This is a genomic window from Saccharopolyspora phatthalungensis (assembly GCF_014203395.1).
Taxonomy (GTDB): Bacteria; Actinomycetota; Actinomycetes; order Mycobacteriales; family Pseudonocardiaceae; genus Saccharopolyspora; species Saccharopolyspora phatthalungensis.
Genome location: NZ_JACHIW010000001.1, coordinates 2,295,259 through 2,521,893, shown reverse-complemented (window position 1 = coordinate 2,521,893; position 226,635 = coordinate 2,295,259). Strand labels below are relative to the sequence as shown.

The following is a 226,635-nucleotide window of genomic DNA, read 5'->3' as shown; positions in this document are numbered from 1 at the left end:
TTCCCGGCCTTCTTCTTGCCGGCGACCGTCTTCTTCGGCCCCTTGCGGGTACGGGCGTTGGTCTTGGTCCGCTGCCCGTGAACCGGCAGGTGCCGGCGGTGCCGGAGCCCCGCGTAGCAGCCGATCTCGATCTTCCGGCGGATGTCGGCCTGGACCTCACGGCGGAGGTCACCCTCGACCCGGTAGCTGGACTCGATGAACTCACGCAGCTTCGCGAGCTGGTCGTCATCGAGGTCCCGCGGGCGGGCATCGGGTGAGATGCCGGTCGCGGAGAGGATCTCCTTCGACCGGGTCTTGCCGATCCCGTAGATGTAGGTAAGCGCGATCTCCATGCGCTTCTCGCGCGGGAGATCAACGCCGACGACCCGTGCCATCTGGCCGGTTCTCCTTCTGTTGTCCAGGTCTGCTCCCCCGCCGCCCCCGCAACCGGTGCGGAGCCCCGGCCTGGTCCGGGGGTCAGTCGGCTCACGTGCGAGCCGACAGGTCGGGGAAGTTCCTACTCGTCGCGACGTTGCGCTGCGCTCAGCCCTGACGCTGCTTGTGACGGGCGTTGTCGCAGATCACCAGCACCCGCCCGTGACGGCGGATGACCTGGCACTTGTCGCAGATTCGCTTCACACTCGGCTGGACCTTCACGGTCGTGCTCTCCTGCTCGGACGCGTGTCCGGTCACCCGGACACCGTGGAGGTCACTTGTAGCGGTAGACGATGCGCCCACGGGAAAGGTCGTACGGCGAGAGCTCCACCACGACCCGGTCCTCGGGCAGGATGCGGATGTAGTGCTGACGCATCTTGCCACTGATGTGTGCGAGGACCTTGTGGCCGTTCTCCAACTCGACACGGAACATCGCGTTGGGAAGCGGTTCGATCACCCGACCCTCGACCTCAATGGCCCCGTCTTTCTTGCCCATGTCCTCCGCGTTTCGTGACGGTGACGGTTTGCGGACCTAAGTCCCGCCGCCGGCACCGGAGGCCCCGGCACCCGCGACGGGCACACTCCAGCCCGGCCCGAAACACCGATGATGACCCGATCCGGACTCGGATGCGGATACCCAGGCACAACGAACCGGCGCTACGAGTGCGCCGATGCTCCACTGTACGCGCCGCCCATTCGCCCCTCCACATCGGGGCAGCTCAACGCGGTAGCGGATACGCTGCGCAACAGTGCGGTCACACTCCACGACCACGCCTCCTCATTGGCTTGCGTGGCCGCTTTGGGGCTCACTAATTTCGATCACACGCTCGACACCGGGGTCGAGGGCCCAGACCATGGGACAACCGAGGAGAAGCGTGACATCCCAGCAGGACCCGCGCGGCTCAAGCGCCGCATCGCGGATCGGCAGAGACGCCCAGAACGTGGCTAGCAAGCTGGACGAGTACCGGACCTTCCTCCAGACCGCGGTGCGCAACCCGAAAATGGTCGGCGCGGCGACGCCGACCTCCGCCGCCGTCGCCGCCACGGTGGCTCAGGTGGTGCCGACGACAGGCGCGCCGGTCGTGGTGGAGCTCGGCCCCGGCACCGGCTCGTTGAGCGACGGCATCCGCCGCCGGCTGCCCAAGGGCGCTCGGCACATCGGCATCGAGCTCGGCAAGGGCATGGTGGAGCACCTGCAAGCCCACAAGCCGTGGATGGAGATCGTGCACGGCGATGCCGGCGACCTGCTGGCGCTGCTGGACAAGCACGGCATCGAGCGGGTCGACGCCGTCATCAGCAGCATCCCGTGGTCGCTGCTGCCGGGTGGTGCCCAGGACCACATCCTGCGCCAGGCCGCCGAGGCACTCGCCCCGCAGGGCGCGTTCACGGCGCTCACCTACCTGTCTGCGGACCAGACACCGCGCGGCCGCCGCTTCCGCACCCGCCTGACACAAACCTTCGACGAGGTCCTCACCCACACCACGTGGCGAAACCTCCCGCCGATCCTGCACTACATCTGCCGCCGCCCGTTGCGATAGCGCGCGGCCCGGGTTGTGCCAGGGAGATCACCAGGAGTCCTGGGGACACCGCCCGCGCAGGCTTGTCGTACGAGCGGACGCAAGCCCTACCGCTGGACGCGACGCGACCCCGTGAAAGCACCCGGCTACGCGCTGCGACCTGCGGGGAACGGCTGCACGCTGCGATGGAAACACCAGCTACCGTCGCCGCGTTCGCCGGATGGGCAGGAGTAGCCGTGAGCAAGCGAAAAAAGCTTCGCGAATATTGGACGTTCATGAACAGCGCGGCCCGTCAGCCGTCGACGGTGGGGGCCGTGCTGCCGACGTCCCGGTACGTCGCGGCGGCGGTGGCTACCGTGGTGCCCAGCTATGGTGCCCCGACCGTGCTGGAGCTCGGCCCGGGCACCGGCGCGCTCAGCGGCCCCATCCAGCGCCGGTTGGCCGAAGGCGCCCGGCACCTCGCGGTCGAGATCGATCCCAAGATGGTGCACTACCTGCGCTGCGCCAAGCCCTGGCTGGAAGTAATCGAGGGCGATGCCACCCACCTGCGCAAACTGCTCGACGAGGCCGGAGTCGACCAGGTCGACGCGGTGATCAGCAGCATTCCGTGGACCCTGCTGCCGCCGGACAAGCAGCGCGAACTCCTCCTCCAGGCGGCCTCGGTGATGGCGCCGAACGGGGTGTTCACCACGGTCACCTACCTGACCACGCTCTGGCGACAGCCCACCCGCGCGTTCATCACGGCGCTGCAAGACACCTTCGACGAGGTGCTGCCGCGCACCGCGATCTGGCGCAACGTGCCCCCGGCCCGCATCTACGCCTGCCGTCGCCCCAGGTGATCCGGCGAATGCTTCGCGAGCAATGGCCCGCGAGTCCTTTCAATGTGCCGTTGACCTGCTAAAACGGGTCCGGAGCACGATGCGGCCATCACGCTTCGGGAGCGGTGAGGACCCAGGGACCGTCTTCGGTGATCGCCACCGTGTGCTCCCAGTGCGCGGCGCGCGAGCCGTCCTCGGTAACCACGGTCCAGGCGTCGTCGAGTTCCTCGGTCTCCGCCGAGCCGAGCGTGAGCATCGGCTCCACCGCGATCGCCATGCCGACCCGCAGCCGCGGGCCCCGCCCCGGCTTGCCGAGGTTCGGCAGGAACGGCTCCATGTGCATCTGGGTGCCGATGCCATGCCCGCCGTACTCCGCGATGATCCCGTACTCCACACCGTCGGCCTTCGCCGCCGCGCGGGCCGCGGTCTCCACCGCGTGCGAGATGTCGGTCAGCCGGTTCCCGGCCTGAACCTGTTCAATACCGGCCCACATGCTGGCCTCGGTGGCCGCCGACAGGGCGCGGTCCTTCGCACTCACCGCACCGATCGCCAGCGTCACCGCGGAGTCGCCGTGCCAGCCGTCCAGGATCGCGCCGCAGTCCACGGACAGCAGGTCGCCTTCGGCGAGGGCCTCGGAGCGCGACGGGATCCCGTGCACCACCTTCTCGTTCAGCGAAGCGCAGATCGACGCCGGGAAGCCGTGGTAGCCCTTGAAGGACGGCACCGCGCCCGCATCCCGGATCACCTGCTCGGCGACCGCGTCCAGCTCGCCGGTGCTCGATCCGGGCTTCGCCTGCTCGGTCACCGCGGCGAGCGCAGCCGCCACCACCAAGCCCGCGGCGCGCATCGCTTCGATCTCGCCCCGCGACTTGAGCTCGATGCCCTTCCCCCGACGCAACAAGGCACTCACCTTCAGAATCTTTCTAGGCCTACGAGAATCTTTCTAGGCCTTCAGGAATCTTTCTAAGGAATGGGTTCGGCCGGTCACCGCGGGGCGACCGGCCGGCCGGCTCACGCGCGGGCGCCCAGCGCTTCCAGCGCGCGGGCGGAGATCTCCTCGATCGAGCCGACGGCGTCGATCTTGATGATCTTGTCCTGGTAGTACGCCAGCAGCGGCTCGGTCTCCGAGCGGTACACCGCCAGCCGACGCCGGATGACGTCTTCGGTGTCGTCCGAGCGCCCGCGCGCCAGCATCCGCTTGACCAGCTCTTCTTCCGGCACGTCGAACTGCAGCACCGCGGTCAGCTCCACGCCATGCTCGGCGAGCATCTCACCCAGCACCCCGGCCTGCCCCGTGTTGCGCGGGTAACCGTCCAGCAGGAAGCCCTTCGCAGCGTCCTCGTCGGAGAGGCGGTCGCGCACCATCTCGTTGGTGACCTCGTCCGGGACCAGCTCGCCGGCATCCATGTAGCTCTTCGCCTTCTGGCCGAGCGGTGTGGCGTTGCCGATGTTCGCGCGGAACAGATCTCCGGTGGAGATGTGCGGGACGCCCAGCTGTTCGCTGAGCACGGCCGCCTGGGTGCCCTTGCCAGCACCGGGCGGGCCGACGAGAACCAATCGCACCAAGGGTCTGCCTCCGAATCAATCCGATCGCGCGTCAACCGCTGACGAGCTCCGCGGGCACCTTCCTACCTCCGGGCGACCGGGCGTTCCAACCCTACGCATGGCCCGACGCACCAGACCATCCCACCCGCAACAGAGGTTTCCAGGCGTGCGGGATCGCGCGCCCGGACCGTTCAGCCTACCGGAGGAAGCCCTCGTACTTGCGCTGCGTGAGCTGGCTCTCGATCTGCTTCACGGTGTCCAGGCCGACGTTGACCATGATCAGCACCGCCGTACCGCCGAACGGGAAGTTCTGGTTCTGGCCCTGACCACCGGTGATGCCGAGGAAGAAGTTCGGCAGGATCGCGATGACGCCCAGGTACAGCGAGCCGGGCAGGGTGATCCGGGAGAGCACGAAGTTCAGGTACTCCGCGGTCGGCCGACCGGGCCGGATGCCCGGGATGAACCCGCCGAACTTCTTCATGTCGTCGGCGCGCTCTTCGGGGTTGAAAGTGATCGAGACGTAGAAGTACGCGAAGAACACGATCAGCGACATGTACAGCAGGATGTGCACCCAGCTGGAGGGGGCGACGATGTAGGTCTGGATGAACCGCGCCCACCAGCTATCGGTGTTGCCCGCCAGCTGGCCGACCAGCTGCGGCAGGTACAGCAGCGATGAGCCGAAGATGACCGGGATGACACCCGCCTGGTTCACCTTCAACGGCAGGTAGGTGGAGGTTCCGCCGTACATCCGGCGGCCGATCATGCGCTTTGCGTACTGCACCGGGATGCGGCGCTGGGCCTGCTCGATGAACACCACGGTGGCGATGATCACGACGGCGAAGGCGCACACCACGGTGAACACCAGCCCGCCGTGCGAGGTGAGGATCGTGCCGCCCTCGGCCGGGATGCGGGCCGCGATGGAGACGAAGATCAGCAGGGACATCCCGTTGCCGATACCACGCTCGGTGATCAGCTCGCCCATCCACATCAGCACCGCGGCGCCTGCGGTCATCACGACCACGATGGTGATCAGGTTCAGCACCGAGTCATCCGGGACCGGCGACACCGAGCAGCCCTGGAACAACTGGCCGCGCACCGCGAGGGCCACGATGCCGGTGCCCTGCAGGATCGCCAGCGCGATGGTCAGGTACCGGGTGTACTGGGTGAGCTTCGCCTGCCCGGACTGGCCTTCCTTCTTCAGCTGCTCGAAGCGCGGAATGACCACCTGCAGCAGCTGGATGATGATGCTCGCGGTGATGTAGGGCATGATGCCCAGCGACAACACCGACAGCTGCAGCAGCGCACCGCCGCTGAAGAGATTGAGCAGCGAGTACACGCCCTGCGAACCGCTGCCCTGGATCTGCTGGATGCACTGCTGGATGTTCGGGTACGACACCCCCGGCGAGGGAATCGTGGCACCGAGCCGGTAGAGCACGACCATGCCCAGGGTGAACAGGATCTTGCGGCGCAGGTCCGGCGTCGCCAGAGCCGAGCGGAAGGCGCCGAGCACGCGAACCTCCTGTACACGAGCCGGTCGGGACCGGCCGGGAAAGATGCGGCAATTTCGGCAGCATCCGATATGACGGCGCTGCCGGGGCGACTCTAGCAGGCCCATACGCTGCCACGGACGGCGACCGAAGCCCCACCAGCGAGTCACCGCTTGCGCTATCGGCGAACACCACTATTCCCGATTTCAATTGAAACCGGGAGCCATCGACCGCCGTTTCGACGGAAATCGTTTTCCCGCAACAAGATTCGAGTGCGGCTTCAATGGAAAACACGATCCGAACGCAACGCCCCGATCGTTTCGGAGTACCGATGAGAGGCACGCTTGACCAAATTATTTGGATAAGCCTGCCCCGAACTCTTCACCCGATCGGTGAAAAGACCGGGGGCCGGTCGACTGTGTCGACCGGCCCCCGGTTGGAAAACCGTTGTCAGCGGTCCAGTTTGGTGACCGAACCACCCGCAGCGGTGATCTTCTCCTGGGCGCTGCCGGTGAACGCGTGCGCGGTCACCTCCAGCTTGACGCCCTCCAGGTCCCCGTCGCCGAGGATCTTGACCAGCTCGTTCTTCTTGACCAGGCCCTTGGCGATCAGCTCGTCGATGCCGACGGTGCCGCCCTCCGGGAACGCCTGGGCCAGCCGACCGATGTTCACACCCTGGTACTCGGTGCGGAAGCGGTTCTTGAAGCCCTTCAGCTTCGGCAGCCGCATGTGGATCGGCATCTGCCCACCCTCGAAACGAGGGGAGACGTTCTTGCGGGCCTTGGTGCCCTTGGTACCGCGACCGGCGGTCTTGCCCTTGGAGCCCTCACCGCGGCCGACGCGGATCTTGTCCCGCTTGGAGCCGGGGGCCGGACGCAGGTCGTGCAGTTTGATGACCATGTCAGTCGACCTCCTCGACCGTCACCAGGTGACGGACGGCGTTGATCATGCCGCGCACGTTGGAGTCATCCGGACGCACCACGGACTGACGAATCTTGCGCAGCCCGAGGGTGCGCATGGTGTCGCGCTGGTTCTGCTTGGTGCCGACCAGCCCGCGCACCTGGGTGATCTTCAGCTGTGCCATCTCGATCAGGCCCCCTGCCCCGCGGCACGGGCACGCAGGATGAACGCCGGCGCGACGTCCTCCAGAGGCAGACCGCGACGGGCCGCGACCTCCTCCGGACGCTGCAGCTGCTTCAGTGCGGCGACCGTGGCGTGCACGATGTTGATCGGGTTGTCGCTGCCCAGCGACTTGCTCAGCACGTCGTGGACACCGGCGCACTCCAGCACCGCGCGCACCGGGCCACCGGCGATGACACCGGTACCGGCGCTGGCCGGACGCAGCAGCACGACGCCCGCGGCGTCCTCGCCCTGCACCGGGTGGGTGATGGTGCCGCCCAGGCGCGGAACGCGGAAGAAGTTCTTCTTCGCCTCCTCGACGCCCTTGGCGATCGCCGCCGGAACTTCCTTGGCCTTGCCGTAACCGACACCGACCATGCCGTCGCCGTCGCCGACGACGACCAGCGCGGTGAAGCTGAACCGCCGACCGCCCTTGACGACCTTCGCGACCCGGTTGATGGTCACGACGCGTTCGAACTGCGGGGTCTTCTCTTGGGCCGCCCCGCCACGGCCGCCGTCGCGGCGGTCCCGGCGGTCCTTGCCGCCGGACTCCCCGCCATCACGCCGAGTGCGTCCAGGCATCAGGCGTCCCTTCCGTTCTCGTTCTTACCCACTTGTCAGAACTCCAGTCCGCCGTCACGGGCGGCGTCGGCCAGCGCGGCCACCCGACCGTGGTAGGCGTTACCGCCGCGGTCGAACACGACCTTGTCGATGCCGGCGTTCTTGGCACGGGCCGCGACGAGTTCGCCCACCTTGGTGGCCTTGGCCTTCTTGTCGCCCTCGAAGGCCCGGACATCGGTTTCCAGGCTGGAGGCGGCGACCAGGGTGTGGCCCTTGGTGTCGTCGATGACCTGCGCGACGATGTTGCGCAGCGACCGGGTCACGACCAGACGCGGGCGCTCCGCGGTGCCGACGATCTTCTTGCGGATGCGCGTGTGCCGCTTTGCACGGGCAAGCCGACGCTTGGTCGAGATGTCCTTGCCCACCGGCTTGCGCTTGGTAGCTGTGGTCTCGCTCATGGTCACTTACCCGTCTTCCCGACCTTGCGGCGGATGATCTCACCTGCGTAGCGGACACCCTTGCCCTTGTACGGGTCGGGCTTGCGCAGCTTGCGAATCCTGGCCGCGATCTCGCCGACCAGCTGCTTGTCAATGCCCTTGACCGACAGCTTGGTCGGGCCGTCCACGGCGAACTGGATGCCTTCCGGCGGCTCGATCACGATGGGGTGGCTGTAGCCGAGGGCGAACTCCAAGTTCGACCCCTTCTGCAGCACGCGGTAACCGACGCCGTGGATCTCCAGGTCCTTCTGGTATCCCTGGCTGACGCCGATGACCATGTTGTTCACCAGCGTCCGGGTGAGCCCGTGCAGCGAACGGCTTTCCCGCTCGTCGTCGGGGCGCTTCACCAGGATCGAACCGTCCTCGTCCCGCTCGACGGCGATCGGCTCGGCGACCTGGTGATGCAGGCTGCCCTTGGGGCCCTTCACGGTCACCGCCGGGCCGTCGATGGTCACCTCGACGCCGGAGGGGACGGTGATCGGCAGCTTTCCGATGCGCGACATTGCCGCTCCTCCTCCCTTACCAGACGTAGGCGAGGACTTCCCCGCCCACGCCCTTCTTCATGGCCTGCCGGTCGGTCAGCAGACCGCCGGAGGTCGAGATGATCGCAATGCCCAGGCCGCCCAGGACCTTCGGCAGGCCGGTGGACTTGGCGTAGACCCGCAGACCGGGCTTGGAGACCCGGCGCAGGCCCGCGATGCTCCGCTCGCGGTTCGGGCCGTACTTGAGCTCGACGACGAGCTGCTTGCAGTTTTCGCCCTCTTCGACGCGGGAGCCGGACACGTAGCCCTCCCGCTTGAGGATCTCGGCGATGTTCGCCTTCAGCTTGGAGTGCGGCATCACGACCTCGTCGTGGTATGCCGAGTTTCCGTTGCGCAGACGCGTCAGCATGTCTGCGATCGGATCGGTCATCGTCATGACCTGCTCAACCTTTCTCGTCTGGTTCCGATGGGCCCCGACCGCGCACCACCCGGGGTCCGGGTGGCCGTCTGGGCCCTGGCCTGGACGAAGTTCGGGGTTTCCCGGCCGAGCAGCCGGGTCCCTTGTCATTTCGCGTGCAAGCACGGCGTTCGCCGCGGAGCGTGGGCATCGGCCCTGGTAGCGCCTGCTGAGGGTACCGGGAACCGGCATCACCCCAGCGGGCGGGCAGTCACCAGGAGGACTTGCTCACGCCGGGCAGTTCGCCCGCGTGCGCCATCTCGCGGAAGCACACCCGGCACAGCCCGAACTTGCGGAACACCGCACGCGGCCGACCGCAGCGCTGGCAGCGGGTGTAGCCGCGAACGTTGAACTTCGGCTTGCGCGCCGCCTTGATAACCAGCGCCTTCTTGGCCATCGCTCAGTTCTCCTTGAACGGGAAGCCCAGGTGCTTCAGCAGCGCCCGACCTTCCTCATTGTTGGTGGCCGTGGTAACGACGGTGATGTCCATGCCACGCGGGCGGTCGATGTGGTCCGGGTTGATCTCGTGGAACATCGACTGCTCGTTGAGGCCGAACGTGTAGTTGCCCTTGCCGTCGAACTGCTTCGGCGACAACCCGCGGAAGTCGCGGATGCGCGGCAGCGCGATGGTGACCAGGCGGTCGAGGAACTCCCACATCCGGTCGCCGCGCAGGGTGACCCGCGCGCCGATCGGCATGCCCTCGCGGAGCTTGAACTGCGCGATGGACTTGCGGGCCTTGCGGATCTCCGGCTTCTGACCGGTGATGATCGACAGGTCGCGGACCGCACCCTCGATCAGCTTGCTGTCCCGAGCGGCGTCGCCAACACCCATGTTGACCACGACCTTGACCACGCCCGGCGTCTGCATCACGTTGGAGTAGTTGAACTCCTCGTTGAGCGCCTGGCGGATCTCCTCGCGGTAACGGGTCTTGAGCCGCGGGACGATCTTCTCAGCTGTAGTCATGATCAGATGTCCTTACCGTTACGACGAGAGATGCGAACCTTCTTGCCGTCCTCACCGATGCGGTAGCCGACCCGGGTGGGCTTGCCGTCGGAGTCCACGACCATCACGTTGCTCACGTGGATCGGCGCTTCCTGGGTGACGATGCCGCCGGACTGCGCACCACGCTCGGTCCGGGAGACCTTGGTGTGCTTCTTGATCCGGTTGACACCCTCGACCAGAACCCGCTGCTCCTGCGGCATGGCCTTGATGACCTTGCCCTTGGCGCCCTTGTCCTTGCCGGAGATGACGACGACCGTGTCGCCTTTCTTGATCTTCATCACAAAACCTCCGGCGCGAGCGAGATGATCTTCATGAACTTCTTGTCGCGCAACTCGCGGGCGACCGGCCCGAAGATACGGGTACCCCGCGGCTCGCCACCGGGCTTGACCAGCACCGCGGCGTTCTCGTCGAACCGGATGTAGGACCCATCCGCCCGACGCTTTTCCTTCTTCTGGCGGACGATGACGGCCTTGACCACATCGCCCTTCTTGACACCGGCACCCGGGATGGCTTCCTTGACGGTCGCCACGATGATGTCCCCGAGGCCCGCGTACCGCCGACCCGACCCACCGAGGACCCGGATCGTGAGGATCTCCTTGGCCCCGGTGTTGTCGGCGACACGCAGTCGCGACTCCTGCTGGATCACGTCTGACTCCTGACCCTAAGTACCCGGACCTGGCCCGAGCACACTCTGGCGCGCCAAATTTCCGACCTGACGCGCGCGGTCACTGCTGGCACGCGAACCGGCCGACCGCTGGGAGGACTCCCGGCGGCCAGCCGACCGCACACCGTTTACTTGGCCTTCTCCACGACCTCGACCAGCCGCCAGCGCTTGGTGGCCGACAGCGGTCGGGTCTCCATCAGCAGCACGCGGTCGCCGACACCGGCCGTGTTGGCCTCGTCGTGCGCCTTGACCTTGGTGGTCTGCCGCATGACCTTGCCGTAGAGGGCGTGCTTCTTGCGGTCCTCGAGGGACACCACGATCGTCTTGTCCATCTTGGACGAAACGACGTAACCCTCGCGCACCTTGCGGCGGTTGCGCTCCACGCCCTGTCCTTTCTCACTCATGCCGCGCCCTCCTCGGCGCCTTCAGGGGAAACCGTCAGGCCCAGTTCGCGCTCGCGCATGATGGTGTAGATCCGGGCGATGTCCTGGCGGACGACGCGCAGCCGCCGGTTGTTCTGCAACTGGCCCGTGGCCATCTGGAAGCGGAGGTTGAACAGCTCCTCCTTCGCTTCCTTCAGTCGCTGAACGAGCTCCTCCTCGTTGAGTTCGCGGAGCTCGGATGCGGTGACACCCGCTGCCATCAGAAGTCACCACCCTCACGGGACACGATCTTGCACTTCATCGGGAGCTTGTGCGCCGCACGGGTCAGCGCCTCGATCGCCGTCTTCTCGTTCGGGAAGGTCAGCTCGAACATGATGCGCCCGGGCTTGACGTTGGCGACCCAGGACTCCGGCGAACCCTTACCGGAACCCTGCCGGGTTTCGGCCGGCTTCTTGGTCAGCGGGCGGTCCGGGAAGATGTTGATCCACACCTTGCCGCCACGCTTGACGTGCCGGGTGATCGCGATACGGGCCGACTCGATCTGCCGGTTGGTCACGTAGCCGTGCTCGATCGCCTGAATGCCGTACTCGCCGAAGTTGATCCGGGTGCCACCCTTGGCGAAGCCCTTACGCTTCGGCGCGTGGCTCTTGCGCCACTTCACCCTGCGTGGGACGAGCACGTCTCAGCCCTCCGTCTTCTCTTCAGCCGCAGCAGCCTGCGGCTGCTCGCCCTCCGCGGCCTTGTCGGCCTTGGCGGACTTGTCAGCTGCGGCGCGGTCCGCGCCACCGGCGCCCCGGCGACGACCACCGCGGTCGGAACGGCCACCGCGCTCGCCGCGGTCGCCACCGCCGCGCGGCGGACGGACCTCGGACTCCTGCTGCTTCTGCTTCAGGCCGCCGACCAGCTCACCCTTGTAGATCCACACCTTGACGCCGATGCGGCCGAAGGTGGTGCGGGCCTCGAAGAAGCCATAGTCGATATCCGCGCGCAGCGTGTGCAGCGGAACCCGACCCTCGCGGTAGAACTCCGAGCGGGACATCTCCGCGCCGCCGAGGCGACCCGAGCACTGCACCCGGATGCCCTTGACCTGCGGCGAGCGCATGGCCGACTGGATGGCCTTGCGCATCGCGCGCCGGAAGGACACGCGGTTGGACAGCTGCTCGGCCACGCCCTGCGCGACCAGCTGGGCGTCCGCCTCGGGGTTCTTGACCTCAAGGATGTTCAGCTGGACCTGCTTGCCGGTCAGCTTCTCCAGGGAACCGCGAATGCGGTCCGCCTCGGCACCGCGGCGGCCGATGACGATGCCCGGCCGAGCGGTGTGAATGTCCACCCGGACCCGCTCGCGGGTGCGCTCGATCTCCACCTTCGAGATCCCAGCGCGCTCCATGCCGCGAGACAGCTGCCGGCGAATCTTGACGTCCTCCGCGACGTATTCCGAATACTGCTTGTCGGCGTACCAGCGAGACTTCCAGTCCGTGGTGATGCCGAGTCGGAAGCCGTGCGGGTTGATCTTCTGACCCACTACCGGGCACTCCCCTTCTGGCTCTTTCGGGACTTGGTCGCCGCCTTCGGCCGGGACTCGACCTCGACCGTGATGTGGCTGGTCCGCTTGCGGATCCGGTACGCACGGCCCTGCGCGCGCGGCCGGAACCGCTTCAACGTCGGACCCTCGTCCACGTACGCGTGGTGGACCCACAGCGTCTCGGGGTCGAGGGAAAGGTTGTTCTCCGCGTTGGCGATCGCACTGGCGAGCACCTTCGACACCGGACCGCTGGCGGTCTGCGGCGCGAACTGAAGCACGGCCAGGGCATCGCTGGCGCTCCGGCCCTTGATGAGCTCGACCACGCGGCGCGCCTTCATCGGCGACACGCGGACGAACCGGGCCCGCGCCACTGCGCGCGGGGTCTCCTCCGCGGCAGTGTCGTCGGAACGGGCTGTCATCCTGCTACCCCTTGCTCTTACTCGTTCGTGTCACAGACCCGCTCAGCGGCGCCGCGACTTCCGGTCTTCCTTGACGTGGCCCTTGAAGGTGCGGGTCGGGGCGAATTCGCCCAGCTTGTGCCCGACCATCGACTCGGTGACGAACACCGGGACGTGCTTGCGGCCGTCGTGCACCGCGAAGGTGTGGCTCAGCATGTCCGGAATGATCGTGGACCGGCGGGACCAGGTCTTGATCACGGTCTTCTTGCCCGATTCGTTGAGCGCGTCCACCTTCTTGAGCAGGTGGTCGTCCACGAACGGGCCCTTCTTCAGGCTGCGTGGCATGTTTGCTTACCTCCCTGCTCAGCGCTTCTTGCCGGTACGGCGACGGCGAACGATGAGCTTGTCACTGGGCTTGCGGCGGCGGGTGCGGCCCTCCGGCTTGCCCTTCGGGTTGACCGGGTGACGACCACCGGAGGTCTTGCCCTCACCACCACCGTGCGGGTGGTCCACCGGGTTCATCACGACACCGCGGACGGTCGGGCGCTTGCCCTTCCACCGCATGCGGCCGGCCTTGCCCCAGTTGATGTTGGCGTGCTCGGAGTTGCCGACCTCGCCGACGGTGGCCCGGCACCGGGCGTCCACGTTGCGGATCTCGCCCGAGGGCATCCGCAGCTGGGCGTACGGGCCGTCCTTGGCCACCAGCTGCACCCGGGCACCGGCGGACCGCGCGATCTTGGCGCCGCCACCGGGACGGAGCTCGATCGCGTGGATCACGGTGCCGGTCGGGATGTTGCGCAGCGGCAGGTTGTTACCCGGCTTGATGTCCGCACGCGCACCGCTCTCGATCTTGTCGCCCTGCTTGATGTTGTTCGGCGCGATGATGTAGCGCTTCTCGCCATCGGCGTAGTGCAGGAGCGCGATCCGAGCACTGCGGTTCGGGTCGTACTCGATGTGCGCGACCTTGGCCGGCACACCGTCCTTGTCGTTGCGGCGGAAGTCGATCAGGCGGTAAGCCCGCTTGTGACCGCCACCCTTGTGCCGCGTGGTGATCTTGCCCTGAGCGTTGCGGCCCGCCTTCTTGTTCAGCGGACGCACCAACGACTTCTCCGGCTCCGTCCGGGTGATCTCGGCGAAGTCGGACACGCTCGCGCCACGACGGCCCGGCGTCGTCGGCTTGTACTTGCGAATGCCCATTGTTAACGCAACCTCGTCCTAATCAGCACCGTCAGGCGGCCGGTCCGCCGAAGATCTCGATCGGCTTGCTCTCCGGCGACAGGGTGACGATCGCCCGCTTCGTGTCCTTGCGCTTGCCGTACCCGGTCCGGGAACGCTTGCGCTTGCCCACGCGGTTGATCGTGTTGACGCTGGTCACCTTGACGCCGAAGATCTTCTCGACCGCGATCTTGACCTCGGTCTTGTTGGAGCGCGGGTCCACCAGGAAGGTGTACTGCCCCTGCTCAAGCAGCCCGTAGCTCTTCTCGGAGATCACCGGCGCAAGGATGATGTCTCGCGGGTCGGCGCTCACTGCTCTGCCCCCTCTGCGGAAGACGCGGCGGCCTTGACCGACCGGCCCTTGACCGGGCCCGCGACGAAACGGTCGAGCGCGGCCTTGGTGAACACCACGTCATCGCTGTTGAGCACGTCGTAGGTGTTCAGCTGGCCCGGGTCGATCAGATGCACGTTCTGCAGGTTCCGCAGACTCAGCCACGAGTTCTCCTCCTCGCGGCGGTTGAGCACCACCAGAACCTTCTTGGCCTCGGTCCAGTTGCGCAGTGCGGTCTTGGCCTGCTTGGTGGACGGCTGCTCGCCGCCGACCACGCCGGTGACCACGTGCAGCTGGCCGGCGCGAACCCGGTCGGAGAGGGCACCGCGCAGCGCGGCGACCTTCATCTTCTTCGGGGTCCGCTGCGAGTAGTCCCGCGGCTGGGGACCGTGCACGGTGCCACCGCCGGTGAACTGCGGGGCCCGGATGGAGCCCTGCCGGGCGTTGCCGGTGCCCTTCTGGCGGTACGGCTTCCTGCCGCCGCCGGACACCATGCCGCGCGTCTTGGTGGCGTGCGTGCCCTGGCGCGCGGCGGCCAGCTGGGCCACCACGACCTGGTGCATCAGTGCCACGTTCGCCTGCACGTCGAAGATCTCGGCGGGCAGTTCGACGGTGCCGTCGGTCTTACCGTCCGGGGTACGGACATCGAGCGTCAGGCTCATCACGCACCACCCTTCGCGGGACTCTTAACCAGGACCAGGCCGCCCTTGGGGCCGGGCACGGCGCCCTTGATCAGCAGCAGGCCGGTTTCCGACTCCACCTTGTGAACCTTCAGGTTCTGGGTGGTCACACGGTCCGAACCCATCCGCCCGGCCATCCGCATGCCCTTGAACACGCGGCCGGGGGTGGCGCAGCCGCCGATGGAACCCGGCTTGCGGTGCACGGCCTGGGTACCGTGGCTGGCGCCCTGACTGCGGAAGCCGTGCCGCTTGATGGTGCCTGCGAAGCCCTTGCCCTTGCTGGTGCCGACCACGTCGACCACCGCGCCCGCCTCGAAGACGTCGGCGTTGATCTCCTGGCCCAGCTCGTACTCGCCGGCGTCCGCGGTGCGCAGCTCCACGACGTGGCGGCGCGGGGTGACACCGGCCTTGGTGAAGTGGCCGCTCCGCGGCTTGTTCACCTTGCGCGGGTCAATGGCGCCGAACGCCAGCTGCACGGCCGAGTAGCCGTCCTTCTCGGGGGTCCGAATCTGGGTCACCACGTTCGGCCCGGCCTGCACGACCGTCACCGGGACCACCCGGTTCTGGTCGTCGAAGACCTGGGTCATGCCGAGCTTGGTGCCCAGAATCCCCTTGATCTGCCTGTCAGACATAGGTCTCGTTCTCTCCAGCTACCTCGTCGCCGCGCTTACTGGATGTTCACGTCGACGCTGGCCGGCAGGTCGATGCGCATCAACGCGTCGACCGTCTTCGGCGACGGTTCGAGAATGTCGATGAGCCGCTTGTGCGTCCGCATCTCGAAGTGCTCCCGCGAGTCCTTGTACTTGTGCGGGGAGCGGATGACGCAGTAGACGTTCTTCTCCGTGGGCAGCGGCACCGGCCCAACGACCCGAGCGCCGGTGCGCGTCACGGTCTCGACGATCTTGCGCGCGGACGCGTCGATCGCCTCGTGGTCGTAGGCCTTGAGCCGGATGCGGATCTTCTGTCCCGCCATAGTGGCTTGCCGTTCCTCTAGTCTCGTGCCGCGGTTTGGTCTTGGGTGCGGGCGCACCGCACCCTCGCGGGGGTGGTGCTCCACGCGGCCTCAGCCTGGTGTCGTCCCGATGCCGGGAGGCGCCACAGCTCTCAGTCCGCCCCTGTTCAGGTATCTGGTGCCCGGTACCCGCGGTCGGGCGTGTCGCCCGGCTACCGCATACCGGTCCCCTCGAACGTCGCCGACGGGATGGGCCTTGCGGCCCGTACACCTTCTTGTGCCCTGCTCGGTCCACCGCCGGGAACCCGGCGATTCAGCTACCGTCTGAGAACGGTCGGCGAACCGGAACAAGGGCGCGAGGCCCTCGCAGCAAGGCGGCCGGAGCTTCGAACCTAATCGACTTCGGTCCGTTCACAACCCGGCCGCCCTGAACGAGCAACCTATACAGGATGACATACCTGTTCAGCCAGCCCAAACCGGGGGTGGCTTTTTCGAAGATGGCCCGGACTCACCTTGCGTAGGTGGTCCCGTGTTCGGTCTGCTCTGCAAAGCAGAGAGGGCCCGTCCCCGAGTACACGGGGACGGGCCCTCGCCACGTCACTTGAGGATCTTGGTGACGCGACCGGCGCCGACGGTGCGGCCACCCTCGCGGATCGCGAAGCGCAGACCTTCGTCCATCGCGATCGGCTGGATCAGCTGCACCGACATTTCGGTGTTGTCGCCCGGCATGACCATCTCGGTGCCCTCGGGGAGGGTCACCACACCGGTCACGTCGGTGGTACGGAAGTAGAACTGCGGCCGGTAGTTGTTGAAGAACGGCGTGTGCCGACCACCCTCGTCCTTGGACAGGATGTAGACCTGCGCCTCGAAATCGGTGTGCGGGGTGGTGGTGCCGGGCTTCACGACGACCATGCCGCGCTCGACCTCTTCGCGCTTGATACCGCGAATCAGCAGGCCGACGTTGTCACCCGCCTGGCCCTCGTCGAGCAGTTTGCGGAACATCTCGACACCGGTGACGGTGGTCTTGATCGGCTTCTCCTTGATACCGACCATCTCCACCTCCTCGTTCACCTTGATGACACCGCGCTCGATGCGGCCGGTGACCACGGTGCCGCGGCCCGTGATGGAGAAGACGTCCTCGATCGGCATCAGGAACGGCTTCTCGATCTCGCGGACCGGGTCCGGGACGTTCTCGTCCACCGCGTCCATCAGCTCGACGATCTTCGCGCCCCACTCGGCGTCGCCCTCCAGCGCCTTCAGCGCGGAAACGCGGATCACCGGCACGTCGTCGCCCGGGAACTCCTGGGCCGACAACAGCTCGCGGACCTCCATCTCGACGAGCTCGAGGATCTCCTCGTCGTCGACCATGTCGGCCTTGTTCAGCGCCACCAGGATGTAGGGCACGCCGACTTGGCGGGCCAGCAGCACGTGCTCACGCGTCTGCGGCATCGGGCCGTCGGTCGCCGCGACCACCAGGATCGCGCCGTCCATCTGCGCCGCACCGGTGATCATGTTCTTCACGTAGTCGGCGTGACCGGGGGCGTCCACGTGGGCGTAGTGGCGCTTCTCGGTCTGGTACTCGACGTGCGCGATCTGGATCGTGATGCCGCGCTCTTTTTCCTCCGGCGCCTTGTCGATCTCGTCGAACGGCGTGAAGGGGTTCAGCTCCGGGTACTTGTCGTGCAGCACCTTGGTGATGGCCGCCGTGAGCGTGGTCTTGCCGTGGTCAACGTGACCGATGGTCCCGATGTTGACGTGCGGCTTGTCCCTCTCGAACTTCGCCTTCGCCACTGGATTGTCCTCCTGGACTTGTTAACTTTCCGCCGTACGACTTGTTGTGCCAGGCGGAGTCCTGTCGGGTAGGTGACGAGCGGGCCACCGATCCCGGAAGAGCACTGCCCTTGCGGGTGGCGGCCCGTCCGCCGCCGAACTGGAGGGGATTGCTCCCCGGTCGCCTTCGCGAGGCGTTGCCTCATGCTCGGTCCCGGCCGGGACCGAGCAGCGGGTCACTCGCCCGTTGCCTTGGCGATGATCTCCTTAGCCACGTTCGCCGGAACCTCGGCGTAGGAGTCGAACACCATCGAGTAGTTCGCGCGCCCCTGGGTCTTGGACCGCAGGTCGCCGACATACCCGAACATCTCCGACAGCGGCACGAGAGCCTTGACGACGCGGGTACCGCTGCGCTCCTCCATGGCCTGGATCTGACCACGGCGGGAGTTCAGGTCGCCGATGACATCGCCCATGTAGTCCTCGGGCGTGGTCACCTCGACCGCCATCATCGGTTCGAGCAGCGCCGGGGACGCCTTGGCGGCGGCTTCCTTCAGCGCCATCGAACCCGCGACCTTGAAGGCCATTTCCGAGGAGTCGACCTCGTGGTACTGGCCGTCGAGCAAGGTCACCTTCACGCCGACCAGCGGGTAGCCGGCCAGCACGCCGTACTGCATCGCGTCCTGCGCGCCCTGGTCCACCGACGGGATGTACTCCCGCGGGATGCGCCCACCGGTGACCTTGTTCTCGAACTCGTAGGTCGCGCTCTCGGACGTCTGCTCGATCGGCGAGAGTCCGATGATCACGCGCGCGAACTGACCGGAACCACCGGTCTGCTTCTTGTGCGTGTACTCGTACTTGTCGATCGACTTGCGGATCGTCTCGCGGTAGGCCACCTGCGGCTTACCGATGTTCGCCTCGACCTTGAAGTCGGACTTCATCCGGTTGACGAGCACCTCAAGGTGCAGCTCGCCCATGCCCTTGATGATCGTCTGACCGGTCTCGTCGTCCAGCTTGACCTGGAACGTCGGGTCTTCCTCGGCGAGCTTCTGGATCGCCGTGGACAGCTTCTCCTGGTCGGCCTTCGTCTTGGGCTCGATGGCCACCTCGATGACCGGCGCCGGGAAGGTCATCGACTCCAGCACGATCGGGTTCGCCGGGTCGCACAGGGTGTCGCCGGTCGTGGTGTCCTTGAGGCCGATCACCGCGTAGATGTGACCCGCCTGGATCTCGTCGACCGGGTTCTCCTTGTTGGAGTGCATCTGGAACATCTTCCCGATGCGCTCCTTGCGCTCCTTGGTCGAGTTGATGACCTGGGTGCCCGAGGAGACCTTGCCGGAGTAGACCCGGACGTAGGTGAGCTTGCCGAAGAACGGGTGCACGGCGATCTTGGACACCAGCGCGGAGAACGGCTCTTCGATGCTGGGCTTGCGCTCGGCCGGGGTCACGCCGTCGGGCAGCAGGCCCTGCACCGGCGGGACGTCCAGCGGCGAGGGCAGGTAGTCCACCACCGCGTCCAGCATCGGCTGGACACCCTTGTTCTTGAACGCCGTACCGCAGAGCACCGGGAAGGCCTCGCGGCTGTTGGTGAGGTTGCGGATCCCGCTCTTGATCTGCTCCTCGGTCAGCTCCTCGCCGCCGAAGTAGGCCTCCATCAGGGCCTCGTCGGACTCGGCGACGGCCTCGATCAGCTTCTCGCGGTACTCCGCGGCCGTCTCGGCGAGGTCGGCCGGGATCTCCTCGACCTCGTAGTCCTCACCCTTCTTGACCTCGCCGCGCCAGGTCAGCGCCTTCATGCGGACCAGGTCGACGACGCCCTCGAACTCGGACTCGGCGCCGATCGGCAGCTGCAGCACCAACGGCCGGGCGTGGAGGCGCTCCTCGATCGTCCGGACCGTGTAGTAGAAGTCGGCGCCCAGCTTGTCCATCTTGTTGACGAAGCAGATGCGCGGGACCTCGTACTTGTCCGCCTGACGCCAGACCTGCTCGGACTGCGGTTCGACACCTTCCTTGCCGTCGAACACCGCGACCGCGCCGTCCAGGACGCGCAGCGACCGCTCCACCTCGACCGTGAAGTCGACGTGGCCCGGGGTGTCGATGATGTTGATCTGGGTGTCGCCCCAAAAGGTCGTGGTAGCAGCCGAGGTAATGGTGATACCCCGCTTCTGCTCCTCTTCCATCCAGTCCATCGTCGCGGCGCCGTCGTGCACCTCGCCGATCTTGTACGTGATCCCGGTGTAGAACAGGATCCGTTCGGTCGTGGTGGTCTTGCCCGCGTCGATGTGGGCCATGATGCCGATGTTGCGGACCTTGGTCAGGTCAGTCAGCACGTCACGTGCCACGAGTTTCTTCCCCGTTCCCTAACAGCAGGTGCAAATCCTGAGACAGATGCAAGCTGTCGAATCGGTGTGCCGAGGCGGGCAAGGGCCGACCCGACGTCACCAGCGGTAGTGCGCGAAGGCCTTGTTGGACTCCGCCATCTTGTGCGTGTCTTCACGCTTCTTGACGCTCGCGCCGAGACCGTTGCTCGCGTCCAGCAGTTCGTTCATCAGGCGCTCGACCATGGTCTTCTCCCGGCGCTGCCGGGAGTAACCGACCAGCCAGCGCAGCGCGAGGGTGGTGGAGCGACCGGCCCGCACCTCGATCGGCACCTGGTAGGTCGCGCCACCCACGCGGCGGCTGCGGACCTCCAGGGTGGGCTTCACGTTGTCCAGGGCACGCTTGAGCGTGACGACCGGGTCGGTACCGGTCTTCTCCCGGCAGCCTTCCAACGCCGCGTAAACGATCCGCTCGGCCAGCGAGCGCTTGCCGTCCACGAGGACCTTGTTCACCAGCTGCGTGACCAGCGGCGAGCCGTACACGGGGTCAGCGTGCAGCGGCCGCTTCGGGGCCGGACCCTTGCGGGGCATCAGCTCTTCTCCTTCTTCGCGCCGTACCGGCTGCGAGCCTGCTTACGGTTCTTCACACCCTGGGTGTCAGCGGAACCGCGGATGATCTTGTAGCGCACGCCGGGGAGGTCCTTCACACGGCCGCCACGAACGAGCACGATCGAGTGCTCCTGCAGGTTGTGGCCCTCGCCCGGGATGTAGGCCGTGACCTCGATGCCGCTGGTCAGCTTGACACGAGCGACCTTGCGCAGTGCCGAGTTGGGCTTCTTCGGGGTGGTGGTGTACACGCGGGTGCACACGCCACGCCGCTGCGGGCTCCCCTTGAGCGCCGCGGTCTTGGTCTTCGCGACCTTGTCCTGGCGGCCCTTACGGACCAGCTGCTGGATGGTGGGCATGGACCGGCTTTCTGTCAGCGTTCGCGTCTTCTGGTACTCGACCAAGCGGCCGCTCGTTCGAGCTTCGGCGTGCCCTGGCGTCGAGCACCTGTCAGGCACTGTGTTTCGGGACTCCTCCCGCACCACGAGGTCGGGCGTGTCGCCCGCTCCTCGGCCTTTCGGCGCCGATGCGCCCCAATGGGAACTACCCCAGAGGGTTGTCGAGAGGAGTTCCACACATCCTCGGCGCTAACGCGGTACACCAACAGCTGGCGACCACGTCATGCACGGGCATGCGGATCGACCCGATGGGTGTCGGGTCCGATAAACAAAGATACCTGCCCCGTTCTCAGAGGGTCAAAACGGGGTCCCCCTTGACCTGCTCGATCACCCGGCGCCGCCACCTCTGAGTGCGAGCTCACGTCTTCTTGACTCGACACTCTACCCACCATGACAAGGGCGTCCCGCCAAGCGAGATGCATCACACCGAACGGTCACACCGCAGGCCAAGCCGCGTGCCGGTCTCAGGCCTCGGCGAGCCAGCCGTCGGTGACCAGGGAGGACGGCGGCGGTGCCGCCGCCGAACTGGCCGTAGGCCGGTTTCGCAACTCCGGAGATCACCTGGAACCCGGTGCACACCCGGTGCCTGCGGTAGTCCCGCCCGGTCGCTGCGGCGGGGCGGACCGACTTGGCCTCCGAGGCGGCCCCCTCGGCAGCCACCTTCTACTTGGCCTCCCCCTCGAACGTGTGGACGACGCCGTTGATGCGCCGGGGCGCGGGCTTGGGTGCCGGAAACTCCGGGCCGGGCTCGTCACCGGCCGCGCGTCGCGCGGGCTCCGGCGCCGCCGACCACTGTGGACGGACCGGGTAGCGCTCGTTCCAGTCCTCGTCGGTCGGCGGCTCGAGCGCGGACCGGCCCGGCTGAAACGCGCCCCGGCCGAACTCGGCCACGCAGTCCAGCGCCATCTGCTCGACGACGTCCCGCAGCTCCAACTCGGCCAGCCAGTCGACCGGGAGGGCACCGACGCCGAGCAGCGCGCCCACGATGTTGCCGCAGATAGCGCCGGTGGAGTCGCTGTCCCCGTCGTGGTGCACCGCGATCCGCAGCGCGAGCTCGACGTCCTCGCCGCCGACCAGGGCGGCGCACACCGCGATGGCCAGCGCCTCTTCGCCGACCCAGCCTCCGCCAAGCGTCTCGGCGACCTGCTGCGGGCTCGGCACGCCCGCCTCGGCGAGGTCGACGGCGGCTTTCAGCATCGCGCTGGTCTCCTCGTGGTCCTCCCAGGTCTCCAAAACCTGCAAGGCCAGCCACACCCCGTCGTCGAGGCCACGGCCGAGCAGCGCCTGCTGGACGATCACCGCGAGCGCGCCGGCGGAGTGGTAACCGGCGGGGTGGCTGTGGGTCAGCGCCGCGGTGCTGGCCGCGAGCCGGAATACCTCGGCCGGATCGGTGGAGCACAACGCGACCGGGGCGGCACGCATCACGCCGCCGCAGCCCTTGGAGTCGTTGATCCGCTCGGTGAACGAACCGGCCGGGTGGCCGTCACCGAACCGGGCCAGCGCGCGGAACACGGTCTTGCCGGGTGCCCGGGTCTTGAACAGGCCGGGCACCTCGACCAGCCAACCGTCCGGCGCGGGGTAGTCGGCGAGGAACGGCCCGGCGGCGGCATCCCACTCAACGCCCTGGGTGTGCAGCCAGCGCTGGTAGGCCAGCTGTACCTCGGCCAGCGGCTCAGCGGTGCCGAGCATGCGGTTCGCGACGCTGCCGCGGATCAGTCCTTCGGCGGTGAACAGCGTCATCTGGGTGTCGTCGGTGATCGCCCCATGCACCCCGTACGCCTCGCGCAGGCCGCTCGGGCCGTCGGGACCGAAGCGCTCGGCGATCTCCGAGGCGGTGATGAACTCCAGGTCCGCACCGAGCGCGTCACCGAGGGCACCGCCGAGGAAGCAGCCCAGCACGCGCTCGGTCAACGACGGGGCGCTGTCGTCGGGCCGGTCCGCCTTGGCGTGTTCACCACGTGCGATCGGCGGCACCGCCGGCTCCGGCGGCTTTGGCCCGGCGGCGGGGGTTTCTGCCGCTCCCCGGGGTTCGCCGTTCGACGGCTCGCGCTCGTCGACATCGGACGGCCCGCCCGCACCGAGGTCATCCACGTCCGGCAGGACCGTCTCAGCCGCTGCTTCCCGGGAGGTTTCCGCAACTTCCGGCAGGTCTGCGGAGTCGGGTTTCGGCGGCTCGGCGGCGCGACCCTGGGTCTCGGAATCGGCGACGGCGGCCGCGACCTTGGGCTCACCAGCGTCGGCGGCTGCGACGACGTCTTCGTCCGGCTTCACGCCGAGTTCGGCCGATTCGAGCTCGATCGGCTCCGGTGGCTCCAGGTCGACGGGCTCGCGCTCCACGTCCGGATCCGCCTCGGATCCTGCGCGTTCAACGGGGCTGGAGCCCTGTTGAACACCGCCGACTTCCTGCTCTTGCCCGCGCGCATCATCTTCGAAAGCGTCCGGAAAGGACTCCCCGCGAATTGATTCCGGCGGCTCGATGAACGTTGCGGGCCCGACGACCGCCCCCTCCGCCACCGCGTCGGCGGCATCGGCGTCCGGCAACTCCAGCTCGGCGAACTCCAGCGATGCGACGGACCTGCCGGATGCAGCCGCCGGCTCCGGAGCGGCGGAGATGTCATCGGCGTCCGGCACGACGATCGGCGCTTCTTCCGCCGACGCCTCCGGCTCGACCGCGGGTTCCGGGACCAACGGCTCCGGGTCAGCCGCCGAAGGAACGGCCTGCGGCAACTCGCGTTCCGACGCGTCCAGCGTCGGGGCCGTCTGCTCCCGCTCCGCGACCGGTGCCGACCAGTCCTCGACCGGGGACTCATCCGGCGTCACGGCAGCCGGTGCCGACTCCCAGTCCGGCGCCGGGACTTCCTCGGCCGAGGTCGAGAACTCCGCCGCCTGCGGAGCAACCGGGGCCGCCAGCGACGGGAAGGCCCCGAACTGCGAGTCGGCCTCGGACTGCGCCCGCTCCCGCGCAACCGGATCCACCCAGGCGTCGACGGTCGGGAATACCGCGTTGGATTCGAGCGGCGCTTCGGCTGAGCGCAGCTGCGACACCGGGATCGGCCCGGTGCTCGACGGGTCGGTGAATTCGAATGCCACCGGCTCCGCCCGACTTCCGGCGCTGACCGCCGGGAACGTCGGTCCTCCGATGTTTCCCGCGCTGCGGTTGCTGCCCGCATCACTCCAAGAACCGTCGCGCTGGGCACGGTTACCACGAGCATCGCCGCTCGGTGCGGGAATGCCCTGCGGGGGCGTGTCGACGGTGTCCAACCCGTCCGATGCCGGTACCGGTCCGGCCGTGATGGCCGGCAACACCATGGTCTGCTCGGCGAAGCCTTCGACGGTGTTCGGCAGTTCGCGCGGCCCACCGAGCTGCCGGGGGTTCGGCGCGTACCGCTGAACCCACTGTGGCGGCGGTGGCGGCGCGAATGCCTCGGTAGCGTCCTGGCACAAGATCTCGATGATCTCGCGCAGCTCGAGTTCGTCGAGCCACGGCGTGGGAATCCCATCGAGCCCGTAGATCGCCCCGGCGAGCTGCCCGGCCAGCGCCCCGGTCACGGCGCTGTCGCCGGAGTGGTTGACCGCCATGATCACGGCGTCGATGAAGTTGTGGGAGGCGGCGACCGCCGCCAGCGCGATACCCAGATCGCCCGGTCCGGTCCGGGTGTCGAACTCGATGTCCAGCTGCGTCGGACTCGGACGGCGGCCCCCATTGGTAGCGAACATCGCCGCGTGCGCTGCGCGCAGCGCGCCATGTGGCGACGCACTCCCGGCGAACGCCCGGTGCGTCTGCCAGGCTTCGACCGCCCCCCACAGGCTGTACCCGAGCAGGAGTTGGGCGAGCACATCGGCATGCAGTTCGGTCGCGGTGACCGCGCCGCTGTCCTTCGTCAACAGCGCCGCAGTCGTTCGCGCGTCCAGGTCAACGACTTTGAGGTCTGGGCTCCACAGCGCGAGCGGTGCCGTCCACACGATGCAGTCGCTCAAGCCCTGGTGAATGGGCGGCTCGCTGGACGACTGGTAGGTGTTCGGGAACGCCGGTCGGTGTACGAGGTCACCGAGGCCGAAGAGCGCGGGACCGCCGGGATTCCGGGTGGAGTACAGCTCGGGACGCTGCAACAGCCAACCGGTCGGGTCGCTCGCCGCGTACTTGGACATCGCGTATGTCCACGGCACGCCCTGGGTGTGCAACCAGGCGAGGTGGTTGCCCTCGATCGTCGGCACGGCCGACTGCTCCCCGACCGCCTTCGCCCGCAGCAGCGCTTCGAGGGTGAACACGGTCAGCTGCGTCAGGTCGGTGACCGCGCCGCGCCGCCCGTACACCGGCAGGTAATCGACGACGCCCTGCGGCCCGAACCACTGCTGGATCTCGGCGGTGGTGGCGTTTCGCACGCCGGACCCGAGAGCATCCCCGACCGCCCCGCCGAGCATGGCGCCGCGGAATCGATCGGCCCAGCTCAGCGACGAGCCCGGTTGAGCGTCGGTCATCGCGATGTCTCCCTCTTGATCACCAGGCGGGGTAACGCCGGGTCCACCCCGGATCGGTCGGCGGCCCGGGGCTGAACTCGACCAGCGCATCCTTGGCCAGCGCCGCGACGAGTTCGCGCAACTCCAGGGTCGCCAGCCAGTCCGGTGGAATGGCCCGCGTCCCGTAGATCGCCCCCGCAATGTTGCCGCACACGATCCCGGTCGAATCCGAGTCCCCCGAGTGGTTGACCGACAAAAGCAACGCATCCCGGAGGTTGTCGGTGGCCAACACGGCATAGAGCCCGATCGCGAGCGCCTCCTCGCCGACCCAGCCCTGACCGAGGGCGTCCTTGAGCTCCTCGGGAGTGACGGGACCCTTCTTGGCGAGCTCAACCGCGGCGTCGATGATCTGCAGCTGCTCCTCGTGCCCACGCCACCGCAGCAGCAAATCCCGCGCCATCCGAACGCTTTCCGGCAGCGGCACGGCCCGGATCAACTGGTGCACGATCACCGCCAACACCCCGGCGGACAGAAAGCCACTGGGGTGGCTGTGGGTCAGCGCGGCGGTCCCGACGGCGGCGTAGAACACCTCGGCAGGATCGTTGGACCACACCGCCACCGGCGCGGCCCGCATGACTCCGCCGCTCCCCTTGGAATCGTTGATCCTGAACTGGGGGCTGGCATGCCGGTGCGTCTGCGCGAAATTCGCCAGCGCGGACATGCACGTGCTACCCGGAGCCCGAGCGCTGAAAAGTTCCCGATGAGTGATCAGCCACCCGTCGGGCTGCCGCAAATGCCTCGTGTAAGGACCACCGGCCCGCTCCCAGGGCTGGTTCTGGGTGTGGAACCACCGCTGGTAAGCGTGCTGCACCTCGGGCACGGGATCGTTGTCGGACGGATTGATCCGCCGGGCAACGTGCGCCCGGATGAGCCCTTCGAGGGTGAACAGCATCATCTGCGTGTCATCGGAAATCTGCGCAACGCCGTCGCGCAGCACCGGAGCGGTAAGCCCGGCATCCCCGTAATGCTGCCGAATCAGCCCAATGTCATGGAACTCGATGGCATAACCGAGCGCATCCCCCACCGCCCCCGCGAGCATCGACCCCATGAACCGCTCATGGGCGTCCGGCGGGGCCTCCGCCGATTGGGCCTGGGCAGCTGGTTGCGGCTGCTGGGTGTCCGCGCCCGGCTGTTCTGCCTGCCGAGCCGCGGATTCCTGAGCCAGCTGTGGGAGCAGCCCTAAAACCGTTCCGAGACCCTGGATCAGGAGCCGCAAGCGCAGTCCTTGTCCCGCCTCGGAAGGGTTGAGCTCGATCCAGAGTTCGGGGTCGGTCGCGCCCAAGTCGAACAGCTGCCGTCCGGGAATTTCGCGCACGGCGTCGCTTTCGTCCGGCACCAGCTCTCGCGAGGTGAACGCGAAGATTGCCCGCTTACCGTCGATCTCGACGATTTGCGGCGCGTTCTCCTCGTCCGGGTCGACCACCACCAAGGGGCTCGCTTCGGCGAACGCCTCCGCAAGTCCGCCGAGATCGGTGTAGCCGTGGAGGACACGCCAGAGCACCAGGTCGAGATGGGCGTGGAACCGGCGCTTGGCAAAGGCGGGTTGCGGCAGGAACTGATCGTTGACCCAGGTCTCCCCGGTGAACTCGCCGTTCGTACCGATGCAACGCCCCCCGATCACGTTCTCCGTGGTCACAGGGGCGCCGTCGGGCAGCGTGTGATCGGTGTAGTAGATCCAGGAATCCGGGTGGCTGCGCGCGTAGTCCCGAGCGCCATCGGTGATCTCCGGAAGCGGCGTTTCGGTCAATCGGTACGACGCGTGCATTTTCGCGCCCTCAGAAATATTCTCAGCCATGGCCAGGACTCCGATCGTGGTATGACGATTTCCATTGAAATCGCCATACCCCTCCGCCGTTCAACCGGTCCACCACCATCCACTTTGGACGCGTGCCGTCTTCTCGATCTTGTCCTGCGGCGAGAACCGTATCAACCGCACGCACGAGGCCGGGCCGGATCGGCTGTATTTCCCGTTAACCGACGATCACGATCAGGTCGCCACGCGACGAGAACGGGTCAGCCCAGGGCCATCGCAGGGCCATCTCAGCGCCCCTCCGCCGCAGCCGACGCCAGACACAGTCATGCCCCCGGTACAACACCGGGGGCACCACTGCGCACATGCCTCACCGGTCGAACCGGCCAGCCCTCACCGCTCGGATAAATTTTGAAACGTCGGCCGTGACGACCGGCCCTTCCGGGTCTTTGGAGTCGCGTAGTGCATCGAGCGTGCTAGCCACTTCCACGCAATCAGAACCATTCTGACTGCGACTAGATTTCTTCCATCTACGTGTCACGGTTTTTCTCCAACCTTTCAAAAACTCCGGAAATAAGCTTGATCGAGTCGTGTTCGTTCAATGCCGCTGACTGAAGCTGTTCAATCGCCTCCTGGTAAGCTGAGACATCATCCTCTTCGTGTAGCAAGAGCGTTGATCGTCGGTTCTCAAGTTGGACGATCGGGGTAGCGTTGTCCGAGTCAATCAAGGTAAACGCGCCCTCTAGCGCAGGGTGCCAGCCACTTTTGTATGGGATGACTCGCAGGGAAACGTTTGGTCGCCCGTTCATTTCGCCCAGGTGCCGAAGTTGCTGAGCCATGACTTTTCTGCTGCCTACAACCTGATGTAGCACCGCCTCGCCGATAAGGCCGACGAACCGAACAGGTTGGGCGCGCGTTATCGCGTCGCGCCGTCCCACGCGAATCGCGATCCGTGTGGGTATCTCACTTGGCGGTACGCCACCAGCGCTCATGATTGCTTGGATGTAGCCGCGGTCTTGTAGTAGCCCCGGAACCAGGAGGGGGGCGACAGCTGTTATCAACGTTGCGGTTTGCTCAAACTCGATCAGCGCACTTAGTTGCTGTTCACGTTCCGGTAGAGTCGTTGCAACCCAAGGCGGGTTCTTTGAATCGTATGCGAGTGCCACAATCTCTTGGAAACGTTCACCATTCACACCTAGCGCCGTCAGAATCTGCGCAACTCGCTCAGGCGTCAGTGGACGCTCCGCATTTTCCCATCGGGATATCTCGCCGGAATGACGACCAATCATGCTTGCCAATTCACGCAAGGTAATGCCACATTCCTTGCGGACTTTGCGCAAGGCTATACCCAACGCACGTCCCTTTGGCGTCGTAGCCACGTGTTCGCTCCTGTTGTCCGCCGCTACAGCAACCGCCCTGGCTCAGAGGTTCACCCGCTGCGCTCACGGTAACACGATTGCCACAGTTGCTTTGTTGCCATCATGATCCGTTACATCCAAATCGATGGTAAGCTACCAAAACCGCGGTAGAATGTTGCAAACGGAGGAATCGTGGCTGATCGGGCCATAGTTCCAGTACCGCCGAACGCCCCTCGACACCGCCACTGCGGGCATGCGGCGATTCGAAACCTTTTCAAATCCGGACCTTGCAGCCGCGTGGGCGAAGGCCCCAAACCCCGCCCTTAGCGTCCTGGCCCGATCTTGGAGAACGTTCATGCCGCACCGTGTGTTCGTTTACGGCTACGCCGTCCTTTTCGCCTGTGACGCCGCAAAATGCTTATTCACGAACGCAGACCAGGCCGTGGTGGCTCAGCATGAACACGACGCTCACGGCCCTGGCTGGATGGCCGCGACGACGGCCGCCGTTAATCCGACGATCGAGGGGCGTTTGATGCCGACGAAAATTCCGCACGAGACACTGATGTTCGTATACCGGTGCACGCACGATGAGTGCGAATTCTCCGATCGATACTGCGATGTCGTAGCGGATCACGAACGCGACGCGCATGCCCGGCAGTCCCCCAGCCTTCCGAACCACACGAGGGCGCGCCGTGAGTTCCGCACCAAATGAGAACACGATCGGCGATTCGCTGTTTTAACGAGGCTACCCGGAAAACAGACACCGAAATCCCATGAAATCACGGGCCAAGACGCCACCACCCCACGGCACTCTCCGCAGATACCAGCACCACGAGTGCAGGTGTTCGCCCTGCAAAGCCGAGCACACCCGATACCGCAAGAACAGGCGACTCCGAAACGCCCGGCGCGCCGTCCCGGCAGGCAGACACGGCACCCTCTATGCATACGACGAGTTCGGCTGCCGGTGCGAGGCGTGCCGCCACGCCAAAAGGGACTACCGAAAGGCATGGGCGTCCCGCCCCGTACGCGAGCACGGCACCAGGGCGTCCTACTCCCGGGGATGCCGGTGCACCCCATGCAGGAAGGCCGCCAGCGACTACCAACGACAGCGCCGAATACGGCTCAAAGCGACACGACAGACCGCCCAACCGTAGCTCTTTTGTCTCGCCCGGGCCCCTTGTTGCTCGGGGCGCCGATCACCTCGGGCACGCAACGCATCGCATTGTCCCGGTCGCGCTGGGGTCCCGGGCGGGTCCTCGACTACCCGGCCCGTTCCCACTGAGCCATCAGTTCAGGGTGCCCCCCTTGACCCGATCGGGCTCGCTGCCAGTAGTCAGCGCCGGGGAAAGTCGGCGCGGGACGTGACGCCAAGGCGGTTCCAGGTGTTGATCACCGTCGCTGCCCACACGACGACGCTGAGCTGCTCTTCCGAGAACGCCTCGGCGGCTTCCTCCCAAACATCGTCGGGGACCCCGCCGGGCAGGTTCGTGATCGCCTCGGTCAACGCCAAGGCGGCCCGCTCCTGCTCGGAGTAGAGGTCTGTTTCCCGCCACGCGGCCAGCAGGTCGAGCCGCTGCTCCCCCATGCCAAGCTTGCGCGCGTCCCTGGTGTGCATGTCCAGGCAGAACGCGCAGCCGTTGAGCTGGGACGCCCGAATCTTGATCAACTCCAGAAGGTCCGGGGCCAGGCCCGCCCGGTCGGACTCCTCGGCGACCGCCTGCGAGAACGCAAACATGGCGCGACTGGCGGCCGGACTGGTCTTGTGCAGGTTGATACGCATTCCACTCACCTCCCCAAGCTAGGACCGACCGGCCCACCGAAGTGGTCCAGTTCCACCCCACTCGGATGGTCCAGTGGAATCTCGGTTCGCCCGGGGCCGGCGGCGACATCGCCGGCGACCAAAGGCCGGGGGCGCGAATGCGACACTTCGGTAGGGTCGATTGCTGTGACAGTTGGATGGTCCACTTCGCTGGATCTGCACCTGGATTGGGTGGGCCGACCCGACAGCCGCAAGCTGGCCGAGGCGCTGCGCACCGCGATCCGCGACGGCCGCCTCCCGGCAGGCAGCCGCATCCCCTCCACCCGTGCGCTGGCGCACGACCTTGGCGTCGCCCGCGGCACTGTCACCCGCGCCTACAACCAGTTGGTCACCGAGGGCTTCCTGCTGTCCCGCCAGGGTGCGCCCACCACCGTCGCCGAACGGCTGGCGAGCCCCGACCCGGTCGCCGCCCCGACCCGCCTGGAAACCCCCGCATCCCGCTGGGACTTCCGCCCCGGCCGACCGAACCTCAGCTCCTTCCCGCGCCGGGACTGGATGGCCGCTAGCCGCCGCGCCCTGCAAACGACCCCGGCGGGCGATCTCGACTACGGCGATCCGCAGGGGCATCCGGCACTGCGCGAGGCCCTCGCCGACTACCTCGCCCGAGTCCGCGCGGTGGCCACCACGCCGGACCGGATTATCATCTGCAACGGCTACTCCCAGGCGTTGTCGCTGCTCAGCAATGCCCTGCACGACCAGGGGCTGGACTCGATCGACTTCGAGGACCCGTCCCTGCCGAGCCTGCGCGCGATCCCGGCCAGCCTTGGCATGGCGGTGCGCGGCGTGCCCGTCGACCGCGACGGCATCGACGTCGCGCAGCAGCACAGCCAAGCCGTGGTGGTCACCCCGGCGCACCAGTTCCCGCTCGGCATCACCATGAGCTCGACGCGCCGGATGGAACTCGTCCAGCTGGCCAAGGCCGAAGACCGGCTGATCATCGAGGACGACTACGACGGCGAGTTCCGCTTCGACCGCCAGCCCATCGGCTCGCTGCAAGGCATGGCACCGAACCACATCGCCTACGCCGGCACGGCCAGCAAGACCCTCGCCCCCGCCCTGCGGCTCGCGTGGCTCGCATTGCCCCCGCAGCTGGTCGCGCCGGTCCGCACGCTCAAAGAACACAGCGGACTGCACGCCCCGCTGTTCGAACAGCTGGCCATGGCGGAGCTGATCCGGTCGGGAGCCTACGATCAGCATGTCCGCCGATCGCGCGCCGTGTACCGGAGGCGACGGGAGCAACTCCGCGATGCGCTGAGCGGCATGCGCGCGAACCACCGGCCCTACCCGGCCGGGATTTCGGCGGGCCTGCACATCACCCTGCAGCTCGACCCGGAGGGACCGACGGAGCGAGAAGTCCTGACACGGGCGCGGAAGCACTCGGTGGAACTTGAGGTGCTCGGGCCGTACTGGGTTGCTCCCGGAGAGCACCCGCCCGGCGTGGTCATCGGCTACGCCGCACCCGCGGAGCACGCCTTCCGCCCCGCGCTACAAGCATTGGTCACCGTCCTGCAGCGGTGACCCGAGCGGGCGCCACCGCCGCGGCGCCCGACATGTCCGCACCACCAACCGGGGGAACACCTGTTCTAATATTCTGGTTCCCCTGCCGCGACGAACAGGAGTACAGCGTTGACCGAAGAGCAGACGAGCACCGAGCAGACCGCGTCGGCCCAAGCCGAACCGACGCAGCCCGAACCGACGCAGCCCGAGTCACCCCAGGCCGAGTCGGCGCAGCCCGAATCCGCCGCGTCCGCTGAGACCGCCGAGCCGGCGGCGAAGAAGCCACGGGCCCGCAAGCAGAGCACGGCCAAGAAGATCCGGACGGTCGAGCTCACGCTGACGGTCACCGGCAGCGCCGACGGCGAGTGGCAGGCCGACCTGATGCATTCGGGCAAGCGCGTCGTGCAGGGCCTGCCGGTCGCTGCGGCCGCGGTGTCCAAGGCCGCCGCCGAGCTGCACCAGGACATCTCCGACACGATCGAAAGCGTGTTGCACGAAGCGCGTCAGCAGCACGAGGCGAAGCTCGCCGAGCTGGAAGCCGAGGTCGAGCGGGTCCGCAAGGCCCTCGCCGAACTCGAGTCCTGAGACTTCTTCCCACCGCTCGCACACCCTCGGGCGTCGCCTCGAAAATGGGGCGACGCCCGGCCTTTCCGCCCCTGGCTGTGCGACGCGAACCCGGAAATCAGCGGTGCGGCATGCCGTGTCGGCCCCTCGACGACACGGCACGCCACACGGCCTGGCCCCGGTCGTTGCGACCCCGACCGAGCTACCAAACAGTAACCACGCAGTGGGAGACTCCCAGATGCGGTGGGAGTCTCGCAACACCCGTACCGGCCAGTCGATCAAGTCCTATGCTACGCCGCATGACTGGCTCCCCCCGAGCACGAGCGCTCGCCCGAGAGCTGCGCGCGGCCCGGAAGTCGACCGGCATGTCGATGCGTCGGCTCGGCGAACGACTGGGCTGGTCGGAGTCCAAGGTCAGCCGGATCGAACTCGCCCAGCATCAACTGAGCGAGACGGATTTGTCCAGTGTTCTGGTGATCCTCGGGGTGACCGGCGCCGAACGCGAGAAGCTGCTCCGGCTCGCCCGCGACCTCGACCAGCCCGCCTGGTGGGAACTGGGCCTGGACCTATCGCCGCAGCTGACCGCGTTGCTGGACGCCGAGCAGCGCGCCACCCGAATCACCCAGTTCTCCTTGGTCGTGCTGCCCGGCCTGCTGCAAACCCGCGGCTATACCCGGGCACTGTTCAGCGCGTACGGCGTCCCGCCGGAGCAGATGGACCGCTACATCGAGTTGAGCCAACTCCGGCAGGGCATCCTGCACAAGGAAGAACCGGTCAGCTACGACCTCTACGTCGACGAAAGCGCTTTGTGGCGGCCCATCGGCGGGCCGCGGGTGATGATCGAGCAACTCAAGCACCTGCTCCGGGCGGCCGAGGCGGCGGACATCCGGATTCGAGCGATTCCGAACGCGATCGGCGCTTACGCCGGCCTGCTCGGCGCGTTCATGCTGGTCGACTTCGTATACGACCGCCCGACCGTGCACCTGGAGCAACGGTGCGCGATCGGTATCCTGGATGCCCCGGACGACGTCGCGGTGTTCGTCGAGACGACCGAGCACCTCCGGGAACTCGCGCTGGGCGAGTCGGATTCCCGGCGGCTCATCAAGAACTACGTGCGTCAGTACGAACAACGGCAGCCGCCGGAATAGGGACACAGTCACGTATCACCCGATCGGTCCTGACTCGACGGCGGCGAGCTGCGACCGCGAACGCGCGCCGACCTCCAGAAATTTTTCGCTACTCGCCCCATCGCGGCAGCTGATCAGCAATCATCGTCGGTCAGAACCAATCAGCACTGCGCCGAGGAGGCGAGTCATGCCAGCGGATCTGGATGATCTGCAACGCAAGCTAGAAGCGCTCAAGGAAGCCGGCCGCCGGGCCGAAGAACAGATGGGCGACTTCAGCCGAATGCGGGAGCAGATCAGCGAGCTACAGGCTTCCGCCACCTCCGCCGATCGCTCGGTCACCGTCACCGCCGGCCCCGGTGGCGTCACCGGAATCCAGTTCACCCAGGACGCGCTGCGGCAATCGCCCGCCCAGCTGTCCGGCACCGTCATGAGCACCCTGCAACAGGCGGTCGCCGAAGCCGCCCGCAAGCAGGCCGAGATCGTGCAGGAATACGTGCCGGACAGCGATGTTCGCGAACGCGTGCTGCGCACTCAGGACGAGCTGTTCGCCGCCCCGGTCGAGCAGCCGCGGAATGCGCCGGACGACGACGAATTTCCGGATTCCTTCCTCGACGGCGGGCGGTGACGATGCCCGGCTACAGAGCTTCCGCCGACGCGATCATGCGCTGCGGCACCAACGTCGACCGGATGAACGCCGACGCGAAGTCCATCAAGGACAAGGCCGCCGGGGCGGAGGTCCCGGAGATCTCCTGGGGCCTGCTCGGCCTGGCCACCACCTACAGCTCGTACCGCGATCTGCTGGAGAAGTTCAAGCAGCACCTCGACGAGATGGCCGAAGGGCTGACCAAGGCGGGCGAGGATCTGACCGCGTGCGGCAAGGAGTACCAGGACGCCGACCAGTCGATCGCCGACATGTTCAGCAAGCTTTTCGGCGACCTGACCAAGGGCGCCGGCAGTGGGGGCGGAGGCGGTTCCTGGTGACCAGCAATGCGGAAGCGATCAGCGAGAACAGCGCGCTCAACCCGGCCGCGTCGCCGGTCGACGGCTCGGCGTTCGGCAAGTTGCCGTTCGTCAAGGACATCATCAGCGCCAACGACCACGCCGGGAAGGGCGACGTCGAAGCGCTCAAGGGCGACATCGAGAGCTACCTGTCCAGCGCGACCAGTTTCGCGCTGGACCCGATGGGTTTTCTCATCGGCACCGGGGTCGAGTTCGTGATCAACTTCGTGGCGCCGGTGCGTGACGCGATCCAGCTCGTCACCGGCGACAGCGAAGCACTAGCCAAGGGCGCGGAAGCCTTCGCCGGCGTGCAGGGCGAAATCGACAAGCTGGCGCAGAACCTGACGAACACGCTCGACACCGAGCTCGCCAACTGGGACGGCGAGGCCGCCGACGCGCTGCGCAAGAAGATGGCCAAATTCATCGAGGGCGTGCAGTCAACCGGCGGCCAGGCCAACAACCTCTCCCAACTGCTGCAGATGAGCGGCACCATGATGCAAGCGGCCGAGGGGGTCATCAAGGGCATCCTCGCCGACTTCCTGACCTGGGCCATCACCACCTGGATCACGGCAACGGCGTCGGCGGGCCCGACCTTCGGCGGCTCGATCGCCGCGGCGACCGCGGTGACCACGGCCGAAGCGGGCATCACCTGCGCCCGGGCCGCCCAGCAGATCCAGAAGATCACCAAGATCATCGGTCACATCATGGACGTGATCACGGCCATCAAGGCGATCCTGGACGCCATCCGCATCTACGAAAGCGTCCAGCAGATCACCGACGGAAAACCCGGCGGTGACGGCGGGAAAGGCGCCGCCGACATCGGCAGCAAGGCCCTCGGCGACACGAAAAAACAGCTCAAGGACGGCAAGGGCATCGCCGATCAGGTCGCGAAGGGCAACACCGCAAAGGCCGAGCAGGACGGGTACACCGTCGACGGCGACGGCGACGTCGCATCGGTCAGCGACGACGGAACACGCACCAAGCTCGACGCGAACGGCAACCCCGTCCGCGACGCCGACGGCAACCCCGTCACGTCCCGCGAATCCACCCCGAGCTACGGCGCAAAGGACGTCGCCAAGTCCGGCTTCAACCAGGTGGCCGGCGGCCTCGGCACTGCAGCCGACGCCCTGGAGAAGCAGGCGAAGGAAGGCGGCTTCACCGAAGTCCCGCCGGACCAGACGATCAGCGGTGACCTCAACTGGTGAACCAACCGAGCAAATGATGGGTGAGGGGCATCCTTGACCCGCCAAGGATGCCTCTCACCTCGAAGGATTCAGCTGAACGGGAGCTGAAGTTGGGGCAACGGCGTGTGCTGCTGGTCGGCTTGTGCGGCCGCGGGGTCCTGGAAGGCGGCAGGCGGAATCCAGCTCGTCAGAAAATGCGCCCAGCCGAGCAGATCATCAACCGCTTTGGGATTGAAAAGCCTTTCCCCGGTCCAGCAGATGACCTTGCGCCCGGAGAAGCGAAAGTATGGCCGTGCCTGCACATCCAGGCCCGCATAAGTGCCGAACGAGGCGTACAACCAGTTCAGTCGTTCCGGTGTCGCCACGGCCTGCACGTACTGCGGGCTGGCACCGGAGAGGTGGTACGTGAACGCTTCGAGCGACCGCGACGGATCACCGATCTGCACCGTCGCGACCGGGCTGGTTTGGAACGGCCTTCGGGAGCGGTTGAACCTGAACAGGTTCAGCACGTCGTCCAGTTTGTCCCGTTGCTGCTCGACCAAGAGCTCCGGGACAGGAGCCGGCAACTCCAGCACCGCGACACTGGTCATCGATGTACCGGTATGAGTAGTGGAAGTCGATACCTGCCGGTCGGCACCCGGCGAATAGTAAGAACCGCTCGGCGCCGAGTGCTGGTAGGAATTCGCAAGCTGCATGACCAGTGCCGGCATGCCTTCATGAAGACCGGCCAGTAGCAAGGAAATCGCTTTGCGCCGGTACTCGTGGAAGGGCGGCCCGGGTAGCTGTTCCAGCACGTCCGTCGGCACGTCCCGTGCGATCCGCCAACCCTGCTGCGCCGCCCACTGCTGAAACGGGTCCCCCGGCATTGGCTGCGACCCGGGAACGTTCATGATCCACCTCCCGTCACCGTCGCACACGCTAACGGCTCACGGCCGCCCGGCCAACCTTCGCCGCAAGCAACTGTTCGGACGCGGCGGCCACCTCAGTGACCACGGCCGAAGCAAGTGCCGTGTCCAGGAACGTTGGCCGGGTAATCGAGGGGCCCGCGCAGCGAGATTGGCGATTTTCCCCGAAGCGACCCGCACCGTGCGGTCGGGTGCGCCCCCGAGGTGATCTATACCCCAACCAAGGTTCCCGGAGTAGGCACTGCCCATGCGCCGCCCCGTCTCGATGGGTTCAGCTGAACGGGAGCTGAAGTTGGGGCAACGGCGTGTGCTGCTGGTCGGCTTGTGCGGCCGCGGGGTCCTGGTATGCGGCGGGCGGGATCCAGCGCACGATCTCCTGCGCCACGCCAAAGAGGTTGTCTAGCACGGCGGGCTCCTTGAAATTGCGGCCGCACCAGACGATGACCTTGCGGCCGGAGAGCCGGAAGCAGACCTTGCCCAAGGTCGTGTTGGACGCCGGGCCTCGCCCCTGGTTGTAAAGCCATTGCGTGCGTTCGATCGTCACCATCGAGCGCACGAACCCCGCCGAGGCACCGGAAGCGTGGTAGACGTTCAACGCGGCGGGCCCGACATCGACCGCTCCGCCCTGGATGAGGTCCTTGGAACGGTTGAAGCTGAAAATGTCCAGGATGTCGTCGAGCTTCTCCCGCTTCTCGTCCAGCACCAGCTCCGGAACCGGTGACGACAACTCCAGGACCACCACGCCGCAGGTCGACACCCGCTTGGTCGTCTTCGACGTGCTCACATACATGTCCGTGCTCGCCGAGTAGTACGAGCCGCCCGAACTGGATTGCTTCGAGGTGTAGTCGATGTGCATCGCCAACGCGGGCATCCCCTGGTACGGCCCGGCCAGCACGACCGGCACGGACTTGCGCCGGTACTTGTGAAAAGGCGCGCCCGGCAACTGGTTCAGCACACCATCGGGCACGTTCCAGGCAATACGCCACCCGAGCCGCGACGCCCACTCCACGATCGGAACACCCGGCTGCTGCCCAGGGTGGTTCATGATCCACCTCCCGTCACCGTCGCACACGCTAACGGCTCACGGCCGCCCGGCCAACTAGGGAGTGTTTGTAGCGGTGCCGGTAACGGAACCTCAGACGCCGCGGGGGCTCCGGGACCCCCGACTTATGTTCGGCCGGCGCACACGAATCGCCACGGCAGCGTGAGAACTCCACGCCCGCCCGGTGCATCGCACGCAGTTGAAGACGGACAAGGGCCCCTGTCCGGAGGAGTCGGACAGGGGCCCTTTGGTCAACTAGCCACTTCAGCGGTAGTCGCGGCCGAAGTCGTAGTCGTCCAGCGGAACCGCCGCACCGGTGCCGGTGCCGAACACATCCGGGGTGTAGTAGCTGTCGTCGTAGGACGGGATCGCGTACGCCGCGGCCCGTGCCTCCTCCGTCGGCTGCACCTGGATGTTGCGGTACCGGTTGATGCCCGTACCGGCCGGGATCAACTTACCGATGATCACGTTCTCCTTCAGCCCGACCAGCTTGTCACTCGCGCCCTCGATCGCGGCGTTGGTGAGGATGCGGGTCGTCTCCTGGAAGGAGGCCGCCGACAGCCACGACTCGGTGGCCAGCGACGCCTTCGTGATACCCATCAGGACCGGACGGCCGGACGCCGGGTCGCCGCCCTCGGCGACGACGCGACGGTTCTCCGCCTCGAACTGCGAGCGCTCGACCGGCGAACCGGGCAGGAACTCGGTGGCACCCGAGTCGATGATGATGACCCGGCGCAGCATCTGGCGGACGATCACCTCGACGTGCTTGTCGTGGATGCCCACACCCTGCGAGCGGTACACCTCCTGCACCTCGCGCACCAGGTGCAGCTGGGCCTCGCGCGGGCCCATCACGCGCAGCACCTCGTGCGGGTCGACCGCACCTTCCAGCAGCTGCTGGCCGACCTCGACGTGGTCGCCGTCCTGCAACTGCCGCTCGGTGCCGTCCACCGAGATCGCCGCGAGCCGCTGCCGCTTGGACAGCTTGTCGTAGACGATCTCCTCGCCGCCGTCGTCCGGAATGATGGTGATCTTCCAGTAGCGGTCGTTGTCCTCTAGCCGGATCCGGCCCGAGGTGTCGGCGATCGGCGCCTTGCCCTTCGGGACCCGGGCCTCGAACAGCTCCTGGACACGCGGCAGACCGGTGGTGATGTCGTCACCGGCGACACCGCCCTGGTGGAAGGTACGCATCGTCAGCTGCGTACCCGGCTCACCGATCGACTGGGCGGCGACGATGCCGACGGCCTCGCCGACGTCCACCAGCTTGCCGGTGGCCATCGAACGGCCGTAGCAGACCGCACAGACACCGACGCCCGACTCGCAGGTCAGGACGCTGCGGACCTTGACCTTGGTGACATTGGCGGCGAGCAACTTCTCGATCGCCGGGTCGCCCAGGTCGGAACCGCGGGCCAGCACGATGTTGCCGTCGGAGTCCGTGACGTCCTCGGCCGTCGTGCGGGCGTAGACGCTGGTCTCCACGTGCGCGTCGCGCAGCAGCTTGCCGTCCGCCAGCAGCTCCGCGATCGGCATTTTGATGCCGCGCTCGGTGCCGCAGTCCGGCTCGCGGACGATGACGTCCTGCGAGACGTCCACCAGACGACGGGTCAGGTAACCCGAGTCGGCGGTCCGCAGCGCGGTGTCGGCCAGACCCTTGCGGGCACCGTGGTTGGAGATGAAGTACTCCAGCACCGACAGGCCCTCGCGGAAGTTCGCCTTGATCGGGCGCGGGATGTACTCGCCCTTCGGGTTCGACACCAGACCACGCATACCGGCCAGCTGGACGACCTGGGTCATGTTACCGGCGGCCCCGGACTTCACGATCATGCTGATCGAGTTGTCCTCCGGGAAGTTCGCCTCCATGGCCTCGGCGACCTCGTCCTTGGCTGCCGTCCAGACCTTGACCAGCTCGGCGTTGCGCTCCTGGTAGGACAGCGCACCGCGGCGGTACCGCTTCTCGACCTGGTCGGCCTTGGCCTCGTAGGAGTCCAGGATCTCGGTCTTGGCAGGCGGCACGACCACGTCGCTGATCGACACGGTCACACCGGAGCGGGTGGCCCAGTGGAAACCGGCGTCCTTGAGCTTGTCCAGGGTCTGCGCCACGGTGACCATCGGGTACCGCTCGGCCAGGTCGTTGACGATCGCGGCCTGCTTCTTCTTCGGCAGCAGGTCGTCGACGAAGGCGTAGTCCTCGGGCAGCAGCTCGTTGAACCACACCCGGCCGAGGGTGGTCTCGGCCAACCACGGCTGACCGGGCTCCCAGCCCTCCGGCATCTGGTCCTTGTTCGGCACCACGTCGCGGAGCCGGATCTTGATCTTGGCCTGCAGGTCCAGTGCGCCGCGGTCGAAGGCCATGATGGCCTCGCCGACCGAGGAGAACGCCAGGCCCTCGCCCTTGGCACCGTCCACCAGACGAGTCAGGTGGTACAGGCCGGTGACCATGTCCAGACGCGGCATCGCCAGCGGCCGACCGGAGGCCGGCGACAGGATGTTGTTGCTGGACAGCATCAGGATCCGCGCCTCGGCCTGGGCCTCGGCCGACAGCGGCAGGTGCACCGCCATCTGGTCACCGTCGAAGTCCGCGTTGAACGCTTCGCAGACCAGCGGGTGCAGCTGGATGGCCTTGCCTTCCACCAGCTGCGGCTCGAAGGCCTGGATGCCGAGGCGGTGCAGCGTGGGCGCCCGGTTGAGCAGCACCGGGTGCTCGGCGATGACCTCTTCCAGCACGTCCCACACCTGCGGGCGCTGGCGCTCCACCATCCGCTTCGCGGACTTGATGTTCTGCGCGTGGTTGAGGTCGACCAGCCGCTTCATGACGAACGGCTTGAACAGCTCGACCGCCATTTCCTTCGGCAGACCGCACTGGTGCAGCTTCAGCTGCGGGCCGACCACGATGACCGAACGGCCGGAGTAGTCGACGCGCTTACCGAGCAGGTTCTGGCGGAACCGGCCCTGCTTGCCCTTGAGCAGGTCGGACAGCGACTTCAGCGGCCGGTTGCCCGGGCCGGTGACCGGACGCCCGCGACGGCCGTTGTCGAACAGCGCGTCCACGGACTCCTGCAGCATCCGCTTCTCGTTGTTGACGATGATCTCGGGGGCCCCGAGGTCGATCAGTCGCTTGAGGCGGTTGTTGCGGTTGATCACCCGGCGGTACAGGTCGTTGAGGTCGGAGGTGGCGAACCGGCCACCGTCCAGCTGCACCATCGGACGCAGGTCCGGCGGGATGACCGGCACGCAGTTGAGCACCATGCCGCTCGGGTCGTTGCCAGTGGCCTGGAAGGCCGCCACGACCTTGAGCCGCTTGAGGGCGCGCAGCTTCTTCTGGCCCTTGCCGCTGCGGATGGTCTCGCGCAGCAACTCGGCCTCGGCGCCGATGTCGAAGGTCGACAGCAGCGACTGGATGGCCTCCGCGCCCATGCCGCCGGTGAAGTACTCGCCGTACCGGTCGTAGAGCTCGCGGTACAGGATCTCGTCGGCGATCAGCTGGCGGGGCTCCAGCTTGGTGAAGGTCTCCCAGATCTCGTCGAGCTTGTCGAGCTCGCGCTGCGCCCGGTCGCGCAGCTGCTTCATCTCGCGCTCGGCGCCTTCCTTGACCTTGCGGCGCTGGTCGCTCTTGGCGCCCTCGGCCTCCAGCGCGGCCAGGTCGGCCTCAAGCTTCTGGGCCCGGGCCTCCAGGTCGGCGTCGCGTTGATCGGCGACCCGCTTGCGCTCGACGCTGATCTCGCTCTCCAGCGTCGACAGGTCGTTGTGCCGCATCTCGGTGTTCACCGAGGTGATCACGTAGGCGGCGAAGTAGATGATCTTCTCGAGGTCCTTGGGGGCCAGGTCGAGCAGGTAGCCCAGCCGGGACGGGACGCCCTTGAAGTACCAGATGTGCGTCACCGCGGCGGCCAGCTCGATGTGGCCCATCCGCTCGCGACGAACCTTGGCGCGAGTGACCTCGACGCCGCAGCGCTCGCAGATGATGCCCTTGAAGCGCACCCGCTTGTACTTACCGCAGTAGCACTCCCAGTCCCGGGTCGGGCCGAAGATCTTCTCGCAGAAGAGCCCGTCCTTCTCCGGCTTCAGGGTGCGGTAGTTGATGGTCTCGGGCTTCTTGACCTCGCCGTACGACCACTGGCGGATGTCGTCGGCCGTGGCGAGGCCGATGCGGAGTTCATCGAAGAAGTTGACGTCAAGCACGTCGGGTCTTCTCCCTTGGTCGGAAGGTGCTGCCCTGGGGCGTGCCCCAAAGAATCAGCTCGTGCCAGGTTGGGTCGGTCGCCGGTCCGCGAGATCACTCCCGCGGACCGGCGGCGAGGGTCAGTGCGCGATGTCGTCGACCGACGGCGACTCGTTGCGGGACAGGTTGATGCCGAGGTTGGCCGCGGCGCGCTCCAGGTCCTCGTCCTCGCTGTCGCGCATCTCGATGGCCGCACCGTCGCTGGAGAGCACCTCGACGTTCAGGCACAGCGACTGGAGTTCCTTCAGCAGCACCTTGAACGACTCCGGGATACCCGGCTCGGGAATGTTCTCTCCCTTGACGATCGCTTCGTAGACCTTGACGCGGCCGACCACGTCGTCGGACTTGATCGTCAACAGTTCCTGCAGCGTGTACGCGGCGCCGTAGGCCTGCATGGCCCAGCACTCCATCTCACCGAAGCGCTGACCACCGAACTGCGCCTTACCACCCAGCGGCTGCTGGGTGATCATCGAGTACGGACCGGTGGACCGGGCGTGGATCTTGTCGTCCACCAGGTGCGACAGCTTGAGGATGTACATGTACCCGACGGCGATCGGGTACGGGTACGGCTCCCCGCTGCGGCCGTCGAACAGCTGGGCCTTGCCGTCGCCGCCCACCATCCGCTCGCCATCGCGGTTCGGCTTGGTGGAGGCGAGCAGCCCGGTGATCTCCTCCTCGCGCGCACCGTCGAAGACCGGGCTGGCGGTGTTGGTGCCCGGATCCACGTCGTAGAGGTCGTCGGGCAGGCGCTTGGCCCACTCGGCGTCTCCGTCGATGGACCAGCCCTGCGAGGCGATCCAGCCGAGGTGCGTCTCCAGCACCTGGCCGATGTTCATCCGTCGCGGCACACCGTGCGTGTTCAGGATGATGTCGACCGGGGTGCCGTCCGGCAGGAACGGCATGTCCTCGGCGGGCAGGATCTTGCCGATGACGCCCTTGTTGCCGTGGCGGCCGGCGAGCTTGTCGCCGTCCTGGATCTTGCGCTTCTGCGCGACGTAGACCCGCACCAGCTGGTTGACGCCCGGCGGCAGCTCGTCGTCGTCCTCGCGGTTGAACACGCGGACGCCGATGACCTTGCCGGTCTCGCCGTGCGGCACCTTCAGCGAGGTGTCGCGGACCTCGCGGGCCTTCTCGCCGAAGATCGCGCGCAGCAGCCGCTCCTCCGGGGTCAGCTCGGTCTCGCCCTTCGGGGTGACCTTGCCGACCAGGATGTCGCCGCCCTGTACCTCGGCGCCGATGCGGATGATGCCGCGCTCGTCGAGGTCGGCCAGCACGTCATCGGAGACGTTCGGGATGTCCCGGGTGATCTCCTCGGCACCGAGCTTGGTGTCGCGGGCGTCGACCTCGTGCTCCTCGATGTGGATCGAGGTGAGCACGTCGTCCTGCACCAGGCGCTGGGACAGGATGATCGCGTCCTCGTAGTTGTGCCCTTCCCACGGCATGATCGCGACGAGCAGGTTCTTGCCCAGCGCCATCTCGCCGTTCTCGGTGCACGGGCCGTCCGCGATGACCTGCCCGGCCTCGACCCGGTCGCCCTCGTTGATGATGGGCTTCTGGTTGATGCAGGTGCCGTGGTTGGACCGGGAGAACTTCTGCATCCGGTACGAGCGGCGGGTGCCGTCGTCGGCCATCACCGTGACGTAGTCGGCGCACAGCTCCTCGACCACGCCGGCCTTCTCGGCGGTGATCACGTCACCGGCGTCGACCGCGGCGCGCAGCTCCATGCCGGTGCCGACCAGCGGCGATTCGCTGCGCAGCAGCGGCACGGCCTGACGCTGCATGTTCGCACCCATCAGGGCGCGGTTGGCGTCGTCGTGCTCCAGGAACGGGATCATCGCGGTCGCGGCGGAGACCATCTGCCGCGGCGAGACGTCCATGTAGTCGATCTCGGTCGGCGCCAGCAGCTCGACCTCGCCGCCCTTGCGTCGGCCCAGCACCCGCTCGTCGACGAAGTTGCCATCGTCGTCGATCGGCGCGTTGGCCTGCGCCTTGACGTAGCGGTCCTCTTCGTCGGCGGTCAGGTAGTCGATCTGGTCGGTGACCCGGCCGTCGACGACCTTGCGGTACGGCGTCTCGATGAAGCCGAACGGGTTGACCCGCGCGAAGGTGGCCAGCGAGCCGATCAGACCGATGTTCGGGCCTTCCGGCGTCTCGATCGGGCACATCCGGCCGTAGTGCGAGGGGTGCACGTCACGGACTTCCATGCCCGCTCGCTCACGGGACAGACCGCCCGGGCCGAGCGCGGAGAGCCGGCGCTTGTGCGTCAGGCCCGCGATCGGGTTGGTCTGGTCCATGAACTGGGACAGCTGCGAGGTGCCGAAGAACTCCCGGATCGCCGCCGTGATGGGGCGGATGTTGATCAGGGTCTGCGGAGTGATCGCCTCGACGTCCTGGGTGGTCATCCGCTCCCGGACGACCCGCTCCATGCGGGACAGGCCGACCCGGACCTGGTTCTGGATCAGCTCGCCAACGGTGCGCAGCCGCCGGTTGCCGAAGTGGTCGATGTCGTCGACCTCGACCGGCACCGTCTCGCCCGGGGCGGCACCGCGCGCGGGCATCTCGGTCTCGGCCGCGTGCAGCCGGACCAGGTACTCGATCGTGGTGACGATGTCTTCCTCGGTCAGCACGCCGGTCTCGTAGGGCATGCCCAGGCCCAGCTTCTTGTTGACCTTGTAGCGGCCGACGCGGGCGAGGTCGTAGCGCTTCTCCTTGAAGAACAGGTTCTCCAGGAGCGTCTGCGCGCTCTCCTTCGTCGGCGGCTCGCCCGGACGCAGCTTGCGGTAGATGTCCAGCAGCGCCTCGTCCGTACCGGCGGTGTGATCCTTCTCCAGGGTCGCCATCAGCGTCTCGGAGAAGCCGAACCGCTCGCGGATCGCCTCGGCCGTCCAGCCCAGCGCCTTCAGCAGCACGGTGACCGGCTGGCGGCGCTTGCGGTCGATGCGGACGCCGACGGTGTCGCGCTTGTCGACGTCGAACTCCAGCCACGCGCCGCGGCTGGGGATGATCTTGACGCTGAAGACGTCCTTGTCCGTGGTCTTGTCGACCGACTGGTCGAAATAGACACCGGGGGAACGGACGAGCTGGGAGACCACGACCCGCTCGGTGCCGTTGATGATGAAGGTCCCCTTGTTGCTCATCATCGGGAAATCACCCATGAACACCGTCTGGCTCTTGATCTCGCCGGTGGTGTGGTTGGTGAATTCCGCGGTCACGAACAACGGGGCCGCATACGTCATGTCCTTGTCCTTGCACTCCTCGACGGAGGCCTTGACCTCGTCGAAGCGTGGATCGGAGAAAGACAGCGACATCGATCCGGAGAAGTCCTCGATCGGGGAGATCTCGCCAAGGACCTCCTCAAGACCGCCAACCGGATTCTCCTCGCCGGCGTCGACCCGGCGCTGGAACCAGGCCTCGTTACCGACAAGCCATTCGAAGGACTGGATCTGCAGGTCTAGCAGGTTCGGCACGTTCAACGGCTCGCGGATGTTCGCGAACGAGACCCGCTTGGGTGCCCCAGGGATCCCCGACGTGTAGTTGGAAGCTGCAGAGACCTTGGTCGCGCGGGAGACTGCCAAGATGCGTCCTTCCGGGACTCTGAACTGGCTACAGCCGCGTCGGCGAAAGGTGGCCGGGGAAAGTGGCGACGGGCCCACATCCGCTGGCACAGTCCGCTAACACAACTGTCAAGGGTGCAATGGCGCCCACGATCCGACGGCCCGGTGCTGTGTCGACACGCCGTGTCGACCCCTGAGGCAGACGGAAAGAAGGCAGCGCAAAGTAGCAGTCTAGCCGGAACGACGCCAGCTGTCGAGGGGGCCCACCGATGGCGACCCAGCCCCGTGTTGAGGACCAGAGTGAACCCGCGCGCGCTCGCAGTCAAGAGATCACGCTTCGATCACCCTCGTGGCGCAAAACACGATCACCGGAAGTCACCACCGGCAACCCCTTTTTCCCTGGTCAGGAGCATACCTGCGGGTAACCCGCCGAGCCTCGGCGCGCCATCGGCGACACCCCGCCGAACGGCTCTTGACACGCCTGCCAGAACCGCCCCGGAACGTGACGAGAACCTCAACGTCCGGGATCGCCCGCCCTATTCCCGGGCGCGGCCGAACGGAGTCATTCCCGAAGCCGACGCTCCAAATTCACTCCGGGTGCCCATATCGCCACTACCCGTCATTGCCGGCCGCGGAATTCGATCTTCGCGATTTGGATCTTGCTCGGGTGCTTCCCCATTCTCCCGCCGACGCGGGGCGTGACCACGTGCTGAGCGCGAGTGGCAATGGTCGCGGAGGGGCCGTCAGCACTCCCGGGACGAGTATTTTCTCGTCGGCGGAGATCTGACGAATCGGACCGTTGGCCACAACTGCCCACCGGCCCGATCTCAGGTAGTGCACGCGGGCTACTCGGCGGCCGGTTACGCCGGTAGCGTGATACGCCCCACCGCGTTGCGACGCAGGTGCCCCGGGCGAGCAGGCCACAGGAGAACGTTCGATGACAGACGATGCAAGCCGCGCGAACGAGCGGTTCCGCGGGCTGCAGCGTTGGACGGGAGGCCAGGACCGCGGCGGTTCCAGCTCCAGCTGGTTCGCCGCCGAGCCGGCGGACGCCGCGCCCCCGCACCGGCAATCCCCGCAGGAAACGCAGGAGCCCGAACCCCGGCGCAGCGCGGAGCAGCGCTACGCCGACGCGATCGCGGCGATGAACAAGATCGTCACCACCTTCGATTTCGCCGAACTGCCCTGGGTTACCGAAGTGTTCCGGGCCACCGCCGGGGTGCTGCATGACGGCGACCCGGCGCGCGCGGGGGTGCTGAACAACCTCGGCAGCGCCGCGCAGCTCACCCACCTGCGCAGCGGCGAGCTGGCCGACCTGGAAGACGCGATCTCCTACTACCGGTCCGCGACGTCCGCGGCCGACGACAGCGACCGCGATCGAATGCTCTACCGGTGCAACCTCGTGCTGGCGCTCACCGACTTCGCGAGCAAGACCAACAGCGCCGCAGCCGCGGCGGAGAGCGTGCGGATCGCGCGGGAGACCGTCGAGCAGACCCCGCGGCGCGACCAGCGCCGGGCGATGGCGTTGCTCCGGCTGGCAAACGCGCTGAAACTGCACGCCAAGCTGGCCGATGCGCCCGAGTCCGACGACGAGTCGGTCACCGTGTTCCGGGAAGCCGCCCGGATCTCCCCGGCGAACGACCCGGCGACCTCCGAGCTGCTGATCAACCTCGGCGCCGCACTGCTGCGCCGGTACGAGCGGGGCGGCCCGTCCGAGGACCTGGACGAGGGCATCAAGCACCTCGGGTCCGGCGCCGGGGCCCTCGCCGACGGCGAGCCCCGGCGCGCCGCGCTGTGCCACCTGGCCAGCGCGCTGCGGCGGCGCTTCCAGCACAACGGTGATCTGACCGACCTCAACTCGGCCATCAGCGAGCTGATCGGGGTTCTCGGGGTGCTCAGCAGCGGACACCCGCTGCTCGGCACGGCGGTCTGGAACCTGGCGGCGGCCACCGTCGAGCACGTGGACGCGACCGGCGAGGCGAGCCAGCTGCGCCGCGTCTTGCGGCCGATCGCCCCGGCGGCGCGCGCGATGTCCGCTGACGATCCAAGCCGCGCTGTCGCCCTCACCGCCTACGCGACCCTGCTGCGCAGGCATTTCCTGCACGGTGCGGAGGCCAAGGCGCTCGATACCGCCGTCGCCGCCGGGCGGGCCGCGGTGGAGTCGGCCACGGCGAAGCAGCGCGGCGCGGTGTTGAACTCGCTGATCAACACGTTGATCGGCCGTTTCGAGCACGGCGGTGACAGTGCCGACCTAGACCGCGCTGCCGAGCTCGCGCGCGAGGCGGCGAAGGACGATGCCGCGGCGCAGCCCGCCGCCTGGACCCAGCTGGGGATCGTGTCGGCACACCGATTCCAATTCACCGCCAAGATGCGGGACGTCGAAGCCGCGATCGAGCTGTTCGATCAGGCGCTCATCGCGATGCCCACGAATGCGCCCAGCCGCGCGGGCGTGGCGATCCACCTCGGTCGGGCCCTGCAAACGATGCACCAGCGCAGCGGACGTCGCCGTTACTACCGGTGGGCTCGCAAGGTCCTCATGGACGCCGCCGAGCAGCCCAACGCCCCTGTTGACCAGCGCCTTCGAGCCGCCAGCCTGTCCGGCCGGATCGCCGCGCAGACGCATCGGTGGTCCGAGGCGCTGGAATCGTTCGAGCTCGCGGTAGAACTGCTGCCGCTGGTGACGCGCGGCAAGCGAGTCGTCGCCTCGCCGGCCGCGCAGCAGCGGTGGGCGATGATCGTGGCCGACGCCGCGGCGTGCGCGCTGGAAAGCGGCGATCCGGAACGGGCCGTGACGCTGGCGGAGTACGGGCGGTCGGCGATCCTGGCGGACTTCCTGCCCACCGGCGGGGAGTTCGGCGAACTCCACCGCACCCACCCGGACCTCGCGGACGAAATGGTCCGGCTGCGGCGGCTGCTGGACCGCCCGGTCGACGAATCGGCGCTGGCCGAGTCCGACGACCGGGTCCGGCTGGCAGGCGCCTGGAATGAGCTGCTCGCGGAGATTCGCGCGGTGCAACCCGGCCACCTGTTGCGCACGCCGTTTCCGGAACTGTCCACCGCCGCGCCGGACGGTTCGGCAGTGCTGGTCAACCTCAGCCGCTACCGGTCGGATGCGCTGATCGTCATCGCGAATCGGGTGCTGACCGTGCCGCTGCCGAAAGCGGACCCGGACACCGTGGCCGAGCGGGCCGCCGAACTGCTGGCCGCCGCGCAGCAGGACGACCACGCCACGGTGGCCAACGTCCTCGACTGGACCTGGCACCGCATCGCGCGGCCGGTCCTGGACCGGATGGGCTACCTGACCACGCCCGAACCCGGTGCCCGGTGGCCGCGGATGTGGTGGAGCGCCCTCGGCCCGATGGCGTTTCTGCCGGTGCACTCGGCGACCGCGAAGACCGGGGAGTCCACGTTGGACCGGGTCGTGTCGTCGTACACCCCGACGCTGGGGTGCCTGCTCCGGGCGGCGAAGCGACCGCTGCCGGAGAAGGGCTCGGCGCTGGTGGCGGCCGGTTCCGCTGCGCTCGTCGGGCGGGAATTGCCGCCACAGAACCAGGTCCTGGCGCAGTACTGGCCGTCCGCGGAGATCGTGTCGGTGGAGAGCACCAGCGCGACGGAGATGCTGCGGATCCTGCCGAAGCACCCGTGGCTGCATGTCTGCGAGCCGAGCTCGCAGTTCCCGGCGCAGCCGGCGGCGGGTCTGCTCTTGGACCGCGAGTCCCCGCACCGGCCGCTGGGGCTGGTGGAGCTCGGGCAGGTGTCGTTAGAGGAAGCGGAGTTCGGCTACCTCGGCCAGTGCGCGACGGCCGCCGACCCGCCGTGCGCAGCGGCGGTATCGCTTCCCGGCGCGCTGGGCTTCGCCGGGTTCACGCACGTCATCGGCACCCTGTGGGAGGTCGACGAGGACAGCGCGGTGCAGGTGCACGCCGACGTCTACGGCGCGGTGTTCGGCGGCGCGGAGTACGACACGGACCGCGCGCCCTACGCCCTGCACAACGCGGCCCGCGAACTCCGCGCCCGCTATCCGGAAGAGCACTGCCTCTGGTCCGCCCACGTCCACATCGGACCCTGACCGCCGGTCCCGGTCACCGGTGGTTGCCAAGAGATCGCAGACTGCCCCTGACAACCAAGCGTCAACGCAGGGTGATCTGGGTGATCTTCCACCGGTCGCCCTGCTTTTCGGCGCTCACCGAGATCTGGGCCGGGCCGGTGTTGCTCTCGCCCGTGTTGGCGCGCATCGAGTGCTGGTCGACGAACAGCAGGAGCTCCGCGCGATCGTCCTGCAACCGGGTCACGGCGCTGCTCTTCACCGTCGTAGTGACGATCAGTTGCTGTTGCGGGGCCTGTTGTTTGACGAGCGCGAACAGATCGTTGTAGCGCTGCACGGCCGGACCGACGAGCAGGTCCCGTGCGGCCGTCTCGGTCTTTGCCGTGTCGTTGAAGTCGTAGGAGAACACCTTCTCCACGGCATCGGAGATCTGGCCGTTGACCTCGCTGGTCGCCCCGGCCGAAACCAACGTCTCGTTGGCCGCCGACCCGGTGTCGCGCACGGCGTAGGTCTCGATGCCGAACCACAGGGCAAACCCGGCGAGCACGACGGTGGCGACCCACAGCGCCCACCAACGGCGCTTCGCCGACGTCCTGCCGGGCTTCGTCTCCGAAAGCTCCGCAATATGCACGCCCCGAACGGTTTGCGCCCAAGCACGATCCGGCTGTGCGGTTTCCGGCACCGCCGTGGAACTCGGCCGCTCAGGCCCCACCGAGGCGGACTGCTCAGTCTCCGCATCAGACCCCACGGGCTCCGCGCCGACACCGGTCGCTTCGCTGCGCTCCGCGACCGCCTCCGCTGCAAGCGGCTGGTCCACGTCGTCCGGCTTGGTTTCGTCAAGGGCATCAACGGCATCCGCCGTCACGCGCCCGGATTCCTGCGCCTGCGACTTGAATGTTTCGCCGTGATTGGCTGTGCGATTGCGCAGGCCCGCCACCCGGGGGCGGCGGGTCGGGGGTTGGCGGTTCGGGCCGTTGCGGCGGTTGCTTGGCACTGGCTCCACTCCTCGGATTGCTTGCGCGTCCCGCCGATCAGCTGACCGGCACGGTGCCGAGTCCGCTGAGCTTCCACGTCTCGCCCTCGCGAGTGAGATCGGCCTGGTAGCGGTCCTGCTTGTTGGCCGGCTGCTGCCCCTCGATGGTGACCGTCACCTGCACGACAGCGATCATCTGGGCCTTGCCGGCGCGCTCGTCGAGCTCGACGATCCCGGCGTCGAGGATCCGGGCGTCCGTGCTGCTCTTGGCCTGGGCGATCTGGGTCGCGTAGTTCTTCCGACCCTGCCGGACCTCGTCGCGCAGCGGGCCGGTCGAGTTGTCCTCCCAGCGTTGCAGGCCGCGGTCCACGTCCCGGTAGTCCAGCGTGTTGAAGTTGATGACGGCGCTCACCCCGTCGCGCAGCGCCGCGTCGCGCGCCTCGGCCCGACCGACCGAGGAGTCATTGGCGGCCAGCGCCCAGGAGACCCCGAAGAACAGGCAGGCCACCAGGCTCACCGAGAACAGCGCCAAGGCCACTACCGGGCGCCGCCGCCCAGCGTTTTCGGTGGGCATGTCCGTCTCCTTCCTACTGTCCCGGGGCATTTTGCGCGCCGCGCACCGACGTGTCGCTGCCCCGGGGTTCCAGGCAGCGCGCGTCGGTGTTCAGCGGCACCTGCCTGAAGTCGGTTCCGTTGCGGCGCTCGGTCTGCTCGTAGCCCTTGGTGCAGGGCAGCGGGTCGAAGACGTTGAGCACCAGGCCGAAGTGCGCCGTGCCGTCGCCGGGCACCACGGAGTGGCCGGCGGTGACGACGGACGGGTACAGCGTCATGATCAGCTCCAACCCGTCGGTACGGGTCGCCAGGATTCGCGATGTGGTGGTCAGGTTCGCCAGCAGCGGACCGAGCTGCTGGTTCTCTTGCAGGAACGCGCTGACCTGCCGCGCGGCCGGTGGGGCGCGTTCGATCACGGCTCGCAGATCACCGTCGGAGCGCTCCAGCGACTCCGACAGCAGCCGCAGGTCCTTGCCGAACGACTTGATCGCCGAACCCTGCTCGTTTTGGGTGGCCAGTACGGTTTTGCCGTCTTCGAGCAGCCGCACCGTCTGCGGCAGGTGCTCCTGCGCGGCGGCGGTGAACTCGCGGCTGGTGTCCAGGATGGTTTGCAGATGGCCGCCGTTGTCGCGGAACGCGGTGCCCAGTTCGCCGACGACGGTGCGCAGCGAGTCTTCGGGCACCGAGTTGGCGAACGAGTCGAGGTTCATCATCAGGTTCTCCACCGGCAGCGGCGTGGTCGCGGACTCCTGCGCGATCACCGAGCCGTCCTGCAAGAACGGTCCGTCGTCGCGCTTGGGCCGCAGGTCGACGTACTGCTCGCCGACCGCCGACCGGTTGGCCACCACGGCTTGCACGTCGGTGGGGATTCGCGGCGCGCTGGATTCGATGTCCAGCGGCACCTCGACCCCGCCGCCGGTCAACCGGATGGTGCCGACCCGGCCCACCGGCACGCCGCGGTAGGTGACCTCGGCGTTGTCGAAAACGCCGCCGGTGTCGGCTAGTTGCAGCGTCACCACGTAGCCGCGCGGGCCGAACAGCCGGTCAAGTCCCGCGTAGCGGGCTCCGGCGTAGCTCACGCCCACTAGGGCGATCGTGACGAACGCGATGATCTGCAGGCGAACTCGACGAGTGAGCATCAGCGGCCACCTCCCAGCAACGAGCCCAGCAGACCGCCGCCCGGGTTCTGCTCCCGGTCCGGTTCGGCCGGCGGTTGCGGGGGCTGCACCGGCGGGGACAACGGCAGTGGGATCGAGTTCGGCACGCTCGGCGACGGCAGCAGCGGCTGTCGGCTGCGGCCAAGGTTATCCAGCACGTGGGTGAGATCCAGGTCCACGTTCGCATAGAGGTTCGTGTAGTCGCTGTTGCCGATGCCGTCCACCGCATTGTCCGGGAACGGGAACGAGACCAGCACCTCCAGCGACTTCGGCAGGCTCTCGCCCGCCGCGGCGAGTTGATGCAGCACCGGTGCGAGCTGGTTGAGGTCGTGCACCAGGTCGTCCCGGGAGTGGTTGACCACGTCGGTCGCCACGCCGGAGAGCTTGTCGAGCGACTGCAGCATGGTGACCAGCTGGGTGCGCTGCTCGTTGAGCACCCGCAGGCCCGGTTCCAGGTCGCGCAGCGCAGTGTCGATGCTGCCGCGCTGATCGTTGAGCCGGGCGCTGAGCCGGTTGATGCTGTCCAGGGCGCGGGTGATGTCGTCGCGCTGGGCGTCCAGCCCGGCAACCAGTTCGTCCAGGTTGGACAGCAGGCCGCGGACGTCGGACTCACGCCCTTCCAGCGCGGCGTTGAGTTCCTTGGTGATGTTCTGCAGCTGCGCGACGCCACCCCCGTTGAGCAGCAGCGACAGCGCCCCGAGCACCTCTTCCACCTCGGGGTTGCGCCCGGTGCGCTCGATGCCGATCAGGTCGCCATCGGCCAGTCGGCCGACCGGGGGGCGCCCGGCCGGCGGTGCGGCGAGCTCGACGTACTTCTCGCCGAGCAGGCTGGACTGCCGCAACCGGGCCGTCGCGTTGGCCGGGAGCTTGACGTCGCCGTTGACCTCCACGGTCACCTGCGCCTGCCAGGAGTCGGGGGCGAGGTCGATGCTCGACACCCGGCCGACCGGCACGTCGTTGACCCGGACCCCGGCGTTGGGCACCAGGTCCAGCACGTCGGCGAAGCGAACCCGCACCTTGTATGGGTGGCTCCCGACATCCGCACCCCCGGGCAGCGGCAGGTCGTAAACCCCGCGAGAGCTACACCCGCCGAGCACCAGCAGGGCCACGACCACCGCAGCCCCGGCCCGCACCGCTGCGCAAAGCGAGCCTGGAAACAATCCCTTCACCGAGCACCTCCCGCGGATTGGGTGGACAGCGGGAGCGGCAGCGGGGGGAGTTTGCCGTTCTGCACGGCGTTGAGGGTTTCCGCCGGGGTCGGCGGTTTCACCACACCGTCGAGGATCGGCTGCAACGACGCGCAGGCGTCGCGGACCTCCTTCGGCACATCCGCCGGGCCGTGCTGCTGTAGCAGCTTGCACACCGATACCAGCGGCGGCTGGTTGAGCTCGTTGATGTCCGCGCGCGTGTCCAGCGTCCCCGAAGCCCCGTTGTAGGCGTTGTTGAGGTTGCTCAACGCCAACGGCGCGTTGTTCAGCGACTCGCTGAGCGCCGCCTTCTGCTCCACCAGCACGTTCGCCACCGAGTTCAGCTGGTCCACATTGGACTTGAGCAGTTCCCGGTTGTCCCGCACGAACGCCTCCACCTTGCCCAGTGCCACGGCCAGCTCCGCCAGCGCGGCGCTCATGTCCTCGCGCTCGCCGGCCAAAAACGAGCTGACCTGCTGCATCTGGGTGTTGAACCGGCGCACCTGATCATCGTTGGCGGCCAGCATCGAGGTGAACCGCTGCAGGTTGTCGACGGTGGCGAACAGCTGATCGCTGTTGCCGGACAACGTGGTCCCGGCCTCGCCGAGGTTGCGGATGGTCTCCGACAGCGCCTGCCCGTTGCCGTGGAGGTTCGCCGCCCCGGTGTTGAGCAGTTCGGTCAGCGCGCCGTCGGCGTTGGCGCCGCCCGGCCCGAGCGCGGTGGTGAGGTCGTTGAGGCTGCGGTAGATCTGGTCCAGCTCGACCGGTGTCGCGGTGCGCTCCTTCGGGATCACCGCGCCGTCGGCCAGCTGTGGCCCGTCCCGATAGACCGGGGTGAGCTGCACGTACCGGTCGCTGACCACGCTCGGCGCGACCGCCACCGCGCCCGCATCGGCGGGTACTGCCACGTCGCGGTCCACGCTCATCACGACGCGGACCAATCGGCCCTGCGGCACGACCTCGTCGATGGTGCCCACCGGCACCCCGAGGATCCGCACATCGCCACCGGGATAAATGCCCACCGCGGCGTTGAAGTACGCGGTGAACGTCCGCTCGGCGGAGCCGAAGAACACCCACCACACCCCGAGGGTCGCGGCGAGCACGACCACCACTGCGATCGACAGTGCCCTGGTCAGCGAAAGGCACGCGCTGGTCATGGCTGGCAGCCCTTCTGGTTGATCGGACCGACAGCGGGCGGCAGCAGGCCGCAGATGTAGGTGTCGAACCACCGCCCGTTGCCCAACACGTTGGAGAACAACCTGGTGAAGGGCGCGAACATCGCCAGGCTTCGGTTCAAGTTGTCCTGGTTGCGCTGCAACATCTTGGTGACCCGGTCCAGCTGTCGCAGGGTCGGGCCGATCTGTGCGGCGTTGTCGTCGACCAGCGCGGTCAGCTGCGCGGACAACTTGCGGGTGCCCACCAGCAGCCCACTGATCGAATCCCGCCGCGCCCGGATCTCCTCCAGCAGCAGGTTGCCATCGGCTAGCAGCTTCTCGAAGTCGGCGTCGCGGTCGGCGACCGTCTTCGACACCTGCGCGGTGTTTTTCAGCAGGTGCTCCAGCTGCTCGTCCCGCGAGGAGATCGTTTCCGACAGCCGGGACAGCCCGTTGAGGGCGCCGCTGACCTCGCCGGGCGTGCCCGAGAACGTGTCGGACAGCGTGCGGAAGCTCTGCGCTAGCTGCCTGGTGTCGATCTTGTCCACTGTGGTCGAAAGATCGCTGAACGCGTTGATGACGTCGTAGGGCGACATGGTGCGTTGCAGCGGAATCGGCTCAGACGGCGAGAGTTCCTTGCCGCCCTGCGGATCCAACGCCAGGTATTTCTGCCCGAGCAGCGTCTTGATCCGGATCGCGGCGGTGGTGTGGTCGCCCAGCCATGCGTCGCCGACCCGGAAGCTGACCAGCACGTGATCGCGCTCGATCTCGACGTCGGAGACGGTGCCGACCTTCACCCCGGCGATGCGCACCTCGTTGTCCGGACGCAACCCGGCGGCCTCGGTGAACTGCGCGGTGTAGGTGGTGTCGCCGACCAACGGCAGCCGCTCGAAGTTCAGCGCGAGCAGGAAGAGCAGCACCAGCACCAGCAGGCCGGCGATGCCGATCTTGAGCGGGTCGCGCCGGGAGAATGCGGTCATCGCTGGCACCTCGGCTGGGTCACGGGTGCCAGCGGCACCGGCAGCCGGAGATCACCGACGCCGACCGTGCCGCTCGCCTGGCACATGTAGAAGTTGAACCACGAGCCGTGGCTGGCGGTCCGGCCGATCGTCTCAAGCTTGCCCGGCATGTTCCGCAGCACCTGTTCGGTGATCGCTTCGTGGTCGTTGAGGTTCTGTGACAACGCGCCAAGTCCGGCGATGTCCTGTTGCAGGCCCGGCCGCGCCTCGGTCAGCAGCCCGGCCGTGCTGTTGGTCAGCCCGTCCATCGCCGTAATCGCCGCGCCGATCGAGTTCCGGTCGGCGGCGAGCCCGGACACGACCTGCCGCAGCTGGCCGATCAACTCCGACAGCTGCTGGTCGCGGGCGTTGACGGTGTCCAGCACCCCGTTGAGGTTGTCGATGACCTGCCCGATCACCTGGTCGCGGGAGGCGATCGTGGCGGTCAGCGAGGCGGTGTGGGCCAGCAGGCTCTCCACGGTGCCGCCCTCGCCCTGCAATACCTGGATGATCTCGTAGGACAGCTTGTTCACGTCCGCCGGCGAAAGCGCCTGGAACAGCGGCTTGAACCCGCCGAGCAGCACCGTGAGGTCCAGTGCCGGTTTGGTGCGCTCCAACGGGATCTGGCCGCCGACGGGCAGGAAACCGCCGGAATTGCCCGCGCCCTGCTCCAACGCGATGTAGCGCTGGCCAACCAGGTTGCGGTACTTGATGGTTGCCGTCACCGAGCTCGGCAGCCGCCGGTCGGCGACGTTGAACCGCACCTCGGCGATCCGACGGTCGACCACCTTGATGCTCTCCACTTCGCCGACCTTCACCCCGGAGATGCGCACCTCGTCGCCCTCGTTGAGGTTGGTGACGTCGGTGAACCGCGCCGTGTAGGACTGCGCCGGGCGCAGGTCTTGGTTGGCGATGGTGAGCACCAGCAATCCGGTGGCCAGCACGGTGACCAGCACGAAGATCAGGAACTTCACCAGCGGACCGGTGATGCCGCGGCCGTTCATCGGTAGCTCACCTCCGCTCCGCGCAGCACGGGCCCGACCAGCAGCGATCCCCAGTCCGGCACGTCACTCGCGTCCCGTCCCAGCGCGGGCGCCAGCAGCGTCGCCACCATGTCCCGCTCCGCCGGGGAGTTCACCCACGTCGTGGACTGCGGCGAGGTGCTCGCCGGCCGGTTGGCCTGCCCCGTTGGCGGCGGGTTCAGGCCGCCGGAAGGCCGGGACGCGGGCGGCGGGACCGAGCCGTCCTTGAACGGCCCGTCCGCCGGGTACTCCGGCACCGGGTCCGGCAGCTGCGCGGGGTGGTAGCAGCGCGGTCCGCGCTTGTCGGCGTACTCCGGCTCGTCCTGGTTCGGGATGTACTTGCCGCGATGCGCGGTGACCTCCAGGGTGATGTGCAGCCCCGGTTCCGCCGAACCGTCGCCGAACGCTTGCCGGATCCGCGGCGCGAATTCGGCCATCTGCCGCAGGAAGCACGGGTACTCGGGGGCGTACTTTGCCAGCACGTCCAGCGTCGGCCGCTGCGTCTGGCCGAGCCGGATGATGTTCTGCCGGTTGTCCCGCAGGAACGTGGTCAGGTCCCCGGAGGTGGTGGTCAGCTGCCCGGTCAGCGCGGTCAGGTTCTCCCGCTGTGCCACCAGGGTCCGGGCCGTGGTGCTGAAATTGTCCAGCGCCTCCAGCACATCCGGGGCGGCCTGTTCGTAGGTCTCCGCGACACCGACCAGTTCCCGCAGGTTCTTCCGCAGGTCCGGGACGGACGGGTTGAGCCCGTCGAGATAGGTGTTCAGCCGCGACAAGGTCTCGCCCAGCGGCTTGCCGCGCCCGGACAGCGCCTGGTCCAGCGCGTTCAGCGTCACCGCCAGATCGTCGGGGTGCACCGCCTGCAGCACCGGCATCGTGTCGGACAGCACCTGCTCCAGTTCGATGCCCGCGCGGGTGCGGTCCTGCTCGATCACGTCACCGGAGGCCAGCGACCTGGTCGAGGGCAGCTCCGGAAGTTCCAGCGACACGTACCGCTCGCCGAACAATGTCCTCGGCAGCAGTCGCGCCGACACGTTCGACGGCAACTCCGCCGCCTGGTCCGGGTCCAGCGCCAGCCGCAGCTCGGCACCGTCCCCTGTGGACGTCACGCGCACCACCCGGCCGACGACCATGCCGCGCACCTTCACGTCCGACTCCGGCAGCAGCTGGTTGCCGGTCGACGGCGCTTTCAGCACCACGTCCACACTGGACGCGAAGGCCTTCTGATAGATCGCCACGGTCACGCTGACGAACAGCACCATGCACAGCAGCAGCGCGAGACCGAGCGCCCGGCGCCGCACCACCCGAAGCGTCATGAGCGACAATTTCCATACCTCCCGCTCATGAAACCCGCGCCCGGGTGCGGGCGCCCCGCAAGACTCCGGTGCGGGCGTCCCGCAAAACTCCCGTGCGGGCGTCCCACAAGATCCTGGTCAACGCGCCTCGGGTGCTCATCCCGTGATCCGAACCGTCGTCGTGGTGCCCCAGATAGCGAGGCTGAGAAAGAAGTCCAGCAGCGCGGTGGTCACGATCGCGGTGCGCACCGCGCGGCCCACCGCGATCCCGACCCCGGCCGGGCCGCCGCTGGCGCGATAGCCGTAGTAGCAGTGCGTCATGATCACCACCACGCTGAAGACCAGCACCTTCCCAAAGGACCACAGCACGTCCTCGGGCGGCAGGAACAGGTTGAAGTAGTGGTCGTAGGTACCGGCGGACTGGCCGTAGAGGTAGATCGTGACCGCGCGGGCGGCGATGTATGACGTCAGCAGCCCCAGCACATACAGCGGGATCACCGCGATGAACCCGGCGATCACTCGGGTGGTCACCAGGTACGGCAGGCTCGGCACGCCCATCACTTCCAGGGCGTCGATCTCGTCGGAGATCCGCATCGCCCCCAACTGCGCGGTGAAGCCGGACCCCACCGTGGCCGACAGCGCCAACCCGGCCACCAGCGGCGCGATCTCTCGGGTGTTGAAGTACGCCGAGACGAAACCGGCGAATGCCGAGGTCCCGAGCTGGTCCAGCGCGGCGAAGCCCTGCAGGCCGACCACCGTGCCGGTGAAAAGTGTCAGGCCGATCATCACGCCGACCGTGCCGCCGATCACCGCCAGCGCACCGCTGCCGAAGCTGACCTCGGCGAGCAGCCGCAGCGTTTCCTTGGCGTAGCGGGTGATCGCCCGCGGGATCCAGGCCAGCGACCGGAGGTAGAACGACATCTGGTCGCCCAGGTCGTCCAGCATCTCCAGCGGCCGCCGAGCCGCGCGCTTCGCACGCCGCGAGATCGTCACCATGCCACGTCCGCCGTTCTGATCTTCGCGGCGGCGAAGCCGCTTGCCCGCGCCGCCACGCAAAACGGGTCTGGAAACGGGCTTTCAGGCATGTCACATTCCCTTTGGTGGCACGAGTTGCAGGTAGAGCGTGGTCAGCACGAAGTTCACCGCGAACAGCAGCAGGAAGGTGATCGCCACCGACTGGTTCACGGCGTCTCCGACGCCCTTCGGGCCGGGCGGCGGGCGCAGGCCCCGGTAGGCCGCCACCACCCCGGCCAGGAATCCGAAGATCACCGCCTTGAGTTCGCCGATCCAGAGGTCCGACAGCTGCGCCAGCGCGTTGAAGCTCGCCATGTACGCGCCCGGCGTGCCGCCCTGCATGATCACGTTGAACGTGTAGCCGCCCAGCACGCCGACCACGCTGACCATGCCGTTAAGCAACAGCGCCACCAGCATCGCGGCCAGCACGCGCGGCACCACGAGCCGCTGGATCGGCGAGACGCCCAGCACCTCCATGGCGTCGATTTCGTCCCGGATCTTGCGGGAACCCAGGTCGGCGCAGATCGCCGAACCACCGGCCCCGGCGATCAGCAGCGCGGTCACGATCGGGCTGGCCTGCTGGATGATCGCCAGCACGCTCGCCGCGCCGGTGAACGACTGTGCGCCGATCTGCCTGGTCAGCGAGCCGAGCTGGAGCGCGATCACCGCGCCGAACGGGATGGACACCAGCGCGGTCGGCAGGATCGTCACGCTCGCGATGAACCAGCACTGCTGGATGAACTCGCGGATCTGGAACGGTCGGCTGGGCATCGCCCGCGCCACGTCCAGCGCCAGGGCGAAAAGCCGACCGGTCTCACGCAGCCCACCCGCGCCCGGAAATCGCGGCTGGGATGGCGCGCTCACGGCTCACCCCGCTTACGACCAAACCAACGACGTCGTGGTTGCTCGGCCGGTTCCGGCCGGTATCCGGCGTGCCACGGCGGTTCCGCCGGAGCCGGTTCCGGCTGCCTCGGCCGCGGCGACGGGCGTACCCGCTGCGGCACTTCGGCGACGTCCGCGGCCGGTGGCCAACCCGGGCCCCGCACTTGCACCGGTTCGGTCCGCTGCGGCCATACCCCGGTCGCCGGACCGGCGAAGCCGCAGCGCGCCAGCTCCTCCGGGGTCAGTGTCTTCAGGATCTCCTGCTGGGCGGCCGGGGCCAGCGTGTGAAGTTGGCGCAGTACGCGGTCCTTGCGACGGCCGACCGCCGTGCGGTCCGGCAGCCCCGGCGTGACTTCCAACTGCGGCATGATCTGCGGCACGCCGAGATCGGCGCCGCGCAATTGCGCCAGCTCGGCCGCGGCCTGTGCGGCGTCTTTCTCCTCGCTCATCCCGATCGGGCCCTGCGGCCGGCCGTTGAGGAACTGCTCCACCACCGGCTCGGTCGAGGTGAGCAGCACCTCGCGCGGCCCGAACATCACCAGGTTGCGGCTGAACAGCATGCCGATGTTGTCCGGCACCGTCCGCGCGGTGTTGATGTCGTGCGTGACGATCAGGAACGTCGCGTCGATCTGCGCATTCAGGTCGACGATCAACTGGTTCAGCAGCGCGGTGCGCACCGGGTCGAGCCCGGAATCCGGCTCGTCGAACAAAATGATCTCGGGATCCAGCACCAGCGCGCGGGCCAGCCCGGCCCGCTTTCGCATGCCGCCGGAAATTTCGCCGGGCACCTTCTCCTCGGCACCGAGAAGACCGACCATCTCCATCTTCTCAAGCACCACATTGCGGATTTCGGCCTCGCTCTTGCGGGTGTGCTCGCGAAGCGGGAACGCGATGTTGTCGTACAGGTTCATTGAACCGAACAGCGCACCGTCCTGGAACAGCACGCCGAATAGCTTGCGGATCTCGTAGAGCTTGCGTTCCGAACAGGTGCAGATGTCCACCCCGTTGATGACCACCCGCCCCGACTCCGGTTTCAGCAAACCGACCAGGGACTTCAGGAACACCGATTTCCCGGTGCCGGACGGCCCCAGCAGCACGCTGATCTCGCCGGGAGGAAGCGTCAGCGTGACATCCCGCCAGATGGTCTGCGCGCCGAAGGACTTCGACAGTCCGTCGACGACCACCTCGACGCCCATCCGAACCTCCGCGTCCCTCGATGCCACCGGGTCGTCCCGGAAAGGCAGCCTGGCACAGGTGACGCGCATAACGAAGGCCAGCGGCGTCACACCTATGCAACGAGCTCGACGCGGGTGGGTTACTCGTCAGTTCGGTCGGATTCGGCGGGCCCCTGGATTTGTCCGATAAATTGCGATTCGCTATTCCGCAAAGCAAAAAGACGGGCACCCGCGACTGCGAGTGCCCGCCTTTGACCGGGAGTCAGCTGCTCACTTGAGGGAGACCGACGCGCCGGCGTCTTCCAGCTTGCCCTTGGCTTCTTCGGCCTTCTCCTTGTCGACCTTCTCCAGGATCGGCTTCGGGGCGCCCTCGACGAGCTCCTTGGCCTCCTTCAGGCCCAGGCCCGAAACGATCTCGCGGACGACCTTGATGACCTGGATCTTCTTGTCGCCAGCGCCCTCGAGGACGACGTCGAACTCGTCCTGCTCCTCAGCGGCCGGGGCAGCGCCACCGGCGGCCGGGCCGGCCACGACCGCGGCCGGGGCGGCGGCGGTGACGTCGAAGGTCTCCTCGAACTCCTTCACGAAGCCCGTCAGCTCCAGGAGGGTCATCTCCTTGAAGATGTCCAACAGCTCTTCGTTGCTCAGCTTCGCCACGACGGCGTTCCTTTCCGTTCGATGCCCGGACACCGGCAGTGTCCGGGTGGGGTTTTTCTGCGACCGACAACCACGTCCACCGGGGACTCAGGCGTCGGCGTCGCCCTTCTTGTCCTGCAGGGCGACAGCCAACCGAGCCACCTTGGTCGCCGGCGCGGCGAACAGCGCGGCGGCCTGGCCCATCTTGGCCTTCATGGCACCGGCCAACTTGGACAGGGTGACCTCGCGGGAGTCGAGGTCGGCAATGCTCTCGACCTCGGACACGGACAGCGCGCGGCCGTCCATGTAACCGCCCTTGATCACCAGGGCGTTGTTGTCCTTGGCGAACTCTTTCAGCGCCTTGGCCGCGTCGACCGGCTCGCCCTCCACGAAGGCGATGGCGGTCGGACCGACGAACAGGTCGTCGAGGCCTTCGACGCCGGACTGCTCGGCGGCACGCTTGACCAGCGTGTTCTTCGCGACACGGTAGGTCGCGCCCGCACCGAGGGCACGGCGCAGCTCAGACAGCTTCGCCATGGACAGCCCGCGGTACTCGGTCACGACGGCAGCGGTCGCGGTGTTGAACCGCTCCGCGATCTCGGTGACCGCATCAACCTTGTCGGGCTTCGCCATGTCGCCTCCTCTCTATTTCCGACTGTGATCCGCATCCAGCCGGTCCTGAGACGACAAAACGCCCCGGCGCAGCAAGCACGGGGCGTCAAGATCATGGGCGCGCGGGCGCGCACGGATAGCCTCGTCCCTCCTGCGCGGGCCGCCCGCATCTCACGGGACCTTAGTTCTCCCCGCCCTTGTCAGGGCACGGAGAAGACCAGCGGTCTTGGGTGGAACCTTCCCCAGGGTACGCGACGCGATTCGGGAACTTCCAGGCACCCCGGAATCCGGCGGTCGAGAGCCGCATCGGCCGCGAACTTCCCGGGCCGACCGCGCGACATCGTCGCGGACCACCGAGGCCCCGAATCACCGGTGATGACCTTGGCCGCACGGGCGGGCATCATGTGGGGCGTGGCTGATCAGAACGAGCGACCCACGCCGCCGGATGCCGACGCGAGCCTACCGGCGAAACCGGGTACGGCGGAGGTCGTCGACGCCGAAGTCGTGGACAGCGTCGGGGCCGACGTCGTGGCCGCCGACTCGGCGTCGTCGGCTCGTCGGCAGCAGCCCGCCGCCGATGAGGAGTTCCGGCAGTACCAGCAGTTCCTGGAATTCCAGAAGTTCCGCGAGTGGCAGCAGACTCAGGGCGGCGACGTCGCGGTGCCGCCGACGGGCGCGCCCCCGGCGGCGAAGCCGAAAACGCCCTGGTGGAAACGGGCCTTGCGGCTGCTGCGCTACAAGATCGTCCGCCGCCTTATCTACCTGCTGCTCGCGCTGCTGCTGATCCCGTACGCGATCGACTACTACTTCAGCGGCGGCAGCGGCTCCGGTGACGGTGGCACCGGGACGGGCGGGGGTGTGCCGGTCGATTCGGTGCCGGTGAAGTCGACGAATCCGCAGCAGGCGGTGCGCGGCGTCTACAACTGGCTGCGCGGACCGGATCCGGAACGGGCATGCGATCTGTTCGACCCGGCAGGCGAATCCGGCTTCGCCGCCGCCTACCAAGCCCCGGACTGCCCCACCGCGGCCCGCCAGGTGCACGACCGGATTTCGGACCCCGGCGCCTACGCGAACCCGAAGTTCGACCACAACGCGGTGACGATCGTCGGCCCCGAAGCGCAGGTCCTCGGCTGCCGGATGCAGGTCGGCGGCGGCCCCCTGCTCGGCAGTTTCAAGCTCACCCAGCAGCCCGACGGCGGCTGGACGATCAGCGCCTACGCACTGCAAGCCGCCAGTTGCGGCTGACCCGGTTTCCCCAGTTCGGAAGGCGAGAAGGGCGGGCCGACCGTGCGGTCGGCCCGCCCTTCTCGGCGGAACTTCAGCGGGTCAGGCAGAGGCCGACAGACCGCGAGTCGCGCTCGGGTCCACCGGGATGCCCGGTCCCATCGTCGTGGTGAAGGTGACCTTCTTCAGGTACCGGCCCTTCGACACCGACGGCTTGGCGCGCAGGATCTCGTCCAGCGCCGCCGCGTAGTTCTCCACCAGCTTCGCGGTGTCGAAGGACACCTTGCCGATGATGAAGTGCAGGTTGGCCTGCTTGTCGACGCGGAAGTTGATCTTACCGCCCTTGATGTCCGCGACCGCCTTGGTGACGTTCGGGGTGACGGTGCCGGTCTTCGGGTTCGGCATCAGGCCGCGCGGGCCGAGCACCCGCGCGATCTTGCCGACCTTGGCCATCTGGTCCGGGGTGGCGATCGCCGCGTCGAAATCGAGCCAGCCGCCCTGAATGCGCTCGATCAGGTCATCGGAACCAATCGCGTCCGCACCGGCGGCCTCGGCCTCAGCGGCCTTGTCGCCGACGGCGAACACGATGACGCGGGCAGTCTTACCAGTGCCGTGCGGCAGGTTCACGGTGCCGCGGACCATCTGGTCTGCCTTGCGGGGGTCGACGCCCAGCCGCAACGCCACCTCGACGGTGGCGTCGTACTTGACCTTGGCGGTCTTCTTGGCCAGCTCGGCGGCTTCCGTCGGCGCGTACAGCCGCGTCCGATCGACGAGCTCGGCCGCCTGCTGGTATGCCTTGCTGCGCTTTGCCATTTCTGTCCCTATCGAAGGTGGATCAGTTGTGGTTGGTCGGGCTGCGCTAGGAGCCCTCCCACAGCGTTCTTGCCTCGCCGTCTCCGGCTGTGGGTCAGCCCTCGACCGTCAGGCCCATCGACCGAGCGGTGCCGGCGATGATCTTGGCGGCCTGGTCGATGTCGTTGGCGTTGAGGTCGGCCATCTTGGTCTGCGCGATCTCGCGGACCTGGTCCATAGAGACCTTGCCGACCTTGGTCTTGTGCGGCTCGCCGCTGCCCTTGGCCACACCCGCCGCCTTGAGCAGCAGCTTGGCGGCCGGCGGGGTCTTCAGCGCGAAGCTGAAGGAGCGGTCCTCGAACACGGAGATCTCGACCGGCACGACGTTGCCACGCTGGTTCTCCGTGGCGGCGTTGTAGGCCTTGCAGAACTCCATGATGTTGACGCCGTGCTGACCCAGCGCCGGGCCGACCGGCGGGGCCGGGTTGGCCTGGCCGGCCTGGATCTGCAGCTTGATGATCGCTGCGAGCTTCTTCTTCTTGGGCGGCATGTTTGCTTCCTGTGTCTTCGCTATCCGGTTACCCGGTCCCGCCTAATGGCGGGGCCGAATCTGGCGAGACCACGAAACGGTGGCATCGCCCGGTTCTGCGCGCGGGTCCTGCCAGATCCACGCGCAGCCGCCGCGCTCCCGCACCGGGGAGGACGGTCAGATCTTGGAAACCTGGTTGAACGACAGCTCAACCGGCGTTTCGCGGCCGAAGATCGACACCAGCACCTTGAGCTTCTGGGCGTCCGGGTTGACCTCGTTGATCGTCGCGGGCAGTGTCGCGAACGGCCCGTCCATCACGGTGACGGACTCGCCGACCTCGAAGTCGACCTCGACGGCGGGCTTGGCCGCAGCCTGGGCGGCGGTCTTCTTGCCGGCCTCGGCCTTCTTCTCCTCGACCTGCGGCGCCAGGAACTTCAGCACCTCGTCGATGGTCAGCGGCGACGGCTTGGAGGTGGCGCCGACGAAGCCGGTGACGCCCGGCGTGTTCCGCACCGCGCTCCAGGACGCGTCGTTGAGCTCCATCCGCACCAGGATGTAGCCGGGCAGCACCTTGCGCTGCACCAGCTTGCGCTGGCCGTTCTTGATCTCGGTGACCTCTTCGGTCGGCACCTCGACCTGGAAGATGAAGTCCTCGACGTCGAGCGTCTGGGCCCGCGTTTCGAGGTTGGTCTTGACCTTGTTCTCGTAGCCCGCGTAGGAGTGCACGACGTACCAGTCGCCCGGGGCGCGGCGCAGCGCGGCGCGGAGCTCCTCGACCGGGTCCGGCTCTTCCTCGGCGGTTTCGTCGGTTTCATCGGCACTCGCGGCCTCGGCCTCGGCCGGCGCCTCGGTCTCGTCGGCCGAACCGGTGTCCTCGCCGGACTCGGCGCCGTCCGCGGAATCGACTGCGTCGACCGAGTCCGCGGTCGCCTCGACCTGGTCGGCCTCGGGCTGCACCTGCTCGTCGGTGAGGCCGGTGGATTCCTGGCCCTCGTGGGAGGTCACAGTCGGTCTCGCTTCCTCTCGTGCGTTGCGTGCCGGGTCGTTGCTCCGCCGCCGGCACCACCTAGCGCGGGTCCTGAGCCGTTCAGCCGGAGCCGAACAGCCAGCCCACGCCCCTGGCGAAGAGCACGTCCACGCCGGCCACGAACGCCACCATGATGCTGACGAAAACCAGCACCACGAGGGTGTAGGTCGTCAGCGCCTTGCGCGTCGGCCAGATGACCTTGCGCAGTTCGGCGACGACCTCGCGCAGGAAGCGTCCGACCTTCCGGAACAGCGAAACCCGACCCTGCCGACCGTCCCGCGAGGGGGTCGGTCGACCCTTCGACTCAGTTGTGCGCGCCGGGTCGGCTCCGGCCGGACCCGACTCGCCGGACCGGCCCTTGCGACCGGCCGGGCGGGCGGAGGCACGGCGCTCGCGCCGCGCCGCGGCGCTGGACGGACGGGCAGCGTCATTACGCGCTCCGCCCTGCTCCTGCTCGCGGTCCTCGCTCACGCCCATCCTCCGCTCACCGTCGCATCGACGCAGGGGTGACAGGACTTGAACCTGCAACCTGCGGTTTTGGAGACCGCTGCTCTGCCAATTGAGCTACACCCCTTTGCGGCCCTGGACCTCGACCGCGTTCGGGACGCCCGCCACCGGCCCCGGAACCGGGGTTCCACGGTGTTCAGGCATCCCAGGTTCGAAAGTGTACGGCACGACGACGACCTTGCTCCAACGGCACCCCCCGTGTCGGCTCATGAACAACTTCGCCGCTGGTGGGCAGCGTGTTGGAGGACAGTCGTGTCTGCCAGGATGCAGGTATGGCCGCACCTCAGACAGACCAACAGACCAAGTCGCGGGTCTCCGCGCGGATCGGCGGGATCAGCGAGTCCGCCACGCTGGCCGTGGACGCCAAGGCGAAGGCCCTCAAGGCGGCCGGCCGACCGGTGATCGGGTTCGGCGCCGGCGAGCCGGACTTCCCGACGCCGCAGGCGATCGTGGACGCCGCCATCGCCGCCTGCTCCGACCCGAAGAACCACCGCTACAGCCCGGCGGCCGGCCTGCCGGAGCTGCGCGAGGCCATCGCCACGAAGACCCGGCGCGATTCCGACTACACCGTGCAGGCCAGTCAGGTGCTGGTGACCAATGGCGGCAAGCAGGCCGTCTACCAGGCGTTTCAGACCCTGATCGACCCGGGCGACGAGGTCCTGCTGCCCGCGCCGTACTGGACCACCTACCCCGAGGCGATCACCCTGCCGGGCGGTGTTCCGGTGGTGGTGTCCGCCGACGAGTCGACCGGTTACCTGGTCTCCGTCGAGCAGTTGGAGGCCGCGCGGACCCCGCGCACCAAGGTGCTGCTGTTCAACTCGCCGTCGAACCCGACCGGCGCCATCTACCCGCCGGAGCAGGTCGAGGCGATCGGCCGCTGGGCCGTGGAGCACGGCATCTGGGTGGTCACCGACGAGATCTACGAGCACCTGGTCTACGGCGACGCCCGGCATGTCTCGATGCCCACCGTGGTGCCCGAGCTCGCCGACACCTGCGTGGTGCTCAACGGGGTCGCCAAGACCTACGCCATGACCGGTTGGCGGGTGGGCTGGATGATCGGCCCGTCGGACGTCATCAAGGCCGCGAGTAACTTGCAGTCGCACCTGTCGTCCAACGTCGCCAACGTCTCGCAGCGGGCCGCACTGGAAGCCGTCAGCGGCTCGCTGGACGCGGTCGCGGAGATGCGCTCGGCGTTCGACCGCCGCCGCCGCAAGATGGTCGAACTGCTCTCGGCGATCCCCGGCGTCAGCTGCCCGGAGCCGCAGGGCGCGTTCTACGCGTACCCGTCGGTGAAGAGCCTGTTGGGCAAGGAGATCCGCGGTCTCCGGCCGCAGACCAGCGTGGAGCTGGCCGCCCTGGTGCTGGAGCAGGCCGAGGTCGCGGTCGTCCCGGGCGAGGCTTTCGGCACGCCTGGCTACTTCCGCCTCTCCTACGCCCTGGGCGACGAGGACCTCGTCACCGGCGTGACTCGAATGGCTGAACTTCTCGCCGAAGCCAAGTAATCGTCCAGCACCTTTTCGAGATCGCGCGCGGGGCGCCCATGCCATTTCGGCCGAGGATGCCCCGCACGCGTTTCGCTATTCGGGGAGGCGGACGATGGCGGTGGCGCCGCCGAGAACGCCCTGGTCCGCGCTGCGCGCCGTGATGTTGACCTTGACGGTCCCGTCGTCGTTCTTCGTCGCGATCTTGCCGGTCACCTCGACCAGCGCGCCGGTGCCGTCATCGGGGACCACCACCGGCCGGGTGAAGCGGACCCCGTAGTGCAAGATCGCGCCCGGGTCGCCGGTCCACCGGCTGATCAGGCGACCGGCAACGGCCATGGTGAGCATGCCGTGCGCGATCACATCGGGCAGGCCGACCTCGGTGGCGAACCGCTCGTTCCAGTGGATCGGGTTGAAGTCGCCGGAGGCCCCCGCGTAGCGGACCAGGTCGGCGCGGGTGAGCGGGACGCTCAGCTCCGGCAGCAGGTCGCCGACGGCGACCTCGGACATCCGCACGCTCATGACGCCTCCTCGTCGGCCGTGCCGCGGGCCACCAGCATCGACTTCGCGGTGCACACCGGCTCGCCCGCGACAGTTACGATTTCCGCCCGCACCGTCAGAAAGTCGTTGCCCGCGCGGGCTTTCACGTCGTCCACGTGCACCACCGTGACGAGCCGGTCACCGGCCCGGATCGGCCGGTGGTGGGTGAACTCCTGCTGCCCGTGCACCACGCGGCCGTAGTCCAGGCCGAGTTGCGGGTCTTCGACGATCACGTCGTGCGCGGCCATCGACAGGATCACCGCGAACGTCGGCGGAGCGATCACGTCCGGGTATCCGGCGGCCTTCGCGGCGTCGGTATCGCGGTACAGCGGGGAGTCGTCCTTGATCGCGGTGGCGAACTCGCGGATTTTCTCCCGGCCCACCTCGTAGGGCTCGGTGGGTGGGTACTCACGTCCGATGAATGACTGGTCAAGCGGCACGCCCGCAGGCTACCGGACGAGGTGAGAAGCCCCTTTCACCAAGTAACCGGTCACCAAGCGACCGGTCATCAAGCAACCGGACTCGATCGCATCGGGCGGGAACAACGAAAAGCCCGCTCCCCGGTTCGGGGGCGGGCTTTCGCGGAAGCTGGGCAGGACCGCTGGGTCAGCGGGTTTCCTTGTGCAGCTTGTGCGTACCGCAGTTCGGGCAGAACTTCTTCATCTCCAAGCGGTCCGGGTCGTTGCGCCGGTTCTTGTTGGTGATGTAGTTGCGGTGCTTGCACTCCTCGCACGCCAGCGTGATCTTGGGTCGGACGTCGGTGGCGGCCACGGAGGTGCCTTTCTCTCTCGGTCTTACTCCGGAACGGTTCGCTGGAGATCCGCGCGAACCCGTGACTGGTAGCGGTGGCCGGACTTGAACCGGCGACACAGCGATTATGAGCCGCTTGCTCTACCGACTGAGCTACACCGCCATGCTGGGACCCTCGATGCGAGCACCTGGCGCCTCAGCCGACGCAGGATATCCCACGCAAAACAGCCACAGCACCCAGTTTACCGAGCACCGCGGCTGCCTTTCGAGCCCCAATACGGAATCGAACCGTAGACCTTCTCCTTACCATGGAGACGCTCTGCCGACTGAGCTATTGGGGCATGCCCTTGCGGAGCGATTAGAACTTTACACACCCCGAACGGCCTCGCGAAACCGGGGGGTCGTTAGTCCGAAAAGCCAGGTCACAAGCCGCTTTTCGACCCGAAATGGCCCGCCGCGCGCACCGCCGCGCCTCAGTGCAGCAGTGTGAGCACCGTCTCGCATCGGGGCCCGCAATCGCGCTTGGTGCGGGCCTGCAGCCACGCCTCGAAGCGTTCCTCGCAAAGCGGCCGCGAGATCAGGTAGCCCTGCGCGACGTCGCAGCTCATCTCCACCAGCTGATCGCGCGCCGCATCGTCCTCCACGCCCTCGGCAACGACAACCAGGTCCAGCGAGTGCCCGAGCTCGACGATCGAGCGGACCACCGCCATGTCGCCGAGATCGGTGCCCATGCCGAGCACGAAGCTCTTGTCGATCTTTACCTCGTCTACCGGCAGCTGCCGCAGGTAGGCCAGCGACGAGTACCCGGTGCCGAAGTCGTCCACCGCGAGCACCACGCCCATCGCGTGCAGTCGGCGCAGCACCGGCAGCGACCGCTCCGGGTCGGCCATCACGCCGGACTCAGTCAGTTCGAAGGTGAGCAGCTCCGGCGGGATGTCGTGGCGCAGCAACGCCTCGCCGACGCGATCCGGGAAGGTCTCGTCGGCCAGGTTACGCACCGACAGGTTCACCGCCACCGACATCCGCAGCCCGCGGTCCATCCACTGCCGAATCTTGACCAGTGCGCATTCCATGACGAACGAGGTGAGCGCGTCGACCAACCCGGTGGCCTCCACCAGCGGCACGAACTCGTCGGGATCCAGCCGCCCGTACTCCGGGTGCGACCAGCGGACCAGCGCTTCGGCGCCCACCACCTGACGGGCGGGCAGCGCGACCTTCGGCTGGTAGTGCACCTCGACCTGGCCGGAGTCCAGCGCCTGCCGGAACTGGGTGACCAGCTGGAATCGGCGCAGGAAGACCTGACCCATCGCGGGGGCGTAGCCGCGCACGCCGTCCTCGCCGTTGCGGGCCGCCCGCACCGCCACGTCGGCGTGCTGCAGCAGGGTGTCGATGTCGGTTTCGCAATCGCCGTCCGCCGGCTCGGACGAGGCATACCCGGCGATGCCGACGGCCTCCACCACGATCCGGTCCAGCGGGTACGGCTTGGCGATCGCCTCGCGCAGGTGCTGAGCGGTCTCGTGCGCCTGGGCTTCGCTGCGATCCAGCAGCAGCACCGCGAAGGAATTCGCTTCCAGCCTGGCCAGCGGCGCCTCGCCGAGTTCCTCCCGCATCCGCTGCCCGGCGGCGACGATCATCCGGTCGCCCCAGGTGTAGCCGAGGGCCTCGCTGACGGTGGTGAGCACGTCGAGGTCGATCCGCAGCACGACGGCGGTGCGCCCGTTGCGCAGTTCCTCGGCCGCCATCTCGCGGAATCCGGTGCGGTTGAGCAGGCCGGTCAGCGGATCGTGGTAGGCGTCGTGACGCAGCCGCGCGAGCAGTCGGCGGTTGTCCATCGCGGTCGCCAGGTGGCTGGCCAGGGTGTGCAGCAGACGCACGTCGGCGCGGCCGAACCCGCGCCACCGGCTGACCCGGTCGTGCACTTCAACGGCACCGAGCAACTGGCTCGCGCCGCGCAGCGGCACGACTAGCGCCTCGTACGCCCCGCGTTGGCGCAGCGCCCGCCGCACGTCCTCGGGCGCTTCAAGCGTTCGGAAGGAGCGCACGTGACTGCCCGGCAGTTGCAACAGCGGGTCATCGCGCAACGCCGAGGGCGCGGCCTGCGTGGCCACATCGGGCAGCGACCCGCCCGCGACCAGCGTGCTGACCTCGCCGCTGGGGTCCAGCCGCAGCCGCAGCACCACCCGGGTCGCGTTGAGCTGTTCGCGGATCCGTTCGGCGACCGGCTCCCACTCGCTGACCGACACCTCCGGCTCGCCGACGACGGACTCGGACGGGCCGTGCGGGGCCGTCTGCCCGGAGCGCGCCACGCTGAGGCTGACGTCGCTGAGCGTCTCCAGGTCGCGCTGCTCGCGCAGCAAGCCGGAGTACGCGCGGTACAGGCCGATCACGGCCACCGCGACCAGCGCCACCAGCAGCCATCCCCACGGGGTGCTGATCGAGACCTCGTAGCCGACCAAGCCGACCGAGGTGTTGAGCAGGCCCACGGCCAACGTGTTCACCGCGAGGCGCATCCCGGCCGACACCCGCATCGCGCCGCCCAGCACGTGCAGCGCGGCGAGCGCGAAAGCGCAGCTGATCAGCGGAGAGGTCAGGGTGCCGACGACCGGGCCGAACCAGGCCGGGGCCACCTCGGCCAACGCCAGGTTCGCCGCATTGGCCACCGCGAACGGCACCGCGATCTCCAGGCACAGCACGCCCGCGTTGTAGACCACGTGGGTGGCCGCGCGGCGCCCGACCTGCGCGCCGAGCCCGGCCAGCAGGTTGGCCGCCAGCACGACCTCGAACGGCACCGTCAGCAGCCCGAGGATCAGCGGGATCTCGGTGAAGGAGATGGTCCAGCCGACCCGCTTGACGTCCACGTCGATGGTCAACTGCTCGGCCAGCAGGAAACCCATGGCCAGCAGCGGTCCGATGAACAGCAGGTCGGGACGGTAGTGGAAGGGCAACATCGCCGAGGTCGCCACGGAGGCGAGGATGCCGACGGCGAGTACCACGAACGAGAAGCCGGTGAACATCCGGCGCCGCACCGGATCTACCTCGGCGCGCACCGGTGGGCGGGCGGGCTCGAGACCGGATTCCGGACCGAGGGAGCGGTGACGCTCGATCATCCACGCTCCTCCCCACCCGGCGACGCGGGCGCGCACACAATTGCCGTCGCCGATCGTGACGCACGAGCGCACGGATGGCCAGAGGTCAACGGCCCCCCGCCGCAGGTACCGCGAAACGAGCATCTTCCTTGCTGCGCATGGTCCGGCTCGACATCTTTGCACAAGACTGCGAGTTGACCTGCAAAGATTTCACAACGGCCGCCGAGCACCGTCCCCGGTCGGGCCCGACCAGGCACGGCATGGCTTCTTGTGATGATCGCCGCAGCAACCGATCGGCCCGAACGCCGTATGCAACCGGCGGGAACGGGCTGTGACTACTCGAGACCGAGCTCATCCAGGAAGTCCCGGATCGCGCGGTCGAGATCGGCCAGTCCCGACTCCTCCACCGGGAGGTGGCCGGTGCCGCCGAGCAACGCGGAGCGGGTAGGCCCGGCGATCCGGTCGAAGAACCGCTTTGACAGCAGCGGCGGGGTCCACCGGTCTTCGTCCGGGTGCGCCAACAATACCGGCGGTCCCGCGTAGTCCTCCGGAGCCGCGGCCGGCGCGGCGGCCAGGCAACTGCGCACGAAGCCGAGCGTCAGCCAGCTGCCGCCGCCGAGGCTGTCGGCCCACACCAGGTTGGCGAACTGGGCGTGGTTGGACACCGCCGCGATGTTGGCCATCCAGTGCACCGGCACCCGCGTCGCCGTCAGGGGTTTCGGGATCAGCGTCAGCAGGCCGCTCCACTGGGCCATTTCCGGGCGGGCCGCCAGCCGCCGCCGGACCTCATCTCGCTGCGGATCGGCCAGGCAGGTGGTGATCACGCCGGCCACCGCGCCGCCGGCCAGCGCGGCGACGTCGTAAGCGAGTCGGCCGCCGGTGCTGATGCCGAGCAGCACGATCGGCCGTTCGTCGCGGGATCGCTCCAGCTCGATCAGGTCCAGCACGCAGGCCAACCAGTCCTGGTAGGCGATCGTGCGCCGACCGGTGTTGGTCAGGCCGAAGCCCGGGAGGTCGGGGGCAAGGAATTCGAGGTCCACCAGCGAGGGCAGCCGCCCGTACGGGCCGAGCATGCGGCCATAGGTGCCGACTCCGTGCAGCGCGATGAGCTTGGTGCGCGCGCTCGGCCGCGCGACGCGATCGACGTGGACCTTCATGCCGCGCCACGACCACCACTGCTCGGCCGGAGCGTTCTCGACGGTGAGCCGGAGCGCACCGGGAAAGAAGTCCTGGTAACGCAGCCAGTAGAGCTGATCGCGGTAGCTGAGACCGACGACGGTGGCGGACCCTGGGGCGGATGGAGCCGAAGGCACACTTCGAACATACGGATCGGACCGGACCATGCGCATCAGCCGACAGCAGGCACGTACCTGGTTCACCGAAGCGCGGGTGGCACGCCTGGCCAGCGTCGATGAGCACGGGCGACCGCATCTGGTGCCGATCGTCTTCGCGGTTCGCGGCGATGTGATCGTCACCGCGGTGGACCACAAGCCGAAGCGAACCCCGAATCTCAAGCGACTGCGCAACATCCGCGCGAACCCGCAGGTGGCGCTGCTCGTCGACCACTACGAGGACGACTGGTCCCGGCTGTGGTGGGCGCGCGCCGACGGCGAGGCCGAACTGGCCGAGTGCGAGTCGCGCCCCGAACTGCTCGCCGCCCTGACGGAGAAGTACTCGCAGTACCGGGAAATTCCGCCGACGGGCACGTTGATCGTGGTCCGGGTTTCGGGGTGGAGCGGTTGGTCCGCCACGCAACGATGACCGCGCGATCGGACCGGGTGCCGAGGGCGCCCCGAATCGCTCACGGTTCCTTCCGCTCCAGGTGCACGACGTCCGAGTCGAGGTCGAGCGGCCCGCCTGCCTCGCGGTCGTCCTCCTTGACGACCTCCACCCAGGCCAGCTGTTCGAGCTGGTGCTTGGCCCCCGCGCTGAACAGGCCCTCGACGCCTAAGGCGGCCGAAGCGGCCCCGCGCTGCTCGGCAGGTCTCGCCTCGGTGGGCGGCTCCGCGGCGCGCTGCTCCTGCCGCCGCTTCGCACGACCTGCTCGATCAATGGCCATGCGTCCAGGCTAGCCCGGCGTTGATGCAGCTGACCGGCGCTGCCGACGATCTGCCGGGCACCCGCCTACCGCGCCGGATGCCCGCCCGGTGGCGGGTCAACTAGGCTGCCTTTCGTGCGCGATCCGTACCTTGTCCTGGTCAGCACGGCGGAACTCGCGGATCTGGCGAGTGCGCTGGAGGTCGTCAACGGCCACGCCGAGCTCAACCACCGCTACCGCAAGCTGATTGCGGAGTCCCGGCAGACCCTGGCGACCGACGAGGTCCGCCTCACCCAGGCCCGCGGCCTCGCGAAGCGGCTGATGGTGCTCGTCAAGGCCGCCGGTCCGACGTTCCGCGAAGAGCTGCCCGAGGCGGTGCGCGCCGAGCTTGAGGCCGGCCTAAGCCAGGCCAACACCCTTGTCTTCCACCCCGAGGAAGACTGAGCGAAGACGGGGCGCAACCCCCTGCGAAACCGGTGGCGATCGGTATGTATTCTTTTAACCGCAAGCCAGTACTGCTGGTGCGCACGCCAGGTTGCCCGAGCGGCCAAAGGGAGCTGACTGTAAATCAGCCGGCATTGCCTTCGGAGGTTCGAATCCTCCACCTGGCACCCAGCGAGAACGGCCCTGTGACCAGTATGAACCGGTCACAGGGCCGTCTTGTTGCTACGCAGGCAGCGCCGGTTGCCCACGGGTGGCTCCGCCCGAGCCACACAATCACTCGGGGACTGGCGAACCTCCGAGCGTGGCTTGCACCTTCGAGAGCGTCGTCGCCGTTCCGCTTTCCAGGCAGCGCTCTCCATGAATGAGCCCCCGGGCCAGGTAGATACCCGGCAGGGGGCTCATTCATGGGTCAGGGGTGCCTCAAGTGTGCGCAAGAGAGCGTGTCTGCTGCATGAGTAGACGTCGACGGTCGCTACGGCCACCGCTGCGGAAGTAGCGCGGGTAACCACGCTTCACCTCGTCCAAGGTCTCGCCAGCCACCAAAACGATCTCCATACGCGGGGCGTGCCCGAAGATCAATTCGGCGTAGCTGCGTTCAGCTTCGTCGTAGGCAGCGGCCGCGCTCTCGGCGTTGTCGAAGGTCGAGTGCCAGGACTTGCTCGCCTGACGGTCGTGGAACAGAAGGAACCAGCACATAGCCGCCTTAGAGCCCTCCATGTCCACCCTCCAGCAGGTCAAACTCAACAAGATCCTGAAGTTCATCCAGCTCAGCGAGCATACTTGATGGGACCTGTTCCCCACAGTCCTGATACCAAAGAACGTCACTGAGTAGCCGGAAGAGCCGCACTACATTGTCCGGGGCATTCTGATGCTTCAGGTCGAATCCGAACTCACTGTCCCAGCTCTCCACGTCTTGCGCCCAATCCTGCTGGCGCTGCGTTCTTAGCTGTATTTCGATCTTGCACCCATCGCGCCGCGCGACTAGATGGACCGCCCGGTAGCCCCCGATCTGTGGGGTACCGGTGTAATCCTTGATGCCCTTTGTCGAATCGATATTGAGGCTAGCTGTACCCAGTAGGCGTTCGCGAATGTTTGTTAGCGTCTCCATGTCTGGCAGCGTTGCGCGACATCCGCCAAGATCCTCCATCTCCGCGAGCCGCGTCTTCAGGCGGGCGAGCTTGGCAACGATACTCGGGGCCGTCTTCAGCCTCTGGTTGACTTTGCCCTTGCCAGCTGGACCAAGTTCCGACGACACCACCCGTTGAAGCGTGATCCGCAACTTCAGCAAAGGTGGCTGGTGCACAGCTCTCCAGAGTTGGAGTAGACCTTTATCGGAGGCGACGGCCTCACTGTCCAACAACTCATAGCTGTCGGCGTCAACCATCTTTCTCAGGCGGTTGCCAACAAGGTTGATCTGAGTCTTGGAAGGCAGGCTGCCTTTAGGCGCTACTTGGGGACCCCGCATCGCGCAAGCATACGGTCACGACGCGACAACAGAAAGTCACCGCCTCCTTGGGCTGACGCGCTTGCATCAGTGGTGCTGTGCATCTGGCCAGCAGCTTGGCCGTAGCCTTCTGGCGGCGCTCTTTCGCGGTGTCGGTGGCCAATCCGTGGTCGAGGCTAGGATACATTTTTGCTGGTCAAGATCGATGTAACGGGGAGCCTTCGGAGGTTCGAATCCTCTACCTGGCACTCGTAGCACCGACCCCGTGACCGACCGGTCACGGGGTCGGTTTTTTGCGCGTCGCCGCGCCCTGCCACGACCGCGGCCACTCGAATGGCGCTGCCCGGTAGCGTGTTCTCGCAGATATGCTGCTTCGGCTCAACGGGAGGTAGACAGGTGGCAAACCCGTCGTTCGACGTGGTGAGCAAGGTGGACCACCAAGAGGTGGACAACGCGCTGAACCAGGCGGCCAAGGAACTCGCCAACCGATTCGACTTCCGGGGCACCGGCTCGAAGATCCAGTGGTCGGGCGAGAACGCCGTGGTGCTGGAGTCGGAGACCGAGGAGCGCTGCAAGGCCGCCATCGACGTCTTCAAGGAGAAGCTGATCAAGCGCGGCATCTCGCTGAAGGCGCTCGACATGGGCGATCCCGCCAGCTCCGGCCAGATTTACAAGGCCACCGGCAAGGTCGTGCAGGGCATCTCGCAGGACGTCGCGAAGAAGATCTCCAAGAAGATCCGCGACGAGGGCCCCAAGGGCGTGCAGGCCCAGATCCAGGGCGAGCAGCTGCGGGTTTCGGGCAAGAAGAAGGACGACCTGCAGGCCGTGATCCAATTGCTGAAGTCCAGCGACTTCGATGTCGCGCTCCAGTTCGAGAATTTCCGGTAATCCACCGCTGGAGGTATCCGGGTGAAGGGGATCGTGCTTGCGGGCGGCAACGGGACGCGGCTGCACCCGTTGACGCAGGCCGTGTCCAAGCAGTTGTTACCGGTGTACGACAAACCGATGATCTACTACCCGCTGTCGGTGCTGATGCTGGCCGGCATCCGGGAGGTGCTGCTCATCTCGACCCCCGCCGACATGCCGCTGTTCCAGCGGCTGCTCGGGGACGGGTCGCGGTTTGGCATCCGGATCCAATACGCCGAACAGGACCAGCCCAACGGACTCGCCGAAGCGTTCGTGATCGGCGCGGACTTCGTCGGCGACGAGTCGGTCGCGCTAGTCCTTGGCGACAACATCTTCTACGGGCAGGGCTTCTCCCGGATCCTCCAGCAGTGCGTCCAGGAACTCGACGGCTGCACGTTGTTCGGCTACCCGGTCCGCGATCCGCAGCGCTACGGCGTCGGTGAGCTGGACGGCGACGGCCGTCTGGTGTCCATCGTGGAGAAACCGGAGCGCCCGCGGTCCAAAATGGCCATCACCGGCCTGTACTTCTACGACAACGAAGTGATCGACATCGCCAAGGGGCTCACGCCTTCGGCTCGCGGCGAACTGGAGATCACCGATGTCAACCTCGCCTACCTGGAGCGCGGCCGGGCGCGGCTGACGCAGCTCGGCCGCGGGTTTGCCTGGCTGGACACCGGCACCCACGACTCGCTCGTCGAGGCGTCGCAGTTCGTGCAGGTACTGGAGCACCGGCAGGGCGTGCGGATCGCGTGTCTGGAGGAAATCGCCCTGCGCATGGGCTACATCTCGGCCGAGGAATGCTTCGAGCTGGGCACCGCGCTGGCGAGGTCGGGCTACGGCGAATACGTGATGGAGGTCGCCCGCCGCTCCGGGGCCCGCAGCGCCTGAGCGCCGAACGGTCCGCCGTCACCAGGCCGGGGGGAGCTGGTAGCCCGCCATGCCCTCCAGCCGGCGAATGCGATCGTCCATCGGCGGGTGGGTGGAGAACAGCCGGGCCAGCCGCTCGCCGGGGCGGAACGGGTTGGCGATCATCAAGTGCGACTGCGACACCAGTTGGGGCTCCGGGGCAAGCGGCGCCTGCTGGGTGCCGCGCTCCAGCTTGCGCAGGGCGGAGGCCAGTGCGAGTGGGTCGCCGGTCAGCTGGGCCCCGGACGCATCGGCCTGGTACTCGCGGGAGCGGCTGACGGCCATCTGCACGACGGCCGCCGCGATCGGGCCGAGCAGCGCCACCAGCAGCATCGCGAACGGGTTGGGCCGGTCATCGTCCTGGCCGCCGAACATGCCGAGGAACAGCCCGAAGTTGGCGAGGAAAGTGACCACGCTGGCCAATGCCCCGGCCACGCTGGAGATCAGGATGTCGCGGTTGTAGACGTGCGAGAGCTCGTGCCCGAGCACGGCGCGCAGCTCGCGCTCGTTAAGCAGTTCGAGGATCCCGGCGGTACAGCACACGGCGGCGTTTCGGGGGTTTCGGCCGGTGGCGAAGGCGTTGGGCGCCCGCGTCGGGCTGATGTAGAGCGCGGGCATCGGCTGCCGCGCCGAGGTCGCCAGCTCGCGCACGATCCGGTACATGGCGGGCTGCTCGGCCTCCGACACCGGGCGGGCGCGCATCGCGCGCAGCGCCAGGTTGGCCGAGTTGAAGTACGCGTAGCCGTTCATCCCCAACGCCACGAAGAGCGCGATGATCAGGCCGGCGCGGCCGAAGATCGACCCGACCAGCAGCACCAGCGCGCTCATACCGCCGAGCAGCAGCGCGGTCTTTAAACCGTTGACGTGACTGTGCACCGTGCCTGCCTCCGCCCAAGGGCTCAACCGGTGCCTATTGGGACATCCGGATCGCCGCTCGTGACACCTTTCCAAATATTTCGAAGGTCACCCAGAAAACGACCCGGCGCGAGTCGTAGTTCCGCTGAGCGGATGTGCTGAAGCCAACGTCCCGAGGTGATCGGTTCGCAACACGCCCCGCTTAGCATGACCGGTCAACTGGCAGGCCACCTTGGCCAAGGGCATCGCCATGGTCGGCCCCACCATCAACATCGAACTCGGTGTGCAGGCGATCCTGGAGCAGTAGTTCGCCGTCGACCGTGGCGAAGGGTGCCGTTGCTGGTCAACGGCGCCCTTCGCGTCCCCGCCCCCTCAGGCGTGGAGTTCGAGCGTGCAGCATTTCGGGCCGCCGCCGGACTTCCGGAGCTCGGAGATGCCCAGCAAAATCGGCTCGTAGCCGCGAGCGGCCAGCTGCGCGGCGAGCCCGGTCGCCTCCGCCGGCAGCACCACGTGCCGACCGTCGGACACCCCGTTCAAGCCGAGGCAGGCCGCGTCGGCCGCGTCGGCGATCACGGCGTCCGGGAACATCCGCTCCAGCACGCGGCGCGAACCGGACGAGAACGCCCCCGGGAAGTAGGCGATCTGCGCCCGCTCGCCGCACTCCAGCACGAACAGCGCGGTGTCCAGGTGGTAGTAGCGCGGGTCGACCAGGCGCAGCGACACCACTGGCACCCCGAGCGCCTCTTGGGCCTCGGCGTGGGCCTCGGGATCGGTGCGGAACCCGCTGCCGGCCAGCAGCACTCGGCCGGTCCAGGCGAAGTCGCCCTCGGCTTCGTTGATCCGGGACGGCATGACCACGTTCCGGTAGCCGCGGGTGATGAACCAGCGGCGGAAGTGCTCGGCCTCGGCGGCACGCTGCGGCGCGCGGAACCGAGCGCCCAGCACCCGTCCGTCGATGACGGTCGCCGAGTTGGCCGCGAACACCATGTCGGGCAGTCCGGGCTGCGGCTCGACGACCTCGACGAGGTGCCCGAGCCGCTCGTAGGTGCGCCTCAGCTCCGCCCACTGGAGCATCGCCAGGTCGACGTCCACCGGCGCGCCGGGGTCCATCCACGGGTTGATCGAGTACTCGACGGTGAAGTACTTGGGCGCGCACATCACGTAGCGCCGCGTGGTGGCGTGGGGCGACGCCAGGGTTGCTACAGCCTGTCCGGCGGTGACCGTCATGAATCGAAATCTAAGTGGTGGCCAAACCAGCTATCAACAACGCGATGTTCGTTTTTTGCGGCAGAATGTTGCGTATGGACGCCTTGGACCAACGAATCATTTCTCGCCTGGTGGCCGACGCGCGGGCGAGCTATGCGGAAATCGGGGCCGATGTCGGCCTGTCCGCGCCTGCGGTGAAGCGGCGGGTGGACAAACTGCTGGATCTGGGCGTGTTGCAAGGATTCACCGCCGTCGTGGACCCCGAGGCGCTGGGCTGGGGAACGGAGGCGTTCGTGGAGGTGCACTGCGATGGCAATGTTCCTGCGCACCGGATCCGCACCGGGCTGGAGCCGCTGCCGGAGGTGGTCGCGGCCTACACCGTGTCCGGGCAGGCGGATGCGATCGTGCATCTGCGCGCGGCGAACATCCACCACCTCGAATCGGCGATGGAACGGCTGCGCTCGGTCGAGTTCGTGAACCGGACAGTGTCCACGGTGGTGCTCTCCCGACTCCTGGAGCGCCAACCGCAGCCGGAGTGAACGCCAAGAGCTGCTTCGCCTGTTCCGGAAGCTTGCGTACCTACGCCCACCGGCCTGCGGGAACGTCGGCCCGGTGTCCGGAGGGCTCAGGTGGCGCGTTTGCCGTTCCAGGGTTCGAAGCCGGCGATCTCCGCATCGCCCGCCGTGCGGAACCAGACGTCGGGGACGATCTTGTCGTACGCCGGTGATTCGGGGCTGTGGTACTGCCGGGACGCGGAGTGCCCCTTGATCATCGGCCCCGAGCCGACCTCTCGGCCGGGCCGCGGCCCGGCGCCGGGCGTACGCCGCGGCAACGGCGGCGGCTCCGCCGCACCACCGTCCTCGAACTTCGGGATCACCTCCGTCGCGTCTGCTCCGATCGGCGACAGGGACTGCGCCGCGTCGTCGGCGCCTCGCGGCTCCACCGACTCGAACAGCGACCGCAAATGCCCGGACAACCGCGACTCCGTCGCGTCGTCCGCACCTCGTGGCCATCCGGGAATCCGCGACTCCTCGTCATGCGGCTCCGAGGGTTCCGGCTCCGCCTGCTCCACCCTCGCTGTCTCCGTGGCGGGTGCCGCATCCTCGGACGCCCACGCGGGCACCGACGACGTCGTCGTCTCGGGCTCCGCGTTCGGCCACATCGCCGCGAACTCCGTCGACTGCTCATCCTCGAACGGCACCGCCGCCTTGGCTTGCGCAGCAGGCGATTCCACACCCGCCTTCGGCTCCGCGGCCTTCGGGCCTGTCGGTGCCTGGGACTCCAGTGCTGGCGGAACGCGCGGCTGCACGGCGGCAACTGCGACGTCGTCGCCGTGCACTCCGACTCCGTTCACGCGCTCGTCCCACTCGCGAAACCACGTACTGTCGGCGTCGGGCCGGGCGGCTCGGGCCTGGTTCGGCGCAACCCAAGCGCGCGGTGCCCGGCCCCAGTCGCCGACCTCCGGTTCCTCCTCCGGGTCCCGGTCTCGGGTCACCGGTCGCAGCAGATCCAGCGGCGCATCGCGCTCCTCAAACCCGTTCGACTGGTCGTGTTCGTACTCGTCCGCCGGGTGCGGGGCGGTGCCTTCGACCAAGCGGCGTCGCAGCGGCCGGACGAAGAGCAGCCAGGTGATCAGCGCCCCAAACGCGAACGCGGCGAGGCTCCACAGCCACACCTGGGTGAACAGCCAGGTGATCACGAGCGATGTCCCTCCTCCGGGCTCCGGCAGCACCGCAAGTTCTTCCCGCGATACCTACCACGTGGAACCCCGGCAAAGGCCCGGCTTGACCGGCTCGTGACACGTGAGGGTGGTCGCGCCACAACTTTGGGGCACGCTTCGCGACTGGGAGCCGTCGGTTGCCGCCCGATTCGCAGCCACAGCCCCCGGGCTGCGGTGCTTGCCAGTACCCGAGATCGGGACGGCCTCAGCGGGTTCGCGCCACCACGTAGTCGACCAGCGTCGACAGCGCTTCACGGGCCGCAACGTCCGGCAGCGAAGCGAGTTCCTTGCGGGCATTGTCGGCGTACTCGTCCAGGGTCGCGCGGGTGCGCGCCAGCCCGTTGGATGCGCGCAGCAGCCCCAAGGCCTCGTCGACCTCGGGGTCCGAGGTCAGTGGCCGGTCCAGCAGTTCGCGCAGCCGCGTACCGGTGTCCGCATCGGTTAGCGCGTACAGCATCGGCAGCGTCCGCACCCCCTCGCGGAGGTCGGTGCCGGGCGTCTTGCCGGACTCCTTGGCCGGCGAGGCGATGTCGATGATGTCGTCGGAGATCTGGAAAGCGGTGCCCAGAATCCGGCCGATGCGCTCCAGCGCTTCGGTGTGCGCCTCGTCGGCCCCGGAGAACCAGGCGCCGAACCGGCCGGCCGTGGCGATCAGCGAACCGGTCTTCTCGTAGATCACCTTCAGGTAGAACTCGACGGCGTCCTCGTCCGCGGCGACCCCGACGGTCTCCCGCATCTGGCCGGTGACGAGCGCCTCGAAGGTGCTGGCCATCCGCCGGACCGCCGCGGCGCCGAGATCGGCGATCAGCCGAGACGCCTGGGCGAACAGGAAGTCGCCGGTCAGGATCGCCACCGAGTTGTCCCAGCGGGCGTTGGCGCTGGTCGCGCCGCGCCGCATGGTCGCCTCGTCCATCACGTCGTCGTGGTAGAGGGTGGCGAGGTGGATCATCTCGACCACCGCCGCGGACTTGATCACTTCGTCCGTCGTCGGGTCGCCGAACTGCGCGGCCAACAGCGTGAACAGTGGCCGGAACCGCTTACCGCCGGCTTCCACCAGGTGCAGCGAGGTGCGGGTGGCGAACTTGAACTCGCTCTGCACCGAATCGTGCAGCAGCCGCTCCACCCGAGCCATGCCCCGCCGCACGGAATCGGCCAACGCCTCGTCGGCGATGGCGATCCCGCCCGATCCTCCCGTGGTCAGCTCACTGATCGGGTCACCCGCTGGCCTGCTCACGTCACCGTCGCCTTCGCTCCCCCTGGTCGCCCTACGGGCGAGCACTCTACGACACGAAGCCGCCGACGTTCGCCCAGTCCAGAGCCAGAGTCGGCAGCACGCCCAGCAACAGCGTGACGACCACACCGAGCGTGATCGCGGCTGTCGTGAACGCACCCGGCACGCTGACGGTGGGGCCGTCCGCGGCGGGTTCGCTGAAGTACATCAGCACGATGACACGAAGGTAGAAGAAGGCCGCAACCGCACTGGCCACCAGGGCGACCACCACCAGCGGCGCCATGCCATCCGCCAGCGCCGCCTCGAAAACGACGAACTTCCCGACGAAACCGCTCGTCAGCGGGATACCGGCGAGAGCGAACAACAGGAAGGTGAACACCGCGGCGACCAACGGCGAACGCTTGGCCAGCCCGGCCCAGTCCGAAAGGTGAGTTGCCTCACCATCGGCCCTGCGCACCAGGCTGATCACCGCGAACACGGCGATCGTGGTGAACCCGTAGGCCAGCAGGTAGAAAAGCGTGCCCGCCAGGCCGCGGCCGGTCATCGCCAGCGCCCCGATCAGCATGAATCCGGCGTGCGCGACCGAGGAGTAGGCGATCATCCGCTTGATATCGCGCTGGGTCAGGCCGAGTACGACGCCGATGACCATCGAGGCGATCGCGACCGCCCACAGCACACCCCGCCACTCCCAGCTGGAGGCGTGGAATGCGACCTGCAACACCCGCAAGATCGCGCCGAACGCGGCGACCTTCGTGCAGGCGGCCATGAAACCGGTGACCGCGGTCGGCGCGCCCTGGTAGACGTCCGGGGTCCAGGTGTGGAACGGGCCCACCGAAGCCTTGAACAGCAGGCCCACCAGCAGCAGACCCAGCCCGGCGAACAGCAGGGTGTCCGAGCGGTCCGAGCCGGCGGTGGCGTCCGCGATGGCCTGCAGCTTCACCGAACCGGCGTAGCCGTAGAGCAGGGCCAGGCCATACAGGAAGAACGCCGAGGCGAACGCGCCGAGCAGGAAGTACTTGACCGCCGCCTCCTGCGACAGCAACCTGCGCCGCTTGGCCAGTCCACACATCAGGTACAGCGGAAGGCTCAGCACTTCGAGCGCGATGAACATGGTCAGCAGGTCGTTCGCCGCGCAGAACACCATCATCCCGCCGAGCGAGAACAGGGCCAGCGGGAAGACCTCGGTGCGCATCCCCGCGACGGCGGCGGTCGCGCGGCTCATCGCACCGGGCCCGTCGGCCGCCCGCGACTCGGCGACGAACGCGCCGCCGGGCTCTACCGAGCGGTCCGCGATCAGCAGGATCGCGGTCAGCCCGAGCGCGAGCAGGGTGCCCCAGAGGAAGAGCGTGGGCGGGTCGATCGCAAGGCTGTCGGCCAGCGTGGTCACACCGGCGTTTCCCGCACGGGCGTACATGGCCAGTGCCACCAGGGCGACCACGATCGCCAGCAGGCTCAGTCCCACCTGCACCGACCAGCGCTGGTGCCGCGGCAGGAACGCCTCGACGAGGATCGCCAGGCAGGCCGCGCCGAGGATCACCAGGAGCGGCGCGACGGCCGCGTAGTCGATCGGCGGGATCTGCACGGACGGCACCTGTGTCATGGCACCCCACCCCTGCGTCAAAGCACCCACTGTCAGTTACCTCCCTGCGAGGTCACGGGGTCGGTGACGCCGACCTCGCTCATGGTTGCCGCGACCGAAGGGGTGATCACGTCCAACACCGGCTTCGGGTAGAAGCCCAACGCGAGCACCAACACGATCAGCGGAGTCAGCACCGCGATCTCGCGGGCGTTGAGGTCGGGCACCCGTCGCCGGTGCGCGTCGGGCTTGTTCGGGTCGGTCACCGCGCCTGGCCCGCCGGCGGTGCCCAGCAGCGCGTCGCCGCGCACCGGGCCCTGCATCGTCCGCTGGTACAGCCACAGCACGTAGACGGCGGCCAGCACCATGCCGATGGTGGCCAGGACCGCGTAGCCCGGCTGCGTCCGGAACGAGCCGATGAGCACCAGGAACTCGCTGATGAACGAGTTCGTCCCGGGCAGCGAAAGGGTGGTCAGTCCGGCGATCAGCAGCGTGCCGGCCAGCAGCGGTGCCACCTTCGCCATGCCGCCGTAGTCGGCGATCCGGGTGGAGCCACCGCGAGCGATCACCATGCCGAGCACCAGGATCAGCATGCCGGTCGCGATGCTGTGGTTGATCATGTACGACACCGCGCCGACCTGCGCTTGCGAAGTGAACGCGAAGATGCCCAGCGCGATGAAGCCGAAGTGCGCGATGGACACGTAGGCGATGAAGCGCTTGAAGTCGCTCTGGCCGAACGCCGCGAGCGAGCCGTAAAGCACGCCAAGCACCGCGAGCACCAGCAGCAACGGAGCCAGTAGTTTCGACGCTTCCGGCGTCATCGGCAGGCTGTAGCGCAGGAAGCCGAAGGTGCCGACCTTGTCGAGCACGCCGACGACGATCACCGCGACGCCGATCGGCGCTTGCTGCGCAGCGTCCGGCAGCCAGGTGTGGAACGGGATCAGCGGCGCCTTGATGGCGAAAGCCGTGAAGAACCCGAGGAACAGCCATACCTGCACGCTGGCCGGCGCGCCGGAGAGCACCGGCACCAGCGAGGCCCAGTCGAACGTGCCGCGCCCGGTGACCTGCGCGCAGTAGACGTACGCGCCGATCGCCGAGGCCAGCATGATCAGGCCGCCGAGGAACGAGTACAGGAAGAACTTCACCGCGGCGTAGGTGCGGTTCTCGCCGCCGTACCCGCCGATGAGGAAGTACATCGGGATCAGCATGATCTCGAAGAGCACGTAGAACAGGAACACGTCGGTCGCGGCGAACACCGCCACCGTCAGGGCCTGCTCCAGCAGCAGCAACGAGAAGAAGCCGCCGTGGGTGCGCCCGGCCGGCAGGCGCTCGCCCCAGCTGTAGCCCAGCACCAGCGGGGTGAGCAGCGCGATCACCGCGATCATCACCAGCGCGATGCCGTCCATGCCGAACGAGAGCCGGATGTCGAAGGCCGGGATCCACTCCACCGAGCTGGTGAGTTGCAGCCGCGGGCCCGCCGGGTCGTAGGCGAACCAGGCCGCGCCCGCGATCACTAGCTCCGCCAGGGAGAATCCGAGCGCGGTCCACTTGGCCGTCGCCGCGTTGCCGCGCAGCGCCGCCACCACCACCGACCCGACGATCGGCAGCAGTATCAGTGCGAGGAGCAGGGTCATCGGATCTCCTCCGTGCAACGTCGCGCACCCGCGTTCCGAATTTGCCTAAAATTGGGCGCTTCGAGCCCGCGCGTGCTCATGTCGGGATCCCCACCACCATCAGGGCGGCGATCACCACGATGCCGCCGAAGAGCATGGACAGGGCGTAGGACCGGACGAAGCCGGTCTGCCACCGGCGCAAGCGCCCGGAGCTGAAGCCGAGGAACCCGGCGATGCCGTTGACCGCGCCGTCGACGCCCCTGCTGTCCACAGTGACCAGACCGCGCGCCAGGCCGAACGCCGGGCGCACCGCCAGCGCGTTGTTCAGCGCGTTGCCGCCCAGATCCGCGCGGGCCGCGCGGACAATCGGCGACACCCGCTGCGGACGCTCCACCGGCACCGGCTTACGACCGACCACCAGCCAGGCGATCAGTACGCCCAGCGCGGAAAGCACGACGGTCAGCAGCGGGATCATCGAGTGCGGGATCGCGGTGTGCGTGGGCTCCTGCAGCTCGCCCAGTGATGGCGCCAGGAAACCGGTCAGCCGGTCGCCACCGGCGAAGAACATGCCCGCCGCGATCGACCCGACGGCGAGCACGATCATCGGCGCGGTCATCACCGCGGGCGACTCGTGCGGGTGGAAGTCCTTTCCGTTGCTGGCCTTCAAGTTCTCCCAGCGCTTCGCGCCGAAGAACGTCATCAGCACCAAGCGGGTCATGTAGAACGCGGTGATCGCCGCGCCCAGCATCGCCGCGCCGCCGAAGACCCAGCCCCGCCAGCCCTCCTGACCGAACGCCGCCTCGATGATCGCGTCCTTCGAGTAGTACCCGGACAGGAACGGGAAGCCGATCAGCGCCAGGTAGCCGAGCCCGAAGGTGACGAAGGTGATCGGCATGAACCGGTAGAGGCCGCCGAACTTGCGCATGTCGACCTCGTCGTTCATGCCGTGCATCACCGACCCGGCCCCGAGGAACAGCCCGGCCTTGAAGAAACCGTGGGTGAGCAGGTGCATGATGCCCAGCGCGTACCCGGCCGGACCGAGCCCGACGGCCAGCATCATGTAGCCGATCTGGCTGACCGTGGAGTACGCCAGGACCTTCTTGATGTCGTCGTAGGCGCACCCGATGATGCAACCGACCAGCAGCGTCACCGCGCCGACGATGGTGGCCGCCAGCTGCCCGCCGGGCGAAAGCGTGTACAGCGGGCTGGAACGCGCGATCAGGTACACCCCCGCGGTGACCATGGTTGCGGCGTGGATCAGCGCGGACACCGGGGTCGGGCCCTCCATCGCGTCCGGCAACCACGCCTGCAGCGGCACCTGGCCGGATTTGCCGCAGGCGCCAAGCAAAAGCAGCAGCGTGATCGCCAGCAGCACGCCCGGCGAAAGCTCCCCGGCGCGGGCGAAGACCTCGCTGTATTGCGTGGTGCCGAGGTTGGCGAACAGCAGGAAGATCGCCAGCGCCAACCCGACGTCGCCGACCCGGTTCATCACGAACGCCTTGGTCGCCGCCGCGGCGGCCGACGGCCGGTTCTGCCAGAAGCCGATCAGCAGGTACGAGGCCAGGCCGACGCCTTCCCAACCCAGGTACAGGGTCACGAAGCCGTTGCCCAGCACCAGGATGAGCATCGCGGCGACGAACAGGTTGAGGTAGCCGAAGAAGCGGCGGCGCTCGGTGTTCTCCCGCCCGGTGCGGCCTTCCTGGTCGTGTGCCATGTAGCCGATCGAGTAGATGTGGATCAGCGCTCCGACGCCGGTGATCAGCAGCACGAACACCATCGACAGTGGATCGATCCGGAGCCCGAAGTCGACCTGCAGGGCGTTGACCGGGATCCAGGAGTACAGGTGCAGGTCCCGCACCCGCCCGGATTCCGCCGGGAACCCGAGGAGCGAGCCGAACAGCAGCGCCCCGTAGACGAAGGACGCGATCACGGTGGCGCAGCCGAGGATGTGCCCCCAGCCGTTGGCCCGGCGCCCGGCGACGAGCAGGATCAACGCGCCCAGCGCCGGGAAAGCGATCAGCAGCCAGGCGTTCTGCTGGATCCCGCCGACCGCGCCGAGCACGTCCGGGCTGTCCGCGGCGAGGAAGGCACCGGTATTCATCGCCGCGTTAGTCGTCGTTGCCGTCACCACGCGCCCTCTCAGTACTTCAGCAGGTTGGCGTCATCGACCGAGGCCGAGCGACGCGTCCGAAAGATCGACATGATGATGGCCAGGCCGACCACCACCTCGGCCGCCGCGACCACCATCACGAAGAAGGCCATGACCTGCCCGTGCACCGAACCCTCGATGCGGGCGAAGGTCACCAGCGTCAGGTTGACCGCGTTGAGCATCAGCTCGATGCACATGAAGACCACGATCGCGTTGCGTCGCACCAGCACGCCGACGGCGCCGATGGTGAACAGCAACGCCGACAGCAGCAGGTAATAGGTAGGGGTCACTGCCGGACCTCCTCGGAGGAGACGTGCTCGGACTCCTGGCCGTTTCCGCGATGCGGCACGCCCTTGCCGTTGGCGCGCGGCGGGAGTTCCGGGTCCTGCTCTTCGGGCACCGGTGTTGCCGACTCGGGGTGGTCGCCGGTCAGGGCGTGCGGATCGGGCCCCGGCTCGGCACCGGACACGGCCCGGCGCTCCGCACTGAGCCGGTCCGCGGGCAGATTCTCCAGCAGTTCGGATAGCGACTCCGGCGCCACCGAACCGTCCGGCAAAAGGGCCGGGACGGCCACCGAGTTGGCCGTCGCGTACACGCCGGGGCCGGGCAGCGGCGATGGGCGGGCGCCGCGGAACCGAGCGTTGGCCCGCTCCTTCTGGCCCAACCGCGGACCCCGGCCCTTGCCGCCGTAGGCCAGCACCATCGCGCCTACGGCGGCGGTGATCAACAGCGCCGAGGTCAGCTCGAACGGGAAGAGGTAATAGGTGAAGATCAACCGGCCCAGGCCGCCCGCGCCGCCACCGGCCGGGGTCCACGGGTCCAGCGGCGGGGCGGGCTGCACCGCGGTCAGCGCCCGCGCCAGCCCGGCCGCCAGCAGGGCGGCCAAACCGATGCCGCCGATGCCGGCCCACAACCGCTGCCCGCGCAGCACCTCGACCACCGAGTCCGAGGAGTCCCGGCCGACCATCATCAGCACGAACAGGAACAGCATCATGATCGCGCCGGTGTAGACGATGATCTGGGTGAACCCGAGGAACGGGGCGCTCTGCACCATGTAGAGCACGCCGAGGCAGAGCATCGTCAGCGCCAGCCACAGCGCGGAGTGCACCGCGTTGCGGGCGAACACCATACCCAGCGCGCCGACCAGCGCCAGCGGGCCGAGCACCCAGAAGGCCACCGTCTCACCGGTGCTCACGGTGCCCTGGGCCTGCGCGAGGAACTGCGCCGCTTCGACGATCATCTCGCGGCCTCCTCGTGCCCTGACTCGACCGTTTCTTCCGCCGGAACCCCGCGCTGCCGCGCCAGCTCGGGACCGCGCACGTAGTAGTCCTGCTCGTCGTTGCCCAGCCGCATCGGGTGCGGCGGCTGCTCCATGCCGGACAGCAGGGGCGCCAGCAGGTCCTCCTTGGTGTAGATCAGGTCCTGGCGGTTGTCGTCGGCGGTTTCGTATTCGTTGGTCATCGTCAGCGCCCGCGTCGGGCAGGCTTCGATGCACAACCCGCAGCCGATGCACCGCAGGTAGTTGATCTGGTAGTCCTTGCCGTAGCGCTCGCCGGGCGAGTACCGGGCCTCTTCGGTGTTGTTCCCGCCCTCCACGAAGATCGCGTCGGCCGGGCACGCCCACGCACACAACTCGCAGCCCACGCACTTCTCCAACCCGTCCGGGTGCCGGTTGAGCTGGTGGCGGCCGTGGAACCGGGGCGCCGGGATCTTCTTGACCTCGGGATATTCCTCGGTGACGACCTTCTTGAACATGGTGCCGAAGGTGACGCCGAAGCCCTTGATCGGATCAAACATTCCCATGAGGCGCCTCCTCGCCTTCCGGACCCGCGACCTCGCCGGCGGTGCCGGCACCGCTGTGCACCGGGGTGCGGCGCGGCGGGGTCTTGGGGACTTCCAGGTCCAGCGGCGGAACCGGGTAATCGCTGCCGGCCAGCGGGAGCTCGTCGGCGTCCTTGGGCGGTTTGCGGTCCGGGATCAGGAACGTCGCCGCCAGCAGGACCGCGATCACGATGCCGCCGCCGATGAGGAACTGCTGCGAGGTGACCGCCTCACCGTTGCGCAGCGCGCGGATCACCGTCACCGCGATGATCCACACCAGGCTGAGCGGGACCAGGAACTTCCAGCCCAGGCTCATGAACTGGTCGTAGCGCAGGCGGGGCAGCGTGCCGCGCAGCCAGATGAAGAAGAACAGGAACGCCACCGTCTTGCCGAGGAACCACAGCACCGGCCACCAGCCGGTGTTGAGCACCCCGTCGCCGATCAGCGACAGCGGCCACGGGGCGTGCCAGCCACCGAGGAACAGCGTGGTCGCCAGCGCCGAGACGGTGACCATGTTGATGTACTCGGCCAGGAAGAACAGCGCGAACTTTAGCGACGAGTACTCGGTGTGGAACCCGCCGACGAGCTCCGACTCCGCCTCTGGCAGGTCGAACGGCGCGCGGTTGGTCTCGCCGACCATGGACACCACGTAAACCGCGAAGCTGAACGGCAGCAGCAGGAAGAACCAGCCGTTGGTCTGCGCCTCGACGATGCCCGAGGTGGACAGCGTGCCCGAATACATGATCACCGCGACGAACGACAGGCCCATCGCGATCTCGTAGGAGATCACCTGCGCGGCCGAGCGCAGCGAGCCGAGCAGCGGATACGGCGAGCCGGAGGCCCAGCCGGCCAGCACGATGCCGTAGACGCCGATCGAGGCGCAGGCCAGCACGACCAGCAGGCCGACCGGCAGGTCGACGAGTTGCAACGCGGTCCGCTGGCCGAAGATGGTGACCTCGGGGCCGATCGGGATCACCGAGAACGACACCAGCGCGGGCGTCGCCGAGATCACCGGGGCCAGGAAGTACACCCACTTGTCGGCCAGCACCGGCCGGATGTCCTCCTTGAACGCCAGCTTCAGGCCGTCCGCCAACGATTGCAGCAGCCCGAAGGGGCCCGCCCGGTTGGGGCCGGGCCGGTGCTGCATCCGGCCGATCACCCGGCGCTCGGCCCAGATCGTGAGCAGCGTCATGACGACCAGGAATACGAAGATCGCCAGGACCTTCAGCAGGATCAGCCAGAGCGGATCGTCGGCGAGCAGTTCCGCGGTTCTGGTCATGCTCTCCCCCCGTCGAGGTGGGTCGCACCGCCGTCGGCGGCGGGCGCTTGGCCGTTGCCGGACGCGGGGTAAAGCGGCGCGACCGCGGCGATGTCGACGACCGCGCCGTGGCCGACGCCCAGGGTCCGGTGCACCTTCGACGACCCGGAGTCGGCGGGCAGCCATACCACGTCGTCGGGCATTTCGGCGAGCTCCGCCGCGAGCACGATCGCGCCCTTGGCGGTGCGGATCTCGATGCGCTGCGCGTGGCCGAGCCCGATCCGCTGCGCGGTGCGCGGCGAGAGCACCGCGACGATGCGCCGCGCGGTGCCCGCCAGGTTCGGCTCGTCGGCCTGCAGCGACCCGTTGTCGAGCAGCTGCCGCCAGGTGGCCAGCACGGCCTGCCCCGGGCCGGGGCCCGGTACCGGTGCCGGCGGTTCGTCCGGTGCCGGCAGCCCGGTACCGAGGTACGGCCCGATGCGGGCGAGTTCGGCGCCGACGGCGGCCGGGGTCTGCGTGAACAGGTCCGCGTCCATCTCGACGGCGAGCGTGTCGAGCACCCGGCAGTCCGGCAGCGCGCCGGTGCCTTCGATGGTCGTGCTGAACTCGCGCCGGCGGCCTTCCCAGTTCAGGTAGCTGCCGGACTTCTCGACGCTCGGCGCGATGGGCAGCACCACGTCGGCGTGCTCGGTGACCGCGCTCGGCCGCAGCTCCAGGCTGACCACGAAGTCCGCGCGGCGCAGCGCCTTGTCGGCCAGCGCCGGGTCGGGCAGGTCGTTCGGGTCGACCCCGCCGACGACCAGCCCGGAGAGCGCCCCGGTGGCCGCTGCGGTGAGGATTCCAGTGAGGTCCCGCCCGGAAGCGGCGGGCAGGGTGTCGGGGCCGAGGCCCCATGCCCGTTCCAGCTCGGCGCGTGCGGCCGCATCGGCCACCGGGCGGCCCCCGGGCAGCAGCGTCGGGAGGGCACCGGCCTCGATCCCGCCGAGTTCCCCGGCCCGGCGCGGGATCCACGCGACCCGGGCGCCGGTCCGCTCGGCCGTGCGCAGAACCTCCGAGTACAGGCCGGGTACCTCCGCGGCTCGCTCGCCGACGATGAGGACCGCTCCCGGCTGCCGCAATTCTTCGTCCACATCGGACGGCAGCGCGCGCAGCGCCGCGGCCTCGCCGCCCGGCACGCAGGGCACCAGCGATCCGGTTCGGACCGGGCCGCCGTCGTGCACGATGACCGTCGTCTTCTCCACGCCCGGCGAGGACCACGGGCCGACGTGGAAAACCTTGGTTCCGCGCTTGCGGGCCGCCTTGCGCAGCCGCAGGAAGACGATCGGCGATTCCTCTTCCGGCTCGAACGCCACGCACAGCACGGCGGGCGCGGACTCCAGTTCCCGGTAGGTCACCCCGGTGTCCGGTGTCGTACCGACCACAGTGGACTCCAGGAAGCGCAGCTCCTCATCGGAGTGCGGCCGGGCCCGGTAGTCGATGTCGTTGGTGCGCAACGTGATCCGCGCGAACTTCGAGTAGGCGTAGGCGTCCTCGATGGTCAGCCGTCCGCCGGGCAGCACTCCGACGCCGTTGGCGTCACGCGCGTCGGCCAGCCCCTTCGCGGCGGCTTGCAGCGCCTCGGTCCACGAAGCGGGGCGGAGTTCGCCGTCCTGCCGGACCAGCGGCCGGGTGATCCGGTCGTTGGCGGTGGCGTAGCGGAAGGCGAACCGGCCCTTGTCGCAGATCCACTCCTCGTTCACCTCCGGGTCGTCCCCGGCGAGCCGGCGCATCACCTTGCCGCGCCGCCAGTCGTTGCGGATCTCGCAGCCCGACGCGCAGTGCTCGCACTGGCCGGGCGTCGACACCAGGTCGAACGGCCGGGACCGGAACCGGTAGGCCGCGCTGGTCAGCGCCCCGACCGGGCAGATCTGAATGGTGTTGCCGGAGAAGTAGCTCTGGAACGGCTGCTGCTCGCCGATGCCGATCTGCTGCAACACCCCGCGCTCCAGCAGCTCGATGAACGGATCCCCGGCCACCTGCTTGGAAAATCGGGTGCAGCGCTGACACAGCACGCAGCGCTCGCGGTCCAGCAGCACCTGCGAGGAGATCGGCACCGGTTTGGGGAAGGTCCGCTTCGTGTCGCGGAAGCGGGACTCCGCGCGGCCGTGCTTCAACGCCTGGTTCTGCAGCGGGCACTCGCCGCCCTTATCGCAGATCGGGCAGTCGAGCGGGTGGTTGATCAGCAGCAGCTCCATCACGCCCTGCTGCGCCTTGTCCGCCACCGGCGAGGTCACCTGCGTCTTGACCACCATGCCGTCGGCGACGGTCATGGTGCAGGACGCCTGCGGCTTGGGCATCGGCCGCCCGCCCATCTCGACCTCGACCAGGCACTGCCGGCAGGCCCCGGCCGGGTCCAGCAGCGGGTGGTCGCAGAACCGCGGAATGGTGATGCCCATCCGCTCGGCGGTGCGGATCAAAAGCTCACCCTTGGGCGCCACGACCTCGATGCCGTCGATGGTCAGGCGGACGTGGCCGGGCGGCAGCGGACGGGCTTCTGCGGTGTCTTGAGAGCTGGGTGCCACCGTCATCGGGCCGCTCCTACCAGTGTCGGCTCGCCGGTCTTGTTCTTCTCGCACAGCGCGAGGAATTCCTCGCGGAAGTACTTGATGCCGCTGGTGATCGGGCTGACCGCGCCGTCGCCGAGGGCGCAGAACGAGCGGCCGAAGATGTTGTCGCAGACGTCCAGGAGGGTGTCGATGTCCTCCTCGGTGCCGCGCCCGTCGACCATTCGTTCCAGCACTTGCGCCAGCCAGTAGGTGCCCTCCCGGCACGGCGTGCACTTGCCGCAGGACTCGTGCTCGTAGAACTGGGTCCACTTCATCACGGCCCACGGCACCGAAACCGTCTCGTTGAACACCATCACCGCGGTGGTGCCCAGCATCGACCCGGCCTCGGCGGCGCCTTCGAAGTCCAGCGGCACGTCGAGGTGCTCGGCGGTGAACAGCGGGGTCGACGAGCCGCCCGGCGTCCAGAACTTCAGCGGGACGCCGTCCTTCATGCCGCCCGCCAGCTCCAGGAGACCGCGCAGCGTGGTGCCCAGCGGCGCCTCGTACTGGCCGGGCCGCTCGACGTGCCCGGAGATCGAGTAGATCTTCGGGCCGGGCGACTTCTCGGTGCCCATTTTGCGGAACCAGTCCGCGCCGCCGTTGACGATGAAGGGCACCGACGCGATCGTCTCGACGTTGTTCACCGTGGTCGGGCAGGCGTAGAGCCCGGCGGCCGCCGGGAACGGCGGCTTCAGCCGCGGCTGCCCGCGCTTGCCCTCCAGCGAGTCGAGCAGCGCGGTTTCCTCGCCGCAGATGTAGGCACCCGCGCCGGCGTGCACCACGATGTCCAGGTCGAAACCGGAGTCGAGGATGTTCTTGCCGAGGTATCCGGCCTGGTAGGCCTCGCGGACCGCGTTGTTCAGCCGCCGGATCGGGTGCAGCGCCTCGCCTCGCACGTAGATCATGCAGTGGTTGGCGCGCATCGCGTAGCTGGCGATGATGCAGCCCTCGATCAGCGAATGCGGGTCGGCCATCATCAGCGGGATGTCCTTGCAGGTCCCCGGCTCGCCCTCGTCGGCGTTGATGACCAGGTAATGCGGCTTGACCGGATCCTTGGGCATGAAGCTCCACTTCACGCCGGCCGGGAACCCGGCGCCGCCGCGACCGCGCAGCCCGGCGGACTTGACCAGTTCGATGAGCTGGTCGGGATGCGCCGCCAACGCCTTGCGCAGCGCGGTGTAGCCCTCCAGCTGCTCGTAGGTGCGCAGCGTCCAGGAATTCGGGGACAGCCACCGCTTCGTCAGTACCGGGGTCACCGGGCTGGTGCTGGGTTCGATCATGGCCACCCTCACTTCTTCTCCGGCAGCGGCGGCAGTTCCACGTCGTCGGGCATGCTCGGCGCGATCCAGCCGCGCTCGTGGGCCAACTGCGCGCCGCGCACCGTCTCGACCGCGGCCGACGGTCCAGCCACGGTGGACTCCAGGTCGTCGAAGAAGCCCGCCAGCTGGCGTTCGGCGCCGCGGAAGTCGGAGAGCGCGGGACCGCGCGTCGGTGCCGGTTTCTCCCCGCGCTGCAACGCCTTCACGAGTTCCAGCGCTTGCTCGGGCGACTGGTTGTCGTAGTACTCGTAGTTGACCTGCAACACCGGGGCGAAGTCGCACGCGGCCAGGCACTCGGCGTGCTCCAGGGTGATCGAGCCCTCTTCGCCGGGCGTCCCGGCGGTCTCGTCGTGCCCGACCCCCAGGTGCTCGCCGAGCTTCCGGTAGATCGCGTCGCCGCCGAGCGTCGCGCACATCGTGTTGGTGCAGACGCTCACCAGGTGCTGGCCGCAGGGCTTGCGCTTGTACATGGTGTAGAACGTCGCGACCGCGCTGACCTCCGCGGTGGACAACGCCAACTGCTCGGCGCAGAACTGGATCCCCTCGGCGCTGACGTACCCCTGCACGGACTGCACCAGGTGCAGCATCGGCAGCAGCGCCGACCGGGACTCCGGGTACCGCCCGATGATCTGCGTCGCGTCGGCCCGCACATCCTCGCCGAACACCCCGGAAAGGTCTCCGGCCTCGGCGGTCAGCTTGGTCGCTTCCGTCGTGGTGAACTCGAACTGTTCGGTCATCGATCCACCCCGCCCATCACCGGGTCGATGGAGGCGACCGACGCGATCACATCGGCCACCAGTCCGCCTTCGCACATCGCGGGCATCGCCTGCAGGTTCACGAAACTGGGATCCCGCACGTGCACCCGCATCGGCCGGGTACCGCCGTCGGAGACCACGTGGTAGCCGAGCTCGCCGCGCGGCGACTCGATCGGCACGTAGACCTGGCCCGGCGGCACGTCGAAGCCCTCGGTCACCAGCTTGAAGTGGTGGATCAGCGACTCCATCGACTGGCCCATGATCCTGCGGACGTGCTCCAGGGAGTTGCCCATGCCGTCCGGGCCGATGCTCAGCTTCGCCGGCCACGCGATCTTGGCGTCCGACACCATGTGCGGGCCGGGTTCGAACCTGTCCACGCACTGCCGGATGATCTTCAGCGACTGGTGCATCTCCTCCAGGCGCAGCAGATACCGGGCGTAGCAGTCGGCGTCGGTGCTGGTGGGCACCTCGAACTCGTAGTCCTCGTAGCCGCAGTACGGCTGGATCTTGCGGAGGTCCCACGGCAGCCCGGTGGCGCGCAGCAGGGGCCCGGTGACGCCGAGCTGCAGGGCGCCGTCCAGCGGCAGGTAGCCGACGTCCTTGAGTCGCTGCTTCCAGATCGGCTGGCCGGTGAACAGCTTGTCGTAGTCCGGCAGCCGCTTGTCCATCACCTTGACGAAATTGAGGATCTTCTCCCGGTAATCCGCCGGGAGGTCCTGGGCGACGCCGCCAGGCCGGATGAACGCGTGGTTCATCCGCAGGCCCGTCAGGTACTCCAGCAGGTGCAGGACTTCTTCGCGCTCGCGGAAGCCGTAGGTCATGCCGGTGGTGGCGCCCAGCTCCATCGCGCCGGTGGCCAGGAAGACCAGGTGCGAGGAGATCCGGTTGAGCTCCATCAGCAGCACCCGGAACACCTCGGCCCGCTTGGGCACCTCGATGCCCAGTAGTTTCTCCACCGCCATGCAGTAGGCGGCCTCGTTGTGCAGCGGCGCCAGGTAGTCCATCCGCGTCACGAAGGTGACGCCCTGCGTCCAGGCGCGGTACTCGGTGTTCTTCTCGATGCCGGTGTGCAGGTAGCCGATCACGGAGCGGGCCTTGGTGACCGTCTCACCTTCGAGCTCCAGCACCAGACGCAGCACGCCGTGGGTGGACGGGTGCTGCGGGCCGAGATTGATGACGACCCGCTCCTCGCCGGCGGTCTCGTCGATGAACTCGTCCCAGTCGCCGCCGGTGACGGTGTAGACCCGGCCCTCGGTGGTTTCCCGCGACTGCGCTTCGCCGAGTCCGGTGTCGGCCAATGATTCCGTAGTCATCTCCAGCACCTCTCCGCGGTGTGCTGCCGTCCGCCGGTTTCCGGGATCGCGATTTCAAGGGAAATCAACACGTTGATTTCCACTGAAATCGCCGGGGTCCCTTGCTTCGCGGTCATCACGAGTACGCCCTGCGCTGATCGGGCGGCGGGATCTCGGCGCCCTTGTACTCCACCGGAATCCCGCCGAGCGGGTAGTCCTTGCGCTGCGGGTGGCCGTCCCAGTCGTCCGGCATCAGGATCCGGGTCAGCGCCGGATGCCCGTCGTAGACGATGCCGAACATGTCCCAGGTCTCGCGCTCCTGGAAATCCGCGGTCGGGTACACCGGCACGACCGACGGCACGTGCGGGTCGTCGACTTCCACCGCGACTTCGAGCCGGATCCGGCGCCGGTAGGTCATCGAGGTCAGGTGGTAGACCGAGTGCAGCCGCTGGGACACCTCCGGCCCGTAGTCCACACCGGACACCGAGCTGCACAACTCGAAGCGCAGCGCGGGGTCGTCCCGCAGCGTCCGGCAGACCGCCAGCAGGTGGTCGCGGTGCACGTAGAAGGTGATCTCGCCGCGATCGACCGTCACCTGCTGCACCGCGTCCGCGGGCAGGCCCTGGTCCTGGAGCGCGGCGAAGAGGTTGTCGGCGACCTCGTCGAACCAACCGCCATACGGGCGTTCCGCGGCGGGCGGAACGTAGGCGGGCAGCCGCAGACCGCCGTAGCCGGAGGTGTCACCGCTGCCGCGAACCCCGAACATCCCCCGGCGGGCGCGGCCGGATACCGGCGCCTGGTACTCGGCACCGCCCGGCGGTGCCGGTTCGAGGCCCCCTCCGGGGCGCTCGGCGCTGGAGCCCGGCGCCCCCGTGGACGGGACGCCCTGCTGCGTGGAATTGCTGTCTGCCAACCGAACTCACCTGCCCGCTTCGAGCTCGTGGGAGCGCTTCGGCGTCGACTCCAAGGCCCCCAGCGACGGATCGGAGCCCATTTCCCGGCGCTGCGCGGCCTGCTGCTTGTCGGCCCGGCGCCGCTGCGCCCAGTTCTTCGGCGCGTACCGCTCGGAGGACGGGATCATCGAGGTGCGCTCGCCGCTCTCCAGCTTCAACTGCGCCCGCTTGGCATTGATCGGCTCGTCCATGATCTTGGCGTGCAGCTTGAGGATCGCGTCCAGCAGCATTTCGGGCCGCGGCGGGCAGCCCGGCAGGTACATGTCCACCGGCACGACGTGGTCCACGCCCTGCACGACCGCGTAGTTGTTGAACATGCCGCCGCTGGAGGCGCACACGCCCATTGCCAGCACCCAGCGCGGTTCCGGCATCTGGTCGTAGATCTGCCGTAGCACCGGCGCCATCTTGTTGGTCACCCGCCCGGCGACGATCATCAGATCGGCCTGGCGCGGGGTGGCGGAGAACCGTTCCATGCCGAACCGCGCGATGTCGTAGCGGGACCCGCCGACCGTCATCATCTCGATCGCGCAGCAGGCCAGCCCGAAGGTCGCCGGCCACATCGACGTCTTCCGGGTCCAGTTGACGAGCTTTTCCACGTTGGCCAACAGGATGCCGTTGGGCAGCTGCTCCTCGAGCCCCATCTCCGGCTCCTTTGCTGAAGATTTTCCAGTGGCTGGTTTGCTTGGCGGTTCAGGTAGCGGAACCTCAGATGCCTTCTCGGTCCGGGATCCCCGACTTACGTATGTCCACTGCGGCTTCGGTTGCTCGTGTTTGTGCGCATCGGCCCACCTCCGCCTAGTTCCAGTCCAGGCCGCCGCGGCGCCACACGTAGATGTAGGCGAAACCGACGGTGGCGATGAAGAGCACGATCTCGACCACGCCGAACATGCCGAGGGCGTCTGCGGAGACCGCGAACGGATAGAGGAAGACCATCTCGATGTCGAACAGGATGAACAACATCGCGGTCAGGTAGTAGGCGACCGGCATCCGGCCGCCGCCGATCACCGGCTGCGGTGACGGCTCGATGCCGCACTCGTAGGCGTCGAGCTTCGCCTTGTTGTACCGGCGGGGACCGACCAGTGGCGCGATCGCGACGGAGAACACTGCGAACGCGAGCGCCAGTGCGAACAGCAGCACCAGCGGGACGTAGGGATCGAGCACTCCGCTGCCCTCCTTCGGCGGCCCCCGCCGAGACGTAGAACACATCTACGGGTTCGGTGCGCACTCTATGCGGTCGGAGGTATCGACTCCGTAGTGAGGCGAACCTAACTTTATGACTTCTGGCACATTGCTCGGGACATCTGACCAGACATTTGCCGTCAGGCGCTAGGGGTAAGTCGAGTAGTGGCGCTGATCACACGATCCATGGCATCGCCGCCCCTCACGTCGTAGAGATTTGCCAACAACTTCAACACGAAACGCATCAGAGTGGTCCTAGGTAGACCGTGCTTGGTGGCCATCCGCATGACGGCGGGATTGCCAATCAACTTGCTGAAGATGTTGCCCATCCGGAAATAGCCGCCGAGCGCTTCCTGCACGGCCGTCGGGTACCGCAGCAGCGCCTGCTCGCGCGACAAGCTAGTGGGCCGGGCCAGCGCGTGCACCACGCACTCCGCGGCCAGCGCGGCGGACTCCATGGCGTAGGCGATGCCCTCGCCGTTGAACGGGTTGACCATTCCACCCGCGTCGCCGACCAACAGCAGGCCGTCGCGGTAGTGCGGCATCCGGTTGAAACCCATCGGAAGCGCCGCGCCGCCGATCCGGCCGGTGGCGTTGTCCTCCCGGAAACCCCACTCCTCCGGCGTACCGTCCAGCCAGGAGCGCAGCAGCTGGCGGTAGTCGGTCTTGCCGTATGCCTTGGAGGTCGACAGGATGCCGAGCCCGACGTTGACGGTGCCGTCGCCCATCCCGAAGATCCAGCCGTAGCCGGGCAGCAACGTGGGTTCGGCGGGGTTCGAGCGGTCCCACAGCTCCAGGTGCGACTCCAGGAAGTCGTCCTTCGTGCGGGGGCTGGTGTAGTACCGGCGGACCGCCACGCCCATCGGCCGGTCTTCGCGCTTCTCGATGCCCACCGACAGCGCCAGCCGCGCCGAGACCCCGTCGCAGGCCAGCACGAGCGGCGCGCGGTAGCTGACCCGCGTGCGGTCCGGCCCGCTCTTGGCCTCGACCCCGGTGATCCGGCCGGTGCGCTCGTCGGTGACCGCACCGGTCACCGTGGTCTGCTGCACCAACCGCGCACCGGCCCGCCGCGCGTTGCGGGCGAGCAGGTCGTCGAAGTCGTTGCGCGGGCGGACCACGCCGTAGGGCGGGAAGGCGGCCAGGCTCGGCCAGTCCAACTCGATGCGCACGCCGCCACCGACGACGCGCAGGCCCCGGTTGTGCAGCCAGCCCGCTTCCTCGCGGGTGTCGATGCCCAGGTCGATGAGCTGCTTGACGCCTCTCGGCGTGATCCCGTCGCCGCAGACCTTCTCCCGCGGAAAAACGCTCTTCTCGAGCAGCAGGACGTCCAGGCCCGCGCGGGCCAGGTACGTCGCAGCCGTCGATCCGGCCGGTCCTGCTCCGACGACGATCACCTCGGCGTCCTCGTCCGGTCGGCGGCGGCTGGTGGCGCTGGTCATGACACTCCTTGATCCGGTGCAGTGCACGGCGCGGCCCGCTCGTCGGCGGTGGACCGCCCCGGGAACCCGCTTGTGAACGAGTTCACTAACTCCCGAGTCTAAGCCGGACGAACCGCGCGATCGAGTCCCCGAGCTACGCCACCCGGGTGACCATCACCGCAGGTGGTAGCCGTCGGCTGAGCTTTCCGGGGGGAACCCCGCACCACATCGGCCCAAGACGCCACCCATCGGCGCGCCTTCCCCGAACCGCGCGGAGGGGACGGACCCGGGTACCGCTGCCTTGCGCCGACCGGCTCGCTCGGGGCGCTGCTCAGAGGACCAAGGCCAGGAGGCGGGAGCTGAGGGTCTTGCCGTGGGTATCGAGGGCCAGCGACGTGGTCACGCCGCCGTCGAGGGCTTGGCGGCAGATGAACTGCAGGCCGCACAGGTTCGGGAGTTCGTAGCGCACCACCTCGCCCCGGATGTGGTCGGCGAGGTGTTCGCGCACCCGGTTGGCCGAGACTTGCCGGACCAGCAGGGAAAAATCTTCGTCGAGGTAGGGGAAAAGCGACAGCGTCGAGGTGTCGCCCTTGTCCCCGGCCCGGCAGTGGGCGATGTCATGCAGCAGCACCGTCGGCCTCCAACACGGTCACCTGGGTTTCGACGTCCTCCCGGGGGATGAGCGCCGACACGATTCCGATCACCTCACGCACCTCGGTGCGGACGCCGCCGCCGCCCGCCGGCCCGTTGGTGTAGAGCGCTTCGACCTCGTGGCACACCACGTCACCGGCCTCCGGATCCGGTGTCATCGCGGCCACCCGCAGGCGGCACTCGTCGGTCGGCTCGCCGGAATCCCCAAGCGCGCCAAGGACATCGGCGCGGATGCGCAGGCCGGTTCCACGCAGTCTGGCGGTCACGACGTCCGCGGCCAGGCGGGCCCGGCGAGCGGCATTCGGCCCGGCGTAGCTGATACCGCACTCCGCCCGGTACCCGGCGCGGTAGCCGACGCTCACCTTCAACTCCGCCGGGCGCGCACGGCCGGCGGCCCCGCTGATCCGAACCCGATCGGCACCGGCCTGCTCCGCTCGCACGGCGCGGAAATCCAGCACCACGTCGGGGGTGCGGTAACCGGTCGGATCGGTGACCTCGTAGAGCAGCTGCTCGCGCACCGTCGCGATGGACACGACGCCGCCGGTGTCCGCGAGCTTGCCGATGGTCGCGGTGCCGTCGGCTGCCACTTCCGCGAACGGGAATCCCAGCTCGGTGAGCCCCGGCACATCCTTGACACCGGGGTCGGCGAAGTACCCGCCGGTGACCTGTCCGGCGCATTCCAGGACGTGCCCGACGAGCGTCCCGGCCGCGACGCGCGGCCAGTCTTCGAGCGACCAGCCGAGCCGGTGGGCCAGCGGCGCGACGAACAGCGACGGGTCCGCGACCCGCCCGGTCAGCACCACGTCCGCACCGCGCTCCAGCGCGGGCAGCAGCGCATCGGCCCCCAGGTAGGCGTTCGCCGATACGACCGCACCGTGGTCGGCGAGCGGAACTCCGTCCTCCAGCGCGGGAAGACCCAGGTCGAGCCGGTCCAGGACGTCGTCGCCGGTGACCACCGCGATCTTGCCGCCCAGTCCGAGTTCGGCCAGCAGATCGCGGGTCACCGCCCCCGCCCCGACGGGGTTCGCCGCGCCCATGTTCGTCACGACCCGGACGCCGTTGCGGCGGGCGACCGGCAGCAGCCGCCGGAACCGCGCTCGCAGCCGCGGGTCGTAGCCGAGGGCCGGGTCACGCAGCTTGCGCTGCTGGCCGAGCGCGATGGTGCGTTCGGCGAGACATTCCAGCACCAGGTCGTCCAGCCCTGCTCGGGCCGCGAGGTCCACCGCCGGTTCGAGCCGGTCCCCGGCGAAACCCGCTCCGCTGCCGATGCGCATCACAGCACCCCCGTGACCAGGGCGACGGCGGTCATCACGAGCGTGGTGCCGAACGCCCACTTGAAGATGAACCGCTGGTGATCGCCGAGGTCCACCTTGCTCATCCCGAGCAGGATGAACGTCGAGGCGGTCAGCGGGCTGAGCGGGAAACCGGTGGTCATCTGGCCGAGAATCGCGGCCCGCCCGATGGCGGCCGGGTCGCCGCCGAGGGCCGAACTGGTCTCCGCGAGCACCGGGACCACGCCGTAGTAGAAGGCGTCCGGGGTGAACACCAGGCTGAACGGCATGCTCGTGATAGCGGTGGCCACCGGCAGCAGTCCGGCCGCCGAGTCCGGGATGACCGACACCAGGCTTTCGGCCATCGCCTTGATCATTCCGGTCCCGGTGAGTATGCCGGTGAACACCCCGGCGGCGAAGATCACCGCCACGACCAGGACGACGTTGTAGGCGTGCTTGGTGAACAACTCCTGCTGGCTCGCCCAGGACGGCCGGTTGACCAGCAGCGCCACCAGGAAGGCCAACAGGAACAGCACTTCGAGGTCCGCGAGCTGGGCCAGCAGGCACGCCACGAGCACCAGCGTCAGGATCGCGTTGACCCAGAACCGCATCCGGCCGCCGCCGGTGAGTTTGGTGCGGTCCTCGACTGCCACCTCGATGACGCCGAGCCGCTTACGCTCCGCGCGGCCGATCAGGTAAGCGGCCACCAGCACCCAGAGGATGCCGGCCATCATCGCTGGCAGCACCGGGACGAACAGCTGGCCGCTGTCCAGCTTCAGCGCGGCCATCGCGCGGGCCGTCGGACCGCCCCACGGCACCATGTTCATCACGCCCGCCGCCAGGCAGATCACCCCGGCCAGCACGATGCGCCGCATGCCCAGCCGCTGGTAGATCGGCAGCAGCGCGGAGACCGTGATGAGGAACGTCGAGGCACCGTCGCCGTCGAGCGCGACGAGCAGCGTCAGCAGCGCGGTGCCCACGGTGATCTTGAACGGATCGCCCTTGGCCCAGCGCAGGATCCTGGTCACCGCCGGGTCGAACAGCCCGGCGTCGATCATCAGGCTGAAGTAGAGCACGGCGAAGGTGATCATGATGGCCACCGGCGCGACGGTGACCAGCCCGTCGGCGATCAGCGGGCCGAGTCGGCCGCCGAAACCGCTGGCCAGCGCGGCCGCGATCGGCACCAGGGTGAGTGCGAAGAGCACCGAAACGCGACGGGACAGCACCAGGGCCAGGAAGACCCCGACGGTCAGGAACCCACTCGCGACGAGCATGCAGAACCTCCGAAATCGAACGAAGGTACCGTGATCCGCATCGCTCATGCACGTCAAGCAAAAGTTGCTGATAGATTAATGCTTCGTGAGCATGGATCTGACGCTTCAGCAGCTCCGCCTGGTTCTCGCCGTGCACGACGCCGGAAGCTTCACGCTCGCCGCCGACCAGCTCCACCTGGCGCAGTCCTCGATGAGTCGCACGGTCCGCGAGGTGGAGCGCAAGCTGGGCATCACGCTGTTCGAACGCACCACGCGCAACCTGGTCACCACGCCGGAAGGCGCCGAATTCTGCCGCGTGGCCCGGCGCATGGTCGAGGCTTTCGACGCCGGGATCAACCACTTCGAAGGCTTTCTGGCAGGCAGCCGCGGCCGGGTGCGGATCGCGGCGCTGCCGTCGTTGGCGGCGATCCTGCTGCCGCCGGTGGTCTCCGCCTACCGCACCGCACATCCCGAGGTCGAACTGTCCATCGAGGACGGCATGTCCGACGAGGTGCTGCACCGGGTCCGGACCGGCGTGGTCGACCTGGCCGTCACCGTGGTGCCCGAACCGCTGCCGGGCCTGCACGTCCGGCCGATCGCCGCCGACCGGTTCTGCTGCGTTTTCCCGCCGTCGCACCGGTTTTCCGAAACGCGGCGGCTCGACTGGGCGGAGCTGGCCGACCAGCCGCACATCGCCTTCGAGCGCACCAGCAGCATCCGGCAGCACGCCGAACGGGCCTTCGCCACGGCGAAGGTGCGCCCCGAGGTGGTGCTGGAGTCGCGCAACATCACCACCGTCGCGGGACTGGTCGCGGCCGGGCTCGGTGTCGCGGTGATGCCCGGCCTGGTGCTACCGCTGATCGGGTTCGCCGGGCTTGAACACCGGGCACTGGGAAATCCCGAAATCCGTCGCCACATCGCCGTGGTCCGCGACCCGCACCGGCCGCTCGCCGCGGCGACCGAGGCGTTCATGGCCGCGATCGGCCAGACCCAGCGCGGCGCGGATCCACTGGCCCCCGAAACCACGTGGCTCTGACCGCGGCCCGGCCGATCCGGCGGCGCGATCAGAACTTTCTCCGATTGATGCCTTGCGTCCGGACCCATCGAGTGATATGCATGATGCATGCATGAACCGCGGCTTGCCAACCTTCTCGGTGCCGCTGCGCTGGCCGTCACCGACGAGGTCCACGGCGCGGTGCGCACCACCGGGCTCAACCCGAGCCAGGTCACGGCGCTGGTGCTGCTCCGCGGCGAATCCGGACTCAGCGTCACCGAGCTCGCAAAACGGATCGGGATCCACCAGACCGCGTGCACGCGGATGGTCGACGCGCTACAGGAGCGCGGTCTGGTCGAACGTCGGCACACCGTCGGCAAGTGGACCCACGTGCACCCCACCGAGGCAGGCCTGCAAGCCGCCGAGGACGTCCTGCAGGCTCGCGGGCATTCGCTGCTGCGGGTGATCGCGCGGCTGGGCGACGACGATCGGCGCGCTTTGGTCGACGGGCTGGAGAAGCTGCTGACCGGCTTGTACGAGGAGGTCGGCTCGGCCGACCGGATCTGCCGGATGTGCGACCGGCCCGCATGCACGCCGACCGGGCACGCCTGCCCGGTCGGTGCCGCGGAACGCGCCCACCGCGGGCCGTAGCGCGCTTCGGAGGTCCGACCGATGGGGGAGCTCCTCGCGTTGAGCTCGGCGCTGTGCTTCGGCATGGCGCACTTCGTGAACGGGCTGGTGTCACGCCGCTTTTCGGGCATCGTCGTCGCGGCTCACGCGCAGGTGGGCGCAACCCTGGTCAGCCTGCTGCTGCTCGCCTTTCCGATCGGACCCGCCACCCCGTCGGCCGTGTGCTGGGGCGCGATTTCCGGGCTGGGCACCGGGATCGGCGTGACGTTGTTGTACCGGGCGATGCAACGCGGGCCGATGAGTGTGGTGGTCCCCATCAGCGATGTCGGCGCGGTGACGCTGCCGGTCGTGTTCGGCATCGCCCTGCTGGACGAACGGCCGACTCCGTTGGCACTGTGCGGAATCGCGGCCAGCGTGCCGGCGATCTGGTTGGTCTCCGGCGGAAAGCGGGCTTCGCGACGCGCTCCGGGCGGGCGCGGCGTGCCGGACGCGTTGATCGCCGGGATCGGTTTCGCCGTGCAGTTCATCGGAATGGGGCAGATTCCCGCAGACGCCGGTTGGTACCCGGTCATCATCAGCCGCATCGCCTCGGTCGTAGTCATCGGCGTGTTGGTCCTCCGAACGGCCGGGGCGCGGCGGCTGCCCGCGAAGTCGGCTGCGACCGCGCTGGTGGGCGGAGCCGTCGGCACCGTTGCGATCATCCTCTACTTGCTTGCCGCCGGTCGGCAGATGATGTCCATCGCCGTCGTGCTCGCGGCCCTTTACCCGGCCGTACCGGTGATTCTCGCGCTCCTGCTGCTCGGCGAACGCATCGACCGCGCACAGCTCCTGGGCCTGTTGTGCGCAGCAGTGGCGATCGGCCTGCTGTCGTTGGCGTAGCGCAATCTGCTGACAGCGACGCGGTCAGGAAGGCTTGACCGCGCGGTGGACCGCCACGACGCCGCTGGTGAGGTCGCGCCAGGCCACATGGGTCCAGCCGACCTCGGCGATCAGCTCCGCGAGCGCACGCTGGTCCGGCCACGCGCGGATGGACTCGGCGAGATAGACGTAGGCGTCCGGATTGGACGACACAGCGCGGGCTATCGGCGGCAGCGCCCGCATCAAGTAGTTCAGGTAGATCGCGCGGAACGGCTGCCAGGTCGGGGTCGAGAACTCGCACACCACCAACCGGCCGCCAGGGCGCACCACCCGCAGCATTTCCCGCAGACCGGCGACCGTGTCGACCAGGTTCCGCAGCCCGAACGAGATCGTCGCCGCGTCGAAGGCACCGTCGGCGAAGGGCAACCGGAGCGCATCCGCCGCGACCATCGGCACCCCGCGATCGCGGCCGACTGACAGCATGCCCAGCGAGAAGTCCGCTGCCACGCACCACGCCCCGGAGCGGGCGAATTCCTGGGTCGACACACCGCTTCCGGCGGCCAGGTCGAGCACCCGCTCGCCCGGCTTCGGGGCCAAGGCCCGCCTGGTCACTTCCCGCCACCGCCGGTCCTGTCCGAAGGACAGCACCGTGTTGGTGAGGTCGTACCTGCGCGCGACGCCGTCGAACATCGCGGCGACCTCGCGAGGATTCTTGTCCAAACCGGCCCGAGACACACGCGAAGCGTACGTGGCGGGACCCGCGCTATCGCCACCACGCCCAGCGGATCCACATCATGGAATCCTTCTTCCGTTTAGGCTAAGCGGCGTAAGCCGCTTGTGGGCATAGGTAAGTCGGGGATCCCGTAGCCCAGGCGGCGACGGTAACTCCCGCAGGGGGACCGCTACCGGCAACGCTAAGGGCGAAAAGAGGCTACCCAAACCACCTTTGAAAGGCCTCGGTAGGCAGAGCGGTTCGTCAAGCAGCCAACTGATCCGCGCCGGCCGCAACCGCGTTGTAGTGCCCGATCAGTTGCTGGCACAGCGCGGGCCAGGTCCGCCCGGCGACCGCCGCGCGTGCGGCTTCGCCGAACCGAGCGCGCAACTCCGGTTCACGCAAAGCCGTGACGGCCGAGCGCAAGGCTTCCGCGTGCACAGCGGCGTCGTCCGCAGGCAACAGATAACCGGTGCGGCCGTGGTCTACGAGATCCCGAGGCCCGCCCGCATCCGGGGCGACAACCGGAACGCCCGAGGCCATTGCCTCCTGCACCGCCTGGCAGAACGTCTCGTGCGGCCCGGTGTGCACGAAAACATCGAGGCTCGCGTAGATCCCCGCCAATTCATCGCCGGTTCGCTGCCCGAGGAAAACCGCCTCCGGCAAGGCCGCGGTCAGGTTCTGGCGCTCGGGGCCGTCACCGACGACGACAAGCCGCACGCCCGGCAGTTCGCCCAACGCCGCCAACCGCTCGATTCGCTTCTCCGGAGCCAACCGCCCCACGTACCCGACCAGCAATTCGCCGTTCGGCGCGAACTCGCGATGCAGGTCCGAATCCCGCCGGTGCGGCGAAAAACGAGTGGTGTCCACCCCCCTGCCCCACCGGTGGACTCGCGGAATTCCATGCTCCCGCAACGTATCCACGGCCCAGGTCGACGGTGCCAGCGTCCGATCGGCCGCATCGTGCAAGCGCCTGATCCAGCGCCACGCCGCACGCGCGGTCAGACCCAATCCGTACGACGCGGCGAAACCCGCGACATCGGTCTGATACACCGCAACGGTCGGGACACCGATCCGGCGCGCGGCGGCGAGACCGCGCGCCCCGACAATGAAAGGCGACGCGAGGTGCACGACGTCGGGCTGGAATTCCTGCAACCCGCGCAGCAACCGGCGCGTCGGAAAGCCGATCGGCAACGACGAAACCAGCGGCAGGTCGACCGCGGGCAGCCGGATCACGGGGAAACCCTCGGCCTCTTCCGGGCCCGCTCCCGGCGCGATCACCATCGCCGCGTCACCCCGGCGACGCAAGTGCTCCAGCACCCGAAGCACGGAGTTCGTCACCCCGTTGATCTGCGGCAGGAAGCTCTCGGTCACGATCGCTATGCGCACGCGGAATACCGTGACGGCTCGGTCCGGCGAACAGTCGACCGCAATGTGACGGCACCGCCAACGACAACCGAAGACCGCGCCAACTCGCCAACCGGCCGGACACGGGACCGCGGTGGCGCGCATTTGTGACCTTCCCCTCCTCCACCGGTCATCTTGGTGTTGCGCGCCGGTCACCCACCGCAAGGACCCTGGGGAGGCATGACGGTCCTGCCTTCCCTGCCCGCGCAGATCGATCCCGGCCTGGTGTCGCGGGCGTTCGAGGTCGCCGGCCGACTCGCGAACGACGCCGCCGACGTCATCATCGCGACCGCGGGTCGGGGAGTGCGCCCCGCACCCACCGAGTCGCCGTTCGACTGGGTCACCGACACCGGCCGCACCCTGGAACGCCACACCCGGCGCATCCTCGCCGACGAATTCCCCGGTATCCCGGTGTTCGGCGAGGAATTCGACGCCGCGCCGACCACGGTGGCCGAGCACTGGGCGGCCCGCGCCGGATCCGCGCGGTTCCGCTGGTCGGTCGACCCGGTCGACGGCACCGCCAACTACGTCGCCGGCCTGCCCTGGTGCGCCTACAGCCTGGCCATGCTCGACGAGCACGGGCCGGTGGTCGGCGTAGTGGCCGACCCCTATCGCACGCAGATCTACGCTGCGGCGCGCGGCCGCGGGATGCGCGCCAACGGCACCCCGGTGCGGCTACCCGAACAGGGCGAAACGCGTGGCGGCATCGTGTGCACCGAACTGACCAAGAACGGACCTTGGCGCGGCATGGACCGATTCATCACCAACGCCGCGAGCGCTCAGGTCGGCGTCCGGCTGCTGGGCTCCCCGGCGCTGGCCATCACCCAGGTCGCGCTCGGCCACACAGCCGCCGCGGTGCTGGACTCCTACCAGGAATGGGACGTCGCCGGTGCGTTAGCGCTGGCCACCGAATCGGGCGCCACCGTGCTGGACCGCCGCGGCAACGTGAACTCGCTCCCGCTGGACGGGTTGCTGGTCGCGGCGCCCGGCATCGCCACGAACGTGCACGACTGGTGGCGCGAAGCCACCGAGCCGAGCTGACCGTCAGGCGGCCGGAAGCAGCGAGCGGGTGGGCGCCGAATCCGGCACCGTGCCGACCACCGCGGACATCGGCCGCAGCAGCGGGAACTGCTCGCGCAACACCGTCACCTGCTCGTTAACCCGGCTGAGGTCGGGCTCGGCGACCAGTTCCACGACCGCCTCCAGCACGTGGTCGGTGACCATGCCGAACCTGGTCGCGGCATCACCGAGCTGGCTCCGCACCCGCCGGACCACGGCGTCGTCGCTGGGCTCACTGCCGGCCAAGCCGCGCCCCAACTCGGAAAGCGCCCGAACGTTCGGCAACTCCGCGTCCATCCGCCGGACCACCGTCTGCAACTGGTGGCGAGCCTGCGTGGAAGACACTGCGTCAACGGCGCGGGCCGCTCGATAAACCGCCTGCTCACACCGCTGGGCCTCGTGCAGCCACTGGTCCGGGAATTCCGACGGGTACGAGCGCACCGGTGTCGCGGACGGCGCGGCAACGGGCACGGTAGGCCGTCTCCTGGTAGAGCGGGCGGCGAGCATCATCCCTGCTCCGCACGCCCCTGCGATCAGCGCGACCAGCACGTGCTCCCAGATTCCGCCCATGTCGAGTTGTGTCCTTCCACTTGGCCGCAGAGGCAGTCGAAACCGGTGTCCCGCCCGTGGACACCGGTCCGACGATGTCGATCGGACCGAAGTTCCCGAGCGCCCCCAGATCACTTTGCGCCCAGCGACCCCCGGAGTTCTTGGGGGAAAGTACTCAATCTGATCGACTCGCTCTGATCGCGTGACAGGGGAATTCACGCACCACACCCGGGCGATCAGGCAAGCGATGCGGATCTGGCCAGGTACTGCATGTCGGCGAGCAGGAACTCCATCGCGCCGGTGTGCGTCCCGTCCCGGCCGCCGGGCCGGGCGAAGACGCCGAACTCGGTCGGGTCCGGCCGCACCAGGCGGGCCACCGAGAAGACCTCGTCGAGGACCCCGCTCACCTCGCTGCGCACCGCTGCCGGGTCGACCCCGCAACCGGCGTCCGCCAGCCGCGCCTCGACCGGGTGCGGGATGAAGAGTTCCCCGGTCATCGGCCACACCCGCTGGAACCCGGCCGCCATCCGCCGCGACGAATCGGCGCTGGCATCGCCGAGCCGGATCACCCACTGGGCGGCGTGGTCGCGATGCCGCGTCAGGCCCGCGATCGACCGCGCCGCCAAGGTGGCCAGCACCGCATCCCGGCTCCGGGCCAGCCGTCCGAACACCGCCACCCGCCAAGCACTGAACAGCAGCAGCCGGGCGATCGTGGCCGAGAAATCTCCGGTCTGGCCCGGCCCGCAGTCGATCTCGACCAGCCGAACATTGCGGAAGTCCGCGGCCGCCCGGAAGTACGCGAGGTTGTCCTCGTCACGCCCCTCGCCTTCGACCTCGCCCGCGCGGTGCAGCAGGATCCTGGCCTGTCCCAACAATTCGAGCGCAATCGCGCCGAGAACGGCGGCCTCTTCCAACTCCGGGGTGCGGATTCCCCACTCGGACAGCCGGTGCGACAGGATCAACGCATCGTCGCCCAGCATCAGGCAGTACCGCGAAAGGTCCGAAGTGGTCACGCCACGGGGAACCGAACGGTCCACAGTAGACAAATAGGGTGCACCGAGTACCCACTGCTGCACATCCGATGCACCGGACTGCACTCCAGGGACGTCCATGGCGACCTCGCAGACGCGGGCCGACGGGCGGTTGCGACGGTGGGATCGCTTCCCCGCCCGTGAGTCCACATCGGTCGTGCGACTCCACCGCTGGCCCCCTCCGGCGGTGCATCCAGTGTCACACCGCCCGACCAACTTAGGGAAGCCTGATCAGCGCTTCAAGGGCCGAAGGTCTCATCTCGCGGTCGGCCGCCGAAGCAACCAGTACACCGGTAATAGCACCGCCCACACCACGGCGAGCGAACTCGACACCGGCAGCAACGACATGACCATGTTGCGCCCGGCGACCCGCACCAGATCCGGATTCCGGGAGTCGTACTCCACGCGTACCAGCTGACCGGTCTGCAGGTCGGCCGGGTACAGCACACCGTTCGGCGGGATGTAGACGCGGCCCTCGTCGGTGTTGAAGCGCACCACGGTGCGGGTCAGCGAAGTGTCCACCACTTCGGCCACCGCTTCGCCCTTGGACTCCTCGATGGTCCGGTCGTTGATGAAGCATGCCAAGATGATCGACAACCCCATCACCGTCAGCAGCCCACCGAGCACCAGCACACCCCGAGCGGCACGCATCCGCCCCCGACGGCGGGACGGACCCGCAGCCGACTGGTCACCGTCCGTACCGGAATCAGTCACCATGTCGGCCGCGTTCTGCGCCACCGCATCGCTCGCCACGGTGACCGATTGTAGGCATCCCATCGTAAGCGGCCTGCATGCCTTCCGTACCGTCTACCGCTTCGCGGGAGACGCATACCCTCCAGGGGTGGCGACTACACCCAGGCTGCTGACGGCGCGGACTCGCAGGCTCGAACCAGGCGACTCCCGAGACGACCGCTCCTTGCTGGACTTACTCCCGGACGCCGACGTGCTCAGCTGGGTTCGTGACGGGGTCGGACTGGTCGGCTGGGGCTGCGCGGCCCGCCTCGACGTCTTCGGCCCCGACCGCTTCAGCAAGGCCGACGCCTGGTGGCGAGAGATGTGTCACCGGTTCGAGGTCATCGACTCGGTCGGGCTGCCCGGCTGCGGGCCGGTGGCATTCGCCAGCCTGGCCTTCGCCGACCAACCCGGGCAGTCGGTGCTGGTCGTCCCCGAAGTCGTCATCGGGGAGCGCGACGGGGTGCGCTGGATCACCACGATCGGTGACGGTTCCGCCGAACCACCGCCGCCCGAACCCGTGCGACCGCCCGGCATGGTGTCCTACAGCGACGGGCAGCTGTCCACGACCGGCTACCGCGAAGCCGTGGCCGAGGCAGTGCGCCGCATGCGGCAAACCGGCGAACTCGACAAGATCGTGCTCGCCCATGACCTGCTGGCCAGCACGTCAGAGCCACTCGACGCGCGATTCCTGCTGCGCAACCTCGCCGCCCGGTACCCGACCTGCTGGACGTTCGCGGTGGACGGCCTCATCGGGGCCACCCCAGAGCTGTTGCTCGAACGCATGGGATACGAAGTGCGGTCCCTAGTTCTCGCCGGCACGGTCTGGCCGCACGAAGGGCACACCACCGAACAACTCGCCACCGAACTGCTCACGTCCGCCAAGAACCGCAGCGAACACGCCTACGCGGCGGAATCGCTGGCGGATCGACTCCGCCCCTTTTGCAGCGATCTCACGGTGTCGAACGAGCCCGAAGTCCTCCAGCTCCGCAACGTCTTGCACCTGGCGACGAACGTCGAGGGCAAGCTCAGCGACTGCAGCGCGCTCAACGGAGCCGCATCGCTTCTGCGGATGGTCGCCGCAGTGCATCCCACGGCGGCAGTCGGTGGCGCTCCGACCGACGACGCCGTGCGGGTGATCGGCGAGCTGGAAGGGATGGACCGGGGTCGCTACGCGGGCCCGGTCGGCTGGCTGGACGGCAGCGGCAACGGCGAATTCGGCATCGCTCTCCGCTGCGCCCAGGTGGAAGCCACCGCCACGCCCGACGTCGGGGCCGGGCGTGGCGGCGGCAAGGTACGGCTGTTCGCCGGGTGCGGAATCGTCCCCGACTCCGACCCCGACCTGGAGGTCGAGGAAGCGGAAGCGAAGCTGCTCCCGGTACGCGAAGCCCTCGAAGGCGTCCGCTAGCGGGAACCGGTCCCGCCCGCACCCTCAGTACCGTGTTCAGTGCCCGTGCAGCAGGGCGTGCGTGCGGTCAATCTCCGCCACGGCCTTCGGCGGCGCCACAGCGGCGTGGGTCGCGCTTGCCGGCACCCCGGTCGCTTCGCCGACCGGCGGCTTGCCCTTGGTGAACAACCAGGTTTTGAACAACTCGTCGAGCTGTTTGCCGGAGCGCTGCTCGGCGAGTGCGATGAACTCCTCGATCGTGCCGGTGGAGTAGCGCTTCTGCGACACCCAGGTCCGGACGATGTCGCGCAGGGCCACGTCGCCGACCACGTTGCGCAACGCGTGCAAGGTCATCGCGCCCCGGTCGTAAACCGCTTTGTGGAACACGTTCTTCGGGCCGGGATCGCCCGGCAAGACCTGCCAGAACGGGTCGTCGGCCGGGTGCGACGCGTAGTAGTGGTCGAACAGTTCCTGCGCGGTGCCGGTGCCGTGCTGCTCCGACCAGAGCCACTCCGCGTACGACGCGAAGCCCTCGTTCAACCAGATGTTGCGCCAGGTGTCCACCGACACCGAGTCGCCGAACCACTGGTGCGCGTTCTCGTGCACCACCACCGACATGTTCGCCCCGTACCGGAAGAACAGGTGGCTGTAGGTCGGTCGGGTCTGGTTCTCCAGCGCGAAGTTCAACCCCTCGGACGAGACCAGCCCGCCCTGCGCCTCAAACGGGTACTCCCCCAGCAGTCCGGTCAGGAACTCGATGACCTCCGGGGTGCGCTCGACGCTGGCCTCCGCGGCACCGGCGAAATCACCGAGCTTCTCGGAGTAGGCGGTGACGAACGGTTGCCCGAACGCCCCGGTCTTCGTGCTGGTTTCGTACTGCCCGGCCGCCATGAACGCCAGATAGGTGGCGGTCGGTTTGGTCGTGCGCCACCGCCAGGTGGTCCAGCCCGCCAGGCTGGAATTCCTGGTGTTCACGCCGTTGGACAACAGCTCGGTTCCGTCCGGAACGGTGACGGCGACGTCGAAGGTCGCCTTGTCCCTGGGGTGGTCGTTGCCCGGGAACCACCAGGACGAGATCTCCGGCTCGCCGACCGCGAGCGCGCCGTCGGAGGTGCGGATCCACGGCTTCAGCCCACCGACCTCGACCGTCGACGGCACGCCCTCGTACTCGACGACGAAGGTCGCCAGGCTCCCCTCGGGCAGGGTTTTCGGCGGAGTCACCGTCAGCTCCGTGCCGTTCTGCGAGAACTTCGCGGCCAAGCCGTTGACCCGCACCGATTTGGTGGTCAGCGCGAAGTCCAGGTCGAACGCGGTCAGGTTCTGCGTCGGTTTCGCGACGATCGTCGTGGTGCCCTGCAGATGGTCATCCGCGGGCTGGTACCGCAGCTGGATGTCGTAGTGCGAGACGTCGTACCCACCGTTTCCGTAGCCGGGGAAGTAGTCGTCGCCCGCGCCCGGCGCTCCCGGTCCATCGCTGCCGGCCAACGCCGGTGTGGCCAGCAAAGCCGTTGCGCAGCACGCCGCTGCCGTGGCTCGCAGGCCGTGTCGTCGAAACACCTGGCACCTCCTTGAACTTCATGTTCCGGTAGGAGAGTAAGGAAGTTCCTATTTACCAGGCATGCTTTCGGCTGGCAGGCTTTTCCCACAATGCAGCGGAAATCCGCGAACGCATGCGGCGGTGCCACCCGAATTAGGGAGCAACTCCCGCCTTTCGAGCTACCTAGGCTGCGAGCGACATCGGCCGAACGTGTGAATTCGACCGGCCGAGCACGCGATCAGCCGAATACTGCCGGAGGACACGGCACGCAGCCCGACACGACGAACAGCCGAACAACGCAAAAAGACACGGCACGCAGCCGGACGCGGCGATCAGCCGAGCAGGGCCGACCGAACGGCGGTCAGCAGCCGCTGGTGCACCGAACGCAGCCGGGCGCGGTCCGCCTGCACCTCGATGACCCTCAAGCCCGGTCGCCATTGCAAGGCGGCACTGAACTCGGACTGCTGCCGCACCAACACGTGCTCGACGCCATGCGCCGCGCAGAGCTTGCCGATGTCGGTTCCGTGTGGCGTGGCGAAGACCCGCTCGAAGGCTTCTCGGTGCTCGGGGCTGCCCTGTTCCAGCAGGGCGAAGATGCCGCCGCCGTCGTCGTTCAGCACGACGATGGTCAGATCGGGGCGCCGTTCGTACGGCCCCAGCATCAACCCGTTGCTGTCGTGCAGGAAAGTCAGGTCGCCGAGGAGTGCGTAGGCGGGTCGGCCATGCGCGACCGCAGCCCCGATCGCGGTCGACACCGTGCCGTCGATGCCGGCCACACCCCGGTTGCGGTGCACGACCACATCGGACCGCTGCCGCGCGGCCAACGCGACGTCCCGGCTCGGGTTCGACGAACCCAGAACCAGCAAGGCGTGTTCGGGCAACGCGTCGACGACTTCGCGCGCCGCCGCGGGCCCGCTCGGCCAACGCTCCAGGTCGAGCGCCGCGTGCAGTGCCGCGGTCGCCTTTTGATCGGCTTGCTGCCACCCGGTGAGCCAATCGGGATCGGCACGTCCCGGCGCGGCACCGAAGGTTTCGGCTACCTCCCGCAGGTTGTGTGCCGGAGCCGGCCAGTCCACTCCGCCATGCGCGAGCAGCACTTCTACATCGATGTCCGCCAGCAAACGCTGGACCTGCCGGAACACCGTCGGGCGACCCACGCACAGCACCTGTTCGGGGCGTTTCTTCTCCATGAACTCGGGTAGGTTCAGCAGCCACATCCCGGTACTGATCGCCGCCGATCCACCGAGCCCCACGCCGCCTGACTCCGATAACACCGGCCAGCCGTAGCGGTCGCCCCATTCGCTGGCACCCTCGGGGCCCCAGTCCGCAACCAGCACGAGTCCGCGCCGTGCGTGCACTTGGGACAGTGTGCTCGGTGTCCAACCGTGCTCGGAAATCTCCGTCCATCGGGCACCGGCCGGGCGACCGGTCAACGGCTCACACCACTGAGCGTCGCCGTCCGGCACCAGCGGCTCCCGGAACGGGACGTTCAAATGCACCGGGCCGCCCCGGGCACCGACGTTCGCGGCGTGCCAAGCTCGACATGTTTGGCTTCGCCAGTACGCGTTCTGTCCAGGACGGTTTTCGGCGACCGCCAGCTCGTCGAACATCCGGACTTCGGCGCCGAACAGCCGGTGTTGGTCGATGGTCTGGTTGGCACCCGCCGCACGCAGTTCCGTCGGCCGATCCGCGGTCAGCACGATCAACGGGACACCCGAGTGGTATGCCTCACTGACCGCCGGATGCAGATTCGTTGCGGCAGTACCCGAGGTGCACACCACCACCACCGGCGACCGCGACCGCGCAGCCAGCCCCAACGCGAGGAAACCCGCGCTGCGCTCGTCAATCCGGACGTGCAGCCGCAAACGCTCCGCGTGCGCGGCTCGGTACAGCGCGTAAGACAGAGGTGCGTTGCGCGACCCCGGGGAGAGCACCACCTGTCGCACCCCGTTGCGGACGAGCTCGTCGACAATGACCTCAGCCTGGGCCGTGGACGGATTCAACCGATCACCTCTGAACATCGCTTGGCGGACTCCGGCTAAGGGGCCATGGCCCCCTCGCCGTCCTCCGCGCAGGCGCCGGGCAGCTGCGGGGAGGCCCCCGCGCCGGGCGCGTGCTGCGCCTATTGTCCCAGGTGTGCAGAATCCGCGTGTCTCTGAGCTGTTCGATCCGGCTTCGTGGGAGCCCGTTGCGGGCTTCGACTTCACCGACATCACCTATCACCGCTGCATTGAGGACGGTCCCGGAAAAGGCACCGTGCGCATCGCGTTCGACCGCCCGGACGTCCGCAACGCATTCCGCCCGCACACCGTCGACGAGCTGTACCGAGCCCTCGACCACGCGCGCATGACCAGCGACGTTGGCTGCGTGCTGATCACCGGCAACGGCCCGTCCAGCAAAGATGGCGGCTGGGCCTTCTGCTCCGGTGGCGATCAACGGATCCGCGGGCGTTCCGGGTACCAGTACGCCAACGGCGAGACCGCCGAGTCGGTCGACCCGGCCCGCGCCGGACGGCTGCACATCCTTGAGGTGCAGCGGCTGATCCGGTTCATGCCGAAGATCGTCATCGCGGTGGTACCGGGCTGGGCCGCCGGCGGCGGACACAGCCTGCACGTCGTGTGCGATCTCACGCTCGCCAGCGCCGAGCACGCCCGTTTCAAACAGACCGACGCCGACGTCGGTAGCTTCGACGGCGGCTTCGGCTCCGCCTACCTGGCCCGCCAGGTCGGCCAGAAGTTCGCCCGCGAGATCTTCTTCCTGGGGCGCCCCTACACCGCCGAGCAGGCACATCAGATGGGCATGGTCAACGCGGTCGTCCCGCACGACGAGCTGGAAACCACCGCACTGCAGTGGTCCCGCGAAATCAACGGCAAATCCCCGACTGCACAGCGCATGCTCAAGTACGCGTTCAACGCCATCGACGACGGGCTGGTCGGTCAGCAGCTGTTCGCCGGCGAGACCACCCGCCTCGCCTACATGACCGACGAGGCCGTCGAAGGGCGCGACTCGTTCCTGCAGAAGCGGACTCCGGACTGGTCCGCCTTCCCCTGGTACTTCTGAGTCCTCGGGATCGGTACCGGGTGGGCCGCAGCCGCTCGCCGCCCGGGACCGATCCCGCTCACGCTCGCCGGCCGACCACCGGTCGAACAGGTCGAAAAGCAGCTCGGCCGGGCACATCAGCACGATCAAGGCCATCATTTCTCAGCTCCTTCCCATCGCGTACAAATCCCATCGACCCAAAGATTCGAACACTTGATCGCTAGAACAGGTGATCGAGTGTCGAAGTTCTCGCCGAGGCGGCACAGTCACGGAGGCGGGCGCTCGCCGACAATGGACGAATGCCGAAAGCCCGCGACTTGCAGCCGCTTCCCGTGCCGCCCGGAACCGGCGCTTTGGCCGTGCTACCGGCGCTGAGGCGGGCCCTGGGCGGAGACGGCCCGGCTCTGCTGCCGGTCGTCGGCAACGACGCGGAGGGGTCCCGCCGACTCGTCGCCGCCCTCGCCGACGGCGCGCCGCTGACCGCCGCCGAAGATCACCCCGACGACCCGACGGCCCTGGTCATCGCCACATCCGGCTCCACCGGCACCCCGAAGGGCGTGCTCCTCCCGGGGTCGGCGCTGCGTGCGTCCGCCGAAGCCACCCATCGCCACCTCGGCGGCCCGGGACACTGGCTGCTGGCCATGCCCGCTCATCACGTTGCGGGCATTCAGGTCCTGGTCCGGGCCGTACTCGCCGGAACCGGCCCGCATGCCGTCGACACCTCGGACGGGTTCCGCCCGGACCGGTTCGCAGCGGCGGCCCGAGAGGTGCTGGCCGCCGACGGCCCGCACTACACGGCCTTGGTACCCACGCAGCTGTCCCGCCTACTCGGCGCCGGCGGCGATGGCCTTGCCACGCTGCGCAAGTTCGATGCGGTGCTACTCGGCGGCGCGGCCACGCCACCGGCCTTACGACAGCAGGCACGCGACTGCGGCGTCCGAGTGACCACGACGTACGGGATGAGCGAGACGTCGGGCGGCTGCGTCTACGACGGGCGGCCGCTGGACATCGCGGAGGTCCACATCGACGGGGAGACCGGGCCGATTCGCCTGGCCGGACCGATGCTGGCCAGGGGATATCGGCACCAACCGGACGCGGCGGCGTTCGCCGACGGCTGGTTCCATTCCGGCGACCTGGGGCGCTGGCAGAGTGGCCGGCTGGAGGTGGTGGGCCGCGGCGACGACATGATCATCACCGGCGGCGTCAACGTCGCCCCGCTGCCGGTCGAGCGGGCCCTCACCGAACAAGCCGGGGTCCGCGAGGCGTGCGTGCTCGGCGTACCGCACCCGGAGTGGGGCCAGGCGGTGGTCGCCGCGGTCGTACCGGAAGACCCGGCCGAGCCACCCTCCCCGGACACGCTTCGAGCGGCGGTCCGCGATCGGCTCAGCGCCGCCGCCACCCCGAAGCGCATAGTTTTGCTTACGGAGTTGCCGTTGCGCGGCCCCGGAAAGCCGGATCGCCGGGCCTTGCGCAACTTGCTCGGGTGACTACCGGCGACCGCGTGACTACCGGCGACGGTCATCACTAGCTGACTGTCGTGGCCTGAGCTTCTGCACTCGGAACAACCTCGCGCTCCGCGGCCCAAGCCGACGCGGGCCGCCGCCCGTCGACGCGGCCGATCGGTTCGGTCACCCGTCGTAACCGCCGGGCTCCTGAGCTGCGGGGCTCTCGCCGACGGCACTCACCCGTGCGCGAAGATGACTCACATGGCGACTGTCGCTCAATGGATCGAAGGCGCTCGCATCCGCACCTTGCCAAATGCGATCGCACCAGTGCTCGCGGGAACCGGCGCGGCAGCGGGGGTCGACGGGTTCGACCCGATGATCGCAGTTCTCGCGCTCCTCGTTTCACTGCTGTTGATCATCGGGGTGAACTTCGCCAATGACTACTCCGACGGCATCCGGGGCACCGACGACGACCGGGTCGGCCCGTTCCGCCTGGTCGGTTCGGGTTCGGTGAAGCCGACCGCAGTGCGCACCGCCGCATGGGCCTGCTTCGGGCTCGCGGCGGTCGCCGGCCTCGGCGTGCTTGTCCTCAGTGGACAGTGGTGGATGCTGGCGGTCGGCGCGCTCTGCATCGCCGGAGCCTGGTATTACACCGGCGGCAAACGCCCCTACGGCTACGCGGGCCTGGGCGAGCTTGCCGTATTCGTCTTCTTCGGGCTGGTCGCGGTGCTGGGCACCATGTACGTGCAGGCCGGCATGATCTCTGGCTCCGGCATCGGCGTAGCGGTGGGTATCGGATCGCTGTCCAGCGCGGTGCTGGTGGCAAACAACCTCCGCGACATCCCATCCGACCGCGTGACCGGCAAGCGCACCCTCGCGGTGCTGCTCGGCGACCGCGACACCCGCACGCTCTACGTCGCGCTGACGCTCGTCCCGTTCCTGATCACCGTTCTGATCGGACTGCGGAATTCTTGGGCCCTGCTCGGCTTCCTCGCCTTGCCGACACTCATCGTCCCGTTACGCGCGGTGGCAGGCGGCGCGCAGGGACGTGCCCTGATCCCGGCACTGCGCGACACGGGCTTCGCCATGCTGGCGTGGTCAATCATCACCGGCCTCGCCCTGGCCCTCGGATGACAGGCCGCCCGCCTCTTCGCAGGCGGGGCTTTACCCGCGTTCAGCCCCAGAACTTGTGCTTTCCCGGCCCGGGCCGGGACGGTTCACACCACGAGGGCGGCGAGCACGTACTGCGTGACGAGCTGAGCCTTCGCGCACTGGTCGGTGTCCGCTTCACCCGCCGTCACCGAAATTTGCAACGTCGCTCCCGCAACACCGGCGAAGACGGTGCAGTCACTGGCGTGCATGGTCTGGGTGCCGCGCACGGTGCCCAGATTTACCTCGTCGCGGCCGAGCATCGCGAAGCCCTCCGGCTGAGCGCCGATCAACACGGAACGCTTGCCGTTGCGGGCTTCGAAACTGCAGCCGCGCACCTGCGGATCGAAGCCGATCTCTCGCGATTTCCCAGCGTCCACCGGGAAGGCCAGCGCGCTCAATTCACCGGGATCGACCAACCCACACAGCTGATCTGCGGGTAGCTCCGCGAGCTTTTTCCGCTGCTCTGGCGGCACTTTGCGGGTGATCGACGGTGCTGGAGATTCCGGCGCGGATTCCTCGGCCGTGCTGGTCCGCGTGGTCGGCGCGGCGGCCGGCGGGGCCTGCGCACCTGGGGTGCAGCCGGACACCATCCCGAGCAACGCGACTCCGAACAGCCAACCCCAACGCCTCACCGACACACCGACCTTCCTGCGCGGGCTCCCGTGCTCAGTCTGCCCGGAACTCGCCGGTGGCATGGAAGTGGTCCAGAACCGCGGTCGGCGCGGTCAGGTCCAGGCCGCGCTCAGCGACCCAGGCGTCGTCGTAGTAGGTGTGCGTGTAGCGCTCCCCGCCATCGCACAGCACCGTCACGATGCTGCCGCTGCGGCCCTGCTGAATCAGCTCCGAGACCAGGGCAAACACACCCCACAGATTCGTTCCGGTGGATCCGCCGACACGCCGCCCCAGCACCCGTTCCACGCTGCGGATCGTGGCGATCGACGCCGCGTCCGGCACCTTGATCATCCGGTCGATCGCCTCCCCGACGAACGACGGCTCTACTCGCGGGCGTCCGATGCCCTCGATCAGCGATCCGCAGTCGCTGGTGCGGGTCGGGTCGCCGTCCCGCCAGGCATCGAAGAACACCGAGTGTTCGGGGTCAACGACGGCCAGCTTCGTGTTGTGCCGGCGGTAGCGCAGGTAGCGCCCGATGGTCGCGCTGGTGCCCCCGGTGCCCGCACCGACCACCACCCACGCCGGTTCGGCGTGCGGTTCCAGAGCGAGCTGCTCGAAGATCGATTCGGCGATGTTGTTGTTGCCCCGCCAGTCGGTGGCCCGTTCGGCGTGGGTGAACTGGTCCATGAAATGGCCGCCGAGTTCGGCGGCCAGCCGACGGGACTCGGTGTAGATCGCGCCGGGCTCGTCTACGAAGTGACAGCGTCCGCCGTGCCATTCGATCAGCGACACCTTCTCGCGGCTGGTGGAGCGGGGCATCACCGCGATGAACGGCAACCCCAGCAGGCGCGCGAAGTAGGCCTCGGAAACCGCAGTGGACCCCGACGAAGCCTCAATGACGGGTGTGTTTTCCGTCACCCAGCCGTTGCAGATCGCGTACAGGAACAGCGATCGGGCCAGCCGGTGCTTGAGCGAACCAGTCGGATGTGTTGACTCATCCTTGAGATAGAGGTCTATTCCCCACGAGACGGGCAACGGATAGCGCAGCAGATGGGTGTCCGCGCTGCGGTTCGCGTCGGCCTCGATGACGCGGACGGCTTCACTGGTCCAGCCGCGCGTTTGGGTGCAGGAGCGGTCGATGCCGAAGTTGTCGATCACCGGCCTGTTGTCGATCGCGGCGCTGTTGTCGATCACCGGGCTGTTGTCGCTCATTGAGCGTCCGGGGTCCGCTCGCCGCGCAGCTGCGCGCGGAGCTCCTCGCGGCGCGCCCGGCGCTCGGCCGCGCGCGCCGCCATCCCGGCGGCGACCCTGCGGCGCAGTCGACCCAACACCAGCAGCGATAACGGCATCACGACCACAACCGACACCGCCAACGCGACCAGGCCCGGCACGTGCACCAGCATCAGCACCGCGGCCACCGCGGCCACCATCGCGAGCCTGGCGATGGTGTACAGCGTGATGTCGCGCGCGAGGTTCGGCTGCGCGCCGTGATCCACCGTTTCGGCGTCCTGCTGTTCCTGCACGTCATCCAGGGTAGAGCAACCGACCTGGCGACCGATCTGCCACCTGAGCGCGCGGATCCGGCTCGCCCGAAGCGCCGTTTTCGTCCCTTACCTTCCCTTTACCTAAACCCAAATGTTCGAGTACCTGACCATCCAAGTGCCAGGATGCGACCGGAATGCCCGAATAACCACTACTCGCAACGTGGAGGTCACCTGTGACCGCGACGACCCAGCAGCCTCGCCAGAACGGTCAGGAGCAGCTCCTCACCCCCGGTGAGGTCGCGGCGCTCTTCCGGGTCGATCCCAAGACCGTGACGCGGTGGGCGACCGCCGGCCGGATCGGCTCCATCCGGACCCCGGGCGGCCACCGCCGCTTCCGCGAGTCCGAGGTCCGCACCCTGCTGGCCGAGCTGACCAACGACGTCAACCGGTCGGCCTGAGCCGCAACTCGCTGAGCTCGCCCGCGCCTCGGCCACCGGCGAGCCCTCCGCCACCGATCTGAAGATCGCCGGTGGCCCTTGCGACCGCGGATCCAGGTGGCGCCTCGCTGACGGCGAGGCGCCACCTGGATCCGCCATTAGCAGCGCCACCCGCGACAACGACAACCCGAGCCGGGATTGGCTAATCTCGAAGCGGGATAGTTGGAGGTGGCCACGATGATCTATGTGCTGGCAGCGATCGGTGCGCTCACCATCGTCGTGCTGATGTGGAAGGCGTTCGGTCCCCAGGCAACCGGGGCGGCGCGGCAGCGTACCCGGCGGGCACCGATCGCGCCGGACGACGACCCCGAATTCCTGCGTCGGCTCAACGAGCAGCAGCGCAAGCCACGCCCCGGCGAAGACGACTGAGCACGCAGTTGGTGTGGGCGTCGGACGCCCGCACCAACCCGACGTCAGCCCCGGTTGCGGCCGGGAGCGTGCGGGAAGTCGTCGGCCACGATCGCGGCCAGTTCCAGCAGCGCCATCCGGGTCGGCGCGTCAAGCTGGTCCAGCTCCACCTCCGCGCCCTCCTCCAGATGCGGGTCGAACGGGATCTTCGACACGGCGCGGCAGCGCGCCCCGAAATGCGCGGCCAGCTTGTCCACGTCGACCTTGCCGGAACCCGGTCGCACCGAGTTGATCACCGCCACGGACCGGGTCACCAGGTCGCCGTACCCGTGCGCGTCCAGCCAGTCCAATGTGGCCGAGGCGCTGCGCGCCCCGTCGATCGAGCTGGACGACACGATGACCAGCGAATCCGCCAGGTCAAGCACGCCCTTCATCGCGGAGTGCATCAGGCCGGTGCCGCAGTCGGTGAGCACCACGTTGTAGAAGTGCTCCAGCAGCGTGACGGTGCGCCGGTAGTCGTCTTCGCTGAATGCCTCCGAGACGGCCGGATCCTGCTCGCTGGCGAGGATCTCCAACCGGCTCGGCCCCTGCGAGGTGTAGGAGCGGACATCGCTGTACTTGCGGACCCGATGCGCGTCCCGCAGCAGGTGCCGCACGGTCGCGGTGGTCTCCAGCGGGATCTTCTGGCTCAGCGTGCCGCGGTCGGGATTCGCATCGACGGCGATCACCCGGTCACCGCGCAGCGACGAGAAGGTGGACCCGAGCGTAGCGGTGGCCGTGGTCTTGCCGACGCCGCCCTTGAGGCTCAGCATCGCGATCTTGTAGCAGCCCTGCAGCGGCTGGTTGACCCGGGTGATCAGCTCACGCCGCCGCCGGTCGCCCGGGCCTTCGCCGAGGTTCACCGTCTTTCCGCTGGCCAGGTAAACCGCCTTACGCCAACCCGATTGGGGTGACCGTTTGGTCTGCCGAAGCAGCTGAGCGGACGAGAGGTCCTGGCCGATCGGCTGATCCGCGCTTCCTGCGGGCGGGGCAACCTGGTGAAATGACGAAAACGACTGCTGCGGGCCCGGGTGCGGTCCGCCCTGCTGGTTCTGCTGCCCGTACGGCTGCCCGGGCTGGTGCGGGTCACCGGTGGTATACGGTCCGGACGGCCCGCCCGACGCTGGCGGGTACGGTCCGGACGGTCCACCGGAAACCGGCGGGTACGGACCGGACGACCCACCGGAAACCGGGGAATACGGCCCAGAAGGTCCACCGGAAACCGAGTAGGGCCCCGACTGCGCTCCCGACACCGGGTGCGGTCCCGAGACGTTCGGTTGGTGGTGCGGTCCGGAAGCCATTGCGTCGCCATAGCGCGGGCCAGCCGGGTATTGCTGCGGGCCGGATTGGCTCGGGTCGGGGTACCGCTGCGGTCCTGCCGCGCCGCCGGGGAAGTACGGCGTGGGCGCATCGCTCGCCGAGTACGGCCCGGAATGCGGGCCCGACTGCTCGACCTGCGTCGGGTCCACATACGACGGTGCCGGGTGTTCGGTGGTCGGATGCGGCTGCCCCGGCGACGTCTCCGGTTCGACGTAGTGTCCTCCCGAAGTCGGCGCCGCACCGTTGCCCGTGGTCTGGGGCTCGGCGATCGCACCGTCGGCCTGCGCCGCAGCGGTATCCGCCTCCGGCCGCGCTTCGGGCTCTTCGTACTGTCCGGTCACCGTTGCCGTCCCTCCAACAATCGAGTCGGGCCCTGCCGGAGCCAATCGAGATCTCCCCGCTTCCGCAAGGCACGGTAGTCCCAGATATACCGGCAAGACACCGGGGGTGGCTGGTAGGCTCCGCCGCCGGTCAGCGCCTGCAGAACCCGAACGGAGCAGGTGGCCGACGATGGTCCGGGCTCGATACCAGCCGCGATCGATTGTCGTCGGTGCGGTGGGCGGTGCCGATCATGAGCTCACAGTCCAGCGTACGAGTGAAGCCCGGCGACAACGATGTTGATGAAGAACAGGTTGAAGATCATGACGGCCAGGCCGAAGATGTTGATCCACGCGGCCCTGATACCCCGCCAACCGGCGGTGGCCCGGGCGTGCAGGTACGCGGCGTAGACGATCCACGCGATGAACGAGCAGGTTTCCTTCGGGTCCCAGCCCCAGAACCGGCCCCAGGCCGCCTCGGCCCAGATCGCGCCCGCGACGATCGCGAACGTCCAGACCGGGAAGATGATCACGGTGGCGCGGTAGGCAATCCGGTCCAGTGCCTGGCTGGTCGGCAGGCGGGGGCCGAACTTGGCCAGCTTCAGCGGGTTGTTCTCGTACCGGGACCTCAGCAGGTACAGGACGCTGGCCACGCCGGCGAACAGCAGGACGCCGCTGGAGACGATCGCCGCCGTGACGTGGATGACGATCCAGTAGGACTGCAGCGCCGGCTGCAACGGGGCCGCCTGGGCGTAGAGCACCGTGCCGGACAGGAACAGCAGCACGATGACGGGCAGCATCAGGAATCCGCCGAGCCCGCGCAACTGCGTCGGGGTGGCCTCGCGCCGGTCGGTGCGCAGCTGGCGGAACAGCACGATGAGCCAGGCCACCACCGCGGCCAGGCAGATCGCCGAGCCGAATTCGTACATGTTGCCCCACGGCACCCGGCCGGTGGCAAAACCACGCAGCAGGAGGGAGGCGGCGTGCACCAGTGCGCCAAGCACGGTCATGGCGACGGCCATACCACCGAGCCGCTCGCTCAGCGGGCGCCTCGCCGGGGTCTCCACGTGTCCGATCACGGGGGTCGCGGTGGAATCAGCGGAACCGGCGTTGACCAGCACGGACTCGCGCTTGCGGGGCGCCCCTGTCCGGCCGTAGGCGAATTCCCCGAAATACAGCAACATCGCGGCGATGTAGACGACCACGGAGGTCGCGTACGCCATGTCGCTGTAGGTCGACAGCGTCTCATTGACCGACATCAGCTCTTCCTTTCGCGCGCTGGCCCTGCGACCGCGCGTGACTGCGGCGAGTGGTCGACACCCGTGCCGAGCAGGTCAGCGGTCAGCCTGGTGAACTCCTCGCCATAACCGGCCTGATCCGTGCGGGCGAGTCCGCCGACCTCGACAACGGTACGCGCGGAACCGGAATCGCCCGGTTCCGGGTTCGGCACGACCCGGACCCACACGCGGCGGCGCTTGATGATCAGCGAGGTGCCGATGCCGAAGATGATGGCGAGGGCGAAGACAAGCACCCAGGACTGGAAGGGGTCGTGTGAAATCTGCAGGTTCGCCCAGCGCTCCACGCCGTCGAAGCGGATCGTGGTGCCGTCGTCGAGGCGGATCTCCTGGCCGAGGCGAAGGTTCTGGCGAGCGACTCGCTTGAGTCTGCCCTGCTCCACCATCGACTGGTCCACTCCGAAGATCGACTGGCCGCGCCCGGAGTCGAGGCCAAGGTCGCCGCGGAGCACGTCCACGGCCACGGCCGGGTCGAGCAGGTCCGGGAAGCCGGAGCTCAGCAAGGCACCGTCGAACGAGGCAGTGGGCGCGAACAGGCCGGTGATGGCGAGCTGGTTCTGGCGTCGTTGCACCTCGTCCTGCACGCCCGGCGGGTCGAACTTGGTGGCGCCCTGCGAAAGCATCGTCTGCACGGAAACCGGCTGCCACTGGATGATCCCGGTGCGCTGCTGGCCGTTGGGGAATGTCACCGTGAACTTCGGGGCGTACCCGTTGCCGCTCAGGTAGATGCGGTCACCGGCGGTGCGCAGCGGGTGGTTGACCTGCAGCGGGTAGGGGCGCCAGGTGTTGGTATCCAGGTCGCTGCCGGACTGGTACTGCATGTCGACGCGATAGCTCTCGACCTGCCCGGTGTGCTGGTACTGCACGTCGAAACCGTTGAGGCGCACGCAGAACGGGCTGAGCTGCGTGCCGTCGACGTTGAGCCCGGCGCGGAAGGAGTCGTAGTTGTAGGTCCCGGAGTTGCAGAACTCGGAGCCGTCGGCCACCACGATGACCTGGCCCTCGTAGCCGTAGAGCTTGCCGCCCGCGACACAGATGAGCAGGCCGACCAGGGAGAAGTGGAAGACGAGGTTGCCGATCTCGCGCAGAAATCCGCGCTCGGCGCTGATCGAACGCGAGCCGTCGTCTTCGTCGCGTTCGACCATGCGCCAGCCACGCAGCCGCGTGCGGGCCGAGGCCAGCACCTCGTCGGCCGAGGCATCGAGGGTGCCGTTCTCGTAGTGCGGCATCCGGGAGAGGTTGCGCGGCGTCCGGACCGGCTTGCTGCGCCACTGCTTGTAGTACTCGTAGCAGCGCGGCAGCAGGCAACCGATCAACGAGATGAACAGCAGTACATAGATGGAGGCGAACCAGACCGAGCTGAAGACCTCGAACGCGCCGAGCTTGTCGAGGATCGGCGCCAGCGTCGGGTAATCACGGAAGTAACGGTCCACTTCGGACTGATTCAGCGAGCGCTGCGGGATCAGCGCGCCGGGTAACGCGGCCAGCGCGAGCAGGAACAGCAGCACCAGCGCGGTGCGCATCGAAGTCAACCCGCGCCAGGTGTTGCGCAGGAACGCCAGGGTGGTGGTCAGGTAGTTGCGCATCAGATGGGCGTCTCGAAACCGGCGATCGGGCCTCGAATTATCGCGATCAGCTCCCCCCAGAGTCCGGTGACGAGCAGCATGCCCACCACCACCAGCAGCACGCCGCCCGCGATCTGGATGGCGCGTGCCCGCCTACGCAGCCAGCCAGCGCTGCGGACGGCCCACCGCGCACCGATGGCGAGCAGCACGAACGGCAGGCCGAGCCCGAGGCAGTACGCCAGGATCAGCAGGATGCCGCGGGTCGCGGTGCCCGTGTCCACGTCGGTGCCGGCCGCTACCGAAATGACGCCGACCAGCGTCGGACTGAGGCAGGGGGTCCAGCCGAGGCCGAACACGGCGCCCAGCAGCGGCGCGCCCCACACCCCGGCACGGGGCACCCGGTGCACCCGCACGTCACGTTGCAGGGCTGGCACCAGCCCTAGGAACACCAACCCCATCGCGACCGTGACCACCCCGCCGATGCGCTGCAGGAGCAACTCGTTGGCCACCAGAACGTCCGACAACCCGAGAAGCAGCAGAGCGCCGGCCGCGAACACGACGCTGAAACCGGCCACGAAGAGCAAAGCGGCTCCAGCGACTCGCCAGCGCCCGCGGCGGCCCTGCTCGGCCTCCTGGGCGTCCACGGGCGGAGCCTCGGCGCCGACGACCCCGGCCAGGTAGGCCAGGTAGCCAGGCACCAGCGGCACCACACAGGGCGAAGCAAAGCTAATCGCCCCGGCGAGCGCTGCGACCGCCGCCGCGAAAAGCAGCGGACCGGACGCGGCGAGCTCGGTGGGGTTCACAACTCGAGGGTAAGAAAGTCAAGACCACGAGCTTTCACCGGGCTCGGTGAACCGCGCCACATCGTCCCAGGTGAACGCCTTGGCCAGGCACGGTGCGGCGCTGCTAGGGCCTTTGGTCCCGCGTTTTTCGGGACCACGGTCCGGCCGGAAGTCGATGGGAGGCGAGCATCACACCACGGGAAACCAGCGTGAGCCCGCTCAACGCGCAGCGGCCCCGCCTGGGCGCGATCACCACCGGCTCGCAGCAACTGCCGAACGGAGTCAGCGGGGTTCGGCGGCGACCTTCTGCACCTCGGGGAGCAACTCGCTCTCCAACATCTCAGTCAGGAAAATGGCCGCGACCCGGTGCTGCCTGTCGAGCACGATCGTGGCCGGCACAGTGGCGCGTGGGAACTGCCGCAGTGCTAGCAGCGAACGTCCCGCCGGGTCGAAGATCGACGGGTAGGTCAACCTCCGGTCGCGGTCGAAGTCCGCAGCGGCCGAGCGGTCGTCCCGCACGTCGATACCGAGCACCTGAACGCCCTGGCTCTTGGTCTTGTCCTGCACGGCCTGCAGGTCGTCGGCCTCGGACCGACAAGGTCCGCACCAGGAGCCCCAGATGTTCAGGACCACGACCTGGCCCTTGAAGTCGTCCAGTCCGATCTGCTTGCCCGGTTCCAGGAGGCTTTCGCCGGCCAGCCCGGAAACCCGGCCACGCTCGTTTTGCGGGTAGAAGAGGCGGGTCTGCCCGCCGGGCGAGACGAAAGTGAACTCGCCGCCGCCCTGCGAGTTCGCGTCATCGCCCTGGGTAGCGCAGCCGCCGACCAGGGCCAACGCCGCCGCGACCAGCCCAAACCGCACTAGCAGCCGTTTCATGCCCCTGTCACCTTCGGATCGGTTCCCCCGGCGGGTTCGACATAGGCGATCCGCACGAGTTCCTCGCCACGGAACACCAGGCTGGTCAGCGACGCCAGCGAGCACTGTCGCCGCCTGGGGTCGTGCCACATGGGCTTACCCTCCAGGAAGCGGCGCAACGTCCAGATCGGCAACTGGTGCGAAACGCAAACCGCCTCGCGACCGGCGGCGGCCGCCCGGGCACGGTGCGCCGCGCCCAGCATGCGGTGCGCGATCTCCAGGTACGGCTCGCCCCACGACGGCCGCAGCGGGTTCCACAGCTTCGGCCAGTGCACCGGCGACCGCAGCGCACCATCCCCGACCGAGACCTTGAGCCCTTCGAAGCGGTTGTCGGCCTCGATGAGACGCTCGTCGGTGGCCACGTCGAGCCGGCACATCGCGCTGATCGGCATGGCCGTCTGCTGGGCACGCTGCAAGGGCGAGGCGACGACGTAGGCGATGTCGCGCCCGGACAGAAACTCCGCGACGATCTTCGCCTGCTGCTCGCCCCGGTCCGACAGCCGGTAACCCGGTAGGCGCCCATAGAGGATGCCATCGGGGTTGTGCACCTCGCCGTGACGCAGGAAGTGCACCACGGTCTTCACGTCGGTCATGCGTCCGCCCCCGGGGCGGTCGCCGCAGCGGCGGCCCGAGCGGCGTGCGGCAGCGCTTCGGCGATCGTCTCGAATGCCGCCTCGTCCATCGCGGCGTTGACGAACCAGGATTCGAATGCGCTCGGCGGCGGATAGACGCCTCGCTTGAGCAACTCGTGGAAGAAGGCGGGGAACCGCCAGACCTGTTGGGCCTGCGCCTGCTCGTAATCGTGCACCGGCGTCTCGCTGAAGAAGACGCTGACCATGTTCGCCGCGAACGCGATCTGGTGCGGCACGCCCTCGGCGGTCAGCGCCGCTCCGAGCAGGTCGCCAAGCCGCTTGCCGTTGCGGTCCAACGCCGCGTAGACCTCGGCGTCGGCAGCGCGCAGGTTGGCCAGCCCGGCGGCCACCGCGACGGGGTTCCCGGACAACGTGCCCGCCTGGTACACCGGCCCGGAGGGGGCGAGGCGGGCCATGATGTCGGCACGGCCGCCGAAGGCCGCTGCGGGCAGCCCGCCGGACATCACCTTGCCGAAGGTGTAGAGATCACCGGCTACGCCGTCGACGCCGAACCAACCGGCCGCGGATACCCGGAAACCGGTCATGACTTCGTCCATGATCAGCAACGCCCCGGCCCCGCTGGTGATCTTCCGCAACCCGGCGTTGAAACCGGGCAGCGGCGCGACCGCGCCCATGTTGCCCGCCGCGGCTTCGGTGATCACGCACGCGATCTCGTCGCCCTGCTCGGCGAAAACCTGGCGCACGGCATCGAGGTCGTTGTAGGGCAGCACGATGGTGTCCGCCGCCTGGGCACCGGTGACGCCCGGCGAGGTCGGCAGCCCGAGGGTCGCGACCCCTGACCCGGCGCTGGCCAGCAGCGCGTCCACGTGACCGTGGTAGCAGCCGGCGAACTTGACGACCTTCTTCCGACCGGTGAACCCGCGGGCCAACCGGACGGCGCTCATCGTCGCCTCGGTGCCCGAGTTGACGAGCCGGACCTGCTCGACCGGGTCGACGCGGTCGATGATCTCCTGCGCGAGTTCGATCTCACCGACGCCCGGGGTACCGAAGGACAGGCCGTGCGAAGCGGCCTCTTGCACGGCCCGAACCACGTCGGGGTGCGAGTGACCGTTGATCATCGGCCCCCAGGAGGACACCAGGTCGACGTACCTGTTGTCGTCGGCGTCCCACAGGTAGGCGCCTTCGCCGCGGACCATGAACCTGGGCGTGCCGCCGACCGAGTGAAACGCCCTGACGGGTGAGTTGACGCCGCCTGGCGTCACCGCGAGAGCGCGCTCGAACAGCTGCCGCGACCGCGGCGCCGGATCGTCGTTCGAATTCGATGCGGGATTCGCAGGAGCTGTCACGCCCCCAGTTTGACAGGCGCAGCGCAGTGACCGGTCACACCCCGTTGTGCTACCGGCGGCGGGTCCGCACCGCCAACATCAACTGGCGGATCACATCGAGCAGCAGCAACCCGGCCAGTGTCACCGCGCCCACCGCGGCGGACAGCCAGCTCCCGATCGACCGGGTGACGACGTCAACGCCGCCGTGCGGGCCCGGCAGGTAGATGGTCACCGTCCCGTGCCGCCACGCCCACCAGGCCGCCAGCACCAGCGCCACCGCCACGACGAGCTCGATCCCGGCCACGGCCGCCCGCCAGGGCTGGTGCAACCCGGCCGAACCGGTCGGCGCGGCGGCGTGCTCAAGGGTGTCGACACTGAGTTTCGGCCCGTCGGCAGGCCACTGTTCCGGAGTCGTCACGCGTGGAAGCGTCTCACGACCCACCGTGCACGCGACAAACCAGCCGCCCGCGAACTAACCCAACCGGCGCCATGCCCTGTCCCGTTGATCGAGGACTTCGGTGAGCCGGTCAGTTGTCTGAACGTGTCTGAGGGCATCGGGCGACAAGTACCCGAGCAGCCGATGCCCGCGCTGCCGGTATTCCTCCAGATCGAGGTAGAAGATCGGTTCGTGGTGCATGATCCTGTTGCGGAAGTTCCGCATCTTGTAGAAGTCATCGTGAAGTCTTGCGCGCGGCCCCTTGTAGTGCGGAAACGCCTTGTGCGGGGAGGGGACCCAGAACCGACGGTCATTTCGCTTGTGCAGCAGCGCAACCCAGAATCCGAACGTGGGCTGCGCAACGATGTCGTCCGCAGTCCGCCGGCGTGACGCGACGTTTTCGAGCACGTTCTCGATCTTCCGGCTGTCGTGCTTGTCCAGTGGCACGTCCACCCACCAGTCGAGCCTTGAGTACTGGTCACGAAGCCGTTGGTTGATCGCATTCCGCAGGCCTACTTCTAGCCAGTGCAGCGGATGGTAGAAGGCAGCGGAAATGTCGATGTTCCGCTGATAAAGCTGGATGGCCACGTCGATGCGCCCGTCGGCGGCCTTCCGGTACCGCTCGAATCTCGGCGCTGACAGAGCGCAACGCACCCAGTCAGGCAAAACTGCTTCCGTGAAACCACTTGTGGGGCACTCATCGGGAACTTCTGGGTAATGTTCTTGCCGGACGCCCCGGGTCCGCCTCTGCTTCGCATGCCGGGGCACTTTGCTGCTCGCGGCGAGGTCGAGCGACGTGGATCATTCAAGCGCACTACGGCGCGCAAGCTCACCTAATTCGATCGTGTGTTCGTAATCCGAAAGCGGCTCCGAAGTCGGCTACTTCTCCACTAGGCGGGCCAGCGCCGCCGACAGAGCCTCGGGGTTCTTCGCCCACGCCAGGACGACTTCGTCGGGTTCGAGGCGCAACGGCACCTCGCCCGTTCCCTTCGGGACCGTCCAGCTTCCGCCCAGCACCCGTGCCCCCACCGGCGCTCCCACATCGGTCACCGCTGCGATGCGGCTGATGTCGAGTTCTTCCCGGCCCTGCACCAGTTCCGCCGGCGTCAGCCGCACCGAGACCAGTCGGCGGCGGCCGTGAACCCAGACCGAGGTGGCAGCCGCGAGCACTCCGCCGGTCAACAGCCACATCGCTGTGTTCACCGAGCCGGGCGTCAACGCTTCGACAGCGAGCCCGAGCAGCGCGAACGCCGGACCCCACAGCACCGGCCACCAACTGCTGCCGCGCTCCGAATACAACACCGGTTCAGTCATGCTCACCCGTCAACCAGTCCGTGCTTGAGCGCCACCACATGAGCACCGTCGCAGCCGCTCCCAGGATCAGCAGGATCACGTTCACGCTGAACACCGCCCCGGTGCCCAACAACATGAACAGGTGCACCACCGCGAACGCCGACAGCACGATCCGGGCCCAGGGGCGCCGCTTGAAAAGCAGCGCCCCCAACACCAGGTAGGCCGCCGCCAGCAGCACGGCGAACCCGGTGTTGACCAGCAGCAGTTGCTGCGCGCGACCGGCCGCGTCCGCCGGTGTGGCCTGGTGCTGTTCGATCAGCCGCTGTGCCAGTTCGGCGCGCCCGACCCACATCAGCGCCGTCTGCCATGCGAGGACGAGCGCTACCACCCACCACAGGATGATGGCGCGGCGCAGCGGTCGCGGCGGGTTCATCAGACCCGGTTCGCCGCCTGGAAGTACCAGTTCGACGGCTTGAGATAGACCAGCGTGGTGAACGCGATCATCCCCACCAGACCCAAGCCGAGCTGGCCGTAGGACAACGCGAAGTACGAGCCGGGCAGCTGCACGTCTTCCAGGCCGCCGGACATCGTCGTGCTGCCGCCCTGGATCAGACCGATGACGCCCGCGAGCATCCAGACAGCGGCGAAGACCGTGAGCGTGACCCGCGCCCAATTCCGTCCGGCCCGCATCTTGAAGCCGAACAGGATCCACAGCGTAGTCAGGATCAGGTAAACAATCGTGAGAAAGATGAAGATGAAAAGCAGGACCCCGTTGGCGATGGACGAGATTTGCGCGTCGATTTTCGCCTCACCGGTGGCCGCGCCGGCGAGGGAGTCGTTCACGAAACCCTGCAGCAACAGATAGCTCACCACGGACAACACCGTCGCGACCAACGGCACGACGACCGCGATCCAGAAGGCGATCTCGACGGTGATCGGCCGCCGGAGCTCGCCCAGCTCGTGCGACGAAACCGGCGGCGCCGCGAACGGGTTCGACTGCGGATACTGCGGATAGCCGCCCTGCGAGTACTGCTGCGGAAAGCCGCCGGAGGGGGTTCCGCCCTGCGGGTACCCGCCCTGGTGCCAAGGATTTTGTGGCGAAGTCACGCGGCAAACAGTATGAACAGGGCAGACCCGCTGTCCACCTGGTTGCGAAAACTCACTTCCCCGCCACGGCCGTGAAGTAGCCGTTGGGATCGCTTCAGGAACACCGGTCGTTCACCAGCGCGCTTCCGCAGCACCGTCCCAAGCACCAAGTGCGGCAGATTTGGGCCCTGCCGCCAAGGGTTCTTGGGCGCCCGCGACCGAAGGACAACCGATCAGCTCGACATGCCGACATCGCCGGCATCGTGCACCGGAAAGGCCCGCGTTCACCGGCGCCGCGTGATTTGGAAGTACTGGTTTGACGGCGCGAGGTAAGCGAAAACGATAGTCGCCGCCACCGTCAGCACCTGCAACACCGCAAGCAGCGCGGTTGCGATGCCGCCCGCGGAACCGCCGATCACCGACGGGAGGGTGAGCAGGATCCACACCGCCCCCACCACGGTGATCACGATCCGCGCCCAGTTGCGCCCCCGGCGCATGAAGAACAGGAACATGATCCACAACGCCGCGATAACGGCCACGATCGCGGACACCAATGCCAGCACCGCGAAGTAGACGCTGCGCGCCTGATCCAGCGTGAGCGGCTGGCCTTGGGCCGAAGCCCCTTCCAGCACCAGCCGCAGCTCGGCTTCGGACACCAGCAGGAAGGCCGCCGCCAGCATCGCGAAACCCACCACCACGCTGACGATACCGGTCCAGAAGGCGTAGGTGATCGTGCTCGGCCGCCAAGGACCGGCCAGCTCGTGCTTGGGCACCGGCGAGGCGGCGTAGGGATCGGGCTCGGGTTCCTGCGGCGGCGTCACGTGCCCCAGGCTAGAAACCGTGACGGCCGCTGTCCAGGTATTATGACCAACCGTTACCGATCGGACCCGGTGGGTTATCGCCCCGCCGCCGGTTCCGCGCCGCCTGGAAGAAGCGGTTCGATTCCGGGCGGTACATGAACACGATCGCGGCGATCTCGATGAGCATGACGACCACCGAGAACACGACGTCGGCGCCCGTGATCGCGACGCCGCTGAGCTCGCGGATCAATGCCCCGCCGACCACCGCCACGACGAGCACCGTGGCCAGCGCGTTGAAAACCCCGAAGCCGCCGAAGACGGTGAGCACGACGCGGGCCCAGTTGCGGCCTTCCAGCATCCGCTTGGCCAGCAGCACGTAGACCATCAGGATCGCCGCCTTGAGCAGGAAGGTGAACATGATCCCGCTGTTGGCCGCGGCCTCCAGGTCTTGCTGGGTCAGGTTCGGATCCAGCTGGCGGAGTTCGGCGATCAGCCTCGCCCGGTCGACGAGCTGGATGAACGCCTGCACGACGCCGACCAGCACCGACCCGATCCACAGCCACCGCGCCACCAGCAGCGACTGGGGCGGCGACGGATCCGGTTCCGGCACCGCTCGATCGAACGCGTCCACCCGTTGCCCCGGGTCCGTCATGCTTGCGCGCCCTTCAGCCACTGCGCGGCCTCGACCGCCCAGTACGTCAGCACGACATCGGCGCCGGCCCGCCGGATCGAGGTCAGCGTTTCCAGCACGGTGCGCTGCCGGTCCAGCCAGCCGTTGGCGGCCGCGGCCTCGATCATCGAGTACTCGCCGGAGACCTGGTAGGCGGCCACCGGCACGTCGGCCACGCCGGCGACGTCCCGCAGCACGTCCAAATAGGACATCGCGGGCTTGACCATCACCATGTCCGCGCCCTCGGCGAGGTCCAGGTCGACTTCGCGCAGCGCCTCCCGGCCGTTGGCCGGGTCCTGCTGGTAGGTCTTGCGGTCGCCCGACAGCTGCGAATCCACCGCTTCGCGGAACGGCCCGTAGAAGGCAGAGGCGTACTTCGCCGAGTAGGCCAGGATCGAGGTGTCGCCGAATCCGGTCGCGTCCAGCGACTCGCGGATCACGCCGACCTGGCCGTCCATCATGCCGCTGGGGGCCACCACGTGCGCCCCGGAGTGGGCCTGCACCACGGCCATCTCGCCGTAGATCTGGAGCGTGCGGTCGTTATCCACCGCGCCGTCATCGTCCAGCACACCGCAGTGCCCGTGGTCGGTGAACTCGTCCAGGCACAGGTCGGCCATCAACACGGTGTCGTCGCCGACCTCGGCGGACAGGTCGCGCAGCGCGACGTTGAGCACGCCCTCCGGGTCAACGGCACCCGAGCCCGTCGCGTCGTGCTTCGTGGGCACGCCGAACAGCATCAGGCCGCCGACCCCGGCGCTGACCGCGTCGACCGCGGCCTTGCGCAGCGAATCCCGGCTGTGCTGCACCACGCCCGGCATCGACGGGATCGGCGCCGGTTCGGTCGCGCCCTCGCGGACGAACATCGGCAGCACCAGGTGCCGGGGCTCCACGGAGGTTTCGGACACCAGGCGGCGCATGGCGGGGTTGCGGCGAAGTCGACGCGGACGGTGCGAGGGATACATGAAAGCGGCTCCCCAAGCTGGCTCGGCGGGGTGACACCACGAGCGTAACCACCCGGCCGTACCGGGCGGCCGAGGGTTCAGCCCGGGAACCGCCGGCTCCGAAGCCGTCGAGGAAACCCGAACAGCCGGCCATCGGAGATCAACGCCGACCCGGTGGGGTCCTTGGCATCCCGGAAGCGTCAATGCGCGGCGCTAATCGCTCTTGCTGCAACAACGAGCCGTGCGCGAGGGGCCCAGCCGAGGTCGCTTGACGAGTGAGGGGCACCCTTTTTGGTAAAGGATGCCCCTCAGACAACGGGAAATCAGCTGCGCCGTGCGCGCTTGGCCTTGCGCGGCGGCGGAAGCGCGCCCTCAGCGCGCAGCCTCGCGGCGTGCTCGGCGAGCGCGTCCACCAGATCCTCCACCCGCGGGACCTCCGGCTGCACGTCCACCCGCAGACCGAACTCCTTGGCGGTCTCCGCGGTGTTCGGGCCGATGCAGGCCACCAGGGTTCGGGCGTGCGGCTTGCCCGCGATGCCGACCAGGTTGCGGACCGTGGACGACGAGGTGAAGCACACCGCGTCGAACCCGCCCGTCTTGATCATCTCGCGGGTCTCGGCGGGCGGCGGCGCGGCGCGCACCGTGCGGTAGGCGGTGACATCGTCGACCTCCCAGCCCCGCTCGCGCAGCCCGGCCGACAGCGTCTCGGTGGCGATGTCCGCCCGCGGCAGCAGCACGCGGTCGACCGGGTCGAGGATGTCGTCGTGCGGCGGGAACTCCTGCAGCAGGCCCTCGCTGGACTGGTCGCCGGAGGGCAGCAGCTCCGGCATGATGCCGAAGGAACGGACCTTGGCCGCGGTGGCCTCGCCGACGCAGGCAATCTTGACGCCGGAGAACGCGCGCGCATCCAGCCCGAACTCGGCGAACTTCTCCCAGACCGCACGCACCGCGTTGGCCGAGGTGAACACCACCCACTGGTAGCGGCCGTCGACCAGGCCCTTGACCGCGCGCTCCATCTGCGCGGGGCTGCGCGGCGGCTCGACCGAGATCGTCGGCACCTCGTGCGAGACGGCGCCGTGCGACCAAAGCCGGTCGCTCATCACACCGGCCTGCTCCTTGGTGCGCGGCACCAGGACTTTCCAGCCGTACAGCGCGCGGGACTCCCACCAGGACAGCTTGCTGCGCTCGGACACGATGTCGCCGATGGTCACCACCAGGTGGCCCTGCAGCTCACCGGCGTCGGCGGCGAGCGAGGCCAGCGTCGTGTCGATGGTGCGTTGCTGGACCGTGGTACCGGAAGCGGTCACCGCGACCGGGGTCGTCGCCGACCTGCCGTGCTCGACCAGTCGCGACGCGGCCTCGGCGAGGTGGCTGCCGGTGGTGTGCAGCACCAGCGCACCGGGCACCGCGGCCAGCGAAGCCCAGTCCACGTCGCCGCGGACGTCCACCTCGGTGTGCACGGCGCCGAGCGCGATACCGGCATAGGCCGGAACCGCGCTGCCGCCGGCGACGCCGGGGATGATGTCGAACGCGGCACCGGTCTTGGCGACCTCCTGCACCTCGCGGACCACGGCGTCGGCGGTCAGCGGGTCACCGGCGACCAACCGCACCACGGTGCGGCCGGTCGCGGCCTCGTTCGCCAGGTCCTTGGCCACGTCCGCCGGGTCGCCCACGGCGGGGCGAACCTCGGCGCCGTCGGCGGCCTGGGCGACGATGTCGGCGGGTACGTCCGGGTCGGTCACCAGCAACGTGGCGCGGGTGATCACATTCCGGCCCCGAACGGTGAGCAGTCCCGCGTCACCGGGACCGGAGCCCACGAAAGCAATCCGTCCGGGGGTCTTACGTGCTCGGGTCATCAGGGCACTCCCCATCAACTACTGCCGGGTCCGCTGAGCAATGCGGCCCTGGCTTCGAGCAACTGGGCGGCCAACTCCCGGCCCAGCCGCTCGGCGGCGGTCGTCTCACCAGTGATGGAGGCGCGCACCAACTGATCGTCGTCGGTCGCCACCACCCCGCGCACGGACAGCCGCAGCGCCACGCGCCCGTCCTCGTCGAGGTCATCCACCACTTCGGCCAGCGCGCCGACCGGCGCGCTACAGCCCGCTTCGAGCGCGGCCAGCATGGCGCGCTCCGCGGCCACGGCGGCGCGGCTAGCCTGATCGTCCAAAACGGACTGCAGCAGGTGCTCGGTGTCCACGTCATCGACGCGGCATTCCACTGCCAGCGCGCCCTGGGCGGGCGCGGGCAGCATCTGCAGTGGATCGAGCGTTTCCGTGATCACCTCAAGGCGGCCCACCCGGGCCAGCCCGGCTCGGGCAAGCACGACGGCGTCCAGCTCACCGTCGGTCACCTTGCGCATTCGGGTGTCCACATTGCCGCGGATGCTGCGCACCTCCAGCCCGAGGCCCAAGGCTCGGAGCTGGCTGGCGCGGCGCGGCGAACCGGTGCCCAGAACGGACCCCGGGGGCAATTCGCCGAGCGTCAGACCGTCCCGTGCCACCAGCGCGTCCCGCGGGTCCTCTCGGACCGGGACGGCGGCCAGCGACAACCGGGGGTCCGGTTCGGTCGGCAGGTCTTTGTAAGAGTGCACCGCGACGTCGACTTCCCCGACGGCGAGCGCTTCGCGCAGCGCGGAGGTGAACACGCCGACGCCGATCTCGGCGATCGGCGCCATCGAGCGGTCGCCGGGGGTCGACACGGTGACCAGCTGGGTCTGACAGCCGGCCTTCTCCAGCTCTTCGGCCACCCGCGAGCTCTGTGCCATTGCCAGGGCGCTAGCGCGGGTACCGATGCGGAGGGTCTTGTTCAACGGTCCTCACCGTCCTGTTCCACTCGACCGCGCAGGTCCGCCCGCCCGGCGGACTTGGCGCGCTGCGTGTGCGCCACGTTCGCCCCGCCGGCCAGGCCGTCTTCGGCCTGCGGCGTACCGAGCACTGCGGCCGTCTGCGGATCGAGTTCGAAGAGCTCTCGAAGCGCGTCGGCGTATCCGGCTCCGCCCGGCACCGACGCAAGTTGCTTGACCCGGACCGTCGGAGTGTGCAGGAGCTTGTCCACCACGCGACGGACCGTGCGCGCCAATTCGTCGCGCACGTCGCCGCCCAGTTCGGGCAGCCGCGAGTCGAGCCGCAGCAGCTCGCTGTCCACGACCTCGGCGGCGCGCTTGCGCAGCGCGGTCACGGTCGGAGTCACCTCGGCCGAGCGCTGTGCGGCGAGGTAGTTGCGCAGTTCTTCGGCGACGATCTGCGCGGCTCGCTCGGACTCGTTGCCGCCCTGCTTGTCGGACAGCCGCTGCTGCAGGCTTTCCAGGTCGACAAGGGTCACGCCGGGCAGTTCGGCCACCTCGGGCGCGATGTCCCGGGGCAGGCCGAGGTCGCAGCACAGTAGCGGCCGGTCGTCGCGGACCGTCAGCGCCGCGGCGACCACGTCTTCGGTCACCACCACGCCGATCGCGCCGGTGCAGGCCACCACCAGGTCGGCCGCGGCGATCGCGGAGCTGAGACCCGCGAGGTCCACGGTGCGGGCGGCGAAGCCGTCCGCACGCAGCGACTCGGCCAGCCGCTGACCGTTGGCCGCGGTGCGGTTGGCGATCACGACCTCGCCGATGCCGGCGCGCTTGAGCTGCGCGGCGGCCAAGCCGCCCATCGAGCCTGCGCCGATCACCAGTGCGCTGCGCCCGGCCAGGCCGTCGAGCGCGATCTCCGCGTCGACGAGCGCCTCGGAGACGACCGACGCGCCTTCGGCGTCGATGCCGGTCTCGGCGTGCACCCGCTTGCCGACCCGCAATGCCTGTTGCGCGAGCTCGTGCAGGGTCTTGCCGACGGTGCCGTTCTCGTCGGCGGTGCCGTATGCCTGCCGCAGCTGGCCGAGGATCTGCGCCTCGCCGACGACCATGGAATCCAGGCCGGCGGACACCGAGAAAAGGTGCTCGACCGCGGCGCCGGCGTAGTAGACGTAGAGGTGGTCGGCGAGTTCGCCGACCTCGGCGCCCGCATGCCGGGCGAGCACCGACGTGACGTCGTCCAGGCCGCCGTGGAAGGTCTCCGCGACCACGTACACCTCGACCCGGTTGCAGGTCGAGATGACGAATGCCTCGCAGATGTGCTCGCGACCCAGCAGCTCGTCGAGGATCTTGGTGATGTCTTCGGCACCGATGGACACGCGTTCCAGCACCCGCACCGAAGCGCTGTGGTGGGAAATCCCGACGGTGAGCAGGTTCACAGCCGTTCCACCATCCTGTTCGCCGATTCGACCTCACCCGGCATCTGACCGCCGCCGCCCGGCGGGCCGATGTTCACACCGTCCACATTGGAGCGGTGGAGTTCCGTCGCCGCTTCCTGCTGACGTCGGGCCACGTGAAACGACAGGATCTGCATCTCCACCGCCAGGTCGACCTTGCGCACCTCGACGTCCTCGGGGACCTGCAGCACGACGGGCGCGAAGTTCAGGATGCACGTAACGCCCCCGGCGACCAAACCATCGCAGACCTCCTGCGCGCCCTTCGCCGGGGTGGCGATGACGCCGATGGTGACCTCGCGCTCGTCGCACACCTCGACGATGTCGTCGATGTGGCTGACCGGAATGCCGCCGACCGGCACCCCGACCAGGTCCGGGTCCAGGTCGAACAGCGCGGCGACCGGAAAGCCGCGGCTCGGGAAGCCGCCGTAGTTGGCCAGCGCGTGGCCGAGGTTACCGATGCCGACCACCGCGACGCTGTGCTTGCGGGTCAGGCCGAGGGTGCGCTCAATTTGCCCGATGAGCACCGCCACCTCGTAACCGACGCCGCGGGTGCCGTAGGAGCCGATGTAGGACAGGTCCTTGCGCAGCTTCGCGGAGTTGACCCCGGCGGCCACGGCCAGCTCGTCACTGGAGACCGTGGTCACGTTCTGGTCGGCCAGTCCGGACAGGGCGCGCAGATAAACCGCGAGCCGGGCGACGGCGGCTTCCGGGATCGCCCTGGCGCGCTCCCGCGCCGCGGGGACCTCGATCGCCGACTGCTTGGAACCGGCCTCGGCCTGCCCGTCACCGCCCTGCACGTCCGCTCCGTGGGCCGTCACGCTGGATCTCCCTCGCCCTACCTGCTGCATTGGCTTGCCACACCTCCGCGCCCCGGCGAGGCGCGGCCGCGCGCGACGGTCGTCGCCCACTTCCCGATTTCGTTCCTCGGGTAGGAAGCGCCGACCGGTCTGCCACTCGGCGGCCTCGGCGTTGTCCGCGAGCACTGCAACCGGCGCCTCGACACCTGATCCGCTGATCCACACCGAGAATCCGGCGACCCGACCCATACACCGTAACCAATTTGTGAACGCAGGCACAAAGTCGCAGGGCCGAGACCGCTCCGGAAGCGCAAACCTTCCCTGACATCATTGCCGATAGCCCCCCGACGTGCCAAAACGCGTGGTCTAGCGCATGCGGACGGCGCCGGGGACCGCTCGGCCGGGCAAGATCACGGGTCAGCGGGCCAGCGCGCGGCGGAAGCGGTCCTCCTCGACCTTCCAGTACCCATGCTCGGCTCCATCGATCAAGATCACCGGCACCCGGTCGCCGTACTCGGCGCGCAATTCCGCATCGGCGTCGACGTCCCGGGCCGACCAGGACACACCGAGCTCGGCACAGATCCGCCGCACGTCGGAGATCGCGTCCGCACATGCGTGGCAACCCTCGCGGGTCATCACCGTCACCTCGTGCATGCCTTCGCTCCAGGGGGAAATTCGGGCCGGATTTCGCGGTTTCCAACGTACCCATCGGGCGGATTCCGAAAGCACCACCGATCACGCTGGCCAAGTGTCCAAAATCACCTTCGCATCTCAAGTGTGGCCATGCGAACGAATACTCTGCGTGATCCGATCATCACCGCCCGGTACTACCTACTTGCCAGTAACAACACGTATGCTGCCCCAACGCCCACGCCCCTGCGGCACCAGGCCCGAGCCTGGCGACCCGAACGAGCGACGCGACGCGCTCGGTCGGCTGTCGGAGGCGGGTGTCCCGCCGGACACCGCGACATGACACCGGCGCCGGTGCGTCCCACCGGCATCACGCCGGTCCGCCACAGACGGCAGGAGGTCGCAACGAGATGAGCAGCCCGAAGACGCTCGCACCCCCCGCCCCGTTCCGCAGCGTCGTCGCCCCGCTCGCTCCGCCGCCCCGGCCCGGCACCGAGAGCTGGGCCTACGTCAGCGCCGCGCAACGGGGCGACAACGACGCCTTCGGGCACCTCTATGACGAGTACGCCCAGATCGTCTACCGGTACGTGCTGTTCCGGGTCAGCGACCACTGCCTCGCCGAGGACATCACCAACGAGACCTTCCTGCGGGCGCTGCGCCGGATCGCTTCGATCACCTACCAGGGCCGCGACGTGGCGGCCTGGTTCATCACCATCGCCAAGAACCTCGTCCTCGACCACATCAAGTCCAGCCGGTACCGGCTGGAGATCCCCACCTCCGACCTCACCGACAACCTGGCGATCGGCCGGGCGCACTCCGGCCCGGAGCAGCACGTGCTCACCGAAGCCACCCACCGGGAGCTGCTGCGCTGCGTCCGGCAGCTGAATCCCGACCAGCGGGAATGCATCCGGCTGCGGTTCCTGCAGGGCCTGTCGGTGACCGAGACCGCGGTCGCGATGCAGCGCAACGAGGGCGCGGTGAAGGCCCTGCAGCACCGCGCGATCCGGCGGCTCGCGCAACTACTGCCGGATGATCTTCGCTAATCCGGTGGCCAGCCCGGCGGAGGTGCGCAAGCGTGGTTGCAGCCAGGTCTTAAGCTAGAAGCTGCTGAGCCGGTTCGGCCCGGGTCGGCAAGACCTGGAACTTCGCACGATGACACCGGAGGACCCCCGGGAGGCGCGGCGGTGCCGACACGTCAAGGCTCAGCCGATGGCGCGGACCAGAGCGGGCTGCGCGCGCCCGGAGCCGACCCGATCGACAGCGCGAAGGTCGCCGGTCGCGCCTCCGCCGAGGCCGCCGTCGCCGCCGCGCCCGGCCTGGACGCCTCGCTGGCCACCCCGCCCGACCTCACCGCCGCGGCGTTCTTCGACGTCGACAACACGATGATGATGGGCGCCTCGCTGTTCCACTTCGCCCGCGGCCTGGCCGCCCGCAAGTTCCTCACCGCCACCGACCTGGCCGGCTTCGCCTGGCAGCAGCTGAAGTTCCGGATCGGCGGCCGGGAGAATCCGCAGGACATGCAGGCCAGCCGGGAGCAGGCGCTCTCGTTCGTGGCCGGCCGCAAGGTCGCCGAGCTCGTCGAGCTCAGCGAGGAGATCTACGACGAGCTGATGGCCGACCGGATCTGGGCGGGCACCCGATCGCTGGCCCAGATGCACCTCGATGCGGGCCAGCGGGTTTGGTTGGTGACGGCGACGCCCGTGGAACTGGCCCAGATCATCGCGCGGCGGCTCGGACTGACCGGCGCGCTGGGCACGGTCGCCGACAGCGACAACGGGGTCTACACGGGTCGACTGGTCGGCGAGATGCTGCACGGCCGGGCCAAGGCGCACGCGGTGCGGGCGCTGGCCGCCAGCGAAGGACTGGACCTGCGCCGCTGCACGGCGTACTCGGACTCGGCCAACGACATCCCGATGCTGTCGGCGGTGGGCACGGCGGTGGCGGTGAATCCCGACCAGCGGCTGCGTGACATCGCCCGGGCTCGGGGCTGGGAAGTCCGCGACTTCCGGACGGGCCGCAAGGCCGCCCGAATCGGCCTCAATTCGATGCTCGGAGCCAGCGCGATCGCCGGAGCGGTGGCAGCAGGTCTCGCCTACCGGCGCCGCGACCGCTCGTGAGCGGCCGTTTCCGATCAGGACCGGAAACGACCGCTCGCCGAGCTTCGAAGCCGAGCGCGTACCAACCGGATTCGACCGCTGACCCCGGTGATCCGGCGCGCGACGCCGTTGCCGCCCGCGCCCGATCACCGGTCGCGGCTCACGAGCCGCTGATGTTGACCATCCAGGAAATGCCGAACTGGTCCACGCACATGCCGAATTCGTCACCCCACATCTGCTTCTCCAGCGGGACCTGCACCGTGCCGCTTTCGGACAGCTTCGCCCAGTAGCCGCGCAGCTCGTCGCCGGAGTCCCCGGTGAGGGCGACCGAGATGTTGCTGCCGGGATTGTGCTCCATCCCGGGCGGGGTGTCGGAGGCCATCAGCGTGAAACCGCTGTCGGTCTCCAAACTGGCGTGCATGATCTTGTCGGCGCTGGCCGGGTCCGGCGCGGCGCCCATATCTCCGAAGGTGGACAGCGTCAGATTGCCACCGAAGACGCTCTTGTAGAACTCCATGGCCTGCCGGGCAGTGCCGTCATAGCTGATGTACGGATTGAGACGAGAAGACACCGAATGCTCCTTGGTAGTAGCGGAAACGGCGTAATGCGATTCGGTTCTCGGAGGCTAACCGGATGCGGCGGATGCAGCACGGAGGAAAGCCCGAGCGCCAGCATGACCGCTACCCCTGACAGTGGCCAAGACGAAAGCCGGGCCGGTGCGGTGGCATCCCCGTCCACTGCACCGGCCCTTCCGAAGGCCGGGCGCACCCCTCCCGCTCGCACACCCGGACATCGGCGTCATTCGGGCGTCGGGAACGACGCCTTGCCGACCCGCTTCACGGCGAGGCGGATCCGCAGGGCCGTGATGATCTCCACGACGCCCAGGATGACCAGCCAGACCCCGCCGACAGGACCAGCAGCGTCACCGAGGCCAGCGGCGAGACGATCAGCACGATGCCTGCCAAGGTCGTGACGATGCCCATGAAGATCTGCCAGCCGCGCGCGGGCATCGAGCGGTCCGACGCCGCCGCGGTCGTCTGGGTCATGATGCATCCTTCCCACGAGACCGGCGTCGGCGCATTTCCGAAAGCCACGGATCATCAGTCCGGGTGGCCCGGCCAGGTTCGTTCTGACGGACGCACCGTCTGCCGGCCGCGGCAGCGGGCGAGCGCCGAACCCCGGCTCGAACCCGGTCGACCCTGATTCGACCGGTGACCGTCGGCTCGACTTCGGGACGCGAGCAGGCCCCGGCCGTCAGCCGAGGAAGACGTTGGTGCGTTGGGAAAGCAGCCGGTACAGGGTCTGCTGGATGATCTCGCGGACCTGGTCGCTGAGGCTGAAGATCAGCATCGGGTCGTCCGCCGCCCCCTCCGGGTACGACGAGGTCTCGATCGGTTCCCCGAACTCGATGTACCACTTGGACGGCAGCGGCACCGCACCGAGCGGCCCAAAGTGCGGGAACAGCGGCGTGACCGGGAAGTACGGCACCCCGAGCAGCCGCGCGAGCGGCTTGATGTCCGCCAGCTTCGGGTAGATCTCCTCCGCGCCGACGATGGCGCAGGGCACGATCGGCGCTCCGGTGCGCAGGGCCGCCGAGACGAATCCGCCGCGCCCGAAGCGCTGCAACTTGTACCGGTCCTTGAACGGCTTGCCGATGCCCTTGAAGCCTTCGGGCCACACGCCGACCAGCTCATCGTTGGTCAGCAACCGCTCCGCATCCGGGTTGCAGGCCAGCGTGTGCCCGGCCTTGCGCGCCAACGCGCCGAGCATCGGCATCCGGAACACCAGATCGGCTCCGAGCATCCGCAGGTGCCGGGCCGCCGGGTGGTGGTCGTGCACCGCGACCGTGGTCATCAGCGCATCCCACGGCAGCGTGCCGGAGTGGTTGGCCACCACGAGCGCACCGCGTTCCGCGGGCACATGGTGCCCACCGATCACCTCGGCCCGGAACCACTTCTCGTAGAACGGCCGCAGCATGCGGAGGAAGACCTCGTCGGTCAGCTCCTGGTCGAAGCCGAACTCGTCGACTTCGTAGTCACCGAGCAACCGCCGACGGGCAAACGCGAGCATGTCGATGACGGCGTCTTCCCATCCCGGCTGGTCCGGCCCCGCCGGCTCCGAGGCGCGCAACTGCTCCCGGTCCGCCGCGCGCAGCGGAATCACCTGCGCATCCGCCATCACGCCCCCACATCCGGCCGAGCATGAGCACCGAACGTGCGGTTGTCGCTCATTCCGCCTCCATCACCGCAGCTTCGCCAATAGGTCTCCGGCGCTGCGCTCCAACGCCATGACGGTCTCCGGGTCGACCACCGGCCGCAGGCCCCGGCCGCGCACGAAGTCGTCGAATGCCTGCCGGGTCGTCCAGCGCGGGTTGAACCCGAACTCCCCGCGCAGCCTCGTGGTGTCCAGCACGCGGCCGAAGTTGAGGTACCGCAGCTGCTCCGGCGAGAAATCGACCAGGCGGGCGCTGCGGAAGAACTGGGTCAGCGGCGACACCGTAATGCTCGGCAACGGTATCGCGACGCGACCGGCGCGCCGGATCGCCTGCGAGAGCATCAACACCCCCGCACCGGCCACGTTGAACACACCAGGCCGCTCCGCCATCGTCGCCCGCTCCAGCACCGCCAGGGCGTCCTCGGAATGCAGCAGCTGCAGCCGCGCATCGAAACCTAGCACCGTCGGCACCACCGGCAGCGAGAAGTAGCGGGTGAGGACGGCGTCGATGCGCGGGCCGATCAGGTTGCTGAACCGCAGCGTGGTGATGTCCACGTCGGGCCGCCGCCGGCCGAAGCCGCGCACGTAGCCCTCGATCTCCACCGCGTCCTTGGCGTAGCCGGAGGACGGCAGGTCCTTCGGCTCGATGTCCTCGGTGAACACCGCCGGGTCCCGCGAGCTCGACCCGTAGACGGCACAGGTCGACCGGACCACCACCTTGCGCACCAGTGGCGACTGCTGGCAGGCGGCCAGCAGCTGCATGGTGCCGATGACGTTCATCTCCTTCATCGTGGCCCGCCCACCGGGCGCGGAGTGGGAATTGACCGCCGCGTGCACCACGGTGTCGACCCGGGCGTTGGAGATCACCTTGCTGATCAGCGGGTTGCGGATGTCGGCGCGGACGAACTCGGTGCGTCCCATCCGGCGCAGCAAATCGCGACCGGGCTGCACGGTGTCCACCCCGAGAACCCGCTCCACCGCCGGGTTGGCCGCCAGCCGCGCCGCGAGGTGTCCGCCCAGGAAGCGGCTGACACCCGTCACCAGCACGACATTCGGGCCCATGTCCCTCCCTGCGCTCTCCGGCACGGCCGACGATTGCGATGCTACCGCCGACTGCGCCGGTCACCTGCGCACAACAGGGTCGGAACAACGAGGGGCCGGAACAACGGGTCGGTTGGCGAAGCCGGGGGGACCGGACAGTATGTGAGGCCCGTCCGGATTCCGGGGCCAGCCAAAAACAACCGCCGCCGACCCTGCGGTCGACGGCGGTGCGCAGGTCACTTGCCCAATTTGCGACGCTGAACGCGCGTCTTGCGGAGCAGCTTGCGGTGCTTCTTCTTGGACATGCGCTTGCGGCGCTTCTTGATGACCGAGCCCATGCGGACTCCTTCACTCTTGACGGCAGTTCGAACGTCTCCCGCACCGGTGCAAGCCGCATGAGCGCGCGCACCTGGCACGACCAACCCAAAACTTTACCTGCCCAGGTGTCCGGGCCTGCCGCCGTGGTCCTCGAAACGCCGGTGGGCACCCGCAACCGGCCGCGGCGCGGCGACTAGGCGCGGGGCGCCGGTGGGAGCCGCGAGCCTGCTGGGCCGCGCTGACCGCCCAACAAACTCACGGCCGACCACCTGGGCGAATACCAGGCCAGTCGATGTCAGCCCGCGTTGTAGTAGGCGCTCTCCAGATACGCGTGGACATCCTTCTCGGCGACCCGAAACGAACGTCCCACCCGTGCCGCGGGTAGCTCGCCGGCATGCACGAGCCGGTAGACCGTCATCTTCGACACCCGCATCAGCTTGGCGACCTCTGCAACGGTGAGGAACCGCACCTGGCCCATGCTCGGCGGCGCCTGCTGGCTGGGTTCGGAGTTCGCAGACATGCTTCACCGTGCCCTTCGGCACGTGTCGCGCCGTCGGCTTCCCCTCCGACGGAAACCTCACGCACGTGCTCTATCGAGAGTAGCGGGACACACGGGACACCTGCGATGGTCGAACGACCCCCCTGCTCCTGAGTAGTTCGCACCAGGCCAGACCTCAGGCGGGCTTGTCCTCCTCGTGGGCTCTGCCCAGCTCCACGGAGCGATCGCGGGCCGCCTCGATGGCGTCGATGAGCGCCGCCCGCACGCCGTGCTTCTCCAGTTCCCGGATCCCGGCGATGGTCGTGCCCGCCGGCGACGTGACCGCCTCACGCAGCATCACCGGGTGGCCGCCGCCCTCGCGGAGCATGGCCGCCGCGCCGACCGCGGACTGCACGATCAGGTCCGCGGCGGTGGCCCGCGGGATGCCCAGCAGGATGCCTGCGTCGATCATGGCCTCCACCAGGTAGAAGAAGTACGCCGGGCCGGAGCCGGACAGCGCGGTCACCGCGTCCTGCTGGCTCTCCGGTACCCGCGCGACCTTGCCGACGCTGCCGAGCAGTTCCTCGACCAGCGCCAGGTCTGCGTCCGCGGCGTGCGCGCCGCCGGAGATCGCGCTCATCGCCTCGCCGACCAGCATCGGGGTGTTCGGCATGACCCGGACCACCGCGGTGCCGGCGGGCAGGCGGCGCTCGAACAGCTTCGTCGGCAGGCCGGCGCACAGCGACACCACGAGCTTGCCGCCGGGCAGGTTCGGTGCCATCTCATCCAGCAGCGGTTCGATGTCCTGCGGCTTGACGGCGACGACGATGACATCCGCGCGCTGTACCGCGTCGGCCACGTCGACGTGCGTGATGCCGTAGGCCTTGGTCAGCTCGGCGGCTCGCGTCGGGAACCGTTCGGTGAACAGCAGATCCGCAGGAGCGCGCCCCGCCTTCAGCAGCCCCGACAGCAGGGATTCCCCGATCTTTCCGGCTCCGAGTACGGCGATCGTCGTCATGCCGCTCAGGGTGCCAGACCACGCTGCGCAGGCGGCACGAAACCGTCGGTGCGCGCGGCTTGGCGAGCTCCCGAAGGTCGAATTCGGCGTTAGTGTGGCTGCCACCACAGCAGCGCCCACCGCGGCGGAGCGATCTTTCGCGCATGAGTGACCAGCACAAAGGAGCTCAGATCATGTTCAGCACGATGCAGGACGCCCCCCTTTCGATCGCGAGAATCCTCCAGCAGGGCAGCGGACCGCACGGTGCCTCCGCCGAGGTCGTGACCTGGACCGGCGAAGGGGCGCGACGCAGCAGCTACGCGGAGGTCGGCCGCCGAGCCGCACGGCTGGCGCACGCGCTGCGCGACCTCGGCGTCACCGGCGACCAGCGGGTCGGCACGTTCATGTGGAACAACGCCGAGCACCTGGCGGCGTACTTCGCGGTGCCGTCGATGGGAGCGGTGCTGCACACCCTGAACATCAGGCTGTTCCCCGACCAGCTGTGCTACGTCGCCAACCATGCCGAGGACCAGGTCGTGCTGGTCGATTCGACGCTGCTGCCGCTGTTCCAGAAGCTGCTGCCGGAGCTGAGGACGGTGCGGCACGTGATCGTCGTGGGCGGCGACAAGGCGGCGCTGGAGGCGCCCACCGGGGTGGAGGTGCACGGGCACGAGGAACTGCTGGACGGCCGGCCGGAGGAGTTCGACTGGCCCGAGCTCGATGAACGTTCGGCCGCCGCGATGTGCTACACCTCCGGCACCACCGCGAGCCCTAAGGGCGTCGTCTACTCGCACCGGTCGGTCTACCTGCACTCGATGCAGGTGTGCATGACCGACGGCATGGCCATGTCGCAGGCGGACCGGTCGCTGGCCGTGGTGCCGATGTTCCACGCGATGTCGTGGGGCCTGCCGTACGCGGCGTTCATGGTCGGCGCCTCGCTGATCATGCCGGACCGGTTCCTGCAGCCGGAGCCCTTGGTGAAGATGATCGCCGAGGAACGCCCGACGATGGCCGCGGCGGTGCCGACGATCTGGCAGGGCGTGCTGCAGTACCTGGACGCGGATCCGCATGACATGTCGTCGCTGCGGGAGGTCGTGGTCGGCGGTGCGGCGTGCCCGCCGTCGTTGATGAAGGCATTCGAGGAGAAGTACGACATCTCCGTGCTGCACGCGTGGGGCATGACCGAGACCTCGCCGCTGGGCAGCGTGGCCCGGCCGCCGGTGGGCATCACCGGCGAGCAGCGCTGGACCTACCGGGCAAGCCAGGGACGGCTGCCCGCCGGGGTGCAGGGCCGGCTGGTCGGCGACGACGCCCGGGTACTGCCCTGGGACGGCAAGAGCGTCGGCGAGCTGGAGGTTCGTGGGCCCTGGATCGCCGGGGCTTACTACGGCGACGACGACCCGGAGAAGTTCCGCGACGGCTGGCTACGCACCGGCGACGTCGGGTTCATCACGCCGGACGGCTTCGTGCGGCTGACCGACCGGGCCAAGGACGTGATCAAGTCCGGCGGCGAGTGGATCTCGTCGGTCGACCTGGAGAACAAGGTCATGGCCCACCCGGCGGTGGCCGAGGCGATGGTCATCGGCGTGCCGGACGAGAAGTGGTCCGAGCGGCCGATGGTGGCCGTGGTGCTCCGTGAGGGCCAGCAGGCCGACGCGGCCGAGCTGCGCGAGTTCCTGTCCGGCGAGGTCGCGCGCTGGCAGCTGCCGGAGTACTGGACGTTCATCCCGGAGGCACCGAAGACCAGCGTCGGCAAGTTCGACAAGAAGCGGCTCCGCAGGCAGCACGCCGATGGCGAACTCGACATCACGCACCTGACCTGAGCCACCGACTCGGCGATTCCGATGGAAATCGGCCCGAAACCCCAGGGCGACTTGCTTTCCCTTGAAATCGCCGCCGGTGCACCCGGTCAGGGGGCGATGGCGAGTTGCCGAGCCTGGCAGATCAGGCGGCCGACCGAGTCGATCACCATGACGTCCTCGTCGAACCACTTGTCGTGCACGGCGCGGCAGTCAACCAGCAGCCGCAGCCAGCCGTTCGCCGGATGCGACCGCAGCAGGGCGGTGAGCTGCACCGTCGGAGCCCAGCCGCTCCGGCCGAGGTTCATCGTCACTGGCACCGTCAGATCCCCGGCGACCAGGCCGAACAGCAGATCCGGCTGCGCCTCCCGGGGCTTGACCCACAGGCGCAGCCGCGGCTCACCGGTGTCGCCATTGAGGAAATCCGCCGTATTCGCGTCCAACCGCATGTCGCAGACCCGCGACAGCGCGAAGAACTTCCAGGCCTCCGTCACGGCGAGGTCGACCGAGGTCGACGGCGGATTCACCGGCATGTCGGGCAGATCCGACCACGTGGGCTCCACCGCGGGCACCTTGCCGAGGGCGGCGGTGGCATCCACACAGGTCTGGCCGCTCTGCTCCAGCAGCGCGCGGACCGAGGTCAGCGTGCTGCCGGACTTGAGCACCTCGGTCCGGATCAGCACCGGGCCGACCCGGGGCGGGCGGAGGAACTGCGCGCTGACCGACAGCGGCTCCAGCCCGGTCACGTCACCGAGGGCCCGGGCCAGCAACGCGAGCAGGTAGCCGCCGTGCGGACGGTCTCCGACTGCCCATTCGGGATGAAGGTTGGCGACGAAGCTACCGTCGCCCAGCGATCGCACCGAAGTGGCCGCCGCGAAAGGATCCAGGACCTCGGTCACGTAACGTCCAGCGGGCGGACGCACTCGGTGACCGAAGAGCGCAACGGGTTCATGTTCACCGATTCTAGTGACCTTCGACGAAGTTGATCACTAGGCATCACTTAGCCGCCCTAACCTCCTCGACGCTGCCTTCGAAGACCGAACTCCCACGGGTGGTTGATCAGGTGGCTCGCAGCGGTTCCAGGTGCAGGCGGGCGAACAGCAGGGCTTCGGCCAGCAATGCCGCACGCTGCTGGGGATTGCGCGCCTTGCGCGTGTTGATCTCCAGCACGACGGCGCCCTCGTACCCGTCCGCGGCCAGTGCCTCGCACACCTCCGCGCACGGCTGGCTGCCCTGCCCCGGCACCAAGTGCTCGTCCCGCGACGCTCCGGTCCCGTCGGCCAGGTGCACGTGTGCCAGGCCGTCCTTCATCCGCTTCAGCAGCTCGATGGCGTCCATGTGCGCCGCAGCCGCGTGCGACAGGTCGAGCGTGTAGTTGCGGAAGCCGACCTCCGTCGGATCCGGTGAGGGCTTGAATGCCGACAACCCGCTGCTCTTGCCGCCGCGCAGCCGGTTCAGCGTGCTCGGCGGGCGCAGCGGGAACATGTTCTCCACCGCGATCGAGATCCCGCTGGTCTCCTCCAGCTCCGCGACCAACTCGCCGAACCGGTCGGCGTAGCGGCGCTGCCACCGAAACGGCGGGTGCACGACGACCGTTGAAGCGCCCAGCTCGCTGGCCACCACCACGGACCGCCGTAGTCGCTCCTCCGGCTCCGGCGACCAGACCCGCTGCGTGATCAGCAGGCAGGGCGCGTGGACCGCCAGGATCGGCACGCCGTGCAGCTCGGAAAGCCGATGCAGCGCCGATACGTCCTGGCTGACCGCGTCGGCCCAGACCATCACCTCGACCCCGTCGAAACCGAGGTCGGCGGCCATTTCGAACGCCGTCCGCGCCGGCTGCGGCCAAACCGACGCGCTGGAGAGCCCGACCGGGATCCGGCCGGGGACGTCCTCGCGCTGTGGTGGTTGCACTGTCATTGCCTGCCCAGCATGACCGACGGACGGTGGGCGGTTGCGCACCGGTGGCTCACGAGTGGCTGAACAACAGCAGTGCCGCGGGCGACACGGTGCAGAACAAGCCGACCAGCACCGCCAGCAGGATCGTCTGGAGATCGTTGGTGCGCAAGAACTTCCACGCGATGAACACCAGCAGACCGGTGACCACCAGCGCGGCGCCCAGCGCGGCCAGCGCGTGGGTTCCCCACAACCAGCGGAAACCGACCCAGACCAGGCCACCGCCGACCAGACCGGCGACGCCCTGTGCCGCGAGCGTGCCCCACTCCTTGCGAGCGGAGGCGGGTTCCTCCTCGGCCTCGTCTTCGTGGTAGTCGTCCGCGTCCAGGCCAGCGGGCAGCTCGGGATCGTAGTCGTCCTCGGCGTATTCAACCTCGGGCTCGTCGTAGGGCTCGAAGTCGTACGGGTCCTCCGGCTCGGCCCGTTCCTCCGGCTGCTGCGGAGCCGGCGGGTAGGCCAGCACCGCGGTGCCTTCCGGATCGGGTTCGGACGGTGCCGGAACCCGCGGCAGCTGCTCCGTGACCCCCTCCGGCGGGGTGGGCTTCGGCGGGGCGGGCGGGGCAGGCGGTGCCGGTGGCGGCCCGTCCTGTGGGCCCGTGCGGCGCAACGCCGGCTGTTGGATCGTCGCCTCGACATCGCCTTCCGGCGGTGCAGCAGGCGTCGACGCCTTGCCCTGGCTCCCCTTGCCCCGGCCCGCGCTGGAGAACCGCTGCGCCCAGTAGCTCGCACCGGCGGCCGGCTCAGCAGGCGGTTCCGGTGTCGGCGGTTCCGGGGCGGGCGCGGCGGCAGGTGCCGCGGCCTGCGGCGGAGGCGGCGCGACGGGCGGCTGGGCGGCCGGCTGTTGCGCAGCCGGAGATTGTCCCGTCGAGGGCGGCGGAGCGGGAGGCTGCGCGGCGGGTTCCGGAGGGCCCTGCGGGCCCGCGCGGTGGCTGCGGCGCTGCGGCGGCTCTTCGTCGGGCTGCACGGCGCGCATCTGGCCGCTGTCGGACAGCACCCGATCGATGATCGCCTGCGGCGCGGTCTCGGTCGGGTCCTCGGCTCTCCTGCGCCGGCGCCGGGAACTCTTCTGCGAGCTACCGCCGTATTCGGCGAGCAATTCCGCCACGGTGCGCTGGGTGGGCTGATCGGCCCCACTGTCCCGACTCATCGCTCCCACCGTGCCCCGTGCTGCGCCTGTCGTCCAGTTCCGTTCGCGGGCCCCGCCTCCGCGCGTCCCGAATCCGGAAGACCCGGATCCGGAAGTCCTGCCTCCGAAAGCCCCAGTGTCGTCCGGGCCTGAATGGCAGTGTGACTGTCTCCATTCGTGTGGTCCAGCCGCCGCAAGATCACGCCCTCCCGCAACGCCCACGGGCAGATGTCGAGTTCCTCCAGCTCCAGCGCGCGCATGGTGGCCTCCGCCACCAGTGCCCCGCCGACCAACTGGTGGGCTCGCGCGCCGCTGACCCCGTCGAGGGTGGCCAGATCGGACGACGACATGCGGGTGATGAACGCGAGCAGCTGCCGCAAGCCGGTCTCGGTGAGCGTGCGCGGCACCCGCGGCCCCGCCGACGCCGGTGCCGCACCCGTCAGCCGGGCCAGCGAGCGGAACGTCTTGGAGCTGGCCACGGCACGGTCGGGGCGACCCAGCTTGCGGAACCGCTTGGCGGCGGGTGCCAGCTGGCCCTGCAGCCATTCGCGCAGCTTCTTCACCTCGTCCTGCCTCGGCGGGTCGTGCAGCATCGTGCGAGCCAGCCGCCCGGCACCCAGCGGCAACGACACCGCCAGGTCGGGCTGCTCGTCAATGCCCACCGCCAGCTCCAGCGAACCCCCGCCGATGTCGAGCATCAGCAGGTTGCCCGCCGACCAGCCGTACCAGCGGCGGGCCGCCAGGAAGGTGAACCGGGCCTCGTCCTCGCCCGGCAGCACCTCCAGCTCGATGCCGGTCTCGGCGCGCACCCGAGCCAGCACCTCGGTGGCGTTGTCCGCGTCGCGGATCGCCGAGGTGGCGAAGGCCATCAGCTCCTCGCACCCGGCCGCGATGGCCGCCTCCTGTGCGTCGGCGACGGTGCGGATGAGCTCCTCGGCGTCCTCCTCGGCGAGTCGGCCGCCGTACGCACCGATCCGCTCGGCCAGCCGCAGCACGGTTTTCTCCGATGTCATCGGGGTCGGATGGGCACCACGATGCGCGTCCACCACGAGGAGGTGGACCGTGTTGGATCCGACGTCGAGCACCCCTAGGCGCATGTCCGACAAATTACCGGCTGCGCATGCCGATGGGCGCGAGGTGGGGCGGCAAACGGCTTACCCGGGCACCTCGCGTACCCATCGGACCTCGTCGATCGGGGCGGCAGTGCGCCACGTCACGCGGCCAACATCACGCCTCGAACTTGTACCCGAGGCCACGGACGGTGATCAGGTAGCGCGGGTCCGTCGGGTCCGGCTCGACCTTCGAGCGCAGCCGCTTGACGTGCACGTCCAGCGTCTTGGTGTCGCCGACGTAGTCCGCGCCCCACACCCGGTCGATGAGCTGGCCGCGGGTGAGCACCCGGCCGACGTTGCGCAGCAGGTACTCCAGCAGGTCGAACTCCTTGAGCGGCAGGTTGACGTCCGCACCGTCGACGGTCACCACGTGGCGCTCCACGTCCATCCGCACCGGCCCGGCCGCCAGCACCTGCGGCTGCAACTCCTCGGCCTCGCCCCGCCGCCGCAGGACCGCGCGCACCCGCGCGATCAGCTCCCGCGCCGAGTAGGGCTTCGTGACGTAGTCGTCAGCGCCGAGCTCCAGGCCCACGACCTTGTCGATCTCGCTGTCCCGCGCGGTCACCATGATCACCGGGACCGACGAGCGCTGGCGCAGCTGCTTGCACACGTCGGTGCCGCTCATGCCCGGCAGCATCAGGTCGAGCAGCACGATGTCCGCGCCGTTTCGGTCGAACTCGTCCAACGCCTCCGGACCGTTCGCGGCGACTGCCGCCGTGAAGCCCTCCTTGCGAAGCAGGAAGGCAAGTGGGTCGGCGAAGGACTCCTCGTCCTCCACGATCAGCACCCTGGTCACCGGACTCCTCCCGTTTCGACGGTTATGACCCCGTCCGCACTCTCGGTCCCGGAACGGGCGATACTGCCCGCGCGGTCCACTGATGACGCCGGCTCTGCGGCCGGCTGGCCGTCGTTCGGGCCGCCATGCCGGGGCACCCGAAGCGTGAAAGTGGACCCGGTGCCGGGACGGCTCCACAACTTGACTTCGCCACCGTGGTTGGCAGCGACGTGCTTGACGATGGCCAGCCCCAGACCGGTGCCACCGGTGGCGCGGGACCGCGCCGGATCCACCCGGAAGAACCGCTCGAACACCCGTTCGTGGAAGTCGGGTTCGATCCCGATGCCCCGGTCGGTGACCGCGATTTCCACGAAGTCGCTGGACAACCGCCGGCTTATCGACACCGGGCTGCCCGGCGGCGAATACGACACCGCGTTGTCGATCAGGTTGCTCAGCGCGGTGACCAGCAGCGTCCGGTCCCCGTCCAGCAGGTAGCCGGTGGGCTCGTCGAGGGTGATCTCGATCCCCGCCGACTCGGCGGCCAGCCGACAGCGGCCTAGCGCCTCCTCCACCACGGCATCGACGTCGACCGTGGTCAACTCGGGCAACCGCTCGGCGCCCTGCAGCCGGGACAGCGCGATCAGCTCGGAGACCAAAGTTCCCAGCCGGGTCGATTCGTGCAGGATCTTGGTGGAAAACCGCCGCACCTCTTCGACGTCATCGGCGGCGTCCAGCACCGCCTCGGCCAGCAACGCGAGCGCCCCGACCGGGGTCTTGAGCTCGTGGCTGACGTTCGCGACGAAGTCCCGGCGGGTGGCTTCCAGGCGGACCGAGTCGGACTCGTCGGCGGCGTCGACGGCGGCGAAGCCGTTTCCTAGCGGGCGAACTTCGCCGAGCACCGCGGCCGGGCCGCGACCGCGCAGCGCCGTGCCGGCGCGGTTCAGCGGGGAGAGGTCGACGGGCACCGGCTCACCGGTCAGCAGGGCCTGTTCCGCGGCCTTGCGGGCGCGCGGGTCGGCCTGATGGTCCCGGACGAGGCCGAGTTCGTCGGCCCGCGGGTTGTGCAGCACCACGTCGCCGAACTTGTTGAGCACCACCACGCCGCTGTCCCCTGTGTGCACCAGCCGCTGGAGCAGCTCGGCGACGGTGGGGCCTTCGGGCCTGGTTCGGCGGTAGCGCCGGGTCACCCGAGCTGCGACGAAGCCGCCGGCTGCGCCCACCAGGAGCGCGGCGATGATCAGGGCGGTGTAGCCCAATGCGGTCACGCTTGCATCGTAAGCAAGCCGGGGTAGGGAAAGGCCAGTCTACGAGGGCGTTCAGTGATACCCGCGACACGAAAAGGGGACTTCTTCACCCGGGCTTCACCCCGCGCTGGGAGCCAGTTCACGTACCTCCCGGTCGACCGTCGCACGCCGTTCGCCGCCGAGGCGAATTCTCGCCACCCGCCACCCATCTAGGTGAAGGCTGAGGGGCACCTACAACCGCGTCGTCGGGTTGCGGGCGCCCCTCTCGCAACACGGCTCGGCGGTCAGCGGCCTTGGTTGGCGACCGCTGCCGCAGCGGTGGCGGCGGCCTCCGGGTCGAGGTAGGTGCCGCCCGGGTTGGTGGGCTTGAAGTCGGCGTCGAGGTCGTAGCGCAGGGGGATTCCGGTGGGGATATTCAGGCCCGCGATGTCGCTGTCGGAGATCCCGTCCAAGTGCTTCACCAGCGCCCGCAGCGAGTTCCCGTGCGCGGCGACCAACACCGTGCGACCGGACCGCAGGTCCGGCAGGATCGCCGACTCCCAGTACGGCAGCAGCCGGGCGACCACGTCCTTCAGGCACTCGGTGCGCGGCGTGTCGTCACCGAGGTCGGCGTAGCGCGGATCCGAGTCCTGGCTGAACTCGCTGCCAAGCTCGATTTCCGGCGGCGGCGTGTCGTACGAGCGGCGCCAGAGCATGAACTGCTCCTCGCCGTAGGTTTCGAGGGTCTGCTTCTTGTTCTTGCCCTGCAGCGCGCCGTAGTGGCGCTCGTTGAGCCGCCAGTCGCGGCGGACCGGAATCCAGTGCCGGTCCGCGACGTCGAGGGCGATGTTCGCCGTGGAGATGGCTCGCCGCAGCAGCGAGGTGTGCAGCACATCCGGCAGCACCTCGTTCTCGCGCAGCAGTTCGCCGCCGCGCTTGGCCTCGGCCTCACCTTTCTCCGACAGCGGTACGTCCACCCAGCCGGTGAACAGGTTCTTGGCGTTCCACGTGCTCTCACCATGCCGCAGCAGCACCAGGGTCGCAGTCATTACCTCAGGCTATAGACCGGACCGCGATTAATTGCCCGGGAGGTCAGCGGGACCACAGTTTCAGCCGGACCGCGAAGGGCTCGGCGGTCCGCGATTCCGCTCGACCCGGAGCTCAGTCCAGCGTGGCGTCGAGCGTGATCTCGGTGCCGGTGAGGGCCGCCGAGACCGGGCAGATCTCCTTCGCCTTCTGCGCCGTCCGCTGGAAGACATCCGGGGCGATGCCGGGCACCTTCGCGCGCACGGTGAGCGCGATCCCGGTGATGGCGAAGCCGTCACCGCGCGGGCCGAAGCCGACCTCCGCGCTGGTATCGATCGTTTCCGGCGGGGTGCCTGCCGCGGTGAGCAAGCCCGACAGCTGCATCGAGTAGCAAGCCGAGTGGGCCGCGGCGATCAGTTCCTCGGGACTGGTGCGGCCGTTGGGCTCCTGCGCGCGAGACGCCCAGGTGACCGGGAACTGGCCCGCGTTGGACGAGTCCAGGGTGACGGTGCCGGAGCCGGTTTTGAGGTCTCCGTTCCACTGCGTGGTGGCGTTGCGATCGGTCATCTCACCGCTCCATCGTGGGGTGCGCGGAGGCCTCACGCCCCCGCCGGATCCACCGTCCCGCAGCATGCGGTGATCCGCAGGTTCGGTTGTGCGCGTCACCCGACAGTTATGTGATCATGGCGCCTCCGTGACACGAAAGTGGCGATGATCACTTTCGTTGACGAACCGAAAGTACCTTGACTCCGATGCGTTACTTTCTGCGGAAAACATCACACTAATGGATCAATGTGGCGGCCTTGTGGCCGCTGCGGGACTCTGCGAAGTTGACAACGCTCTCCTTGATCGGCTCCCACGCACTCCCCGATCTCGCGAGAGCATGAGCGCGGTTCGTATCCCCCATCGGGCCGCGCCCCGCCGGGCCCGGGGTGCCCCCCGCCCACCGGCCCGTCAGGCGGGACCCCCACGCGGGGCGGCTCGAGCTCGTGACTCCCCCTCTCTCCCGAGCCGCCCCGCGCGGTCCCTTCCCGGCACTCGGAGGAACGCTCCGATCGACGAAAGGGTCCGCCAGCCGCCGAGAAGCCCGGCCAGGAAGCCCGTGTCGTCGACCGCGGCCGGACTTCCCAGGCGCGCGGTGACCGTGGCCAACTCGAGCTGGCCGGATAGGGCCGCTTCGCGGCGTTCGAGAGCGTCCAGTCCGGGGCCCTGTGGGCGGGCGGTGCAAGCTGACTCCCACACCGCAAGCGGTTTACGCCGCTTAGAACACAGACCTTGGTCGCTACGGCCGGTCGTGTGGGGTTAGGCCGGACCGTCTCGTTCCACCAGCTGCCGGAACGGCTGGAGGTTGACCAAGGACTCGCCGCGGGACTCGCGCCAACCCCATTCCCGCCGGATGGCGGTGGCGAAGCCGAGCTCCAGCAGGGTGTTGAAGTCGCCGTCGGCGGCCTCCAGGACCTGGCCGAGTACCCGGTCGAGCTCGTCGGCGGTCACCGCGTGCAGGCCGATCCGGCCGACCAGGTAGATGTCTCCGTTGCCGTCGATCGTGTAGTGCACACCGTAGAGCCGGGCATTGCGGCGCAATAGGAACCGGTACACGTCCTCGTGCGCCTCGTCCGGCTGCCGGCACACGAAGGCTTCGACGACCAGGGCGTGCTCGGCGAGGATGAGCCAGCAGTTCGTCTGTAGCTTCTTGCTGCCGGGCAGGGTGACGAGGAACCGCCCCGCATCCCTGGCGACGTACTCCAGCCCGTTCGAGTCCAATGTGGACTTGATGACCTCGTCGAGGCTCACGCCGTCACCTCCTGGACGTGCAACTGAGCGTGGAAGGCCATCTTGGCCCGTGCATAGGCGTCGAGCAGCGCCTCGGTGGTGCGCTCCCAGGAGAAGCGTGCGGCGTGCGCAGCGGCGTTCTCGGCCAACCGGGCGCGGAATCGTGGGTCCAGCACCATCGAAGCGAGCGCGTCGGCCCACTGCGCGGTGCCGTGCCCGTCCACCAGCAACCCGGACACCCCATCCTCGACCGCGACCGGCAAGCCGCCGACGGCAGCCGCGACCACCGGTGTGCCGCATGCCTGGGCCTCCAACGCGACCAGTCCGAAGGACTCGTTGTAGCTCGGTACCGCCACGATGTCGGCCGCTCGGTAGACGTTGGTCAGCGCGGCACCGCTGCGCGGCGGGACGAACCGGACCACATCGGCGATGCCCAGCTGCGCCGCGAGTTCCTGCAGCGCGCGGGGCCGTTCCAGCCCGCTGCCGGACGGTCCGCCGACCACCAGCACCACCAGGCGGTCTCGGATGTCCGGGTGCCGCGCGAGCAGTTTCGCAGTCGCCCGCAGCAGCACGTCCGGGGCCTTCAGCGGCTGGATCCGGCCGACGAAGGCGAGCACGACGGCGTCCGGCGGCAGGTCCAGGTCGGCTCGGGCGACCGCCCGATCGCCGGGTGTGAAGCGGTCGAGGTCGACGCCGGGCGGGATCGTCGCGACCGCCTCCGGATCGGCGGCGTAGCGGTTGATCAGGTCGGCGGCCTCGAACTCGGTGTTCGCCACCAGCATGTCGGCCTCGGCGACCACCTGCTCCTCGCCGAGCACCCGAATCCTCGGCTCGGGGCTGTCGCCGACGGCGAGGTTGGCGTTCTTGACCTTGGCGAGGGTGTGCGCGGTGTGCACCAGCGGGACGCCCCAGCGCTCCCGCGCGAGCCAGCCGACCTGCCCGGAAAGCCAGTAGTGCGAGTGCACGATGTCGTAGTGGCCCGGTTCGTGGCGGGCTTCGACCCGCAGCGCACCGGCGGCGAAGGCGCACAGCTGCGACGGCAGATCGTTCTTGTCGAGGCCCTCGAAGGGGCCCGCGAAGACGTTGCGGACCAGCACACCGGGGGCGAGCTCCGCGATCGGCGGAATGTCCGAGGAAGTCGCCCTGGTGAAGATCTCGACCTCGGTGCCGAACTCGGCCAGCCGCTTGGCGGTCTGCGCGATGTAGACGTTCATGCCCCCGGCGTCCCCGGTACCGGGCTGCTCCAGCGGGGAAGTGTGCAACGAGAACACCGCGGCGCGGCGCGGGCGCATGCGTAACGTTCTGGAGGTCATCTGCTGCCCATCGGAAGCCGGTCGGGCCGAGGTTTTCGGACGCACATCAACCCCGACATCCGGCGCCGCGGAAACATTCCCGCCGCGATGCCGAAACACGGCGGTCGCGAACTTTCGCAGCCGCTCCCGCGACCACCACCGCTCAGGACGCTGCCGGGGCCGACGTTGGACGCTACCGCTCCGGGGTTGTCGAACCGCCCGGTCCCGCAGCCCGGGTGGCGCTCCTCACACCTCGCCCGACCGACGAAAAGCGGCGGTGGCCGCGATGACCACCGCCGCTTTCCTGCCCAGGCGCGGCGTCAGACCGCGGATTTCTGGGTCCACTGGTCCCAGGTGAGGAGCCAGTCGTAGACGTCGAAGTGCGGCGGCATGGTGCTGGCCGAGCCGGTCACCTCGACCGGGTCGCCGAGCAGCGCGCTGTCGTAGTACGCCTTCGCGTCCGCGGCGCTGAGGTTGATGCAGCCGTGCGAGTTGTTGATCTTACCTAGGGCCGCGGCGTTCTCCTGGTTCTCGTGGATGAACTCGCCATGGTTGGAGAACCGCGATGCCCAGGTCTTGCGCACGTCGTGGTAGCCGTACCTGGGGTTATCCATGATCTCGACCGGGTTCTTCTCCATGATGATGAACGTGCCGTTCGGGGTGTTGCGGCCCGGGTCGTACTCCTCGCCGTAGCTCGCCGCATAGCTGGCCACCTGCTTGCCGTCGCGCAGCACGACCATTCGGTGGGTGCCCACGGCCGCCTTCACGATCTGCGCCCGGCCGATGTCGAACTCGGTGCTCAGGTCCGCCAGCCCGTAAGCACCGTCGCCGTAGGACTGGCCGTAGAGCTTGGCCTGGACGCTGACGTGGGTGTGCGCCGGCCAGTACTCCTTCGGCCGCCAGTCGGCCTGCCGGTCCGACAGCCACGCCCAGGCGCCTTCGACGGGCACCGAGGTCTGCACGGTCAGCGCCCGCTGGATCGCGGCCTTGTCCTGGACCGGCTTGTCGAATTTCAGGCTGATCGGCATGGCGATGCCGACCTCGGCATTGTCCGACGGGTTGATCGTGGCGCGGATCGTCTTCTCCGGCTTCAGCGTGCTGAACTGGCCATGCACCGGCACCGTCTTGCCGTCCTCGCCGGTGGCCTGGCCGGACCAGAGGTAGCTCCTGCCGTAGCCGAGTGCCTCGGTGGCGTGCCAACTCTTGCCGTCCTGCGCCAATTCACCGGCTACCTGCTTACCGTCGGCGTTGGTCAGCGCGATGCTGTCGAACCTGCCGCGCTCCACGGTGGCCCGGACCGCACCCACGGGATTTACCTCGCCGGAATTGTCACCGGGCTCGAAGGACACCACGGCGACCGGATCGGTGGGCTTTCGCTCCTGCATCGCGGACGAGCCGCAGCCCGAAATCAGCAGCACGACCGCAACAGCTCCCGCCAGCGCAGCCCACCGGGACCGCAGCTTGGAACCACTCACCTTCTGACCTCGATCCCTTCTGAAAAAGTGCAGCGGAACCGTCCCCCTCCCGCAAAATTGACCGGACGGCCGCAAAAATGTGACCCGTATTCATAAGACGTGCGGGCCCGCGAAAAGATGTCTCGGTTCCTAGTGTCTCGCGTCACATCGATCGGGTGACGAGAGCCCCCAGCGGAGACCGGCGTGGTCGGATGGACATCGGGCAATCGGTCGTCTCCCGGGAGGAAAAAGACGTGAGCACAAGTTCTGCAGCCCGCTGGGCCGTGGTCACCGGGGCGAGTTCCGGTATCGGCGCGGCCACCGCGCGCCAACTCGCCGCCGCCGGTTTCCACGTGGTGCTGGGTGCCCGGCGGCTCGACCGACTGACGGCACTCGCCGAGGAGATCGGCGCAACCGCGCTGCCCCTGGACATCACCGATCCGGATTCGGTGGCGGCGTTCGTCGCGCAGGTTCCGGAATGCCATGTGCTGATCAACAACGCCGGCGGCGCGAAGGGAATGGCCAAGATCGCTGAGGCCGAGGAGGACGACTGGCGCTGGATGTGGGAGACCAACGTGCTCGGCACGCTGCGGGTCACCAAGGCGCTGCTGCCCAAACTGGCCGCCTCCGGCAACGGGCATGTGGTGACCGTGACCTCGGTGGCCGCCTCGGAGGTCTACGACAACGGCGCCGGCTACACCTCGGCGAAACACGCCCAGGGGGCGCTGCACCGCACGCTGCGGGGCGAGCACCTGGGCGAGCCGGTGCGGTTCACCGAAATCGCGCCGGGCGCGGTGGAGACGGAGTTCTCCGAGGTCCGCTTCGGCGGCGACAAGGAGCGCGCGGCGGCGGTGTACCGCGGCATTACCCCGCTGACCGGCGACGACGTCGCGGACGTCATCACTTTCGTGGTGACCCGCCCCGCCCACGTGAACCTGGACTACATCGTCATCAAACCCCGCGACCAGCACTCCGCGACCCGCATGCACCGCAAATAAACGATCGGCGTGCTGATCTCCAATTGAAAATCGCCGCGGAGCACCCGGCTCACACGCGGATGCGCTGAGACTCGGTGCACAGCTCGACGTCGAGCTCGGCGAGCACGTCGGCGATCGGGCTGGCGAAACCGACCACGCCGCCCCGGCTACCCGCCACGTGCAGGCCGATGATCCGCCCACCCGGATCGAGCACCGCCGCCCCGGCGTCACCGGGCCCGCAAAACCGCAGATCCGCGGCGGTGATGCGGATCTGCTCCCGCAGCACCCGGACGCCGAGGGCCTCGCCGTGATCGATCCGCACGGTCGCATCGACCGAGGTGACGACGCCATGCGTCACGCCGGTACCGAAGCCGTTCTTGCAGACCTGCTCGCCCGGATAGGCCGTGGCGTGCCCGGTCACCGGCCCGATGCCGTCGACCACGCACGAGGTCTCCGAACCCGGTGCGATGGCCACCGCGGCCGCGTCGACCCGGCCGGACAGCGCCGCTCGCGCCAGCTCGGTATGCACCCGGCCGCCATCCGGATCGACCATCCGGTCGCCCACCGCCCAGGCGTCATCCAGGCAGCCCACATCGAAGGTCGTCAGCCCCATCGGGACCGCCGTCGGCGCGATGCCGGTGACGATCGCCCCGAGAGTGCCGATTCGGCGGTATTCGCCCGCGGTGGGCACTGTGGGCGGCGAGAGGTAGACGGCACGGCAGGGCGCGATCCCGCTACCACCCCGCACCAGCCCGGTACGCTCGCCGACGCGCCGGCCCGGCGCCAGCCGCTCGTTGCGGGCGCAGTGGATGTGCTGCAGCACCGGCCGCTCCTCGATGACGTCGGTCGGTATCCCGAAGACGTCGCTCGGGATGCATGTGCCCGGCAGCAACTGCTCACGCGGCTTCTTGCGGCGCACCGAAACCACGATGACTTGCTGACCGGTGCGCTCCTCGGCACGGTGCTTCGCGCCGATGTCCACAGCGGTCACTCCGGGCAGGTCCAGAAGCTGGTCCTCCACTGCCCGCTTGATCGGGCGTATCACCGCCCGGTCTCTAAGCTCCCTGATGCTCAGCATGGTGGCCCCCTCCACCTACCCCATTTAACACTCAGGGTTACGCATCAGTCACGAAGAGTCACTCTTACGGCCGTTCGGCTCTTCGGCTGCTACAGCGAACAGTCCACCAACACCGGCTCGGGTGCCAGCGAAACGCCGAAGGCCAGGCGTACTCCGTCCCGAACTTCACGCGCTAGAAGTAGCAGGTCGTGCGTTGTCGCGGCGCCGCGGTTGGTCAGCGCGAGGGTGTGCTTTGTGGACAGCCTCACCCGGCCGCCGGGTCCGGGGTGTCCCTTGGCGAACCCGGCGCGCTCGATCAGCCACGCCGCGGACAGCTTGGTACGGCCGCCGGGCGCCGGGTACTGCGGCACCCGCTGGTCGGGGCCGACCTCGGCGGCGATGCGGGCCAGCACCTCGGGCAGGTCCTCGGCGTCGACGATCGGGTTGGTGAAAAACGAGCCGGCACTCCAGGTGTCGTGGTCGGCCGGGTCGAGCACCATGCCCTTCCCCCGCCGCAGCGCCAGCACCGCCTCGCGGGCGCTGGCCACCTCGACCTGCGCACCCGGCTCCACGTCGAGCGCGCGGGCGAGCTCGGCGTACTTGATCGGCGCCGACATACCCCCGTCGCGCAGCAGGAACCGGACCCGCAGCACGACCGCCGCATCGCTGTGCTTGAGCGCACTGTTGCGGTAAGTCAGCCCGAGCTCGTCGGCCGACACCGTGCGCACCTGCCCGGTACTGCGGTCCAGCAGGTCGACCGAGACCAGCAACTCGGACACCTCGACGCCGTAGGCACCGACGTTCTGCACCGGCGTGGCCCCGGTCAGGCCGGGGATACCGGACAGGCATTCCAGCCCGCCCAGGCCGAGACGGACGGTGTCGGCCACCACCTCGTCCCAGTCCTCGCCGGCCTCCGCGGTGAGCTGCACCAGCCCGTCGCCGACGCTGTCGTACTGGCGGCCCTGGGTAGCGATCCGCACCACATGTCCGGCGAAGCCTTCGTCCGCGACCACCAGGTTCGACCCTCCGCCGAGCACCAGCAGGCGCTGCCCGGCCGAATCCGCCGCGCGCACCGCAGCCGTGAGCTCGCCAGGCCTCCGGGCGACCACCAGGTCGGTAGCCGGGCCGCCCAGCCGCAGCGTGGTGTAGCCAGCCAGCGGCAGGTCGTCACCAGCACGTGCGCCGGGCGCCCCGACTGGGCGTTCGCCAGGCATCCCCGCTGTGTGCGCGCCGGAGATTTCGGCTGCGGGCACGTCGGACAACCCAGCTGCGTGCGCGTCTGACCACGGAGTGTTGTCGCGCACTTCTTCGGCACCGGACATGGATGGGTTCACGGTTGCCAAAGGTAACCTCCGCAGCATGGCACGCCGCATCGAGCACCGAAGCACCTCCGAGTGGCCCGCCGCCCGGGTGTACGAGGCGCTGATCGACATCGATTACCTCACCGACCGACTGGCGGAGATCGGGGGCTCGCACGCGGCGCTGCTGCAGCACGTCGCCACCGATGACGGTGCCCGCTTCCAGATGCGCCACGGGGTGCAGGCCGACTCGCTGCCGTCGATGGCGCGCACCGTGGTCGGCGGGGACCTGACGATCGACCGCAGCGAGTCGTGGCGGCAGGAGGAGGAAGACTGCCACTACACCGGCGAGATCGCCGCCGAGATCGCCGGGGCACCGTGCTCGATCACCGGCTCGATGTGGCTGCGCGACCTGGCCGAACCCTCGGGTTCGGCGGTCAGCGAGTTCGTGGTGTCCGGCAGCGTGCGGGTGAACGTGCCGTTTCTGGGCGGCAAGCTGGAGGATCTGATCGTCGACCAGGTGCAGAAATTGCTGGCCGACGAGGAGCGCTTCACCACCGACTGGCTGGCCCGCCGGGAATGAACTCGGCCCCCAAGAAGCGGGCACCCCGGCTCGCGGCCGGTCGGGCTCGCGCCCTGGGCATGCCCACTAGGGGCACCACCAACCCGAACCGGCTGCGGCGCATCGACCGCTGGATCGCCGGCACGCCGTGGGTCGCCCGCGCGCTGCGGAACGCCGCCGAACCGGTCGTCATCGACCTCGGCTACGGCGCCACCCCGGTGACCACCGTGGAACTCGCGGCCCGGCTGCGCCCGCTGCGTCCCGACGCACGGGTGGTCGGGCTGGAGATCGACCCGGACCGGGTGCTGGCCGGCAAACTCGTCGCCGATCCACCCGTGCTGGAGTTCCGCCGCGGGGGTTTCGAGCTGGCCGGGCTGGCCGCCGGGGTACGCGACTTTCCGGGTCCTGCGCTGGTGCGAGCGCTGAACGTGCTGCGCCAGTACACCGAGCCGGAGGCGTGGAAGGCGTGGGAGGAACTGTGTTCCCGGCTGGCCCCGGACGGGTTGCTGGTGGAGGGCACCTGCGACGAGATCGGGCGGCGCTGCTGTTGGGTGACATTGGATCGCGGCGGGCCGCTGACCTTGACGCTGGCTTGCTTGCCCGCCGATATCGAGCGGCCTTCGGATCTCGCCGAGCGGCTGCCCAAGACCTTGATCCACCGCAACGTGCCGGACGAGAAGGTGTACTCGATGCTGGCCGAGCTCGACGCGTGCTGGGCCAAGGCCGCACCGATGGCGCCCTTCGGGCCGCGCGCCCGGTGGGCGCACGCCGCGCAACTGTTCGGCGAACTCGGCTGGCCGGTGCTCGACCGGCGACGGCGGTGGCGGCTGGGGGAGCTCACCGTCGCCTGGTCCGCCGTCGCGCCCTGAAAATTCGCCGATCTGATCTTGACTAGAGCTCCTACCGTTGGGGCATGGGTAGCGATTTTCACCAACGCGCGTTCCAAGACCAGGCGGCGGCGTTCCGGACCGCCGTCATCCAGGCCGGCCCCAACGCCGAGGTGTCGACATGTCCCGGTTGGGATGTCCGCAAGTTGGTCCAGCACCTCGCCCGGGTCTACGCGGCGGTAAACCGCGCGCTGGCCCTGGAGCCGGGTAGCGAGCGGCCGCAACCTCCCCGTCCCCCAGCTGATTTCGATGATGCGCTGACCTGGTGGGACGACCAGCTGGCAAAGGTGCTGGAGGCACTGTCCACTTCCGATCCCGAGCGTCCGGTTTGGTCATTCGTCCCCGGCGGCACGGCGCGGAGCTGGGCTCGGCGGATGGCCCACGAGACGGCGATCCACCGGCTCGACGCCGAGCACGCGCTCGCCGGACTCGGCCCGGACCACGTGCACGAGCTGATCTTCGACCCGGCGCTGGCCGCCGACGGCATCGACGAAATGCTGACGGTGCTGCTGCCAGCGGCCAGCGGCTGGGCGGAGCGGCAGAGCGCGGGCAAGGTGCTGTATCACACACCGGACGCGGGCCGCGCGTGGTTGGTCGAATACCGGCCGGGCCTGCCGCCGCTGGCCGGATCGCCGAGTGATGCAGCGCTGGAGGTCGACGCGACGGTGGCCGGCACCGCGGACGCGGTGTACCGGCGGGTCTGGGGTCGCCCGAGCACCGCCCTGATCACCGGTGATGCCGCACTCGTGGCCCTAGCCTCCGGACGCTGACCAGGGGCGGACCCGTGCCCGGCGCGGCACGCCGTGGGGCGGCCGGTTGTCGATGCAGCCCCTTGCTACCTGCGATAATGACCGGCCGTGAGCCCTTCCGAACGCCGCTTCGTCATCAGCCTGGGATGCCCGGACCGCACCGGGATCGTCGCGCGAATCGCGACCTTCCTCAGCGAGCACGGCGGCTGGATCGTCGAGGCTGGCTACCACACCGACGCCAACACCGGTTGGTTCTTCACCCGGCAAGAGGTCCTTGCCGACTCGCTGCCGTTCGGCCTCGACGAGCTGCGGCGCCGGTTCACCGCCGTCGCCGACGAGCTCGGCAGCCGCACCGAGTGGCGGGTGTCGGACACCGGTGAGCGGCGCCGCATCGTGATCCTGGTGTCGAAGGAAGGCCACTGCCTGCACGACCTGCTCGGTCGCATCGGGTCTGGAGAACTCGACGTCGACCTGAGCGCGGTGATCGGCAACCATCCGGACCTGGGCCCGATCACCGAGGCGCACGGCATCCCGTTCCACCACGTGCCGTTCGCCAAGGATCCGGGGGCGAAGGCCGAGGCGTTCCAGCAGGTCCGCAAGCTGGTCGACGAGCACGATCCGAACGCGATCGTGCTCGCCCGCTTCATGCAGGTGCTGCCGCCCGAACTGTGCGAGGCATGGGCAGGCCGGGCGCTTAACATCCACCACAGCTTCCTGCCGTCGTTCGCCGGGGCCCGCCCGTACCACCAGGCGTACGAGCGAGGCGTGAAGCTCATCGGCGCGACCTGCCACTACGTGACCGCGGAGCTCGATGCCGGGCCGATCGTCGAGCAGGACGTGATCCGCGTGGACCACACCGACGACGTCGCCGACATGGTCCGCAAGGGCCGGGACGCCGAAAAGCTGGTGCTGGCCCGGGGTCTGCGCGCGCACCTCGAAGACCGCGTCCTGGTCCACGGCCGCCGAACCGTCGTCTTCTGAACCGATCGCGGGGTGCGGACTGCCTCCGCGAAAAGGCGCCCGCGCCATCGAGGAGGCTCGTTTCGGCGCCAGGATGTGAACCCGTGCGCAGCCGAGTTGGAGCCGGTCGCGCACTCGCGATTCAGCGGCCGAGGCCGTCGAGGACCTCCGCACCCGGCAGCTGGGCCAGGATCTCACCCGGTGTGATGATCTTGCTGCGGCGCAGTCCGCTGCCCACGACCACCGCCGGGGCCTTGTCCACCTCGGAGTCGACCAGGATCGGCCAGTCGGCGGGCAGACCGAACGGCGTGATGCCGCCGTACTCCATGCCGCTGAGCCGCACCGCGTCGTCCATCGGCGCGAACGACGCCTTGCGCACGTCCAGCCGCCGCTTGACCACGCCGTTGACGTCGGCGCGGGTGGTGGCCAGCACCACGCACGCGGCGTAGCGCACCTCGCCGGCCCGCTTGCCCGCGACCACCACGCAGTTCGCCGACAGCTCCAGCGGCGAACCGTACTGTTCGCAGAAGGTGGCGGTATCCGCCAGTTCCGGGTCGATTTCGGTGACCCCGATCCGCTCGTCGTCGAGCTCGCGGACCGCCGCCGCGACCGGCTCGGCGAGAAGTTCGAGGCGCTCCAGCGCCGAGGTGACGTCCAGAGTTCCGGCCGCCACGGACCAATCAACACCCATGCCCCGACAATACGAACCGCGCCGAACCCACCGCGCGCAGGTTCAGCGCAGGAAGTCGACCAGCAGGCGACGCAACTCCCGGCGGTGGGTGAGCATCGGTGCGCGGGAGGGCAGGATCTCCAGTCGAGCGCAGGCGAAAGCCGCGGCCACCGCCTTGGCGACCTCCGCTGGGTGCAGCGGGTCGTCGGTGGCGCCGACGACCAGCACCTCTGACCGGACGGCGGCCAGCGCTGCGGCGTCCGGAATCGGCGTGTGCTCCGGCAGTTCGCGGAGCGCGTCTTCAAGCCGCAGCAGCGCCTCGGCACGGCGGTCGACGTAGTCGCCGACCTCGACGCCTTCGGGCACCTCTGCGGCCAGGATCTCCCGCAAGGCCGGACCGCCGGCCGCGGCCGCCGCGGCAAGTCGCTCGAACGCCCGAGTCGCGGCCACATCGCGGGACCGGTCGAGCGCGGCGGGCAGCAGCAGCGCGAGCCGCTCGAACCGGTCCGGATGGTCGGCGGCGATGCGGGTCAAGGCGCCCGCGCCGAGCGAGACGCCGACGGCGCGAGTCGCCTGGACCTCGTCGGCCACAGCGAGGACATCCGCCGCGACCGAGGCATAGTTCCAATAGCCGCGCGGAGGATCGGCGGCGCTGCCGTGACCCGGCAGCGTGACCACGACTCGGGTCCCCGGTAACCCGGAGGCGGGAATCCGGGCCTCACCCTCGGTGGCGCCCAACCCGTGCACGACCAGCGTCACCGGGGTCCCGTGACCGTATGCCGCCCAGCGGGCCCCCACTACCAGGACCGCCCCTGGACTTCCTTCACCTTGGGCCGGACGTCGATGATGTAGACCAGCGATGCGACCAACCCGGCGATCCAGATGATCGTGTAAGGGCCTTGGAAGCTCACGATGAGCAGCAGCGCGGCAGCGCCAGTGATGCCCATCCAGGCGAGCTTGTTCAGCTTGTCCACGGCGGTGAAGGCGTCGGCGCGCTGCAATGCCGCATGCACGAACGCGAAGACCCCGACCGGGATGCCCGCAATCCAAAGAATCGTCAGGATCCAATACGCCAGCTCCACGCCACCCACCCTACGTGGTCGCCACGGACAGGGGCACCCGGTGCGACCTTCAGTTTTCGCTGGACTTGCTGGTCGTGGGCTTATGCGGGGAGGTCGACTTGGTCGTGGTCTTGCGCGGCGCGGTCTTGGCGCTCGTGCTGTTCGTCGCCGCGGCCGGCTTGGCGGCCGACTCCCCGGCCTTGGTGGACTCCCCGGCCTTGGCGGACTCCCCGGTCTTGGCGGACTCCCCGGTCTTGGCGGGCTCCCCGGTCTTGGCGGGCTCTTCCTTGCCGAACGGGCGGCTGACCTTGCCGAGCACGTCGTCGGCCAGGTCGCGGACCTCGTCGACGGTCTCCTCGACCTTGCCCTGCGCGGTGCCCACCTGGTCCCAGACCTTCTTGACCTGCGGCTGGTCCTGCAGCCGGTGCAGCGTTTCCTCGCCGCGCTCGGCCAAGTAGTCGTAGAGCTGCTTCGCGGACTTGCCGTAGGCGTCGACGCGCTTGCGCAGCTCGGCCGGGTCGAACTTCTCGCGCAGTTCTTCCCAGTCACTGGGCAGGTCCTTGCGCGCGGCCTCGGCGCGCTCGTTGAGCTGGGTGCGGACCTTGTTGACCGTGTCCAACAGGGCCTGCGCCGCGACGTCGCCGGCCCCGAGCGCGGCGAGCAGCGGGGTGCGGGCCTGCTCGGCGGCCTCGCCCAGGGCGTGCGCGGCCTGTTCGCGCACCTTGGTCACGTCTTCGGTCTTCGGGAAAGCCGGCATGGCAGTCACTCCTCTGGTTGCTGGGTGTCCCCGTCCACCGCGGTGTCGTGCTCCCGCCGGAACGAGGCGTAGATGTCCAGAAGCACTTGTTTTTGCCGTTCACTGAGCTCCGGGTCGGCGAGGATCGCGTCCACCACCGGCCCGCTCTCGCGGCGCTCCATGATCCCGGCCTGCACGTAGAGCGCTTCGGCGGAGATCCGCAGCCCTTTGGCGATCTGCTGCAAGATCTCCGCGCTCGGCTTGCGCAACCCGCGTTCGACCTGACTCAGGTACGGGTTCGACACGCCGGCGAGCTTCGCCAGCTGCCGCAACGAGATCTGGGCGTTGTTGCGTTGCGTCCGGATGTAGCTGCCGAGGTCGCTGACCGCCTGGTTCACGGCCTTGTTGACGGCTTTGTCCACACGTTCCATCGGGCTAGCACCTCTCCGGTCACTGGCCACGATAGCCATGCGTGCTAGCTCCTGCAAGCGCCCTGCTTGCAGGATCAGCCGAGTTCACACCATAGAAGTCATGAACCACACTTCGGCGCCAGCAAGCACCCTCGCCTCTTCTACCACTCAGCCGGCACCGCTGCGGTTTTGCGTGCTCAACCCTGACAGGCGCACATGCAGAACGGATGGCCATCCGGGTCGGCGTAGACACGGAACCGCGCGTCCAGCTGGTCGGATGGTTGCGGCAGCGGCGTCGCGCCCGCCGCGATCGCCCTCTCGTGCCCCTCGTCGAGGGTCTGCACCCGGACGTCCAGGTGCATCATCTGCGGCACGTCCCGGCTCGGCCAGGTCGGCGGTCGATAGTCCGGATCGCGCTGGAAGGCCAGCGGTGCACCACCGGATGGATCCGCGAGCTCCACCCAGCCCTCCTCGGATTCGGCCTCGTCCACCTCCCAGCCCAACAACCGCCCGTAGAACTCGGCCAGGGCCCGCGGGTTTGGGCAGTCGATCGCGAAAGCCGCCAATCGCAGGGTCGTCATCGTCGTTCCTCCTGGTGATCAGTTGAGGCAACCGCGCGGAGCCGGGCCCGGATCCACTGCCGCACCGGGCCGCGGGGCCTCCGTGGCCGAGGCCCACTACTTGGCGAGCTAGTCCAACTCTTAAACCGATAATTCCAACTCGGTGGTTATTAACCAGTGTCTATATTTTGCTGGTTATCCTGCCTCGGCGCAACCCCCTATTGGCTTACGATGGTGTTCGTGAACAGCAGAGCTGTCGTTCCGGAGGTGGACCCCCCGTCCTCGCCGGAGGGGCTCGAACCCTTCGACCGCGACATCGAGTTGGTCCTGGCCTTCCTGAACACCTGCGACGCCGAGAAGGGCACCGAGGTCCTGGACGATCCCGGGCAGTGGCAGCAGTGGTGCATCGACCAGGACCTCGGCAAAGCCCCCGGCGTCGATGCGGCGCGCGAGATCCGGGACACCATGCGCTATGCGGTGTCGTACGGCGTCCGGCCCAGGGCCGTTTTCGAAACGGCCTGGCCGGTGCACGTCCGGTTGCACAACGGCGTTCCGACCCTGACCGGCATCGACGCGCTCGGCAATGTGCTGGTCGCGGCGGCCCGCCTGGTGCACACCGGGCATTGGGATCGGATCAAGATCTGCCCGGCCGAGGGCTGCCTGTGGGCGTTCTACGACCGATCCCGCAACCGCTCCCGGACCTGGTGCTCAATGCGGGTCTGCGGGAATCGCGAAAAGGCACGCTCCTGGCGGGAGCGGCACACCACCGCGTGAGCCGCGAACGGACCGTTGACCTCCACGAACGGTGCGATTGATCTTTGCTGCCGGAGTTGCGGGCTTGCGGTTTCAGAGCAGCACCTGGGACAGGGTGTAAATCAGCAGCCCGGCCAGGGCACCGACGACCGTGCCGTTGATGCGGATGAACTGCAGGTCCCGGCCGACCTGGAGCTCGATCTTGCGGGAGGTCTCCTGAGCGTCCCAGCGCTCCACGGTGTCCGTGATCAGCGTCGTCAACTCGTCGCGGTAGTTGGACACCACGTACACCACGGCGCCTTCCAGCCAACCGTCGACCTTGTACTGCAGCTCCCGCTCCTCGACCAGCCGACGGCCTAGCGAGCGCAGGCCATCGCGCACCCGCAGCCGAAGTTCGCTGGACGGGTCTTCGGCGGCGTCCAGCAGCATCTTTTTCGCCGTGCTCCACGCCGAGGAGACCAGGTTCTGCACCTCCGGGTGCTCCAGCACCTGCTGCTGGATCTGCTCGGCCTTGGCCATCGTCTTCGGGTCGTGCTGCAGATCGTCCGCGAACTCCACCAGGAAGCGGTCCACTGCCTGGCGCATCGAGTGCTCCGGGTCGGTCTTGACCGCCCAGGCGAACGACAGCACTTCGGCATAGACCTTGTCGGCCACGATGGCGTCGAAGAACTTCGGCGACCACGACGGGGCCCGCTGGCTGACGACCCGCAGTACGGTTTCGTGGTTGTCCCGCACCCAGTCGTAGGCCCGGTCGCAGATCAGGTCGACGAGCTTGTGATGCGAGCCGTCGGCGAAGACCTGGCCGAGGATCCGGCCCAGCGGCGGCCCCCACGGCTGGGAAAGCACCTTGCGCACGACGGCCTGCTCAAGTACGGCCTGGACGTCCTCGTCCCGCAGCACCCGCACGGCCCCGCGCACCGCGGTGGCCAATTCCGAGGTGACCCGCTCGGCGTGGTCGGCATCGTCGAGCCAGCCGCCGAGTCGGCGGCTGACCTCCGCGCGGCGCAACTTGTCCCGCACCACCTGCTCGGACAGGAAGTTCGAGCCGACGAAGTCGCCGAGGCTGCGGCCGATCATGTCCTTGCGGGTCGGGATGATCGCGGTATGCGGGATCGGCAGGCCCAATGGGCGCCGGAACAGCGCGGTGACCGCGAACCAGTCCGCCAGCGCGCCGACCATGCCGGCCTCGGCCGCAGCCTTCACGTACCCCACCCAAGCCCCGGCGCCGGCGTTCTCCTGCCATTGGGCCACCACGTAGATCAGGGTGGCGATCAACAAGAACCCACCGGCCACGGCCTTCATCCGCCGCAGGCCACGGCGCTTGTCGCTGTCGGAAACCGCTGTCGGCTGCACATCTCGATTGTGGCAGCGTTCGCCGACCACCCGCGCGGAGCCGAATCGGACACCCGCTGGTGGGTTCGCGGCACCTCGCGTCGGGTGAAGCGTCGCCCGGCCACCCGAACCGATCACCGAACTTCTCCTCGGTTTCGACTACGCTGCGGAGACGTGCGTACTCCTGCCCTCACCAGCCGGTTGCGGCCGTTCACATCCACGATCTTCGCCGAGATCACCGAGCTCGCCAGGCGGACCGGCGCGGTCAACCTGGGGCAGGGTTTCCCGGACACCGACGGCCCCGAGGGCATGCTCCGCGTGGCGCAAGACGCAATCGCCAACGGTGTGAACCAGTACCCGCCGGGGGCCGGTGAGCCGGACCTACGGGCGGCGATTTCCGGGCACCGCCTGGCGCGGTACGGCGTCGAGTACCGCCCGGAGGACGAGGTGCTGGTCACCGTCGGCGCCACGGAGGCGCTGACCGCCGCGATGCTCGCCCTGGTCGAGCCGGGCGACGAGGTTGTGCTCGTCGAGCCGTATTACGACTCCTACCCGGTCGCCGTCGCGATGGCCGGCGGGGTGCGCCGGACCGTCCCGCTGCGGCAGGGCCCCGACCACCGCTTCGAGCTCGATCTGGATGCGCTGCGCGCCACGGTGGGCTCGCAGACCCGCGCCCTGGTGCTGAACTCGCCGCACAACCCGACCGGCACCGTGTTCACCGATGCCGAGCTCGCCGTGATCGCCGAGGTCTGCCGCGACAACGACGTGATCGCCATCACCGACGAGGTCTACGAGCACCTGATCTTCGACGGTCGCGAGCACCACCCGCTGGCCACCCTGCCGGGCATGGCCGAGCGGACCCTGTCGATCTCCAGCGTCGGCAAGAGCTTCAGCGCCACCGGCTGGAAGATCGGCTGGGTCTGCGGTCCGGCCGAACTCGTCGCCGCCGTGCGCGCGGCCAAGCAGTTCATGACCTTCGTCGGCGGCGCGCCGTTCCAGCCCGCCGTCGCGCACGCTCTGCGCAACGAGCTCGATTGGGTCGAACGGTTGCGCAAGGACCTGCAACGCAAGCGCGACCGACTGGCCGAGGGCTTGGCCGCGGCGGGCTTCGACGTGCTCGCCAGCGAGGGCACCTACTTCATCTGCACCGACGTCCGGCCGCTCGGCTTCGAGGACGGTGCCGAACTGTGCCGCTCGCTGCCGGAACGCATCGGGCTCGCCGCGATCCCGGTGCAGGTCTTCTGCGACAACCCGGAAGACACCAAGCACCTGGTGCGCTTCGCCTTCTGCAAGCGGGACGAAGTCCTCGACGAAGCGATCCGCCGCCTGCACAAGCTGCGCTGATCGCACGCCGGGCACGGTGTGTCTGGCCGCAAGTCGAATGCGGCTGCGGTCATCGATCACCTCCGTATCCCAGGCAGACGAATCCGGATTCGCCGTGTTCGGTTTGGGCCTCGGCCAGCGCGGCGGCCGGTGGGCGGCCCTCGCGGAGCGCCCGGTGCAGCGACACCATCACCCCGGCCGTGCGCTCGTCCGGGACCGGTACCACGCTGGCCACCACCGTTGCGGTGCCGCGACCGAGCAGGGTGGTCGCCAGGCCGCTGAGCTGATCGCCTCGGCTGACCGCCGATCTGCCCACGTCGCAGGCCGACAGCACGACCGTGGTGGGGCCGCGGTGCAGCCTGTCCAGGTCGTAGGCATACAGCGGGCCGTCGACGAGGTCTACGCAGGACAGCAGGGGTTGGTCATCCCGGAAGCGACCGTGCGCGGCGATGTGCACCGTCGCCGCGCCATCCACAGTGGACATCACACGTTCCGACGTGGCGTCCGCACCGATCAGCAGTCGCCCGCCTTCGATCGCATGCAACCCCTGGACCTCCCGCTCCGCGTGTTCCAGGCCGGGGCCGGCGACCCACACGTGGGCACCGGTCCTGTCCGCGGCCCGGGCGTCGGACGCGCCCCGCAACCAGCACCGCAGCGACGGGCTCACGGTCACGCTGCGGCCCCGGCAGGCGGGCAACGCCGCCCACGGCAGCACGTGCAGGCGCCCGGTCGGGATCACGATGAGCGATCGACCGCGTTCGAGCACGGGCAAGACCGGAGCCAACAACTGCGCCTGCAATTCATCGGCCGCGCGACGCGCGGCCATCTCGAATGTGGGCGCCGCGCGTGGCGCCGTGCCCACCGCCTGCCGAGCCAGCAGATGGCGGAGCCGGGCCGCGTGGGTTTCCGCGTTCGCCTCCGGTCCGAGCACATGCAGCCGAACATCTCCGTCCACAATGGATACCGCGAACAGCCGACCGCCGTGGGCGAAGAGGCTGAGCAGCACGGAATCACCGAGTTCGGCGATGACGTCGTCGATGCCGGTCGGCACTTGGAGACCGCTGGTGCGGCCGTCCACCAGCATCGCGCGATGGCGCACCTGCTCCTCCAACGCCGCGATGGTGGCCAGCGCCTGCTTCGGATCATGACTGCACCGAGCCTGCACCACCGCGGCGCGAAGCCGCACCAACGCCGAATTCAGCCCCGGATCCGTCGGTGGCCGCAAGGCCCGGCGGTGCAACGCGCTGCACCTCGACCGCTCGGTCCAGCGCAGCACCAGTCGTGGATCACCGGCGCGCAGTGCGGCGCCGACCGCGGTGTCGCCCAGTTCGCCCGCCAAGCCGAAAGTGTGCACGCGCAATTCGAACGCCGCCATGTCGGCCGCTTGGCTGTCCACGGCCCGCAAACCGCCCCGGCACGCCTCGAACAGTCGGTCCAGATCCCCATCCTGGTCGGCCAGCAATGCCTCGGCCAACCAACTCAGGGCCCGGTGTTGCGCGGACGCGGCAACCTCGTCGCGCAGCGGAATGCACAACGCGAGGAGCTTGCGGGACAACGTGCGCATCCCGGCCTGCGCTGCGCACCGAGCCGCGGTCAGCCGGAGTTCGGCGGCCGGACCGATCCACCCGAACTCTTCGCATGCGGCAGCGGCTCGTCGCGCCGCCCCGAGTGAATAGCGGGAACATTGACCGCCGCGCAACTTCGCCTGCCAGGTGATGGCCGTCGCCAACGCCGCCCAGGCAGGCCGCCGCTGGACGCGGAACAACTGCCGTGCGCCGTCGGCGGCTGCGGCCACGGCCACGTCGCCATCCCGCAATGCGCAACCGGCCAGCGCCAACCTGGTTTCGGCGAGCCGACCGGTCCGGCCGCACGACCTCAGCCGACTCGCCGCGTGCTCCATTGTCGTGCGAGCCTCGCTGGTCAACCCGGCCGCCGCCAGTGCCTCGGCCCGGTCGACCAGTGCCTCGGGATTCGATTTGACATCCAAGCCCGCGTCCACCGCCTCCTCGAACAAGCGCAGCGCACGCGGCAGATCACCGGCTCGGAACGCGACGCAACCGCGGTTGTGCCGGCACGCCGCCGCGCGCGCATTCCGGCCATCCGAGGCGAAACCCTCTTCTGCGGCAGCCAGATCGGCCTCCGCGGCGGCCAACCTGTTGGTGTACAGGTTCGCCAGACCACGCCCCAGCAAGGCGTTCGCGATCCAGCGGCGGTCGCCGTCCGCCGACAGACTCCGCAACGCCCGGCTCAGCTCCGCTCTCGCCTCGCGATGCTGATCGCCCTGGCAGTGCAAGAGCCCGCGCAAGCAAGCGGCCCGGGCCACGTCCGCCGCAGGCAATTGCGGCTCCGCCGCCACCAGGTGCGCCCAGCTCGCGCTGGTCGCGCCACGCTCGAGCTCGATCCACGCGAGCGTGAGCAGCAGCTGCGCAGCCCGCTGCGGCTGCCCGGTGCGCCTCGCCGCAGCCAGCCCCAGCCGGGCATGCCGCCGCGCCAGCCCGACCCGGCCTCGCTCCACCGCCGCAAGCGCCGCGATGTGCCTGGCCAGCACCCGCAATTCGGCGTCACCGGTATCCGACAGCATTTCCTCGGCCTTGCGCAGGGCGGTCTCCGGAGCCGCGTCGGCGTTGTCCCGCCACCACAACGCCGCAGTGATCGCATCCGGCGGTGCCACCGCCGTCCCGGCGCTCAACAGACCAGCCAATCCGCGACGGCGGGCGCCGACCGAACGGGCCGGAACACCACGCTGAGCGGACCGCGCGGCACATCAGCCACCCGGAACGCGCCGTGTTCGTCCAGGCAACCCACGCATTCCCCGGCCGTGTGGCGGAGCACGACCTCGCCGGTGGGCGTGGCCTGCCCAGCGCGGTTCAGCACTATCCCGGACGCCCGGTACTGGCCGCCCACGGTCGGGATCAAGTCGATTTCCAGCACCCGGCCCGGCATCGCGAACGTCAGCACCCGCGGCTCCGGTCGCCCGGACGACCGCACCCTGGCGGGCGAATCCGCGGAGTCGCCGACGAGCTTCAAGACAACCGGGTCCTGGTGCGGCGATCGCCGCACCAGTGCCCCGTACGCGCCCACCACGGCGTGCTCCGGAATCGGATCGCAGGACTGGAACAGTTCACGCAACCGCTGAAGTTCGGCCGGCCACCACTCGTTCATCCCGCAACCTCCTCCGGCATCTCGGCCGCGAGCATGCGTCGCCGCAGTTCCGCCAAGCAACGGCTCTTCTTCGGCCCGATGGTGCCCCGCGGCACCCCCAATGCCTGGCTGACCTGGGAATAAGTCGTCTCCGGCGCGACCGCCAGCACCCGCAGCAACTGCTGGCACCGCTGCGGCAACTGGGCGAACGACTGTGCCAACCGCGAATTCGTCATCGCCTGCAACACCTTGTGCTCCGGATCCGCGCCGTGATCCGGCGGCCCGAGATCGCCGGTGTCCAGCCCGATCGGCGATTCCCGTTGCCGCGCCCGGCGCAACCGCATCGACTCCCGCCGCGCGGTGGTGACCAGCCACCCGGACAACGACTCCGGTTCCCGCAGCCGTCCCAGGTTTTCCGCCAGCAACAACCAAGTCGCCTGGTAGATATCCTCGGCGTCCGCAGTGTTCGAGGTGAACGCCCGCGACACGCCCCAGACCACCGACGCATTGCGGTCCACCAGTTCCTGCCACGCCTGCTGATCACCGGACGCCGCGCGACGCAGCAGCACCGCAGACGTCCCCCCGGCGTTCCCGACCTCATGCACGACCAAGCACCTCTCCCGTTCCTGATCTTCGGTCTCCCGGGTAATAAGAGGAACGAGAGGTGCTTCCAGATTCACTTCAGGCCGATTACCGCTCGAACGGGTACACCGGCAAGTAAGATCACTTACCTCATTCGGCTTACCCGCCAGCTGGAACTCGTTCGCGACCGCCGCGCCCGCTCCGAGGACTGGCGGCACCAGTAGGCATAGTCGACGCAAGGCGCGCCCGCGACAAATGCGTCGTGTAGGCGACTCAGACATCGACCACAATGGACACAACGAGCGCCCGCCCGGAGACCGTTCACGACAGGCGCATCGGCGCGAAGGACGCGTCTATCCCTGGCAAACTGCACCGACAGCGGGTAATCGTTGAGCTGGGCTCTCGCAGGTGTTCGCGCGACCAGGCCGTCGGATGATCGGTTCGCTGCAACGGCCAGTTCCGCGTGACATCACCCTGTCGGCAGGCGCGAATCCAAGATCACCTGCGGAGACTGATTCCAGGAGGTGATCACATGGCCGCGTGCGCGATGTGCGGCGCGACAGCCGACGGCGACGGAGACCTGTGCGAAAGTTGCAGTCAGGCGGCCGACCCCGGCGACTAGATTCCGGACAGTCGGCGCAGGTGGGCGTTCAGGGTTGCTACCCCGTCCCAGGCGCGGTGTAGAAACGACCTGCCCCGTCGCGTCCCGATCGATCGAGACGCCGGGCCAATAGCCGTGCGGGTACTCCAGATACCCGCGCTTACAGATGCGCTTCGAACCGATTACCCTCGAACGGGTAATCCCGGCATGCAAGATCGCGTGCCTCATCGGGATCGTGTCCCTGCTGCAACGCGTTCGCGACGGCCGCAGCCACCTGCGGCGCGGCAAAAGACGTTCCGCTCCAACGCGCATAACCGAACCGGCGGCGTCCGCCCGGGGCCATCCGCACGAAGCTGCTCGTCACGTCGACCCCGAGCGCGGCAGCATCGACCCAAGGCCCGGAGTTCGAGAACTCGGCGATCGCGCCGTCGGCCCCGGTCGCCGCCACCGCTACCACCGACGGCAGCGCAGCAGGCCAGAATGGCCTGGTCAGCGCGTGGTTCCCGGCCGCGGCAACGACTACGGTGTCCACCCAGTCGCGCAGTTCGTCGCGAAGAATCGGCGGGCACTCGTCGTCCGCTGTGTGACACCCGGCAGTCAACACGACGACACCTAGGGTTTCGCCGCGTGCCGCGACCGAGCGGCGTAGTGCCCGCAGCCCGGCAACAACGGTGTAGTCATCGGTGAAGCCGAGCGAAGAAAGAACCCGATGCGGCCGGATCATCGCCCCCGGTGCGTTTTGCAGCACCACGCCGCTGACGAAGGTGCCATGGCCTGCCTGGCGGTCCTGACCGGCGTCATCGTCCGCGTCCAGTTCTTCCGGCACCGCTTCGAACCAGGGCCGATCGCGGAACCAGGGATGCGGGTCGCACCCGGTGTCCAGCACACCCACCACAACCGACGGCTCCCATTGCGACACCGGCGGTTCCGGAAGCACCGGCGCGGCCAGCGCGTCCGCCCCGGTCCCGAACATCACCGGCGTGCCGTACATGACTGGGCTTCCGAAATGTACGTGGTTGACGCCAACGCCGGCGTCCCGGGCGAGATCCACACACCGGTCTCGCTCCGCGCCCCGCAACCGAACCCTGGCCAGCAGGAGCTCTTCATCGTGCTGCACTTCGTCGACCCACCGACGGTATCGGTCCAGAACGGGTTCGAGGGCGCTCGCCGACGCGATGAGCTCGCCGCGACGCACCAGGCATTCGCCGCGCCCACCGGGATCGTGCAGCAGTAGATCATGCCCATAGGAAGCCCAGGCCTGCTGGAGATCGCCGACGCTGAACCGGATTTCAGGTTCCTGATCCACAGCGGACACTGTGCGCCGACACCTGGTCCGTCCACAGCGGACACGCCGTCGTCGACCGCTCGGCTCACCCGTCCGACGCCATCGTGTGTCTTTCGCAGTCGCCCGATTGCGTGGAGAATGCGGGGGCGATCGCCGGGCTCTTCGCGGTTGGTGTCCCGAAACAGCTACCGCAGGTGGTTGAATGCCCCTACGGCGCCGGTCATCCCGGCGCATCCGACGCCGATGCCGCGCCCTGCGCGCGGACCCGACCGACAGGCGGTGGTAACCGTGACGGGAACCTGCGCACAGCGCAGTCCCTGGTCGCGGCTAGGCGTGCTCGCCGCGCGCGCAGCGTTCGTCGGCGGCGTGTGCATCGGCGGGGGACTCGGTGCGGTTGCCGTCGCCTCCGCCACCGAGTTGCCCGAGATCGACCGACCCCTGGTCGAGGTTCGGCAACCGATCATGGACCTTTCCGCGGGGCCGGAACCCGCGCGAACCGAACCAGAGCTGCCGGAACCAGAGCGGCCCGACATCGAGCGGCCCAGCATCGAGAACCCGGTGCCGCCGATCAACGAAACCGATCAGCCCGCCGTCGTCGAAGAAAACGGCAGCGCCCCGCTGCTGCCGTCACTGGCCCCGCCACCGGCTCAGCAACCCTTCGCGGTGCCGCCGGCCGCCGACCGGGCCGAGCCACTGCCGGAGCAGCCCTGGATACCCGACACGACCGCCCGGATCATCCCCAAGCCGCGCGCCCCGGATGCGTCCGCGCCGTGCCACATCGCGCCGCTGACCGACCCGGAGCCGCAACCGCAGGCTCCTTGCGCACCTGGCACATCGTTGTCAGCGGCCAGCGCCTGTGTCAGCGGGCTGCGGGGCCTGCCGGTGATCCTGTCGGCCGGCCCGAGCCCGTCCGATCCGGCGATCACCCGCCTCGCCCACCCTGAAACGCGGCCGACGACCGGCATCTTGTACCTCGAACCATCGATGTCGCCCGACTGACGCTGCGCCGAGCCGCTTGAGCGGCAACCCTGGTGACAACGTCCGCTACCCAGAGCTCCGAGCCGGCCGTCTGCGCCCGGCCGGGTCGGAATCGGGGCGCCTTGGCCCACACCCCGGCAATGTCGGTGACCTGCCGGAACGTCGAGGACTGGGCCCCCAAGCCCCGGTGCCGCAATGCCCCTGCGGCACCGGGGTGGCGCCCGCGGTCGAACCGCCCGTCGGCACGACGAGGGGCCGTGCCGACGGGCGGTCGGCTGTCCGCCCGCGCAACCACGTGGAGCGCGCCCGGAAGTGCTGTTCAGACGATCGGTGCCGTCAGGATGTTGGGGCTAGGTCCGTCACGCACCGACGCCGTCGCTGCGGCGAGGCGACGGATCGCCGCCGCCAGCTGGTCGGCCGGCAACGTGTAGGGGACTCGCATCCAGCGTTCCAGCGACCCGTACACCGAGAAGCGCGCGCCCGGCGCTAACCGCACCCCGTGCTGCTCGGCGGCCACCGAGACCCGGCTGCTGACCGGCGCGCCAATGTCGCACCACAGGGCCAGGCCACCGTCCGGTACGCGGTAGCGCCAGTGCGGCAGGTGCTCGCGCAAGGCCGCGACGAGGCTTTCGCGACGCTCGATCGACTCGGTCCGCCGCCGCTCCAGCACCTGGTCGGCGTCCTGAAGCAACTCGGCCAGCACGAGCTGTTCCAAGATCGGACTGCCGAGGTCCACCGCGGCGCGTCCGATCACCATGCGTTGCACGAAGTCCTCGGATGCGCGGATCCAGCCGAGCCGGAGGCCGCCCCAGAAGGACTTGCTGGCCGACCCGACGAGGATCGCCCGATCGGTGAACGCGGCCATCGGTGGCGGCGGTTCGTCGTTCGTGAGGTCGATCTCGGCGAGCGTTTCATCGATGACCGCAGACGTGCAGGTGCGGGCCAATGCCCGGGCGAGCTGGGCCCGGCCGGCGGCATCCAGCCGGATGCCGGTCGGGTTGTGGAAGTCCGGGATCAGGTAGGCCAGCCGCGGCGACGTCTGCCGCAGATTCGCGGCGAGCAGCTCCAGGTCCCAGCCGTCCTCGATCATGGGCACCGCCACCGGGGTCACATTGAGCCCGCGGATCGCCTCCAACGCGTTTGGATAAGTCGGGTGCTCGACGAGCACGCGCTCGCCCGGCGACACCAGCATCCGCAGCACGAGGGCGAAGGCATGCTGCGCCCCGTTGGTGATCAGGATCTGCCCCGGCCCGGTCGGCAGCCCGCGCTTCGTGTAGCGCTCGGCGATCCGCTCGCGCAACACCGGTAGGCCGTGCGGTTGGTAGCCGTGACCGGACAGCTGTTCGGGGAACCGCAATCGCGCCCGATCTACCGCCGCGCCCAGTTCCGGCGGCGCGCTGGGCGTGGCCTGTGCGAGGTTCAGCACCTCGGAGTCCGCGGTGGGAAACCACCCGCCGTGGGATTCGTTGTCGCGCTCCCCGTCGGGCAGTTTCACCCACGACCCGGCACCCCGCCGGCTGGCCACGAAACCGTCCTCGCGAAGCCGGTCCAGCGTCCGCGCGACCAGGGTCCGGCTGACCCCGAGAGCGCCGGCGAGCTCGCGTTCCGCCGGGAGTCGCGTACCCGGTGGCAGCCGGCCGTCCAGTACCAGCTGACGCACCGCTGCGGCCAGCAGCTGGGAGGACGGGCGCGCCGTGCCGCTCCAACAACCGAGCAGCTCGACGAGCTTGCGACCGCGGACGTGCGCGGACGGAGTGAACACCATGAGTCCAATATAGTCTGATTGGATCTTGATTCGAATTCCAATCGTCTCTAGGAAGACAGTATGGCATCAACTTCTGCTTGTGTGGACCTCTCCCCGCTCCCCATCCGGACCCGTCCGCTGTCCAGGTTCGGTCAACTCCTCGGCGGCCTCGCTCTCTACGGCGCAAGCATGGGGTTCCTGGTGCGGGCCCAGCTGGGCCTCGACCCCTGGGACGTCCTGCACCAGGGGTTGGCCCAACGGTTGGGCTGGAGCTTCGGCGCGATCACCGCGCTGACCGGCGCCGCGGTCCTGCTCGCTTGGCTCCCGCTACGGCAGCGGCCGGGCATCGGCACCGTCGCCAACGTGATCGTCATCGCGGTCGCGGTGGACACTACGCTGGCCCTGACACCACCGGTCGACGCCCTGCCGGGGCAAATCGCGCTGATGGTCGCCGCCATCGTGCTCAACGGAATCGCGACCGCGGTGTACGTCGGCGCGCGACTGGGACCGGGCCCGAGGGACGGGCTGATGACCGGCCTGCACGCTCGTACCGGCTGGTCCGTGCGGGTGGTGCGCACCGCGATCGAGGTCTGCGTACTCACCACGGGCTGGCTGCTCGGCGGCACCGTAGGGGTCGGGACCGTGCTCTATGCGCTGGCGATTGGGCCGCTGACCCAGTTCTTCCTGCGGTTCGCGGCGGTCCGGGAGAAAAAAGATCTCTGCCCCTAGAGACATCTCGGATACCACGAAGTAGCATGGACGCCGTCCACCTGACCCCCAGGGGTGGACCTTGACGCCCCCGCACTCCCGGTAACCCCCAGGCCGGTTGAGCGCGGGGGCGTCCCTACTTCGAAAGCCCGGCCCTCAGGTCGACGCCGGGTGGCCTTGCCCTGGCACACCGCGTGCGGGTCCGCCATTGACGCCGTCCGCGAGCGGCCTGCGGTCAGATCGCGGCGATCGTGGCGGGTGCGCGTTCGGCACGGCTCAGCGCGCGGAGCACGGCCAGCCGGAAGAGCAACCGGGCATGGCTGGGCCGTGCCCGTGCGGGCCGAGGAGGCGGTTGTGATGCCGACCGCGATTCGCTCGGGCCTCGATCTTCGACCCACCGCTTGCCGCTCCCCGGTACGGAAGGCCGTCGGGAACCCGGTTGGCGAGGGGCCGCACCTACACGCTTTCGGCCGGAATGTCGGCATAAATCGCACGAAGCTCTTCGAATGCCTTGTGATCGTTGGGCCACTTTGCGCCGTCGACCGCCACGACAGACCGGACTCCCGTCGCCGCGTTGGTCGCGAACACCGCTTCCATGCCGGCCAGATTCGCGAGCGTGACCGGCTCCGTGCTGACGGGCTCGTCAAGCGCCTGGTGCAGGAGTGCCATCGTGATTCCTGCCAGGTATTCAGACTTGGGCCAGATTATTCTTCCGTCCCGGACGAAGCCGATGTTCGATGTGGCGAGCTCGGAGATCGTCCCGTCCGGGTTCAGGAAGACAACATCGTCGAATCCCTCGCGCTGGGCCGCACGGCGCCGTTTGAGGGCCCCGAACAACCCGATGTGCTTCACCTCGGGATCGTCGCGCCGGTACGGGATGGCCCGCAGACGCAATGGCGAGGGGACTCCTCGCGCCGCCGAGCGTGCGGTGACCAGAACGTGCGGATTGGCATCCGAGCCGATGGTGCCCAGGTCCAGTGCCGGGTCATAGATGGTCACCCGGACAACCGTCGGTTGCCCCTCGTCTGCCAATGCCTGCCGGATGTAGTGCCGCACGCGGTCGGCGTCGAGATCTACGTCGAACAGCCGACGGCAATCGCGGACCAACCGTTGCAGATGGAGAGATAAGCCCCGTACGCGACCTTCCTCGACCAGCATCGTGGTGAAGTGCCCGTAGTTGATCAGCGCCAGATCCTTGATCTGGCTGATGTCGGGAGGAGTGCCGTTCAGCTGCATGGCGCCCAGCCTGACACCTGACAGGCCATTCCCGAACGAACGGCATCAACGAACGGCATCGAAGTTCAGCGCTGGTTCCGTTGGTCGACGGCCACCATGAAGCAGCGGTGCATGCACGTGACCGACCGCATCCGGCGGGAGATCGGCGACCGGCTGAGCGTCTGCTGCCGGGAGACGGACGGAAGCCGAGAAAGCCCCTGCCAGCTCGGCAGGGGCTTTCTTCGCAGCTCTTGAGCGTGGCCAGGGGCGGGGTCGAACCGCCGACCTTCCGCTTTTCAGGCGGACGCTCGTACCAACTGAGCTACCTGGCCGATAGCGTCGGCGCAATGCCGTTCGCCTTGGCGACCCAGACGGGACTCGAACCCGCGACCTCCGCCGTGACAGGGCGGCGCGCTAACCAACTGCGCCACTGGGCCATGCTTCATCTTCAGTTGTCCGTACCCCCAACGGGATTCGAACCCGCGCTACCGCCTTGAAAGGGCGGCGTCCTAGGCCGCTAGACGATGGGGGCTTGGCCGATTCGAAACCGACCCGGCCTTGCCTCCAACCGGCTTTCCCTTTTCAGAGCGCCCCGTTGGCAGTGATGAAAGCTTACGACACGCCCTCACGGCCCCCAAAACGGGGGGTCCCCTAGGTCGTACGACACCGCCACGCGCCGGCGTTCCGGGGCGTGCCCGCCGCCCATCCTAGCCACATGACCTGCCATTTTCATAGATCTTGAAGCATGCTCACCCGCCCCGGCAACCGGGCGTCCGGAGACCTTCCAGGCAAGCCTCGGGCGCAAAACAGCCGCAAATCAGACATCGAGCGATTATGTGATCCGCGCCTCAAGATCATCCGGTCGGCTCGGCGTCGGCGCCCCAGCCTTCCCCGGCGACCCCGGCCAGCACCACGCGCCAGACCTCCGCGAAGCGGTCCGCCAGCCCCACCGGATCGTCGCCGACCGCGTGCGCGCCCACTAACGCCGCGTAGAGGACCCGCGCCGCTTCGGCGGGATCGACACCGGGGCGCAACTGCCCCGCCTCGGCGGCCTTGCGCACCAGTTCGTCGAACACTTCGTCCCAGCCGTCCCCGGATTCCGCGCCGATCCGTTGGCAGGCCAGCAGCAACCCGGATCGCAGGACGACATCGCGCTCCACCCTGCGGGCGGCCTCGCCGGTCAGCCCGACCAGCGTCGACAGCGGGTCGAGGCCGCGGCCGAACCACTGCTTCCGCATCTCGGCCAGGTTCCGCAGGTATTGCCGGGCGAGCGCCTCGGCGACCGCCTCCTTGTCCGCGAAGTGGAAATAGAAGGCACCCTTGGTGATGCCGCAGCGCCGCAGGATGGAACTCAGCGTGGCGGCGTCGTAGCCGATCACGTCGAATTCCTCCGCCGCGCCGACCAGGATGGCGCGGCGGGTGAGTTTGGCCCGATGCTGCTGAGGCATGGCGCGGCTCCGGCACGACGCAGTCGTCCGTGATCCGCTCGCCCGAGCGAAGCAGTCCACGAACGGATGATCAACTATGCCACCGGAAGTTACCGCGCATCCGGCCATCTTGCCCAGCGGGCCCGAGTCGACCCCGACAAGCCGCTGTCATCCGGCGAACGCCAGCGGGGCACACTGCCGCGACGACACTGGGAAGCGACCGGTCAGCGGGTGACCGGCGGCTGTCCGTCCTCGTCGGGGGCCAATCCCAACATGTCCAGCAGTAGTTTGCAGTCTTCGGCGTCCTCCGCGCTGCGGGCGACCGCCATCCTGGCCCGGTGCACCTGCTCCGACGAGATCCGCGAGGGCTCACCGGCACGCGGCGCGGGCACCGCGGACGACTGCCGCGACTGCCCGTCTTCCTGCTGCCACAAGAACTTCCGTACGTCGAGCGACCCGTACATGACGCCTCCCCGGCCTCGGGTTCCGGCCGCAGGTTATCCACAGGTTGTCAACACCCGCAGCCCCCCAGAGAGTGATTTGCCTTCGACACAGAGTAATCGCTCAACGGCAATCGCTCCACTTCGGAAATCCCGCTGGTCACATCCCACGGAACCACCCCCGCCGCGATCATCCACATTGGACGTTCGGCACAGTTGCAGCGAAGCCCGCATCCGGTCGTGGCAGAAACCCGCCAGAAGGGAACTCGCATGAGCAGTCAGACGTTCACCGTCAGTGGCATGACCTGTGGCCACTGCGCCAAGTCGGTCACCGAGGAGCTGTCCGGCCTTCCGGGGGTCACCGATGTGCAGGTCGCGGTGGAAAGCGGCCAGGTATCGGTGATCAGCGACCGGGAGTTGGGCCGGGACGCGGTGAGCGCGGCGATCACCGAGGCCGGTTACACCATCTCGCAGTGGCCGGGCGCGAACTGAGCCCTTCCGGCAGTTGCGCTAGGCCGCCGACCGGGCCCCCGCCGATGTCCCCAGCCCCACGAATCGTGCGGCGAAAGCTCCCCAAAGCAGGCTGCGACATGCCACAATCGGGGCGCTGACACACCCCCGGTCAGCACCTGTGGAGATCCCCTCCGACCCCCGCGTTCCTCCCCCTGGCGCGGGGGTCCTCCGCTTTCGGCACCCGCCTCGTAGGCGCCGGCTCGGGCCCGATTCCATGTCCCAAAGTGCAGTGATAGGTCTCACGGTCACTCGCGCGTCGCAACCTAACCGTTATCGTGTGCCGGTGGCTCTAGGACGAACGAAGCCCGCTCGACGGCAGCAGAAGGCCGCCGAGCCGGCTGAACGGGATCATGAGCTTGACTCGTACCTCGCTGCGCTGGCCCCGGAGGAGAACGTCGAAACCACCGGGTCCGGACGCCGCTTCGGCGGTTCTCAGGTGTACCAGCTGCGGCTGCCCCTGATGGCCAACGAACGCCTCCGGGAGCTCGCGTTCAAGCAGGGCACATCGCCCGCGGCGCTGGCTCGGGACTGGGTGATGCAGCACCTGGCGGAAGCGGAAGCGGACCCGGGTTCCGGGCAGGCTCCGGCGTGGCCCGGCCAGGACACGCAGCAGGACCTCCGGGCGGCGTCCGAGCCGCTCGGCGCACCGACCGGATTCCCCACCGACGTCGAGCAGACCGAGGAGATCACCGTGCCGCACGAGCGGTTCCGGCACTAATCCCCGAACCCGAGCAAAACCCCGACCGATGACTTCCGGCCGGCGGAGGCCACCCCCGACGCCTTCGCCGGCCGCCGCAATCTCAGCTCTTCCGGACGCGGGCGGCCGGGCGCCCCCACCCGCCGTTGCGCGAAACGCTCCCGGGAACCGGCGCTCAGGCCGGTAAACCGAGTTCCCGGGCGATCAGCATGCGCTGCACTTCGCTGGTTCCTTCGCCGATCTCCAGGATCTTGGCGTCCCGGTAGAACCGGCCGACCGGGGTTTCGTTCATGAACCCGTAGCCGCCGAAGATCTGGGTGGCGTCGCGGGCGTTGTCCATCGCCGCGTTCGAAGAGACGAGCTTGGCGATCGCGGCTTGCTTCTTGTACGGCTCGCCGCGCTGCATCCGCGACGCCGCGTCGTAGTAGGCCAGCCGCGCGGTGTGCGCCCGCAGCTCCATGTCGGCGATCTTGAACTGCATGGCCTGGTACTCGCCGATCTTGTGGCCGAAAGCTTCGCGTTCGCCCAGGTAGCGCAGGCACTCGTCGACGCACCCCTGCGCCAGTCCGACGCCCACCGCGGCGATCGCGACCCGGCCCTCGGTGAGCGTCGCGAGGAACTGGGCGTAGCCGCGACCCCGCTCGCCGAGCAGGTTCGCGGCGGGCACCCGGCAGTCATCGAAGGACAGCGCGTGGGTGTCGGAGGCGTTCCAGCCGACCTTCGAGTACTTCTTCGCGACGGTGAGCCCGGGGGTTCCGGCGGGCACGATGATCGTGGAGATCTCCTTGCCGCCATTCGGCTTCTGCCCGGTGACGGCGGTGACCGTAATCAAACCGGTGAGGTCCGTGCCGGAGTTGGTGATGAACGCCTTCGAGCCGTTGATCACCCACTCGGCTCCGTCCAGCACCGCCGTGGTGCGGGTGGCTCCCGCGTCGGAGCCGCCGCCGGGTTCGGTGAGGCCGAACGCGCCAAGGATCTCGCCGGCCGCCAAGCGGGGCAGCCAGGTGCGCCGCTGCGCATCCGAGCCGAACCGGAAGATCGGCATCACGCCGAGCGAAACCCCGGCCTCCAGGGTGATCGCGACCGACGAGTCGACCCGTGCGAGCTCCTCCAGGGCCAAGCACAGCGCGAAGTAGTCACCGCCCATTCCGCCGTGCTCCTCGGGGACCGGCAGCCCGAACAGACCCATCTGGCCCATCGCCCGCACCAGCGGGTACGGGAATTCTTCGCGCTCGTAGTAGTCACCGATGACCGGAGCGACTTCCTTGCGGGCGAAGGTCTGCACGCTTTCGCGCAGGGCTTCGTGCTCTTCGCTGAGCCGGTGGTCCACCATTGCTAGGCCTCCTCTTGAGCGGCAAGGACAGCCAGCGGCTGGTCGAGGCCGACCGACTGCCCCTTCCTGGCGTGCACCTCGGCGACAACGCCGTCGATCGGCGCGGTGACGGTGTGCTCCATCTTCATCGCCTCGACGACGAACAATCGTTGTCCGCGGTGAACTGCTCGGCCGGGCGCGACGTCCGCGACCAGCACCGTGCCGGGCATCGGGCTGGTCACCACGCCATCCGACCGGCCACTGCTGGCGCCCCGATCGGCGAGCAGCCGGTGTTCGGCGAGCGCCCAGGTCTGGCCGTCGGCGGCGAGCCAGGTGGTTCCGTCGACGTGCGCGTAGCGGTAACGGCGGGTGCGGCCCTGGTAGGTGGTGGTCAGCGTGTCGCCGTCCGCTTCGACCGAGGCCCGGTGGACCGCGGCTACCGGTGTGCCTCCGGGCTCAGTCGCAATTGAAACCGCGGCGTCTCGGGGCCGGCCTTGGAGGCAAACGCGCACCTCACCGCCCGTTGCGGCGAAGCGCCAGGTGCTCCAGGCCGGTTCGCCCAGGCGCCAGCCGTCGGGGACGTCCCACGGGTCGATGACCGGACCGGTCGGCTCGCCGGCGAGCAGCCGCTCCAGGGCCGCTGCGACGTAGACGTCGTCCGGGGTCGTGGCGCTTTCGGCGATGAGGGAGTCCAACTCGCGCTCGACGAGCCCGGTGTCCAAGCGTCCGGCCAGCACGTCCTCGTGGCGCACCAGCGCGCGCAGGAAAGCGATGTTGGTGTGCAGGCCCAGGACCGCGGTGTCGGCGAGTGCTGCGTCCAGGCGGCGCAGGGCATCGGCTCGGCTCGGCGCCCACGCGATGACCTTGGCCAGCATCGGGTCGTAGTCCGATCCCACGCGCCCGCCCGCGCGCACCCCGGAATCGACCCGCACACCCGGGCCGGACGGCTCGTGCACGGCCAGGACGTCCCCGCCGGTCGGGAGGAGGTTGCGGGTCGGGTCCTCGGCGTAGACCCGGGCCTCCACGGCGTGGCCGTCGATCGACAGGTCCTGCTGCGCCCACGGCAACGGCTCGCCCGCGGCGACCCGGACCTGCTGTTCGACGAGGTCGACGCCGCGTTCCCCGCCGGCCGAAGTGACCAGCTCGGTGACCGGGTGCTCGACCTGCAGCCGGGTGTTCATCTCCATGAAGAAGAACTCGTCGGGACGGTCGGCGGAGACGATGAACTCGACGGTGCCCGCGCCGACGTAGCCGACCGAGCGCGCCGCGTCGACCGCGGCGGCCCCGATTCCGGCCCTGGTCGCGGTGTCCAGCAGCGGCGACGGCGCCTCTTCGATGATCTTCTGGTGCCGCCGCTGCAAGCTGCACTCGCGCTCGCCGAGGTGCACCACGTTGCCGTGCGCATCGGCCAGCACCTGTACTTCGATGTGCCGCGGCCGGGTGACGAAGCGCTCGACGAACAGCGTGTCGTCGCCGAAAGCCGACCTCGCCTCCCGGCGCGCGGAGGCGATCTGGTCGTCCAGGCAGGACTCGTCGTGGATCAGCCGCATGCCCTTGCCGCCGCCGCCCGCGGAGGGCTTGAGCAGCACCGGGAATCCGATCTCGATCGCGGCCGCGTGCAGGTCGGCGTCGGTCATGTCGGGCTCGCCGCGGCCGGGCACCACCGGTACACCGGCCGCGGACACCGTCTGCTTGGCGCGGATCTTGTCGCCCATCGACTCGATCGCGCCGGCCGGCGGGCCGATGAACGCGATGCCCGCCTGCGCGCACGCCTCGGCGAAGCCCGCATTCTCGGCGAGGAACCCGTAGCCGGGGTGGATCGCCTGGGCACCGGTGCTGCGCGCGGCGTCCAGGATGCGCTTGCCGTCCAGGTAGCTCTCGCTCGCCGGGCTCGGTCCGATGTGGATCGCCGTATCGGCCTCGACCACATGCCGCGCGTTGCGGTCGGCGTCGCTGAACACCGCGACGGAGCGGATCCCCAGCCGCCGCAGCGTCCGGATCACCCGCACCGCGATCTCGCCCCGGTTCGCCACCAGCACCGTGTCGAAGTGCTGCATCGTCATCCCTTCACCTCGCCGGAGGTTGTCGATTTCGCGCGAAATCGGCGCACATCACATCCGGAAAACGCCGTAGGAGATCGGTTCCAGCGGCGCGTTGGCGGCCGCCGAGATGGCCAGACCGAGGACCGTTCGGGTCTGCTTCGGGTCGATGACGCCGTCGTCCCATAGCCGGGCTGTCGCGTAGTACGGGTGGCCCTGGTGCTCGTACTGGTCCCGGATCGGCTGCTTGAACGCCTCCTCGTCCTCGACCGGCCAGTGCTCGCCGCGGGCGTCGAGCTGGTCGCGGCGAACCGTAGCCAGCACCGAGGCCGCCTGCTCGCCGCCCATTACCGAGATCCGCGCGTTCGGCCACATCCACAGAAACCGCGGCGAGTACGCGCGGCCGCACATCGAGTAGTTGCCCGCCCCGAACGAACCGCCGATGACGACGGTGAACTTGGGGACTCGGGCGCAGGCCACGGCGGTGACCATCTTCGCGCCGTGCTTGGCGATGCCGCCCGCCTCGTACTCCTTGCCGACCATGAAGCCGGAGATGTTCTGCAGGAACACCAGCGGGATGGAGCGCTTGTCGCACAGCTCGATGAAGTGCGCGCCCTTGAGCGCCGACTCACTGAACAGGATCCCGTTGTTGGCGATGATGCCGACCGGGTGCCCGTGAATCCGGGCGAAGCCGGTCACCAGCGTCTGGCCGTAGTCGTGCTTGAACTCGGCGAATCGGCTGCCATCGACGATCCGCGCGATCACCTCGCGCACGTCGTACGGGGTCCGGCTGTCGGTCGGTACCGCGCCGTAGAGCTCGTCGGGGTCGACCGCCGGGGCCTCGACCGGCGCGACGTCCCACGGCCGGGGTTCGCGGGGGCCAAGCGTGCTGACGATGGAGCGGACGATGCGCAGCGCGTCGGCGTCGTCGACGGCCAGGTGGTCGGTGACGCCCGAGGTGCGTGAGTGCAGTTCGCCGCCGCCCAGCTCCTCGGCGCTCACCTCGGCGCCGGTCGCGGCCTTCACCAGCGGCGGACCGCCCAGGAAGATGGTGCCCTGGTCGCGGACGATCACCGCCTCGTCGCTCATCGCCGGGACGTACGCACCACCCGCGGTGCACGACCCCAGCACCGCGGCGATTTGCGGGATGCCGCGCGCCGACATCGTCGCCTGGTTGTAGAAGATCCGGCCGAAGTGCTCGCGGTCCGGGAACACCTCGTCCTGCCGGGGCAGGAACGCGCCCCCGGAATCCACCAGGTACAGGCACGGCAAGTTGTTGTGCAGTGCGACTTCCTGCGCGCGCAGGTGCTTCTTGACCGTGATCGGATAGTAGGTGCCGCCCTTGACGGTGGCGTCGTTGGCCACGACTACGCATTCCCGCCCGGACACCCGGCCGATGCCGGTGATGATGCCCGCCGACGGCGCCTCGTCGTCGTACAGGCCGTGGGCCGCCAGCGGGGAAAGCTCCAGGAACGGCGAGCCGCGGTCGAGCAGTGCGTCGACCCGGTCGCGCGGCAGCAGCTTGCCGCGTTCGACGTGCCGGATCCGGGCCTTCTCCGGCCCGCCCAGCCGGGCGCGGCCGAGCTGGGTGTTGAGGTCGTCGACGAGTCTGGCGTGCTGCTCGGTGTGGCGGGCGAAGTCCGCCGAGTCCGGGTCCACGGCCGTGCGCAGGAGGGGCGCATCCATGCGGGCACACCTTCCAACCGAAGTTAGTCATCGTTAACAGAACCGATGTTAACGATGACTAACGGGTTTCGTCTAGTATCGACGTCGATGCCCACCGAAGCCGCCAAACCGTCCCGTCGCGAGCAGATCCTCGCCGCCGCGGCGGAGAAGTTCGCGCGGTTCGGCTTCCACGGCGTCGGCATCGACGACATCGGCGCCGCCGTGGGCATCTCCGGGCCCGCCCTGTACCGGCATTTCCGCAGCAAGGACGCGATGCTGGCGGAGCTGCTCACCGGGGTCAGCGACCGCCTGCTGCTCGGCGGGCAGGACCGGGTGGGGGCCGCCGCGGACCCGCGTGACGCGCTGGACCGGCTGGTGCGCTGGCAGGTCGAGTTCGCGCTGTCCAACCCGGCGCTGATCACCGTGCAGATGCGCGACCTGGACAGTCTCACCGACACCGACCGGCACAAGGTGCGTGAACTGCAACGCAGCTACGTCGAGGTCTGGGTGGACGTGCTGTGCCGGATCCGGCCGGACCTGGCGCGCGCGACCGCCCGCGCCGCCGCGCATGCGGTGTTCGGCCTGATCAACTCGACGCCCTACAGCGCCCATCTCGACGCCGACGACATGTCCCACCTGCTGCGCGAGATGGCCCTCGGCGCCATCGAACACGCGGCCTGAGCCGTCCTCGCGCCATCAGCGAGGTCTCGAACGGATCCGCGATGCGGACTGCACCGAAGCCGAGCACGCAGCCGCGACGCTGGGCGACCATCGCGACGCGCGGCGGATCGGCCGGCCGAGCGCCCGCTGCCGGGTGACCAGCACCGTCAGCCCCGCCGCGTCTCAGGACTGGCCGAGCGGCGACCGGCGCCGCCTGGAGTCGGCCGATTGCGGGCGGTGGGAGGTGGGTAAAGACTGGACGGGCTACGGCCGGGCAAGGTGCCACCGCAACGGTGCAGGAGGCGGGCATGGCCACAGCGAGAATCGAACCCACGGAGATTCCGACGCGGGCCCGCTTCATGCGACGGCCACTCAAGGGCAAGCGTCTGGTGCCGTGGCTGCACACCACGGATCCCAAGGAAATCGGGATCCTCTACCTGATCGCGTCGTTCTCCTTCTTCCTCGTGGGCGGCGTGATGGCGATGCTGATCCGCGGCGAACTCGCGGCGCCCGGCCTGCAGTTCCTATCGCAGGAGCAGTACAACCAGCTGTTCACCATGCACGGCACGATCATGCTGCTGTTGTTCGCTACGCCGATCATATTCGGTTTCGCCAACATCGTGCTGCCACTGCAGATCGGGGCGCCGGACGTGGCGTTCCCGCGGCTGAACGCGCTGTCCTTCTGGCTTTTCCTGTTCGGCGGGCTGATCGTGCTGAGCGGGTTCGTGCAGCCCGAGGGAGCGGCCGACTTCGGCTGGACCGCGTACACGCCGCTGTCCCGCGGGCTATTCAGCGCGGGCCCGGGCGGCGACCTGTGGGCGGCCGGGCTGATCCTCAGCGGCCTGGGCACGATCCTCGGCGCGGTCAACATGATCACCACGCTGGTGTGCCTGCGGTGTCCCGGCATGACGATGTGGCGGATGCCGATCTTCTGCTGGAACATCCTGGCCACCAGCCTGCTGGTGCTGATGGCGTTCCCGATCCTGGCCGCGGCGCTGTTCGGGCTGCTGATCGACCGGCACCTCGGCGGACACGTGTTCGACCCGGCCAACGGCGGGGCCATCCTCTACCAGCACCTGTTCTGGTTCTTCGGTCACCCGGAGGTCTACATCGTGGCCTTGCCGTTCTTCGGCATAGTCACCGAGATCCTCCCGGTGTTCAGCCGGAAACCGCTGTTCGGCTACACCGGTCTGGTGTTCGCCACGCTGATGATCATGTGGCTGTCGGTGCTCGTGTGGGCGCACCACATGTTCGCCACCGGCGCGGTACTGCTGCCGTTCTTCTCGTTCGCCACGTTCCTGATCGCGGTGCCGACCGGGATCAAGTTCTTCAACTGGATCGGCACCATGTGGCGCGGCCAGCTGACCTTCGAGTCGCCGATGCTGTTCGCGGTGGGGTTCATGGTGACGTTCCTGCTGGGTGGGCTGACCGGCGTCCTGCTCGCCGCGCCGCCGCTGGACTTCCACATCACCGACACCTACTTCGTGGTCGCGCACTTCCACTACGTGCTGTTCGGCACGATCGTGTTCGCGGTGTTCGCCGGGATGTACTTCTGGTTCCCGAAGATGACCGGCCGGATGCTGGACGAACGGCTGGGCAAGCTGCACTTCTGGTTGACCTTCGTCGGTTTCCACATGACGTTCCTGGTGCAGCACTGGCTGGGGGCCGAGGGGATGCCGCGGCGCTACGCCGACTACCTCCCGTCCGACGGCTTCACCACGCTGAACGTCGTGTCGACCATTGGCGCATTCGTGCTGGGCGCTTCAATGCTGCCGTTCCTGTACAACGTGTTCACCAGCTACCGCTTCGGCACGGTGGTCACCGTGGATGACCCGTGGGGACACGGGAACTCGCTGGAGTGGGCCACGTCCTGCCCGCCACCGCGGCACAACTTCACCGCGCTGCCGCGCATCCGGTCAATCCGGCCAGCGTTCGAGCTGCACTACCCACACATGATCGAGCGGATGGACATCGAGGCCCACGCGAGCCTGCGCCGTGCCGAGAACTCGTGATCACCGGATCCACCCGGTAGGCGGCTTAGCGCATATCACTCAATATGAAAATTATTCACAGTTGGTATGGTATTCGGGTGGCAGCAGAGATCCCCCGCCCCGGTGTCGCGTTCCTGCTCACCCAGCTGGGCACGCACGCCGCGATGGAGTTCGGCGGCCGCGTCGGCGCGCTCGACCTGACCCCGCCCCAGGTGGGCATGCTGCGGATGATCGCCGCACGGCCCGGGCTGAGCCAGCAAGCGTTGGCCGGGGCCCTCGGGATGCTGCCGAGCAAGGTCGTCTCGTTCGTCGACGACCTGGAGGATCGGGGCCTGGTCACCCGCACCCGCAGCACCCGCGACCGCCGGGTGCACGAACTGACCCTCACCCCCCAGGGCACCGAACTGCTCGGCAAGGTCCGCGCCATCACGGCCACCCACGAAGCCGACTTCTGCCAGGCCCTCGACCCCGACGACTACGCGCGGCTGCACACCCTCCTGGAGCGCCTGGCCGAAAGCCACGGCCTGACCCCGGGCGTTCACCCGGGCTACCGCACCATCCGCTGACCCGGCAGCCCGCCAGGATCAGTCGAAGCCGACGATCAGCAGAGAGCAACCGGCGGCCCACGTTGTGTTGCGTGACGTTTCCGCATCCTTCACATTTGCCAGAGTGCACAGTGGAACCGCGGCGCGGGTGTGCAGGGTGCACCCACGAAGTCCACTATGGACACTGAGTTTTCCTTGCCGCCTCGGCCGAACGGTCGACAGCGACGTGGCGCGCTTCATAATCGTTTCAGGAACACCGACGCGCTGGGCTAGTGTTGAGGAGCCTGGGAGCGCCACCGACAGCCGACTTCCTGAATCGTTTCCTCGAACACCGGAATGTGACGCGCGCCGCCGCGCGCCCGGACGGCGAGGAAAACGACAACCCGAACCAATCCGGCACGTTTGATTCAGGGGAGACTTCCTTGCCCATTGCCCTGTTGGCCCTGGCCATCGCCGCATTCGGGATTGGAACGACCGAGTTCGTGATGATGGGCCTGCTGCCCGATGTCGCCACCGACCTGCACGTGTCGATCCCCGACGCCGGTGGCTACATCTCGTTGTACGCCCTCGGCGTGGTGATCGGCGCGCCGCTGCTGACCATGCTCGGCATGCGCACCCGGCGCAAGACCATGCTGCTCAGCATGCTGGTGCTGTTCACCGTGGGGAACCTGTGCTCGGCGTTCGCGCCGACGCACGGTCTGCTGCTCTGCGCCCGATTCCTCGCCGGCCTGCCGCACGGCGTGTTCTTCGGCGTCGGCGCCGTGGTCGCCGCGGGCCTGGTCGCCGCCGACAAGCGGGCCCAGGCCATCTCGATGATGTTCATCGGCCTGACCGTGGCCAACATCGTCGGCGTGCCGGTCGGCACCATGCTCGGCCAAATGCTCGGCTGGCGCTGGGCGTTCGGCCTGGTCGCCGTGATAGGCGTCATCGCGCTGGCCGCCGTCGCGGCACTGGTGCCCAACCAGCCCAGGCCCACCGACGTCAGCGTGCGCGGCGAGCTGCGCGCGTTCCGCCGCCCGCAGGTCTGGCTGGCCTTCGCGGTCGTGGTGTTCGGCTTCGCCGCAACCTTCTCCTTCTACAGCTACATCAAACCGGTGCTGACCGATGTGACCGGCTACACCCCGACCGCGGTCACCCTGCTGCTGGCGCTGTTCGGCGTCGGGATGACTGTTGGCACCGCGGTGGGCGGGCGACTGGCCGACCGAGCCCCGATGAAGACGCTGTACGTCTTCCTCGGCGCGCTGGCGGCCAGCCTGGCGCTTTTCGTGGCCACCTCACACAGCATGGTGCTGGCGCCGATCACCGTGTTCCTGATCGGCGCGACCGGCTTCGCGGCGATCCCCAGCATCCAGGCGCGGATTCTGGACCAGGCCAAGGAGGCCCCTGCGCTGGGTTCGGCGAGCATCCAGTCGACCTTCAACATCGCCAACTCGCTGGGCGCCTATCTCGGCGGCCTGGTGATCGCGGCCGGGTTCGGGCTGACCGCACCGAGCTGGGTCGGTGCCCTGCTGGCGGTGGTCGGCTTGGGCTTCGCGCTGGCCTCCGGCTGGCTGGACCGCCGGCGGCAGCGGTCGGAGATCCTCGTTTCGCACCGCGCAGCGCAGCCGACCGAGGCGGCTGAGATCGGCTAGCCCAGGCCGAGCGCAGCGAATACGGTGGCTGCGGAGCGGGCACCCGTCCGCGACCCGGCACTCGCGGACACCAATCCGACATCGGCGGAGGAAAACACCCACATGACACAGGTTCCGAACATCCCGCTGAACACCGGCGCATCGATGCCGCAGCTCGGTTACGGCGTCTTCCAGGTCCCGAACGGCGAGGTGGTCGACCCGGTGCTGGCAGCGCTGGAAGCCGGGTACCGCAGCATCGACACCGCCGCGGCGTACGGCAACGAGGAGGGCGTGGGCAAGGCCATCGCCGAGTCCGGCATTCCGCGTGCGGAACTGTTCATCACGACCAAGCTCTGGAACGACGACCAGGGCTACGACCGCACACTCAGGGCCTTCGACGAGAGCCTCGCCAGGCTTGGGCTCGACTATCTCGACCTCTACCTGATCCACTGGCCAGTGCCTACCCGGGACAAGTATGTGGAGACCTGGAGGGCGTTCGAGGAGCTGCACGCCGACGGCCGCGCCAAGGCCATCGGCGTGTCCAACTTCAAGATCCCGCACCTGCGCCGGTTGTTCGAGGAGACCGACGTGGTCCCCGCGGTCAACCAGGTCGAGCTGCACCCGAACCTGACGCAGCCGGACCTGCGGGCTTTCCACTCCGAGCACGGCATCGTGACCGAGCCGTGGAGCCCGTTGGGACGCAACAGCGGGCTGCTCAGCGACGCCGCGCTGTCCGCGCTGGCGGAAAAGTACGGCAAGTCGGCCGCGCAGGTCGTGCTGCGCTGGCACATTCAGCTCGGCAGCGTGACGATCCCGAAGTCGGCGACGCCGTCGCGGATCAGGGAGAACATCGACATCTTCGACTTCGAGCTGGCCGACGACGACATGGCGGCGATCAGCGCCCTGGAGACCGGCCAGCGCATCGGCCCCGACCCGGAAACCTTTACCGGCTGACCCACGGCCACAGCCCGCCTCGCCGATCTCTCGGTGGGGCGGGCTTTTTCGTGTCCGGACACGCAATTACCGACTGTTGTCAGACATGAGACGCGGGTGATCGAAAGCGGATTCTCGCTTGTCAATTCGCGCATTGTTGGCGTTCAAAGGGACAGGACCATATTGACGGAGCCGATCTTGGATCTTTAGATCTACGCCGAGTTTCGACAAGATGTCTGACAACCAGCAGGTGATTTCTGACATGAAACCGCCGTGGAGGAACCCCGTGCGCACAACGCTCGTCGGCACCACATCCCTGTTGCTCGCGCTGGTGCTGCCGAGCACGGCGCCGGCCGCCGCTCCCGGGCCGAACGACTGGCAGCTCGTCGGGGAAGGGATCACCTCGGGCATCAGCGGGATCGCCGTGGCGGACTGCGAACGGGGCCCGGCGGACGCGATCATCGTGCGGGACAACAAGAAACCCGGCGAGAACCGGGCGGCCAGGGTCTCGCTGCGGCACGGCCGCGTCACCCACGTGCAGCCGTTGAACTGGAACGGCGATTTCCCCGTCGACCTGGAGGCGATCGACTCGATTCCCAGCTCGCCGGGGGAATTCGTCGCGCTGGCGAGCAGCGGCCGGGCGTTTCACATCCAGGCGGAGCGTCACGCCGTGACCGTGCTGGGCGCCGTCTCGCTGCCGCACGGTGCCGACGGCGACAATTACGAGGGCTTCGCGCTGGCGTCGATCGCCGGGCGGCTGGTCGCGGTCTGGGCCGACCGCGGTCAGGACGACCGGCCCGCGACGGTGTACGCGGCCGAGTTCGACGCGCAGCACCTGCGCTTCGGCACGCCGCAGTCGCAGCCGTTCCGAGCGCCCTTCCCGACCGCGCACGTTCGGCACGCATCCGATCTCAAGGTGTTCGGGGACGGGCGGATCGTGGTGTCATCGGCCTCCGACCCGGGCGACGACGGACCGTTCGAATCCGCGATCTACGTCGCCGGAACCGTGCGGTTGGACGGGGATGCGCTGCGGTTGACCACCGAGCGGGCCCCGAAGAAGCTCGCCGAATTCCCGAGCCACAAGGTCGAAGCGCTCACCGCCTACGACCACGGCCTCTTGCTGGGCACTGACGACGAGAACGCCGGCGGCTCGCTCCGATTCGGGTCATGACGACGCAACCGGGCTGAAACCCGGCTCATCGCCCGGAATCGCTCAGGCGATCTGGACCCGGGGCTGGCGGGCGAGGCTGCGCAGGACGTTGCTGCCGGAGCGCAGCGAGGCCACCTGGCTGCGGGTCGCCAGCCACTTCGGGAACTTCGCCAGGCGTTGCAACGGGGTGCTGCGTTGCGCCGAGGTCAGTGCCGCGGTGCGGGAAACCTTCAGCGCGCGGGGCCGCCTCTCCTGTTCGTACGCCCGCAACAGCCCCTCCGGGCTTCCCTCCACATTGGACAGGAATTGGGTGAGCAACCAGGCGTCCTCCAACGTCTGGTTGGCCGCCTGCGCCACGGCGGGCGGCATCGCGTGCACCGCGTCGCCCAGCAGCGTGCTGCGCGGGCCGCCCCACACCTGCGGCACCTTGTGCCGGATGTGCGGGAAGAATCCGAGATCGTCGTCGGTGACCGAGGCCAGTAGGTCCTCGACCGGCTCGGGCCAGCCGCGGAAGACCTGTCGCAGCTCGGCGACCGACAACACCGGGTCGCCGTCCTTCCAGGGCACGTCGAACCACCAGTGCAACAGCCCGTCGCCGGTCGGGATCAGCCCGCAGTGCGCGTTGCGGCCGGCGATGTTGAGCGTCATGTGCCCGTGCGCGATGGGCAGTTCGCTGCTGGTCAGGCCCTGCCAGCTGGCCCAGCCGGTGGGCCGCGCCGGGTCGCCGCCCAGCACCTCGCGGCGCACCACCGAACGCTGCCCGTCGGCCCCGATCACCACGTCGCCGGTGACCGAGCTGCCATCGGCGAACTCGACGACGACGTGGTCCGGATGCTCGATGACGCCGGTGCAACGGCGGCCGAAATGCAGCACACCCGGGGGCAGGGCCGCGGCCATTTCCGCGATCAGCCTGCGGCGGGGGATCTGGACCGTCGGCGATCCCAGGCGCTCGGTGACCTCGCCGAGGTCGGCCTCCCAGAGCAGCCTGCCGGTTTCGGTGACCGAGCGGAGGCTGTGCAGCGGGCGGCCGGCGGCTTCGATGTCGACACCGAGTTCACGCAGCGCGGCGGTGCCGTTACTCCACACCGTGATGCCGGCACCCGTGGTGCGCAGGGCCTCCGCGTGCTCGAAGACCTGCACCTGATGGCCCTTATCGATCAACCCATTGGCGATGGCGAGTCCCCCCACTCCGGCCCCGATCACGAGAACCCGCATCGTCTCCATCCGTCATCCCCGACGCCGATTTTCCACGGTGATTTTATCCACTCGACCGGATGTACCGAATTGTCCTTCGTCACACGCGGTGAACAGCCGGCGATCAGGGCAAACCGAACGATTACCCACACGGTGGAGGCTTGCTCGCATTCGCAAATTAGGGCGCGATCATGGGCCCGCGTGTCGCACCCTAATTCCGCGCAGACCACATCGGCAGCCTGCTGCGCGACCAATGCCTGCGCCGAGGGGTGGGGGATCCGGGGGTTGAGCGATTTCAATGGAAATCACACAGCCCCCGGCACGGGTCCGCTCAGGCGGCTTCCAGGAATCTTCCGGCGACCAGGCCAGCCTCGTCAGCCCCGTCGAACCGCACCCAGAGGACGGGACCGTCGAAGACCTCAGGGAGACCGGTGGCGGTCTCCACCACCGTGCCGAACTGATCACGGAACCGGCCGAACGTGGCACGCACCCGCGCACCTGGTTCAAACGGGCTCGATGACTGCTCCATGAGGGGGGACGTTACGTGTCCGCGGGCCACAACGGAAATCGCCTCCACGTCACACCCGCTTCACCGCGCTGACCTGCAACGTTCGCCGAAATGGCAGGATGTCGGGCAGCGGCGCTGCGCGGCAGTGACCGGCACCACCTGGCGGAGGGAACCGATGCGGACCATCAAGCGGCCGGGCGAGCACGAGCTGGAGGTGAAGAAGTCTCGGTTCCGGTGCGCGCTGGCCCGGGTGACCACCGAGGCGGCGGCACGGGAGTTCATCCAGCAGCGCCGCAGGCTGCACCACGATGCCCGGCACCACTGCTCGGCGTTCGTCCTCGGCGACTCCGGCGAATTCCAGAAGTCCAGCGACGACGGCGAGCCGGCGGGCACCGCGGGCGTGCCGATGCTGGAGGTGCTTCGCCGCAACGAGATCACCAACGCGGTCGCGGTGGTGACGCGGTACTTCGGCGGGGTGCTGCTCGGCGCGGGCGGCCTGGTACGTGCCTACGGCGGCGCGGTGTCGGCCGCGCTGGACCACGTCGGGCTGGTCGAGCGGCGTCCGGTCCGCACCGTCACGACCACGGTCGACTACCTGTTGGCCGGGAAGCTGGACAACGACCTGCGCTCGGCCGGTTACCAGGTTGCCGACACCGACTACCAGGACGCCGTCCGCTTCCGGATCAACGTCCCGGACTACGGGGTGGACGACTTCCGCACCTGGCTGGCCGAGGCCACGGGCGGTGCCGCGCAGGCGACCGTCGGCGAGCTCGGCTATGCCGAGATCGAATCCTGATCGGCTGGGGCTGGTAATCAGGCCTGCGGCGCCGGGCACTCACCGACGCGCACGGGAGTCCGCCGTGGACGTTCCGAAGAGGCGGTCGAGGTGGTAGTCGATGGCGCCGATCGCCGCTTCGCCGGTGCGGTGGCCCAGTAGCAGGCCGACCGACAGGCCGTCCGGGATGAGCAGCAGCGCTTCGGCCTCCCGCTCCGGGTCCCGGTCCGCGGGGAGTTCGCCGGACTCCTGCGCGGTCCGGAGTTCGGCGGCCACCCAAGCCTCCAACTGCGGCCACCACTGGCGGTAGTCCTCGGCGAGTTCCGGTGCGCCGAGCGCGCGCAGGAAGAACGCCACGTGGGTCAGGTATTCCATCCGGCTGTCCTCGGACAGCGCCAGCATTTCGAGCATCAAGGTCCGCAGCACGACCCTCGCGTTCGGCTGCGTCGACTCGCTCTCCAGTCGCTGCCGGATCCGCTGCGCCGCGCGGTTGTTCACGTGGTTCATCGCGAAGGTCAGCATCTGGTCCTTCGACTTGAAGTAGTGCTGCACCGCCCCCATCGAGACGCCCGCTTCCGCGGCGACGTCGCGGAGGCTCACCGCCTCCAGGCCGCCCCGACTGGCCAGCCGCATCAGCGCCTCGGCGATCTGGATTCGCCGGGCCTCGTGGTCCACCTGCTTCGGCACGCTCCGCCTTTCCAATGCAAATGCATTGCAAACCATCGCAACCCCGGTTTACCATGCACTTGCATCGTAACCCTCCGTGTCCACGAAGGCCGATTCACGCTACTGGGGAGTCCATGACCGCCCTACAACACGCGCCCACCTCCAGCCGGATCGCCGCGATAGACGTCGTCCGCGGCCTCGCCATCCTAGGCACGCTGGGTACCAACATCTGGATCTTCACCGACCCGGACGGACCCGCCGGGCTGCTGACCGTGGTGGAGACCGGGACGATCACCGCGAACGTCGAGGCGGCGATCCGATTCCTGGCCAACGGCAAGTTCCTGGCCCTTCTCACGCTGCTGTTCGGCATCGGGCTGGAGCTGCAGTACCGGTCGGCGCTGCGACGTCGCGGGCGTTGGCCCGGCTGGTACCTGTGGCGGGCGGCGCTGCTGTTCGGCGAGGGCCTGATGCATTACGTGCTGATCTTCGAGTTCGACGTGCTGATGAGCTACGCGGTGACGTCGATGCTGGTGGCATACCTGATCGGCCGCAGCGAACGGGTGATCCGGGGCTGGACGGTCGCGACGGTCTCGCTGCACGTCGCATTTCTCAGCGTGGTCACGTTCGGCCTGCTCACCGGGCACGCATCGATGAACGGGACGCATTCGGACCGGTACGCCTCGGGCAGCTACTTGGAGCAGGTCCTCGCGCGGCTCACCGGCTGGGGTGCCTTCCGGGCGGAGGCCATCTTCATCATCCCGATGTCGGTGGCGCTGTTCCTGATCGGCGCCCGGTTGTATCGCGCGGGCGTGTTCGCGCCCGAGGGGCAGCGGCTGCGGAACCGGCTGATGCTGTTCGGATTCGGCGTCGGCGTGCCGTTGAACCTGGTCACGGCGTACGCGGGGCCGGATTGGTTCATGGTGGACCGTTACCTGCTGCCGCCGACCATCGCGCTGGGCCTGCTGGGCCTGATCCCCGCGGTGCTCGGTGCGATGCGCGGCGCTCCGGGGTTCGTGCGGCGGGGCCTGACTGCGGTTGGCCGGACTGCGTTGTCCTGCTACGTCTTCCAGAACCTGGTCGCGACGATCCTGTGCTACGGCTGGGGATTCGGCCTCGCGGTGCGCTTCGACTGGGCCCGCCCGTGGTGGGTCATCGCGGCCTGGGCGGCGATCTGCGCGACTTTCCTGACCCTGTCGACGTGGTGGCTGCGCCACTTCGAACGCGGCCCCCTGGAAGCGGCGTGGAACTGGGCTTACCGCCTCCCACAACGGAAAAAGACCCCGGAGTCCATCGACGGCCGGTCACCGCGCGATATCAGTCGATGCTGATCTCCGGCACGTCCTCGATCTCATCTATCCCTCCGCGCCTTCGGAGCCGATCCGGATTCGCGACGCCGCGAGGTGGGGCCGGCGTTAGAAAGCCGTTGCCCCCGTTAGTGTTTCAGCGATTTCTGGGCAGTACCCTGGCGCGGCTGGATCGTCGATCAGGAGGTTCGCGTGCGCTCACTTCTCCTCGCCTGCACCATCGTCGCCGCGCTGGCGTTTCCGGCGCATGCCACTGGAGAGGAGTCGCTGGATCCGCTGCTTCGGTCGGCCGCCGAGCGGGTCACGACGTCGGACCAGGTGGCGGCGGCCAAGTGGGGCACCGGCCAGCCGATCGACGACCCCGCGCGCGAGCAGCAGGTACTCGACGTCGTCGGGCGCAAGTCGCTGGACTTGGGCATCGACCCCGACGAGGCAAAGAGGATCTTCCGGGATCAGATCGAGGCCAGCAAGCTCGTCCAACGCGCCCTGCACGAGCGTTGGGCCGCCGATCCCGACGAGCAGCCCACGGAACGCCCCGACCTGGGCGAGATCCGGCCGGTCATCGACCGCCTGAACAACGAAATCCTGCAGGAGCTGCGCGATACCCGGCAGCTGCGCGAACGGCCGTCCTGCGGTGGCCGGCTGACCAGCGCCTTCCACCACACCCGCACCGACCTGCGGCTGGGCGCGCTGCACCAAACCGGGCTCGCCCGAGCGATCCCCTCGATCTGCACCGGTCCCTGACCCCGGTGGCGATCGCGTCAGTCGTCGAGGGCTTGGTACGTCGTGGTGCGGAAGTCGGCGAAGTGGGCCGGAGGCGTGGCGGAATCCATCGCGCGCTGGGTCAGCATGATGCCGATCAAGTCCTCCGCGGGATCCGCGAAGGCGGTCGTGCCGAGCCCGCCCGCCCAGCCGAACTGGCCCGGCGTGGTAGTCAGATCGACCCGGCGGACGACGACGGCTAGACCGAACCCCCACCCCGCGTCCGCGCCGAGGATCGGCTGCGCATGGATCTTCTGCTGGGCGGTCAGCTGATCCGCGACCATCAGCTCCACGGCCGGCCGGGACAGGATCCGCTCCTGCCCGGACGTTCCCTTGGCCAACAGCATCCGGTAGAAGCGCAGGTAGTCGTCGACCGTCGAGACCAACCCGCCGCCCCCGGAGGGGAACTTCGGCGCGCTGTCCCGGGGATCGTCGCGCAGCTCCAGCTCGCCGCTCGGCCCGGCCTGGTAGCTGGGCGCCAGCCGGTGCAGCTGGTCGGCGGGAACGTGGAAGCCGGTGTCGCGCATCCCGAGGGGTTCGAAGATCCGCTCCCGCAGGAAGTCCGCGAACGGCCGGCCGGTGGCGCGCTCAATCAGCACGCCCAGCACGTCGGATCCGGTGTGGTAGAGCCACTGCTCACCCGGCTGGTAGGCCAGCGGCAGGTCTCCGAGCCGCCGCATCCACTCGTCGACGGACAGGTCGGGATTGTTCGGGCCCGGGGCCAGCCCGGCCTCCGCCATCGCCTGGAAGACCGGCGGTTCGCCCGGCACGTAACCGAGGCCGAAACGGAAGGTCAGCAGGTCTCGCAGGGTAATCGGGCGGTTGGCGGGCACCGTCTCGTCGAGCGGGCCGTCGACCCGCGCCAGCACTCGGCGATCGGCCAGCTCAGGCAGCAGGCCGTCGACCGGGTCGTCCAGCCGCAGCAGGCATTCCTCCACCAGGATCAGGGACGCCACCGCAGTGATCGGCTTGGTCATCGAGGCAATCCGGAAGATCGTGCCCCGCCGCATCGGCTCAGCTCCGCCGACCGCCTGCGTCCCGAACGCCTCGATCTGCGTCTCACCCTGTCGGCTCACCAGCGTCACCAGCCCCGGCATCGCACCTCGCGCCACATAGCCGGTCATGACGTCGTGCATGCGCGCCAAGCGCGCCTTCGAAAACCCCACTGCCCCTCCTCGTTGCGCACATCTGCGCCGAAACTTCGTTCTACGGGTATCGACCCGCCTGGCGCGAAAACTCATCGGTGCCGAAGTACCCGGTCGCGGTGCGGGGCATGCAGTGGTAGAAGAACGTTCGATCAACCGAGGAGACGACGATGGTCCGACGCATGCCGCGGTGGCTGGCCCGCGCCCCGATCCCGCTGTACCGGCACGGCCTGGGGTGGTTGCTCGGCAGCCGGATCATGATGCTGGAGCATCGGGGCCGGCTGAGCGGAAAACGCCGCTACGCGGTGCTCGAAGTCCTCGACCGCGAGCCCGGCGCGCTGATCCTGGTCTCCGGCTACGGACCGAGTTCCCAGTGGTTTCGCAACGTCGGCGAGACCCCCGAGGTCCGGGTGTGGCACGGGCATGTCCGCGCCACACCGGCCCGTGCCACGGTCCTCCCGGCCGCCGAGGCTCGCGCCATCCTGGCGCGATACCGCGAAGCGCACCCCCGTACCGCGACCTCCCTCGGCAAGATCCTCGGCGTCGCCGACCTGATCGACCCGGCGCCACTACCGCCCGACATCGCCGACCGACTCCCACTGGTCCGGATCCGCCGAAGCGACTGACCGACTCGCGCGTTGTTTCAGCCGCTGTAGCAACCAAAACGAGCGGCTCGACAACACCAAACCGCCTGCCGATAGGGCACTTCGCGGTTCGATCGTCCACTGTGGCGGGTCGGGCCTCCGGGGCTTCCTTTACGGCAAGTCGACCATCGGAAACGTAGCGGTCGTGGGTGCTCTGGCAAGGACCGGTCGCGCCCGCGACATACTGACCGGGTGGGTGCGCGGACTTTGGGCCTGATCGCAACGGCGGCCGGTGGCGTGGAGCGGATTCGCCCGGCGCTGATCGAACCGGCGATGGCCCGGGGCTGGCAGGTTGCCGTGACGCTGACGCCGACGGCTGGCAGGTGGCTGCGAGCGCTTGGCGAGACCGAGCGAATCGAGCAGGTGACCGGCCTGCCGTGCCGGGTCGAGTCCCGGTTGCCCAGCGACGGCCGACCGCACCCGCCGATCGACTGCTACCTAGCGTGCCCGACGACTGCCAACACGGTGGCCAAGCTCGCCCTCGGCCTAGCCGACAACCAGGCATTGACGACGCTCGGCGAGGCGATCGGCACACCGGAAATCCCGGTGGTGGTGTTCCCGAAAATCAACATCACCCAGGTCCGCCATCCGGCGTGGAAATCGCACGTGGAAACCCTGACGGCGGCCGGGGTCCGGCTCCTGACGGGCGACGAATACTGGCGCCTATACGGTCCCAGAAACGATCAAGCCCAAGAGATCCCCTGGTCAAGGATCCTCGAAGCAGCCGAAGCCACCATCGCTTAGCCAACGGAATATGGTGACCGTCGGTTCCCGGATCAGGACTCCGGGTAAAGAATGGGCCGCCGGCTGTTCGCTTCGGCGCGAGAAAGGTGTCAAGCACTGGAGTGGTGCTTTTCCACATCCACCCATGCCGTCCGGTACGGCTGACCTACCGTTCGACGGTGCGCCGGGTCATGTCGACCGCGTGACAGCACAACAGGTCATCGGCATTTGCCCTTGAGTTCCATAGTCCGCCGCTGGCCGACCGGAAGCGTCGAAGCTCTCAGTAGGCTGAGCGCATGAGTGACATCGTGGACTTTGGTGAAGTGGTTTCCGTACTGAAAGGTCGAGCGAGGTTCGAGCCCGGTCGCCCCAACGACACGGAGATCCAGGCGGCGGGCGACTTGATGGCGATCGAGGCCACGACGACGGAGACGGCGGATGATCCGGCCGCCGCCTTCGAGCTCGGCCGCAAGCTCTACGAGGACCTGCTGGTCGCAGCCAAAGGACGGTTGCACCCCGGTGCCCTCCAGCAGATTTGCGCCGTGTCCGTCCGCGACGAAGAAGACGACTCGGTGACGTGGGCTGGTGGGATTCGTCTGGTGCTCGCCGGCTGGTTCTCCGCAGCGAACTGACGCCCGCCCGAACCACCTGTACGAGAGGCCTCTGCCCTCACCCCATCGACCCGGTACGTCGAGGGGAAGCCTGCGATGACTACAACACTGGTTGTCGAGGCCTGCCCCTTGACGCGGCCGTCAGCCCTTGTGGAGGCCGATGAGGTGAGGGCAGAGCAACCACGCGCGCACCAAGCCCCTCAACCCGCTCCAGTTATTCGACGTTGATCACCATGGCCGTGACGTTGCCTTCGGCTCCACGCTCGACCGCACTTGTGACTAGTTGGTCTGCGGATTCTTGAGGTTCCACCTGCGATGCCAACACCGCCTTGATGTCGTCAGCGGACAGGGCTTTGAACAGGCCGTCGGTGCAGAGCAGGAGTCGGTCGCCGGCCTTGCAGGACACTCCTGCGTAGTCGACATCGGCGTCGGGACCGACGCCGATCGCTCGCGTAAGCACGTACCGATGCGGATGGATCTGGGCCTGTGCTTGGCTGATCTCTCCGGCGCGCATCAAGTCCGCGATGACAGTGTGGTCCTGTGTGAGCTGGTCAAGGCGCCCGTTGCGAAGGCGGTACAGGCGTGAGTCACCTGCGTGCAGGGCCACGGCGGCAGCGTCGGTGGTGATCGCAAGGGCCACCACGGTCGTCCCCATGGTTGCCTCATCGCGGTTGGCGTGCCGCCAGACCGCATGGTTGGCCTCCTGGTAGGCGTGGAGGAGCCCTGCAATGCTGCGATCTTTAGCGAAGCTGGCGTCGAGCGTGTCGAGGACGAGTCTGCTGGCAACCTCCCCGTATGCAAGGCCACCGATGCCGTCCGCGACCGCGAACAGCCCCTCGGCGACGAGAACGGCGTCCTGGTTGATCTCGCTTCCGCCCGGGTGAGTGGTTGTCCCTGCGACAAAACTGCTGGTCACCTCGGATCCTTTCGTTTGGATGATCGGTTGCGTAGACGGACGTGTTGGACCGAGGGCGAGGGCGGCTCGGGCTTCGGCCAGGGCCTGACGGCGGTCCGCCGAGGTTTGCACGATTTCGTGATCCCACCGTTCAAGCTGGCCCGCGTCGAGATGAGCGAAGAAGCTCGTGATGTCATCGACCGCGATGCCAGCCCGGCGAAGTAAGGCAATGATTCGAGCCTGGTGCAGCTGGTCGGTCGAGTAGTAGCGGTAGCCCGACCAGGCGTCTACGGCGGCCGGTACCAACAGGCCGACGGCGGCGTAGGACCGAAGCATCTTGGCTGACAGGCCGCACTGCGACGAGAACTCGCCGATGCTCAGTAGCTCATCCACGTTTCGAGCATGACCTCTACCCGCAGGGCAGAGTCAACACGCCCAACCTCTCCACGCCCTAGCCGCCAACGCTCCAGCCCCCGCGACGCCTCACAACTCGCACACCCGCGCCAAGACAGAACCCGCAGATCTCGGTTCCATGATCGACAATGTTTGCCGTTGTTCGCCGATACCTGCCGTTAGCTGCGCGGGTGGCAATCTCAGGTTGCGCGTGCCTGCCGTTGTTTGAACGTCATCTGCGGTTGATTCTTGGCAATTTCGTAGCAACTTTTCGCGCCGGAGGCGAGGTTCTTGGCGGGCCGCGTCACGTTGGGTACCCGTGACCGGCCTGCGCGGCTCCGGTGCTTCCTCCCACCGAACGGCTTCACTGCAGAACGCGCGTTCGAGTGACGCTACCGCCCGGTGCGTCGGGACTTTGACTCGGTGACGCGTGCTTAAAGTGACCGCATGGCCGTTTGGGGGGAGGACGGCGGCCTGGTCGACTGTGATTGGCTGGGCGTCGGCGTGCACTGTTGTGGTGCCGCGGGCGACCTCGGTGGCACCGTGATGGTTCCCACTGGCCGGGCCCACGAGGCTGCTCCTGATGCGGTTGAACAGGTGTTCATACTTCGAGCATTGGCGACACAAGCCGGAACCGCATCGAACCGACGTCAGAGCATCTGAACTGAAGGTTTCCTCCGGACACACGGCCAAGTCTTTGGACTTGACGCGTCTGTATATGATTCTAGACAGAGAGTTGACTAGCCGGAGTTGCCCGGAGCGGAGCGTTGTCACCATGAAGATCGAGCTCTCCAACACCCGCACGATCACCGAAGCTGCCAAGGCGGGCGTCAGCCGGTTGGTCGCCGACGCACGCGACAGCAATGAGCCCATCGTGCTGATGAGCAACAGCCGTGCAGTCGCTGGAGTGGTCAACCTCCGACGCCTCGAGCGGTTGCAGCACCTTGAGGAAGCCGAGTCCGACTTGCGCCTGCTGGCGCTCGCCTTCTCCCGCATGTTCACCGACACCGGCGAGCGCATCACCCTCGACAGCATGCTTGCCAAGGCTGGCATCGACCGTGCCGACCTTGACGACATCGAGTGCGAGGATGAGGCCGAGGTGTGAGCGAGGTCATCCTGACTCCGGAAGCCCAAGAGGATTTCCTCGATCTTGACCAATCCGCTCGGGAGGTAGTCGCCAAGGGACTGGTCAAACTGGAGACGTCGCCCGAACAACGCGGAGCTCCACTCGGCGCGAGTCTGAAAACCTTCCGCAAGTTGGTCGTAGGCAAGAAACAATACCGGATCATCTATCGAGTTGAGTCTGACGGAACGGTTGTGATCGTCTACGTCATCGGCCCCCGGTCAGACGACGAGGTATACAAGATGGCTCGTGATCGATTGGCGCTGCGCAGGGACTCACCTGCTCGGCGCGCCGCGATCGACATTCTTGACCAGGCCTTCACGAGCTCAGAGGACTGAAGGTAGGGGACGACAACGAGTGACCAAGCCCCCTGCCAGGTGTGCACAGGTCGGCGCGTCCGCTCGTAGTCGTCAGTTGTCGTTGTTCGCCGTTGGTTGTGGCACGTGTGTGCACCACCACCGCGAGAAACTTGTCAAGCTCATACCGCCCGCAAGCGTGGTTCAGGCGGGCTGAAAGGGTGAGGTCTGACGGCAGAAACCACGCCTGAGTGATCACTCCTCACCACTCCGCGGATCGGCACTACCTCGTCCATGGACCAGAGCCAGGCAACCCGCTACGCCGCCGGAATGCAGGCCTGTGCACCGGAAGTGGCAAGCCGAACCGTTGCCCACGTGCCCAGCACTGGTCCGTTGAACTGTCCAGGAGGACCCAAAGCGCTGGCGCCGTCGGCACGGAATTCGGCGGTTCGCACATCCGCATCTCGGCGGCCTGACCGTGCTTCTGGTACTCGTCCCTCCTGGTGCTCACCGAGCTTCGGTTCATTACGGCGGCCCCTGCGCGGTTCTTGGCCGCCTGCCTTCCTTTCCGCCCCGGCCGCCGGGACCGGCCGCCAGGCCGCACGCCCGGCGTGCCCCGGCCTGGTCGGGGCTTGCATACAGCAGCAAGCTGCTCCATCAGGGCGTTACCGTGCCCGAGAAATTCGTTCGCACCTGGGAAGCGGCATACCGCGCCTACGGTCAGGCATTCGAAATCGCCTCGTTCTCCTCGGGCGGCGATCCGACCGTAGCCCAGGGGGTGTCGCTCGCCTCGCGCCACGTGGCATCGGCCTGGCGCAACCTCGCGACTGTGCAGGATTTGCCGTGGTGGGTGCTGGCAGCACTGGGATCGGCGACAGAGGCGTTCGAGTCGCAGGCAACTCTGTGGGCTGGCCGCATCGAGGCAGGCAACACCAAGGGGACGCGGTGACTGCGGTGCACAGAGGCAGCGACGGCGAGCCCTTCGCGGTGACAGTGCACCCGCGCGCCAACGTGAGGATTCGGGTGGAGGAAAACTCGGTGCTTGCTATCGAGTTCGCCCATGACTGGAAGCCACCGGTCACGGTGATCCTTTCCCACGCGGTCGCAGCGAAAACGGCGATTACGCTGATCTCCTGCGCGCTGGCGGGCGAGTGGACTCCGCCTGCCAATCAAGGCAAATCCGGGCCACGCACAGGAGAAGAGGTCCCGCCTGCCCTGCCCGAACCCGACGACCAGATCCCACGACGACGGAGATGGTGACCGTGCGCGTGTTTCGCAAGACGGCCGCGACCATCCTCGACGAGGCGGGGCCGACGGCCCGTGTGATCGCCAATCGGCTCGGGCATTCTCGGCCGTCGATGCCGCAGAACATGTACATGAGTCGCAAGGCGATCAGTCGGGAACAGCCACGCTCTGGAGACAGCGCGGACGAGCCCCTAACGCTTTGTGTTGGAACGTGCGGCGGAGTGTCTCTGCAACAAAGAACCCCAGGCCGTGTGACCTGGGGTTTTGCGTGGGGCGCCTGGGGATCGAACCCAGAACCCGCGGATTAAAAGTCCGCTGCTCTGCCAGTTGAGCTAACGCCCCGCGCGCACAAGGTTACAAGGTCCCGACGATCTTGTGCGGTACTGGTCGGAGCTTCATGCCCGATGAAGATCACACCTCGGGTTCGTTGGGTCGGCGGGGCGCCAGAGATCTCCCCGCCTTCGGCTTTGTCGTGATCGCGATCTGCGGGCCGCGACACCACTGCGCCCCAACCGGTCGTGGCCGGGAGACAGGCTCTACCGGCAGGTCACGATCCCTTTTTGAATTCTTCTCGCATCGGTTGAGCAACCACGACGGCTCGTAGGCGTCTTCGGGATCAAAGGCTCGAAACGGTTCTTGCGCTAGACGAGAGGAACGACATGCCCAACCGGACTCGGATGCTGGGTGCCATCGCCGGACTGTTCACCGGGGCGCTGCTGCTAGCTGGCTGCGGCCAGCCCGTAAGCGACTCTGCCGTGTCTCCCAGCGAGGTCGGCTGGAGCTCCCGGACACCAAGCGGCGTGGCCACCTCGGCGAGCCTGGTCGACTCGAACAACAGCGCGCAGCCAACCGGCGCGAAGTGCTCGGCCGCCGACTTCGCGGTCGACCTGAACGTCCAGCCGGGCCGCCCCGGCATCCTGCTGATGGCCGTGACGAACAGGTCGACGTGGGTCTGCTCGCTCAACGGCTGGGCCGACGTCGTACCGCAGGACATGGCGGGCACCTCGCGCCCCGACGTGCCGAGCGAGCAGGTCGAGGTTCCCGGCGCGCCAACGGAAATCAGCCTTGCCTCGGGCGAAACCGCGTTCGCCGGGGTGCGCCTCGAACTCGGCGACAAGGCTGATGACCACACCGTGGTCACCACCGGCTTCAGGGCGCACCTGCCGGGCGCCGAAGGCACGGTGAACGCCGACATCATCGGCACGGGTGGCAGCGCCTACGGTGCGGGCTACCCCGAGTTCCCGATCAAGTCGATGCAGGTCGGCAGCCTCCAGCCCAGCGCCCAGGGTGTCACCGCCTTCTGAACAACTGCGCGCGGGCCCCGGACGGCGCGACAGGACACCGACGGCTTGCGGTCATACGCTCGGAGCAGTTCCCGGGACACCTGCGGGTGCCGGTGCCTACGAATCGGCGAGTACAGACAGAATCGACATCACTTCGTACTGCGACGACAAAGGACAGATGCTCATGTTTCAGCAGCGAAGCCGACTGCTCGGTTCGATCTTCGGCTTGTGCACGGCTGCCGCGTTGCTCGTCGGTTGCGGCGGCCAGCAAGGTGCGGCACCGCCTGCCACTCAGCCGAGTTCCCCGGGCGATCAATCCGCTTCGGCCAAGCAGACGTCGGCCACCTTCGAGCCCTACACGCAGGACGCCAAGGCGGTCACCTACGACCAAGCTCAGGTGCCGCCCGGATCCCACGTCAACCTGTCCTCGCAGCGTATCGACGGCCACACCAAGATCACCCTCAACGTCGAGGGCTTGCAGCCGAACCGCGACTACGGGGCCCATGTGCACACCAAGCCGTGCGGTCCAACCGGTGAAGACGCGGGCCCGCACTTCCAGGAGAAGGCCGATCCGGTGAAGCCGTCGGTCGACCCGGCCTACGCGAACCCGCGCAACGAGGTGTGGCTGGACATCCACACCGGTCCCCATGGCGGCGGTATGGCGACCGCAGAGGGCGACTGGTCCTTCGCCAACAGGCAAGACGCCCAGTCCGTCGTGATCCATGCGACGCACACCCACACCGAACCCGGAAAGGCTGGCACCGCAGGCGATCGCCTGGCTTGCGTCAACGCCAAGTTCTGAGCCGCTTCCGCGCCGCGCGCCGGTCGGGCGGCAGGCGCGCGGCAGCCGCAACCGAGCAACCGGGGCCCCGCGGCGCAGGTCACGGCGGGAACTTCCCGGCGTCGGGGACAATGGGGCCGATGACCGTGCTCAGTTCGCCCCCCGCGCAAACCCGCCCGGCCGCGCCTGCGCTGCGGATCGGACCGCACGTGGTCGATCCGCCGGTGGTGCTCGCGCCCATGGCCGGGATCACCAACGTCGCGTTCCGCCGACTGTGCCGGGAGTATGGCGCCGGGCTTTACGTCTGCGAGATGATCACCAGTCGGGCCCTGGTCGAGCGGCACCCGAAGACGCTGGAAATGATCACCTTCGACCCGGATGAGCGCCCGCGTTCGATGCAGCTCTACGGCGTCGACCCGGTGACCATGGGCAAGGCCGTCCAGATGATCGTCGACGAGGACCTCGCCGACCACGTCGACATGAACTTCGGCTGCCCGGTCCCCAAGGTGACCCGCAAGGGCGGGGGCTCCGCGCTGCCGTACAAGCGGCGCCTGTTCGCCGAGATCGTCCGGGCCGCGGTCCGCGCGGCCGAACCGGCGGGCATCCCGGTGACGGTGAAGTTTCGCATCGGCATCGACGACGACCACATCACCTACCTCGACGCGGGCCGTATCGCCGAGGAGAACGGCGCCGCAGCCGTCGCGCTGCACGGCCGGACCGCGGCCCAGCGCTATTCGGGGACTGCGGACTGGTCGGCCATCGCCAGCTTGAAAGAGCACGTCCGGACCGTCCCGGTGCTCGGCAACGGCGACATTTTCAGCGCCGACGACGCGCTCCGGATGATGGCCGAGACGGGCTGCGACGGCGTCGTTGTCGGCCGGGGCTGCCTGGGCCGACCGTGGCTGTTCCGCGACCTGCAGGCGGCCTTCGCCGGCGAACCGATCCCATCCGGCCCGGCGCTGGGCGAGGTCGCAGGGGTCCTCAGACGGCACGCCGAGCTGCTCGCCGACCACATGGGCGAGGAGAAGGGCCTGCGCGACCTGCGTAAGCACATGGCGCAGTACCTGCGCGGGTTCCCGGCGGGTTCCGAGCTGCGCCACCAGTTCGGGCTGGTGTCCAGCCTGGCGCAGCTCGACGACCTGCTGGCCCAGCTCGACCCGGACGTGCCGTTCCCGGTCGACGCCGAGGGCCCGCGCGGGCGTCAGGGCTCGGCGGGCAAGGTCGTGCTGCCCGAGGGATGGCTGGACGACCCCGAAGACGCCACCGTGCCAACTGGCGCGGAGATCGAGCACAGCGGCGGCTGAGTGGCGGCGCCGAACGGAACGCCCCGCGTCGGGTTGAAATCCGTTGCGCGGGGCCGCATTCGCGGCCGACTGGGCGCCCTCGCTAGCGTGTCGGCCGTGCTTTTCGCGGCCGGCTGTGCCGTGGCACCAACCGAGCCCGACCCGCTGCGACTGTCCAAGCAGTACTTCGCGGACAACAACACCGCTGCCGCTCAAGGGCCCCACGCGCAACAGGAGTTCTTTCGCCGCACACAACATCCCGATTTCGCGGGCCAGGCCTGCGATCTCGGTGCGACCACTGTCGAACTCGACCCGGCACTGTCGACACTCCGGCCGGATCCGGGTTTCGCCCCGGACGGCATCCGGCCGCGCGGCGAGATCTGGATCATCGGCGTCGAGGTGACCACCCGATCGGATGGCAGCACCACCGGCCATCAGATCGGTTCGCAACACCTCGTGTTGGTCGACGATCGCATGTACGGGTTCGCGCCTTGCCCCACCGGGTAATTGATTGCACGCTCAATCGCTAGTAACGCAAATCGAGGGCGACCGCGATGAAGTTGCGATGCGGTGATAAGAAACACACACTAGTTTGCTCGTCCGTGCGGGTGGGTCCGACCCGTTTTGCTTCCACATCCACCCCTCCGCCCGGTACACATCCTAGGCAGCTGGGGGATTCGACGCGGCGCTCGTCAATTCAGACCAGGCCAGGGTCAGCCGGTTGAGCGAATTAGGGCGTCGTGCGAGTCAGTCCAGCTCAAGCGATCCGTCCCACCCGACGACACCACGGACGGGAGGTGAGTGCGATGACCGGACTGCGCAACGGTTTCGCCGGGCCGGAGCCACTACGTGACGACGACTCGGCCACCGTGCTGCCTCCCGGCCAGCGCACCCGCCAGGATCTGGCCAACGGCACCGGGATGGCGGAGCTGCACGAGTCGATCGCGAGCCTGCTGGCCTCGCGCGGCCAGTGGCGGCAGGCCTACCACCACCTGCGGTCAGCCCTGGACCTGATGTCCACCGCGAACACCCCGCGCGTGCCGGAGCAGCTGCGGCACGAGGTCAACCGGCTGCGCCGCGAGCACGCCGAGGCCCGCGAACAGAGCCTGCGGGACAGCCTGACCGCCAGCTACAACCGCCGCTACCTCGACGAACGGCTGGCCGATCTGCTCGCCGAACACGTCGGCAGCGACGACGGGCTGGCCGTCGCACTGGTCGACCTGGACTGGTTCAAGCAGGTCAACGACACCTACGGGCACCTGCTCGGCGACCGGGTCCTGCAGCGCGTCGTCGACCTGCTGCAGGAAGTGCTGCCGACCGGGGCGTTCTGCGCGCGCTACGGCGGTGAGGAGTTCGTCCTGGTGCTGCCGAGCATCGAACCGACGGCCGCCATAGCGCTGTGCGAAACGGCGCGCTCCCGCGTGGAACGCTTTCCCTGGCCGCAGATGGCGCCGGGGCTGCGAGTGACGATCAGCATCGGGGTCGCGCACGAGCACACCTCGGCCGACTCCGCTCCGGTGTCGGCCGAACAGCAGTTGATCAGCGCGGACGCACTGCTCTACGCGGCTAAACAGGCGGGGCGAAACGCGGTCGCGTACCGGACGGGAACAGAAGTCCGATTGGCCGGGATCGCGGCCTCTCGGCGTGCGGCATCTCCGCGAAGAGTAGCCGGTTACTGATCGCGAGCAAATGAAAGCACTGGGTGCATTTAAGTTTCATTTTTGCCGGTCAACTGCATAACACAGTTGGTGGTATTGGGCGAGATGACAGGTGGGATCGTGCACCGATTGTGAAGAAATTGTCGCCCACTATCGTCAGTTCGGGCGATCGGCCGTACTATCGCGGAGGCGCCGACCGATACGCGTCGGGGGGTATCGAGCGCGTCGGCGTTACTCGGAGACCGTTGGCTTTCGCAGGTGGGAGGGAAAACGCGTGCCGCAAGACCCCCGGCATGGCGAATTCGGGCACCGGCGTTCCCGCCCGGACGAGGACGCCGCCGACAACGGCACCGCCGCATCGACCGGTCGGCGTCGACGCGCACTCAGCGAAGACGGAACCGGGGGCACCCGCGTCGTCGACCTGCTCTCCAAGCACGGCAAGACCCCGGGCAACGGCTCCAACCACCGACGCGCCGCCGAACCGGAGCCGCCCCACCATCCGCAGACCCCGCAGCCGCCGCAGGCGTCGAAACCGCGCCGCGCCGCGCGACCGCCTCAAGGCACCCCCGCTGCCCCCTCCGGCCGGGCTTCCCGCCCCGAGCACCCCGAGCCGTCGGACCCGCGCGCCGGCTGGACCGCGCCAGAGGGCGCTTCGCGCCGCCCCCGCTCCGCGCCGCCGAACCGGCCCGGCACTCCTCCGCCCGCTGGGCCGCCGTCTGGCTGGACACCGCCTGCGGCGGGCTCTCGCGCCCCTCAGACGCCAAACGGCGAACCGCTACAGGGGCACCGCCGTGCTCCTGCGGACGGCCCCGCTCGGCCCGCTCCCGAGGGCCCTGCGGGCCGCGCCCGGCCGAGCCCCGGCGGCGCTGCTGCTGCCTTCGCCGGCGGTACCGCCGCGCGCAACAGCGCTCCGCCAGAGCCACCGGCGGGCCGCAACGGCGCGACGTTTGACCGATCCGCCCGCAACAGCGCTCCGGCCGAGCCACCCGCCCGCACCGGCGGTGAGCGGTCCGCGGCCGAATCGACCCGGATCACCCAGGCACTGACCGGTGATGCCGCCCCGGCCAGGCCGCCACGCCGCGCGCCGCGCCCGGCACGCCCAACACCGCCTGCGGTGGACGAAGACCTCGAAGCCACCGCCCAGCATCCGGCCGTCCCGGCGAATCCTCCGCAGGCCGAGAAGACCGCGCTGGTGACGCCGCCGAAGCAGGCCGACCAGCGACCCAAGCAGGCCGATATGACGTCGGTGGTCGCGCGGCCGAAACACGACGACAAGACCACCATGGCCAAGCCGGTGGCACCGCCGGTCGCAGACGCCGAGGAAACCGCCATCGTCGCGGCCCCGGACCTCCACGACGAGGACGAGTTCGAAGACTTCGAAGAAGATGCCGAGGTCCGCAAGAACGACATCAAGGAGATCGACGCCACGCTGGCCCGGTTCTCCGCGGTCCACGACGAGATCGCCGCCGAGGAGGCCGCCCGGCGCAAGAAGTACTCCTGGCTGCTGGGCAAGCGCCGGGAGCCGGAGCTGGGCACTGACATCCCATTCGACTTCGTCGAGGGCCGCGACGGCCAGTCCCGGATGGAGTGGAAGAAGAAGCAGCGCAAGCGCCGCACGAACCTGATCGTGATGGCGGTGGCGATGGCCGCTTCGCTGACCGTGTTCCTGACGCTCGGCATCGCCTGGGGCGCCACCACGATCTGGGGCCCGCCGTCCATCGCGGCGCTGGACCCGAACTCGGCTTCCATCAGGGACGTCGCCAAGCAGAGCGGCGACCAGAACTTCCTGCTGGTCGGCTCGGACACCCGTGCCGGGGCGTCCGCCGCCGACGGTGTGGGCACGGCGAAGGACGAGCCCGGGGCGCGGTCGGACACCACGATCATCGCGCACATTCCGGCCGACCGGAGCCGGGTGATCCTGGTGTCGTTCCCGCGCGACCTGCAGGTCAACATGCCTGCCTGCGAGCGCTGGGACTCGGCCACCGGCAAATACACCGGCGAGCAGGTGCCGGCGCGCAAGAACGTGCGACTGAACGAGGCCTACGCGGTCGGCGGGCCGCTGTGCACGACCAAGGTCGTCCAGCAGGTCTCCGGGCTGCGGGTGGACAGCTTCCTGGGCATCGACTTCCAGGGTTTCAAGTCGATGGTCGATGCGGTGCAGGGCGTGCAGGTCTGCACCGAGAAGCCGATCATCGACACCACGCTCGGAACCGTGCTTCCGCAGGCGGGCAGGCAGACTCTCACCGGTGAGCAGGCGCTGAACTACGTCCGCGCCCGGCACGTGAAGGGGGACCCCACCTCGGACTACGGGCGGATGCAGCGCCAGCAGCTGTTCCTGTCCTCGCTGCTGCGCAAGGCGATGTCCAGCCAGGTGCTGCTCGACCCGGCCAAGCTCAGCAGCTTCGTCAAGGCGGTCAGCGCGAACACCTTCGGCGAGAACGTCGGCGTGGACCGGCTGATGGACCTGGGCCAGCAGCTGCAGGGTCTGGACGCCAGTCGGGTCACCTTCATCACCGTGCCGACCACCGGCTACGCCAACGACGAAGGCATGGAGGTGCTGCGGGATGCCGACACCAAGGCACTGTTCCAGGCGATCATCGACGGCGCCCCGGTGACGGCCAATACCGAACCGGCAGCGCAGACCAGCGTGATACCCAGTGGCGGCGGTAGTGCGGTGGCGGCGAGCGGCCTGCGGCAGCAGCCGGTGGACCCGACCCAACCGGCGGACCCGAACCAGCCACCGTCCGTGCCCAACGGCCTGTCCACGGTGAACGCGGCCACCGACCTCTGCGGCTGAGCGGCGACCCGGCTCGCTGAGCTGGTCAGAGCCGCCGCGGGAACTGCTTCATCATGATCCGTTCACCGCTGGTTCACCACAGGTCATTCTGTCCGATTCCGGCTCGAAGTACTCTGGGGAGCATGCGTGAGGTCTACCAGGAACAGCTCGGCAAGCTCGCCGACGAACTAGCTTCGATGTCGACCATGGTCGGCACGGCCATGGAGCTCGCCACCAAGGCTCTCCTGGAGACCGATCTGGAGCTCGCCGAGCAGGTCATCGAGGACGACGTCCAGGTGGACGAGGCGCGGGCCCGGGCCGAGGAGCACGCCTTCGGGCTGCTGGCCCTGCAGGCCCCGGTCGCCAGCGACCTGCGCACGGTGATCTCCACCATCCACGCCGCCGAGGACCTGGAGCGGATGGGTGACCTGGCGCTGCACGTGGCCAAGTCCGCGCGCCGCCGCCACCCGAACGCGGTGCTGCCTCCGGACGTGCAGCCGTACTTCGCCGAGATGGGCCGGATCGCCGTCAAGCTCGCCGGGCGGGTCCACAGCGTGATCCGCACGCAGGATGTCGAGGCCGCGCGCGGGCTCGAAGAGGACGACGACGAGATGGACGACCTGCACCGGCACCTGTTCACCGTGCTGATGAGCCCGGAGTGGTCGCACGGGGTGGCGGCCGCGGTGGACGTGACGCTGCTAGGCCGGTTCTACGAGCGGTTCGCCGACCACGCCGTGTCGGTGGCCCGGCGAGTGGTGTTCATCGTGACCGGAAAGATGCCGACCGGCTGAGCCGTTCTCGCAGGTCACAGGCGGCTCGATCGCGGAAGTATTAATACTCGGTCTCAGTACTCGCTGTTGTGATCATCCTGTGCGATGCTCGTCCGGGTGAGAAGGTTCCGAACCGCGTCCGGCGGGGTGTGCGGTGCGTAAGAGTCCTACCGTGCACCGTAGGCGACTGGGCAACGAGCTGCGGCGACTGCGCGAAACCGCCGGCCGCACGCACCGAGAAGTCGCAGCCCACCTGGACTGCTCGCAGGGCAAGATCAGCCAGATCGAACTTGGCCGGGTGCCGGTGCGCACCTCTGACGTGCGGCTGATGGCGGAGTTCTACGGCGCCACCAGCGACCAGCTCGCGGCGCTGGTGGACCTGGCGCAGGACTCCAAGCAGCGCGGCTGGTGGCAGCAGTACCCGAGCACCGCGCAGCGCCCCGGCCTGCAGACCTACCTCGGCCTGGAGACCTCGGCGAAGGCGGTGAGCTGCTACGGCGCGGATCCGCTGCCGGAGCTGTTGCAGACCGCGGAGTACAGCCAGGCGCTGCTGACCGCCGATCCGCGCGGGCACGGATCCGACGAGCTGCAGGAGCGGCTGACGGTGATCTCCACTCGGCAGCAGCGCCTGCTCGGCGAACACCCGTTGGAGTTGTGGGCGGTGCTCGACGAGTCCGCGCTGCGGCGCGCCGTCGGTGGGCCGGGCGTGATGCGCCAGCAGCTGGAGCACCTGGTGCTGTTGGGGTATCGGCGCAACGTCACGATCCAGGTGCTGCCGTTCCGGGGCGGCGGGCACCCGTTGATGGGCGACCGGATCGCGGTGTTCTCCTTCCCCGACGACGCCGACCCGCTGGTCGTGCACCTCGGCGACTCGGCGAACTCCCGGTTCCTGGACAAGGCCGACGACACCGGCGGCTATCTCAAGGCCTTCGAGCAGGTTTGCGCCCAAGCCCTGAACCCCAAGGACTCCAGCGCCTTCATCTCCGCCGTCGCCGACGAATCACCGGCTTGATCCCATTCGGAGATCCGCAATGGACATCTGCTGAATTCCGCATACAAGGTGTCCACTGTGGTGCGATCGCTGGACACACTTGGGAATGCATGAAGGGCCCTCTTGATTGAAGTGGTCCCCTCGGCTTCACACGATCAGCCGAAGCGGCCGGAGATGTAGTCCTCGGTGGCCTTCTGAGCCGGATTGGAGAAGATCTTGCCGGTATCGTCGATCTCCACCAACTGGCCCGGCTCGCCGATCGCCCGCAGGTTGAAGAACGCCGTCTGGTCGCTCACCCGCGCGGCCTGCTGCATGTTGTGGGTGACGATGACGATCGTGTAATCCTGCTTGAGCCGCGCGATCAGGTCCTCGATCGCCAGCGTGGAAATCGGGTCCAGCGCCGAGCATGGCTCGTCCATCAGGAGCACGTCCGGGCGCACCGCGATCGCCCGCGCGATGCAAAGCCGCTGCTGCTGACCACCGGAGAGCCCGCCGCCCGGCTTGGTCAGCCGGTCCTTGACCTCTTCCCACAGGTTCGCGCCGCGCAGCGCCCGTTCGGCGACCTCGTCGAGGTGCTTGCGGTTCTTCTCGCCCGCCAGCTTCAGCCCGGCCACCACGTTGTCCCGGATGGACATGGTCGGGAACGGGTTGGCTCGCTGGAAGACCATGCCGATGGTCTTGCGGACCTGGACCGGGTCCACCTCGTTGGCGTAGACGTCCTCGCCGTCGAGCATCACCTTGCCCTCGACCCGCGCCCCCGGGATGACCTCGTGCATCCGGTTCAGCGAACGCAGCACGGTCGACTTGCCGCAGCCGGACGGGCCGATGAACGCGGTGACGCTGCGGGCGGGCACCTGGAGGGTCACGTCCTGCACGGCGTGGAACTTGCCGTAGTACAGGTTCAGGTCCTTGATATCGAGACGCTTGGCCATGAGTTCGGTACCGCCCTATTTGGTCTTGATCGCGAACAGCTTGGACAGCAGCGACGCGACAAGGTTGATCAGCATGATGACGAGCACGAGGGTCAGCGCGGCGCCCCACATCCGGTAGTCACCGGCCACCGTCGCGGTGCTGCGCTCCATGTAGATCACCAGCGGCAGCGACGCCATCTCACCGTCGAAGAGGTTGAAGCTGATCGCGTTGGAGTAACCCACGAGGATCAGCAGCGGCGCGGTCTCGCCCAGCACGCGCGCCAGGCCGAGCATCACGCCGGTGAGGATGCCGGACAGCGCCGTCGGCAACACGATGCGCAGGATGGTCTTCCACTTGGGCACCCCGAGCGCGTAGGACGCCTCACGCAGCTCGTCCGGCACGATCAGCAGCATCGTCTCGGTGACCCGCACCACCACCGGCAGCATCAGCAGCACCAGCGCCAACGCCACCGCGAAACCGCTGCGGGTGAACCCGAGGGTGGTGATCCACAGCGCGTAAATGAACAGGCCGGCGACGATGGACGGCAGCCCGCTGAGGATGTCGACCATGAACGTGGCGATCCGCGCGAACCGGGACTCCCGGCCGTACTCGATCAGGTAGATGCCGACCATGATGCCCAGCGGCACCGAGATCACCACGCACACCAGGCCTTGCAGCAGGGTGCCCATCAGCGCGTGGTAGATGCCGCCGCCGAAGTCGTTGGGCAGCAGCCCCCGGAAGGAATGCGTCCACCAGTTGGCACTGAGCACCGGCCGGAGGCCCCGCTCCAGCAGCGTCCACAGCACCCAAAGCAGCGGGATCACGGCGACCACGAAGGCCGCCGCGAACAGCGTGGTGGCCAGGTTGTTCTTGAACTTCCGCGCGAAGCCGATGCGCTGGAACGCCGGTGGGGTGGCGAGCTGCTCCACGTCAGCGGTGTCGGTTCTCATGCTTTCCCCTTACCGCTGGTGTTCTCGATCCAACGAGCGATCGCGTTCACCGCGAAGGTGATGATGAACAGCACCAGTCCGGCCGAGATGTAGGCGCCGACCTGCAGGTTGTTGTTGAACTCTCCCGAACCCAGCGCGATCTTGGAGGCGAAGGTGGCTCCGGCGTCGAAGATGCTGTAGTTCGGCGGGGCGGTGCTCATGCTCAAGATGATCGTCAGCGCGACGGTCTCGCCGAGCGCGCGCCCCAGACCGAGCATCGAGCCGCCGATGAATCCGTTGCGACCGAACGGGAACACCGTGGTGCGCACCACTTCCCACTGGGTGGCGCCGAGCGCCAGGGCGCCCTCGATGTGGATCGTCGGAGTGCGCGAGAAGACCTCGCGGCTCACCCCGGTGATGGTCGGCAGGATCATCACGGCCAGCACGATGCCGGCGGTGAAGACGTTGGCGCCGGAGTTGGTCGGCGCGTTGCCGTCGGCGAAGATCGGGATCCAGCCGAGGTTCTGGTTCAACCACACCGCGACCGGCTTGAGCACCGGCCCCAGCACCAGGTAGCCCCATAGGCCGTAGATCACCGACGGCACCGCCGCCAACAGGTCGACGATGTAGGCGAAGGGGCGTGCCAGGCCGCGCGGCGCGTACTGGGTGAGGAAAAGCGCGATGCCGCAGGAGATCGGCATCGCGATGACCAAGGCGACGATCGAGCTGGCCACCGTGATCCAGGCCAGGTCGATGATGCCGAAGCTCAGGTCGCTCGGGTTCGCGGTGTTCCACGCCCGGCTGAACAGGAAGTTCACCTGGTTGACCTGCAGCGCCGGGACGGCCCGGATCAGCAGGAAGATCCCGATCGCGGCGATGAGTGCGACCACGAACGCGCCGGATGCGGTGGCGACCGAGGAGAACACCCGGTCGCCGATGCGGAACGTCTTGCCCGCGGAGGTGTCGGGAGCGGAAATGGGTGCCTCCGGTCCGGAACTGGGTGCCGAAGCGCCCCGCGGGGCACCGGGGTCGGTGTCCGCGGGGCGCAGATCGGCTCTCGTG

General features: G+C 68.4%; 228 protein-coding genes and 8 tRNA genes (1 of these 236 only partly in view). 64 read left to right on the top strand and 172 right to left on the bottom strand.

Annotated elements, in window-relative coordinates; all coding sequences use genetic code 11:
- The 3 genes from rpsM to infA form a co-directional block, all read right to left on the bottom strand.
- A protein-coding gene (gene rpsM, locus BJ970_RS11450) for a 30S ribosomal protein S13 (RefSeq protein ID WP_184726242.1) crosses the window boundary here: on the bottom strand, positions 1-374 show its 5' portion. Its footprint begins 7 nt before the window's first position; only the first 374 of its 381 coding nucleotides appear in the window; the start codon lies at positions 372-374; its stop codon lies off the left edge, out of view.
- 148 nt (positions 375-522) lie between these two features.
- Positions 523-636, bottom strand: coding sequence for a 50S ribosomal protein L36 (gene rpmJ, locus BJ970_RS11445; RefSeq protein WP_010315372.1), 114 nt, complete (start codon positions 634-636; stop codon positions 523-525).
- Between the two features lie 52 nt (positions 637-688).
- Positions 689-910: a translation initiation factor IF-1 gene (infA, locus tag BJ970_RS11440; RefSeq protein WP_009948665.1), complete on the bottom strand. Its 222-nt coding sequence runs from the start codon at positions 908-910 to the stop codon at positions 689-691.
- A 379-nt stretch (positions 911-1,289) separates the two neighbouring features.
- Between infA and BJ970_RS11435 the strand changes: the two genes are divergently transcribed.
- The gene (locus tag BJ970_RS11435; RefSeq protein WP_312864212.1) at positions 1,290-1,952 is read left to right on the top strand and encodes a class I SAM-dependent methyltransferase; all 663 of its coding nucleotides are present in this window, start codon (positions 1,290-1,292) and stop codon (positions 1,950-1,952) included.
- Positions 1,953-2,167: 215 nt separating this feature from the next.
- Positions 2,168-2,770 (top strand): class I SAM-dependent methyltransferase, encoded by a 603-nt coding sequence (locus BJ970_RS11430; protein ID WP_184726240.1) that lies wholly within the window; start codon positions 2,168-2,170, stop codon positions 2,768-2,770.
- A gap of 88 nt (positions 2,771-2,858) precedes the next feature.
- On the opposite strand, the gene map is transcribed toward BJ970_RS11430, so the two are convergent.
- The 35 genes from map to BJ970_RS11255 all read right to left on the bottom strand — a co-directional run bounded on the left by map (position 2,859) and on the right by BJ970_RS11255 (position 30,540).
- On the bottom strand, positions 2,859-3,650 hold the full coding sequence (map, locus tag BJ970_RS11425; RefSeq protein ID WP_184729031.1) for a type I methionyl aminopeptidase: 792 nt from the start codon (positions 3,648-3,650) through the stop codon (positions 2,859-2,861).
- 110 nt (positions 3,651-3,760) lie between these two features.
- Positions 3,761-4,315, bottom strand: a complete 555-nt coding sequence (locus tag BJ970_RS11420; protein ID WP_184726239.1) for an adenylate kinase — start codon at positions 4,313-4,315, stop codon at positions 3,761-3,763.
- 175 nt (positions 4,316-4,490) lie between these two features.
- Complete coding sequence (secY, locus tag BJ970_RS11415) at positions 4,491-5,804, bottom strand: preprotein translocase subunit SecY (protein WP_184726238.1); 1,314 nt, start codon at positions 5,802-5,804, stop codon at positions 4,491-4,493.
- A 427-nt stretch (positions 5,805-6,231) separates the two neighbouring features.
- Complete coding sequence (gene rplO / locus BJ970_RS11410; RefSeq protein ID WP_184726237.1) at positions 6,232-6,681, bottom strand: 50S ribosomal protein L15; 450 nt, start codon at positions 6,679-6,681, stop codon at positions 6,232-6,234.
- Position 6,682: 1 nt separating this feature from the next.
- Entirely contained in the window at positions 6,683-6,865 is a 183-nt protein-coding gene (gene rpmD, locus BJ970_RS11405) for a 50S ribosomal protein L30 (RefSeq protein ID WP_132493029.1), read from the bottom strand.
- 5 nt (positions 6,866-6,870) lie between these two features.
- On the bottom strand, positions 6,871-7,482 hold the full coding sequence (gene rpsE, locus BJ970_RS11400) for a 30S ribosomal protein S5 (protein ID WP_184726236.1): 612 nt from the start codon (positions 7,480-7,482) through the stop codon (positions 6,871-6,873).
- Positions 7,483-7,517: 35 nt separating this feature from the next.
- Positions 7,518-7,919 (bottom strand): 50S ribosomal protein L18, encoded by a 402-nt coding sequence (rplR, locus tag BJ970_RS11395; RefSeq protein WP_221467114.1) that lies wholly within the window; start codon positions 7,917-7,919, stop codon positions 7,518-7,520.
- Between the two features lie 2 nt (positions 7,920-7,921).
- Positions 7,922-8,461 carry a 50S ribosomal protein L6 gene (gene rplF, locus BJ970_RS11390; protein ID WP_184726235.1) on the bottom strand — a complete coding sequence of 180 codons (540 nt, stop codon included), beginning with the start codon at positions 8,459-8,461 and terminating at the stop codon, positions 7,922-7,924.
- Positions 8,462-8,477: 16 nt separating this feature from the next.
- The gene (gene rpsH, locus BJ970_RS11385; protein ID WP_184726234.1) at positions 8,478-8,876 is read right to left on the bottom strand and encodes a 30S ribosomal protein S8; all 399 of its coding nucleotides are present in this window, start codon (positions 8,874-8,876) and stop codon (positions 8,478-8,480) included.
- A gap of 232 nt (positions 8,877-9,108) precedes the next feature.
- Positions 9,109-9,294 (bottom strand): type Z 30S ribosomal protein S14, encoded by a 186-nt coding sequence (locus tag BJ970_RS11380; protein WP_010315398.1) that lies wholly within the window; start codon positions 9,292-9,294, stop codon positions 9,109-9,111.
- A 3-nt stretch (positions 9,295-9,297) separates the two neighbouring features.
- The gene (gene rplE / locus BJ970_RS11375; protein WP_184726233.1) at positions 9,298-9,861 is read right to left on the bottom strand and encodes a 50S ribosomal protein L5; all 564 of its coding nucleotides are present in this window, start codon (positions 9,859-9,861) and stop codon (positions 9,298-9,300) included.
- A 2-nt stretch (positions 9,862-9,863) separates the two neighbouring features.
- Positions 9,864-10,178, bottom strand: a complete 315-nt coding sequence (gene rplX / locus BJ970_RS11370; protein WP_184726232.1) for a 50S ribosomal protein L24 — start codon at positions 10,176-10,178, stop codon at positions 9,864-9,866.
- The gene (rplN, locus tag BJ970_RS11365; RefSeq protein WP_010315405.1) at positions 10,178-10,546 is read right to left on the bottom strand and encodes a 50S ribosomal protein L14; all 369 of its coding nucleotides are present in this window, start codon (positions 10,544-10,546) and stop codon (positions 10,178-10,180) included. Before rplN ends, rplX begins: the two co-directional genes overlap by 1 nt.
- A 146-nt stretch (positions 10,547-10,692) precedes the next feature.
- Positions 10,693-10,968, bottom strand: coding sequence for a 30S ribosomal protein S17 (gene rpsQ / locus BJ970_RS11360; protein WP_184726231.1), 276 nt, complete (start codon positions 10,966-10,968; stop codon positions 10,693-10,695).
- Positions 10,965-11,207 (bottom strand): 50S ribosomal protein L29, encoded by a 243-nt coding sequence (rpmC, locus tag BJ970_RS11355; protein ID WP_010315409.1) that lies wholly within the window; start codon positions 11,205-11,207, stop codon positions 10,965-10,967. Before rpmC ends, rpsQ begins: the two co-directional genes overlap by 4 nt.
- Complete coding sequence (rplP, locus tag BJ970_RS11350; protein ID WP_184726230.1) at positions 11,207-11,626, bottom strand: 50S ribosomal protein L16; 420 nt, start codon at positions 11,624-11,626, stop codon at positions 11,207-11,209. Before rplP ends, rpmC begins: the two co-directional genes overlap by 1 nt.
- Before the next feature lie 3 nt (positions 11,627-11,629).
- Complete coding sequence (rpsC, locus tag BJ970_RS11345) at positions 11,630-12,469, bottom strand: 30S ribosomal protein S3 (protein ID WP_184726229.1); 840 nt, start codon at positions 12,467-12,469, stop codon at positions 11,630-11,632.
- Complete coding sequence (gene rplV, locus BJ970_RS11340) at positions 12,469-12,888, bottom strand: 50S ribosomal protein L22 (protein ID WP_184726228.1); 420 nt, start codon at positions 12,886-12,888, stop codon at positions 12,469-12,471. The genes rpsC and rplV overlap by 1 nt, the downstream gene beginning before the upstream one ends.
- 42 nt (positions 12,889-12,930) lie before the next feature.
- Positions 12,931-13,212 carry a 30S ribosomal protein S19 gene (rpsS, locus tag BJ970_RS11335; RefSeq protein ID WP_184726227.1) on the bottom strand — a complete coding sequence of 94 codons (282 nt, stop codon included), beginning with the start codon at positions 13,210-13,212 and terminating at the stop codon, positions 12,931-12,933.
- Between the two features lie 18 nt (positions 13,213-13,230).
- On the bottom strand, positions 13,231-14,064 hold the full coding sequence (gene rplB, locus BJ970_RS11330; RefSeq protein ID WP_184726226.1) for a 50S ribosomal protein L2: 834 nt from the start codon (positions 14,062-14,064) through the stop codon (positions 13,231-13,233).
- A gap of 31 nt (positions 14,065-14,095) precedes the next feature.
- Positions 14,096-14,395, bottom strand: coding sequence for a 50S ribosomal protein L23 (gene rplW / locus BJ970_RS11325; RefSeq protein WP_184726225.1), 300 nt, complete (start codon positions 14,393-14,395; stop codon positions 14,096-14,098).
- A complete protein-coding gene (gene rplD, locus BJ970_RS11320) occupies positions 14,392-15,075 on the bottom strand; it encodes a 50S ribosomal protein L4 (RefSeq protein ID WP_184726224.1) in 684 nt (227 codons plus the stop codon). The genes rplW and rplD overlap by 4 nt, the downstream gene beginning before the upstream one ends.
- Positions 15,075-15,725 (bottom strand): 50S ribosomal protein L3, encoded by a 651-nt coding sequence (rplC, locus tag BJ970_RS11315; RefSeq protein ID WP_184726223.1) that lies wholly within the window; start codon positions 15,723-15,725, stop codon positions 15,075-15,077. Before rplC ends, rplD begins: the two co-directional genes overlap by 1 nt.
- A gap of 35 nt (positions 15,726-15,760) precedes the next feature.
- Complete coding sequence (gene rpsJ, locus BJ970_RS11310) at positions 15,761-16,066, bottom strand: 30S ribosomal protein S10 (protein ID WP_184726222.1); 306 nt, start codon at positions 16,064-16,066, stop codon at positions 15,761-15,763.
- Positions 16,067-16,642: 576 nt separating this feature from the next.
- Positions 16,643-17,836 carry an elongation factor Tu gene (gene tuf / locus BJ970_RS11305; protein WP_184726221.1) on the bottom strand — a complete coding sequence of 398 codons (1,194 nt, stop codon included), beginning with the start codon at positions 17,834-17,836 and terminating at the stop codon, positions 16,643-16,645.
- A 215-nt stretch (positions 17,837-18,051) separates the two neighbouring features.
- Positions 18,052-20,154 carry an elongation factor G gene (fusA, locus tag BJ970_RS11300; RefSeq protein WP_184726220.1) on the bottom strand — a complete coding sequence of 701 codons (2,103 nt, stop codon included), beginning with the start codon at positions 20,152-20,154 and terminating at the stop codon, positions 18,052-18,054.
- A 96-nt stretch (positions 20,155-20,250) separates the two neighbouring features.
- Positions 20,251-20,721 carry a 30S ribosomal protein S7 gene (gene rpsG / locus BJ970_RS11295; RefSeq protein WP_184726219.1) on the bottom strand — a complete coding sequence of 157 codons (471 nt, stop codon included), beginning with the start codon at positions 20,719-20,721 and terminating at the stop codon, positions 20,251-20,253.
- Positions 20,721-21,095: a 30S ribosomal protein S12 gene (gene rpsL, locus BJ970_RS11290; protein WP_009948619.1), complete on the bottom strand. Its 375-nt coding sequence runs from the start codon at positions 21,093-21,095 to the stop codon at positions 20,721-20,723. Before rpsL ends, rpsG begins: the two co-directional genes overlap by 1 nt.
- A 420-nt stretch (positions 21,096-21,515) precedes the next feature.
- Positions 21,516-21,794, bottom strand: a complete 279-nt coding sequence (locus BJ970_RS39955) for a glycohydrolase toxin TNT-related protein (protein WP_184726218.1) — start codon at positions 21,792-21,794, stop codon at positions 21,516-21,518.
- Between the two features lie 3 nt (positions 21,795-21,797).
- Positions 21,798-25,613 carry an ADP-ribosylglycohydrolase family protein gene (locus BJ970_RS11280; protein WP_184726217.1) on the bottom strand — a complete coding sequence of 1,272 codons (3,816 nt, stop codon included), beginning with the start codon at positions 25,611-25,613 and terminating at the stop codon, positions 21,798-21,800.
- A gap of 19 nt (positions 25,614-25,632) precedes the next feature.
- Positions 25,633-27,447 carry an ADP-ribosylglycohydrolase family protein gene (locus BJ970_RS11275; RefSeq protein WP_184726216.1) on the bottom strand — a complete coding sequence of 605 codons (1,815 nt, stop codon included), beginning with the start codon at positions 27,445-27,447 and terminating at the stop codon, positions 25,633-25,635.
- 325 nt (positions 27,448-27,772) lie between these two features.
- Entirely contained in the window at positions 27,773-27,943 is a 171-nt protein-coding gene (locus tag BJ970_RS11270) for a DUF397 domain-containing protein (RefSeq protein ID WP_184726215.1), read from the bottom strand.
- On the bottom strand, positions 27,933-28,781 hold the full coding sequence (locus BJ970_RS11265) for a helix-turn-helix domain-containing protein (RefSeq protein ID WP_184726214.1): 849 nt from the start codon (positions 28,779-28,781) through the stop codon (positions 27,933-27,935). The genes BJ970_RS11270 and BJ970_RS11265 overlap by 11 nt, the downstream gene beginning before the upstream one ends.
- Before the next feature lie 397 nt (positions 28,782-29,178).
- Positions 29,179-29,409 (bottom strand): hypothetical protein, encoded by a 231-nt coding sequence (locus BJ970_RS11260; RefSeq protein ID WP_184726213.1) that lies wholly within the window; start codon positions 29,407-29,409, stop codon positions 29,179-29,181.
- A gap of 684 nt (positions 29,410-30,093) precedes the next feature.
- A complete protein-coding gene (locus BJ970_RS11255; protein ID WP_184726212.1) occupies positions 30,094-30,540 on the bottom strand; it encodes a carboxymuconolactone decarboxylase family protein in 447 nt (148 codons plus the stop codon).
- 165 nt (positions 30,541-30,705) lie between these two features.
- Here BJ970_RS11255 and pdxR point away from each other — a divergent pair, with 165 nt between their 5' ends.
- From pdxR to BJ970_RS11225, 6 genes are all read left to right on the top strand, one after another.
- Entirely contained in the window at positions 30,706-32,097 is a 1,392-nt protein-coding gene (gene pdxR, locus BJ970_RS11250; protein ID WP_184726211.1) for a MocR-like pyridoxine biosynthesis transcription factor PdxR, read from the top strand.
- 108 nt (positions 32,098-32,205) lie between these two features.
- On the top strand, positions 32,206-32,661 hold the full coding sequence (locus BJ970_RS11245) for a DUF6319 family protein (protein ID WP_184726210.1): 456 nt from the start codon (positions 32,206-32,208) through the stop codon (positions 32,659-32,661).
- A 278-nt stretch (positions 32,662-32,939) separates the two neighbouring features.
- On the top strand, positions 32,940-33,788 hold the full coding sequence (locus tag BJ970_RS11240; protein ID WP_184726209.1) for a helix-turn-helix domain-containing protein: 849 nt from the start codon (positions 32,940-32,942) through the stop codon (positions 33,786-33,788).
- Between the two features lie 166 nt (positions 33,789-33,954).
- Entirely contained in the window at positions 33,955-34,392 is a 438-nt protein-coding gene (locus BJ970_RS11235; RefSeq protein WP_184726208.1) for a YbaB/EbfC family nucleoid-associated protein, read from the top strand.
- Between the two features lie 2 nt (positions 34,393-34,394).
- Positions 34,395-34,748: a WXG100 family type VII secretion target gene (locus tag BJ970_RS11230; protein WP_184726207.1), complete on the top strand. Its 354-nt coding sequence runs from the start codon at positions 34,395-34,397 to the stop codon at positions 34,746-34,748.
- Positions 34,745-35,971, top strand: coding sequence for a WXG100 family type VII secretion target (locus BJ970_RS11225; RefSeq protein WP_184726206.1), 1,227 nt, complete (start codon positions 34,745-34,747; stop codon positions 35,969-35,971). Before BJ970_RS11230 ends, BJ970_RS11225 begins: the two co-directional genes overlap by 4 nt.
- A gap of 68 nt (positions 35,972-36,039) precedes the next feature.
- Here the strand turns inward: BJ970_RS11225 and BJ970_RS11220 are convergent, their stop codons facing one another.
- The 4 genes from BJ970_RS11220 to rpoB form a co-directional block, all read right to left on the bottom strand.
- Positions 36,040-36,840 (bottom strand): hypothetical protein, encoded by an 801-nt coding sequence (locus BJ970_RS11220; RefSeq protein ID WP_184726205.1) that lies wholly within the window; start codon positions 36,838-36,840, stop codon positions 36,040-36,042.
- A 286-nt stretch (positions 36,841-37,126) separates the two neighbouring features.
- The gene (locus tag BJ970_RS11215; RefSeq protein ID WP_184726204.1) at positions 37,127-37,900 is read right to left on the bottom strand and encodes a hypothetical protein; all 774 of its coding nucleotides are present in this window, start codon (positions 37,898-37,900) and stop codon (positions 37,127-37,129) included.
- Positions 37,901-38,161: 261 nt separating this feature from the next.
- Positions 38,162-42,073 (bottom strand): DNA-directed RNA polymerase subunit beta', encoded by a 3,912-nt coding sequence (locus tag BJ970_RS11210; protein ID WP_184726203.1) that lies wholly within the window; start codon positions 42,071-42,073, stop codon positions 38,162-38,164.
- Between the two features lie 120 nt (positions 42,074-42,193).
- Positions 42,194-45,688, bottom strand: a complete 3,495-nt coding sequence (rpoB, locus tag BJ970_RS11205; RefSeq protein ID WP_184726202.1) for a DNA-directed RNA polymerase subunit beta — start codon at positions 45,686-45,688, stop codon at positions 42,194-42,196.
- 916 nt (positions 45,689-46,604) lie between these two features.
- Here rpoB and BJ970_RS11200 point away from each other — a divergent pair.
- Positions 46,605-49,736, top strand: a complete 3,132-nt coding sequence (locus tag BJ970_RS11200) for a CHAT domain-containing protein (RefSeq protein WP_184726201.1) — start codon at positions 46,605-46,607, stop codon at positions 49,734-49,736.
- Positions 49,737-49,797: 61 nt separating this feature from the next.
- Here BJ970_RS11200 and BJ970_RS11195 read toward each other — a convergent pair whose 3' ends face one another.
- The 13 genes from BJ970_RS11195 to rplJ form a co-directional block, all read right to left on the bottom strand.
- A complete protein-coding gene (locus BJ970_RS11195; protein WP_184726200.1) occupies positions 49,798-50,706 on the bottom strand; it encodes a hypothetical protein in 909 nt (302 codons plus the stop codon).
- Between the two features lie 37 nt (positions 50,707-50,743).
- Positions 50,744-51,259: an Rv1363c family protein gene (locus BJ970_RS11190; RefSeq protein WP_184726199.1), complete on the bottom strand. Its 516-nt coding sequence runs from the start codon at positions 51,257-51,259 to the stop codon at positions 50,744-50,746.
- A gap of 13 nt (positions 51,260-51,272) precedes the next feature.
- The gene (locus BJ970_RS11185) at positions 51,273-52,376 is read right to left on the bottom strand and encodes an MlaD family protein (protein ID WP_184726198.1); all 1,104 of its coding nucleotides are present in this window, start codon (positions 52,374-52,376) and stop codon (positions 51,273-51,275) included.
- Complete coding sequence (locus BJ970_RS11180) at positions 52,376-53,563, bottom strand: MCE family protein (protein WP_376775019.1); 1,188 nt, start codon at positions 53,561-53,563, stop codon at positions 52,376-52,378. Before BJ970_RS11180 ends, BJ970_RS11185 begins: the two co-directional genes overlap by 1 nt.
- Positions 53,560-54,738, bottom strand: coding sequence for an MCE family protein (locus BJ970_RS11175; protein WP_184726197.1), 1,179 nt, complete (start codon positions 54,736-54,738; stop codon positions 53,560-53,562). Before BJ970_RS11175 ends, BJ970_RS11180 begins: the two co-directional genes overlap by 4 nt.
- On the bottom strand, positions 54,735-55,715 hold the full coding sequence (locus BJ970_RS11170; RefSeq protein ID WP_184726196.1) for an MCE family protein: 981 nt from the start codon (positions 55,713-55,715) through the stop codon (positions 54,735-54,737). The genes BJ970_RS11175 and BJ970_RS11170 overlap by 4 nt, the downstream gene beginning before the upstream one ends.
- Complete coding sequence (locus BJ970_RS11165) at positions 55,712-56,737, bottom strand: MCE family protein (protein ID WP_184726195.1); 1,026 nt, start codon at positions 56,735-56,737, stop codon at positions 55,712-55,714. Before BJ970_RS11165 ends, BJ970_RS11170 begins: the two co-directional genes overlap by 4 nt.
- Positions 56,734-58,068: an MCE family protein gene (locus tag BJ970_RS11160; protein WP_184726194.1), complete on the bottom strand. Its 1,335-nt coding sequence runs from the start codon at positions 58,066-58,068 to the stop codon at positions 56,734-56,736. Before BJ970_RS11160 ends, BJ970_RS11165 begins: the two co-directional genes overlap by 4 nt.
- Before the next feature lie 135 nt (positions 58,069-58,203).
- A complete protein-coding gene (locus BJ970_RS11155) occupies positions 58,204-59,043 on the bottom strand; it encodes an MlaE family ABC transporter permease (protein ID WP_184726193.1) in 840 nt (279 codons plus the stop codon).
- A 90-nt stretch (positions 59,044-59,133) separates the two neighbouring features.
- The gene (locus BJ970_RS11150; RefSeq protein WP_184726192.1) at positions 59,134-59,925 is read right to left on the bottom strand and encodes an MlaE family ABC transporter permease; all 792 of its coding nucleotides are present in this window, start codon (positions 59,923-59,925) and stop codon (positions 59,134-59,136) included.
- A complete protein-coding gene (locus tag BJ970_RS11145) occupies positions 59,922-61,139 on the bottom strand; it encodes an ABC transporter ATP-binding protein (RefSeq protein WP_184726191.1) in 1,218 nt (405 codons plus the stop codon). The genes BJ970_RS11150 and BJ970_RS11145 overlap by 4 nt, the downstream gene beginning before the upstream one ends.
- 249 nt (positions 61,140-61,388) lie before the next feature.
- The gene (gene rplL / locus BJ970_RS11140) at positions 61,389-61,775 is read right to left on the bottom strand and encodes a 50S ribosomal protein L7/L12 (protein WP_184726190.1); all 387 of its coding nucleotides are present in this window, start codon (positions 61,773-61,775) and stop codon (positions 61,389-61,391) included.
- Between the two features lie 87 nt (positions 61,776-61,862).
- A complete protein-coding gene (gene rplJ, locus BJ970_RS11135; RefSeq protein ID WP_184726189.1) occupies positions 61,863-62,387 on the bottom strand; it encodes a 50S ribosomal protein L10 in 525 nt (174 codons plus the stop codon).
- 381 nt (positions 62,388-62,768) lie between these two features.
- Between rplJ and BJ970_RS11130 the strand changes: the two genes are divergently transcribed.
- Positions 62,769-63,611, top strand: a complete 843-nt coding sequence (locus tag BJ970_RS11130) for a hypothetical protein (protein ID WP_376775116.1) — start codon at positions 62,769-62,771, stop codon at positions 63,609-63,611.
- An 81-nt stretch (positions 63,612-63,692) separates the two neighbouring features.
- Here BJ970_RS11130 and rplA read toward each other — a convergent pair whose 3' ends face one another.
- The 5 genes from rplA to BJ970_RS11105 all read right to left on the bottom strand — a co-directional run bounded on the left by rplA (position 63,693) and on the right by BJ970_RS11105 (position 66,512).
- Complete coding sequence (gene rplA / locus BJ970_RS11125; protein WP_184726187.1) at positions 63,693-64,403, bottom strand: 50S ribosomal protein L1; 711 nt, start codon at positions 64,401-64,403, stop codon at positions 63,693-63,695.
- 94 nt (positions 64,404-64,497) lie between these two features.
- Complete coding sequence (gene rplK / locus BJ970_RS11120) at positions 64,498-64,932, bottom strand: 50S ribosomal protein L11 (RefSeq protein WP_010315507.1); 435 nt, start codon at positions 64,930-64,932, stop codon at positions 64,498-64,500.
- Between the two features lie 156 nt (positions 64,933-65,088).
- Positions 65,089-65,916: a transcription termination/antitermination protein NusG gene (gene nusG, locus BJ970_RS11115; protein WP_184726186.1), complete on the bottom strand. Its 828-nt coding sequence runs from the start codon at positions 65,914-65,916 to the stop codon at positions 65,089-65,091.
- 82 nt (positions 65,917-65,998) lie between these two features.
- Positions 65,999-66,409, bottom strand: a complete 411-nt coding sequence (secE, locus tag BJ970_RS11110) for a preprotein translocase subunit SecE (RefSeq protein ID WP_184726185.1) — start codon at positions 66,407-66,409, stop codon at positions 65,999-66,001.
- A gap of 30 nt (positions 66,410-66,439) precedes the next feature.
- Positions 66,440-66,512 (bottom strand) — tRNA-Trp (locus tag BJ970_RS11105).
- Between the two features lie 205 nt (positions 66,513-66,717).
- Between BJ970_RS11105 and BJ970_RS11100 the strand changes: the two genes are divergently transcribed.
- Positions 66,718-67,947 carry a pyridoxal phosphate-dependent aminotransferase gene (locus BJ970_RS11100; protein WP_184726184.1) on the top strand — a complete coding sequence of 410 codons (1,230 nt, stop codon included), beginning with the start codon at positions 66,718-66,720 and terminating at the stop codon, positions 67,945-67,947.
- A gap of 75 nt (positions 67,948-68,022) precedes the next feature.
- On the opposite strand, the gene BJ970_RS11095 is transcribed toward BJ970_RS11100, so the two are convergent.
- From BJ970_RS11095 to BJ970_RS11065, 7 genes are all read right to left on the bottom strand, one after another.
- Positions 68,023-68,448 carry a MaoC family dehydratase gene (locus BJ970_RS11095; protein ID WP_184726183.1) on the bottom strand — a complete coding sequence of 142 codons (426 nt, stop codon included), beginning with the start codon at positions 68,446-68,448 and terminating at the stop codon, positions 68,023-68,025.
- Entirely contained in the window at positions 68,445-68,906 is a 462-nt protein-coding gene (locus tag BJ970_RS11090) for a MaoC family dehydratase N-terminal domain-containing protein (protein WP_184726182.1), read from the bottom strand. Before BJ970_RS11090 ends, BJ970_RS11095 begins: the two co-directional genes overlap by 4 nt.
- Positions 68,907-69,072: 166 nt before the next feature.
- Positions 69,073-69,237, bottom strand: a complete 165-nt coding sequence (gene rpmG / locus BJ970_RS11085; RefSeq protein WP_010315521.1) for a 50S ribosomal protein L33 — start codon at positions 69,235-69,237, stop codon at positions 69,073-69,075.
- A gap of 66 nt (positions 69,238-69,303) precedes the next feature.
- Positions 69,304-69,379 (bottom strand) — tRNA-Met (locus BJ970_RS11080).
- 105 nt (positions 69,380-69,484) lie between these two features.
- Positions 69,485-69,557: transfer RNA gene (locus BJ970_RS11075), tRNA-Thr, on the bottom strand.
- 132 nt (positions 69,558-69,689) lie between these two features.
- Positions 69,690-72,323 carry a putative bifunctional diguanylate cyclase/phosphodiesterase gene (locus tag BJ970_RS11070; protein WP_184726181.1) on the bottom strand — a complete coding sequence of 878 codons (2,634 nt, stop codon included), beginning with the start codon at positions 72,321-72,323 and terminating at the stop codon, positions 69,690-69,692.
- Between the two features lie 314 nt (positions 72,324-72,637).
- The gene (locus BJ970_RS11065; protein ID WP_312864210.1) at positions 72,638-73,615 is read right to left on the bottom strand and encodes an alpha/beta hydrolase; all 978 of its coding nucleotides are present in this window, start codon (positions 73,613-73,615) and stop codon (positions 72,638-72,640) included.
- Positions 73,616-73,643: 28 nt separating this feature from the next.
- Here BJ970_RS11065 and BJ970_RS11060 point away from each other — a divergent pair, with 28 nt between their 5' ends.
- Complete coding sequence (locus BJ970_RS11060; RefSeq protein ID WP_184726179.1) at positions 73,644-74,063, top strand: TIGR03668 family PPOX class F420-dependent oxidoreductase; 420 nt, start codon at positions 73,644-73,646, stop codon at positions 74,061-74,063.
- Positions 74,064-74,103: 40 nt separating this feature from the next.
- Here BJ970_RS11060 and BJ970_RS11055 read toward each other — a convergent pair whose 3' ends face one another.
- Positions 74,104-74,361 carry a hypothetical protein gene (locus tag BJ970_RS11055; RefSeq protein ID WP_184726178.1) on the bottom strand — a complete coding sequence of 86 codons (258 nt, stop codon included), beginning with the start codon at positions 74,359-74,361 and terminating at the stop codon, positions 74,104-74,106.
- 114 nt (positions 74,362-74,475) lie between these two features.
- On the opposite strand from BJ970_RS11055, the gene BJ970_RS11050 reads away from it, so the two are divergent.
- Both BJ970_RS11050 and BJ970_RS11045 read left to right on the top strand, forming a co-directional pair.
- A complete protein-coding gene (locus tag BJ970_RS11050) occupies positions 74,476-74,784 on the top strand; it encodes a hypothetical protein (RefSeq protein WP_184726177.1) in 309 nt (102 codons plus the stop codon).
- Positions 74,785-74,869: 85 nt separating this feature from the next.
- Positions 74,870-74,951, top strand: a tRNA-Tyr gene (locus tag BJ970_RS11045).
- 253 nt (positions 74,952-75,204) lie between these two features.
- Here BJ970_RS11045 and BJ970_RS11040 read toward each other — a convergent pair.
- Positions 75,205-75,501, bottom strand: coding sequence for a hypothetical protein (locus BJ970_RS11040; RefSeq protein WP_184726176.1), 297 nt, complete (start codon positions 75,499-75,501; stop codon positions 75,205-75,207).
- On the bottom strand, positions 75,488-76,249 hold the full coding sequence (locus tag BJ970_RS11035; protein ID WP_184726175.1) for a RelA/SpoT domain-containing protein: 762 nt from the start codon (positions 76,247-76,249) through the stop codon (positions 75,488-75,490). Before BJ970_RS11035 ends, BJ970_RS11040 begins: the two co-directional genes overlap by 14 nt.
- Positions 76,250-76,624: 375 nt before the next feature.
- On the opposite strand from BJ970_RS11035, the gene BJ970_RS11030 reads away from it, so the two are divergent.
- Both BJ970_RS11030 and rfbA read left to right on the top strand, forming a co-directional pair.
- Positions 76,625-77,116 carry a YajQ family cyclic di-GMP-binding protein gene (locus BJ970_RS11030; protein ID WP_184726174.1) on the top strand — a complete coding sequence of 164 codons (492 nt, stop codon included), beginning with the start codon at positions 76,625-76,627 and terminating at the stop codon, positions 77,114-77,116.
- A gap of 21 nt (positions 77,117-77,137) precedes the next feature.
- Positions 77,138-78,022: a glucose-1-phosphate thymidylyltransferase RfbA gene (gene rfbA, locus BJ970_RS11025; RefSeq protein ID WP_184726173.1), complete on the top strand. Its 885-nt coding sequence runs from the start codon at positions 77,138-77,140 to the stop codon at positions 78,020-78,022.
- A gap of 18 nt (positions 78,023-78,040) precedes the next feature.
- On the opposite strand, the gene htpX is transcribed toward rfbA, so the two are convergent.
- The gene (htpX, locus tag BJ970_RS11020) at positions 78,041-78,916 is read right to left on the bottom strand and encodes a zinc metalloprotease HtpX (RefSeq protein WP_184726172.1); all 876 of its coding nucleotides are present in this window, start codon (positions 78,914-78,916) and stop codon (positions 78,041-78,043) included.
- A gap of 351 nt (positions 78,917-79,267) precedes the next feature.
- Positions 79,268-80,122, bottom strand: a complete 855-nt coding sequence (gene ddaH / locus BJ970_RS11015; protein ID WP_184726171.1) for a dimethylargininase — start codon at positions 80,120-80,122, stop codon at positions 79,268-79,270.
- Between the two features lie 74 nt (positions 80,123-80,196).
- Between ddaH and BJ970_RS11010 the strand changes: the two genes are divergently transcribed.
- Positions 80,197-80,640 carry an Lrp/AsnC family transcriptional regulator gene (locus BJ970_RS11010; RefSeq protein ID WP_184726170.1) on the top strand — a complete coding sequence of 148 codons (444 nt, stop codon included), beginning with the start codon at positions 80,197-80,199 and terminating at the stop codon, positions 80,638-80,640.
- A gap of 86 nt (positions 80,641-80,726) precedes the next feature.
- Here the strand turns inward: BJ970_RS11010 and BJ970_RS11005 are convergent, their stop codons facing one another.
- The 20 genes from BJ970_RS11005 to BJ970_RS10910 all read right to left on the bottom strand — a co-directional run bounded on the left by BJ970_RS11005 (position 80,727) and on the right by BJ970_RS10910 (position 104,166).
- Complete coding sequence (locus BJ970_RS11005; protein ID WP_184726169.1) at positions 80,727-81,800, bottom strand: sunset domain-containing protein; 1,074 nt, start codon at positions 81,798-81,800, stop codon at positions 80,727-80,729.
- A 226-nt stretch (positions 81,801-82,026) separates the two neighbouring features.
- Positions 82,027-83,055, bottom strand: coding sequence for a polyprenyl synthetase family protein (locus BJ970_RS11000; RefSeq protein ID WP_312864209.1), 1,029 nt, complete (start codon positions 83,053-83,055; stop codon positions 82,027-82,029).
- A 46-nt stretch (positions 83,056-83,101) separates the two neighbouring features.
- Entirely contained in the window at positions 83,102-84,652 is a 1,551-nt protein-coding gene (gene nuoN, locus BJ970_RS10995; RefSeq protein ID WP_221467110.1) for an NADH-quinone oxidoreductase subunit NuoN, read from the bottom strand.
- A gap of 32 nt (positions 84,653-84,684) precedes the next feature.
- On the bottom strand, positions 84,685-86,262 hold the full coding sequence (locus BJ970_RS10990) for an NADH-quinone oxidoreductase subunit M (RefSeq protein ID WP_184726168.1): 1,578 nt from the start codon (positions 86,260-86,262) through the stop codon (positions 84,685-84,687).
- Positions 86,263-86,338: 76 nt separating this feature from the next.
- A complete protein-coding gene (gene nuoL, locus BJ970_RS10985; protein WP_221467787.1) occupies positions 86,339-88,342 on the bottom strand; it encodes an NADH-quinone oxidoreductase subunit L in 2,004 nt (667 codons plus the stop codon).
- A gap of 38 nt (positions 88,343-88,380) precedes the next feature.
- Entirely contained in the window at positions 88,381-88,680 is a 300-nt protein-coding gene (nuoK, locus tag BJ970_RS10980) for an NADH-quinone oxidoreductase subunit NuoK (protein WP_093155324.1), read from the bottom strand.
- Positions 88,677-89,630 carry an NADH-quinone oxidoreductase subunit J gene (locus BJ970_RS10975; protein WP_184726167.1) on the bottom strand — a complete coding sequence of 318 codons (954 nt, stop codon included), beginning with the start codon at positions 89,628-89,630 and terminating at the stop codon, positions 88,677-88,679. Before BJ970_RS10975 ends, nuoK begins: the two co-directional genes overlap by 4 nt.
- Positions 89,627-90,193, bottom strand: a complete 567-nt coding sequence (nuoI, locus tag BJ970_RS10970; RefSeq protein ID WP_184726166.1) for an NADH-quinone oxidoreductase subunit NuoI — start codon at positions 90,191-90,193, stop codon at positions 89,627-89,629. The genes BJ970_RS10975 and nuoI overlap by 4 nt, the downstream gene beginning before the upstream one ends.
- Positions 90,180-91,490, bottom strand: coding sequence for an NADH-quinone oxidoreductase subunit NuoH (gene nuoH / locus BJ970_RS10965; RefSeq protein WP_184726165.1), 1,311 nt, complete (start codon positions 91,488-91,490; stop codon positions 90,180-90,182). The genes nuoI and nuoH overlap by 14 nt, the downstream gene beginning before the upstream one ends.
- Complete coding sequence (locus tag BJ970_RS10960; RefSeq protein WP_184726164.1) at positions 91,487-94,036, bottom strand: NADH-quinone oxidoreductase subunit G; 2,550 nt, start codon at positions 94,034-94,036, stop codon at positions 91,487-91,489. The genes nuoH and BJ970_RS10960 overlap by 4 nt, the downstream gene beginning before the upstream one ends.
- Complete coding sequence (gene nuoF / locus BJ970_RS10955; protein ID WP_184726163.1) at positions 94,033-95,334, bottom strand: NADH-quinone oxidoreductase subunit NuoF; 1,302 nt, start codon at positions 95,332-95,334, stop codon at positions 94,033-94,035. The genes BJ970_RS10960 and nuoF overlap by 4 nt, the downstream gene beginning before the upstream one ends.
- A gap of 8 nt (positions 95,335-95,342) precedes the next feature.
- The gene (gene nuoE, locus BJ970_RS10950; RefSeq protein ID WP_184726162.1) at positions 95,343-96,110 is read right to left on the bottom strand and encodes an NADH-quinone oxidoreductase subunit NuoE; all 768 of its coding nucleotides are present in this window, start codon (positions 96,108-96,110) and stop codon (positions 95,343-95,345) included.
- Complete coding sequence (locus tag BJ970_RS10945) at positions 96,107-97,441, bottom strand: NADH-quinone oxidoreductase subunit D (protein WP_184726161.1); 1,335 nt, start codon at positions 97,439-97,441, stop codon at positions 96,107-96,109. Before BJ970_RS10945 ends, nuoE begins: the two co-directional genes overlap by 4 nt.
- A gap of 115 nt (positions 97,442-97,556) precedes the next feature.
- A complete protein-coding gene (locus BJ970_RS10940) occupies positions 97,557-98,333 on the bottom strand; it encodes an NADH-quinone oxidoreductase subunit C (RefSeq protein ID WP_184726160.1) in 777 nt (258 codons plus the stop codon).
- Positions 98,334-98,339: 6 nt separating this feature from the next.
- Positions 98,340-99,014 carry a NuoB/complex I 20 kDa subunit family protein gene (locus BJ970_RS10935; RefSeq protein ID WP_184726159.1) on the bottom strand — a complete coding sequence of 225 codons (675 nt, stop codon included), beginning with the start codon at positions 99,012-99,014 and terminating at the stop codon, positions 98,340-98,342.
- A 154-nt stretch (positions 99,015-99,168) separates the two neighbouring features.
- Positions 99,169-99,579, bottom strand: a complete 411-nt coding sequence (locus tag BJ970_RS10930; RefSeq protein WP_184726158.1) for an NADH-quinone oxidoreductase subunit A — start codon at positions 99,577-99,579, stop codon at positions 99,169-99,171.
- Positions 99,580-99,692: 113 nt separating this feature from the next.
- Positions 99,693-100,991 carry a geranylgeranyl reductase family protein gene (locus BJ970_RS10925; RefSeq protein WP_184726157.1) on the bottom strand — a complete coding sequence of 433 codons (1,299 nt, stop codon included), beginning with the start codon at positions 100,989-100,991 and terminating at the stop codon, positions 99,693-99,695.
- A 310-nt stretch (positions 100,992-101,301) separates the two neighbouring features.
- Entirely contained in the window at positions 101,302-101,601 is a 300-nt protein-coding gene (locus tag BJ970_RS10920) for an AtuA-related protein (RefSeq protein WP_184726156.1), read from the bottom strand.
- Positions 101,588-102,895, bottom strand: coding sequence for an acyclic terpene utilization AtuA family protein (locus BJ970_RS10915; protein WP_184726155.1), 1,308 nt, complete (start codon positions 102,893-102,895; stop codon positions 101,588-101,590). Before BJ970_RS10915 ends, BJ970_RS10920 begins: the two co-directional genes overlap by 14 nt.
- Positions 102,895-104,166, bottom strand: a complete 1,272-nt coding sequence (locus tag BJ970_RS10910; RefSeq protein ID WP_184726154.1) for a CitMHS family transporter — start codon at positions 104,164-104,166, stop codon at positions 102,895-102,897. Before BJ970_RS10910 ends, BJ970_RS10915 begins: the two co-directional genes overlap by 1 nt.
- Positions 104,167-104,257: 91 nt before the next feature.
- Between BJ970_RS10910 and BJ970_RS10905 the strand changes: the two genes are divergently transcribed.
- The 3 genes from BJ970_RS10905 to BJ970_RS10895 all read left to right on the top strand — a co-directional run bounded on the left by BJ970_RS10905 (position 104,258) and on the right by BJ970_RS10895 (position 106,648).
- Positions 104,258-105,181 carry a LysR family transcriptional regulator gene (locus BJ970_RS10905; protein WP_221467783.1) on the top strand — a complete coding sequence of 308 codons (924 nt, stop codon included), beginning with the start codon at positions 104,258-104,260 and terminating at the stop codon, positions 105,179-105,181.
- An 87-nt stretch (positions 105,182-105,268) separates the two neighbouring features.
- Positions 105,269-105,790 carry a MarR family winged helix-turn-helix transcriptional regulator gene (locus BJ970_RS10900; RefSeq protein WP_184726152.1) on the top strand — a complete coding sequence of 174 codons (522 nt, stop codon included), beginning with the start codon at positions 105,269-105,271 and terminating at the stop codon, positions 105,788-105,790.
- A gap of 21 nt (positions 105,791-105,811) precedes the next feature.
- A complete protein-coding gene (locus BJ970_RS10895; RefSeq protein ID WP_184726151.1) occupies positions 105,812-106,648 on the top strand; it encodes an EamA family transporter in 837 nt (278 codons plus the stop codon).
- 24 nt (positions 106,649-106,672) lie between these two features.
- Here the strand turns inward: BJ970_RS10895 and BJ970_RS10890 are convergent, their stop codons facing one another.
- Together BJ970_RS10890 and BJ970_RS10885 are read right to left on the bottom strand one after the other, a co-directional pair.
- Positions 106,673-107,362, bottom strand: coding sequence for a demethylmenaquinone methyltransferase (locus BJ970_RS10890; RefSeq protein WP_184726150.1), 690 nt, complete (start codon positions 107,360-107,362; stop codon positions 106,673-106,675).
- Between the two features lie 241 nt (positions 107,363-107,603).
- On the bottom strand, positions 107,604-108,728 hold the full coding sequence (locus BJ970_RS10885; protein WP_312864207.1) for a glycosyltransferase family 4 protein: 1,125 nt from the start codon (positions 108,726-108,728) through the stop codon (positions 107,604-107,606).
- Positions 108,729-108,926: 198 nt separating this feature from the next.
- Between BJ970_RS10885 and BJ970_RS10880 the strand changes: the two genes are divergently transcribed.
- Positions 108,927-109,787 carry an inositol monophosphatase family protein gene (locus BJ970_RS10880; protein WP_184726148.1) on the top strand — a complete coding sequence of 287 codons (861 nt, stop codon included), beginning with the start codon at positions 108,927-108,929 and terminating at the stop codon, positions 109,785-109,787.
- Between the two features lie 3 nt (positions 109,788-109,790).
- On the opposite strand, the gene BJ970_RS10875 is transcribed toward BJ970_RS10880, so the two are convergent.
- The 3 genes from BJ970_RS10875 to BJ970_RS10865 form a co-directional block, all read right to left on the bottom strand.
- Positions 109,791-110,375, bottom strand: a complete 585-nt coding sequence (locus BJ970_RS10875) for a hypothetical protein (RefSeq protein WP_184726147.1) — start codon at positions 110,373-110,375, stop codon at positions 109,791-109,793.
- 215 nt (positions 110,376-110,590) lie between these two features.
- Positions 110,591-111,466, bottom strand: coding sequence for a 1,2-phenylacetyl-CoA epoxidase subunit PaaC (gene paaC / locus BJ970_RS10870; RefSeq protein WP_184726146.1), 876 nt, complete (start codon positions 111,464-111,466; stop codon positions 110,591-110,593).
- A 174-nt stretch (positions 111,467-111,640) separates the two neighbouring features.
- Positions 111,641-112,138, bottom strand: a complete 498-nt coding sequence (locus BJ970_RS10865) for a DUF3592 domain-containing protein (protein ID WP_312864205.1) — start codon at positions 112,136-112,138, stop codon at positions 111,641-111,643.
- An 88-nt stretch (positions 112,139-112,226) separates the two neighbouring features.
- On the opposite strand from BJ970_RS10865, the gene BJ970_RS10860 reads away from it, so the two are divergent.
- Positions 112,227-113,525, top strand: coding sequence for an isochorismate synthase (locus BJ970_RS10860; protein ID WP_312864204.1), 1,299 nt, complete (start codon positions 112,227-112,229; stop codon positions 113,523-113,525).
- A gap of 36 nt (positions 113,526-113,561) precedes the next feature.
- Here BJ970_RS10860 and BJ970_RS10855 read toward each other — a convergent pair whose 3' ends face one another.
- A complete protein-coding gene (locus BJ970_RS10855) occupies positions 113,562-115,061 on the bottom strand; it encodes a M1 family metallopeptidase (RefSeq protein WP_184726144.1) in 1,500 nt (499 codons plus the stop codon).
- Positions 115,062-115,373: 312 nt separating this feature from the next.
- The gene (menD, locus tag BJ970_RS10850) at positions 115,374-117,044 is read right to left on the bottom strand and encodes a 2-succinyl-5-enolpyruvyl-6-hydroxy-3-cyclohexene-1-carboxylic-acid synthase (RefSeq protein WP_184726143.1); all 1,671 of its coding nucleotides are present in this window, start codon (positions 117,042-117,044) and stop codon (positions 115,374-115,376) included.
- 133 nt (positions 117,045-117,177) lie between these two features.
- On the opposite strand from menD, the gene BJ970_RS10845 reads away from it, so the two are divergent.
- From BJ970_RS10845 to BJ970_RS10835, 3 genes are all read left to right on the top strand, one after another.
- Complete coding sequence (locus BJ970_RS10845) at positions 117,178-118,101, top strand: 1,4-dihydroxy-2-naphthoyl-CoA synthase (RefSeq protein ID WP_184726142.1); 924 nt, start codon at positions 117,178-117,180, stop codon at positions 118,099-118,101.
- Positions 118,102-118,379: 278 nt separating this feature from the next.
- A complete protein-coding gene (gene menE / locus BJ970_RS10840) occupies positions 118,380-119,567 on the top strand; it encodes an o-succinylbenzoate--CoA ligase (RefSeq protein WP_184726141.1) in 1,188 nt (395 codons plus the stop codon).
- A 219-nt stretch (positions 119,568-119,786) separates the two neighbouring features.
- On the top strand, positions 119,787-120,659 hold the full coding sequence (locus tag BJ970_RS10835) for a 1,4-dihydroxy-2-naphthoate polyprenyltransferase (RefSeq protein ID WP_184726140.1): 873 nt from the start codon (positions 119,787-119,789) through the stop codon (positions 120,657-120,659).
- An 83-nt stretch (positions 120,660-120,742) separates the two neighbouring features.
- On the opposite strand, the gene BJ970_RS10830 is transcribed toward BJ970_RS10835, so the two are convergent.
- From BJ970_RS10830 to BJ970_RS10820, 3 genes are read right to left on the bottom strand one after another with little or no spacing between them, the layout of a single operon-like run.
- Positions 120,743-121,315, bottom strand: coding sequence for a DUF3558 family protein (locus BJ970_RS10830; RefSeq protein ID WP_184726139.1), 573 nt, complete (start codon positions 121,313-121,315; stop codon positions 120,743-120,745).
- Positions 121,316-121,343: 28 nt separating this feature from the next.
- Positions 121,344-122,501 (bottom strand): L-cysteine desulfhydrase Cds1, encoded by a 1,158-nt coding sequence (cds1, locus tag BJ970_RS10825; protein ID WP_221467108.1) that lies wholly within the window; start codon positions 122,499-122,501, stop codon positions 121,344-121,346.
- Complete coding sequence (locus BJ970_RS10820) at positions 122,498-122,812, bottom strand: DUF4229 domain-containing protein (protein ID WP_312864203.1); 315 nt, start codon at positions 122,810-122,812, stop codon at positions 122,498-122,500. The genes cds1 and BJ970_RS10820 overlap by 4 nt, the downstream gene beginning before the upstream one ends.
- Positions 122,813-123,006: 194 nt before the next feature.
- On the opposite strand from BJ970_RS10820, the gene BJ970_RS10815 reads away from it, so the two are divergent.
- Positions 123,007-123,231, top strand: a complete 225-nt coding sequence (locus BJ970_RS10815; RefSeq protein ID WP_168585575.1) for a BldC family transcriptional regulator — start codon at positions 123,007-123,009, stop codon at positions 123,229-123,231.
- 216 nt (positions 123,232-123,447) lie between these two features.
- Positions 123,448-123,639 carry a hypothetical protein gene (locus BJ970_RS10810; RefSeq protein WP_184726138.1) on the top strand — a complete coding sequence of 64 codons (192 nt, stop codon included), beginning with the start codon at positions 123,448-123,450 and terminating at the stop codon, positions 123,637-123,639.
- Positions 123,640-123,683: 44 nt separating this feature from the next.
- Here the strand turns inward: BJ970_RS10810 and BJ970_RS10805 are convergent, their stop codons facing one another.
- The 20 genes from BJ970_RS10805 to BJ970_RS10710 form a co-directional block, all read right to left on the bottom strand.
- On the bottom strand, positions 123,684-125,318 hold the full coding sequence (locus tag BJ970_RS10805; protein ID WP_184726137.1) for a MinD/ParA family ATP-binding protein: 1,635 nt from the start codon (positions 125,316-125,318) through the stop codon (positions 123,684-123,686).
- A 236-nt stretch (positions 125,319-125,554) separates the two neighbouring features.
- Positions 125,555-126,553, bottom strand: a complete 999-nt coding sequence (gene ccsB / locus BJ970_RS10800) for a c-type cytochrome biogenesis protein CcsB (RefSeq protein ID WP_184726136.1) — start codon at positions 126,551-126,553, stop codon at positions 125,555-125,557.
- On the bottom strand, positions 126,553-128,175 hold the full coding sequence (gene resB / locus BJ970_RS10795) for a cytochrome c biogenesis protein ResB (protein ID WP_184726135.1): 1,623 nt from the start codon (positions 128,173-128,175) through the stop codon (positions 126,553-126,555). The genes ccsB and resB overlap by 1 nt, the downstream gene beginning before the upstream one ends.
- Complete coding sequence (locus BJ970_RS10790; RefSeq protein ID WP_184726134.1) at positions 128,175-128,957, bottom strand: cytochrome c biogenesis CcdA family protein; 783 nt, start codon at positions 128,955-128,957, stop codon at positions 128,175-128,177. The genes resB and BJ970_RS10790 overlap by 1 nt, the downstream gene beginning before the upstream one ends.
- A 261-nt stretch (positions 128,958-129,218) precedes the next feature.
- A complete protein-coding gene (locus tag BJ970_RS10785; RefSeq protein ID WP_184726133.1) occupies positions 129,219-129,812 on the bottom strand; it encodes a TlpA disulfide reductase family protein in 594 nt (197 codons plus the stop codon).
- Positions 129,809-130,444 (bottom strand): histidine phosphatase family protein, encoded by a 636-nt coding sequence (locus BJ970_RS10780; protein ID WP_184726132.1) that lies wholly within the window; start codon positions 130,442-130,444, stop codon positions 129,809-129,811. The genes BJ970_RS10785 and BJ970_RS10780 overlap by 4 nt, the downstream gene beginning before the upstream one ends.
- Complete coding sequence (gene hemL, locus BJ970_RS10775) at positions 130,441-131,790, bottom strand: glutamate-1-semialdehyde 2,1-aminomutase (RefSeq protein WP_184726131.1); 1,350 nt, start codon at positions 131,788-131,790, stop codon at positions 130,441-130,443. The genes BJ970_RS10780 and hemL overlap by 4 nt, the downstream gene beginning before the upstream one ends.
- A gap of 49 nt (positions 131,791-131,839) precedes the next feature.
- Positions 131,840-132,187, bottom strand: coding sequence for a hypothetical protein (locus BJ970_RS10770; protein WP_184726130.1), 348 nt, complete (start codon positions 132,185-132,187; stop codon positions 131,840-131,842).
- Between the two features lie 54 nt (positions 132,188-132,241).
- On the bottom strand, positions 132,242-132,859 hold the full coding sequence (locus tag BJ970_RS10765; RefSeq protein ID WP_312864201.1) for a hypothetical protein: 618 nt from the start codon (positions 132,857-132,859) through the stop codon (positions 132,242-132,244).
- A 225-nt stretch (positions 132,860-133,084) separates the two neighbouring features.
- Positions 133,085-133,519, bottom strand: a complete 435-nt coding sequence (mce1N, locus tag BJ970_RS10760; RefSeq protein ID WP_184726128.1) for a transport-regulating membrane protein Mce1N — start codon at positions 133,517-133,519, stop codon at positions 133,085-133,087.
- Positions 133,512-133,931, bottom strand: a complete 420-nt coding sequence (locus BJ970_RS10755; RefSeq protein ID WP_184726127.1) for a hypothetical protein — start codon at positions 133,929-133,931, stop codon at positions 133,512-133,514. The genes mce1N and BJ970_RS10755 overlap by 8 nt, the downstream gene beginning before the upstream one ends.
- Entirely contained in the window at positions 133,931-134,605 is a 675-nt protein-coding gene (locus tag BJ970_RS10750; RefSeq protein ID WP_312864200.1) for a hypothetical protein, read from the bottom strand. Before BJ970_RS10750 ends, BJ970_RS10755 begins: the two co-directional genes overlap by 1 nt.
- 263 nt (positions 134,606-134,868) lie before the next feature.
- Positions 134,869-135,405, bottom strand: a complete 537-nt coding sequence (locus BJ970_RS10745; protein WP_184726126.1) for a hypothetical protein — start codon at positions 135,403-135,405, stop codon at positions 134,869-134,871.
- A 40-nt stretch (positions 135,406-135,445) separates the two neighbouring features.
- On the bottom strand, positions 135,446-136,036 hold the full coding sequence (locus BJ970_RS10740) for a hypothetical protein (protein ID WP_184726125.1): 591 nt from the start codon (positions 136,034-136,036) through the stop codon (positions 135,446-135,448).
- Complete coding sequence (hemB, locus tag BJ970_RS10735) at positions 136,033-137,016, bottom strand: porphobilinogen synthase (protein ID WP_184726124.1); 984 nt, start codon at positions 137,014-137,016, stop codon at positions 136,033-136,035. Before hemB ends, BJ970_RS10740 begins: the two co-directional genes overlap by 4 nt.
- A gap of 302 nt (positions 137,017-137,318) precedes the next feature.
- Positions 137,319-138,851 (bottom strand): bifunctional uroporphyrinogen-III C-methyltransferase/uroporphyrinogen-III synthase, encoded by a 1,533-nt coding sequence (locus tag BJ970_RS10730; RefSeq protein WP_184726123.1) that lies wholly within the window; start codon positions 138,849-138,851, stop codon positions 137,319-137,321.
- Between the two features lie 14 nt (positions 138,852-138,865).
- Positions 138,866-139,804 (bottom strand): hydroxymethylbilane synthase, encoded by a 939-nt coding sequence (hemC, locus tag BJ970_RS10725; RefSeq protein WP_184726122.1) that lies wholly within the window; start codon positions 139,802-139,804, stop codon positions 138,866-138,868.
- The gene (locus BJ970_RS10720) at positions 139,801-141,213 is read right to left on the bottom strand and encodes a glutamyl-tRNA reductase (RefSeq protein WP_184726121.1); all 1,413 of its coding nucleotides are present in this window, start codon (positions 141,211-141,213) and stop codon (positions 139,801-139,803) included. Before BJ970_RS10720 ends, hemC begins: the two co-directional genes overlap by 4 nt.
- On the bottom strand, positions 141,210-142,049 hold the full coding sequence (locus BJ970_RS10715) for a redox-sensing transcriptional repressor Rex (protein ID WP_184726120.1): 840 nt from the start codon (positions 142,047-142,049) through the stop codon (positions 141,210-141,212). The genes BJ970_RS10720 and BJ970_RS10715 overlap by 4 nt, the downstream gene beginning before the upstream one ends.
- Before the next feature lie 396 nt (positions 142,050-142,445).
- Positions 142,446-142,682 (bottom strand): glutaredoxin family protein, encoded by a 237-nt coding sequence (locus tag BJ970_RS10710; protein WP_184726119.1) that lies wholly within the window; start codon positions 142,680-142,682, stop codon positions 142,446-142,448.
- 386 nt (positions 142,683-143,068) lie between these two features.
- Here BJ970_RS10710 and BJ970_RS10705 point away from each other — a divergent pair, with 386 nt between their 5' ends.
- A complete protein-coding gene (locus tag BJ970_RS10705) occupies positions 143,069-143,701 on the top strand; it encodes a sigma-70 family RNA polymerase sigma factor (RefSeq protein ID WP_184726118.1) in 633 nt (210 codons plus the stop codon).
- A gap of 186 nt (positions 143,702-143,887) precedes the next feature.
- Positions 143,888-144,775, top strand: a complete 888-nt coding sequence (locus tag BJ970_RS10700) for an HAD family hydrolase (RefSeq protein WP_221467772.1) — start codon at positions 143,888-143,890, stop codon at positions 144,773-144,775.
- A 139-nt stretch (positions 144,776-144,914) separates the two neighbouring features.
- On the opposite strand, the gene BJ970_RS10695 is transcribed toward BJ970_RS10700, so the two are convergent.
- The 7 genes from BJ970_RS10695 to proC all read right to left on the bottom strand — a co-directional run bounded on the left by BJ970_RS10695 (position 144,915) and on the right by proC (position 149,823).
- Complete coding sequence (locus BJ970_RS10695) at positions 144,915-145,325, bottom strand: VOC family protein (RefSeq protein ID WP_184726116.1); 411 nt, start codon at positions 145,323-145,325, stop codon at positions 144,915-144,917.
- A gap of 265 nt (positions 145,326-145,590) precedes the next feature.
- A complete protein-coding gene (locus tag BJ970_RS10690; protein WP_221467106.1) occupies positions 145,591-145,800 on the bottom strand; it encodes a hypothetical protein in 210 nt (69 codons plus the stop codon).
- A gap of 208 nt (positions 145,801-146,008) precedes the next feature.
- Entirely contained in the window at positions 146,009-146,932 is a 924-nt protein-coding gene (locus BJ970_RS10685; protein ID WP_184726115.1) for a lysophospholipid acyltransferase family protein, read from the bottom strand.
- Positions 146,933-146,995: 63 nt separating this feature from the next.
- The gene (locus tag BJ970_RS10680) at positions 146,996-148,030 is read right to left on the bottom strand and encodes an NAD-dependent epimerase/dehydratase family protein (protein ID WP_184726114.1); all 1,035 of its coding nucleotides are present in this window, start codon (positions 148,028-148,030) and stop codon (positions 146,996-146,998) included.
- 215 nt (positions 148,031-148,245) lie between these two features.
- Positions 148,246-148,347, bottom strand: a complete 102-nt coding sequence (locus tag BJ970_RS10675) for a 30S ribosomal protein bS22 (RefSeq protein ID WP_010241351.1) — start codon at positions 148,345-148,347, stop codon at positions 148,246-148,248.
- A gap of 275 nt (positions 148,348-148,622) precedes the next feature.
- On the bottom strand, positions 148,623-148,847 hold the full coding sequence (locus tag BJ970_RS10670) for a helix-turn-helix domain-containing protein (protein ID WP_029535864.1): 225 nt from the start codon (positions 148,845-148,847) through the stop codon (positions 148,623-148,625).
- Positions 148,848-149,001: 154 nt separating this feature from the next.
- Positions 149,002-149,823, bottom strand: coding sequence for a pyrroline-5-carboxylate reductase (gene proC / locus BJ970_RS10665; RefSeq protein ID WP_184726113.1), 822 nt, complete (start codon positions 149,821-149,823; stop codon positions 149,002-149,004).
- A 173-nt stretch (positions 149,824-149,996) separates the two neighbouring features.
- Between proC and BJ970_RS10660 the strand changes: the two genes are divergently transcribed.
- Entirely contained in the window at positions 149,997-151,625 is a 1,629-nt protein-coding gene (locus BJ970_RS10660) for a long-chain fatty acid--CoA ligase (RefSeq protein ID WP_184726112.1), read from the top strand.
- A gap of 86 nt (positions 151,626-151,711) precedes the next feature.
- On the opposite strand, the gene BJ970_RS10655 is transcribed toward BJ970_RS10660, so the two are convergent.
- The 11 genes from BJ970_RS10655 to BJ970_RS10605 all read right to left on the bottom strand — a co-directional run bounded on the left by BJ970_RS10655 (position 151,712) and on the right by BJ970_RS10605 (position 163,356).
- Positions 151,712-152,500: a thioesterase family protein gene (locus BJ970_RS10655; RefSeq protein WP_184726111.1), complete on the bottom strand. Its 789-nt coding sequence runs from the start codon at positions 152,498-152,500 to the stop codon at positions 151,712-151,714.
- 160 nt (positions 152,501-152,660) lie between these two features.
- Positions 152,661-153,518: a sugar phosphate isomerase/epimerase family protein gene (locus tag BJ970_RS10650; protein ID WP_184726110.1), complete on the bottom strand. Its 858-nt coding sequence runs from the start codon at positions 153,516-153,518 to the stop codon at positions 152,661-152,663.
- 49 nt (positions 153,519-153,567) lie between these two features.
- The gene (locus tag BJ970_RS10645; protein ID WP_184726109.1) at positions 153,568-154,701 is read right to left on the bottom strand and encodes an Rv0497 family membrane protein; all 1,134 of its coding nucleotides are present in this window, start codon (positions 154,699-154,701) and stop codon (positions 153,568-153,570) included.
- Complete coding sequence (locus BJ970_RS10640) at positions 154,698-155,777, bottom strand: Ppx/GppA family phosphatase (protein ID WP_184726108.1); 1,080 nt, start codon at positions 155,775-155,777, stop codon at positions 154,698-154,700. The genes BJ970_RS10645 and BJ970_RS10640 overlap by 4 nt, the downstream gene beginning before the upstream one ends.
- A 130-nt stretch (positions 155,778-155,907) precedes the next feature.
- Positions 155,908-156,588, bottom strand: a complete 681-nt coding sequence (locus BJ970_RS10635; protein WP_184726107.1) for a response regulator — start codon at positions 156,586-156,588, stop codon at positions 155,908-155,910.
- Complete coding sequence (locus tag BJ970_RS10630) at positions 156,585-157,832, bottom strand: sensor histidine kinase (protein ID WP_184726106.1); 1,248 nt, start codon at positions 157,830-157,832, stop codon at positions 156,585-156,587. The genes BJ970_RS10635 and BJ970_RS10630 overlap by 4 nt, the downstream gene beginning before the upstream one ends.
- A gap of 263 nt (positions 157,833-158,095) precedes the next feature.
- The gene (locus tag BJ970_RS10625) at positions 158,096-158,839 is read right to left on the bottom strand and encodes a phosphoglyceromutase (RefSeq protein WP_184726105.1); all 744 of its coding nucleotides are present in this window, start codon (positions 158,837-158,839) and stop codon (positions 158,096-158,098) included.
- A 112-nt stretch (positions 158,840-158,951) separates the two neighbouring features.
- On the bottom strand, positions 158,952-159,383 hold the full coding sequence (locus tag BJ970_RS10620) for an OsmC family protein (protein WP_184726104.1): 432 nt from the start codon (positions 159,381-159,383) through the stop codon (positions 158,952-158,954).
- Positions 159,384-160,118: 735 nt separating this feature from the next.
- On the bottom strand, positions 160,119-160,610 hold the full coding sequence (locus BJ970_RS10615; RefSeq protein ID WP_184726103.1) for a type III secretion system chaperone family protein: 492 nt from the start codon (positions 160,608-160,610) through the stop codon (positions 160,119-160,121).
- Positions 160,607-161,902, bottom strand: coding sequence for a D-inositol-3-phosphate glycosyltransferase (gene mshA, locus BJ970_RS10610; RefSeq protein WP_184726102.1), 1,296 nt, complete (start codon positions 161,900-161,902; stop codon positions 160,607-160,609). The genes BJ970_RS10615 and mshA overlap by 4 nt, the downstream gene beginning before the upstream one ends.
- A 299-nt stretch (positions 161,903-162,201) precedes the next feature.
- Positions 162,202-163,356, bottom strand: coding sequence for a L,D-transpeptidase (locus BJ970_RS10605; protein WP_184726101.1), 1,155 nt, complete (start codon positions 163,354-163,356; stop codon positions 162,202-162,204).
- A gap of 233 nt (positions 163,357-163,589) precedes the next feature.
- On the opposite strand from BJ970_RS10605, the gene BJ970_RS10600 reads away from it, so the two are divergent.
- On the top strand, positions 163,590-164,333 hold the full coding sequence (locus tag BJ970_RS10600; protein WP_184726100.1) for an SDR family NAD(P)-dependent oxidoreductase: 744 nt from the start codon (positions 163,590-163,592) through the stop codon (positions 164,331-164,333).
- Between the two features lie 49 nt (positions 164,334-164,382).
- Here the strand turns inward: BJ970_RS10600 and BJ970_RS10595 are convergent, their stop codons facing one another.
- Positions 164,383-165,390 (bottom strand): chymotrypsin family serine protease, encoded by a 1,008-nt coding sequence (locus tag BJ970_RS10595; RefSeq protein ID WP_184726099.1) that lies wholly within the window; start codon positions 165,388-165,390, stop codon positions 164,383-164,385.
- Between the two features lie 89 nt (positions 165,391-165,479).
- Positions 165,480-166,583, bottom strand: a complete 1,104-nt coding sequence (locus BJ970_RS10590) for a UDP-N-acetylmuramate dehydrogenase (RefSeq protein ID WP_246471406.1) — start codon at positions 166,581-166,583, stop codon at positions 165,480-165,482.
- 145 nt (positions 166,584-166,728) lie between these two features.
- On the opposite strand from BJ970_RS10590, the gene BJ970_RS10585 reads away from it, so the two are divergent.
- The 4 genes from BJ970_RS10585 to purU all read left to right on the top strand — a co-directional run bounded on the left by BJ970_RS10585 (position 166,729) and on the right by purU (position 169,846).
- Positions 166,729-167,250: a DUF2505 domain-containing protein gene (locus BJ970_RS10585; RefSeq protein ID WP_184726098.1), complete on the top strand. Its 522-nt coding sequence runs from the start codon at positions 166,729-166,731 to the stop codon at positions 167,248-167,250.
- Positions 167,247-168,098 (top strand): O-methyltransferase, encoded by an 852-nt coding sequence (locus BJ970_RS10580; protein WP_184726097.1) that lies wholly within the window; start codon positions 167,247-167,249, stop codon positions 168,096-168,098. The genes BJ970_RS10585 and BJ970_RS10580 overlap by 4 nt, the downstream gene beginning before the upstream one ends.
- Positions 168,099-168,142: 44 nt before the next feature.
- Positions 168,143-168,886, top strand: a complete 744-nt coding sequence (locus BJ970_RS10575; protein ID WP_184726096.1) for a maleylpyruvate isomerase family mycothiol-dependent enzyme — start codon at positions 168,143-168,145, stop codon at positions 168,884-168,886.
- Between the two features lie 87 nt (positions 168,887-168,973).
- Positions 168,974-169,846 (top strand): formyltetrahydrofolate deformylase, encoded by an 873-nt coding sequence (gene purU / locus BJ970_RS10570; protein WP_184726095.1) that lies wholly within the window; start codon positions 168,974-168,976, stop codon positions 169,844-169,846.
- Positions 169,847-169,967: 121 nt separating this feature from the next.
- Here the strand turns inward: purU and BJ970_RS10565 are convergent, their stop codons facing one another.
- The 6 genes from BJ970_RS10565 to BJ970_RS10540 all read right to left on the bottom strand — a co-directional run bounded on the left by BJ970_RS10565 (position 169,968) and on the right by BJ970_RS10540 (position 173,283).
- The gene (locus BJ970_RS10565) at positions 169,968-170,516 is read right to left on the bottom strand and encodes a YbaK/EbsC family protein (RefSeq protein ID WP_184726094.1); all 549 of its coding nucleotides are present in this window, start codon (positions 170,514-170,516) and stop codon (positions 169,968-169,970) included.
- Between the two features lie 42 nt (positions 170,517-170,558).
- Positions 170,559-171,254, bottom strand: a complete 696-nt coding sequence (locus BJ970_RS10560) for an alpha/beta fold hydrolase (RefSeq protein ID WP_312864199.1) — start codon at positions 171,252-171,254, stop codon at positions 170,559-170,561.
- A gap of 38 nt (positions 171,255-171,292) precedes the next feature.
- Positions 171,293-171,577: a DUF2516 family protein gene (locus BJ970_RS10555; protein WP_184726092.1), complete on the bottom strand. Its 285-nt coding sequence runs from the start codon at positions 171,575-171,577 to the stop codon at positions 171,293-171,295.
- A 49-nt stretch (positions 171,578-171,626) separates the two neighbouring features.
- Positions 171,627-172,313: a hypothetical protein gene (locus tag BJ970_RS10550; protein ID WP_184726091.1), complete on the bottom strand. Its 687-nt coding sequence runs from the start codon at positions 172,311-172,313 to the stop codon at positions 171,627-171,629.
- A 5-nt stretch (positions 172,314-172,318) separates the two neighbouring features.
- Positions 172,319-172,723, bottom strand: a complete 405-nt coding sequence (locus BJ970_RS10545; protein WP_184726090.1) for a helix-turn-helix domain-containing protein — start codon at positions 172,721-172,723, stop codon at positions 172,319-172,321.
- A 176-nt stretch (positions 172,724-172,899) separates the two neighbouring features.
- Positions 172,900-173,283: a VOC family protein gene (locus tag BJ970_RS10540; protein WP_184726089.1), complete on the bottom strand. Its 384-nt coding sequence runs from the start codon at positions 173,281-173,283 to the stop codon at positions 172,900-172,902.
- A gap of 210 nt (positions 173,284-173,493) precedes the next feature.
- Between BJ970_RS10540 and BJ970_RS10535 the strand changes: the two genes are divergently transcribed.
- A complete protein-coding gene (locus tag BJ970_RS10535; RefSeq protein ID WP_184726088.1) occupies positions 173,494-174,036 on the top strand; it encodes a CGNR zinc finger domain-containing protein in 543 nt (180 codons plus the stop codon).
- Between the two features lie 72 nt (positions 174,037-174,108).
- Here the strand turns inward: BJ970_RS10535 and BJ970_RS10530 are convergent, their stop codons facing one another.
- Positions 174,109-175,317 carry a DUF445 domain-containing protein gene (locus tag BJ970_RS10530; protein ID WP_184729020.1) on the bottom strand — a complete coding sequence of 403 codons (1,209 nt, stop codon included), beginning with the start codon at positions 175,315-175,317 and terminating at the stop codon, positions 174,109-174,111.
- A gap of 204 nt (positions 175,318-175,521) precedes the next feature.
- Here BJ970_RS10530 and BJ970_RS10525 point away from each other — a divergent pair, with 204 nt between their 5' ends.
- Entirely contained in the window at positions 175,522-176,691 is a 1,170-nt protein-coding gene (locus BJ970_RS10525; protein WP_184726087.1) for a pyridoxal phosphate-dependent aminotransferase, read from the top strand.
- Between the two features lie 49 nt (positions 176,692-176,740).
- On the opposite strand, the gene BJ970_RS10520 is transcribed toward BJ970_RS10525, so the two are convergent.
- The 4 genes from BJ970_RS10520 to BJ970_RS10505 form a co-directional block, all read right to left on the bottom strand.
- A complete protein-coding gene (locus BJ970_RS10520) occupies positions 176,741-179,359 on the bottom strand; it encodes a CHAT domain-containing protein (protein WP_221467104.1) in 2,619 nt (872 codons plus the stop codon).
- Positions 179,356-179,832: a hypothetical protein gene (locus tag BJ970_RS10515; protein WP_184726086.1), complete on the bottom strand. Its 477-nt coding sequence runs from the start codon at positions 179,830-179,832 to the stop codon at positions 179,356-179,358. The genes BJ970_RS10520 and BJ970_RS10515 overlap by 4 nt, the downstream gene beginning before the upstream one ends.
- Complete coding sequence (locus BJ970_RS10510; protein ID WP_184726085.1) at positions 179,829-180,416, bottom strand: RNA polymerase sigma factor; 588 nt, start codon at positions 180,414-180,416, stop codon at positions 179,829-179,831. Before BJ970_RS10510 ends, BJ970_RS10515 begins: the two co-directional genes overlap by 4 nt.
- A gap of 738 nt (positions 180,417-181,154) precedes the next feature.
- Complete coding sequence (locus tag BJ970_RS10505; RefSeq protein WP_312864198.1) at positions 181,155-182,300, bottom strand: S8 family peptidase; 1,146 nt, start codon at positions 182,298-182,300, stop codon at positions 181,155-181,157.
- Positions 182,301-182,567: 267 nt separating this feature from the next.
- On the opposite strand from BJ970_RS10505, the gene BJ970_RS10500 reads away from it, so the two are divergent.
- Positions 182,568-183,278 (top strand): hypothetical protein, encoded by a 711-nt coding sequence (locus tag BJ970_RS10500; RefSeq protein WP_184726084.1) that lies wholly within the window; start codon positions 182,568-182,570, stop codon positions 183,276-183,278.
- A 298-nt stretch (positions 183,279-183,576) separates the two neighbouring features.
- Here the strand turns inward: BJ970_RS10500 and yczR are convergent, their stop codons facing one another.
- Complete coding sequence (gene yczR, locus BJ970_RS10495) at positions 183,577-185,022, bottom strand: MocR-like transcription factor YczR (RefSeq protein WP_184726083.1); 1,446 nt, start codon at positions 185,020-185,022, stop codon at positions 183,577-183,579.
- A 60-nt stretch (positions 185,023-185,082) separates the two neighbouring features.
- On the opposite strand from yczR, the gene yczE reads away from it, so the two are divergent.
- Positions 185,083-185,730 carry a membrane protein YczE gene (gene yczE / locus BJ970_RS10490; protein WP_184726082.1) on the top strand — a complete coding sequence of 216 codons (648 nt, stop codon included), beginning with the start codon at positions 185,083-185,085 and terminating at the stop codon, positions 185,728-185,730.
- 435 nt (positions 185,731-186,165) lie between these two features.
- Here the strand turns inward: yczE and BJ970_RS10485 are convergent, their stop codons facing one another.
- From BJ970_RS10485 to BJ970_RS10460, 6 genes are all read right to left on the bottom strand, one after another.
- On the bottom strand, positions 186,166-186,945 hold the full coding sequence (locus BJ970_RS10485; protein ID WP_184726081.1) for an aminotransferase class IV family protein: 780 nt from the start codon (positions 186,943-186,945) through the stop codon (positions 186,166-186,168).
- A gap of 237 nt (positions 186,946-187,182) precedes the next feature.
- Positions 187,183-187,256, bottom strand: a tRNA-Phe gene (locus BJ970_RS10480).
- A 28-nt stretch (positions 187,257-187,284) separates the two neighbouring features.
- Positions 187,285-187,361, bottom strand: a tRNA-Asp gene (locus BJ970_RS10475).
- Between the two features lie 22 nt (positions 187,362-187,383).
- Positions 187,384-187,456 (bottom strand) — tRNA-Glu (locus BJ970_RS10470).
- Positions 187,457-187,778: 322 nt separating this feature from the next.
- Positions 187,779-188,372, bottom strand: a complete 594-nt coding sequence (locus tag BJ970_RS10465; RefSeq protein ID WP_184726080.1) for a ScbR family autoregulator-binding transcription factor — start codon at positions 188,370-188,372, stop codon at positions 187,779-187,781.
- A 203-nt stretch (positions 188,373-188,575) separates the two neighbouring features.
- On the bottom strand, positions 188,576-188,815 hold the full coding sequence (locus BJ970_RS10460; protein WP_184726079.1) for a hypothetical protein: 240 nt from the start codon (positions 188,813-188,815) through the stop codon (positions 188,576-188,578).
- Positions 188,816-189,061: 246 nt separating this feature from the next.
- Between BJ970_RS10460 and BJ970_RS10455 the strand changes: the two genes are divergently transcribed.
- Positions 189,062-189,283 carry a heavy-metal-associated domain-containing protein gene (locus BJ970_RS10455; RefSeq protein WP_184726078.1) on the top strand — a complete coding sequence of 74 codons (222 nt, stop codon included), beginning with the start codon at positions 189,062-189,064 and terminating at the stop codon, positions 189,281-189,283.
- A gap of 304 nt (positions 189,284-189,587) precedes the next feature.
- On the top strand, positions 189,588-190,022 hold the full coding sequence (locus BJ970_RS37725) for a hypothetical protein (protein ID WP_184726077.1): 435 nt from the start codon (positions 189,588-189,590) through the stop codon (positions 190,020-190,022).
- 154 nt (positions 190,023-190,176) lie between these two features.
- On the opposite strand, the gene BJ970_RS10445 is transcribed toward BJ970_RS37725, so the two are convergent.
- Genes BJ970_RS10445 through BJ970_RS10435 form a run of 3 tightly spaced genes read right to left on the bottom strand, consistent with a single transcriptional unit; the run spans position 190,177 to position 195,038 of the window.
- On the bottom strand, positions 190,177-191,334 hold the full coding sequence (locus BJ970_RS10445; protein WP_184726076.1) for an acyl-CoA dehydrogenase family protein: 1,158 nt from the start codon (positions 191,332-191,334) through the stop codon (positions 190,177-190,179).
- 2 nt (positions 191,335-191,336) lie between these two features.
- Entirely contained in the window at positions 191,337-193,376 is a 2,040-nt protein-coding gene (locus BJ970_RS10440) for an acetyl-CoA carboxylase biotin carboxylase subunit (RefSeq protein WP_184726075.1), read from the bottom strand.
- Between the two features lie 48 nt (positions 193,377-193,424).
- On the bottom strand, positions 193,425-195,038 hold the full coding sequence (locus BJ970_RS10435) for a carboxyl transferase domain-containing protein (RefSeq protein WP_184726074.1): 1,614 nt from the start codon (positions 195,036-195,038) through the stop codon (positions 193,425-193,427).
- An 87-nt stretch (positions 195,039-195,125) separates the two neighbouring features.
- Here BJ970_RS10435 and BJ970_RS10430 point away from each other — a divergent pair, with 87 nt between their 5' ends.
- The 6 genes from BJ970_RS10430 (at position 195,126) to BJ970_RS10405 (ending at position 201,927) form a co-directional block, all read left to right on the top strand.
- Positions 195,126-195,698: an SACE_7040 family transcriptional regulator gene (locus tag BJ970_RS10430; RefSeq protein WP_184726073.1), complete on the top strand. Its 573-nt coding sequence runs from the start codon at positions 195,126-195,128 to the stop codon at positions 195,696-195,698.
- 287 nt (positions 195,699-195,985) lie between these two features.
- Positions 195,986-197,689 (top strand): aa3-type cytochrome oxidase subunit I, encoded by a 1,704-nt coding sequence (gene ctaD / locus BJ970_RS10425; RefSeq protein ID WP_376775017.1) that lies wholly within the window; start codon positions 195,986-195,988, stop codon positions 197,687-197,689.
- A 77-nt stretch (positions 197,690-197,766) separates the two neighbouring features.
- Positions 197,767-198,234: a MarR family winged helix-turn-helix transcriptional regulator gene (locus BJ970_RS10420; protein ID WP_312864196.1), complete on the top strand. Its 468-nt coding sequence runs from the start codon at positions 197,767-197,769 to the stop codon at positions 198,232-198,234.
- Positions 198,235-198,635: 401 nt separating this feature from the next.
- A complete protein-coding gene (locus BJ970_RS10415) occupies positions 198,636-199,844 on the top strand; it encodes an MFS transporter (protein WP_184726071.1) in 1,209 nt (402 codons plus the stop codon).
- Between the two features lie 102 nt (positions 199,845-199,946).
- On the top strand, positions 199,947-200,777 hold the full coding sequence (locus BJ970_RS10410; protein ID WP_184726070.1) for an aldo/keto reductase: 831 nt from the start codon (positions 199,947-199,949) through the stop codon (positions 200,775-200,777).
- Positions 200,778-201,042: 265 nt separating this feature from the next.
- Positions 201,043-201,927 (top strand): hypothetical protein, encoded by an 885-nt coding sequence (locus BJ970_RS10405; protein WP_312864195.1) that lies wholly within the window; start codon positions 201,043-201,045, stop codon positions 201,925-201,927.
- A 42-nt stretch (positions 201,928-201,969) separates the two neighbouring features.
- Here BJ970_RS10405 and BJ970_RS10400 read toward each other — a convergent pair whose 3' ends face one another.
- Together BJ970_RS10400 and BJ970_RS10395 are read right to left on the bottom strand one after the other, a co-directional pair.
- Positions 201,970-203,130, bottom strand: coding sequence for an FAD-dependent oxidoreductase (locus BJ970_RS10400; protein WP_184726068.1), 1,161 nt, complete (start codon positions 203,128-203,130; stop codon positions 201,970-201,972).
- Positions 203,131-203,431: 301 nt separating this feature from the next.
- Positions 203,432-203,590: a hypothetical protein gene (locus tag BJ970_RS10395; RefSeq protein ID WP_312864194.1), complete on the bottom strand. Its 159-nt coding sequence runs from the start codon at positions 203,588-203,590 to the stop codon at positions 203,432-203,434.
- Between the two features lie 193 nt (positions 203,591-203,783).
- Here BJ970_RS10395 and BJ970_RS10390 point away from each other — a divergent pair, with 193 nt between their 5' ends.
- Positions 203,784-204,404 (top strand): YigZ family protein, encoded by a 621-nt coding sequence (locus BJ970_RS10390; protein ID WP_184726066.1) that lies wholly within the window; start codon positions 203,784-203,786, stop codon positions 204,402-204,404.
- Between the two features lie 39 nt (positions 204,405-204,443).
- Here BJ970_RS10390 and BJ970_RS10385 read toward each other — a convergent pair whose 3' ends face one another.
- A complete protein-coding gene (locus BJ970_RS10385; RefSeq protein ID WP_184726065.1) occupies positions 204,444-205,070 on the bottom strand; it encodes a TetR/AcrR family transcriptional regulator in 627 nt (208 codons plus the stop codon).
- A 113-nt stretch (positions 205,071-205,183) separates the two neighbouring features.
- Here BJ970_RS10385 and BJ970_RS10380 point away from each other — a divergent pair, with 113 nt between their 5' ends.
- Together BJ970_RS10380 and BJ970_RS10375 are read left to right on the top strand one after the other, a co-directional pair.
- The gene (locus BJ970_RS10380; RefSeq protein ID WP_184726064.1) at positions 205,184-206,377 is read left to right on the top strand and encodes a DUF418 domain-containing protein; all 1,194 of its coding nucleotides are present in this window, start codon (positions 205,184-205,186) and stop codon (positions 206,375-206,377) included.
- A gap of 168 nt (positions 206,378-206,545) precedes the next feature.
- Positions 206,546-207,097: a chorismate mutase gene (locus BJ970_RS10375; protein ID WP_312864193.1), complete on the top strand. Its 552-nt coding sequence runs from the start codon at positions 206,546-206,548 to the stop codon at positions 207,095-207,097.
- 17 nt (positions 207,098-207,114) lie between these two features.
- Here the strand turns inward: BJ970_RS10375 and BJ970_RS10370 are convergent, their stop codons facing one another.
- Positions 207,115-208,281 carry a serine hydrolase domain-containing protein gene (locus BJ970_RS10370; protein ID WP_312864192.1) on the bottom strand — a complete coding sequence of 389 codons (1,167 nt, stop codon included), beginning with the start codon at positions 208,279-208,281 and terminating at the stop codon, positions 207,115-207,117.
- Between the two features lie 149 nt (positions 208,282-208,430).
- On the opposite strand from BJ970_RS10370, the gene BJ970_RS10365 reads away from it, so the two are divergent.
- The 3 genes from BJ970_RS10365 to BJ970_RS10355 all read left to right on the top strand — a co-directional run bounded on the left by BJ970_RS10365 (position 208,431) and on the right by BJ970_RS10355 (position 210,259).
- Complete coding sequence (locus BJ970_RS10365; protein ID WP_184726062.1) at positions 208,431-208,886, top strand: nitroreductase family deazaflavin-dependent oxidoreductase; 456 nt, start codon at positions 208,431-208,433, stop codon at positions 208,884-208,886.
- A 210-nt stretch (positions 208,887-209,096) separates the two neighbouring features.
- Positions 209,097-209,648: a flavoprotein gene (locus tag BJ970_RS10360; RefSeq protein ID WP_184726061.1), complete on the top strand. Its 552-nt coding sequence runs from the start codon at positions 209,097-209,099 to the stop codon at positions 209,646-209,648.
- A gap of 275 nt (positions 209,649-209,923) precedes the next feature.
- Positions 209,924-210,259: a hypothetical protein gene (locus BJ970_RS10355; RefSeq protein WP_184726060.1), complete on the top strand. Its 336-nt coding sequence runs from the start codon at positions 209,924-209,926 to the stop codon at positions 210,257-210,259.
- 193 nt (positions 210,260-210,452) lie between these two features.
- Here the strand turns inward: BJ970_RS10355 and BJ970_RS10350 are convergent, their stop codons facing one another.
- A complete protein-coding gene (locus BJ970_RS10350; protein ID WP_184726059.1) occupies positions 210,453-211,526 on the bottom strand; it encodes a MerR family transcriptional regulator in 1,074 nt (357 codons plus the stop codon).
- 775 nt (positions 211,527-212,301) lie between these two features.
- Here BJ970_RS10350 and BJ970_RS10345 point away from each other — a divergent pair.
- From BJ970_RS10345 to BJ970_RS10335, 3 genes are all read left to right on the top strand, one after another.
- Positions 212,302-212,631, top strand: a complete 330-nt coding sequence (locus BJ970_RS10345) for a prevent-host-death family protein (protein ID WP_184726058.1) — start codon at positions 212,302-212,304, stop codon at positions 212,629-212,631.
- On the top strand, positions 212,628-212,987 hold the full coding sequence (locus BJ970_RS10340; RefSeq protein ID WP_184726057.1) for a type II toxin-antitoxin system RelE family toxin: 360 nt from the start codon (positions 212,628-212,630) through the stop codon (positions 212,985-212,987). The genes BJ970_RS10345 and BJ970_RS10340 overlap by 4 nt, the downstream gene beginning before the upstream one ends.
- Before the next feature lie 628 nt (positions 212,988-213,615).
- The gene (locus BJ970_RS10335) at positions 213,616-213,894 is read left to right on the top strand and encodes a hypothetical protein (protein WP_184726056.1); all 279 of its coding nucleotides are present in this window, start codon (positions 213,616-213,618) and stop codon (positions 213,892-213,894) included.
- Positions 213,895-214,459: 565 nt separating this feature from the next.
- Here the strand turns inward: BJ970_RS10335 and BJ970_RS10330 are convergent.
- A tRNA-Lys gene (locus BJ970_RS10330) sits at positions 214,460-214,532 on the bottom strand.
- Between the two features lie 317 nt (positions 214,533-214,849).
- Here BJ970_RS10330 and BJ970_RS10325 point away from each other — a divergent pair.
- The 8 genes from BJ970_RS10325 (at position 214,850) to BJ970_RS10290 (ending at position 223,753) form a co-directional block, all read left to right on the top strand.
- Positions 214,850-215,494: a DUF4232 domain-containing protein gene (locus tag BJ970_RS10325; RefSeq protein ID WP_184726055.1), complete on the top strand. Its 645-nt coding sequence runs from the start codon at positions 214,850-214,852 to the stop codon at positions 215,492-215,494.
- Between the two features lie 163 nt (positions 215,495-215,657).
- The gene (locus BJ970_RS10320; protein WP_184726054.1) at positions 215,658-216,275 is read left to right on the top strand and encodes a superoxide dismutase family protein; all 618 of its coding nucleotides are present in this window, start codon (positions 215,658-215,660) and stop codon (positions 216,273-216,275) included.
- A gap of 119 nt (positions 216,276-216,394) precedes the next feature.
- On the top strand, positions 216,395-217,558 hold the full coding sequence (gene dusB, locus BJ970_RS10315; protein ID WP_184726053.1) for a tRNA dihydrouridine synthase DusB: 1,164 nt from the start codon (positions 216,395-216,397) through the stop codon (positions 217,556-217,558).
- Between the two features lie 96 nt (positions 217,559-217,654).
- The gene (locus BJ970_RS10310) at positions 217,655-218,044 is read left to right on the top strand and encodes a hypothetical protein (RefSeq protein ID WP_312864191.1); all 390 of its coding nucleotides are present in this window, start codon (positions 217,655-217,657) and stop codon (positions 218,042-218,044) included.
- Positions 218,045-218,343: 299 nt separating this feature from the next.
- Positions 218,344-219,216, top strand: coding sequence for a GGDEF domain-containing protein (locus BJ970_RS10305; protein WP_184726051.1), 873 nt, complete (start codon positions 218,344-218,346; stop codon positions 219,214-219,216).
- A gap of 253 nt (positions 219,217-219,469) precedes the next feature.
- Entirely contained in the window at positions 219,470-221,992 is a 2,523-nt protein-coding gene (locus BJ970_RS10300; RefSeq protein WP_312864190.1) for an LCP family protein, read from the top strand.
- Between the two features lie 122 nt (positions 221,993-222,114).
- Positions 222,115-222,762, top strand: coding sequence for a phosphate signaling complex protein PhoU (gene phoU / locus BJ970_RS10295; protein WP_184726050.1), 648 nt, complete (start codon positions 222,115-222,117; stop codon positions 222,760-222,762).
- A gap of 133 nt (positions 222,763-222,895) precedes the next feature.
- Positions 222,896-223,753 (top strand): helix-turn-helix domain-containing protein, encoded by an 858-nt coding sequence (locus tag BJ970_RS10290; protein WP_312864189.1) that lies wholly within the window; start codon positions 222,896-222,898, stop codon positions 223,751-223,753.
- Between the two features lie 134 nt (positions 223,754-223,887).
- Here the strand turns inward: BJ970_RS10290 and pstB are convergent, their stop codons facing one another.
- Genes pstB through pstC form a run of 3 tightly spaced genes read right to left on the bottom strand, consistent with a single transcriptional unit; the run spans position 223,888 to position 226,550 of the window.
- Positions 223,888-224,664: a phosphate ABC transporter ATP-binding protein PstB gene (gene pstB / locus BJ970_RS10285; protein ID WP_184726049.1), complete on the bottom strand. Its 777-nt coding sequence runs from the start codon at positions 224,662-224,664 to the stop codon at positions 223,888-223,890.
- 15 nt (positions 224,665-224,679) lie between these two features.
- Positions 224,680-225,594 carry a phosphate ABC transporter permease PstA gene (gene pstA, locus BJ970_RS10280; protein ID WP_184726048.1) on the bottom strand — a complete coding sequence of 305 codons (915 nt, stop codon included), beginning with the start codon at positions 225,592-225,594 and terminating at the stop codon, positions 224,680-224,682.
- Positions 225,591-226,550: a phosphate ABC transporter permease subunit PstC gene (gene pstC / locus BJ970_RS10275; RefSeq protein WP_312864445.1), complete on the bottom strand. Its 960-nt coding sequence runs from the start codon at positions 226,548-226,550 to the stop codon at positions 225,591-225,593. Before pstC ends, pstA begins: the two co-directional genes overlap by 4 nt.
- Positions 226,551-226,635: the final 85 nt, after the last annotated feature.

Coding starts and splice junctions, on each gene's coding strand:
- infA (WP_009948665.1), bottom strand. CDS start 910: ATGGGCAAGAAAGACGGGGCCATTGAGGTCGAGGGTCGGGTGATCGAA.
- rplO (WP_184726237.1), bottom strand. CDS start 6,681: ATGGTCATCAAACTGCACGACCTGCGTCCGGCCCCCGGCTCCAAGCGG.
- rpmD (WP_132493029.1), bottom strand. CDS start 6,865: ATGGCACAGCTGAAGATCACCCAGGTGCGCGGGCTGGTCGGCACCAAG.
- rpsE (WP_184726236.1), bottom strand. CDS start 7,482: ATGCCTGGACGCACTCGGCGTGATGGCGGGGAGTCCGGCGGCAAGGAC.
- rplR (WP_221467114.1), bottom strand. CDS start 7,919: ATGAGCGAGACCACAGCTACCAAGCGCAAGCCGGTGGGCAAGGACATC.
- rplF (WP_184726235.1), bottom strand. CDS start 8,461: ATGTCGCGCATCGGAAAGCTGCCGATCACCGTCCCCTCCGGCGTCGAG.
- rpsH (WP_184726234.1), bottom strand. CDS start 8,876: ATGACGATGACCGATCCGATCGCAGACATGCTGACGCGTCTGCGCAAC.
- BJ970_RS11380 (WP_010315398.1), bottom strand. CDS start 9,294: ATGGCCAAGAAGGCGCTGGTTATCAAGGCGGCGCGCAAGCCGAAGTTC.
- rplE (WP_184726233.1), bottom strand. CDS start 9,861: ATGACTACAGCTGAGAAGATCGTCCCGCGGCTCAAGACCCGTTACCGC.
- rplX (WP_184726232.1), bottom strand. CDS start 10,178: ATGAAGATCAAGAAAGGCGACACGGTCGTCGTCATCTCCGGCAAGGAC.
- rpsQ (WP_184726231.1), bottom strand. CDS start 10,968: ATGAGTGAGAAAGGACAGGGCGTGGAGCGCAACCGCCGCAAGGTGCGC.
- rpmC (WP_010315409.1), bottom strand. CDS start 11,207: ATGGCAGCGGGTGTCACCGCATCCGAGCTCCGCGAACTCAACGAGGAG.
- rplV (WP_184726228.1), bottom strand. CDS start 12,888: ATGACAGCCCGTTCCGACGACACTGCCGCGGAGGAGACCCCGCGCGCA.
- rpsS (WP_184726227.1), bottom strand. CDS start 13,212: ATGCCACGCAGCCTGAAGAAGGGCCCGTTCGTGGACGACCACCTGCTC.
- rplB (WP_184726226.1), bottom strand. CDS start 14,064: ATGGGCATTCGCAAGTACAAGCCGACGACGCCGGGCCGTCGTGGCGCG.
- rplD (WP_184726224.1), bottom strand. CDS start 15,075: ATGAGCCTGACGCTCGATGTCCGTACCCCGGACGGTAAGACCGACGGC.
- rplC (WP_184726223.1), bottom strand. CDS start 15,725: ATGTCTGACAGGCAGATCAAGGGGATTCTGGGCACCAAGCTCGGCATG.
- rpsJ (WP_184726222.1), bottom strand. CDS start 16,066: ATGGCGGGACAGAAGATCCGCATCCGGCTCAAGGCCTACGACCACGAG.
- rpsG (WP_184726219.1), bottom strand. CDS start 20,721: ATGCCCCGCAAGGGTCCGGCCCCGAAGCGGCCGCTGCACGCTGACCCC.
- rpsL (WP_009948619.1), bottom strand. CDS start 21,095: ATGCCCACCATCCAGCAGCTGGTCCGTAAGGGCCGCCAGGACAAGGTC.
- BJ970_RS11280 (WP_184726217.1), bottom strand. CDS start 25,613: ATGACCGACGCTCAACCGGGCTCGTCGCTGAGCTGGGCCGATCGATTC.
- BJ970_RS11275 (WP_184726216.1), bottom strand. CDS start 27,447: ATGGCTGAGAATATTTCTGAGGGCGCGAAAATGCACGCGTCGTACCGA.
- BJ970_RS11260 (WP_184726213.1), bottom strand. CDS start 29,409: ATGCGCGTCGCGTTCGTGATCCGCTACGACATCGCAGTATCGATCGGA.
- BJ970_RS11255 (WP_184726212.1), bottom strand. CDS start 30,540: ATGCGTATCAACCTGCACAAGACCAGTCCGGCCGCCAGTCGCGCCATG.
- BJ970_RS11240 (WP_184726209.1), top strand. CDS start 32,940: ATGACTGGCTCCCCCCGAGCACGAGCGCTCGCCCGAGAGCTGCGCGCG.
- BJ970_RS11235 (WP_184726208.1), top strand. CDS start 33,955: ATGCCAGCGGATCTGGATGATCTGCAACGCAAGCTAGAAGCGCTCAAG.
- BJ970_RS11230 (WP_184726207.1), top strand. CDS start 34,395: ATGCCCGGCTACAGAGCTTCCGCCGACGCGATCATGCGCTGCGGCACC.
- BJ970_RS11220 (WP_184726205.1), bottom strand. CDS start 36,840: ATGAACGTTCCCGGGTCGCAGCCAATGCCGGGGGACCCGTTTCAGCAG.
- BJ970_RS11215 (WP_184726204.1), bottom strand. CDS start 37,900: ATGAACCACCCTGGGCAGCAGCCGGGTGTTCCGATCGTGGAGTGGGCG.
- BJ970_RS11200 (WP_184726201.1), top strand. CDS start 46,605: ATGACAGACGATGCAAGCCGCGCGAACGAGCGGTTCCGCGGGCTGCAG.
- BJ970_RS11190 (WP_184726199.1), bottom strand. CDS start 51,259: ATGCCCACCGAAAACGCTGGGCGGCGGCGCCCGGTAGTGGCCTTGGCG.
- BJ970_RS11185 (WP_184726198.1), bottom strand. CDS start 52,376: ATGCTCACTCGTCGAGTTCGCCTGCAGATCATCGCGTTCGTCACGATC.
- BJ970_RS11175 (WP_184726197.1), bottom strand. CDS start 54,738: ATGACCAGCGCGTGCCTTTCGCTGACCAGGGCACTGTCGATCGCAGTG.
- BJ970_RS11170 (WP_184726196.1), bottom strand. CDS start 55,715: ATGACCGCATTCTCCCGGCGCGACCCGCTCAAGATCGGCATCGCCGGC.
- BJ970_RS11165 (WP_184726195.1), bottom strand. CDS start 56,737: ATGAACGGCCGCGGCATCACCGGTCCGCTGGTGAAGTTCCTGATCTTC.
- BJ970_RS11160 (WP_184726194.1), bottom strand. CDS start 58,068: ATGACGCTTCGGGTGGTGCGGCGCCGGGCGCTCGGTCTCGCGCTGCTG.
- BJ970_RS11155 (WP_184726193.1), bottom strand. CDS start 59,043: ATGGTGACGATCTCGCGGCGTGCGAAGCGCGCGGCTCGGCGGCCGCTG.
- BJ970_RS11145 (WP_184726191.1), bottom strand. CDS start 61,139: ATGGGCGTCGAGGTGGTCGTCGACGGACTGTCGAAGTCCTTCGGCGCG.
- rplJ (WP_184726189.1), bottom strand. CDS start 62,387: ATGGCGAAGCCCGACAAGGTTGATGCGGTCACCGAGATCGCGGAGCGG.
- BJ970_RS11130 (WP_376775116.1), top strand. CDS start 62,769: ATGTGGGGCGTGGCTGATCAGAACGAGCGACCCACGCCGCCGGATGCC.
- rplA (WP_184726187.1), bottom strand. CDS start 64,403: ATGGCAAAGCGCAGCAAGGCATACCAGCAGGCGGCCGAGCTCGTCGAT.
- rplK (WP_010315507.1), bottom strand. CDS start 64,932: ATGCCGCCCAAGAAGAAGAAGCTCGCAGCGATCATCAAGCTGCAGATC.
- BJ970_RS11100 (WP_184726184.1), top strand. CDS start 66,718: ATGGCCGCACCTCAGACAGACCAACAGACCAAGTCGCGGGTCTCCGCG.
- BJ970_RS11095 (WP_184726183.1), bottom strand. CDS start 68,448: ATGAGCGTGCGGATGTCCGAGGTCGCCGTCGGCGACCTGCTGCCGGAG.
- BJ970_RS11070 (WP_184726181.1), bottom strand. CDS start 72,323: ATGATCGAGCGTCACCGCTCCCTCGGTCCGGAATCCGGTCTCGAGCCC.
- BJ970_RS11060 (WP_184726179.1), top strand. CDS start 73,644: ATGCGCATCAGCCGACAGCAGGCACGTACCTGGTTCACCGAAGCGCGG.
- BJ970_RS11055 (WP_184726178.1), bottom strand. CDS start 74,361: ATGGCCATTGATCGAGCAGGTCGTGCGAAGCGGCGGCAGGAGCAGCGC.
- BJ970_RS11040 (WP_184726176.1), bottom strand. CDS start 75,501: ATGGAGGGCTCTAAGGCGGCTATGTGCTGGTTCCTTCTGTTCCACGAC.
- BJ970_RS11035 (WP_184726175.1), bottom strand. CDS start 76,249: ATGCGGGGTCCCCAAGTAGCGCCTAAAGGCAGCCTGCCTTCCAAGACT.
- ddaH (WP_184726171.1), bottom strand. CDS start 80,122: ATGACGGTCACCGCCGGACAGGCTGTAGCAACCCTGGCGTCGCCCCAC.
- BJ970_RS11010 (WP_184726170.1), top strand. CDS start 80,197: ATGGACGCCTTGGACCAACGAATCATTTCTCGCCTGGTGGCCGACGCG.
- nuoN (WP_221467110.1), bottom strand. CDS start 84,652: ATGACACAGGTGCCGTCCGTGCAGATCCCGCCGATCGACTACGCGGCC.
- BJ970_RS10990 (WP_184726168.1), bottom strand. CDS start 86,262: ATGACCCTGCTCCTCGCACTGATACTGCTGCCGATCGTCGGGTCGGTG.
- nuoL (WP_221467787.1), bottom strand. CDS start 88,342: ATGAATACCGGTGCCTTCCTCGCCGCGGACAGCCCGGACGTGCTCGGC.
- BJ970_RS10975 (WP_184726167.1), bottom strand. CDS start 89,630: ATGATCGTCGAAGCGGCGCAGTTCCTCGCGCAGGCCCAGGGCACCGTG.
- nuoI (WP_184726166.1), bottom strand. CDS start 90,193: ATGGGAATGTTTGATCCGATCAAGGGCTTCGGCGTCACCTTCGGCACC.
- nuoH (WP_184726165.1), bottom strand. CDS start 91,490: ATGACCAGAACCGCGGAACTGCTCGCCGACGATCCGCTCTGGCTGATC.
- BJ970_RS10960 (WP_184726164.1), bottom strand. CDS start 94,036: ATGACGGTGGCACCCAGCTCTCAAGACACCGCAGAAGCCCGTCCGCTG.
- nuoF (WP_184726163.1), bottom strand. CDS start 95,334: ATGATCGAACCCAGCACCAGCCCGGTGACCCCGGTACTGACGAAGCGG.
- nuoE (WP_184726162.1), bottom strand. CDS start 96,110: ATGACCGAACAGTTCGAGTTCACCACGACGGAAGCGACCAAGCTGACC.
- BJ970_RS10945 (WP_184726161.1), bottom strand. CDS start 97,441: ATGACTACGGAATCATTGGCCGACACCGGACTCGGCGAAGCGCAGTCG.
- BJ970_RS10935 (WP_184726159.1), bottom strand. CDS start 99,014: ATGGGGCTCGAGGAGCAGCTGCCCAACGGCATCCTGTTGGCCAACGTG.
- BJ970_RS10930 (WP_184726158.1), bottom strand. CDS start 99,579: ATGTGTTCTACGTCTCGGCGGGGGCCGCCGAAGGAGGGCAGCGGAGTG.
- BJ970_RS10925 (WP_184726157.1), bottom strand. CDS start 100,991: ATGACCAGCGCCACCAGCCGCCGCCGACCGGACGAGGACGCCGAGGTG.
- BJ970_RS10915 (WP_184726155.1), bottom strand. CDS start 102,895: ATGCGCATCGGCAGCGGAGCGGGTTTCGCCGGGGACCGGCTCGAACCG.
- BJ970_RS10910 (WP_184726154.1), bottom strand. CDS start 104,166: ATGCTCGTCGCGAGTGGGTTCCTGACCGTCGGGGTCTTCCTGGCCCTG.
- BJ970_RS10905 (WP_221467783.1), top strand. CDS start 104,258: ATGGATCTGACGCTTCAGCAGCTCCGCCTGGTTCTCGCCGTGCACGAC.
- BJ970_RS10900 (WP_184726152.1), top strand. CDS start 105,269: ATGCATGAACCGCGGCTTGCCAACCTTCTCGGTGCCGCTGCGCTGGCC.
- BJ970_RS10895 (WP_184726151.1), top strand. CDS start 105,812: ATGGGGGAGCTCCTCGCGTTGAGCTCGGCGCTGTGCTTCGGCATGGCG.
- BJ970_RS10880 (WP_184726148.1), top strand. CDS start 108,927: ATGACGGTCCTGCCTTCCCTGCCCGCGCAGATCGATCCCGGCCTGGTG.
- BJ970_RS10875 (WP_184726147.1), bottom strand. CDS start 110,375: ATGGGCGGAATCTGGGAGCACGTGCTGGTCGCGCTGATCGCAGGGGCG.
- paaC (WP_184726146.1), bottom strand. CDS start 111,466: ATGGACGTCCCTGGAGTGCAGTCCGGTGCATCGGATGTGCAGCAGTGG.
- menE (WP_184726141.1), top strand. CDS start 118,380: ATGCCGAAAGCCCGCGACTTGCAGCCGCTTCCCGTGCCGCCCGGAACC.
- BJ970_RS10835 (WP_184726140.1), top strand. CDS start 119,787: ATGGCGACTGTCGCTCAATGGATCGAAGGCGCTCGCATCCGCACCTTG.
- cds1 (WP_221467108.1), bottom strand. CDS start 122,501: ATGAGCGACAACAGCCCGGTGATCGACAACAGCGCCGCGATCGACAAC.
- BJ970_RS10810 (WP_184726138.1), top strand. CDS start 123,448: ATGATCTATGTGCTGGCAGCGATCGGTGCGCTCACCATCGTCGTGCTG.
- ccsB (WP_184726136.1), bottom strand. CDS start 126,553: ATGTCGGTCAATGAGACGCTGTCGACCTACAGCGACATGGCGTACGCG.
- resB (WP_184726135.1), bottom strand. CDS start 128,175: ATGCGCAACTACCTGACCACCACCCTGGCGTTCCTGCGCAACACCTGG.
- BJ970_RS10785 (WP_184726133.1), bottom strand. CDS start 129,812: ATGAAACGGCTGCTAGTGCGGTTTGGGCTGGTCGCGGCGGCGTTGGCC.
- BJ970_RS10780 (WP_184726132.1), bottom strand. CDS start 130,444: ATGACCGACGTGAAGACCGTGGTGCACTTCCTGCGTCACGGCGAGGTG.
- mce1N (WP_184726128.1), bottom strand. CDS start 133,519: ATGACTGAACCGGTGTTGTATTCGGAGCGCGGCAGCAGTTGGTGGCCG.
- BJ970_RS10755 (WP_184726127.1), bottom strand. CDS start 133,931: ATGAACCCGCCGCGACCGCTGCGCCGCGCCATCATCCTGTGGTGGGTG.
- BJ970_RS10740 (WP_184726125.1), bottom strand. CDS start 136,036: ATGACGGACCCGGGGCAACGGGTGGACGCGTTCGATCGAGCGGTGCCG.
- hemB (WP_184726124.1), bottom strand. CDS start 137,016: ATGTATCCCTCGCACCGTCCGCGTCGACTTCGCCGCAACCCCGCCATG.
- BJ970_RS10730 (WP_184726123.1), bottom strand. CDS start 138,851: ATGACCCGAGCACGTAAGACCCCCGGACGGATTGCTTTCGTGGGCTCC.
- BJ970_RS10710 (WP_184726119.1), bottom strand. CDS start 142,682: ATGCACGAGGTGACGGTGATGACCCGCGAGGGTTGCCACGCATGTGCG.
- BJ970_RS10705 (WP_184726118.1), top strand. CDS start 143,069: ATGAGCAGCCCGAAGACGCTCGCACCCCCCGCCCCGTTCCGCAGCGTC.
- BJ970_RS10690 (WP_221467106.1), bottom strand. CDS start 145,800: ATGACCCAGACGACCGCGGCGGCGTCGGACCGCTCGATGCCCGCGCGC.
- BJ970_RS10685 (WP_184726115.1), bottom strand. CDS start 146,932: ATGGCGGATGCGCAGGTGATTCCGCTGCGCGCGGCGGACCGGGAGCAG.
- BJ970_RS10680 (WP_184726114.1), bottom strand. CDS start 148,030: ATGGGCCCGAATGTCGTGCTGGTGACGGGTGTCAGCCGCTTCCTGGGC.
- BJ970_RS10675 (WP_010241351.1), bottom strand. CDS start 148,347: ATGGGCTCGGTCATCAAGAAGCGCCGCAAGCGCATGTCCAAGAAGAAG.
- BJ970_RS10670 (WP_029535864.1), bottom strand. CDS start 148,847: ATGTCTGCGAACTCCGAACCCAGCCAGCAGGCGCCGCCGAGCATGGGC.
- proC (WP_184726113.1), bottom strand. CDS start 149,823: ATGACGACGATCGCCGTACTCGGAGCCGGAAAGATCGGGGAATCCCTG.
- BJ970_RS10660 (WP_184726112.1), top strand. CDS start 149,997: ATGTTCAGCACGATGCAGGACGCCCCCCTTTCGATCGCGAGAATCCTC.
- BJ970_RS10650 (WP_184726110.1), bottom strand. CDS start 153,518: ATGACAGTGCAACCACCACAGCGCGAGGACGTCCCCGGCCGGATCCCG.
- BJ970_RS10645 (WP_184726109.1), bottom strand. CDS start 154,701: ATGAGTCGGGACAGTGGGGCCGATCAGCCCACCCAGCGCACCGTGGCG.
- BJ970_RS10640 (WP_184726108.1), bottom strand. CDS start 155,777: ATGCGCCTAGGGGTGCTCGACGTCGGATCCAACACGGTCCACCTCCTC.
- BJ970_RS10625 (WP_184726105.1), bottom strand. CDS start 158,839: ATGACTGCGACCCTGGTGCTGCTGCGGCATGGTGAGAGCACGTGGAAC.
- BJ970_RS10620 (WP_184726104.1), bottom strand. CDS start 159,383: ATGACCGATCGCAACGCCACCACGCAGTGGAACGGAGACCTCAAAACC.
- mshA (WP_184726102.1), bottom strand. CDS start 161,902: ATGACCTCCAGAACGTTACGCATGCGCCCGCGCCGCGCCGCGGTGTTC.
- BJ970_RS10595 (WP_184726099.1), bottom strand. CDS start 165,390: ATGCTGAGCATCAGGGAGCTTAGAGACCGGGCGGTGATACGCCCGATC.
- BJ970_RS10590 (WP_246471406.1), bottom strand. CDS start 166,583: ATGCCTGGCGAACGCCCAGTCGGGGCGCCCGGCGCACGTGCTGGTGAC.
- BJ970_RS10585 (WP_184726098.1), top strand. CDS start 166,729: ATGGCACGCCGCATCGAGCACCGAAGCACCTCCGAGTGGCCCGCCGCC.
- BJ970_RS10580 (WP_184726097.1), top strand. CDS start 167,247: ATGAACTCGGCCCCCAAGAAGCGGGCACCCCGGCTCGCGGCCGGTCGG.
- BJ970_RS10575 (WP_184726096.1), top strand. CDS start 168,143: ATGGGTAGCGATTTTCACCAACGCGCGTTCCAAGACCAGGCGGCGGCG.
- BJ970_RS10565 (WP_184726094.1), bottom strand. CDS start 170,516: ATGGGTGTTGATTGGTCCGTGGCGGCCGGAACTCTGGACGTCACCTCG.
- BJ970_RS10550 (WP_184726091.1), bottom strand. CDS start 172,313: ATGCCGGCTTTCCCGAAGACCGAAGACGTGACCAAGGTGCGCGAACAG.
- BJ970_RS10545 (WP_184726090.1), bottom strand. CDS start 172,723: ATGGAACGTGTGGACAAAGCCGTCAACAAGGCCGTGAACCAGGCGGTC.
- BJ970_RS10540 (WP_184726089.1), bottom strand. CDS start 173,283: ATGACGACCCTGCGATTGGCGGCTTTCGCGATCGACTGCCCAAACCCG.
- BJ970_RS10535 (WP_184726088.1), top strand. CDS start 173,494: ATGGTGTTCGTGAACAGCAGAGCTGTCGTTCCGGAGGTGGACCCCCCG.
- BJ970_RS10530 (WP_184729020.1), bottom strand. CDS start 175,317: ATGAAGGCCGTGGCCGGTGGGTTCTTGTTGATCGCCACCCTGATCTAC.
- BJ970_RS10515 (WP_184726086.1), bottom strand. CDS start 179,832: ATGAACGAGTGGTGGCCGGCCGAACTTCAGCGGTTGCGTGAACTGTTC.
- yczR (WP_184726083.1), bottom strand. CDS start 185,022: ATGGTGTTCACTCCGTCCGCGCACGTCCGCGGTCGCAAGCTCGTCGAG.
- yczE (WP_184726082.1), top strand. CDS start 185,083: ATGGCATCAACTTCTGCTTGTGTGGACCTCTCCCCGCTCCCCATCCGG.
- BJ970_RS10485 (WP_184726081.1), bottom strand. CDS start 186,945: ATGCAGCTGAACGGCACTCCTCCCGACATCAGCCAGATCAAGGATCTG.
- BJ970_RS10465 (WP_184726080.1), bottom strand. CDS start 188,372: ATGCCTCAGCAGCATCGGGCCAAACTCACCCGCCGCGCCATCCTGGTC.
- BJ970_RS10460 (WP_184726079.1), bottom strand. CDS start 188,815: ATGTACGGGTCGCTCGACGTACGGAAGTTCTTGTGGCAGCAGGAAGAC.
- BJ970_RS10455 (WP_184726078.1), top strand. CDS start 189,062: ATGAGCAGTCAGACGTTCACCGTCAGTGGCATGACCTGTGGCCACTGC.
- BJ970_RS10445 (WP_184726076.1), bottom strand. CDS start 191,334: ATGGTGGACCACCGGCTCAGCGAAGAGCACGAAGCCCTGCGCGAAAGC.
- BJ970_RS10440 (WP_184726075.1), bottom strand. CDS start 193,376: ATGACGATGCAGCACTTCGACACGGTGCTGGTGGCGAACCGGGGCGAG.
- BJ970_RS10435 (WP_184726074.1), bottom strand. CDS start 195,038: ATGGATGCGCCCCTCCTGCGCACGGCCGTGGACCCGGACTCGGCGGAC.
- BJ970_RS10430 (WP_184726073.1), top strand. CDS start 195,126: ATGCCCACCGAAGCCGCCAAACCGTCCCGTCGCGAGCAGATCCTCGCC.
- ctaD (WP_376775017.1), top strand. CDS start 195,986: ATGGCCACAGCGAGAATCGAACCCACGGAGATTCCGACGCGGGCCCGC.
- BJ970_RS10410 (WP_184726070.1), top strand. CDS start 199,947: ATGACACAGGTTCCGAACATCCCGCTGAACACCGGCGCATCGATGCCG.
- BJ970_RS10400 (WP_184726068.1), bottom strand. CDS start 203,130: ATGGAGACGATGCGGGTTCTCGTGATCGGGGCCGGAGTGGGGGGACTC.
- BJ970_RS10390 (WP_184726066.1), top strand. CDS start 203,784: ATGCGGACCATCAAGCGGCCGGGCGAGCACGAGCTGGAGGTGAAGAAG.
- BJ970_RS10380 (WP_184726064.1), top strand. CDS start 205,184: ATGACCGCCCTACAACACGCGCCCACCTCCAGCCGGATCGCCGCGATA.
- BJ970_RS10365 (WP_184726062.1), top strand. CDS start 208,431: ATGGTCCGACGCATGCCGCGGTGGCTGGCCCGCGCCCCGATCCCGCTG.
- BJ970_RS10355 (WP_184726060.1), top strand. CDS start 209,924: ATGAGTGACATCGTGGACTTTGGTGAAGTGGTTTCCGTACTGAAAGGT.
- BJ970_RS10345 (WP_184726058.1), top strand. CDS start 212,302: ATGAAGATCGAGCTCTCCAACACCCGCACGATCACCGAAGCTGCCAAG.
- BJ970_RS10325 (WP_184726055.1), top strand. CDS start 214,850: ATGCCCAACCGGACTCGGATGCTGGGTGCCATCGCCGGACTGTTCACC.
- BJ970_RS10320 (WP_184726054.1), top strand. CDS start 215,658: ATGTTTCAGCAGCGAAGCCGACTGCTCGGTTCGATCTTCGGCTTGTGC.
- dusB (WP_184726053.1), top strand. CDS start 216,395: ATGACCGTGCTCAGTTCGCCCCCCGCGCAAACCCGCCCGGCCGCGCCT.
- BJ970_RS10305 (WP_184726051.1), top strand. CDS start 218,344: ATGACCGGACTGCGCAACGGTTTCGCCGGGCCGGAGCCACTACGTGAC.
- phoU (WP_184726050.1), top strand. CDS start 222,115: ATGCGTGAGGTCTACCAGGAACAGCTCGGCAAGCTCGCCGACGAACTA.
- pstB (WP_184726049.1), bottom strand. CDS start 224,664: ATGGCCAAGCGTCTCGATATCAAGGACCTGAACCTGTACTACGGCAAG.
- pstA (WP_184726048.1), bottom strand. CDS start 225,594: ATGAGAACCGACACCGCTGACGTGGAGCAGCTCGCCACCCCACCGGCG.